The following is a 230,686-nucleotide window of genomic DNA, read 5'->3' on the forward strand; positions in this document are numbered from 1 at the left end:
ATGAAGAGGGCTGTGAGACCTTCGATGGCCGTTCTCGACCTTCGCGCTCGCGTTCGTGCGGCGGCTGCTCGACGTGGACCGCTACCACGGCATCGACCCGGAAGCCCTGGAGTACCTGGAGCCGGAGGACCTTGAAGAACTGGTCGCCGCCGGAGAGATTGGCCCCGTCCAGCCGAGCTTCGAGCCGTTCTGAACGGAGCGGCCCCGGACGACTTTCCGGACAGCGCATAGCGCTTCAAGCGACGGGCCCTCGTCAGCTGGGGCGCTCGGTTACAGCAGTTGGCCTGACAGCCAGGCGAAGCCCCTGCTCGCCGCCCACCTGAGACAACGCCGGCAGGCCCTCGGCACCTGATGGCGGCGCCTGAGCACGAGGCGGCGGGCTCTGCTCACCCTCGCTCATCTCCGTAACGGCCACCCCTACGCCCAGCTCGGGGCCGGGTTCGGCGTCGCCACCACCACCGCCTACCGTCACATCACCGAGGCCGTCGGCCTCCTGACTGAGCCGGCTCCGACACTCGCCGAGGCGGTCCGGACGGCCTCGATGAAGGCGTTCGTCCTGTCATGGTCGGCACGTAGGGTGCGGCCATGACTGTGCCTGACCTGGTTCCCATTCGGCATGCGCCGAACTATCGAACGTCCACCATCGGCCAGTGGGACGGAGGTCAGTTCTTCGCCCACGTCAGCGGTGTTTTGATGGTGTCCCTGGTCGTGGTGTACGGGATCAGCGGCCGGAGTGCGCGGGCGTCTGCCCGGGGCGCACTTCCACGGGTGGTTACCGCTCCCTGAACGCCCGTCTGGGGTACGGTGCCCGGCGATCTGCGGCTGCGCCGTGTGGACCTCCGGCTGTGTGGCCGCCGGCTCATGATGCTCGGTGGCAAGTCCCGCAAGCCGCAGAAGCAGGGTGATCCTTCGTCTTCCCTTTGAGGGCATCCGCCGTGACCGAGGTCGCGGTGGACGCCTGGACGCGTTCTCAGGGCGTGGGTGCGGTGAGATACCGCTGGACCGTGGTCCGAGCCAGTCCACGATCTCCTCGCGGCCGGCGCCACGCTCGCCGGGAACCGCAGCACGTAGCGCGTCAGCGCGAGCCCCAGCACGGTCGAGACGCACAGTGCAGCCGCGCCTGCGCCTGCTCCGGCTCGTGGCCCAGTCGGCGGGCCAGCGGGATCATCTGCTCGCGCAGCACGCTCTGCATGCGATCGGCGGCGGCCGGGTCGGTGACGCCGACCCGCATCAGCGCGGTGAGCTCTCCGTTCTCCTCCCACAGGGTGAGGAAGTGGCGCACCAGCGTACGGCCGATCTCCTCGCGCGGTTCGAGGGACAGGCCGGGCAACCCGGGATCGATTGCGACGGCCGCCGCGAACAGGCCCGCCTTGTTGCCGTAGTAGCGCATCACCATTGACGGGTCGATCTTCGCGTCGCGCGCGATGGCCCGGATGGTCGCCTTCTCGTAGCCGTCCGCCAGGAACCGCTCGCGGGCCGCGTCGAGGATCGTGGCGCGGGTGGCGTCGGAACGCCGTGCGGCCTGCTGGTTCTCCGTGGTGCCGGTCATGCCAACAACGTAGACCAACAGGTGTTGACAGTCCAGAGCCGCGGCTCTACGTTTGCCAACAACGTTGGCCAACGACGTTGACCAACAACGTTGGCAAGGTCGCAGTCGCTGGAGGCCTTGGTGTCACCAGCGATGCCCTTGAGTGACCGTCAGATCCCTCGTGCCACAGATAGCGAGCGTCGTGAGCGTCGCCGGACCCAGTACGGCGGTGGCCGGCCTCAGTGCCGCGGGGCAACCGACAGCGAGAGGAAGTACCGAAAATGGCCAAGCTGCAGAGTCTCGACCCGAATACGCCGATGTTCGCGCAGTTCAAGGAGAAGACCGGACCCATCGTCCTGGCCAACACCTTCGTCGTCCCGAAGGAGAGGACTGAAGCGTTCCTGGCCCTCTTTCGGAGGCAGGCGGAGTTCATGAAGGCTCAGCCGGGATTCGTCTCCCTGCAGATGCACAAGGGAACGGCGGACAGCCAGCTTCTGATGAACGTCGCGGTCTGGGAGTCGACCGAGGCGCTCGCCACGGCGTTCGGCAGCCCGGAGTTCCAGCGCATGGCGGCCGAGTTCAGCGACGACATCGTGTCGTACCCGCACATATTCGAGCAGATCAACGTATGACACGGCAGCTGCAGCCAGAGAGGGCAGCCGGAGAAGCCCTGCCTTCCCCGTTATGTTCTTCGCGGTCCTGCAAGAGGGCCGCTGGCCTCCGGGCCCGGCATGGCTGTTCCCCCCTGTCGAACGGATGACCTAGGGGGTTGTGCCACCGGCCCGAGAGGCGCCGTTGGAGACGCTGATGAGAGGTCCGACTACCGCCCGGCCGAGCGCAATGCCCGGCCGTACAGGGCGACAGGTCTGCATAACGTGGATGCGCACACGACGCCAACGCCCAGGCCAGCACCGCACGCCCCGTTCGGGAGGACGGCTTGAACGAGCACGACGAGATAGGCGTCTTCCTCGGCCTGGATGTCGGGAAGAGCGCTCATCACGGACACGGACTCACTCCGGCCGGCAAGAAGGTCTTCGACAAGCAGCTGCCCAACACCGAACCGAAGCTGAGGCAGGTCTTCGACAAGCTCCGCGAGAAGTTCGGCATCGTTCTGGTCGTCGTGGACCAGCCAGCCTCAATCGGCGCCCTGCCGCTGACGGTGGCCCGCGACACGGGCTGCCAGGTCGCCTATCTGCCGGGCCTGTCGATGCGTCGGATCGCTGACCTCTACCCGGGTGAGGCGAAGACCGACGCCCGCGACGCGGCCGTCATCGCGGACGCCGCCCGCACCATGCCGCACACCCTGCGCTCGCTGGAGCTGACCGGCGAGATCACCGCCGAGCTCACCGTCCTCGTCGGCTTCGACCAGGACCTGGCGGCCGAGGCCACACGCACCAGCAACCGGATCCGGGGCCTGCTCACCCAGTTCCACCCATCCCTGGAACGGGTCCTGGGCCCGCGCCTGGATCACCAGGCAGTCACCTGGCTGCTGGAACGCTACGGATCCCCAGCCGCACTGCGGAAGGCCGGACGCCGCAGGCTGGTCGAGGTGGTCCGGCCCAAGGCCCCGCGCATGGCGAAGCGGCTGATCGACGGCGTCTTCGAGGCGCTCGACGAGCAGACCGTCGTGGTCCCGGGCACCGGCACCCTGGACGTCGTGATCCCGTCGCTGGCCCGCTCGCTCGGCGCCGTTCACGAACAAAGGCGGGCGGCGGAAGCCCAGATCACAGCCCTGCTGGAGGACCACCCTCTTTCCAAGGTCCTGACGTCGCTGCCCGGCGTCGGCGTCAGGACCGCCGCTGCACTGCTGGTCACCGTCGGCAACGGCACCAGCTTCCCCACCGCCGCCCACCTGGCCTCCTATGCCGGCCTCGCCCCGACGACGAAGTCGTCGGCGGCCTCGATCCATGGCGAACACGCGCCCAGAGGCGGAAACCGGCAGCTCAAACGCGCGATGTTCCTGTCCGCGTTCGCCGCCCTGCACGATCCCGCCTCCCGCACCTACTACGACAGATGCCGGGCCCGCGGGAAGACCCACACCCAGGCACTTCTCCGCCTGGCCCGCCAGCGGATCAACGTGCTCTTCGCGATGCTCCGCGACGGCACCTTCTACGAACCCAGAACCCCACGCCTCGCTTGACCAAAGACATAGAGGCACCCCCCGGCAGTCACGCATTCATGCACCATGCCGGGTCGCCAAGGCCGAGCCCGAAGCCGGCCGCGCCTTGCGCCCCACCACGCGTAGCCCCGTCCCTGAAGAGGAGTCACCATGCCCGTGGAACTGAATCACACCATCGTCCCCGCCCGTGACCCGCAAGCCTCGGCGCAGTTCCTGGCCGACATCCTCGGCCTGAGTGTCGATCCGCCGGTGGCACACTTCACGCCGGTCACGCTGGCCAACCAGGTCAGTCTGGACTACGACCAGCTGGACGACTTCGAGCCGCACCACTACGCGTTCATAGTCAGCGAGCAGGAGTTCGACGCCGCCCTCGCCCGCATCCAGCACGGCGGGATCACCCACTACGGCGATCCTGCATGCCAAGAGATCGGGCAGATCTATCGCAGTAAGCACACCATGGGCCGCAGGGGCGCCTACTTCCGCGACCCCGAGGGCCATCTCATGGAAATCCTCACCCCGGGCGGCGCCGGGTCGTGAGGCCGATGGCGGCCCAGCGGATCACGGCTTCACTGGTGGTGGCGGGATCGCGGCAAAACCGGCTTCAGCGAAGACGAACCGGCAGGCCGGCGCGGTCAGAGACCGAGTGAGGCGATCTTGCCCCCCCACCCGCGCAGGTCCGCGTCATGTGGCACGTCATCGACCGCCCCCGCTATGCCCGCCGCATCCGCCGCTGAACCCCTGCCCCACCCCAGGCTGAACAGCAAGGAGATTCCCAATGGTGCTGTCAAGCCGTCGTGGGAGGCTCGCGGGAGCTTCCTCACGCTGCGGCGGCAGCTGGTCCAGGCAGACAGACGTCGAAGGTGCGGCCGTCTCGTATGAGGGCCCAGAGCACGTTCAGCCGACGCCTGGCGAGGGCCAGGATCGCCTGCTTGTGGGACTTCCCCTCGTCGCGTTTGCGCCGGTAGAACGCTTTGGAGACGGGGCAGTGCATGGCGGCGACCTGGGCGGAGAGGTAGAACATCCGCAGGAGCCTTCGGCTGTAGCGGCGAGGCCGACGGAGGTTGCCGCTGATCTTGCCCGAGTCCCGGGGGACGGGTGCGAGGCCGGCGACACCGGCGAGACGGTCGGGGCTGCCGAAGGCGGCTATGTCACCGCCGGTGGCGGCGATGAACTCGGCGCCGAGCATGTCGCCGATGCCGGGCATGCTGGTGATCACTCCGGCGTCGGGATGCTCGCGAAACCGGCCCTCGATCAGGGCTTCGAGCTCGGCGATCTCCTGGTCGAGGGACATCACCTCCCTGGCCAGGGTGTGGACCATCTTCGCGGCGGTCTTCTCCCCGGGGACGGCGGTGAACTGGGCCTCGGCCGCGGTGACCGCCGCGTCCGCCGTGCTCTTCGCCGCGTTGGCGGTGCGGACACCGTGGTTCTTGAGCCAGGTCGCCAGCCGGGCCCGGCCGATGCGCCGCAGCGCGGCCGGCGTCTGGTAGCCGGTCAGCAGGACCAGCGCGCTCTTGGAGACGCTGTAGTCGAAGGCCCTCTCCAGTGCGGGGAAGTACTCCAGCATCTGAGCTCGCAGCCGGTTGATCGCGCGGGTGCGGTCGGCCGACAGGTCGATGCGGCGTGCGGTCAGAATCCGCAGGTCCACCGCGATCTCGCCGGTCTCCTGCAGAGGTTGCAGGTCACGGCGCATGCGGGCGGTGTCGGCGATGACGAAGGCGTCCTTCGCGTCCGTCTTCCCGCTGCCCCGGTAGGCGGCCGAGGCGTGGTGCACGGTCCGGCCGGGGATGTAGATCAGCTTCTGCCCGTGGCTGACCAGGAGCGCGATCCACAGGGCGGCCCCGCCCGCGTTCAGGTCCACCGCCCAGGTGACCGGATCGCCGTCGGCCAGGTCCAGGACATCGCCGAGCAGTTCCAGCAGCTCGGTCTCATCGTTCGGGACACGGCGGGAGAACACAGTCCTGCCGTCCGTGTCGATCGCCGTGCAATGGTGCTCGGCCTTGCCCGCATCCGTCCCGGCCCACAGTTCGGGCACCAGGTCCTCCTCCGTCGCCGCGCCTGTCCTCGATTCCAGCAGACGACCTCGCCGACGTGTCCATACGAGCGATCGGTTCGCGTATCCCAATCAGCGGTCGAATCGTCGCGGGCGCTGGGCGGCCAATCTCCTTGAGCCACGACAGCGGCTGCACCATGCCAGCCACACCCAGCACCCCTGGGTGCTCCGATCCTACGAATGACCCGAACATCCCTACGAAGAAAGGTATGGAAGAACCATGTCGCTGAAGAACGTCAACACCGTCCTGGCCACCGTCTGCGCCCTGTTCGTCCTCTACCTCGGGTTGTCCTTCATCCTGGCCCCGGAGGCGTCCACTCAAGGTGTTGGCCTGCCGACCTGGCCCGCCGGCAACGGCGACGGCTTCCTCATCATGAAGGGCACCCGCGAATTCTCGATGGGCCTGGTCATCGGCATCCTCCTGCTGACGGGCCACCGCCGCGCCCTGGGCTGGGTCCTGCTGATGGAGGCCGTCGCCCCGTTCGGCGACATGATCAACGTCTTGGCCCACCACGGCCCCCTCGCCGTCGCGTTCGGCATCCACGGCCTGACCTCGGCGCTGATTGCGATCACCGGCCTGCTGACCCTCCGGGAGACCAGTAAGGCTCACAAGGCCACCGCCCCGGCGCCCGCCGCACAGCCCGCCTGACAGCTGCATCCCCCCAGGGGTGGCCCGGCCACATGGCCGGGCCACCCCGTATCCGTCAGCGACCGCCGAGAAGGGTCAGGCAAACGATCTTCTTCCAGCCGGCGGCGGCATGACAGCTGAGGCGGCCTGCTGCGCCGCAGCGGCCACGGCCACCTGAACTGGCTGGTGTTGGGCACGGCTGCCGCGGTCACCACCTTGCCGCTCATCACCCGCGCCATCACGGAAACGAGACCCGTTCGAAAACGCTTCAGGTCATCTGCCGGCCCCTGCTACTCCTTGTCGCCGGCCGGCACAGCCCGGTCCGCGACCGACCATCCGTACCGCCCAGGAGCAGCCATGGGGTTCACACGAAAGCAAGGGTGGCGGGGACTCGCCTCGTTCCGCTCGGTGGCCTTGCGTGAGGGCACCTGCACACTCCAGCCGATGCGGTGCAGCAGAAGGTCCAGGCCCGCCAGGGTGTACTCGACACCGAACCGGCGACGCACGATCTCGGCGATCCTCGAAAGCGTCCAGCACTGGTCGGACCAGCCGAAAGCGGCCAGCCGACGTCCAACACGGCCTCTAGGAGCCGGAGTTGTCCCGCATTGAGCCTGCAGCGGACGCCACTGGGCCCCTTGGAGACCAGAGCTTGCCGAACGCCCGAAGCCAACGCCCGACGCCACCGATTCGCCGACATCCGCGTCACCCTGAGCCGTCTGGCGACCTCCCGGTCACTGGCTCCGGCCTCAAGCAGATCGGCGGCTGCCAACCGGACCTGCTCACGCCGACGGCGTTCCTTGGCCGTCAGCCCACCGCCATCGGGATACTTCACCCTCCCGGCACAGCGCAGACCACAACCGCCGTCACGACCTCACATAACCCGCACCGTTAAAGATCTCTTGCGCTGAGCCACGTCGTATCGGTCCTGTCCGGGCTGCTGCCGTGGGGCCGGCCGTCTTCGCCCCCCACTGCCGACAGGGGGACGGGCAGCGGACGGACCCAGCGGTGTGCGAGCGGTGGCGGCCCGCCACCGTGCGGGCCGCAGATGTGGCGCACTCTCCAAGGGGATTACGGTTTGACGATTTCCTGCCGGAGCCGGTGGGTGAAGCGGCGCAGGAGGTCCAACGTCTCCCGGAACTCCGCTCGGCGGTCGTCTCTGCCGTCAGTGGGCCGGATGCTCCAGACTCGACGCGCGAGAGCGTCGGCGAGATCGACGGTGGCGTCGGCGCAGAGCAGGTGGAGAGCCGAGCGTGCCTCCTGCAGCCGGTTCGCCAACTCGTTGGCTCCGGGACCGTCGTCACTCAGCCGTGTTTCCTTCAAGTAGTCCAGCAGCTGGACCACGGCCGTGTTGAAGACGATGCCGGCTTTGAGCTTCTGTTCGGGGAGCCACATGCGGTCCTGGCGGCGTGCGGCGAACCACGAGCCGAACAGCACACCTATGAGGCCGATGGCGGCTCCGATGGCCACGGACAGGATGTTCTCCACGGTCAGCTACCCCGACGGCGGACGGCGACGCCAGGCTACAGAGACCGTCGGGGGCGCCGCACTTGATGAGCGCACTCGTATGCCGAGGGTTGGGTCATCCGGAGCATCCTCGGCCGTGCCGGGGCAGCAGTCAGAACGGCGACGATCACGGCGAGGGCCCGGCGTCGTCGTGGACCGGCGCCTTCCTCTGTGGCCGCCGAAGTTCCTGCCTCATCTCCTCCTCAAGCCGGTCGGAGGGGTTCCCGTGTGTCCCGGTCATGGGGTCCGGGCACACGGGAACTCGTCGGCCCGAGGCGTCCGGGCGGGGCTGCCGACTACCCTCGCCGACGCCTCAACTCGGCAGTTTCCAGTTCTGAGCCACCGTACCGTTGCAGGTGTACAGCTGGAGCTGGGTGCCGTTCGTGGTCGAGGAGTTGGGATCGTCCAGGCACAGGTTCGACTCGGGGTTGACCAGCGAGCCGTTGGCGCCGGCGGTCCACTGCTGGGCTCCGGTGCCGTTGCAGGTCCACAGTTGGATCAGGGTGCCGTTGGTAGTGCCGCTGTGATCGGCGTCCAGGCATTTGCCGAGGGCCCGGACCGTTCCGTCGCCCGCGACGATCCAGTCCTGGGCGTAGGTGTTGTTGCAGCCCCAGATCTGGACGTGGGTGCCGTCCGAGGTGCCGGAGGACGCGTCGTCCACGCACAGGCCGGAGGCCACCGCGGAGGTGAGCGGTCCGATCTGCGGCGAGGCCGGCGCCGTGGTGTCCCCCGCGTACGAGGGCGGTGCCGAAGTGGCTGCGGTCGCCCAGGATGTGTTGGCGACGGTACCCAGCGTGAAGTCCAGCGTGCCGCCGGCCGTGATCGCCGTGGTGGGAGTGTAGGCGTTGTTCCACGCCGTGCCGTTCCATGCCGCGGACTGGACGTAGGGGGCGTTGTCGGCCGCGCCGTTGCCGTTGATCGTCAACGTGCCGCCCGAGGGGAGGGTGATGACGGCTTGTGTGAACAGCGGTGACCCCAGGGCGAGATCGGAGGTGCCGGGGGTCTCGGGGAACATGCCGAGCGCCGACCACACGTACCAGGCACTCATCGCGCCGAGGTCGTCGTTGCCGTCGGCCAGGCCGCCCGGGGTGTTCGACCAGATTTGGTCCTGGATCGCCCGCACCGTGCCCTGCGTCATGTAGGGCTGCCCCGTGTAGTCGTACTCCCACGGCAGTTCGATGCTCGGTTCGTTGCCGACCCAGGCGTAGCCGTTGGCGCCGGTGTAGCTGCGCAGCACGGTGTCCAGGTAGTGGTTCATCGCCGTGTTGCCGCCCTTGGCGCGGGCCAGGCCGCCGATGTTGAAGGGAACCATCCCGGTGTAGATCCACGAGTCGGCTTCGACCATGTCGGTGCCGCTGGTGGGGTCGAAGCCGCCGGTCCACGCGCCGTTGGCGTTGCGGGGTTCCACGAAGCCGGAGGCGGGGTTGAGCACGTTGCGCCAGTCCTGCGCGCGGTTGGCGTACGTCTTCTGGTTCGCGGTGTCGCCGAGCGCTCCGGCCATCGCGGAGATCGCGAAGTCGGCCGTGTCGTACTCCAGGGTGGTGGCCACCGGGCCGTAGAAGTTGCAGCAGCCGTAGCTGCCGTCGTGCGGCATGTATCCGGGGTAGTTGAGGTAGGCGAGGCCGGGGCGGTCGTTGTTGGTCGTGCTCGCCTGTTTGACCATGTCGGCCAGGGCGGTCGTGGCGTCGAAGTTCCGGGCGCCGAAGGCGTAGTAGTCGGCGAGGATGGCGTCCGCCGGGTCGCCGACCATGACGTACGACTCGCCGTCGTTCTCCGACCACTTGGGGAAGATCCCGGTCTGCGTGTAGTCGTCGACCATCGACTGCGCGGTGTCGGAGGCGACCTGAGGTGCGACCAGGGCTTCGAGCTGGGCCTGCGAGCGGTAGATGTCCCAGCCGGAGTAGTTCGCGTACACCGCGCTGTGGCCGGCGTCCACGGTGTGTGTCTTCCCGTCGAAGCCGTAGTACTGGCCGTTGGTGTCGCTGATCACGTTCGGGTGCAGCAGCGAGTGGTAGAGCGCGGTGTAGAAGATCTGTTGCTGCGCGGCCGTCCCGCCCGCGATCTGCACCCTGCCGAGCGCGCTGTTCCACGCGTTCTGCGCCGCGGTGCGGGTCGCATCGAAGTCCCAACCGCTGTTCTCCGCAGTCCGGTTGGCGACCGCGCCCGCGACCGACACGTAGGAGATGCCGACCTTGGCCTGTACAACCGGGTTGGTCGTGGTGTTGAAGGTGACGTAGCCGTTCGACGCGGCGGCATCGGGGGCCGCGCTGTCCTTGGCGGACTTCGAGGACTTCGAGGACTTCGAGTCCGAGGTGTTGGGGTTCTTGCCGTGCAGCACCGGCTTGTTCGGCTGCTCGGCGGCGTTCTTCGACGCCTTGCCCGGCGCCGGGGAGGGAGCGGTCGACGCCTTCGCGACCGAGCTGCCCTGCGAGGCGAAGGGCCGGTCGAAGACCATGTCGAAGTAGACGGTGTACGTGTTCGCGGCACCGCAGAAGTGACCGCTGGTCACCTGCCCGCTGACCTCGGTGCTCGACACTTTGGTGAACTGTGTCGACGCGGCACCGTTCTGACTGCCCGTCAACTTGAAGATTAGATTTGCCTGGCTGGTCGAGGGGAAGGTGAAGCGCGCCATACCGCTGCGCGTGGTGGCAGTCAGCTCGGTGGTCACCTGGTTGTTGAGCGCGACCTTGTACGACCCGGCGGACGCCGACTCGTTGGTGTGTGAGAACGCGTCCGTCGCACCGGTGTTCACGGTCCCCACCGTGGGCAGCACGGGTATGTCACCGGCCGCGCCACAGCCGGGTCCGGCGATGTGGGTCAGGCTGAAACCGGTGATCGACGAGTCGTTGTACTCGTAGCCCCCGCCGTCGGGGCGCGACGGGGTGTCCGGGCTCCACTGCACCATGCCGAACGGGACGTCGGCCCCCGGGAAGTCGTCGGCCTGGTTCGACGTGCCGATGAACGGATTGACCAGAGCCGCCGGCGCGGTGACAAGCGCAGCCTTCCCGGCCGCCCACGCAGGCGTGCACAGCCCGGCCGCGGCCAGCGCCGCGGCGGCGAGGAGACCGATCGCCGCTGTTCCGGGAGGTCTCGACAGTCGTGTCATCACGGGGGTTTCTCCTCTACTCGGAAGCGAGGGCCGGCCGACAACGTTGTCTTCACGCCGGGAACGCACCCCCGGGCGATGAACGGGCTTGCCGAGATGCGTGGATCAGCGTTGCTGACAACGTTGTCTAACCGTGGAGATGAGATGCCTGGAATTCGAGTGCTTCGATGGGGCCCCTAGCGCTGCGGACGCCGGGGGCGCAGGGGAACCCCTCGTGAAGCTAGCCACGAGGCAGGGACATGTCAACGATGTGGGCAAGAAGGCCGCACGAGAACGCGCCGACGGCCCGGATCGCGGACCTCAACCGCCGGGCGGGGCACCGGACACCCGGCGGCCACCCGACGCCCAGCGCCCGCGGCACGACGTGCGCGCAGAGCACCGTGTCTGCCGGAGCCCACTCGTTGGGGTGCCGGGCGGGGCAGTCGGCCCAGCGCTGCCGACGACCTCCTGGTCTGTGTGCGCATCATTTCTGCGGGCCGGCATCACACAACAGAGAGGACGAACCACGCGACGCGGACTGATCGTGGTGGACGTGCAGAAGGACTTCTGCGAAGGCGGCAGCGTCCCGGTGAAGGGCGGTGCGGACCGCGCAGCGGCCATCGCCGAACTGGTGCGGCGTTCGGCGGGCAGCACGTACGCGCAGGTGGTCGCCACACGCGACCACCACATCGACCCGGGTGGCCACTTCTCCGACCGGCCGGACTTCTCGACCTCGTTCCCGGTCCACTGCGTGGTCGGAAGCGAGGGCGGCGACTTCCACCCCGACTTCGCGCCCGTGGCCGCGGACGGCACCGTCGACGAGGTGTTCTACAAGGGCGCCCACTCAGCCTCGAAAAGCGGCTTCGAAGGCTCGACCGAGGGCGGGACCCGGCTCGCCGACTGGCTGCACGACCGCAAGATCGCAGCGGTGGACGTCGTGGGCATCGCCACCGACCACTGCGTGAAAGCCACCGCGCTGGACGGCGTCCGTGCCGGCTTCGCCGTCCGCGTCCTGCTCGAGTACACCGCCGGAGTCGCCCCCGACACCACCCACGCGGCCGTCGACGAGATGAGGCACGCGGGAGTGCATCTGACCGGCCGTCCAGTCGTGTTCTCCTGGTGACTCCTCCCCCGGCTGAAGCCGGGGGCTTCTCGTTACGCCGGGTTGGCGTCGCGACGGACCAGCCCGGCCCGTAGAACGTTGATGGCTCCCACTGTGTCGGCGTGCGCGTGGTGGCAAGGGATGGACGAGCACCGCGCTCCACCTGACACGCGCCGACACACCTGCCCCGCGCTCGGGTCGCCCCGCACACCCCGCCGTCGGCGACGCAGCGGCGTAGGCACCGGCTGTCTCGGGCCCAGTAGCCGAGGGAAGCCGAGGAAGCGGCATGCGCATCCCCAGAGAGTTCCACCGTCCCGAACGCGCGCCCCGCCGCCCGGTCCCACTGGCCTGGCCGCCCTCGACGGCGCAACCAGCAAGCCAGGAGAACGTATCCGCCGGCTCACCTCCATCTTCGAACGCACCCGGATCACAAGTCGGCCATCACGCTCCACAGCAATGACCCCGAGCCGGGCCGGGGACGGGCGACACCGGTCTTCGGGCCGGGACGGATGAGAATGCGGCCGACGGGCTTTTCGGACGCCTTGCTCGCCGGGTGCGTGCCAGGGCCGCGGGCACTGCGGCTCCAGCACGCACCCGGTGGCGTGGAATCGGCTTGATCACGGGCACTGGGCAGGAGGGGTGGGCTTCCTGCCGATCGTGATCGAGACCGCGGATCCCGGGAGCAGCACGGTGCCCGCACTCGGGCTCTGCGAACTCACCCGGTTGATGTTGTCGCAGTCGACAACGCTGCCGACACTGCCGAGCACGTAGCCGGCGGCGGTCAGTGCCTGGCTCGCCCGTGCCTGTGTGTCACCCAGCACGCTGGGCACCGTCGTGACACCGGTGACCGGAGCCGAGACAGCGGCCAGGTTGCTGCTGAATCCGGTGTCCGACGACAGGTCGACCACCGTAACGCCCCAACTGACGGTCCCGGTCTGACTGATGAACACGGACTGCGATCCGCCGCCGACCGGGAAGATCGTGGTGGAGGGGTCGAATCCCGGTCCGCTGATCACCAGCGCGTCCTCGGCCGTGTTGGCCACGCAGTCCGCGCTCCAACTCACCACGGCGTTACGGCCGTAGACGACGGGTGAGGGCGTCACCGATATCGAGGCGGTCGCGGTAGCCGCGCAGTTCAGCCCGGGATCGTCCGCGTAGGCAGGCGTAACGGCGAGCGCGGTGGCGATCAACGCCGCCACGACCAGTGCCGCCGCCCTGGGCGAGCGTGCCGCACGGGCCACCCGGCTCAACAGCCCTGAAGCTGTCCCGGCAAGCACGCGACGACATGTCAACTTCGGTGCTTCTCTCATGAACTCCCCCATGTGCGTCTTCTCTGGATGCGGACAGCGTGCGGCACCGTCCGCGGGCTGTCGCTCACGGGTCCGCTCAGCGGAACCGCCAGAGACAGGCTGTAGTGAAGCGACTCCGGCACCGGCCGCCGCGAGCGCGGCAGGCGAAGGGTCGGTGTCAGAGCGGCCCTCTACGATGCCCGGTCATGACCGATGACATGCTCGACTACTCCCGGCCCGGCCCTCTCACTCGCCTGACTGCTGACCAGTTCAGGCTCCTTGAAGGGCTGCCGGACGACCCGGTCGGAATCTGTTCCGTCGTACAGAACCTGGTCATTCAACCCGCTGACGCCGCCGCGGCCGGGGTGTCTGAAGAGCGGTTCGCGGAGAAGAACATCCGGCCGGTGAGTGAGCTGATCGCTGCGCTGACCACGCTCGACCCCGCGCCGTTGTGCCAGACCCGGGCGCCGGGAAGGCGGGTGGTGGGCACGTGCCGCCACTTCGCGACCATCGCCTGTGCGCTCCTGCGTGCGAAGGGCATTCCCTCACGGGCTCGATGCGGGTTCGGTACCTGTTTCGTGGAGGGACGGGGTGTGGACCACTGGATCACCGAGTACTGGAGGGCCGACGCAGGGCGATGGGTGCGCGTGGATACCGAGCATCTCGGCCACGGTTACGTCCACCGTCCCGAGGACCTCGCGCCAAGCGAGTTTCTGACCGGCGGCGAAGCATGGATCCGGTACCGCAAGGGTCTGGTCAACCCGCACATGTTCGGGGTCGCCGGCGTCGACTACGCCTGGGGGCCCGCTGAGATAAGCGGCAACGCCGTCCGCGATCTCGCCGCGCTGTGCAAGCGGGAGATGTTGCCCTGGGACGAGTGGGGTCTGATGACCGAGGCCTACGAGGGCAAGACAGGCCACGACTACGACCTGCTCATCGACGCCGTCGCCGAGACCTGCGTGGGAGGAGATGCGGCCGCCGCCCTGACCGGCCTGTACGCCCATGAGAACCTCACGGTTCCGCAGCACATGATCAGCTGACGTGTCGGCGTCAACTCCGCGTCAGCCTGGCAAGCGGATTGTTCAGTCGCCGCCGACGGTATCGATTGCTGGCATCTGGTCGGCGTGAACATTCCAGGAGTCCTGGTCACTGCCATCATCCATCGGGACGAGGCGATCGCCGTGCAGCGGTTACTGCGCGCGAGGCTGCCGCGGTTGCTGTTGGATGAGCTGAGTGAATGAGGTTGCTGCTCTTCGACTTCGTCAGGCTGTCAGGCGCACTCGGGACGTCACCCGTGAACGCGTCGCCACGGGGCATGGCTTGGAGGAGGCCGATGACGTCGCCGGTACGTTTGCCACGGACGGTGCGCTTGGCTTCGATCCGATCCTTTTTCTTCGGGCACTGCACGAGGCTGGTTCGCAAGCAGTGGTCGTAGGTCAGGTCGCGGGCATCATGCACGGCTCGATGGAACTGACCGGCGACCTCGACCTGTTGTGGGACGGCACACCTGAGCAGGCACATGCGCTGCGCGGTGCCCTGGCTGCCGCGGGCTGCACAGACCTGCCCGACCTTGGCCGTTCTCAGGTGGCCTACCAGGTGGCGAGTGCCGGCGGCGACCTGTGCACGCCTGCCCTGCCCTGGGGCGACATGGACACCGCATCTTGCCTGGCCCGGGCGGTGAGCGCCCGCGACCCAGAGGGCTTCACCATCCGCTACGCCGCCTTGGACGACCTGATCCATATGCGGCGCGCCCTCGGCCGCCCCAAGGACCGCCGCCGCGCGGACGAACTGGCGCGTTTGCGCCCCTGAGCTTGCCAGTGGCGTCGGTTCTTCGATCCGAGTGGGCGCCCCGGGCCGGGAGTTGAGAGTTTCGGCGCACGGGCGTGGCAGTGCAGGTGCAGGCGAGTTGCAGTTCATCGGGCGCTGGCCTGTGCGTATGAGTCCACCCGCAGGCCGAACGGCCAGCCGGTCTCGTACGGCACGGCGGGGAACGGCTGGAGCAGTCGGCGTTCGACGGCCAAGTACTCGCCAACGGTCCGGGGCGTCACCGGACGCGGAGGTCGTCGTCCTCGGCGTCCCGCCGTTACACCGTCGCGATGAGTTAGGTGAGTGCTGTGACTGGGGGAGTTCGCCGGGTCGGTGGTTGGGGCGGTTGGACAGGCGGTGACTTCCGTTCCGACCGCTGGAGGTGTGGTGGCCGAGCCTGTGCGGGTGTGCGGACTGACCGATCAGGAGGGACAGAAGCTGCGGCAAGTCGTGCGCCGAGGCGGTACCAGCTCGGTGGGTTGTCGCCGGGCGATGATGCTGCTGGCGTCCGCCGGCGGGAACCGGGTGCCGGTGATCGCTCAGCTGGTCCAGGGCGACGAGTACATAGTGCGGAAGGTGATCCACCGGTCCAACGAGATCGGTCTGGCCTGCCTGGACCCCCCAAACCTCATGGAAGTGGGAAGCCGCACGATCAGACTGATCGAGCTGACCCCGGCGAACCTTCCCAGCAACACTAGAGATCTCTAACGGTGCGGGTTGCTTCGGGTCGTGAGGGGATGGTGTCCCGCCGGGTGGTGCAGGCCGTTATTGCGGTTCTCCGCAGCGGGTCTGGCATGGACAGCACGGTAAGGGTTCGACATAACCGATCGACTTCCTGATCTTGATCGGGTTGGCTGGGTGACATGCCAGAGCTGCGAACGGATCGTCTTCTGCTGCGCCGGTGGCGGGAGTCCGACCTGGGACCGTGGGCGGCTATGAATGCCGATCCTGAAGTCCGAGAACACCTGGGAGAACTGCTGACGCGGGAGCAGAGCGATGCCGCGCTGGCACTCATGCAGGCTGAGTTCGACGAGCGAGGTTTTGGGTGGTGGGCGCTCGAAGCGCGGGAGACCGGTGAGTTCATCGGCCGTGTCGGCTTGGACGAGGTGGGCGAGGACATGCCGTTCGCGGGGGTGGATATCGGTTGGCGGTTGATGCGTTCGGCGTGGGGTCACGGTTACGCCACCGAAGCCGCCCTGGCCTGCCTGGCTTTCGGATTCGAGGCACTTGGGCTGACGGAAGTGGTGGCGTCGACGACCGTCCACAACCTTCGTTCCCAGGCAGTGATGCGCCGGATCGGCATGACCCGGGATCCGGCCGACGACTTCGAGGATCCGAGCGTGCCCGAGGGGCCTCTTCGCCGCTGTGTGCTCTACCGGATCCCCCGCAGAGATGCTCATGGCCTGCGCCACGCGGCAAGGCACGACCGATGACGGCCGTCGCGGGCCGCGCTATGCCGGGAGTATGGGGTATCCCGATGGCGGTGGATCGACGGCCGAGGAGCGGACTCGGCGTCAGAAGGTCGGCTCGCAGCCGCTGATCTGATCGACGCCGGGGCCAGTGACCGTGAGGTGGCCCGGCGGTTCAGGGTGACCCGGATGTCGGCGAACCGCTGGCGGCGGGCGTTGGCTTCAGGCGGTCGGCAGGCCCTGGCCTCAAAAGGTCCCGGCGGGGCCCGCTGCAAGCTCGATGCGGGACAACTCCGTGTACTGGCGGCGGTGTTGGACGCCGGCCCAGCCGTCTCCGGCTGGAGTGACCAGTGCTGGACGCTGGGCCCGGATTGCCGAGATCGTGCGCCGCCGGTCCGGTGTCGAGTACACCCTGGAGGAGGTTGTCGCGAACCAACCAGGTTGATTGTGCAGTTCACAGCCCAGGTGAGGTTTTGGCCCAGTACTACCTCGTTGCCCGTATCGCCGAGGCCAAGCCGGCTCAGTCCGACGTTGGAGCGGCTCGACGATCGACGGCCCTCAATCTCGGCATGCCTAGGTTCGACCAGATCATCGCCCGCGCTGAAACCCCGACCCCGCTCCCCTGCAAAGGCTGACCTCAGGCTGTGACCATGGTTCTGATCTACGACGGGGAGACCACTGCCGACGCGCCGACGCCGCGCACCGGTGGGGTCCCGCTCGTTCCGGGTGAATCGTCTGGCCGAGGTGCCGGGAGTGCGGTGGGGCGATGCAGTTCGTCCGGGAGAACAGCCTGCTCCGGGTTCGCAGTTGGGCACGGCGCCCGGCCATGTCACGGACGCGTACCCCGATGTCGCACCGCCGCGGGCTACCGGACTCGAACCGGCTCAGACCTTACGGTCACAATCTCGAAGATTGAAGCGGATTTCCCATCACGCCTTTGCCCGCGACGGCTGATCACAACCTACAGGCAACCACTATGGCTACAGGGCGAATGGTGCTGACGGGGCCGGTGATGCGGGCGGGCTCGATGAACTCGGTTGTCTCCGATCGCCATTGCCGTAGGCGGGTGCGCACGGGAAGGTCGTTGATTCGATCAGTCGGCGCCCCGGACGCGTGCATGGCGTGTTCCCAGAAGTTAGGCGCGGCACGATGACCGGCGCTCTCTTGGTCGTGCCGGTCCGTATGCGTTTCCGTGGTGGTCAACGGCCGGTGGGGACCGGGCGGTGCTGGGGTGGTTCCAGGCCGGTCATCAGTTCCGCGAAGGCCTGGGCGGCCGTCGGGGAGGTGAAGAGCCGGTAGAGGCGGGCGCGGGCCAGATTGCGCAGGAACGCGCCGGAGGCGGTGTCGTCTCCGGCGTCGTGGACCGTGCGGGTCAGCCAGTGGGAGAACTCCTGGTCGTTCCAGACGCGTCGCAGGCAGCGCTGCGAGTAGCTGCGCAGCCCGGTGTCGTCGTGGTCGCGGATGTGGTCCCGGACGGCGCGGGCGAAGAGGTCGGCGTCGTACAGGGCGAGGTTCATGCCTTTGCCGCCCATGGGGGACACGATGTGGGCGGCGTCCCCGACGAGGAACAGCCGGCCGTACTGCATGGGGTCGTGGACGAGGCTGCGCAGCCGGAAGGACTCGCGGTCGGTGATCGGGCCCGCGGTGAGGGCGGGGTCGGCCAGCCTGGTGCGCAGCGCGTCCCAGACGCGGTGGTCGGGCCAGGCGTCGGGGTGGTCGTCGGGCGGGCACTGGAGGTAGTAGCGGCTGCTGTGCGGCCCGCGGGGGAAGTGTGCGGCGAAGCCCTGCGGGCTGATGGCGAGCAGCGGATGAGCGGGGGGCGGGGCGTCGGCGAGGACGGTGAGCCAGCCGATGCCGTGGTCGAGGGCGTGGGCGGTGAGGACGCCGTCGGGGACGGCCGTACGGGTGACGCCGTGGTCACCGTCGCAACCGGCGATGAAGTCGCAGGTGATCGCGTGGAGGGTGCCGTCGGTGGAGCGGTAGCGCACGGTCGGACGGTCGCCGGTCAGGTCGTGCAGAGAGACGTCGGCCACTTCGTAGCGCAGGTCGCCGCCGTCGGCGAGATGGACGGTGGTGAGTTTCTGGACCAGGACCTGCTGGGGGCACAGACGGGCTCCGGGGCCTGCGGAGCCGTCGCTGTCGTCGACGAGGTGGCTTTCGCCGTCCACCCGGAACTCCAGGATGCCGTCGTGCGGCGGGCCGCCCAGCACCTGGTCGGCGAGCCCCCAGGACTCGAACATCCGGACGGCGCGGCTCTCCACGATGCCGGCGCGCTGCCGCTGGGCGACGTACTCGCGGCTGCGGCGTTCCAGGACGATGCAGTCGATGCCGCATCGGCGCAGCAGGTTGGCGACGGTGAGCCCGGCCGGTCCGGCGCCGATCACCACGACGGTCGTGGGTTCCGATTCTTCGGTCAATTCCCGTTCTTCCATGGCGACTTGGCACCTCCCGGGTCAGCGTAGCCGAGCGCGGCCGGCGGTGGGGCTGCGGTCAATGTCCTGGAGGGTGTTGCCCATCGGGTGACTCGGCTGTCGGGTGACCCGGCCGTCGGGTGATCGGAGAAGTGAGTTCGTCGACGTGTTCAGGAGCCATTTCGAAGTCAGGGGTGGTGCGGCGACGGGGGGTTCACCGACCCGGTGAACCGGGTGTCTCGGTCGAGGTCGTCCGAGGGAGAATCGATGTGGCTTCGGGGAGGGGCGCAGCGGTTTGCCGCTCGCCGGCGATACCGATGGTGCCGTCGGGGAAGCGCTGGACCGAGCGCACGCCGGGCAGCAGGTTCAGCAGCAGGCAAGGGGTGCCGATGACAGCCGCAGCAACGAGAAGGGTCGTGCGCGTCCCGAGGAACTGGGCGACCGGAGCGGCGGCAGCGTAGCCGGCGGGCATGGCGATCAGCGAGATCATCCAGTCCAGCGAGCTGACGCGGGCCAGTATCTCTTCGGGGAAGAGCTGCTGTTGCGTGGTCGCCAGAACCTCGCCGACGAGCGAGGTCATGAGGAAGGCCGCGGCCACGCCCAGGGCGATGGCGAAGAGCGGGGCGGGGGGAGCGAGCAGTGCCAGTGGGAGGATGCCGAGCACCGCGGCCGCGTTCGTGGTGACCAACGGGCGGCGCGGCCGGTAGCGCAGCGCGGCCAGTCCGCCGACGATGGAGCCTGCCGAACCGGTGATCATGATCACGCTCCAGGCGGTGGCTCCGCCGTGGCCGTCCTCCATCACGACTGGGCCCAGGACGAAGAAGAACGCTATCGCGAAGTTCCATACGCCCCAGCAGAGCAGGTTGGCCAGGTACCAGCGGCGCCGGGCCACGACCTGCCAGCCGTCGCGCAGGTCTGCGAAGAAGTGCTGTTTCTCGGACCGCTGTACCTGCCTGTGCAGGTGCATCCGGGAGACCAGGACGAAGCTCAGCAGGAAGCTGATGGCATTGACGAGGATCGCGGTGCCTGGACTGGAGACCGCCAACAGCAGTGCGGCGAGGGCCGGTCCGAGCACCTTGGTGGTGCTGTCGGTCAGGCCGAGCAGGGCGTTCGCCGGTTGCAGCTGCTCAGGGCCGACGAGCTCGGGCAGGACGGCCCTGGATGCCGGGGTGAAGAAGGCCATGGCCATGCCGGCGATCGTGTAGGTGACGGCGAACTGCCAAACCGCCGCCTGGTGCAGGAATATCATCGCGGCGAGCAGGCCGTGGCAGACCGCCTGGATGGCGTCGGTCGCCATCAGCACCTGCTTGCGGGACAGCCGGTCCGCCCAGACCCCGCCCACCGGCAGCATCACCACCTGGCCGACCGCATGGCAGGTCAGCACCGTGCCGACGTCCGGGGCGCCGCCACCTGAGCGCAGGATGGCGAAGACCACTGTCACTGGTATCAGGGCGTTGCCCATGGCGGAGATGCTGCGCGCGGTCCACAGGAGCCGGTAGGGGCGCTCCCGCAGCGTGCTCAACGATTTCGGCAAGGGCATGGGCGACCCTCCTTTCTGGGTGATGGGGTGTCGCGGAACTGTCGAGGGCTCGCGGAGAAACAACACGCCGGTCCAGTCGGCCGTCACCGGTCCGGTGGGTGTTCTGGCAGCCCGTCTCTGCTGCGTGCGCTGTTTCCGGGCAGGGGGCATCCCGGCATCCCCGTCCCGCGTGTGTCGCTCGGGGAATGTGAGCCGCTCGGGAATCAGGGAGAGATCAGAAAGAAGGGCGGAGAAAACGTCAGGCGGTCATGCGGAACCGCCGCCGGTAGGCCGCGGGCGTCGTGCCGATCTGCTTGCGCAGCGCACGGTGGAGCGTCTCCACCGAGCCGAATCCACACGCGGCGGCGACCTGGTCCAAGGACTGGTCGGTGCTCTCCAGGAGGCGGCGGGCCGCTTCCACTCGTGCGGCCTCGACGTAGGCGCCCGGAGTGGTCCCGGTCTGCTGGCGGAAGACCCGGGCGAAGTGGCGCTCGCTCAGACACATCCGTGCCGCGAGGGCGGCAGCGGACAGGTCGCCGTCCAGGTGGTCGACGATGAACATCCGTAGGTCGTCGATGTCACGGCGGCTCGCGGGCGGGCGGCTCAGCGGGACCGAGACCTGGCTCTGCCCGCCCTGGCGTTTGAGGTACATGACCAGCTGCCGGGCCACCGTCAGGGCGGCCTCCTCCCCCAGGTCCTCGGCGACCAGGGCCAAGGCCAGGTCCATGCAGGAGCTGATCCCGGCGCCGGTCCACACGCTGCCGCAGCGCACGAAGATCGGGTCGGGATCGACGGTGACCTCGGGATGGTCGGCCGCCAACTGCGCCGCGGTCGACCAGTGCGTCGTGGCCGTCTTGCCGTCGAGCAGCCCGGTGGCGGCCAGCAGGTGCGCGCCCATGCACACCGACACGACCCGCCGGGCCAGTGGTGTGACCCGGGCGACCCACGCCACCACGTCGCTGTCCACGCGGGCGGTCTGGCCGCCGGGGCCCGCATCGACCGCCCCGGGGACGAGCAGCGTGTCGAACGCGCCGTCCACCTCGTCGAAGGAAAGGTCCGCGACCAGCCGCAGCCCCGCCGACGTGACCACTTCGCCGCGGGTCCGCCCCGCGAGCTCGACCCGGTAGCCTGCGGCGCCCCCGGTCTCCCGGTTGGCCAGGGCGAAGACCTCGGCCGGGCCGGTGACATCGAGGAGGTCGACGTCGGGGAAGACCGCGATGACGACGCGACGGGTGCTGGACATGGGTCCATCCTCGCCCGCGTGACTCGGCGGCGGCAATGACGGTCTGCTGTCAGATCCGGACATGGCAGTCCGGCATAAGCGCAGGTGCCGATGGCCCGTGCGGGAATCGGGCACGGTTCCGGCGTCGGGGACTGTCCCGGCCGGGGCGTTCAAGGCGATGCGGGCTCAGTTCACGCTTCGTCGCGGTGCGTGAGGTGACCGTCGGTGAGCCGCCAGTAGTGTTGATGAGGCGTCAGGTGCCAGGTCTCGCCGGCAGCCGTGCCCTGCGTGATCCACTCGTGGAGCTGCGGGAGGGCATGCGCTCGTAGAACAGCGCGGATGGCAGCCCGTTGGGTGGCATCCACTGGGGGAACGTCTATGCGGAAGCCGACCGTGTCCGGGTGGACTCCACGGCCGTAGTTGCGGGAGATCGGAGCGATCCACGCTGCTCCCAGGACGATGGTGCTGCTGTCATGCCCGGTGAGGAACCGCAGCTCCTTGACGTGTCTCGTGGAAGGGCCGAGACACTCGTTGATGTCGGTGGTGGTCAGGGGCCAGGCACGGTGCCGGGGCAGTCTTCGATTTCGTGCGGACATTGCAACCAGCTCTCCAAGGGAGGAAAGAAACAGCTCAGACGTGTCTTCCGCGTCTCCGTGTTCGCTGATTTAGCGACCCGGCATTCCGGCCTGCTACGAGAGGAAGACGCCCTGTCTTCTACGGGCGTCAGCCGTCGCCCGCAGTCACCTGCCCCGGCTCCGCGAGGAGGACAACTCGATCTGCGCCGACGTCGAAGCCGAGCACCGGATGGCCACAACGGCCCTGCGGATCCATCAGTACCGGCTTGCCCAGCCGCCGCCCGATCTCCCGCAAGAAGCCGCAGAACACGTCGAGTTGACCCTGCCCCTGCAACTCCCGCAGATCAACGTCGAAATCGATCTCATCGTCCGCGTAGAAGCGGAAGATGGCCAGCACGTCAGCAGTCGGCCAGACGCGTAGGCTCGGGTACCCGGCATCCGCCGAACGGGACAGCACGGCCTCCGCCCGAGGCACCGGAAGCGGCGTCTCGTCCTCGGAGTACTGGCACTGCCAGTCCCTCTCCGCGACAAGATCGAGGACCTCCTGCCAGTCCCCCGCCGACGCATCAGGGACACGTACATCCGGCAGCGGCCCCATCAGGTCCGGGTCGAAGAAGCACTTCACGTCGTCCCACAGGAGATCAGCCACACCGCCATGCTGCCCGGCGCCCGGACTCGACGCACCCCTGTTTCCGTTGGCCGAAGACATAGGGCCCCGGCCCGTAGCGGCGTACGGCACTGCCGGGCCAGGACCGGCACGTTGCTCCGGCATGCCCGGGTCCCGGCGGTGGTCTTCGTCCCGGCGCACGGTCTGCGTTCACAGTTCACGTTCCAGCAGTGCGGCGACCTGCCGATAGCGGCTGACGGGTACCAGGTGGACGCCGTCGAACGCACCACTGTCGCGAATGGCCAGGATCTGTTCACACGCCGCGGCGACGCCGGCGTCGCGGTCGCGTTCGACGTCGGCGACCAGCTTCTCGGGGATGTCGATGTCGGGGATCTTGGCCGCAAGGTTGCGGGCCATGCCCGCGCTGGCCACCACCATCACTCCCGCGTAGACCGGCACGCTCAACGAGACACTCACGCCAGCGCAGCAAACTGTCCAACGAGTAGCTGACCTGGACGAACACGAAGTCGGCAGCGTTCTTCCACTTCGGGAACGGGCGCAGCCCGGACGTGACGCCGGTCTGGAAGGGGCCGCAGCCGCCGAACGCCGGGTCCGCGTCCGCCGCCTTCGCCTGCTCGATCATGGCACGGACGGTCAGTTCGCTGGTCCGGCCTCCCTCCGTGGGCTTGTCACCGTGGACGAACAGGAACCGGTCCACGCCGTAGGCGGCAGCCGTGAGCAAGTCCCGCTGAAAGCCCAGCAGGTTACGGTCCCGCGAGTTGAGGCAGGCGACGGAACGCGCCCCCCATGGCCTGCACCTCATGAGCGACCGCGACACTCGACACCGTCGCGCGGCCGATGTGGTCGTCGGGAATCAGGAACGAGTCGGCGACCGGGCTCAACACGCCGATCTGGTGACGCACTCGGGTGAGGTCGGGATGAGTGGGTGGCTCGATCTCACAGATCAGTTCGAAACGACGATCAGCCATGTCGGGATCCTATCGGCGCCCGGATCGAGGCACGGGCGACGACTCGGTCCGCACGGCGGCAACCGCGACAGGTCACGACTGCCGGCCGGTCCCCCACCCCACCACTTGGTCTCGTCCCCTGGCCCATGACGTCGGCGACCAACCCGAGCCGGGCGCCCGAAAAGCCCTCGTCGCCCGTCACCCGGCGGCGCTAGTGTCGCCGATCATGGGAGCACGAGCGCAGTATGTGGTGGTCGAGAACGGCGCCTGGCAGCGGTACTACTCGCACTGGGCCGCCAACCGGGTCGTCGACGATCTGCTGCCCGGTCCGGCCGCGGCCACACGCTGTTTCCGCGCCAACCGGGAGATCGACGAATGGCTCGACGACGTGTGGTGCGAGGGCGCCGCACTCGTCGACCACGACCGCCGGCTCCTGCTCTGGTTCGCCTCCGAGAGCAGTTGGGCCGACCACGTCGCCGCCCGCGCCGTACTGGCCCGGACATGGCCCGGCTGGGACGTTCGCTTCGCGCACGACGGATTGGGTGATCTGACCCACCACCTGGGCCTCGGCAGAGACCTGACCCGTGCACCGGGCTGGTTCGAGACCTTCGAGCCTGCCGGGTTCCCGGACACCGAGTACACCAAGCCCTGCTCCGTCGCCTCCCTGCGCCTGCCCGACGGAAGCGTCCGCGCGTGGGGCAGCGACTGGGAGCCCATCGAGCACCTCGCCGCCGGCCCCGCCCTGATCGACCTGATCGCCGCGTCGCCGGCCACCCCTGCGCTCACCGGCATGCCACACGGCGGCGTCCATTTCGAACCGCAGGCCCGCACCGTCTCGCTCTGGGCAGTGCAGACCGTGGCCGGGATTCACAACTGGCCGTTGCCGCGCTGGGAGGACTGGGTCCTGGACTTCCGTGGCGACGACCACACCCGGCAAGCCGGGCTGCTGCCCGCGGACTTCCCCTTCCCTCGGCCCTCGCTCGCGGCGGCACTGCGGAGGCTCGGCGACGGACTGGGCACCCCGCCACCCGACAACGGCGCGCTCCTTGCCCGCGCCGCGGCTGCGTCCGGTCCGGAGGGCACCGTCCCCGTGGTGGCCCCCGCTGCGCTGGTGCCGCACGAACCGGCCGACCCCACCCCGGCCGAACTGGCCGCGCTGCGTACGGCGCTCGATGCGCTGGTCGCAAGGGCGGAGGTTGACTGACCACCACTTCATGGGCTCTCCATGAGCCGGATCAGGAGTGAGCCACCGGTAGTGGGCATGCCTCGCCGCCGCTCACCGGTGGCCTCTGAATTTCCTGTCAGGGGCGGTCCACGCGGAAGTGGTAGCAGCCGTATTCGACGGCGCGCACGTGTACCTGGACGGTCCTCGGGTCGGCGAATGCCTCGGCCAGAGCCTGATCGAAAGCGGCGTGGGCGTCGTCGGGAAGCTGCAGCATGCGGCCGCCTGTGATGTGCCCGCGGTTGTCGTAGCGGCGCAGGACGCGCAGGGCGCCGGGGCGGGCCCATGGGTAGCCGGGGCTCTCGCCGGACGGGCCGCCGCAGTCCTCTGCGTGGATGAAGACCGGCCCCTGTTCGTCGTAGGCCCCGGGGTCGGCATCCGTCCGCGCGGCCCAACGGCGCAGCGGGGCATAGGAGACCAGGGCGATCCGCTCTCCTTCGGTGCTGGACCGGAGACAGCAGCGCAGTGGTGCGCCGCCTTCGTCGTCCGTGTAGGGGCGTGGCGGCTTCCCGGCGTCGTCACGGACACGGAGTTCCTGGAGGGCCAGGTAGGGGACGGGGACGGGCTGGAAGGCAATGGTCATACCGTTCAGCGTGGCGCTGGACGGTCCGGGGCGCTGGCGGGAACCGGACGCCGTCTTCCGGACCTCGGATTGTCCGTCTCCGTCAGCAGAGCCCGAGTATCGGAGTCTCCAAGGCGTGGGTACCGCGGAGCCTCGCGATGTGTCCGAGCCGGCCTGGTCATCGGGGTCTGTGTGTGAGGTGTCGGCCCCGCCCCGAGGTGGGTGACCGAAGAGGGCCATGCCCCAGGGCGGAGTGGGCGACGACCGGACCTACTTGGCCGGGGGCGCGTCCTGCAGGCCGCTGGCCATGGAGGTGGCAGCCGCGTTGAGACCCGCCACCGCGGCCTTGGGCAAGGCCCCCGCGACCTTCGTGGCGAGGTCACGGGAGTGGCCGGAGGTAGATCCGTCCGCATGGGCAGGGGCGGCGAGAGTCACGCCCGTCAGAACGAGCGCGGCGGTGGTGATGATCCTCTTCATGCCCTGAGGAACGACCGTCTTCGGCCGGGGACACGCCCGGTAGCGGGCCACGTCGAAACGCGGCCCTGGAGAGCCGGGCGACGGGCAGACCGGCTGGGGCGCTCACGCAGCGGTGCTCGGCTGGAACGTCATCGGACAGGACACGTCTGACGTGCTCTCCTGTGCCGTCAGCCGGGTACTTGGTCAAGATACGGATCCCTTGGGCCTCCCGTTCGGGAAAGACGCTGGATCGCCGGGCGCCCCGCCCTACGGTGACGTCATGAGCGATCACTCCGATGCACCTGTTGCGCCCGTCGAGGCCTTTGAACCGCCGTACTACGTGGCTGTCTTCACGTCGGTGCGAACCCAGGACCAGAGCGGCTACAGCGAGACCAACGAACGCATGGAAGACCTGGTGAAGGACGTCCCCGGGTTCCTGGGGATGGATCACGCGCAGACTCCTGGTGGGCTGTCCATCACCGTCGGGTACTTCCGCGACGCCGATGCCCTCACGGAGTGGCGGTCCAACGCCGAGCACCGCGCGGCGCAGAAACGCGGGCGCGCCGAATGGTACGAGAGCTACACACTGCATGTGGCGAAAGTGGAGCGGAGCCACGGGTTCATGCGCGCGTAGGTCCCGCAGAGCCCAACAGGGGGCTGACCGACCGAAGTCGCCTCGGCTTCGGTCGGTGTGCGGCGTAGATGCGGAACTCTCAGCCGACGAACCAGCTGATGCCCGTACTCGGAGAGGTCGTCGTCAACTGGGGGGTTTTCGCCGACTTGCCCGTCGGCGGGCGCACCCGCTCTGCAACGGCATCCGCGGATGCGGTCGACACACAGAGACCGGCGCTCGCTCGCCGGCCGCGAAGGTCGGCGCGCCAACCGGTCCTGCGGCACTACGAGTTCGACCTCGCTAGTCCAGGCTGGAGACCTGGTAGTGCGTGAGGGACCAGCCGCCCCCTGTCCGGGACACGAGGACGGAGAGTTTCACGTCCCGCGGGGGCTGGTCCGTGAACGTGAACTCGACGGCGAGATAACCGAGGACGAGGTCGTCGGCGGGCCGGCGGGTCTCGAGGATCCGGTATTCCGCCTTCATGCCGAGAGGCTGGGCCTCGTAGTAGTCGGCGACGCTCTGGCGTCCGACGCTGTAGGGGTGCAGTCCCTGGAAGATGGCGTCTTCGGCGAAGAGCGCGGCGACGCGCTCGGGTCGGTGTGCGTCGACCGCGGCTTTCCACTGGTCGAGCACTTCGGTCAGGACGGCCGTGTCGTCGGCCCTGGTGGCCATGTCCGCTCCTCTTCTGGAATGTGACGTGCTGTCAGTGTCCGGCGCTCATACCGCCGTCGACGTGCAGGATCTCGCCGGTGACGAACGGTGCCGTCTCCAGGTAGAGCACCGCGTCGACGATGTCGGCGACTTCACCCATGCGGCCGACCGGGTGCAGGGCGGCGAGGAACTCATGGGTCTCGTCCGGGTGCATGGGGGTCTTGATGGTGCCGGGGGAGACGGCGTTGACGCGGATGCCGCGGGTGGCGTACTCGATCGCCAGGGACTTGGTCGCGGCCTGCAGGCCGCCCTTGGTCAGCGAGGCGAGGACGGAGGGGACGCGCGAGTCGGGGCTGTCGACCAGGCTGGTGGTGACGCTGACGACGTGTCCGCCCCGAGTGAGCAGGTGCGGCAGGGCCTGCTGAGTGAGGTGGAAGAAGCCGTCGAGGTTGATGCCGGTCACGGCGGCGTAGTCCTCGGCCGTGTAGTCGGTGAAGGGCTTCGCGACGAAGATGCCCGCGTTGTTGACCACGGTGTCGATACGGCCGAACCGTTCGACTGCGGCGGCGACGACGCGCTCGGCGGTCGCCGGGTCGGCGATGTCGCCCTGGACAGTGAGGATGTCCGCGTCGTCGGCGGGGGCGATGGTGCGTGAGGTGGCGACGACGGCGTGACCGAGCTTGCGGTAGCCCTCGACGAGGGCGGCGCCGATACCCTGCGAGGCGCCGGTGATGATCGCGGTCTTCTGGTGCTGTGTGCTCATGCTGGCCTTCTCCGTAGTGGCTGGACGGTTACTAGCCGACCGGTCGACTATTGATGGCGAAGGTAGATCGGGCCCGTCGGACAACGGAAGGATCGGCTTCCTACCTCCTGGGAGGCGCAGCCTCCCACCGCACGTCAGCCGTGATTCGCGTAGGGATCGCCGGCGGGCAGCCAGGCGTCGGGGGCATGGATTCCCAGGTCGCCGACGCCGTCGCACAGGGCGTCGACCACGGCCAGGACTGCGGTGCGGTCCTCGTTCTCGCGCCAGACCAGGGACCAGGTCCAGTACACCTTCGGCGCGACGATCTCCCGGCGCACCAGGTCAGGCGGAAGCGGAGCGGTCTGGCCCTTGGGCGAGTTGAGGACAGGGCGGGTGCAGCGACGGACGTGGTCGAAGTAGGCGGGGCCGGTGATGGCACCGTCGGAGACGCGTACCGCGCGGGCCCCGACGGCGTGCGTCAGTTGCTCGGCGTACTCGTTCCAGGAGGCCCAGGAGGTGATGTCGTCGTCGATCAGGACGTCGGTGTCCCGGGCCGCCACATCCGGGGTGTCGTTGCTGTCGCCGCCCTTCGCGACGGCGTACAGCCGGTCGGCGCCGAGCAGCCGGGACCGCAGTCCGAGCCGCTCGAGGTCCTCGGTTCGCACCCAGCAGACGGCGAGGTCCAGACTGCCGCCCGCGACCCGCGCGGCCTGGGTGTGCGAAGGGGCGACCCAGGCGTCCACATGCACCCGGGCGACCGCGGCCGTCCGTGAACTCAGCTCTGGCGGCAGCCAGTTGACGTATCCGAGCCGTACCGGCTGCGAGCCCGACAGACGGCCGGCCTGGCGCTTGAGGTCGTCGGCCCGCTCCAGCAGTTCACGGGTGTGCGGCAGCAGGGCGGCGCCGGCCTGTGTGAGGGAGACCGAGCGGCGGTCCCGGTCGAACAGCCGGAGGCCCAGGTCCCGTTCGAGCGCCTTGATCTGCTGTGAGAGCGAGGGGCCCGCGATGAGCAGCCGCTCGGCGGCCCGACCGAAGTTCAGTTCCTCGGCGACGGCGACGAAGTACCGCAGCTGGCGCAGTTCCACGCGTGCCATGCTACGCGCGCTGGGAGGCTGCGCCTATCAGCAGCGAGAGAGCCGGTCGTGGCATCGGTGCTGGTGAGGGGCGCACGATGAGTCCACCGACGACGGATGGAGTACATCGTGCGAGAGTTCCTGGTCGAGATCACCACCACCGTCCCCGAGGGCACCGCCCAGGACGAGGTCGACCGGCGACGGACCGCCGAGGCGGTGCGCGCGAGCGAGCTGGCCGCTACCGGCCGACTGGCCCGGCTCTGGCGCCCCGTGGGTGAGTTGCGCAGTATCGGCGTGTGGCGGGCCGCCGACGAGGAGGAACTCCACGAGAAGGTACTCGGTACCCTGCCGCTGCGCCCGTGGATGAGACTCACCGTCACCCCGCTGGAGTCCCACCCCAACGATCCGGGCCGGGTCGACGGCGCCCGATGACCGCTTCCGCTCCCCGGGCGCATGTCGCCAGAGCCGCTGCCGCACTGGCCGCCGGCATGGGTGTGGGCCGCTTCGTCTACACCCCGATCCTGCCCCTCATGCACGCCCAGGCCGGCCTGTCCGCCGCGGCCGGGGCGAATCTGGCCACCGCCAACTACGCCGGCTACCTGATCGGCGCGCTCGCGGGTGCCCTGGCCCCGGCGCTGGTCCGCTCCAGCGCCGTCCTGCGCGGCTCCCTGCTGCTGCTCACCGCAACGCTCGCCGCGATGCCTTTCACCCACAGCACCGCGGTGTGGGGCGTGCTGCGACTGCTGGCCGGAACGGCGAGCGCCCTGGTCTTCGTCGTCGCCGCCGCCTCCCTCCTGCACCATCTGCGGGGGCATCCGCCACACCTGCCCGGGTGGGCCTTCGGCGGTGTGGGCGCCGGCATCGCGCTGTCCGGCCTGCTGGTGCTGGCCCTGCGGTCCACCGCCGACTGGCGGGACGCCTGGTGGGCGGCCGCCGCACTGGCCGAAGTGCTGACCGTGGGCTCGTGGAATCTGTTGCCCGAGCAAACGCCCACCGTCCCGGCGACAAAGACCGCGTCCACGGCCCGCGCCTACCGCTGGTTCGGCGCACTGTTCGTCAGCTACACCCTGGAGGGCGTCGGCTACATCGTCGCCGGTACGTTCCTGGTCGCGGCGATCGGCCAGGGCTCCCCCGGCCTGCTCGGCAGCGGTGCGTGGGTGCTGGTGGGCCTGGCCGCCGTACCCTCTTCGGCACTCTGGGCCCGGCTCGGGCGCCGGTGGTCGCGCCCCGGTCTGCTGCTCACCGCGCTGACGGTCCAGGCGGTCGGTATCGCCCTGCCGGCGCTGACCGGGAGCACGGCGGCCGCCCTCGGCTCGGCGGTGCTGTTCGGCGCCACGTTCCTCGGCGTCAGCACCCTCGCCCTGGCCACGGGGGCGCATCTGAGGTTCCCGCGTTCCGTGGCCCTGCTGACCGCCGGATACTCCGTCGGCCAGATCATCGGCCCGCTGACCGTCGCTCCGCTGCTGCGCCATGGCTACCACCAGGCGCTGCTCCTGGCCGCCCTGGTGGTCCTGGCGGCGGCCGCGGCCGCCGCCGTGCTGCGCATCGGTTTCCCGCACCACGTGGTGGCGGCGGAGCACGCGGTGCCCGTACGACAGCGGTGATCCGTCGAGGGCGACGGGCCCGCCACGGTCAGCGCCGGCACGGCGGCACCGCGCTCCCCCGCCCCACACGGCGCCGCCGTCCTTCACTGCCGTGCGCTCACACAGCCGTACGGTCCCCGGTGTCCGTGGCGCCCAGCAGGGCGCGGCAGTTCTCCCACAGGGGGCTCAGCCGCTCGGTGGTGTTGTACAGCTTGGCGAACATCACCTGGCCCTCCAGTTGGGCCACCACCGCCCGCGCCGCCTCCCGGGTGTCGGTCACGCTCACCTCGCCGCGCTCGCGGGCCTCGGCGACGACGGACTCCACCATGTCCACCTGTGCGTCGAAGATCTCCTGCAGCCGTCCGCGGACCATCTCGGTCTGGTTGCTCAGCTCCAGGGTGAGGTTCCCGAACAGACAGCCCGCCACGGTGCCGCAGCCCTGCTGCACGGCGCGCTGACCGGCCTCCGTCTCCTCGAAAAGCCTCCGCAGCCGCTGCAACGGCTCCGCGTCGTCGGTCAGGGCACGTGTCCAGTCGTGCTTCTGGGCCGCCCAGTGCTCGTCGACGACCGCCAGCGCGAGGGCTTCCTTGGACTCGAAGAAGTAGTAGAAGCTCCCCTTCGGCACTCCGGCCGCCTTGCAGATCTCGGCCACGCCGAGCGCCGAGTACCCGCGTCCCTCGATCAGCGAGCGGGCGGCGTCGAGGATCTTCCGCCTGGCATCACTGGTACGTCCCATGCCACCAGCGTACGGAAATAACCGACCGGTCGGCTAGTCGCCCGATCGTTCTGGTCGGAGTCGTGGCGGGCATGCGGACACCACCGTGATGGTTCTGCGCGGCAAGGGACACGACACGGGGACGCCGCCGATCGCCGCTGGTTCGTCCGCGTGCGACGCAGGTCAGTCCTGGGCCGGTACGAGCCCCGGGTCGTTCGGGTGCTCACTCAGCGGTGTCGTCTCGGTGGAGAGCCACGGTGCCTGAGGCAGCGAGTCGAGGATGGTCTGCAGCTCGGCGGTGTCCCGGGCCCGCCACAGGCCGAGCGCCTGGTCGCCGGGGATCTGCCACAGCCGCACCAGGTGCCCCGCTCCGGCCAGTTCCTTCGCGCGGGCCGCCTCGGCCGCAGTCGCGTCCTTCAGCGCCTGGCTCGGGGCGTCCTTGGGGGCGAAGGTGACCAGGAACTCCTTTGTGGCACCCGGTGCTCGCGGGACGGCCGGACCCGGGTCGTTCGGATGTGGCGTCAGGGGCATGACCACGTCACTTCGCCAGACGCGCAGCGGCATGGCGGAGAGGATCTCCTCCAGGCGTACCGCGTCCGGCGCGACGAACAGCCCGAGCGTGCGCCACTCGCCGGGCTTCAGCGGCGGCCGCCAGAGCCTGAGCAGTTGGCGCGCCTCGGCGAGTCCGAGGGAGTTGGCGGCCTCGCGGGCGCGGATCTCGTCGACTGCCTCCGGGGAGGTTCCCTCCGGAACATGGGTGGTCATGGTGACGAGGTATTCCATGGACGATCATCCTCAGGCCCAGAACAGGAGCGAGCGCCGGGCGAAGGTGGGATGGGAACGGACGGTTGGTGCGGAGGGCGCGATCGGGCCGTTCCTGCGCGAGGATGTGCGCGCTGCCGGACCGGCACGGGACCTCTGTGCTCCCCGTCCCTCCGGATCGCTCCGCACCGCGGGCGACCCGACATGCGTGGCCGCCTCTTCTTCGACGGGGAGGGGTTCCCGTCCCGGTCGACGTGCGCGAACACAAGCACGACGGTCTCGACTTTTCTCGACTTGTGCCCACTGTCGCCCTCCTCTCGACGGCCTGGGCGCGTCGGCGCGGTTCAGCTCCGGGAACCGCCATCCGGATCCACGTTCCCGTATGCCGAGGTCGTTCGCATCCGTTGGCGGTCCCGGTCACGGCCTCGGGTCGAGCACCGGACCGCAAGGGCCCGTCCGTCGACCCGTGCGGTCGGCTCAGCGGCCTTCTGCGGGTTGCACGTCGAGCAGCGCGGCCGCCCCGGCAGCCTCCGTGGCCACCTGGGCGGCGGCACGGGCGGCTCGTCCCGTCAGGCGCCAGGCGATCATGCGGAGTGCCGCGGGCGGGGCCGGCGGGAAGACTCCGAGCTGGCCGAGCATGGTCATGTCGTCGCGTACCGCTTCATGGCTCACCACCTTGCCGTCGCGGAGGCCGAGCACATGGATCTGCTCGAAATCGATGTCCCGCCCGGTGGGAGGAACGGCCTGGTCGAGTGCGCCGTCGCGGTAGCGGACGAAGGGCCCCGTGTGGCGGCCCCGCATGCGCAGCCGCACCCAGACCTGGTCGTCGTTGCGCGCGATGCCGGCGACGGGGAAGCGCAGGTCAGCGAAGGCTGAGCGCATCCACGCCGCCGAGGCCAGAACCCCGGCCGGGCCGGGCAGGGCACAGGCCGGGGGTGCCACGGCGGCCTCGCGGTTGCGGAAGTCCTCGTGCACCACCTCGGCGGCCAGTGCCGGATCACCTGTCTCGAGGACCCGGAAGAGTCCGTGGGCCAGTTCTGTGGGGTCCATTCCCATGGTGCGGCTGCCTCTCGTGGGCTGTGCGGTCGCGACGATGACGCGGGCCGCCCGTGGGACCGGCAGCACGGTCACGCATCCGGTCCGGATCCGGTCGACCCGCGATTGAGGTTATAGCACGCCTAATGAATTCATCGCGATAGAATACGATCATGCAGGCGAAGCGCTCCTACGTCTCCCCGCTGCGAGAACAGGCGGCCGCACGGACACGCGAACTGATCGTGCGTCAGGCCACGGAGTTGTTCGCCGAACACGGCTATGGGCGGGTGACCGTCGCCGACATCGCCGCCGCGGCTGGGGTGGCCCCGAAGACCGTCTTCGCGAGCGTCGGCAGCAAGAGCGACATCCTGAACCGGATCGTCGACCAGGGCGTGAGCGCTTCCGGCTACGAGCACGCCATCCGGGCGCTGCTGGAAGAACGGACGCCGGAAGCGGTGCTGGGGGCGTTGGCACACGGCACGCGGATCGGCAACGAGGGGCAGTTCCGCGTGCACGAGGCGATCCGCAAGGCTCTGCCGGTCCACGAGGACGGCGAGGCACTGTGGGAGCGCGCCACCGCGGACTACCGCGACGCGCTGCACACGACCGCCCGCCACCTGCACACCCTGGTGCCGCCGCCGTCCTATCCGGTGAAGGAGACGGCCGACCTGCTCTGGCAGTGGTTCGGCCCCACCGGCTGGCGCACGCTGGTGATCGAGAGCGGCTGGTCCTGGGACCGCGCCGAGGAAGTCCTGTACCGCACGGCGCTCTCCGCACTGCGCTGACGCCGTTCGTGGGGCGGAGGTGAGGGGGCGGGCAGGGTGGGCAACCCGGCATCGGGGCGACACCGTCTCGCGTGACCCGGCCACCCGACGTGGCCGGCGACCACGGCTAGCTGACGAAGACCGCCGGCCCCGCGGCGACCGAGACGGATCTCGGGGACATCGACGCCGCTCTGGTCAGCCATGATCTCCATCCCGACAACCTGGACGTCCGGGGACGGGCCTTCGCGCTTCGGGCTCCGCTCGTGCTCACCGGACCGGCGTCCCCGCCCCGGCGGAGGGGTGCTCGACGTGTGTGCGGTGCCGGCCCAGCACGGGCCGGACGACGGGGAACGCGACCAGGACGGACACGTGAACTGCGAGGTGACCGCATTCGTCCTGAGCGGCGACGGCCTGCCGACCGTCTACGTCAGTGGCGACAACGCATCCGTGGGCGTCGTCGCCGAGATCGCCCGGCGCATGCCGCAGATCCATGTCGCGGTTCTTTTCATGGGGGCGGCCCGCGTGCCGGGCAAGATGCGCGGACGCCCGCTGACGTTGTCAGCGCAGCGGGCGAGCGCCGCGGCGTCCGTGCTGGGCGTGCCGATCGTCGTTCCCGCCCACTGCGACGGCTGGGCGCACTTCAGCGAGGAACGCGCCGACATCGTGACCGCGTTCGAGGACGCGGGACTGGCCGAGTGCCTGCGCGAGGCCGAGAACGGGTCATGGATCGACCTGCCCTTCTGATCGCCGATCACTGTGGACCGGCTGGACGCTGCAGGAAATCACCGAACGCCTGCCGGGCCGGTGACGACGCCCCAGCCTGCGTCGGAAGGGGCGTGACGTCGGCCCTGGCGCTCCGGCGGCGCAGAGCGGCTGGCGCGTCGGCGGACGGAGCCGGTCGCCTCAACCGCTCCGACCGGCGCCGGGAGTTCATGCCTGTCACGTGCGAGGAAACAGGTCCTGACCCAGGCCCTGTTGGGCTTTGACGCCCCCTGCCCGGCCGCCTACCGTCCAGATAGGTGACCGGTCGGCTAGTTCACGGGCCGGTCGTCAGATCTCCGATCCGAAACGAAGGCGGAACACAGCATGCGCAACACCACCCTGGGCACCCACGGACCGGAAGTCGGTGTCATCGGCCTGGGCGCCATGGGGATGAGCTTCGCCTACGACATGGCCAGCCCGCGTGACGAAGCCACCTCGGTATCCGTCATCCACCAGGCCCTCGACCTGGGCATGACGTTGATCGACACCGCGGACGTCTACGGCCCCTACACCAACGAGGAGCTCGTCGGCCGGGCCCTGGCCGGCCGACGCGACCGCGCGGTGATCGCCACCAAGGTCGGCCTGGAGTGCATCGACCCCACCGGCGGCCCCGGCGGCGCCCCCCTGGTCAGGCCCAACGGCCGGCCCGAACACGTCCGGGCCGCCATCGACGCCGGCCTGCGCCGCCTGGGCACCGACCACGTCGACCTCTACCAGCTCCACCGCGTCGACCCCGAGGTCCCGCTGGAGGAGACCTGGGGCGCCCTGGCCGAGGCCGTCACCGCCGGCAAGGCGCGTTACGTGGGCCTGTCCGAGGTCGGCGTCGAGCAGATCCGGCGCGCCCAGGCCATCCACCCGGTCACCACCGTGCAGTCCGAGTTCTCCCTGTGGACCCGCGACGTCCAGGCGGAGGTCCTGCCCTACTGCAGGGAGCACGGCATCGGCCTGCTGCCGTACTCGCCGCTGGGCCGCGGCTTCCTCCTCGGCCGCTTCAGCTCCTTCGACGAGCTGCCGCAGAACGACCAGCGGCGCCGGCTGCCGCGCTTCCAGCAGGACAACCTCCGGGCCAACCTCGACATCGTGGCCAAGGTCCGCGACGTCGCCGACCGGACCGGCGCCAGCCCCGCGCAGGTCGCCCTGGCCTGGCTCGCCGCCCAGGGCGAGCACGTCGTGCCCATCCCCGGTACGAAGACCCCCGAGTACCTCGTCGACAACGCGGGCGGCGCGGACCTCCGGCTCTCCCCGGCCGACCTCGCCGACCTCGACGCCATCCCGGCCCCCGTCGGCGCGCGATACTGACCGTCGCGCGGTGGGACAGGGTGCTCACTTGAGGATCTCGAGCAGCCGATCTGCCAGAATCGCGGCCGAATGCGGGTTCTGACCGGTGATCAGGTTGCGGTCCTCGACCATGTACGGCTCCCATATCGGGCCGCGGCTGAAGTCGACTCCCACCTTTTCCTTGAGATCGGTCTCCAGCAGCCACGGTGCTCTGGGGGCCAGCCCGACGGCTTCCTCCTCCTCATCGGTGAAACACGTGACCCGGTACCCCTTGAACGGCGACTCGCCGTGAATCCTGGTGGCCAGCATTGCGGCGGGGGCGTGGCAGACGATCGCGAGCGGCTTGCCCGAGGCGAGCTGCGCCCTGAGCAATCGGCCGACATCCGCGTCGAACGCCAGGTCCGCCATCGGACCGTGGCCGCCGGGCAGGTAGACCGCGTCGTAATCCTCGAGGCGGACGTCGGACAGCTTGAGGGGCCGCCGCATCACCTCCGCGGACCGGATGATGGCCTCCAGTTCGAGGGCACCCTCCTCACCGCCCGCCATCGACGGGCGCAGGCTCATCATGTCGACGTTCGGGGTCACACCGCCCGGTGTCCCCACCACGACCTCATGGCCGGCTTCCGTGATCTTCTGGTACGGCATGGCGAATTCTTCGGCCCAGTAGCCGGTCGCGTACCTGGTGCCGTCCTTGAGTACCCAATACGTCGCCCCACTCACTATGAAGAGCACTTTCGCCATAGCACTCGGCCTCCTCACTCACGCCCGACTCGCTGAGGAATTCGACTGCTCCCAAGCCTAGGCACACACATGACGTGACGCATATGAGAAGGTTTTCCCCAGCCGTCAGGTGCGATGGCGAATCCAAGCAGCATCAAATCCGAGCTCCTTCAGAAATGGGCCCACCTTGGGGCCTCGGCCCGCAGTTCCCTCACGAACGCGCGTACGGCGACGGATCCGGCCAGTTCGGGGGTGGTGACGTAGCCGACCTGACGAGTCGGGCGCTCGGGGCCGAGATCGGTGATCCGGACCGAGTCAGGCGCTCCGACCAGGGAGAGCGCGGGCATGATCGCCATTCCGTGGCCTCCGCTCACCAAGGAGAGCACCGCTCCGTCGTCCTCGGCTTCGACGGACGCCTCCGGAATCCAGTCCTGTGCGGCCCACCATGCGCGGGTGTAGGAGCCGCAGTTCTCAGCCCAGTCGACCAACGGCAGGGTACGCGGGGCCGCGTGCCCTGCCGCGTGCACCAGGGCGTAGGGCTCCTCGAAGAGGACGCTCGCCACCAGCCCCGGCGGCAGGGGTACGGTGCCGCCCAGCGTGGCGATGGCGATGTCGGCTTTCCCGTCGGCCACTTCGCCCGCGGTGCCGCGCCCCGTCTCTCGTACGATCCGCACGCGTGGCTCGATCCCCGGATGCCGCGCGCGTAGCGGCTGCAGGACGGGCGGCAGCAGGTGGAGAGCCGCGCTGCGAAAGGCCGCGATACGCAGCGGACCCTCCGCGGGGCCGGACCGGGCCGCATCGCGTGCCTCGGCGGCCAGTACGTCCAGCAGGCGCAGGATGCGGCGGGCGTGTGCCACGGCCGCCTCTCCGGCGGGGGTGGGGCGGGCACCGGCACGGCTGCGTTCGAAGAGGACGGCGCCGATCTTGCGCTCGCTGCCGCGGACCGAGTGCGAGACCGCGGACTGGGTCACACCGAGGATCCCGGCAGCGGCCGAGAAGCCGCCCGTGTCCGTGACCGCCACCAGGACGCGCAGTTCGTGCGGTGCGAGATCGGAGTCGGTCGTGCGGGCCACAGGGCGCTCACCTCAGCATATGAGTACTGCTCATGGAACCGGATGTCGCATGAGCCCAACCGGCTGCCCGGCAGGAGCATTCCCTCCCTACGGTCCGGACATGAAGAAGACCGCGCTCACCGTGCACCAGACCGCCCGCCCACACGGCTTTCCCGCCGCCGGGCAGTTCGCCTTCGTGGAGTCCCCGCTTCCCGAACACGCCGTCGGCAGCGCACTGGTGGAGAACCTCTACTGGTCCGTCGACCCCTATCACCGCGAGATGATGGACGCCGTTCCCGGCGGTTTCGCCCTCGACGCGCCGCTCGAGGGCCGGGCCATCGGGCGCGTCATCGCCTCGCGCGCGCCCGGGCTGGCCGAGGGCGAGATCGTCTTCCACCGCCAGGGCTGGCGTACCCACGCGGTGGTCACGCCCGAGGAGATCCGGCGGCTGCCCCGCTTCGACGGCGTGCCGCTGAGCGCGTACTTGAGCGTTCTCGGTGGCACCGGCCTGACCGCCTATGTAGGACTGACCCGGATCGCCCGGCTCCAGGAGGGTGAGGACCTGTTCGTGTCGGCCGCGGCGGGCGGGGTCGGCACGGCGACCGGGCGGTTCGCCCGGCTGCTCGGTGCCCGACGGCTTGTGGGCAGCGCGGGCTCGGCGGCGAAGGCCGGCCATCTGACGCGAGAGGTCGGTTATGACGCCGTCTTCGACTATCACGACGGGCCCGCCGCCGACCTGCTCGGCAAGGTCGCCCCGGACGGCATCGACGTGTTCGTCGACAACGTCGGCGGCGAGCAACTGGCCGCGGCGGTGGGCGCGCTGCGCGAGTTCGGGCGAATCGTCCGCGTCGGCACGATCAGCCAGTACAACTCCCGCGACACGCCGCCGCCGCGCTTCGACTACGCGGACATCGTGGAGAAGAGTCTGCGTATGGAGGGATTCCTCGTCAGCAACTACCGTGATCTGCAGGAGGAGTTGTACGCGTTCGCCGTACCGCATCTGCAGAGCGGCCGACTCGCTCTGGACGAGACGGTGGTGGACGGGTTCGAGCACATCGTGGACGCGTTCCTCGGCATGCTGCGCGGCCGGAACACTGGAAAGATCATTGTGCGGGACCACACACAAGCCCAGGGCGTGCACTGACAGTCGCACGCCGCCCGGCACCGTGCCGGCGTCCCGCGACGGTGGCACCGTCGCGGGATCCGTCCGCTCCTCCACGACCAGGGTGTGCGCCCGGCAGGAGAACCTAGGCGCACGTCAGGGTCGGCGTCCCCCAGTCGCCGTGGTCGTTGCCGTTGCCGTCCCCCGCGTCGCCGACCTTGAGGTCGACCACCTGGGCGCCGCTGACGTCGACGTCGATCGGCACCGCGGCCTGTTTGCCGCGGATCGTCGGTGTGGTCACCAGGGTCTTGCCGTCGGCGATCACGGAGAACGTCACCGTGCCCGCGCCGCCCGTCTCGTCGTCGACACCGACGTCCGCCGTCAACCGCGAGCACTGCCCGGCGAGGTAGAGCTGGACGTCGCTGACGGAGTTGGTGCCCAGGCCCTTGGTGTAACCGACGCCGTCGATGGTGATCGGACGGCCGTCCCCGGCCGCCTGCTCGCCGACGCTGCTGTCACGCTCCACCGGGCCCCATCCGTTGGTGGACGACAGGAACGTCAGGTCGCTGACGTTGCTCTGCCCGGCCGGCGGAGCCGGCGGGATCCCGTCGACGATGCGCTCGTCGGCGCCGGTGGCCTGCCGCCCGCTCTGCCGGTAGCGCACCGTGGCGGTGAGCGCCGAGGCGGAGGGCAGCGTCCCGGCCGGCGGCTGGACCTCCCAGCTGAAGGTGGCCGAACTGCCGGGTCGCAGACGGTCGACCGACGCGGGGCTCGCGGCGCTCACGGTCCAGCCGTCGGGCGCGGAGAGGGAGGCCGTCAGCCGAGTGGCGGACGGCCGGTCCTTCGGCACCCGCACGGTCGCGCGGGCTGTGAAGGCCTGTCCGGGCTGGGCGGTGTCCGGCACGGCCAGGGTGACATCCGCTCCCGGGCGCCTCGGCATCGCGTACTTGCGGGCGTCGTAGCGCGGGCTGTCGTTCTGCTCGACGCGCAGGGACGAGGCGTAGCTGCCGTAGTCGGTCAGCGAGACCTTGCCGAGGCCGCCGGTGGTTGCGTCCAGGTTCCAGACGGCGATGGCGATGCTGTTGTGGCCGTTCGGGTCGAGGATCCCGTTCGGGATCGGGAAGGTGTGCTGCGGACCGAGGTAGTTGACGTAGTTGCCGAGCTGCCAGCCGTTGACGAAGATCGTGGCGCGGTACTTGCGGGCCGGGTCGTCGGTGAACGTCAGGCCGAGCGAGGTGTCCTGACCGTGCGCCAGGTCCAGGTCGGCATCGGTGCGGTACCAGGAGACCCCGGGACGGCTGTCGGTCGTCGGCAGGGACACCCGGTTCCACTTGCCGTCCGGGTAGCCCGGCAGGGACCAGCCGGCCCGCTCGCCGTACAGGCCGCCGGTCGAGAGGGGGCCGCGCACCGTGTCCTGCAGGTCCTCGCCGCCTCGTACTCCCTGCAGCCGCCAGGTGACGGAGGTCAGCGGCGCTCCGACGAGGGATGCGCTGGTCAGGCCCCGCGCGGTCTTGTTGCCGTTGGTGGAGTTGTAGTCCTCCTCGTGCCCCATGTTCACGGTCAGCACGGAGATGACGTTGTCGCCCTCGGACCTCAACGCGCCTGCCGGGAAGGTGAAGTCGGCGCTGCCCGTGGTGGAGCTGCCGAGGAAGGTGCCGTTGAGCCAGGCGGAGAACGCCTGCGCGTCTCCACCGGAGTCCGAGACCAGATGGATGCCGGTCTCCTTGCCGGTCGTGCGGAAGCGGCCTCGGTACCAGGTGTTGCCGGTGTGGAAGCCGTAGTCGTCGGCGTAGAGCACCGGCAGCGCGTTGGCACCGGAGACGCTGTTGGTGGTCGCCTTGTCGGCCACCTGCCAGCCGGAGTCGTCGAAACCGGGGGCAGCTTCGGGGGACTCCTCTGCGTGCTTCCAGTTCGTCAGCTCCGGCAGATGCACCGCGGCGGCCACGGGGATGGTGCCGGTGAGGCTTCCCGTGTCGGTCGCCTTGGCGCCCAATGTCCTGCCGTTCCAGGTGACTCGGGCGGCGGAGGAGATCACCTCGATGTTCTTGTCGTCGGCGTTGTCGCCGGTGAGCGCCACCGTGTGGCCGCCGTCCAGGCTGGTCGCCGTGCGCAGCAGATGGGTGCCGCGCACGAGCACCGGGCCGGTGGCCGTGTCCTGGCGCCAGAAGGTCTCCGCCGTGGCCTTGTCGCCCACGAGCAGCAGCAGCGGGCGCTTCCCGCCGCCGCTGATGCTGATGCGGACGAGGCCCTTGTGCGTGTAGTTCAGCCGCAGGTCGCCGGTGGCCGCGTCCCAGGTGGTGGCGGCCGTCCCGTCACTGGTGACGACGGTCGGCTCGGACGCGTAACGAAGCACGGTCTCGCCGTCGCTGCCCTGGTCGCCGTAGAGCACGGCCACGTCCCGGTCGCCGATCGTCGCGCTGGTCATGATCTCCGAGGTGGAGTACTGCAACTGCGAGTCCCCGAGCCGGTAGTTCGCCACGATCACATGAGAGTCACGTCCGTCGAGCGTGATCGCGGTGCCCGGCTGCTGCGGCACGACCGGGTACGTCGGCTCGGAGGCGTCGGCCGTGGGCACGTCGATGGCGTCGATCGCCACGTAGTTGTCCGTGGACGCCGAGCTGTGGTTCCCGTCGACGACGATCTTCAGTGTGTGTGCGCCGGGGGCCAGGCCGGTCTTCTGGAAGAGCACCGCCTGGCTCTCGCCGCCGGAGTCGTCGACCGTCGCCTCCTTGGTGCCGTCGAGGTAGACGTCTGCGTATCCGTGGTTGTTCGTCTTCGAACCGATCCAGCGGATCGCGGTGCCGTCGAAGGGGACGGTGACCGAGTCGCCGGCCTTGTTGGAGAACGACTCGGTGTTCTTGTAGTCGCCGCCGGTGTAGCTCGTGTTGGCCACGTGCGACCACGAACCGGTGTACTGCAGCGCGGAGTCGGGGTCGTCCCAGGTGTAGGTGGTGTCCGCGGACGGCTGGGCGTTGAAGTCCAGCGAGATGTGGGTCTTGTCGACCGCCATGGAGGTGGAGTTCCCGTGCCGCAGGACGTGGAACTGGGTCTTGGTGTCGGGGTTCATCCGGGCGGTGTCGATGACCGCGGAGTCGTCCGGCGGCGTGGCCCTGATCCCCTCGGTCTTGGTCAGCGGGGCAACGGACTGTGTGAAGTACCCGATCAGCTTGTCCTCGTAGTACTTCGGATCGAGCTGGCGGGTCTCGCGGATCGCGGCCCCGTAGTCGTACGACGTGTAGTTCTCGGGCATGCCCAGCCAGCCCCAGTTGGTGCCGCCGTAGGTCATGTAGAAGCTCTGTGCGGTGGCGCCGACGGCGATGTTCTGCTTGTAGAACACGTTGGCGAACTGGTCGTTGATGAGCTGGGCGCACTTGTCGTAGCCCGGTCCGCCCCAGGGGTCGAAGGCGCCGCCCTGGAACTCCGGTGAGTACAGCGGCTTTCCGGCTGGGTGGTCGTAGCTGATGTCGGGGACGCCGTTCCACTTCGAGGGGTTCGAGCAGTTGAATCCCTGCGGGTAGGAGTCGGGGCCGTCGACGTCCAGGGCGCCGGTACCGGAGTTGAAGGTGCCGTTGTTGTTGCCGGTCAGCGGGACCGTGATGCCGTCGGCGCGGGCCTTGTCCTCCAGGTGCTGCATGTAGGAACGGCCGGCGGCCGAGCCGTTGTAGTACTCGTTCTCGACCTGGTAGGCGATCACCGACCCGGTGCCGTTGGTGAGTTGGTGGCGGGCGATGATCCGGTCGATCTGTGTCAGCCACTCGTCCGCGTACTTCAGGAACCGCGGGTCGTCGCTGCGGTTGTTCCCGGCCTTGGTGGTCAGCCAGCCGGGCAGGCCGCCGCTGTCGACCTCCGCGTTGATGTACGGCGCCGGGCGGGCGATGACGTAGAGGCCGGCCTCCTGGGCCATGTCGAGCAGCTTGTCGACGTCACGCACGCCGCTGAAGTCGTACACGCCGGGCTTCGGCGAGTGGTATCCCCAGTCGAAGTACAGCGAGGTGGAGTTGAAGCCGGCGGCCTTCATCTTCTGGAAGATGTCACGCCACAGGTCCGGGCTCGGGAGCCGGAAGTAGTGGAACTCGCCGGACCACAGGTAGGTGCGTTTCCCGTCGACGAGGAAGGAGTAGCCGTCGAGGCTGACCGTGTGCGCCTGCGGACTGTCGGCAGGCGCGGCGGCGGGTCTCTGCTTGCCGACGTCACGCGCCGCGGCGGGCGCGGTCATGCCCACGGCCAGGGCGATGGTCGCGGTCGTCGCGAGGACCGCCCTCCACCACCGACGGCGACCGGGTCTCGCCACCTCTGAACGGATCCGTCTTCCCCGCACTGCGGCCTCCATCCGCCTGAGCAATCAGGATCGAACAGACTCAGGCAAAGCCGAACAGTAAGGGGACACAAGGTCCAACACAATGGGGCGGGAGGACATAGTCGAGGCGATGGAGGTCCCGACGTCGTCTCGTTGCCGGGAGGATGGGCTCCGGCAACTCGACTCCACGGAAGCCGGGGCACAACAGGATCGGCCGCCGACAGAGCCTCAGGCGGCCGCGCCTGCCTCCGCCTTGGTCTCGCGCACCCCGCGCAACGCGCCGGACCAGGCGATCACCTGGTCGAGCATGCCGCGAACCGCGGTGTCGAGGCCCTCCTGGGGCACGAAGGCGCCGGTATGGAACGAGGGGTGTGTCGAGATGGTGGGCTGGGCGCGGACCGTGGCCACCTGGAGTTCGGCGAGGACGAGCCGCAGCGCCTCGGCGGCCCGGACCCCGGCGGCCCAGCCGCCGTAGCTGACGATGCCGGCGGCCTTGTCGTTCCACTCCCGGTACACGTAGTCCAGCGCGTTCTTGAGTGCGCCGGGGAAGGAGTGGTTGTACTCCGGGACGAGGAACACAAAGCCGTCGAAGCCGTCGATGAGTTCGGACCAGTCGCGGGTGTGAGGGTGCTCGTACTGCTGAAGATTCGGATTGCCGCCCTCGTCGAGGTTGCCCAGGCGATGGTCGGCGAGGTCGATCAGCTCGTAGTCGGCGCCGCCGTGGGCGTGCGCCGTGTCGAGCACCCAGGAGGCGATCTGGTCGCCCCGGCGCCCGGGTCGTGTGCTGCCGAGGATGATGCCGATGCGGAGTGGCATGGTTCCCCTCCCGGTGGAGTTGTCACGTCAACTCTAGGCCGAGCCGAGTTGAAGTGACAACTCCCCTGGTCCGGCTATCCTTTACGGCATGACGGAGACTCGTACGCTAGAGCCCGAGGAGTGGGAGCTCTGGGACACCTGGATGCGCGCGCAGCGCCTGCTCACCAGGGAGCTGGAGCGTGGTCTGCAGCGTGACTGCGGTATCTCGAAGGCCGAGTTCAGTGTGCTGGTGACCCTGTGGCGGGCTTCCGGCCGCGAGCTGCGCGTCGGCGAGCTCTCCGAATCCCTCGACTGGGACAAGAGCCGTGTCTCGCACCAGCTGACGCGCATGGAAAACCGCGGCTTCGTGAAGCGCACCCGGTACGGGGCCGACGGCCGCCGCGCGGGGATCGGGCTGACCCTCGACGGCCGCCGCGCCGCCGAAAACGCCATCCTCGTGCATGCCGACAACATCCGCCGCCACTTCCTCGCCCCACTCACTCCCGAGCAGACATCCGTCATCCGGGCATGGAGCGAGCAAGTGGTCGACCGCATCGAACCGAGCCACGACGAGACCGGCGGCGACGCCACAGGCTAGTACGGTTCCCCGCCTGCAAACCGACGCCGGCTCAAGGATGGTCGGACCGGACGATCGTCCAGGGCCGCATCAGGTCGTCGTCTTCGTGCTCGAGCAGGTGGCAGTGGTGGACGTACGTCGCCGGGAGTTCGGTGCCGCTGCCCGGAATCGACGCGATCGCATCCGTCGGCAGGGGGAAGTCCTGGACGATGATCCTGGTCACCATCTCCGCATGGGGCCTTGACCGTGTCCTTGTAGGACAGGACTTCGTCCGGGTCCGGTGGCACCGGTGGGCCGGTGAAGTAATGCGCCAACACCGGCAGGTCTTTCGGTTTGCGACCGCCGTAAACCCGCTTGTCGTAATCCGCCTGACAGCGGGCCGCGTCGATCGGCTGCCTGTTCAGCACCTGGAAGTTGACGAGGTGGACATGCATCGGATGGGCGTCATGGTTCGGATTGATGTATTACCAGATCTCGCTCGGGCCCTCCCGGATGAAGTCCTGGGACGGCGCCATGTAGGGCACCGCGTTGAACGTCATGGTCCTGAAGAGCTGGTGCTGGTAAACGACCCATTCCCGCCGACGGGTGTGCGGCTTCGGAATGATGGGCGCGGCCGCCGGCAGCTTGAGTTTCTCGGGCGGCGTCGTCCTGTCCCCGCCCCGGACAGCGGCTTGGTGACCTGGAACTGCATGATTTCCGCGATCTCCGGCCCACAGCCGGTGATGCCGGGATAGTGAACCTGCGTGCCCGGGTAGTTCGTCAGGGTGACCTTCGTACCCATGGGCATACGGCTGAAATCGACGATCAGGTCGAACCGCCCGGCTGGACTGATCAGGAAATCGAGCATCTACAACGGAGCGCGGAGGCCGCCGTCCGTGCCGATCAGCCAGAACGGCAGCTGAGGCTGGAGAAGCACCTCTCTGGGAACGTCGAACCCCAGCCGCCAGAAGCGTTCGTTCGAAGCGTTGAGAATACGCAGCCGGTAGCGTCGCGGCTCGACGGCCGGGAAGGGATATGTAGGCGAGTGAGCCGTCCGTCTTGAAGGTCCGGTCCTGCAGGATGAGGGGGACCTCGAATTCCCCTAGCGGCAGCCCGAGCCGATCGTCGGCGGGGTCACGAACGACATACAGACCGGCGAGGCCCGCATAGACGTTGATCGCACTCATCCCCATGGCGTGATCGTGATACCAGAGCATGCACGACTGGTCATGGTTGGTGTAGGCGTAGATCGCTTCGTTGGGTTTGACCCGGCCCGAGTCCAAGGTGGTGTAGCCCTCGGCGTGGCAGCCCAGCGGGCTGAACGCCTGCTCCGGCAGACCGTCGGACTGTGGTGCCGTGTAACCGCCGTGCTGGTCTACGACGCTCCACACCTTGATGTCCGCGCTTGCGGATCAAGTCGATGACGTGCTGGAGCATGTGAGTGGTCGGCAGCTCGTTGCGGTACTTGACGTCCGTCGGGTGGTCCTTGGTCACACTGAAGGTCGGCCCGAGACAGCCCATGCCGATCGGCGTGCGGGGATCGTACGGGTTCGTTGCCCAGTAGCCCTACACAGGCGACGGCCCGAGATCTCGGTGGAAACGCCACGATCCCTGCCGCGTCGTGATCTCGTAGTAATCGGCGCCCGGATAGACGGAAGGATCCGGGACGGCTGTCTTCGGCCTGGGCAGCGGGTCGACGAACTTCTCCAGCGCAGGGGTGTTCACCGTGGTGTCGGTACATCCCGTCGGTGGGTGAGCCGTCGCCGCCTACGCCCGTGCTCTCAGAACACCCCGTGGAAACATGGCCGCCGCACCGGCCAGAAGGAATTTCCTTCGCTCAATGTCGTCTCCAGCCTTCCATCGCCTCACGCAACGCCCGAGAAATACAGGACCGGTTGAGTACGCCGCTGCAGCACGCCGGTCCGGCGCTGGAAAGCCACTCATTGTGGCGATCCCGGGGGCAATTTGGTAAGCGCCGGAACTGGAACCCGAATATTATCGCCATTCATTCTCTGGATTTATCACCGCGACCGGTTGCCGGCTGGTCGGCCAGGGCTGATGCGTTCTCAGCCAGCGAGATGAACTGATCGCGTGTGTACGCGTCGCTGCGGACGGTTTGCCCGGTTCGCCATTGAGCAGTGTGCATCGTGAAGTCGCAGGTCACGGGTCTGGTGTGAATGGCGAGTTGGGTACTCGTGGCGGTCGACGGCCGATGACCATGGTGTAGATCATCGGGCAGGTCCGGCTCTGGCGGGATGCCGGGTTCGGCTGCGCCCGCGACCGGCCCCCGCCTACGATCCGTCAGCAGGTCGGCACGCCGTGAGAACGCGGGAGGGCGCGGGGGATGCAGGAGCGGCAGCGGATCACCGCCCGCCGGAGCGAACTGGACGCTCTCGCCGAAAAGTTGGGCAAGCAACTCCAGGAGGCAGGCCGAGCGGCACGAACTGGCGATCGCGGAGCGGAGTGTTGAACCGCCTGGCCGAGCAGGCCCGGGCCGACGCCGGGCTGTCGCTCGGGCATCGGCGAAGGTGGCCGGGCGGGCAGTCCTGCTCATCCCGCACCGCGGCGACGCGGCCGACGAGGGCGGGCTGCCCGGCTACTACCGCAAGATCCTGGCGATCGTGCGGGAGGCGGACGGCCCGGTGCAGGTCAGGGCGGTCGGCGAGCGGCTGGGGCTGGACGCCTCGGTACACGGCAAGCTGGAACCTTTGCGGGCGAAGATGACCAAACTCGCCGCCCGGGGCTCGCTGCACAAGCGGGGCGACGGGCGGTTCACGGCACGTCCGTAGGCGCGCGGGGCGGGCCCGTAACTGACGGGCCCCCGACGGCAATGGGGATCGCCCTCCTGCTAGAGCACTAACGGCCGCTGAAGAAGTCGGTGAGGGCGGCGGCGACGGCCTCGGGCTGCTCCTCGGGGATGTAGTGACCGGCGTCGGGCACGATGACGCCGGTCACGTTCTCGGCCCACGGGCTGATGGAGGCCTCCATATCCGGGATCGAGCCGTGGCTGCTGGAGATTCCGAGGACGGGCGCGGTCAGTCGCCGTTGCTCGAGTGCCGCGCGGTTCTTGCGCGCGGACTCGGCGGCGTCGCGGTAGTAGGCGAGGCCGGCGCGCAGGCCGCCATCGACGGCGAGGGCCGCGCCGTAGTGGTCGAGCTCTGCCTCCTCGAACGCGTCGGGCGCGAGGGACTTGGTCTTCAGGAACCAGCTGATGTACGCCCGCTCGCGGCCGGCTATCAGCGTCTCGGGAAGATCGGGCACCACGTGGAACGCGAAGTGCCAGGTCTTGAACGCCAGAGTCGGGTCGAGGGGGATCGCTTCCGGCATGGTGATACCGGGAATTCCGGCGTCGAGCAGCGCGACCCCGTGCAGTCGGCTCTCGTAGTTCAGGGCGAGGGAGAAGGCGACCCAGGCGCCGATGTCGTGCCCGGCGAGCCAGTAGTCCCGCACGCCGAGAGCGTTCACGGCGGCCTGGATGTGCGCGGCGACCGTGTGCGTGTCGTAGCTGAGCTCCGGATGCTCGGAATTGCCTTGGCCCGGCCGGTCGATCGCTATGACCCGGAACCGATCGGCGAGAGCAGGCATGACCTTTCGCCAGGCCCACCACGTTTGCGGGAACCCGGTGAGCAGGACGACGGCCGGTCCGTCCGGTCGACCGCCTTCGACGGCGTGCAGGCGGACGCCGTCGGCGTCGACCCAGCGGTGCGTGAATCCGGCCAGGTCATGCAGGGGCAGGGCGGGGACGGGGTTGGTCATGGGAATCCTCCATCGAGGCGGGTGGACCGTGATTCGACGCTAGCACGTCTTGAACTGAGCAGTCCAAGATGAGAGGATGGGCCGCATGGCAGGCAAGAAGCAGTTCGACATGGACACGGTGCTCGACGCCGCGATGATCCAGTTCTGGCGCTCCGGCTACGCCGACACCTCGCTCGACGACCTGTCCCGGGCGACCGGCCTGAACCGCAGCTCGATCTACTCCTCGCTCGGCGACAAGGACGCGCTCTTCCTTCGCTGCCTGGATCGCTACGCCACGCGCTACGGCGACAAGTTCGACGCCGCCCTCTCGTGCGCGGCCGAGGACCCCGTCGCCGCCGTCCGTGCGTTCTTCGACGTCACCCTGGGGCGCATCGCCGACCCCGCCGTGCCCGACGGATGCCTGATGGCCCAGTCGGTCATGGCGAGTCCGGCGCTGAGCCCGAGCGTCGCAGAGCATGTCAAAGAGTTGTTCGGCCTCCAGCGCCCGCGCCTGCGCACCGCGCTGAAGGCCGGCGGAATGTCCGACGAGAACGCCGAGGACTTCGCCGTACACGTAGCGGCCGTGAACCAGTCTCTCGCGGTGATGGGTAGGGCCGGGTCGAGCCCGGAGCAACTCCGGGCGATCGTCGGGGTGACCGTCGACGCGCTCGCGCGGGCGCTGAGACCGGTCGGATAGCTGGCATATCAAATTTCTGTCTGAGAGTCATAGGCGCTTCTCAATGTTCGGAGGGGCAAGACAGATGGCTGATGTAGCCCGCGTCAACCTTGGCGGGTTGGAGGAGTCGCCCCTCTGGGAGTGACGGAAATACGCATCACGCAGCCCTGCACGGCGGTGACCTGCGCCGACGTGCAGGGCTCCGTCGTGCCACCGCGTTGCCCGTTGTCCGGCGATTGTCGTCTGGTGCCCACGCGCCGATACCGGACAACCGTGAGCCCGCTAGAAAAGTCCGTGTCGGGGCCACGCCCATGGCTCGTGCGTTCTCGCATGGCGGGATGAGGCTGTCGCCCACCTGCGGTGTCGCGTCTCGAACCCATGTACGCAGAGATTTGACATAAGAGCACGGATCCTGTTGATCGTGTGGTCGTCTACACCATGGGCAACCAGCCGGGACTGTTCGAGGCACTCGACCGACTCGACTGGAAAGCCGTGCCGATCGGCCACGCAGGAGCCCCACGGTGGCCAGTGGCGTCGCCGTGTCCGGGTCAAGTCTCAGTGCGGTGGCGAATCCCCGGCGCAGACACGCGGAGTGCGCCGCGGGCCCGGGTGTGCCACCACAGGCCGTGGCGAGATCGCGGAGGTCTTGCACGGCGCGGCCCGGCGCGGTTCACAATGAGAGACGCGACCCCTGATGATCAAGGTTCTCGAAGCCTTTGATCAGAACAGGGGTCGCGTTCGCGTGCCATCCTCCCTGATCGGTGTCCTGCAGCGCCACTGCCAGGGCATCGACTCCGCCTGCCCGGATCCGGAACCGCAGCAGTTCACCTCCCTGGCGGAGACGTTGAGCCGGATACCCGATCCCCGCCGGGTCCGCGGCCGTCGCTACCACCTGGGCTCCCTGCTCGCGCTGTGCCTGGTCGCCGTGCTCGGCGGAGCCAGGTCCCTGGCCACCATCGCCCGCTCCGCCGCCGATACCGACTCCAGCCTGCGCGAACAGCTCGGGCTCGCCTCCAGCACACCGAACGCCTCCACACTGGGACGACTCCTCGCTCGTCTGGACGGCGACGCCTTGGACGACGCCGTAGGCGCCTGGCTCGCCCGGTACGCCGCCGACCCGGTGGACGAACCCGGCGAGACACTGATCGGCCTGGCCGTCGACAGCAAGACTGTGCGTGGATCCCGACCGACAGCATGGCCGTCCACCTGCTCGTCGCCGCGCTGCACGGCTGCCAGACCGTGATCGCCCAGCGTCAAGTCGCCGCACAGAGCAACGAGATCCCCGCCTTCGCCCCGCTGCTGGACCGGCTCGACCTGCGCAGCGTCGTCGTCACCGCCGATGCGATGCACACCCAGCGCACCCACGCCGAGCACGTCATCACCGCCGGCGGCCACTACCTCCTGGTCGTCAAAGGAAACCAGAAGAAGCTGCGCAAGCAGTTGCGGCGCCTGCCCTGGCGGGAGATCCCGCTGCAGGCCCGCACCACCGGGGCCGGGCACGGCCGCCGCGAGGTCCGCCGCCTGAAGGTCTGCACCGTCCAGCCCGGCCTGCTCTTCCCGCACGCCGTCCAGGCCATGGAGATCAAGCGCCGCCGCACCCACCGCAGGACCGGCAAGATCCAGACGAAGACCGTCTACGCGGTCACCAGCCTGTCGCCCGAGCAGGCCCGCCCGGCGCAACTCGCCCAACTCGTGCAGAACCACTGGTCGGTTGAGGCCCTGCACCACGTCAGAGACGCCACCCCGCGCCATGGCCACGCTGCGGAACCTGGCTATCGGACTCATGCGCCAAGCAGGCTGGACCAACATCGCAGCCGCAGTCGATCACTACCGGTCACGCCCCCGGCACGCAACCGCCACGCTCGGACTCACAGCTTGAGAACGCATCGCCCCTGGCTGGTCGGCGGTCGCCTCTCGCGCCCGGGCCGGCCGCATTTTCTCAGCGACCGCCACCGACGAGGTTCCCGCAAGCCCACAGCCACGCTGACCCGTCGCACGCCTCGAACGCCACGTCCTCCGCTAGGAAGGTGTTGCCGTGCCGAGGCGGCGGCGATGGGCTCGCTGTCGGCAGGTCGCTCCGCAGTACCGGGCCGGGCGGCCGGTGAACCGGGCCTCCAGCCGGTCCCCGCACTCCTCGCACCGCGACGCTGTGTGAAGCGCGCCGGGAGTGTCACGAAAACCCCGTCCTTGCGTGACGGCCATGGGAGTTCGCAGGCTCTCCAACGCCAGCCGCATGATGCGGGCGCCGCCGTTCCGGTCGCGGTGGGCGGCCCACATCGTCGCGCACCCGACGGTGAGCGCGGCGACATCGTCCGTGCCGACATCAGTGCGGACCCCACCAGCCTGCTGCGCTGCGCGGAGCAGCTCCTCGAGTGCCTGGCGGAACCGTCGCGCCGACGCGGACAGGCTCGGCCGTGGCCAACTCGTTTGCGTGGTCAAGGCGTCGCACGCGTGCTTGCGCCCGTGGGATGTCTCGATGACCTCCAGGAGGAAGCCGAAGAATGCCGCGACGGGGTCGACGCGGCCCGCCCACTGGCGAGCGGCGTCCACCAGGTCGTCGAGGTGCTGGACGAGTACGGCCTCCAGCAGGATCTCCTTGCTGGGGAAATGCCGGTACACCGTGCCGGCGCCGACCCCCGCCTGCCGCGCGATCACGCCGAGCGAGACGTCCAGGCCATGCTCGTCGAACGCCTGCGAAGCCGCGGCGAGCACCTTCCTGCGGTTACGGCGGGCATCGGCCCGGCCGGCGTCCTGGGGAGCTGCGGTCATGTCACGTAATCCCTTGTCCGTGCCACTCAACCGGGTGGAGCATTCCACATCGACCCCGGGCCCGACCCGACCGTACCCACCGACCACCCCGGGGCGGAGGACGACATGACCACTGACGGCTTGGTTGTCGTGACCGGTGCGACCGGTCGGCAGGGCGGCGCCACCGCACACCGCCTCCTTGCGGCCGGCAGGCCGGTGCGCGCGCTCGTACGGGACAGGACCGCGCCCGCCGCCAGATCACTTGAAACCGCCGGAGCGGAGCTTGTGTTCGGCGACTTCGACGACCCGTCGGGTCTGCCTGCCGCACTGGAGGGAGCAGCGGCACTGTTCGCCGTACCGCCAGTGGCTTTCGGCCCGGCCGGCTCCGACACTGAGCGCGAGTTCACCCGCGGCAGGACACTGATCGATGCCGCGGCCGCGGTGGGAGTCGAGCACGTCGTGTTCACGGGCATCGCGTCCACACCGGGGCGACCGGGCGGCTCCGAGGGGAAGAAACGCATCGAGGACTACCTGCGTGAACGGATCCGGTCGGTGACCGTGCTGCGTCCGGTGCGGTTCATGTCGAACTATCTCGGTTCGACGCCCATCGGTCTCGACGGCATAGCCCACGGCATGCACCGGCACATCTTCCCGCCGGACGAACCTGCCCAGATCATCGCGGTGGAGGACATCGCCGAGTTCGCGGCGCTGGCCTTCGATCGGCCGGACCTGTTCGCGGGACGGAGTCTGGAACTCGCCGGGGACGCCCCCACCCCGGCCGAGGCGGTCGCCGCGATCAGTGAGGCCACCGGTGCCGCGATCCGCTACGAGCAGATCACCCACGCCGAGGCAACCGCACTCAACCCCGAGATCGCCAAGGCCCGGGAGCGCTGGGCGGCCGGATCACGCTGGCATGCCGACATCGAGGCGCTGCGCATCATCCATCCCGGACTGCGTACGCTCGCGGACTGGCTCACCGAATCCGGCGCCGTCCAACTGCGGAAGCGGCTCCTCGAAACCGCCTAGTACTCCAGCAGCACTCCAGCAGCAGATCGAGATCTCGCCCGCCGGAGTCCTGGAGGCTTCAGTTGGCGGTTCTGCACTCCGGCGTGGTCAAGTGCCAAGTGAAGTCGTCAAGAAGGTCAGCCAGGATGTCCCCGTAGGATCCGGGCATGACCAGCAAGAGGTGGGGAGCCCTCTACGCGCTGTGCTTCGCTGTCGCGCTCGGCTGGGGGGCGACCGGGCTTGTCGAGGGCGGGTGCGACTGGCATAACGACGGCCAACGTAGCGCGTGCGGGGTGCCGGACGGCTACGGTTGGTACGCCGCCGTCTTCATCGTCGCGGCCCTTTCGTTCCCTCCGCTGTGCTGGACGGTGATCCGTACCGACGACTGGCGACCGTCTTTGGGGATCTCTGTCGGTGCTGCCATTGCCTTGGCGATCACCCTGTTCACGGGAGTCACCCGAGGATTCTTGATTCTGGCGGCAGTCGAGGCAGCCATCGCCGTGGGGGTGCCGTTGATTCTCAGGAGGGTCGGGCGCACGAAGGCCCGGGCGAAGAAGATGAGCAGGACCTCCACGCCGACTTGAACACTCGCAGTCGCCGGCCAGAGCGCCCGGAGTCGGGTGGGGACGCAGGTTTGGTGCGGCCACCGGTGATCATCGGCGTGCGAAGACTGAAGATCATCGGTGGCGGCGGCTCACAGCGTAGAACCTGCCCGCCGGCAGGAGGTGTTCGCGATCCTGCTGGGCCGGGTAGCGGGCCGCTTCACCCGGGTTGGACCACGGCGTCGGGTGAGCGGCTTGGTGCTGGGGCTGCTGTCGGACCTGGCGCGCAAGAACTGCGGGTCGTCGATCGCCGAGTGGGCCGGGGAGGCCGCCCCGGACGGCATGCAGTACCTGCTCGGCCGTGCCAAGTGGGATGCCGATCGGGTGCGTGACGACGTGCGTGAGTGCGTACTGGAGCACGTGCGTGACGCGGATGCGGTGTTGGTGGTCGATGAGTTCGGGGGCGTGAAGAAGGGCACGCACAGTGTCGGGGTCCAGCGCCAGTGCACCGGCACTGCCGGGAGGGTCGAGAACGCGCAGGTCGCCGTCTACCTGGTCTACGCAGGTGCCCGTGGGCACGCGGCGGTGGACCGTGAGTCATACATCCCGCGCTCGTGGACGTGCGATGGGGACCGCCGCCGGGCGGCGGGACTGGGCGAGGGCATCGTCTTCGCGACCCAACCGGAGCCGGCTGCCCGGGTGATCGACCGATTCCTGGACGCCGGGCAGGGCGTGGGCCGGGTCGCGGGGGACGAGGTCTACGGCGATCTGCGGTCCGCGCTGGAAGAGCGCCAGGTCGGCTATGTGCCCGCCGTCGCCTCCTCGGCTGAAGTCGCCGCCGGTACGGGGAAGTTCCGTGCGGACGGAATTCACAGCCGCCGGTGGGCCGCCTCCGCCTCAGCCGCTGTCGCCGCCAGTGGTGTTGAACACGACGACGGGCTGGGGCGTTTGGCGGCGGACCAGGTTCCGGACCGAGTGGGTGGCGGCCAGGACCGGCGAACGCGCGGCACCTCAACTGTGAGCATCCACACCACCTTCACCATTGCGCAGCCCGACCCGACCCGGCAGAGTGTTCCAACTGACGGACTTTGCAACCGAGTTGTCTGCATCTGCTGTGACAGGTCGGCACGGACGAGCCGAAAGGGAAGAACGTGAGTCGGAACCCGGTCAGGGGGCTGGCAGTGGTCTCGGCCACGGCGGTGACCGCTGTCGGAAGCGTCGTCGGAGTCGCCTCGGCCGACACCGCGCGACCGCACGAAGCGGAGGCCACGGCACCCGATGCGACGCTGCTCGCGGACATACCGGTCGGCCAGCAGGCCCAGGTGCAGACCGTCTCCCTCAAGCAGCAGGCCGACAGCCAGGCCGTCGCCGCCGACGCGGGCGCCCGCAAGGACGCGGAGGAAGCCGCTCGCAAGGCCGCCGCCAAGACGGCGACCGAGAAGAAGGCAGCGGCCGAGAAGGCCAAGCAGAAGGCCGGAACCACCGCCTCCCAGGACGCCTCCGGATTCCCGGTGCAGAGCACCTACACGGTCGCGCAGATCCAGGCGATAGCGCGGCAGATGATGGCGGCCGACCAGTACCAGTGCTTCAGCAACATCGTGGAGCACGAGTCCACCTGGAACTACCACGCGGTCAATCCCTCCTCCGGCGCCTACGGCCTCGTCCAGGCTCTGCCCGGGTCCAAAATGGCCTCCGCCGGTGCCGACTGGCAGACCAACCCGGCCACCCAGATCAAATGGGGCCTCGGCTACATGAACTCCGTCTACGGCAGCCCCTGCCAGGCCTGGGCCTTCTGGCAGGTCCACCACGCCTACTGACAGGTCCGTCCGCCGTTGCCGGCTTCCGGCGCTTCCCGGCGGAGGGCTGGAGCCGGCTGCGGGCCGCGCACCCCGTCGGGTCGCTGTTCTTTGACGGTCATGCTCCGTACGGGGTCACCCGGTAGCGCCGACAGCCCTACGCTGCTGTGTCATGCAGGAGACGCGCCTGGACATCGCCCGGATCCGGGCGGTTCGCCGGCTCATCGACCCGATTTTTCTCGACAGTCCGCTGTACCGCTGCGAAGCCCTGGAACCGGACCTCGGGTGCACGCTGAGCATCAAGCTCGAAACGGCCAACCCGGTCCGCTGCTTCAAAGCCCGCGGCACCGAGGTCGTCACGAGCCTGCTCGCCGGCGATGGCCCGCGATCCGTGGTGTGTGCCAGCGCGGGCAACCTCGGCCAGGCCCTCGCCTGGTCCGGTCGCCGCCGGGGGCTGGACGTCACCGTCGTGGCGTCCCGCTTCGCGACCGCGGCCAAACTCGATCGCATCCGTGCACTGGACGCCAGGCTGGAACTGGTGGACGGCGACCACGAGATGGCGCGCGAGCGGGCCGCGGACATCGCGCTCCGCGACGGCATCCGGCTGGTCGAGGACAGCCTGGACATCGAGACCTGCGAGGGCGCGGCGACCATCGGCCTGGAACTGGTGGCAGCCACGCCGTCGTTCGACGCCGTCCTGATCGCCCTCGGCGGCGGGGCGCTGGCCACCGGCGTGGGGCATGTGGTGAAGGCCATGGCGCCCGAGGCCGAGGTGATCTGCGTCCAGCCGCTGGGTGCGCCGGCGATGACACACTCGTGGCACAGGCGGCGTGTCGTCACCACCGACTCGACCGACACCATCGCTGACGGTGTCGCCGGCCGGCGTCCCATCCCGGCCGTCCTGGACGACCTTCTCCTGGTCGCCGACGACGCGGTCCTGGTCCAGGAGACGTCGATCATCGCCGGTATGCGGATGCTCCTCGACCACGCCGGCCTCGTCGTCGAACCGTCGGCCGCGCTCGGAGTCGCAGCGGTCCTCGAAGACCGCGACCGCTTCGCCGGCCGGCACGTGGTCACCATCGTGTGCGGCAGCAACGTCGACATGGACGCCTATCACCGCTGGGTCGGTGCGACTCCCCTTCCCCGGTCCTGGTCGCCGTCGTAGGACGGCGTCCGAAGCCGCCCGGTCGCCCGTCGTCGGCAGGGGCGCGCGCCGTCTCACCGGGGTCCCGGCGCGCCTCCCCGTCGGCGTCGGGTCCGGTTCCGGCTGCCGTCCGTCATGCGCCTGGCGGTCCATTTCTGGCGGGGCGGCCGGGTCTCCCGCAGCGTGGAGGCGTGCGGCCTGGCTGCGCGGGAGCCGTCGGAGAGGTGGGACACATGGACAGGGATGCCTCCGTGCCGAGGGTCGTGGTCGGCGTGGACGGATCGCCGGCCTCGTACGCCGCCCTGCGCTGGGCCGTGCGCTACGCCGGGCTCCTCGGCGGCAGCGTCGAGGCGATCGCCGCCTGGGAGTTGCAGGGGCTGCAGAACTGGTCCGGGCCCGCCGTCGACATGGACGTCGACGAGGACGACGCCCGGGAGCGGATGCGGCAGGAACTGACCGACGTACTGGGGCCGGAGGCGGCCGGCTCGGTCGACTCGCATGTGGTGCACGGCAACGCCGCGGACATTCTGCTGAGGGCCGCGCAGGGCGCCGAGGTGGTCGTCGTCGGCAGCAAGGGGCGGGGCGGGTTCACCCGGGCGCTGCTCGGGTCCGTGAGCCAGCATGTGTCCCAGCACGCCCCCTGCCCGGTCGTGATCGTGCGCTCCGGAACGTCCTGACGCGGCGGCCCCGCGGCCGGGCAGCGGACCGCCGCTCGCCGGGTGACGGCTACTGGTTGCTGAACGCGGCGTCGAAGGACGCCTTCGGGGTGGGCCAGAGCAGCGATCGTACGAAGGTGACCGCTTCGGCGGCGCCGTGGAGGCGGTCCATGCCGGCATCCTCCCATTCGATGGAGATGGGGCCGGCGTAGCCGATGGACTCCAGGGCGCGGAAGGCGTCCTCCCAGGGGACGTCGCCGTGGCCGGTGGAGACGAAGTCCCAGCCCCGGCGCGGGTCGCCCCACGGCTGGTGGGAGCCGAGGACGCCGGCCCGGCCGTTGCGGGGGCGCAGGCGGGTGTCCTTGCAGTCGACGTGGTAGATGCGGTCCTTGAAGTCGGTGATGAACCCGACCGGGTCGATGTTCTGCCACATCATGTGGCTGGGGTCCCAGTTGAAGCCGAAGGCCTCCCGGTGGCCGATCGCCTCCAGTGCGCGGATGCTGGTCCAGTAGTCGTAGGCGATCTCGCCGGGGTGGACCTCGTGGGCGAAGCGCACGCCCTCGGCGTCGAACACGTCGAGGATCGGGTTCCAGCGGGTGGCGAAGTCCTCGTAGCCCGCGTCGATGACGGAGGCGGGGACCGGCGGGAACATGGCGACGTAGGGCCAGATGGAGGAGCCGGTGAAGCCGACCACGGTGTCCACGCCGAGTTTGCGGGCCACCCGCGCGGAGCGCTTCATGTCCTCGGCGGCGCGCCGCCGGACGCCCTCCGCGTCGCCGTCGCCCCATACGTACGGGCGCAGGATCGCCTGGTGGCGGAAGTCGATCGGGGCGTCGCAGACCGCCTGTCCGGCCAGGTGGTTGGAGATGGCGTGGACCTTGAGGCCGTGCCGGTCAAGGATCTCCAGACGTGATGCCGCGTAGGCGTCGTCCTCGTCGGCGCGCTTCAGGTCGAGGTGGTCTCCCGATGCGGCGATCTCCAGGCCGTCGTACCCCCACTGCGCGGCGAGACGGGCGACCTCCTCGAAGGGGAGGTCGGCCCACTGTCCGGTGAACAGGGTGACGGGGTGGGTGGCTTCGATGGATTCGCTCATGTGCGGTCCTCCGTCTCGGGTGAAGTCTCGGGTGCGGTCTCGATCCAGGCGCCGTGCTGCGCGGCGGAGGCCAGTACGGCCTCGGTGAGCCGTGCGGCGCGCAGTCCGTCGGCGAACGTCGGCATCCCCTCGGGGCGTCCGCCCTGTACGGCGCTGTAGACGTCGGTGACGAACGCCGTGAACGCGTCCTGGTATCCCAGGGCGTGTCCGGGTGGCAGGACCGACATACGGGCGGAGTCGGGGGCGGCGGTCGCGGGGTCACGCAGGAGCAGGTGCGATCCTTCGCGCCTGCCGATCCACAGTTCCTCGGGGCGTTCCTGTTCGAAGCGGGCGCTCTGGCGGGTGCCGTGGAGTTCCAGGGTGAGGCTGTTCTTGCGGCCGGGGGCGAGTTGGCTGACGAGCAGGGTGCCCAGTGCTCCGTTGCCGAGTTCCACGAGGAGTGCGGCCGTGTCCTCGTTGGTGACCTCGGTGTCGGCGCGGCGGCCGAAGACGGTCCGGGTGCGGGCGGTGAGACGGTGGATGCGCTGTCCGGACACGAACTCCACGAGGTCGCACAGGTGGGAGCCGATGTCGGCGAAGGCGCGGGAGGCGCCGCCGGCTTCGGGGTCGGCGCGCCAGTTGGTGTCGTCGGGGTCGAGGAGCCAGTCCTGGAGGTAGGCGGCGTCCAGGGTGAGGACGGTGCCGAGTTCTCCCTCCGCGACGAAGGCGCGGGCCTGGCGTGCCATCGGGTGGTAGCGGTAGACGAAGGGGACCGCCGCCACCCGGTCGGCCTCCCGTGCGGCACGGACCAGGTGTTCGGCGTCGGCCGCGGTGGTCGCCAGGGGTTTCTCGCAGATGACATGGGCGCCGGCGGCCAGCGCCGCGAGCGTGTGTTCGGTGTGCAGGCGGTTGGGGCTGCAGACGTGGACGATGTCGAGGTCGCCGGCCGTGGTCAGGCTGTGGGCGTCCGGTTCGGAGCGTTCGACGCCGAGGTCGCGTGCGGCCTGCGCACCGCGTTCCGGCGTCGAGCTCGCGAGGGCGGCCGGATGACCGCGGGCGGCCCGGCTCGCACGGGTGTGTACGGCGGCCATGAAGCCGCCGCCGATGAATCCGGCGCGCAGGGGGCCGGTCACAGGGTGGCTCCGTAGGGGTCCCGGTCCTCGGGGACGAGCAGCGTCTCGGGGGCGGCGCTGGTGACGTGGACGGTCTCGCCGGAGGTGACGGCCTCGTCGATGGACATCATGGTGTCCAGGACGTGGTAGCCGAGGTCTCCGGTGGCGATGTGCGGCTGTCCGCCGCGGATGGCCCGTGCCATGTCCAGGACGCCGAGGCCGCGGCCGGCCTCCGTGCCGACGGGTGTGACGGTCTCCCACTCCGGGTCCCGGCCCTGCCCCGGCACACGGGTGATCCTGACGTCGCCGGCGAAGGTGTTCGGGTCGGGCAGGACCAGGGTGCCCTCGCTGCCGGTGATCTCGACGAATCCGGTGCGGGTGAGCGGGGAGTCGAAGCTGAACACGCTCTGGCCGACCCCGCCGCCCGTGAACTGCATGAGCGCGGAGACGTGGGTGGGTACGGCCACGGTGAACTCGGTGCCCGCCCGGTCACCGCTGCGTACCGTACGGACCGCGCGGGAGGTCGAGCCGAGCGCGGCCACTCGGGCGACGGAGCCGAACAGGCAGACCAGGGTGGTGAGGTAGTAGGGCCCCATGTCGAAGAGGGGGCCGGCGCCCCTCGCGAACAGGAACTCGGGGTTGGGGTGCCACAGGTCGGGTCCGGCGTACTGCATGACGGTCTGCGCGGACAGCGGGGTGCCGATGTCACCGCGGGCGATCGCCCTCAGGGCCGTCTGGAGGCCGGGGCCGAGAATCGTGTCGGGGGCGACGCCGATCCGCAGGCCGGCCGCGGCCGCCTGGTCGAGCAGGGCCCGGGCGTCGGCCCGGTCGACGGCGATGGGCTTCTCGGACCAGACGTGCTTACCCGCGGCGAGGATCGCCGAGCTGACCTCCACGTGGACGGCGGGGACGGTCAGGTTGACGACGATGTCGACGTCCGGGTGGGCGAGGACGTCCGCCGCGGTTCCCCACTCCTCGACGCCGTACTTGCGGGCCTGGGTCTCGGCCCGCGCGGTGTCGAGGTCTCCCACGACGGCCACGTGCACGTCGGGGAACCGGGTGAGGTTGGTCAGGTACTGGTCGCTGATGTTGCCGGCGCCGATGAGGCCGACGCCGACCGGGTTCCGTGCCGTCATCAGACGATGCCCTTCCCGTTGAGATAGGACACGCCCGCCGCGATGCCCTCGAAGATGTCACCGTCGTAGTGGTCGAACTCGATGATCGCGTACTCGGCGTACCGGGCCGCGTCCAGCGAGGCGTCCAGCCGGATCTGCCCCCGGCCCGCCGCGACCTGGCCGGTGTCGGCCGGGTCGAAGGGGGCGCCCGAGGTGAACGGGTCGTCGATGACGGCACCGTCCTTGATGTGCAGGGCGCGCACCCGCGAGCCCAGCCGGTCCAGCAGGGAGACGACGTCGTAGCCGCCCGCCGAGGCCCAGAACAGGTCGACCTCCAGGGCGACTTCCGGGTTCAGCAGGCCGGCGAAGCAGTCGAAGGCGTTGACGCCGGCGACGGTGTGGACGAACTCCTGCGAATGGTTGTGGTAGCCGACCCGCAGCCCGTGGTCGGCCGCGCGCTCCGCCGCCTGGTTCAGCAGGGTGGCGGTGCGGGTGATCTCCTCTTCGTCGGCCCACCGGGACGCGGGCACGAACGGGTCGAAGAGGATCTCCACGCCCAGCCGACGGGCGGCCCTGAACGTCTCGTCCAGGGCGGCTGCGGATGCTCCGTCCGCCGTCAGGAAGCCGGCGTGTCCGGTGCGCGCGGACAGGCCGTGCCTGCTGAGTGCGTCGGCGAGTTCGTCGGCGCGGTGCACGAAGTCGAAGGCCTCGACGTTGCTCAGTCCCAGCGCGGCCAGGCGAGCGAGGGTCGCGTCTTCGTCGGCCTCCAGAGCCTTGCGTACGGAGTAGAGCTGAACCGACATCTGTGGTGTCGACATGAGGGACTCCTCTCGGTCGGACGGCCGATGGCCCGGCGCCGGAAAACAGAATACCGACAGGGGTGACGGTTTCTAGAGGTGGTTAGCATCTTCGTATGGAAAGGGCGACGACGCGGCAGGGTACGGCCCCACGGAACTACCCCAAGGGGGAGCGTCGGCGCGCCCAGATCATCGAGGCCGCGTTCACCGCGTTCGGGCAGGTCGGCTACCGCAACGCGAGCATGGTCCAGCTCGCCGCCGCCTGCGGTGTCTCGCGGGCCGGCCTGCTGCACCACTTCCCGACGAAGGAATCACTCCTGGAGGCGGTCCTCGAGGAGCGCGAGCGCCAGGACGACGAGCACTTCTTCCGGTCGGGGGCGGTCAACCACGACGGTCTGGAGTATTTCGCCAGCATGATCCGGCTCGTCGCGCACAACCAGGCCAACCCGCTGATCGTGAGCCTGTTCGCGGTGCTGTCCAGCGAGTCCACCGCGGCGGACCATCCGGCGCGGCCGTACTTCGTCACGCGCTACGAACGTGCCCGCAGGCAGATGCAGTTGGCCGTCGACGACCTGGCGCGCCGCGGTCTGCTGCGCCCCCACGTGGATCCGTCGGGGCTGGCGGCGGACCTCATCGCATTCATCGACGGCCTGCAGATCCAGTGGCTGCTCAGCCCGCACGTCATCGACATGCCGGACCATCTGCGCACGATGCTGCGCAGCCTCATCAGCGTCGAACTCCCTCAGCCGGGCGAACCGGGGCCAGGACACGGAGGCCCGTGAACGCCGGTGGAACCGTGTGCTTGAATTCCGGCCATGGACGGCACCGCCCGCATGTGGATCGGCAGCATCCCCTCGTTCGACCCGGACGGCCAGGGCGTCGTCCTGGCCGTCGACCAGGCGTCCTCCGACCCCGCCGAGCGCATGGTCTGTGTGCTGCTGAACCGGGGTCATGAGGGTGAGGAGGGCGTGTTCTACCTGTTGCCGCATGATCTCTCGGCCCGTTACGGGCGTACGGGGGAACGGCTCCGTGTCTCCTTGCTGGCCCGCTGGGACGTCCTCGCCGACGATCTGAAGTCACATCCGGCAGCGCTGCGTGCGCACCTCGCCGGACTCCCCCGCGACCCCGGTCACGACGACCGTGTCGTGCTCGTGCGCCGGGAGACGGTCACCGACTTCGTGCCGCCCGAGCATGACGGCATACCGCAGCCCGTCGTTCTGATCGACCACGTCGGCGGGCCGGTCGGACTGGCCGAGCTGGTCGGTCTGTTCGACGCGCAGGAGTCGGGCATCACCGTCGTCGCCGCGACGCCGGGACACTGAGCACGTCCTCGTCAGACCCGGAACAGCCGTGCCGCGTTGTCGTGGCACACCTCTCGCAGCCACTCCCGGCCGAGGTCCAGACGTTCCAGGGCGTGGAGTTGGTGTACGTACGGGTACGGGATGTTGGGGAAGTCGGAGCCGAGCAGGATGCGGTCGCCGAGGGCGGCGATCCGTGGCAGCGCGCGGGGCGGAAACGGCATGAACTGCTCGGTGAAGTCGGTGAACGCCATGGTCGTGTCCAGCCGCACCTCCTCGTGCCGCTCGGCCAGGCCGAGGAAGTCCTCGTACTCGGGCATCCCCATGTGCGCGATGATCAGCCGCAGCCTCGGATGCCGCGCGAGTACCCGCGCGATCGCCTCGGGGCCGGTGTGCTTGCCGGGCGCCGGACCCGAACCGCAGTGAATCACCACCGGGATCCCGGCGTCGGCCAGCAACCCCCAGGCCTGCTGGAGGAGTTCGTCGGCCGGGTCGTACACCCCCACCTGGACGTGTGCCTTGAACACCCGGGCTCCCGCTTCGACGGCCTCACGGACGTATGTCTCGACACCCGGCTCGGGGAAGAGGGTCGCGGTGTGCAGACAGTCGGGGGTGCGGCGGGCGAAGTCGGCCGCCCACGCGTTCAGCCAGGTCGCCATGCCGGGCTTGTGCGGGTAGAGCATCGCGGTGAAGGCCCGGACGCCGAACTCACGGAGGAGGGTGGTCCGTTCCGCCTCCTCCCGCCGGTAGGTGATCGGCCATTCGAGTCCGCCGATCAGCGGTCCGTTCGTGTCGAAGTAGTTCCAGACCTTGTGCAGGACCCGCTCGGGCATGAAGTGGGTGTGGACGTCGATCAGTCCGGGGAGGTCGAGTCGCTCCCGAAAACGGCGTACCTCACCGGTCTCCGCGGGCGAAACCTCGCCGCTCGCGCCTTCCCCGACACCTTCGGCATCACCCGGTGTCGCGGAGCCGGCTCGCTGGGCGGAGCCGTGGGCGGGGGCGGGGCCGGCGGGTGCCGTGCGGTGATCGTTCATACCGCCCACGATCGGTGGTGGTGAGCGGCGAGTCCAGTCCCTCTCCGCCGGAGACGCGCGCGAGACCGCGCCCGCGCGGGAGGACGGGCCGGGCGGGAGGACGGGCCGGGCGGCACCCCCTGTGCGGGTGCCGCCCGGCCGGCGGGTCGTGCCCCTGCGGTCCCTCAGGACAGATAGCCCTCGACCTGGGACGCCGAGCGGACATTGGCCTCGCCCGGGTCCTGTCCCGCCTCGATCCTGGCCCGGCGCTGCCGGAGCAGGTCCCAGCACTGGTCGAGTTCGGTCTCCAGGTGTGCCAGGAGGGCGTGCTCGGTCGCCCCGTCGATCTCCTGCTGCGCCAGGCGGGCACGCAGGTCCTTCTCCTGGCTGATCATTTCCGTGATGCGGCCGAGTATCTCCTTCTCGGCCTCGGCGTCTGGTCCAGTCATGGCTGCCTCTTTCCGGACGGCGGAGTGGATGAAGACTACGACAGGGCGTTAGGCGGTTGTCCCACTCCTTCTCCCACTCGGCCCCGGCCGCATCGGCCCGGCGAACGAACCACGGCGGCCGCCAAGTGCCGCCGACGGCCGCCCTGTTCGCCCAGCAAGCGGGCGGGACGCCGCCCCAAGTGGCTTCACACGCAGCCGCCTTGAATCGTTGTCACGGCTATTGACCTCAGCTCGACGGGCGGAATACGGTTCCCGCGCCTGCCGTGATTGAATCGATTCAATCATGGCTTGCCCGTGACCACCCTTGGGACCACTTGGGGTTGAACCATGCTCGAATCCCCCTCTCATCGCGGCGGGACCACCCGTCGGTCGGTGCTGGCTGCCGGTCTGTCGACCGGCCTGCTCGCCGCCCTCGGGCCGGCGGCCACCGCCGCAGCCACGGGAGCCGTACCCGCGGCGGACTGGTTCGCGGCACCGGCGAGGACGGTCCGGCCCAGGTTCCGTTGGTGGTGGCCGGACGGGCTGGTGGATCCCGTCGAGATCGCGCGGGAGATCGACCAGATCGCGGACGCGGGATTCGGCGGGGCCGAGATCGCGGCCGTGCACCACAGCATCACCGACACCTCTGTGCTGGACACCGCCCACCGCGGCTGGGGCAGTGCCGCTTGGCGCGACGGGGTGGCCGCCGCGTTGCGCCAGGCGGCCCGGCGCGGTCTGACCGTCGACCTCACCCTCGGCCCGAGCTGGCCCGTCGCCGTACCGGGTGTCACCCCCGACGACGACGCGGCGGTCAAGGAACTCTCCTACGGCAAGGCCTCGTTGACGGCTGGCGCCGCCTACGACGGACCGGTGCCGCCCCCGGTCCGCGCAGCCGCCTCCGGTGTGACCGTGCAGACGCTGCTCGCGGTGCAGGCCGCCCGGGTGAACACCGCCAACTCCACCGGCAAGGCGACCGGGCTGGACGCGGACAGCGTCACCGACCTCACCGCCCAGGTGTCGGACGGCAACCTGCGCTGGACCCCGCCCGACCTGGCGACCTGGGTGATCCTGTCGTACTGGCAGCGGGGTTCCGGACAGCAGCCCGAGGCGGGACCACACTCCTCCCCCGCCGCCTACGTCGTCGACCACTTCAGCGCGGCCGGGACCGCCGCCGTCACCCGTTACTGGGACGGCGAGATCCTCGACCCCACGCTGCGCAGACTGCTCGGATCGGCGGGCGGTGCCTTCTTCGAGGACTCCGTGGAGCTGGAGACCAAAGGGCTGCAGTGGACGCCCGGGCTGCCCGACGCGTTCCGCCGGCACACGGGACGCGACCTGCTGCCGTATCTGCCGGCCGTCGTCCTCGACAGCGGCAACCAGGTCTTCGCCTTCGAGGCCCGGCTCACCCAGGAGATCCGGCACGACTTCTGGGCGACCGTGTCGGACCTGTTCAACGAGCACCACCTGGGGGCGCTCAAGGACTGGGCGCACGGGCACGGCATGAAGCTGCGCTCCCAGCCGTACGGCCTGCAGACCGACGCGATCGCCTCGGCGGCCGTCCTCGACATCCCCGAGGGCGAATCGCTCGGCTTCAAGAACCTCGACGACTACCGCTGCCTCGCCGGCGGCCGCGACATGGCGGGCCACCGCATCCTGTCCTGCGAGGGGGGCGCGTACGCGGGCGGCGCCTACAACACCACCTGGGACAGGTTCCTGCGCACCATGGGCGGCGCGTACGCGGCGGGCGTCAACCAGACGGTGATCCACGGCTTCTCCTACGCCACCGCGCCGGGCGTCGCCTGGCCCGGGTTCGCCGCGTTCAGTCCCTACGGCGGTGCACCGGGGTACGGCGAGTCATGGGGGCCGCGCCAGCCCACGTGGCGGCACGTCCCGGACGTCGCCGGCTACCTCGGCCGCGTGCACCAGGTGCTCCAGTCCGGCACCGCCCGCGCGGACGTCGCCGTCTTCCGGCAGACCGGCTACACCGCGACCGGCATCGGCGCCTCGTGGCTTACCGCCACGGGCGTCCCGCTCGGCTGGACCCACCAGTTCCTCAGCGGGCCCCTGCTCGACCTGCCCTCGGCCAGGGTGTCCGGCAACCGCCTCGCGCCGGACGGGCCCGCCTACAAGGCCCTCTTCCTCGAAGGCGACTTCTTCTACGGCTCCAGCCCCACGCTGGCCGTCGCCGACGCCCGCAAGGTACTGGGCCTCGCTCGGGACGGGCTGCCCACCGTGCTCCTCGGCGCCTTCGGCCAGCCCCTCACCCCGGGGCTCCCCGACGACGGTGAGACGGCCGAACTGCGCGCACTCACGGCGCAGTTGCTGTCCCTGCCGAATGTCCGTCAGGTCAGTGACAAGACCCTGGTGGGCGCGGCCTTCGCGGAGCTCGGTGTGACACCCGACGCCTCCTACGCCACGCCCTCGACCCTGCTCAACGCGCACCGGGTGACCGACGAGGCCGACTTCTACTACCTGTGCAACGGCAAGCACGCCGAGACGGTCAAGCCGCCGGTCACCGTCATCGACCACGATGTGACACTGCACAGCACCCGGCGCTCGGGTTCCGGCACGGTTCCCCACCTCCTCGATCCCTGGACCGGGCGGGTCTCCCGGCTCGCCCGGTACACCCAGGACGGGGACGCGTTCACGTTCCGGGTGACGCTCCAGCCCGGCGAGACGCTCGTCGTCGCGCTGGCACGGCCCGCCGCGTTCGGGGACCGTTCCGGCTCCCGTCCGCATGTGGTGGCCACCGACGCGGACAGTGTGCTGTTCACGGACGGCTCGCCGGCCGTGCGCGCGACAGCGGCCGGCACGTACACCACCACCCTGTCGAACGGCCGCACGGTCACCACGGAGATCCCCGAGGTCCCGGCGCCCGTCACCCTCGACGGGTGGAGTCTCACGGTCGACGACTGGCGGCCCGGCGCCGACGCCGCCAGCACCGAGATCGTCAGGCGCTCCGTCACCCTCGACGCGCTGCTGCCCTGGTCGCAGATCCCGGAGCTGGCCGACGTCGGCGGCATCGGCCGCTACCGCACGACCGTCACGCTCCCCCGGACGTGGACGTCCTCGATGGGCGCCCTGCTGCGGCTGGGCACCGTCAGCGACACCTGCCGGGTCTCCGTCAACGGCTCCCGGCTCGATCCCGTCGACCGCCTCAACCCCGTGGTGGACTTGTGCGGGCTGCTCCGCCCCGGCACCAACACCGTCGAAGTGGAGGTCGCCACACCGCTGTTCAACCGGCTCCGGGTCAGCAACCCGGCGGTCTTCGGAGGGGCGGCACGCCAGTCGTACGGCCTCGTCGGCCCGGTCCAGCTCGTCCCCTACGCCCAGCGGACGGTGGCCTGAACCGGCCCGGTCCGGGCAGCCCGGATAGGGTGCCGCCGTGAAACGGATCCTGGTGGTGGGTGTCACCGGCGCGGGCAAGTCCACGCTCGCGCACACCGTCGGCCGTCGGCTGGGGCTGCCGTACCACGAGATGGACGCGCTGTACTTCAGCGGCCCCGGCTGGGCGGTGAACGGCGCGTTCGGCGAGGACGTGGCGCGCTTCAGCGCACAGCCGCGCTGGGTCGTGGACTCCCTCGGCTACCCGGAGGTCCGCGATCTCCTGTGGGGTCGCGCCGACACCGTGGTGTGGCTGGACTATCCCCGGCATGTGGTCATGCCCCGGGTGGTGCGCCGGTCCCTCCGGCGCTCCGCCAGGCGTGAGGTGTTGTTCGGCGGCAACCGGGAGACCTGGGGCGGCTGGCTGAGCCGGGAACACCCGGTGTGGTGGTCCTGGTCCCAGCACGCGGCGCGGCGCGAGGAGATCGCACGGCGGACCCGTGACCCGCGCTTCGCACCGCTCGAAACCCTCCGTTTCGCCGACCCCGGCGAAACTGCCGCCTGGCTGGCCGGTCTCTGACCCGGGCTCAGGCCGCGGTTCCATGGCGGAAATCGTCCGACGGCCGCGGCAACGCGAAGGGCCCGTCCGGAGTACGGACGGGCCCTTTCAGCGAGCGCCGGGCAGGCCTTGCACCTGCATTTCCCCACAGGAAGCGGAGCGTCTTTCCTTGGACCACCAACGCGGCACCGGGCTCCGGGACTTCACGGCGACCAGCTCGTGATCAATGCTAGCGCACCCGACGGATGCCTCACTCCACACCACTGCTCCGCGCCTCGGCAGTCCCTGTCCGGTGCGGTGCAGACTCGGTCGCACGGTGGTCCGGTCCCGGGGCGGGCAGGGCCTGAGGGCCGCCGTCGGCGGTGCCCGGCCCGGCGGTGAGCACCAGGACCTCGTCGGCGGCGCTCCACACGCGCCGTTCGGACTTGCCGGGACACAACAGGACACGGTCGTACGGCCGGAGCGCGTGCGGATCGTGCGCGCGGTAGCCGATCGCGCACTCACCGCGCTCCAGCGCCGCCGCGACCACCGCGGCGAACGCGGCCTCGTGGCCGGGCAGTACGTAGCGGTCGGCCGTGCGCAGGGTCAGGGCGCCGCCGCGCATGGCGAAGATCTCCTCGAACACGGCGGCCAGTTCGGGGTTCTGCACGATCTGCGCCATCAGCAGGGCGGTGAGTTCGCCCCGGACGACGACATCGGACGCCGGGCCCAGCGGGGCGACCGTACGGCTGCGGTGGTCGCGCATCTCCGCCACGACCGGCAGCAGACGCCCGGACCGCTCCTCCCACGCCCGCAGGGTCAGCAGGGCCAACAGGGTTCGCTCGTCGGGCCGTTCAGGACCGTTCCCCTCGTCCGCCCCGAGGGCGATGACGCTGTCGTAGGCGGAGAGGTCGACTCCGTGCAGGGCCTCGGGAGCGGCCAGGTCACGGGTGTGGTGCACGACGGCGAGCGACTCGGCGGCGGCCTGGGGCGACGGGATCTCCTGCCGCGTGGGGGCGGAGTCGGTGGGGGTCACCACGTCGAGGACGGAGCCGGACCGGGCGGTGCGGCGCAGGGCATCCACGATCAGCGGGGCCCGACGGTTCCAGCCCAGCAGCAACAGCCGTGCGGGGTTTTCCTGCACCGGCCCGGGCGGTGTCGGAAGCACCGTGCTGTCGACACCGGCCCAGCGGTCCGTGAGCGAGACGGCCCGGTCGTCGTGGGCGACGGTGACCAGCCGGTCCCCCGGTTCCAGCACGCTCTGCGGCGGGGGTGTGCGCAGCGGCCGGCCGTCCGGGCGCAGGATTCCCACCGCGCAGGACGTCTCCAGGCGCAGGGCGACCTCCTCGAAGGACAGTCCCACCGCCTCCGGGACGTCGGCCACATGGAACTCGGCGCCGGAGAAGTCGAGGAGGTCACGCAGCGCCGACGGCATCCCGGGCCGCCGGGCCGCCTGGACGAGCAGCCGTGCCGAGGTCCGGTCGGTCTCCAGGACGGTGCCGCGCGCTCCCGCGGCCAGCCGTGCGGCGGGCACGTAGCGGCCGTCGTGGACGGCGGCGACCACCCGCGGTCCGTTCCGTCCGTCGTCGGCGCCGAGCACAGCGCGCAGCGCCAGCAGGGTCCGTACGACCGTGAGATCGCCGTCGGAGTCGTCCGCGGGCAGTACCGCCACCGCCCTGGCCGCGCCCGGGGTGACCAGGGCCAGGGCGTCGGGGTCGGTGGGAGCGCCGGTCCGGCAGACCAGCCGGACTCCGTCGGTGACGCCCAGGGCGGCGGTGAGCGCGCTCTCCATGCGCGCCGGGTCCAGGTCGGCCAGCACGGTGATCACATGCCGTCCGGCCCCGCCCCGGCCTCTTGCGCCCCGCCCGCTTCCAGCGCGTCCGGCGATCAGTTCGGAGACCAGGGTGAAGATCTGGTCGGTCCAGCCGAGCACCACGTCGTGATCGTGCTCCAGCACCCGTGAGCGGCCGCGCCGCAGTTCGGTGAGTCGGTCGCCGAGGCCCGTGGTGACGACTCCGACGACCGTCGACACGCACAGCAGGGCGATCAGGCCGAGCAGCACGGACAGCAGCATCCGCGTCGGTGCGCCGGTCACCGCGCCGAGCCTGAGGGTCTCCGCGCTGGTGCGCCACACCTGGGCGAGCCGGCCGGAGAGGGAGCGCGGCGCGCCGGGGTCCGTCCACACCAGCAGGGTGCTGACGGGCACGACGACCGCCAGACAGCACAAGGCGAGCCAGCCGAGCAGTGCGCCTGTGCTGCGGGCGAGCGTCCTGTCGAACAAGTACCGTGCCTGGTGCCGTAACGAAGTCCGTTCCTGCCCTCGTTCCATCTCAGCCCCCTGATCCCCGCATATGCCTCGGCAATTCGGAGAATGCCGGGTGCGCGGCGCGCGACACGCCGTCCGACCGGGACCTTCATCCTTTCGGGCAGCGTCGGGGAGCCGAAACCCGGGCGGGTCCCGGTGCCGGCGCGGGGCCGTGCCGCGGTCATGGCAGGCCCGGCGGAGGGTTGCCCGCACCGCCTGTTCACCCTGCTCGCCTGTCACCGGCTCCTGTTCGCCACCGTGTCCCGTGCGCGTCCTCGCAGGCCGTGGGTGTCGCGGCAGCTCCGAGCCGGTCCGGCACATCCGGTCCGCTTTCGCTGACGTTCCATCAAGTTCGGTTGTGTGATGTGGAATTCAGGTTGGACGACTGGCGCCGCACACTTCCCGACGGGTAAGTCATGGCTCTGTCACCATCGGCAACTCCTGCCACAGCGAAGGGATTTCCCGTGCGTCTGCGCCCCTTGCGCGTCCTGTGCTGTTCCGCCGTCCTCGCTCTGTCGGCGCCCGTCCTGCTCCCGGGCACCGCCTCGGCCACGGTCCCCACATCCTCGGTCTATCTCCAGAACTACGTCACCGGTCTCAACGCGGCCGACAGCAGCGGCACCGTCGCGTCCCACAATCCCAAGGGCAACGAGGACCACCAGCAGTGGACCGCCGTCGCGGTCAGCGGTGGATACCAGCTCCAGAACGCCGACGAGTCCGGCACCTGCCTGGGGCGCAACGGAACCGCAGCGGTCACCGCCACCTGCGGCGCGGACGGCACCACCTGGGCGATCACCGCCGGCGCCGACAGCACCTACACGGTCGCCGTCCCCGGTACCTCGCAGTACCTGACCGGATCGACCTCGGACTCGAATTCCGTGCAGCTGGGCGCCTCGGGCGATCTCGCCCGCTGGTACCTCACCCCGGTCTCCTACGCCACCTCGGCGATGCCCTCGGCCGACACCCGCACCCTCGACCAGGTCACGTTCCTGACCGCCCACAACGCCTTCGCCAACAGCTCCGACGGCAACTTCGCCTCGTTCCCGGTCAGCCTGTTCCCCAACCAGAACTACGGTATCAACCGTCAACTCTCCGACGGTGTGCGCGGGTTCATGCTCGACGACTACACCGTCTCCGGCCAGGCGGTCCTGTGCCACAACAGCTGCGACGGCGTCAGCAGTCCGGTTCCGCTCGCCACCGACCTCCAGCGCATCGTCGACTTCCTCAAGGCGAACCCCGGCCAGTTCGCGACGGTGTTCCTGGAGGACTACGCCTCCTCGGACGTGCTGAAGTCCTCGCTCGCCTCCGTCAGCGGTCTGTCCGACGTGCTGTACCGGCCCGACCAGGAGGGCGTGGCGAGCAAGGGCTGGCCGGCCATGGCCGATCTGGCGGCCCGCGGCAAGCAGTTGCTGATCTTCAGCGACCGGACCCGGGCGAGCGACACCGCCAACGGCTGGACCACCCGCGACACCTTCGGCGTGATGTACCAGCGCGAGTGGACCGTGGAGAACTACTGGTCCATGGGCGCCGGTCTCGGTAGCTCCGACTGGTCCTGCTACAGCCGGTGGGGCACCGACAGGCCGCTCACCACCGACTCGTCCGCCTTCCACCCGCTGTTCGTGATGAACCACTTCCGGGACTACCCCATCGCCTCCACCGCCGCCACCGACAACGGCAAGCTCCTCAACCGCGCGCTGAACTTCTGCACGCCCGCCGCCCGGAAGAAGCCCAACTACCTGGCCGTGGACCGCTACGACACCGGCTCGCCGACCCCGCTCAGCTCGGTGGGCACCCTCAACACGTACATCCTCACGCCGGGCCAGTGACCGCCCCCCGGCCGGGGCGGCACGACTGCCGCCCCGGCCGGTTCAAGCCCCGTTCGGTTCAAGCCCCGTTCGGTTCGGGCCCTGTCCGGTTCAGGCCCCGTCCTCCAAGAGACGCGGTGCGGCGGCGACGATCGCGTGCACGGTCTCGGTGACGAGCCGCCGGTCCAGGGGTGCGTCGGCGAAGGCGCGGTGCATCGGCCAGCCCTCGATCAGCGCGTCGAGCGCGCGGGACACCCCGGGCGTGAAGTGCAGGGCGAGGCTGTCCCTGCTGCGTTCCAGCCAGGTGCGGGTGGTGGCGGAGACCGCCTCGTTGTGGTTGGCGTAGGCGTACATCTCGAAGATGAGCGTCATGTCGCGTTCCGTGGCGTAGGCCGGGCCGCAGATCAGCTCGACGACGGCCGCCTCGGCCTCGGCCGTCGAGGCGGCGGACTGCAGGGTCTGCCGGTAGAGCCGGGACATGGTGTCCGACAGGCGGGCGAAGGCCTGCGCGAGCAGGTCCGCCATGCCGTCGAAGTAGTACGTCAGCGAGCCCAGCGGCACCTCGGCCCGCGCCGCGATCCTGCGGTGGGTGGTTCTGTGCACCCCGCTCTCAGCGATCACGTCGAGGGCTGCATCGAGAATGCGCTCCTTGCGTCCGGGATCGTTCGGGATCTCGCGTCGTGTGCCGCTCACGTCCTCAATCTGCCATGGGTTGACCGCTCCAGAGTGTGTACAGATGTACAGGTAAGTGTGTACGGTCGTACAGACTCATGCACGGACACCTCTGGAGCCACCACCCATGACCGCCGACCTCGCCCGGCGCCGCACCGCCGTCTTCGTCCTGCTCTTCGCCCCCGGTCTGACGATCTCCTCCTGGGTGACCCGGACCCCGGACGTACGAGACCTGCTCGGCGCCTCCACCGCGCAGATGGGTCTGATCCTGTTCGGGCTCTCCGTCGGTTCGATGATCGGCATCCTGTGCTCGGGCGCGCTCGTGGCCCGTTGGGGTGCCCGGCTGGTCATCCTGGCCGGTACCTCGGCGATAGCGGCCGGTGCCGTGGTCGTCGGTGTCGGGGCCGCCGTCAGTTCGGGTCCCGGTGTCGCTCTGGGCCTCGGACTGTTCGGGCTGGGCATGGGCGGCGGCGAGGTGGCGCTCAATGTGGAGGGCGCGGAGGTGGAGCGGCTGCTGGGCCGTTCCACGCTGCCCGCCATGCACGGCTTCTTCAGTCTCGGCACGGTGCTCGGCGCGGTGGTCGGTATGTGCCTGACGGCCGTCGGCTTCCCGGTTCTGGTGCATCTCGTCGCCGTCGCCGCGGTGGTGGTGGGTGCCCTGGCCCTGGTCATCCGGCGGGTCCCCGTCGACGTGGGCCGGCAGCACGACTCGAGCGGGAGCCGCGAACCGGGCGCGGCGCGTGCCACGGTGTGGAAGGACCCGGCGCTGCTGCTGATCGGGGGCGTCATCCTCGCCCTCGCCATGGCCGAGGGCACCGCGAACGACTGGCTGCCGCTGGTCATGGTGGACGGGCACGGCTTCGACGCCGCGCTGGGCTCGGCCGCGTACGCGGTGTTCGCCGCCGCGATGACCGTCGGGCGGTTCGTCGGCGGGCGGTTCGTGGACCGGTTCGGGCGGGCGGCGGCGCTGGGCGGGAGCGCGATCGTGGGAGCCGCCGGACTGGCTCTGGTGATCTTCGTCGACAACCAGGCGGTCGCGGCTGCCGCCGCCGTCCTCTGGGGCCTCGGGGCATCCCTCGGGTTCCCCGTCGCGCTCTCCGCGGCAGGCGATTCCGGCCCGGACCCCGCCGCGCGCGTCTCGCTGGCCGCGACCGTCGGTTATGTCGCCTTCCTGGTGGGCCCGCCGTCGCTCGGTTACCTCGGCGAGCACTTCGGGCTGCGGCACGCCCTGATCCTGGTGCTCGTCCTGGTGGTGGCCGCCGTGTTCGCCACACCTGCCGCCCGTTCGCCCTGGGCGGTACGGGACATGGAACCGGCCGGCGGGTGACGTCGGGCACCGGGGCCGGGCGTGCCCCTGTGGACGCCCCACGCGGAGCCGATGTGATGCCCGGCTGCGAGTACGTTCATTTGAGGTAGATGACCACGCCGTTCCTACCGTTCCTTCCTCTCCTGCCGTTGTGCCCCCGCTCACCTTGGTCGCCCTCTCTCCCTTCCCGCCCCGGCAGACCTGTCGGGCCGGTGGGGCCCGGTGCCCCAGAGGGGCCGGAGGGGCCAGGCGGGCCGGGCAGACCCTGCCGGATGCCGTTCCCTTGGATGGCGATGCGCCGGGCTTGAAGTTCGTCGATCTGCTGCTGGTGGGCGACGAGCACAGCTGCCTGCGCGACGAACGTGACAGTCAGCGCTGCGCCGAGCGCGAGGCGGCGTTGCTGACTACGCCACACCTCTTTCACATTTCTCACATCATTCCTCACGCTATGTGATGTCAAAGAGTTGAAGGAAAGGCCGCGGCAGAAGGCTGACTTCCAGGCCGAGCGCCCTTTCCGGGGCGACCGGACCTCCGCCTCCTGCCGATCTCTGCGCGGAGGCGCTGGATCACGTCACGGGCGAAGCGCAGGCGGGTAGGCGGAACGATGTTCGCCTGCTCCGGGGAAGCCCAGGGTGCTCACGCGCTTCGGCGGCCACCTTGAACAGCCCAAGGCGGCCGACCGACGTCGCTGCCGCCCGTCCGGGAGCTCTCCGCAACTCCGGTCGCACCTGTCCGGACTGGGCAAGGATGGAACACCGTTCAGTGCACGAAGGAGGAGACGGCCGGTTGGGCCCGGGGTCTAGCTCTTCGCCGGCGCCGGCGGGGCGACAGCGTCCTTCCCGTCCTTCCCGTTCGTGCCGTCCTTCCCGTTCGCGCCCTCCTTCCCGTCCTTCCCATCCTTGCCGTCCTTGCCCGGCGGGCCGATGGGACCGGCGGGACCAGTGGGACCGGGTGGGCCTGACGGACCGGGAGGGCCGGGCTCAAGGCTCTCCTGGATGTCGACGGGCTGCATCTGCAGGTCGTCGATCTGCACTTGCTGGGCGATCAGCAGAGCTGACTGCACGACGAGCGCGACGGTCAGCACCGAGCCGAGGACGAGGGGGCGCCGCGGACTACGCAGCGCTTCAATCACGCTTCTCACATCATTCCTCACGCTATGTGACGGCGAAAGCGTAAGGGACGCGGACGCGGCAGGGGTGGAACTACGCGTCGAGTGTCTTTCCCGGGTCGGCGGCGGAGCATGAACGAACACCTGACGCCGCCCAGGACCGGCGCGCCAACCCGTACCAGGTGCGGCGGGCCGTCGTTCGGGCCGCTCCCGGGACTCGGGCCGCTATCGGGGTCTGCTCGGCGACCGGCGGAGCGTTCCGGCCGTACGCCCATCGAAGAGCCGGCCGAGGCCGAAGGCGCCGCAGCCCGTGAAGATCAGCAGGAAGAAGCCGAAGCAGAACAGGACCGAGGGCTCGCCGCCGTTCTGAATGGGCCACAACGCGACCTTCTGATGGACGTCGAGATAGGCGAACGCCATCGCACCCGAGGCAACCAGTGCGGCCCAGCGGGTGCCGAGGCCGAGAATCACCAGGGCGCCGGCGACCAACTGGATCACGGCCCCGTACCGGCCGGGCCAGGTGCCGACCGGGATCGTGCCGCCGTTGGTGCCCTCGGTGCCACCGAGTACTCCGAAGAGGGACGCGACGCCCTGCATGGTGAAGAGCAGGCCGAAGGCAGCACGGAACAGTGCGATCGCGTACGGCTGGGCGGCATTGAGGCGAGCGCACATGGGATCTCCTCTGTTGAATACGTGCCGGTTCAACATTCCGTCGGAGTTCCGTCAGAGCGTGCCCCTTCAATTCAATGGGCCGGTCAGTAGATCGATCCTCGGATGCGAGGGCCGCAGACCGTGATCCATCAACGGCACCGCCCGCGGTGCCGGGCCCAACCACCGGTCACTCTCCGCGCAGCGGCTCCGGCTTGGCCCGCACGCCGGCATCCACCCCCACCATCTCGCCGGCCTGCCGGGCCATGCCCGGCCCTGGTGTCTGCCGGACGGCCGGGAGGATCCGCTGACAGTCCGGTGGGAACGCCCTCTCCTCCGCACCCGCCGCGCGGTGCGGGATCATCATCGCCGCACGTGCCCCTGCCGAGAGTCTGGCAGGGGCACGTGGGGTAGCGAGCCGAGGAGAGCCGGGAGTTGTCCCTGGACGAGCAGCATCCTGGCCAACACGGCTACCGGCTGCTGGTGGCCTGACCGCCCGGCGTCACTTCAGGTGTCGGGTGAAGAACTGGGCCGCGGCGTCCCCCGCGAACTGCGGGACGCCGGTGTGTCCGCCCATATTGGCCTGCAGCGTCTTCTCCTTGGAGCCGAAGGCGTCGAACAGGTCCAGCGCCGCCTGCCGGTCGTTCCCTTCGTCGTCCCACTGCAGCAGGACGTGCAGAGGAATGGTGACCCGGCGGGCCTCCTCGAACATGGCGGCGGGCACGAGACTCCCGGCGAAGAAGCCGGCGGCGACGATGCGCGGCTCGACCACCGCCAACCGGATGCCGATGGAGATCACACCCCCCGAGTATCCGACCGGGCCGCCGATCTCGGGCAGCGAGAGCAGCGCGTCCAGGGTGGCCCGCCATTCCGGGACCGACTTCTCGACGAGCGGGAGGACGAGGGCATCGATGATCTCGTCGCTGACCGGCTCGCCGGCCTCCATCACCCGGCGCAGGCCGGCGCGTGCCTGCTCGATGGCAGGCCAACGGGGCCGGTCACCGCTGCCGGGGAGCTCGATGGTGGCCGTGGCGATGCCCTCCGCCGCGGAGTGTCGGGCCCGGGCCACCAGCCGGGGGTACATCTTGCGCAGTCCGAGCGGGGGGTGGCCGAGCAGGATCAGCGGGGCCGGTGTGGATGCGGATGCGGGCGTCCAGAGGATGCCGGGGATCTCACCGAGGGTGAACTCGCGCTCGAGGACGCCGTCGTCGAGGCGCTGTTCGGAAGTGAATTGCATGGTCGTGCCTTTCGGGAGTGCTCTTGAACGGCGCTCCCGGACGACCTAGCGTCCGACCGTGACCCCGGAGGGGAGCACCCATGTCGATACTGCGTTCACGGGTACCACCTCCTCGCTCTCTTGCACGGCTTCCGGGAACCTAGCAGTGGTTGCCGTGGTTCCGCCAACGGGTTTTCGCCGGACCGGATCGGAGAGACTGACGTTCGTCTTCAAGGGCGGAGGACCAGTTTCCCCTTCGTACGACGGCCAAGCAGGTCCTCGCGCGCGTCGCGGGCCCGCGCCAGGTCGTACTCCGCGCCGGCCAGGGGCCGCAGGCGACACCGCGCCGTGAGGTCGAGAAACTCCGCGAGCTCCGCACCGCCGGCTCCGTTCCTGGCGATGAGCGGGATGACCCAAAAGCCGGCGACGGCGATGCTGTCCACCGCCAGTCGGCTCGGCGCAACCGCGGAAGCCGTCTGCCGGGACGAGGCGCCGTAGGTCACCAGTCGGCCGAGGTGTCCGAGTGTGTCCGGGGCGGCGTCGAGAACGGGGCCGCCGATGGCGTCCAGGACGATGTCGACCGGGTGTCCGTGATTGGCGTCAAGGACTCGCTCTCGATAGCCTCCCGCGTCGCCGTCGATCGCCGCGTCCGCGCCGAGTTCGAGAGCGAGGGCGCGCTTCTCGTCGGACGACGCCCTGGCGATGATCCGCCCTGCCCCGAACTCCCGGGCCAGTTGGACGACGAGGCTGCCCGTCCCGCCCGCGGCGGCATGGACCACCACGCTCTCACCGGGCGCGCGACCGAGCGCAGCAGATGCCAGGCGGTCAACCCCTGTACGAGAACTGCCAGCGCGTCGCCCGCAAACGCTGGTCAATGGCCAGGCGTGAGCGGAGTGCGGTCACCTGGCCGGGAAGCTGGCGCCCCAGGGTTCCTCTTCCAGCAGGAGCCCGTTGGCCAGGTAGCTGATGGTGCGGTACCAGCCGGCCAGAACGAGGAGTTCGAGCAGCTGGCCGTCCTGGTAGTGCACGCGCAGGGCGTCCCAGGCAGCCTGCGAGAGCTGCGCCGTGTCGTGCAGTTCGTCGATCGCGGCGAGCAGTGCCGCATGGTGGGGCGGCCATGGGACGTTCGCCGCGGGATCGGTGTCGGTCGTCGCCTGGAGCTGTTCGGGGCCGAGCCCTGCCTGCCGGGCGAGGCTTGCGGCGTGTACGCCCCACTCGTAGGAACAGCCGGTGCGCGCGGTGACGCGGGCGATGACGAGCTCTCGGTCGATGGCGGGAAGGCTGCCGTGTCCCAGGAGCCCGGCGCCCAAGGCGAACATGCGCGAGGCCAGTTCCGGGTTGCGATGCAGGACACGGAACAGCGTGAGCGGCTCGTGCGGCACGTCGGGGGGCATCCACCGGCGGAGTGCCTGGTCGACAGGGGCCGGATACGGCGGGGTGAGCGGTTCGATGCGCGGCATGCGATGCCCCTTGCTTCGATTTTCGAATCAGTATCATGCTTCGGGAAACGAAGCGCAAGGAGTGGGTAATGGAAGCCAGGGCGCCACGGCCGGGTGTGCCGGTGCGGGGGTCCGAGTCGGGCCGTCCGGTCATGGCCGCGCTCGATCTGCTCGGGCGGCGTTGGGCGATGCGCATCCTGTGGGAACTGAGTCAGGCACCGTCAGGTTTCCGCGAACTGCAGCGCCGATGCGAGCGCATGTCCTCCAGTGTGCTCAGCACCCGCCTCGACGAACTGACCGGCGCCCGCCTGCTCGCCCTGCACAGCGACGGCTACCGCCTCACGCCACTCGGTCAGGACCTTGTCGAGGCGCTGAGTCCGTTGGATGCCTGGAGCCGACGCTGGGCAAGGGAAATGGACTCCGCTGCGGCCGAGGACTGACATGGCCGCAGCGCGACTGGTGCGGCTGCGCCGAGCACTCGCGTCCCGACGTGACTGTGAGGATGCCGGGGTGCCGCCTCCTGTGAAGCAGCGGTCTCCCTGGCCTCGTCCGAACGTACCCGGTGAGGTATGGACGAACATTCTCAGTCGTACACGTGTTGAGGCGGCACGCGGCGTGGCAGCGGCAGACGCCACTCGCCCAGCCGGGCGACGAGGATCCGGCGCGCCAGAGTTCGCACCTCACTCCAGGTCATATCGGCAGTCAACGCGTCGGCCCACCACCCGGGGCGACCGCGCACGTCCATCTCACCGATGAACCGGTCGATTTCCCTGAGGCCCTGAAGGACCTCGGGTTCGAGGGTTCCCCGCTCCGCTATTCCTTCGGCCAGATGCAGGATGAATTCGACGTCGTCGGCAACGGCAGCCGTCCTCGCTCGGTGCTCGCTCGCCCACGTCAGCTGATCAGAAGGATCAGCAGCAAGGACGGCCAGCAACCTCGCTATCCAGCGCTCCCAGTAATCGTTGTCGTCGACGTTCATACGAGCAGGGTCGCACTGGACCATTTCGGCCCACCAGCCTGGGCGCGTCCATAGATACGTACACGACAGCGAGGAGTTCCTGGCCCGGGACACCTGCCACGGAGTGGTTGGTGTAGCCGTGCTTCAGCGGACGCATCCGTTGATGCGGTGATCACGTGACTGCGGAACGTGTGTGAATCAAGCGGCAGTTCGGACATCGCGGCACCGTCACACCGCTTCGGCGCTTCGGGGCGGCTCTGATGGCGGTCGGCCGGCGGTGATCGGCCCCGGGCTTCTTGTTTCATAGTACATCTAGATGCATAATGACGTTATGGAGAGTCGGGTCGAGGATCTGGCCGCAGGTGATGCAACGGCCGGCGCGGAGGGTCCGGGCGAGGCGCCGGAGCAACTGATGGTTGCCGTGGAGCAGTTGGTGCGGCACGTACGCCACAGCGCCACCGCCGGCGGTCTGAGTACCGCGGCCTCCTCCGCGTTGGCCCGGCTGGGCCGGGAGGGGCCGCTGCGGCTGACCGAACTGGCCCGCGCCGAGGGCGTCTCGCAGCCGGGGATGACCCAGCTGGTCGGCCGGCTGGAGCGCGCGGGGCTGGTGGCCCGCGGCGCCGACAGCACCGACGGACGGGGGGTCCGCGTGGAGATCACCCGAACCGGACTCGACGTCTTCCGGCAGCGGCGCGCCGAACGCGCCCACGCCCTCCAGGAACTGATCGGGGAGCTGACCGAGCCCGAACAGCAGGCCGTACGGCTTGCCCTGCCCGCCCTGGCCCGCGCGATCGAGGATCGCCGGGCCCGCGACTGACCCCCCTCCCCCGCCAACGCCGCCCAGCCGGGGGCTGCTCGTTCCGCATCCGGAAAGAGGACCGTTGATGAGTGCTCCACACCCGAGGGCCGCGAGCCCTTTCAGGCAGCCGAAGGCCGTGTGGGCCGTGGCGTTCGCCTGCGTGATCTCGTTCATGGGCATCGGCCTCGTGGACCCGATCCTGCCCGCACTGGCCGAGAGCCTGCACGCCTCGCCCAGTCAGGTCTCGCTGTTGTTCAGCAGCTATCTGATCGTCACCGCGGTCGCCATGCTCGTCGTCGGCTGGGTGTCCAGCCGGATCGGCGCCAAGCCCACCCTCGTCGCCGGCCTGGCGGTCATCGTGGTGTTCGCCGCGCTCGCCGGCGCCTCCGGTTCGATCAACGGCATCGTCGGCTTCCGCGCCGGGTGGGGACTGGGCAACGCCCTGTTCATCGCGACCTCGCTGGCCGTCATCGTCGCCTCGGCGAGCGGCGGCTTCGGCGGTGCGATCATCCTGTACGAGACCGCCCTCGGCCTCGGCATAGCCGTCGGCCCCCTCCTCGGCGGCGAGTTGGGCGCCATCAGCTGGCGCGGACCGTTCTTCGGCGTCGCCGTCCTCATGGCCGTAGCCCTCGTCGCGACACTGGCCTTCGTACCGGCACTGCCCCGGCCGGAACGCCGTACCTCACCACTGGCGCCGATCACGGCATTGCGCCACCGGGGTCTGCTGACCATGGGCATCATGGCTCTCCTGTACAACTGGGGCTTCTTCACCATGCTCGGCTACGCGCCCTATCCGATGGAGCTGAACGCCCATCAGCTGGGCCTGGTCTTCACCGGCTGGGGACTGCTGGTGGCCGCGTTCAGCGTCTTCTTCGCCCCGCGTCTGCAGGCCCGCTTCGGCACCGCGCCCGTGCTGTACGCCAACCTCGTCGGCCTCGGCGCGGTGATGGCCGTCATCGCCGCGGGGGTCGGCACGCCCACGGTCGTGATCGTCGCGGTGATCGTGAGCGGAGTCTTCATCGGCATCAACAACACCCTCACCACGCAGGCGGTGATGGTGGTCTCGCCCGTCGAGCGTCCGGTGGCCTCGTCCGCGTACGGCTTCCTGCGTTTCATCGGCGGCGGTCTGGCCCCCTATGTCGCCGGGAAGCTCGCCGACGCCACCGATCTGAGCGTCCCGTTCTATCTGGGCGCCGGCACCTTCCTCCTCGCGATCCCGGTGCTGGCGAGCGGGCACCGGCTGCTCACGGACGCGGAGTCCCGTCTCGACTCCGGCGAGCCGGTCGTGCCGACGCTCACCCCCGTGGGGCGGCGGGCCGTGGCCGGCACGGGCCCGATCGTCGTGGCCGTCGGCGGCCACGAGCGGGCCGCCGCAGTCGTGGACACCGCCGCCCGGCTGGCGCAGGACACCGGCAGCCCGCTGGAGGTGGTCCACGTCCAGCGGACCGCCGTCGTCGAGGAGCAGGCGGCGGACAGCGAGACCGCAGCCGAGGCCCGGGCCGCCGTCACCGCCCATCTCGACCGGCTCGCCGCCCAGGGGTTCGCCGCCACCGGTCAGATCCTGGACAGCGTCGGCGATCACGCCGCCGCCGGCCGGGTGCTGGCCCGGCATGCCGCAGAGGTCCACGCCCGTGCCGTGGCCGTGGGACGTTCGCCGCGCGGACCGCTCGCCCAGTTCACCGACGGCAGTCTCACCACCGCGCTCGCCCACACCGCGACCTGCACGGTCGTCCTGGTCGACCCGGCCGAGGAGCCTCTCCGGCTGACCGCGGCCACGCTCGTCCGCCTGCGCGACAGTCCTGCCTGATCCTCGGCGGAGCTGCCGGTCGAACCGGATTCCGCAAACACCGAGCGCCGCTGACCGCGAACAGAGGGAATTTGACGGGGATTTCAGGTTAGGGGTTCGGTAAGGGAATCTAATTCAACACTCAACTCCGCCCTTGAATTGGGGTAGTTCCGCCCTCGTATTCATGGACGTACCGCGCTCGGTCGAATGTGAGCGCCTTCCGAGGCCCCTTTGCGGGTCGCGACAAAGGAGGAACGGCCATGTCCTTCGCGAAGATCACACTGGCCAAGAAGGCCAAGAAGAAGGAAGTGGGTGCCGCCAAGGAGGCGCATCACAAGCACCACCACAAGAAGCACCACCGCAAGCACAAGAAGCACGCCAAGTAGCACGACCGCCGGACGGTGCCGGGGCCGGACCGCCTTCCCTCGGAGGCGGGCCGCCCCGGCCCGCCCGTAATCCGGGCAGCGCCCACGGAGTCAGGGAGTACCGGCCGGCCATGGCTACCGCCGCACCGCTCGACATGTCCGTCCCCGCGAGCCCCGCCGCCGCCCCCTCGGCGCGGATGCGGCACGCCCGGCTCTCGCCGTGGGCCGCGTTCCGTACCTTCTGGCCGCTGGTCAGCGGCAACCGCACCGCCGTGCTGGTGTCGGCGCTGCTCCTTGTGGTGTCGGCGGGATGCGACGCGGGGGCGATCGGTATCGCGGGGCAACTCACCGACGACGTGCTCACGCCCGGCGACCTCTCCGCGTTCTGGGATCCCGCCGCTCTGTGGCTGGGTCTCGCCGCGGTCGGCGCCGTCACCTCCACCGCCGGCGGCTATCTGTCCGGCTGGACGAGCGAGCACTTCCTCCTCGGACTGCGCGACCGCGTCTTCCGTCATCTGCAACAGCTGCCGCCGGACGGCCTGGACCGCTACGGCACCGGTGACCTCGTCTCCCGCCTCACCGGGGACGTGGAGGTCGTCGAGACCCTGATCGCCTCCGCCCCCGTCGAACTGCTCACCTCCGCCGTCGGCGCCCTGGTCTTCGCCGCCGCAGCCCTGCGCACGAGTTGGCAGCTGGCGCTGATCACGTTCGCCGCCGCCCCGCTGATCTGGATCGGTGCCCGGGTGTTCGGCACGCTGATGCGCAGCGCGACCCGCGAGGAACGTGACAGCAACGGCCGGCTGGCCTCGCTGCTGGAGGAGAGCCTCGCCAACATGCCCGTGGTGCAGGCGTACAGCCGTCAGGAGGCCGAGCGCGCCAAGGTGCACCGCGAGGGGCGGGACTGGATGCGCGCCGGACTCCGGCAGATCCGGCTGTCGTCGGTGTACGGCCCGCTCGGCGAACTCCTGGAAACGGTCAGCGTGCTGACGGTGATCGGAGCCGGCGCCTGGCAGATCTCCGCGCACCACCTCAGTGTGGGCGGACTGCTCGCCTTCTCCGCCTACCTGGGCTATCTCCATCCGCGTCTGCAGGAACTCGGCGAGCTGGTCGTAGGCGCCTCCTCCGCGACCGCCGCCTGCGAACGTCTCATCGAGATCCTGCGCACCACGCCCACCGCCCCCGACACCGCTCCGCGTCCCGATGTCCCGCTGCCGACCGGGCCGGTGTGCGGTGCCGTGACCTTCGAGGACGTCGGTTTCGCCTATCCCGGCGGGCTGCGCCCCGTGCTGCACGGGGTGCGCCTCGACGTTCCTCCGGGTCTGCTGGTCGCGGTGACCGGGCCGAGCGGTGCGGGCAAGTCCACGCTGGTCGGTCTGCTGCTGCGGTTCTACGAACCCTCGCGGGGCCGCATCCTGCTCGACGGTCTGGACATCGCCGCGCTCCCGGTCGACGAGGTGCGCCGGCACATCACCTTGCTGCCCCAGGAGAGCATGCTCTTCGACGGCACGGTACGGGAGAACATCGTCTACGGCCGGCCGGACGCCACCGACGCGGACGTGTGGGCCGCCGCGGCCGCGGCCGACGCCCACGACTTCGTGACGGCGCTTCCCGACGGCTACGACACGCCCGTCGGCAGACGCGGCAACAGTCTCTCCGGCGGCCAGCGCCGCAGGATCGCGCTGGCCCGCGCCATGCTGCGCACCGCGCCCGTGCTCGTCCTGGACGAGCCGACCGCGGGTCTCGACGACGGCGCCACGGCCCGGGTGATGGCGCCCCTGCGTCGGCTGGCCGCGGGCCGCACGACGTTCCTCATCACCCATGACCTGCGTCTGACCGCCCAGGCCGACCTGATTCTGCACCTGGCGGACGGGACCGCGACCAGCACGGTGCCGGGCGGCGCCGTGGCCCGCGGAGCCTGAGGGAACGGCCGGAGGGGCGGGGTACGGCTCAGCCCCGGTCCGGCTCGGTCAACCCTCGACGGCCGGGGTGCCGCTCAGCCGCGATTCGGCTCGGTCAGGCCCTCGGCGCCCGCGGAGGCCTGCTGCGGCTCCGCGGCGCCCTGTGAGATGACCACCTTCGAGGGGCGGTTGCCACGGTCCAGGTAGCCGCCCGTGGCGGCCAGTCCGAGGCCGGCCACGGCGAGGGCGGCGCCGACCAGGTTGGGCGCGGCCCAGCCCCAGCCTGCCGAGATGACCAGGCCGCCGAGCCAGGCGCCGGACGCGTTGGCCATGTTGAAGGCGGAGTGGTTGGAAGCCGCCGCCATCGTCGGGGCGTCCTTCGCGTTGATCATGAGCAGCATCTGGACGGGCGTGGTGATGAGCGCGCCCGTCGCGCCGATGAAGAGGACGGTGATCAGGGCCGGGACCGTGCTGTGGACGGTGAAGTAGAACGTCACCAGCGAGGCGGCCAGCAGGACGATCCCGCCGTAGAGCGTCGGGCGCAGGGCGCGGTCGGTGAGCGGGCCGGCGACCAGGGTGCCGATGGTCATGCCGACGCCGTACAGGGCGAGGACGACGGTGGTGGAGGAGTCGGAGATGCCCGTCAGGTGGGTCAGCATGGGGACGAGGTAGCTGTAGAAGGCGAAGAAGCCGCCGAACCCGACGACGGCGGTGCCCAGGCCGATGAACACCTGAAGATTGCCCATCGCCCGCAGTTCCTGCCGGATGCCGGCCTGCGGGCCGCGCGGCTGGTGGGGCACGAGGAGGGCGAGTGCGGCGAGCGCCACGAGGCCGATGACGGCGACCGCGCAGTAGGCGTACCGCCAGCCCAGGTGCTGGCCGAGGGCGGTACCGGCGGGGACGCCGACGATGTTGGCGATGGTGAGGCCGAGGAAGATCCGGGAGACGGCGCGCGCGGCGCGGTCCGGAGCCACCAGGCGGGAGGCGACCACGGCGCCCACGCCGAACAGCGCGCCGTGCGGCAGTCCGGCGAGGAACCGGGCGGCGAAGAGCAGGCCGAAGTCCGGGGCGAGCGCGGACGCCGTGTTGCCCACCACGAACAGCCCGGTGAGCAGGAGCAGCAGCCGCTTGTGGGGCACTCGCGCGCCGATGCCCGTCAGCACGGGGGCACCGACGACGACGCCGAGGGCGTACGCCGACACCAGGTTGCCGGCGTGCGGCACCGACACACCCATCCCGTCCGCGATCTGGGGCAGCAGGCCCATGGTGGCGAATTCGGTGGTGCCGATTCCGAACGTGACGACGGCAAGGGCCAGCAGGGCCAGAGGCATGGCGGGTGAGGGAACCTTTCAGCGACGGTGGTCGGGAGGGGACGAGCGGGACGGCGCCGGAAGGTGTCCCCACCTCCGTGACCGGCCGCGCCGAGCACCCTTGCCCAGCACACCCCAAGAACGTTTCAGCGGAATGAAGCCCGCGCGCATTCCGGGATCGGCCCGCGTAATGGGGTGACCTGCGTCACCAGGGCTTCGCGCGGGCCGCCAAAGCCTGCTCGTCGCCACGCCTGTCTCACGTACTGTGGCTTCGCATGACCGACTCCGAGATCGAGATCACCGCAGAGCTGGTGCACGATCTTCTCAAGGACCAGCATCCAGACCTCGCGGGGCTGCCCATCCGCGAGGTGGCGGGCGGCTGGGGCAACCAGATGTGGCGCCTCGGGGATGAGTTGGCCGTGCGCATGCCGCGCACGCAAGATGCCCCGGATCTCCTGCGCAAGGAGTGCCGGTGGCTTCCTGTCCTGGCGCCGCGTCTTCCGCTCCCGGTTCCGACGCCGGTGCGGATCGGCGAACCGTCCGCGCGCTTCCCGAGGCCGTGGAGCATCATGACGTGGATTCACGGCGAGCCGCTGGACTACACCTCGATCAGTCGCGGCGAGCACGCGGCCGACACTCTGGCGGGCTTCCTCACGGCGCTCCATGTGGAGGCGCCCGCCGAGGCGCCGGACAGTTCGGACCGCGGCGCCCACCCCAAGAAGTGCACGGACGGCTTCGAGAACTTCATGCAAGCCATTGCCCCCGGCGGCCTTGCCGCCGACACCCAGGCCGTCCGGGACGTCTGGGACGATGCCGTCGCGGCCCCCGAGTGGGAGGGCCCCCGGGTATGGCTGCACGGCGACCTCCATCCGGCGAATGTCGTCGTCTCCGACGGGACCCTCTCGGGCGTGATCGATTTCGATTCCATGTTCGCCGGCGACCCGGCGTGGGACCTCGCGGCCGCGTGGGTGCTGCTGCCCGAGGGCGCGGCATCACGGTTCTTCGAGGTGTACGCGCACGCGGACGAGGCGACGGTCCGGCGGGCCCGAGGGCTGGCTGCCATGAAGAGCCTTTTCCTCATCCTTATGGGCCAGGCCGGGGAACGGGGCCTTCCTGGCGGCAAGCCGACATGGGGCCCCGCAGGCCGGGCGGCACTCAACCGTGTTCTCACATCCAGTCAGGACCGACTCTCTCCGGCATAGACCAGGGGGAACGGACAGGAGAACCGAGACGGCATGGCTGCCGGTCCCTACAGGTCCGCGATCACACGGTCGGGCAGGTACGGCGAAGCACCGGTCACCAGCCAATACTGAAGGTCTCGCAGCCTGGTGAGAGCCGCCTCGTAATACGCCGGCGGCTCCGGCCGGGGAAACCGCGGATGGGCTGTGTGATCGGGAAGCCAGTCGACACACACCCAGAACCCTTCCACCAGCCACCGCGGCAATTCCTGCTGATCACGCTCCTCGAACCCCGCGCACAGTCCCCGCATGGCCCGCTCGAGACGAGAGAAGGCCTCCTTGTCCCACCTGCGATCACGGATCAGGATCGCAAGAAACCCTTCCTCGTCCTCCGAAAACTCCTGCCGCAACACAGCGAGATCATCCATCACGGCATCATGACGTAGCCCACTGACACCGCGCCGTAGAGGGCACTGGGCTGGTCAAGTCATCCATATCGCGCGACTCATCACACTCGATGCGCCTGCTGATCTCGCATCAGGCCCTTTCCCGGAGCCACCGAACAGCGTCAAAACCGTGCGGGTGTGGCTCCTTTGGAGGGACGGTCCTACCAGCACAAGCCGACGCGTCCGTCCTCTGGGGTGGTGCGGGACTCGGGTCGATCAGACGCAGAGCCAGCAGTACAGCCGTTCCCCGCGCTGCTGTGCCCCGCGGGCGAGTTCCGCCAACTCGTGCAGCAGGCCGCCGATCGCGTCGGTGTCACCAGACCCCTGCTCTTCGACCCAATGCCGTGCCGCCGCAGTCAGTTCGGCGGCCTCCACCCTGGCCAGGGCGCCTTGCAGCTCATCGCTGATGGTGAGCACCAGACGCTCGCCTCCGTCGCGTTCGGCGACGACGTGGGAGGTCCGGGGCCGTGCCAGGAACTCGTCGAAGTCGACCCCGGTCAGGATCCTCTCGATCGCTCCGAGATCGGTCGTCGAGTCGAACCCCTTGGTGGCCACGACGTGGAACCCCGTCTCGGCCAGCCGAAGCCGTGGCCTGAGGAGCTCGCGAAGGCCGTCGCGCCCGTAACGTCGCACGATCTCCGGGACGGGCATTGGCAGGTGCGCCCCTGCACCATCCGGCCCGCCGGGCAAGTCGATGATCGTGGCGGCCGACTCGTCCGATGCCGCGGAGAAGTAGTCATACATCACACCCACAGGCGTGATCATGCCAGGGAGTGACGCGGTGGGGGCCGGCGCTGCCGACTTCGTCACGGTGACGGCCGGGGCCGGCGCTGCCGTCTTCATGGCGGTAGCCGTGACGGTGACCGTCGGGCGCGGCGCGGGACTGGCCGCGCTGGAACTACCGCCACCGAACGCGGCACCGACCGCGAGCAGCGCGAAACCACCGACCCACACACGCTTGCGCTTGTGCAGCGGGCGAATATCAGGCATGCGGACAGGCTCAGGCGGACGAACGGCCCACGGCCCGGGCTGATACTGGCTCACGCGACGATCCCCCCATGACAGGCACCCGGGCACACGCCACGGGGCAGTCGCATGCTTTACAAAACATCCCCAGAAAGCACGCAAGCCCCGGATGCATCCTGAATGTTGGGTGATGACCGCGGTTGGTACGGCGCCGACTGACCACGACGACCGCGAACCGCGCGCCGGCGGCCGGCGCGGGGACGCCGGTCACTCGCCCACGGCGACGTACCGCCACACCGTGCCGTCGTCGTCCTTGTCCTCGTCGGCGTCGTCGCGGTCGAGGTCGACCTCGACGCCGGCCGGCTCCAGGGCGCCGCGGACGCGGTCGCGGAGCGGTCCGGTCAGGTAGTTGTGGTGGAGGTCGAGCTTCTTGAGGTGGGTGAGCGGCGCCCCGTCCAGCAGCGCGGCGGCGCCCTGGTCGGTGAGGACGCCCATCGACGGCGCCCCGACCGGTCTCGGCTGCACTGGCTCGAACACCCCGAACTCCGAGCCACAGAGCTACGCCTCGCGGCAGACCTCGGCGTCATCGTCGGCACCCGCCTACCCGCCGGCTGAGAGCAGCCGCATCGCCGAACGCGACGACGTCCTGGTACGCACGCCCTGCCGCCCCAGCCGTCGCGGTCACCCGTGCACGACGTCAGCGCAGGGGGCTTCTAGCCCAGGGCGGGGTAGTCGCCGGCGGCAAGGTCCTCCATGAGGCTCGGGTGGATGGGCTCCCAGCCGAACTGCTTCCGGGTCAGCGCACCCGAGGACGGCATGTCGAGCGCGAACAAGCGGCCAATGGGGCCGAAGCTGTCAGGGGATGCCGACTCGACCGGGACCGCGAGCACGCCGCCGACCGCCTCGGCCAGGGATCGCATGGTGTCGCCCTCGTCGGCCACCGCGTGCAGGACGGTGCCGGGCGCAGAGTCCTCGAGCGCGATGCGGAACAGCTTGGCGGCGTCGACCCGATTGACCGCCGGCCAGCGCTGTGTGCCGTCGCCGACGTATGCCGACACGCCGGTCTTCTGCGCGGCGGCGATGAGCACCGAGCAGAAGCCGTATTGCGACGCGCGCTGATGCACGGAGCGCGGCAGCCGTACGACGGAGGAGCGGACGCCCTGGTCGGCCAGGGTCAGCACCATCTGTGAATTGAGGCCACGGCCGCCGACGGGTCCGTCGGTGGTGTCGGGGTCCTCCTCGGTGGAGATGTGGCCCGGCATCATCGGCGTGAGGCCGGCATGCACGAACGGCTTGCCGCTGCCTGCGAGGGCGGCCGCGATGGTTTGCAGGGCCCGTGTTTCCGCGTCGATGCACGGCCCCAAGTTGCTCCAGTCGTTCCCGAAGGCCAGGTTGATGACGCCCTCTGTCCGGGCGACGCCGGCGCGAAGGCTGTCCAGATCGCTGAGGTCGCCGCGAAGCGGTGTCCCGCCGGCAGCGGAGACGGCCGCGGCCGCGGCATCGGAACGGACGAGGCCGAGGACCTCGTGACCGGCAGCGATGAGTTCGGGAACGACAACTGAGCCGATGCTGCCGTTGGCACCTGTGACGAACACGCGCATGGAAGGCTCCAGATGACTGCTGCGACGCCGCGTCGGTGAATGAACCGTCGGTCGGGCCGCTCGGGCCGGCGACGCTCGCCACGGTGATTCCCCCACTGAGGCGACCGCGTCCTATAAGTCCGGCATATTATTTTAACAGTGGATACGTATTGTTATGTAGCGTTGCCCATTGTGCCCCCGCCGCTCTGCTGAGCGGCGGAAGCAAGCCCTGACAGCGTCCCGATACGGTGCTGGGCACCGGAAGCGGCCTGTCAGGACACCGGGCAGCTGACGCTCGTGGATGACGTGGCCGACCTCGCGTACTGCGGCGCGGCGATGGCTGTCCGCGGCCTCACCGCATGCGGATGACCGTCTTTCCGCCGACCTTCCGGGCCGGGTTGAAGGCGGCGACGGCGTCGTCGAGGTTCGCGACCTGGCCGATATGTGTCCGCAGGCGTCCCTCCCGTACCCGCCGGGCGATCTCGCCCAGCTGGGCGCGGTCGGAGACGACCACGAAGTCGACTGTCAGGCCGTTGGCCGGCCGCACCTCCGGCGGGCCGGTGACGGTGACGAATGTTCCTCCACCTCGCACCAGCCGGGCCGAGCGAGCGCCGATGTCGCCGCCGAATACGTCGAAGACGAAGTCGACTCCGCCGACGTCTTCCAGCGTGTCGCTGTCCAGGTCGACGAACTCGTGCGCCCCAAAGTCGAGTGCGCTCTGGTGGTGGGCGGCGCGTCCGGTGCCGATGACGTAGGCACCGGCCTCTCGCGCGAGCTGGGCCGCCATCGATCCGACCGCGCCGGCGGCGCCGTGCACGAGCACGCTCTGCCCCGCCGAGAGGTGCCCGTGCTCGAACAGTCCCTGCCAGGCAGTCAGGCCCGTCATCGCGACGCTCGCGCCGACCGTGAAGTCGATGTCCCCGGGCAGCGGCGCAAGGTTGCGCGCCTCGACGACGACGTACTCCGCCAGGGTGCCGTCACGGGTCCAGTCCGTGAGGCCGAACACGCGCTGCCCGATCGACAGCCCTGCCGTTCCATAGCTGAGCGAGGTGACCACGCCTGCCACCTCGTGTCCGGGGATCGACGGCGTGCGATCCCGGCCGAGGCGATCGACCCAGGTCGAGGGCCACTCCAGTTCGTCCCCGGTGAATCCCGACGCATGCACTTCGACGACGACGTCGCCGTAGTTCGCGCCGTCAAGGCCGGCGAGGCGCGCCGTATCCGGCCCGGGCCGTTCCGTCAGCGTCATCCCCGCGGTTCCGGCGGCGGGGTCCGTGACCACGATCGCTTTCATCTGTGGTTCCTCCTTCTCCACAAGCTCTGTTCGCCCCCGCCCCCGCCCGCTGCAGGCAGTGGTGGGGAGGCCGCTCGCCTCGCCGGTCCCATGCGGTCTCGCCGCTCGTGCCCCGTGCGCACTGCGGCCCGGCACCGGGATCGGCCGGTGCCTGGGCGCGTCAGGCCGGAATGAGCACGACCTTCCTGCCTCCGGCCCGTCCGGCAACCACCCGGGTGAACGCGGCCGGTCCCTCGCTGAGCGGCAGGGGTTCCGGTGCGAGTTCCAGGGTTCCCGCCGCGGCTTGCTCGGCCAGCTGCGCGAGCTGCGCGCCGTTGGGCTCGATGTAGAGGTCCCAACTCGTGATGCCTCGTTCCTCCGGCGGCGCGTCGGAGGTCAGGGAGCACAGCCGGCCGCCGTCACGCACCAGGGGCAGGGCCTGGACCGCCGTGCCGGCGGCGATGACGAGGGCGGCGTCGAACTCGCCGCGTACCTCGGTCGACCAGTGCGGGTCGTGGTAGTCGACGACGTCCTTCGCTCCCAGCCCGAGCAGGCGCTCCGCGGCGGCGGGAGACGCGGTCGCGGTCACCTCGATGCCCCGGGCCGCGGCGAGCTGGACGGCCAGGGCGCCGGTGCCCCCGCCCCCGTTGGTGATCAGGAGCCGCTGTCCTCGGCCGAGGTCGAGCTTCTCCAGAGCCTGCAGCGCGGTGAGCCCGTTGACCGGCAGCGCCGCGGCGTGTGCGGCGTCCAGGGCCGGTGGGCAGGCCGCCGCGTGATCCGCGTTGACCAGGACCCGCTCGGCCCAGAAGCCGCTCCCCCCGGGCAGCGGGGCTTCATGCGCGAGCACCCGGTCGCCCACCGCGAACCGGCTGACACCCGCGCCGACGGCCAGCACCTTGCCTGCGCCCTCCACTCCCAGCGCGGCCGGGAGGCGTAGCCCCACGTCCCAACGAGCGTCGATTTCCAATTCGTCCCACGGTCCGACCCCGGCGGCCTCGACCGCGACCAGGATCTGGCCCGGCTCGGGAGATGACGGTTCGGGCAGTTCCAGCAGGGCGACTTCCGTCTCCGCCCCGGACACACCGCACGCCTTCATAGTGGATCGTCGTCCTTTCACTCGGTCCGGCCGACCAGGGGTGGCGGCCGGAAACCCAAATCCGGCGGCGGTGTCGAAGGGGGACATTCCGCACGCCTTCACAGTAGATCTTCGTCTTCGTGCTCGGTTCGACCGACCTGTTCCAGATCCGTGGCTGCCCGAGGGTGGCCCGACGCTCGTCGGCGCCTACCAAGGCCGGCCCCGTGCCAAGTCGTTCGACGGCCCCGCGGGGGGCGACGGCCGGTCAGACGAACGTGAACAGCTGGTCGGTTTCGAAGCGGGAGATCGGGCTGTGGTAGACCTTCGCGGGGTCGGGGTAGCCGAGGGCCAGCAGCACGGTCGTGGTGTGTCCGGTCTCGCGGATCTTGAACGCCTTGTCGACGCTGGTGGGGTCGAATCCTTCGAGGGGCATGGCTTCGACGCCGAGCTCAGCGGCCGCCATCATGGTCAGACCCATCGCGAGGTAGGTCTGCTTCTCCATCCAGTGGTTCAGGTCCTTGTAGCCGTAGTTGCGCAGGTTGAGGAAGTCGCGGGTCATGGATTCCCACCGCGCCTGCTTCGCCGGGTCGGGGAACCGGCCGTCGGACCGCTCCTTGTCGAACACGGCCTGGAGGTGGCCTGCGGGAAGGTCCGCCCTCGTGGTGAGGATGATGGTGTGCGAGGCGTTCAGGATCTTCTCGCTGTTGTCCTGGAACCGTTCGCCGAGGTTGGCCGCCAGGCGCTCCTTGCCTTCGGTCGTGGCGAGGACGTAGAAGTGGTTGGGCTGCACGTTCGTCGAGGACGGCGTCGAACGCAGGAAGCCGAGCAGTTCCTGGAGCGTCGCGTCGGGGATCGTCTTGCTGGGGTCGAAGTACCTGGTGAGATGCTTGTTCATGAGCGTGCCGAGGTCCATGTCATCCTGCCTTCGTGTTGTGTGATCACGGGACGAAGAGTCCGTGATTCGTGCTGATCGGGTCAGTTCCTGCTGCGGGTGAGCAGTTCGCCGACGCGGGCGAAGTCCATGCCTGTCGTCGCCGAGGCAAGGTCGCCCGCGAGAAGGGCCTTCGCGGCTTCCTCGACCGCCCCCATCGCGTGGGCGTAGAGCATCGGACCCAAGCTGATGCGCTTGACCCCGGCCCGCTGCAGTTCGGCGACGGTGAGCACCTTGTCCGACGGAGACACCAGGACGTTGACCGGAGTCGGGGCGACCGCGGTGACGATCGCGACGAGCGCGTCGAGGTCGGGTGGGAACGGCGCGTAGACCACATCTGCGCCCACCTCGGCGAAGGCCGTCAGACGCCGGATGGTGTCGTCGAGATCGGGGCGCCCCTGGATGAAGTTGTCGGTGCGGCCGGTGACGACGATGCGTCCGTTCGACGCGGCGACGGCGCTGCGCACCCGACGGACCGCTTCGTCGAAGTCACGGATCGGCATGTCGGGATCGCCCGAGGTGTCCTCCACACCGATGCCGGCCAGGCCGGACTCCACGGCGGCCTCGACGGTCATGGCGACGTCTTCGGGCGTGTCGCCGTATCCGTCCTCGAAGTCTCCGTTGACGGGCAGTCCTGTGAGACTGCCGAGCAGCCGCGCATGCTCAAGGTGCTCCTCGCGGGTGACCTCGTGCCGCCCGTCGAGGCGGCCGAGCGTGGCGGCGATCGCCGCGGACGAGGTCGCGACCGCCTCGAACCCGGCATCGGCCAGCATCAGCGCCGAGAGGCCGTCCCAGGCGTTGGGCATGACGAGGCCACCGTCGCGGGTGTGCAGCGCCATGAACTTCTCGTAGAGTTCGGAGCCCGGCATGTCGAGCCTTCCTGAATGATCGTTGACTCAGTGGGGAGTTGGTGCCGGCGGCCGCACGGCGCTTTCTGACGCCGCGTCGGCCTCGACAGGCGAGATGAAGCGAGCCACGCACGACTTCCGCGCAGGGTCGGCGGCTCCGGGCGCGGGTTCACTGGCGCACGGTCGTACCGGCCGAGTCGGCGGCGGGGATGTCGAGGTCGGTCCGGTTGACGTTGTTGATGAAGTTGGTGAGCAGGAACTGCACCGCCACCGCGACGACGGCCAGGATCTGAGCGTCGGTGTATCCGGCGCCCCGTACCTCCGCGAGGTCGGTGTCGCTGACCTGTCCACGGCTCTCGACCACCTGCTGGGCGAAGCGGGCGGCCGCGGCACGCCGGGGATCGATCGAGCTCCCGACCCGGCCAAGCTCGATGTCGTCGCGGGACATGCCGCCGAATTCGGTGGCGACGTAGGTGTGCATCGCAAGGCAGTAGCCGCAGTCGTTGGCCTGCGAAACGGCCAGGGCGATGCTGTGCCGCGTCCTCGCGTCGAGCACCCGGCTCAAAGTGCCCTGCAGAGTCGTGACGACCTCGAGAACCGCCGGGTTCGACGAGAGGGTCTTGAACATGTTCGGGACGAAGCCCAGCTGCGCACCAATGGTGCCGAGTATCTGCTGCGCGCCGGCAGGCACATCCTCTGGAGCGGGAACGTTCAGTCGTGACACGGTGAATCGACCTCAGATCGGGGTGTGAACAGTCGTCGAGCCCAAGCCGGACTCGCTGTGCTTCGGAGCTCCACCGCAGGCTCTTCCTGCGCCCGCCACGACCTCGACGGTCGCGTCGCTTGCGCCCGGTGGCCTCCGTTGAGGGCGGTGACTCCTCCGGTGCCGGGTTCCGGATCTCTCCACCACCTCGAGCACCTCACAGAAAGGACTATACAGACCAGAATCTGGTACGCAACCCCTCCCCTGGAAGGGAAGCGTCCACCAGGTCGTCTCTGCGCGGGTCGAGCCAAGGCTCGACTCTTAAATGTGCAGGTCAAAGCCGCAGGTGAAGCCTCATGGCGAGCGACTTCGCCGGTCGGAGCGCGAGAGATCGGACGACCTCGAACCAGCCCCGCACAGCTCGCTCCGATTTTTAGTGGACCATTTAGTCCATCCGTGCCTTAAGACTCAGTGGGAACGACGACAAGGCCTGCCGGCTCCGCATGCACCTCGATCCCGCCTCCGTCCCCAAGGAGGTACGACCCCGGGCGCCGGGGTGCCGCAGCGGGCGGACACGGACCTGGGCGATGCCGGCCAGGTCCGGCCCTTGCCCACAGGCCGCGACGCGATCGCCACCCACGTGAAGAATCACAAGGGCGTCATCTCCAAGCGGTCGGCCTTTATGGTCGTATTGGTGTCACAACCGATCCACCTGGAGAACGAGGGCGCCACGCTTGCCATGCACCGAACGGCCGAGCAGTACGAGTGCGTAACGCGCCTGAGGGAGACACCGTGTCCGCAACCAGCGATGTCCGCCGCACGCCCCGCGGCCTGGAGACCCGCTCGCGCATCGTCGATTCGGCAACCAAGCTGTTCTACGTGAGGGGCGTCACCGCCACCACGCTCGATGACGTCCGGCTGGCGAGCGGAACGAGCAAGTCGCAGCTGTACAACCACTTCGGGGACAAACGCGCGCTGATCCACGCCGTGATCGACGTGCAGTCGAGGTTCGTCCTCGCCCGCGAGGAGCAGCACCTGCGCGGCGTGCGGACCCTCGCCGGTCTGCGCCGCTGGCGTGACGCCCTGGTCCAGGCCAACTCGTTGCAGGACGGCTCGTACGGGTGCGCGCTGGGTGCGATGTCGATCGAGCTGTCCGACAACGACGAGCAGTCCCGGCAAGCGCTCAACGCGTCGTTCGACGCCTGGCAGCGGATGCTCGTCGAGACACTGACCCGGCTCCGCGCCCTCGGCGTACTCTCCGAGAACGCCGACCCACAGCGCCTGGGCACCGGCCTGCTCGCGGCCCTGCAGGGAGGTTACGTGCTTGCGCAGAACGCTCACAGCTCCGAGCCGATGGCCGTCGCGCTGGACATGGCGCTGGACCACATCGCGTCCTTCGCCCGCACCTGAACCCACTGCGCGGTTCCAGGCGTGCGCCTGTCTCCGTCGCCACACGTTTCGAGCGGCTAGTCCCGGCACGGCCTTGCCCGGCGCACGGACACATCGAGTCCCATGCGAGTCACCTCTCACAAAAAAGGACCTTGAGGTCCCTTTTCGATCCTGCTAGCGTGCGCAGCGGTAATCTGGCCCATGTGGCGGAACAGACGCGCGACAGAAACGACTCCCGGCTGACCGAGCGCGGGCGGGCAACTCGGGAGCGCATTCTGAGGGCTGCCGCCGACATGATGTACGTCAGGGGCGTGTCTGCCACAACCCTCGACGAGGTCAGGGCAGCCAGCGGAACGAGCAAATCCCAGCTCTACCGCCACTACCCCGACAAGGATGCACTGGTGCGGGACGTCGTCGCATTGCAGGCCACCGAACTGCTCAAACGCCAGCACCAGCTACTCCAGCGGCTCAACTCCCTCCGCGGGCTGGAGCGCTGGCGGGACGTGCTGATCGAACACAACGCGCTCCGGAACGGGGCGTACGGCTGCCCGCTCGGATCCCTCGCCAGCGAGCTGGCCGACCAGGACGAAGAGGCACGCGAGGCGCTCGCCCGGCACTTCGGCACCTGGGAGGGACTGCTCAGGGCCGGGCTCGAGCGAATGAAGGACTCGGGAGTCCTCAGGGCCGACGCAGACGCCGAAGAGCTGGCCACCGGCCTGATGGCCGCCCTGCAGGGGGGCTACCTCCTCGCCCAGACGGTCCAGGACGTCAAGCCCATGCGGATCGCCCTGGACATGGCGATCGGCCACGTCAAGGCCTACGCCGCGCCCGCCGAGGGCGCTTCGCCGACGGAAGACCCTTCAGGGCGCTGAGCCGTCCACGGCAGGAGCGGCACCGAGAAGTCCCGGCGCCGCACCACGGACGGTCGTGTCGCCGTCTGCGGTGCCGGCACCTCCGCCGCGTCCCGGCAGCCACAGGGTGTCCGGACGGGGTTCGGCGACAGGAGGGACGTCCGCCCGCACAGTCCGACGCAGTCCGTTCTGCGCCCGTGCGCAGCCCAGCCTTCAGTCAAAAGCGGAGTACCACTCGACAACAGAGGACTATTTAGTCCCGAAAAACGGTCGACTTGCGGTACGTTTGGAGAGGGCGGCCTCCTGCGGCCACGCACGTCGAATCGCTGCGTGAGCGGAGCGACTGCTCCGTGAACCCGGTCGGCGGGAGCTGCCTGTGGCAGAGCCGACGGGACGTTCTGGACCTGAACAGATTCCAGGAAACCGGCTGCCGTCACCGCGGCCGCCGTGCGGGCACCGCTGTTCGTGCGGCAACGAGGAAGACACCACCTTGGCCCCGGCCGGCCGGTCGGGGTACTCGACGAACGAGGAGTTGACCACCATGGACGGACAGGAGCTGCAGGAGATCGCGGGCGCCAGCACCGCTGACCTGCCCGGCGCCGACCTGGAGCACCGCATCGGCCCCGACTGGGACCTCTACAAGGTCGGCGGCAAGGTATTCATGCTGATGACCGAGATGCCGGGGCATCCTGTCGTGATCCTGAAGGCCGATCCGGACGACGCCGCGGCCCTGCGGGAGCGGCACAAGGACATCACCCCCGGCTATCACATGAACAAGAGGCACTGGATCACGGTGGAGGGCGGGGGCACCGTGGACGAGGAGCTGGTGAGGGAGCTCGTGACCGACTCCTACCGTCTCGTGGTCCGCGGCCTTCCCAGGTCCGAGCAACCCGTGGATCCGCAGACCTTCGGCCGCCGGGCCTGACCGTCGTCATGCCTGAGTCTCCTGATGCCCGCAGTGCCGCCGACCCAGCGCGGCTGCGACAGGCCATCGAGAGTGATGTGATCCGAGCCGAGGGGGGTGTGCGCCGCGCGCTCGCCGCCGCCGTACGCGAGGCTGTCCGCAGCGGCCGCCTGACGCCCGGGACGCGGCTGCCCTCCTCCCGTCGGCTCGCCGACGACCTCGGGCTTGCCCGCAACACCGTGGCCAACGCCTATGGCGACCTCGTCGCCGAGGGATGGCTCACCGCCCGCGGAGGCTCGGGCACACTCGTGACAGACTCGGTGATCACTCGGCCGGCCCCGGGCCGATCAGCTGCCGAACCGTCCGGTGACACGTGCTACGACCTGATCCCGGGCAGCCCCGACCTCACCGCGTTTCCTCGTGCAGCCTGGCTGAAGGCCACACGCCGGGCCCTGGCCGCGGCTCCCGACGCCGCGTTCGGCTACGGCGACCCCCGCGGCCGGCCGGAGCTACGGGCCGCACTCGCCGATCATCTGGCAGGAGCCCGGGGCGTGTACACGAGTCCGGAACACATACTGATCTGCGCTGGTGTCTCGCACGGTCTGCGGATCCTGAGCGAGGTCCTGGCCGGCCGGCGGGCACGGAGTGTCGCCGTCGAGTCCTACGGGCCGGACAGGCACCGTGGCCTGCTGGCAGCCGTGGGGCTGGAGACGCTCCCGCTTTCCTTCGACCCGCACGGAACCGACCCGGTCCCGCCTCAGGGCACCGATGCGGTCCTGCTCACGCCGGCTCACCAGTTCCCTCTGGGCACGACACTGCAGCGCGATCGCCGGACCGCTGTCGTGGACTGGGCCAGACGGACAGGCGGCCTGGTCCTGGACGATGACTACGACGGTGAGTTCCAGTTCGACCACCGGTCCGTCGGAGCGCTCCAGGCACTCGCTCCGGACTCCGTGGTCTATCTGGGTACCGCCAGCAAAACCCTTGTGCCCGGCCTGCGCCTGGCCTGGATGGCGCTGCCGCCCGCGCTGGCCGAGGAAGCCGTGGCGGCAAAGGGACAGATCGACACGTGCGAGGTGCTGAGCCAGCTCACGATGGCGGAGTTCATCACCTCCGGCGCCTACGGCCGTCACGTACGTGCTGCGCGTCGGCGCTACCGCGATCGGCGGGAGTCTCTCGTCGCCGCCCTGACCCAGCACGCTCCCCATGTGCACGTCACAGGAACAGCAGCCGGCCTGCACACGGTTCTCGGTCTGCCGCCCGGGTACGAACAGCAGGTCGTTCAATCGGCGACCCGGCGCGGGCTCAAAGTGGCCGGCCTGTCTCGATACCGCCACGCGCAGTCCCCGCACGTCATGGGCGACGCCCTCGTCGTCGGCTACGGAACACCCTCCGACGCCGCGTGGCCTCAGGCACTCTCCGCGCTCATGGGGATCCTTTCCTGACGCGTGGTGGCGGCCGCCTTGCCCGGCGTCGAATGCCGTCACGGCGACGGCAGAGTCCGCCGTGAGCACTCACTGGGCTGACCGGCCGTGTCGGTGTGCGGATCGCGTGCCGCGATGACGGTGAACAGGGTGGCGACGAGGGCGAAAGCGCCGTAGCCGAGCGCGATCTTCGGCAGCGAGAAGGTGTGGGACAGCTGGCCGGAGATCAGGCTGGGAACGGTCGCGCCGCTGTAGCTGAGGAGATACACCACGGCGAAGATCGGTGCCCGGTCCGTCAGGCTGCTGGCGTACAGCAGGCCGCGGGTGGTGCCGCTGATGGCAACGCCCTGACCGGCCCCGGCGACGACAGTTGCGGCGATGAACAAGGGAAGTGCACCGGTGGCGATCGCCGTGATGATGCCGGTCCAGCCGACCACGAAGGCCGCCATGCCGATGCGTTGGGCTCCCGCCGGGGCGAATCGGCCGCTGAGGGGAGCACCCAGAGCACTGGGGGCCATGTAGGCGGCGAACACCAGGCCCAGGACGAGTGGACTGTGCGTGCGGAGCTGGTCTTCGACCAGCGCGGGCACGAAGGCTTGGTAGAACGCGCCGGTGGCCCAGGTGGACAAGAGGACTGCGGCCGTGACGGCGAGCAGATGCCTGACCCGGACCGGTACGCGGACAGTGGGCTTCAACGATCGCCACGCGCCGGGGACGGTGGCTACGGTGTCCGGGCTGACGGCGATGAGCACCATGGACAGCAGGAGCAGGCCGACGGAGACGAGGTAGACGAGGTCGCGGGGCCAGGGGCCGAACTGGACCAGGGCACCGGAGGCGACGGCGCCCAGGGCAAGGCCGAGCATGACTGTCTGGCTGGACGCGACGGAGGCCAGCCAGGCCGGTCTTGCGGGTGCGGTGTCGACGACGTACGCGGTGAGGCTGCTGCTGGCCAACCCGGCACCCAGGCCCATCAGGATCCGGCCGGCGATCAGGACGCCTATGTGGTGCACGTTCAACAGCACCAGGCAGCCCAGCACGAGCAGTCCGAGGCTGGCGAGGGCCGCGGGCCGACGGCCCACATGGTTGGACAGCCGTCCCAGTACCAGCAGCGTGCTGATGGTCGCGGCGGAGTAGGCGACGACCGTCATCGAGATGCCCGCGTTGGTGAACCCGTCCTGGGCCCGGTAGACGTTGAACAGGGGGATCGTCGAGCCCACCGCGGCAAACGCGGCCGCCAGGGAGAGCAACGCGGACGGGAACGCAAGCCCGAACGTTCTGCCCTGACGATCCCGACCGGGGACTGGGGCCACATTGTGCATCGAGCAGCGTCCTTCTCTCGTTCTGAATCAGGCAGCGCACCGGCTTCTGTCGTGGGCGGTGACAGTCGGCCCTGCGACTGCCGGCTCCTGGGAGCGCCCTCTCCGCGTCACGGCTGCGGTGTGCCCCGTAGGTTCGCCTGGCCCGTCGATCATGCATGAACGGGACTGTTTAGTCCAGACCCGGGCGTGCATCCCGCCCTCGGCGAACACACCCCCAGCCCTGCGCTCGCCAGCACTTCCACGTCGGCTTCCTATCAGTGCCGCGACGGGACTGGATAGGCAGCGATCGAGCGCCTTTACGCGCCGGACCACCCGTCATCGCTCCGCAGCGCTTCCATCTTGCGATACTGGACCATGACGTCCACTTTAGAGTTAGGGTGGAGGTAGTGACTCGATCGAGGGATGGCGACGTAGTTCGCCCGACAGGCCGGCGCCCATGCCATCGGAACCGGACACGCCGCCGACCGGCGGCCCGGGAGGGACGGCTGTGCACGAACATCGGTCAGGTCGTCACCCTCGACGACACCGTTTCCGCTTTCGACCCGGCCGAGCGGGGCAACGGCAAGATCATCGTTCGCCCATGAGGCCATCGCACATGCCCGGACACAACCAGCAAAGGACCATCCGCATGACCAGCCCAACCGAGCCGAACCGCTCGACCGCCGACGACGTGGAGAGGGCGGAACCAGGCCTCACCGGTCAGGATCCCGCCGTCGTCGTCGACGATGCCGGCAGCGATCCCCGTGCTCTCGCGTCCGACTTCGACGTCGTCAACGACGAGAAGACCGGTGCCTACGTGGCCAAGGCCGGTGACACGGAGGTGGCAGGGCTGACCTACCAGGCCGTCGGCGAGAACCGGCTCGTACTGCTGGCCACCTCCGTGTTCCCCGAGTTCCGCAACCGTGGGATCGCGACCAGGCTGATCCGACACGTCCTGGACGACGTGCGCGCGCAAGGAAAAACGGTCACCATCACGTGCCCGATCGTGCACACCTTCATCGAGCGCAACCCGGCGTACGCCGACCTCATCGACCCCGAGCACCCGGGAGCCAGGAGAGCCACGCCGGTCATGGACCAGGCCTTCAGGCTTCCCCGGGGAGAAGGTGAAGCAGCGACGACGGGCGTCGAGGCCGAGGCAGCTGCCCTGGACGAGAACAACGCCACGCTCATCGCCGCAATGGACCAGGCAGGTCCCGACCAGGTGGGGTCGAGCTGGGAGCTTGATGTCATCAACGACACGGAGCGAAGCCGATGGTTCGCGGCCATCGGACCCGAGGCGATCGCGGAGCTCTCGTACCGGTTTGTCGGCGGCCGCGTCGTGTTGCTGACAACCTGGGTCGACCCCGCTTACCGCCACCACCGGGTCGCCACGGAGCTCATCGCCCGCGTGCTGGACGAGATCCGGCCAACCGGCAAGAAGATCACCGTCATCTGCCCGGTCGTGGGCGAGTTCATCGCCCGCAACCCGCACTACCGCGATCTCATCGACAAGGTCCATCCGGGTTCCGGCGCCTACCCGCAGCACAGGCGCGCAGCCGAGGCCGACGACCAGTAACGCCCCGCCGCGATCGAGAACGGCCTGACATAGCGACCCGGCATCTTGCAGGCTCTGGCCCTCGCGGCCCGTGACCTGAAAGAAGGCCGCCGCACGCACCACCCCGAACTGATCCTCTTCCCCTGCAGGGGCGACCTGCAGGACTACGCCGCCCACGACCCGGCCGGCCGCGACCTGCAACCCCTGGTCAACCTCGTCGACACCCACGGCCCCGACGCCATCCTCACCGCCCTCGCCCGCCTCGCACCCGAACAGCACGCTCAGGTCACCGTCTCCACCGCCCACAAGGCGAAAGGACGCGAATGGCCCCGCGTGCTCATCGCAGACGACTTCGACCGCCCCAATGACAGCACGACCGAAGAACAGACAAACGCCACGAGACCACCCGACCCCGTCGACGATGCCGAAGCCCGCCTGGCCTACGTAGCGGTCACCCGTACCCGCCAACGCCTCGATCTGGGCGGCCTGTCCTGGATCCACCACCACCCCGACGGCACACCACCCGTCTGAGTAATCTTTCCGACAATCTACGGACGTGCTCGTCACGCGAGCCGGTACTTGAGAACTTCCGGTCTGTCAGTGCCTGCGACGTGCCAGCCCACGACACTTCATATACCCCGAGGCACCGGTGCACCGGTGGTGGTCCGGACCGGTGCCGGGTAGCTCATAGTGGACTGCTGCATGCCATCGATCCCTTCAGAAACCGATGCCCGTGACGACCGCTGCAAGCGAACCCTCCACCGAGCGTGTCCCCGGCCGGGTCTGGGCGATCCGCCTGACCGGGCATGCCGACCGGACCGCCACCGTCACCTGCACCACCGCGGCCTGTCGGATGCCGCCCCGGTCCAAGGACCTCGCCGGCCTGCGGGCATTCGCTGCCCAGCACGCCGCCGCCCACGCGCGGGTGGCTGCCGTCCACGCCAACGCCTGGTGCCACTGCGGCTTCACGCAGTGCGCAGCCCACCCGGACACGCCCGCTCACTGCGCGGGTGGTGTGGCACTGGTCCTGCAGCACGATCCCGTCGTCGGCCGCGTCTGGACCCTCCAAGAGGTCTGTCAGGCGTGCACCCCGCTGATCCCGAATGGGTGCAGCTCCTTTGGAGGGACGGCCTCACCTGCATAAACTGCGACTTGCGGCGTGCCCGAATGATCGACTCGACCACCGCAGGGGGTCACGCGATGACCCGCACCCCCGTGCTGTCGATCTTGATTCAACGCGCGGGCGTGACCTGCTGGTTCCGAAAGGATCTCCACGACCGGCGGTCGAGCCGAACCGGCAAATGCCCAGCTCAGCCTGTCCCTCGAAAGGAGCCACACCCAAACCGTGCCCGCCCCGGACGGGGTGTGAACCGAACCGCCGGTCGGCGGTCTCTTCACCGTCTTCATCGACATGACCCTGACCTTGGTCCGGAAGGCGACTGTCTCGGGTACAGCCAACTTCGTGATCAGGCAGTGGACTTGGCCACGATCCTGGGGCCGGTCAGTCGCGGTCCCGGGGGACGGCGAGTTCGGTCTCCACGAGTCGGTTCAGATGGTGGCGGGCGTCCTGTGTGCTGAGCGGGGGTGACTGGCGCAGCCGCTGCAGGGCGAGGCCGTCGGCGAGGGCCGCGAACCGGACGGTGAAGCCGTCGAGGTCGTCGCCGCTGAACTCGCCGTCCGCGACGCCCCGTTCGGCCAGGGCGCGGATCTGCCGGTGCCAGGCGGCGTAGCGCTCCGTCTGGCCGCGGGCGAACGCCTCGTCGGTGTCCGGGTCGCCGGCGTTCCAGTAGTCGAACCACATCCGCCAGTGCCGGTCGGTGTCCTCGGTGAAGAGGGCGTCGACGAGCAGCCGCAGGGCCTCCGCCCCGCTGCCCGCCCGCTCGGCGGCCTCGCTGAGTTCCGCGTAGTACCGCTCGATGTGCAGCACCATCGCCTCGGACAGGATCTCCTGGACGCTGCCGAAGTGATAGGTGACCGTGCCGACGGAGACCCCGGCCGCGGCGGCCACGTCCCTGACGCCCACCGACGCATAGCCGCGCTCCGCGATCAGCGGAATGGCCGCCTCGACGATCAGTCGACGCCGGACCTCGGTGGGCTGGCGGGTGCGGTCGGCCGCCGCGACGGCACGGCGCGGGGCCTTCGCCGAACGCGGCGACTCTGCGGCGCTCATCCCGACGTCCTCGCGCTGGTGTGGTGCCAGGACCGCTTGACCACTGTCTCTCCGTTCGCCCGTGCCTCGATACGGCTGTCCATGACGAAGTCCGCCGCCGAGGCGCGCAGCTCCGTACGCGCCATGATCTCAGCGTCGAAGTCGTCGCCGCGCCGCAGCCGGATCCGCCACTCCGACACGGCGCTCGCGGACAGCGGGGCGTCACCGCGGACACGGTACGTCTCCCGTGCGCTCTCCTCGTAGCGGAGCCCGTCCGGGTACGTCCGTGATCCCCCGTAGTTGGGGTCGACCTCCAGGGTCCACTCCCCCGCCGCGACGTCGTGGGTGACCAGCCGTTCGGGCCGGGGCTCGGCGGGCCGGTCGTAGGTGACCGGCAGGGGTGGCGCCTGCTCCGGCTCCTCGAAGAGGATCGGTGGCTCCTCGCCGGCCGCCCGCACGGGCAGGACTACGGCGCTGTCCGCGGGTACTACGCGCAGCTCCCCGCGCTCGCCGTGCGGCCACACCCACGGCCAGTAGGCGTCGGAGACGGCGACCCGGACGCGGTGGCCGGGCGGGAAGGCGTAGCCGATGCCGGTGAGTTCGACCTCGACGTCCTCGTACGTCCCCGGGGTCCACTCCACGGCCTGGTCCCGGCCGTGTCTGCTCAGCAGGTTGAGCACACCACGGGTGACGAGTGTCGAGGCTCCGTCGGGAGCGACGTCGCACAGCCGGACGATCACGTTGGCCCGTGCGGTGGCGCTGTCCAGGCGCAGGCGGACTCGGGGCCGGCCGAGGATCTCGACGCGCCCGGTGAGCGGCTCGGAGTCGAAGCAGACCGAGCGGCCGTCCTCCTCGCGCTGGTCGGGCGGCAGATCGCTCGCGTTGCCGAACGGGAAGAAGCGGCCGGCGTCGAGGCCGGTGTGGAGCGGGGAGCGGACCAGGACCGACTCGCTCCCGGCTGCCAGGGCGCGCTCGCTCCAGGTCACCTTCGGGGAGGGCCAGTTGTCGTCGCCGACCCAGCGGCCGGGCATCACGTCGTACGAAGTGGCGGGCGGCACCGGGTCGTTGATCCAGGCGCGCAGCAGCGGTTCGCGCATCACTCCCGTGTCGGTGTCCTTGAGGTGCTGGTCCCACCAGCGCAGGGTCTCCTGGAGGAAGCCGATCGCCGGGCCGGGCGGCAGCCCCCGGTCCGGGTACTGGTGCGACCAGGGGCCGATCAGTCCGCGCACCCGGTCGGCCGGGAGGTGCTCGACGAGACGGAGGACGGTGTCCCGGTACGGGTCGTTCCAGCCGCCCACCGCGAGGACGGCGGCGTCGATGGCGGTGTAGTCCTCGCAGACGCTGCCGTGCTGCCAGTAGGCGTCGCGCTGCTGGTGGTCGAGCCAGGTGTGCAGGAAGGGCACGAGGGAGTCGAGGCGCTCGCGCCACATCGGCAGCCAGCGGTCGGCGCCTACGTTCGCCGGGTCCGGCGGCCGGGAGGCGAAGGCCAGCATGGTGCCGGCCCAGGCGAGCATGTCGATGCCGAGGACCGCGCCGCCGGTGTAGTGGACGTCGTTGTCGTAGCGGTCGTCGGTGGAGCAGACGGTGACGACCGCCTTGAGCGGTTCGGGGGCGAGGGCGGCGATCTGGAGGGAGTTGAAGCCGCCCCAGGAGATGCCGAACATGCCGACCTTGCCGGTGCACCAGGGCTGGGCGGCGAGCCAGTTGACGACGTCGACGCCGTCGGCGAGTTCCTGGGCGTCGTACTCGTCGCCGGGGGTGCCCTCGCTGTCGCCGTGGCCCCGGATGTCGACACGGACGGAGGCGTAGCCGTGTCCGGCGTACCAGGGGTGGCGCTGGGCGTCGCGGGGCGCGGTCCAGTCGCTCTTGCGGTACGGGAGGTATTCGAGCAGCGCGGGCACGGGGTCGGACTCGGCGTCCACGGGCCGCCAGATGCGGGCGTGCAGCCGGGTCCGGCCGTCCCTGGTGGGGATCCAGACGTCCTCGTGCACGACCTGGCGCTCGAACTGTTCGCGGTACTTCACGAAACTCCTTCGGCCACGGGGGCGTTGAGGGTTGTCCAGCGGCGGATGCGGTGGCCGTCGCCGAGGTCGTTCCAGATGCCGTCCGAGTCGGCGGCGTCCGCCCAGTCGGGGACGTCGTCGGTCAGGGGTGGTGCGTCGGGGTCGGGTTCGAGTGCGGCCGCCATCAGACGGCGGGTGTAGGGGTGGCCGGGCGCGTCGAAGACGGCCTCGGTGGGCCCTTCCTCGACCACGACCCCGTGCCGAAGTACGACGACCCGGTCGGCGATCCCGCGCACCACGGCGAGGTCGTGGCTGATGAACAGGCAGGCCAGGTCGCGTTCCCGGCGCAGGTCGTCCAAGAGCCGCAGCACCTCGGCCTGGACGGAGACGTCCAGCGCGGTGGTGATCTCGTCGGCGATCAGGACGTCCGGCTGTCCGGCCAACGCCCTGGCGATGCCGATGCGTTGGCGCTGTCCGCCGGAGAGCTGGGCGGGCAGCCGGTCGGCGAGGGCCGGGTCGAGGCGTACATCGGCGATGAGCCGGCGGGCTTGTTCGGCGGCCTCGGCACGGCCGGTCGCGGTGCCGAAGAACCGCAGCGGGCGGCGGACCGCGTCACCGACGGAGCGGCGGGGGTTGAGGGAGGTGTCGGCGTTCTGGAAGACCAGCTGGACCCGGCGCCGCAGCGAGAGCGGTCGCCCCGGCGCCGGGCGGGCCAGGTCGCCGGCCTCGTGCGTCATGGTGCCGCCGGAGGGGGTGCGCAGTCCGGCGAGCGTCCAGGCCAGCGTGGACTTCCCACTGCCCGACTCGCCCACGAGGGCGAGGACTTCGCCCCGGCGGACGTCGAAGGAGACGCCGTGCACGGCGCGCGTACTGCCGTAGTCGATGGTCACGTCGCTCGCTGCGACCGCGACCGGCGCGCCGTCGGGGACGGCGGCCTTGGCGCGGACCGTGCGCTCCCCCGCCTCGTCGACGACCGCGAGTCCGGCGTCGTCGAGGCGCGGCACGCTCGCCAACAACCGCTTGGTGTAAGGGTCCTGGGGCGCGGCGAACAGCCGCCGCGTGGCCGCTGCCTCCACCACCCGGCCCGCCTTCAGGACGCACACCTCGTCGGCCATGTGCGCGACGACGCCGAGGTCGTGGCTCACCAGTACGGCGGCCAGGCCGAGTTCGTCGCGCAGGGCGGCGAGCAGGTCCAGGACGCTGCGCTGGGTGATGACGTCCAGGCCGGTGGTGGGTTCGTCGAGGACCAGGGCCTTGGGGCGGGCGGCGATGGCCATGGCGATGGCGACGCGCTGTTGCTGGCCGCCGGAGAGTTCGTGCGGGTAGCGGCGGGCGAGCTCGGCGGGGCGCGGCAGCCGGACCTGTTCGAGCAGGTCGACGACCGGTACCTCGCCGCCCGCCTCCTCGATCTGCCGTCCGATGCGCATGGTCGGGGTCAGCGCCTGTCCGGCGTTCTGGCCGACCATGGCGACGGTGCCGCCGCGCAGCTGCCGCAACTCCCGTGCGGGCAGGGCGAACACGTCCTGTCCGTCCACACGGACACTGCCACCGGTGATACGGGAACCGTGCCGCAGATGGCCCAGCAGGGTGGCGGCGACGGTGGACTTGCCGCTGCCGGACTCGCCGACGAGGGCGAGGGTACGGCCCGGCTCCACCTCCAGGGACACCTCGTGCACGACCGGCACCTCACGGCCGCCCGAACGGTAGGCGACGGAGAGGGAGTCGACGGAAACGACAGAGGTCATCAGGAACCCTCCCTGATCCGGTCCACGCCCCACGCCTTGGAGAGGCCGTCGGCCGCGAGGTTGAGCCCGACCACGAGGGTGGCCAGGGCGATGATCGGCGCGAGGCTCGCCATCGGGACGACGGTGATGGCGGTGCGGTTCTCGGCGACCATCAACCCCCAGTCGGGGGTGGGCGGGTCGGCGCCGAAGCCGAGGAAGGACAGCGAGGAGATCAGCAGCACCACCCAGGAGGCACGCATCGCGAACTCCACGCACACGACGTCGGTGATGTTCGGCAGCACCTCCCGGCGCAGGATCGCCCAGGTGCTCTCGCCGCGGGCGCGGGCGGCGGTGACGTAGTCCATGGGGACGACCGCGAGGGCGGCGCCGCGTACGACGCGGACGACCTGGGGGACGTAGACGACGGCGATGGCCAGGACGATCACCGCGGGACCGGTGCCGAGGGCGGTGACGATGACCAGCAGGGCCAGGATCGACGGTACGGAGAGGATCGCGTCCAGTACGCGGCCGAGCACGTCGTCGAACCAGCCAGCGCGCAGGGCGGCCGCGCAGCCGACGACCGTACCGAGGGCGACGGTGATCAGAGTGGCGGCCACGGACACCCCGAGCGCGTACCGGCCGCCGTACAGAACCCGGGTGAGGACGTCACGGCCGTACTGGTCGGTGCCGGCCCAGTGTTCCCGGCTCGGGCCGAGCAAGGCGTGCGAGGCGTCGTTGGCGATCGGGTCGTACGAGGTGAGCAGCGGGGCGAGCAGCGCCACGAGGATGTGGACAGCGACGACGGCCAGGCCCACCAGGGCGGTGCGGGAGGAGCGCAGGCCGCGCCAGGCACGGACGGCGGCGTGCGGGGCCGCGGGGGCGGTGGCCGTGGTGGCGGGGGTGGTGCCGAGTGCGGTCACCGGGTCCTCCCTCGGGTGCGGAGCCTGGGGTTGAGGGCCATGGCGCCGAGGTCGGCGGCGAGGTTGCAGACGACGTAGATCACGGCGCTGACGAGGGCGATGGCCTGGATGACGGGCAGGTCGCGGTTCTGCACGGAGGACAGCATCAGCTTTCCGATACCGGGGTAGTTGAAGACGTTCTCGACGACCGCGACCCCGCCCGCGAGCCAGGCGACGTTGAGGGCGATCACGTGCAGGGTGGGCAACAGTGCGCTGGGCAGTGCGTGCCGGGTGACGATCCGCCAGGTGGAAAGGCCTTTGAGACGGGCGGTGGTGACGTACTCGCCTGCCATCACGTCGATGACGGAGGTACGGGCCATCCGCACGATGTAGGCGGCCATCACCACGGCGAGCGCGAGCGCGGGCAGCCATACGGCGGGCAGGAGTTGGCCGACGCTCGCCTCGGGGCCGTAGAGGACGACGGCGGGGAACCAGGGCAGCGCGACCGAGAAGCACAGCACCAGGACGGTGGCGACCACGAACTCGGGGACGCTCATGCCGACGAGGCTGACGGTGGAGATGAGGTGGTCGGGCCAGCGGTCCCGGTACAGACCGGCGAGGACGCCGAGGAGGAGGGACCCGGTCACCGCGAACAGCACGGTGACGACGGCGATGAGCGCGGAGTTGCCGAGGTACAGGGCGACTTGGCCGCCGACGCCCTTGCCGGAGACGAGGGAGGTGCCGAAGTCGCCGTGCAGGGCGCCCTTGATCCAGTCGACGTAGCGTTCCCAGGCGGGCCGGTCGAGACCGAGCTGCTCGCGCAGGGCGGCAACGGCGTCGGGAGTGGCGTCCTTGCCGAGGATCTGGGTGGCCACGTCGCCGGGCAGGGCCTGTACGGCGAGGAAGACGAGTACGGAGGAGAGGAACAGGGTGCCGACGGCCGAGGCCAGCCGGCGCAGGGTGAACGACAGCATGCTCAGGCCCCCTTCACACCGATGTTGAGGTAGTCGAACTCGAAGCCGTGCTCGGCGTAGCCGCGGACCTTCCGGGAGATGCCGACGAGCCGGTCGGCGAACATCGGGGTCATCGCCCCGCCCCGCTCGATCACCAACGTCTGCGCCTCGCCGTACAGTTCACGGCGTCTCGTGTCGTCGGTCTCGGCGCGGGCCCGGTCCAGGACGGCGTCGAACTCCTTGTCCGACCAGGCGGTCTCGTTGTAGGAGGAGCCGCTGCGGAAGATCTGGGTGAAGAGCTGGTCGACGGGCCGCCCGGTGAACCAGTAGGTGGCCATCAGGGGCTTCTTCATCCAGATCTGCGTGTAGTACGAGTCCGCGGCGGCCGTCTTCACCTTGATCCGGATACCGGCCCGCTTGGCGGAGTCCTGGTAGGCGAGGGCCATCGGCGTGAACAGCGGGTCGTACGACGAGGTGTAGAGGTCGATGCCCAGCCCCTCGTGTCCGGCCTGCTTGAGGAGGTGGCGGGCCTTCTCGGGGTCGTGCGCGGGGTGGGCGGCGTTGTGGGCGGGGTCGCTGGGCGGCACGGGGTTGTCCCAGCCGGCGGTGCCCGCGCCCTGGAGCGCCACCTTCACGACGTGCTCAGGATCGTAGGCGAGCTTCATCGCCTGCCGGACTCGGACGTCCGTGAAGGGCTTCTCGGTGGTGAGCATCGGCAGCACGTACCACTGCGCGTCCTTCACCCGTGCGACGGTGGCCCGGTCGGAGGCGGCGACCACCCGGGCGGTGGCGAAGTCGAGGTTGGTCTGGGAGAGGAGGTCCACCTGTCCGGCGAGCAGGGCGCCCGAGCGGGCGGACATGTCGGCGACCGAGTAGAAGGCGATGGCGTCGAGGACCGGGCGGCCGGCCCAGTGGTCCTTGTTCGCGGTGACCCGGCCGGGGCCCGCCGGGGCGAAGGACTCCAGCTTGAACGGGCCGGTGCCGATGCCAGTGCGGCCGATGCCCTTCGCACTGCCGTCGGGGATGACGTAGCAGTTGTAGTGCGTGAGGAGGCTGGGGAACTCGGCGTTCGGGGTCTTCAGGGGGACGACGAGGGTGTGGGCGTCCGGGGTACGGAGCGTGCCCGGGTCGACGAGCGGGGCGAGGACGGCGGCCTGGGGTGAGGCGGTCGCCTTGTCGAGGATGTGCCGGAGCGTGTAGGCGGCGTCGGCGGAGGTGAAGGCGCGTCCGTCGTGGAAGGTGACGCCCTTGCGGAGCCGGAAGGTCCAGGTACGGGCCTTGGCATCGGACTCCCAAGACTCGGCGAGGTCGGGGGCGAGTTCACCGTCCGCGCCGACACGGACCAGCCGGTTGTAGAGGGCGCCGAGGTATTCGTATGCCGACAGGGAACTGGCCGGATCAAGGGTCTCGGCGTCGGAGGCCGGGGGCCTGGCGATGCGCAGGGTGCCGCCGGGGTCAGGGGTGCCCTTCAGGGCGGCAGCCGTCAGATCCGGGGTGGCGGCTGCCCCCGTACAGCCGGTGAGCAGCCAGGACGCGCCGAGCGAGGCTGCGCCGGCCGCGCCCGCGGCGAGTACCGAACGGCGCCCCGGGAGGTGGATGTCGGGCATGGACCGACCGTCTCTCTCGCTATTCGTTCAGCGGAACGATTGAGTGAAGTTCGTGAACGATAACCAGACGACGCCTTCCGGCCAACCCTTCGGACGCGGAAATTAACGTCGGAAATGGATCGGTAACGGGACGACGGGAGCGGGGCGCGGCTGCCACGGCAACCCGGCCACCACGAGCACCGCAAACACCCGTTCGAGCGGTTACTGAGCCCGCTTCATCCCGGGAACGGTGCGGCCGCCACATCGGGCGGCAGGTTGAACGGTGTGACCACCTGGATCGCCGAGGGCAGGGTCGGTCCGTCGTCCGGCAGGGCCTTGTGGGCGCGCATGATGGTCTGGCAGGCGCGGCGCACGTCCTGGCGCAGGTCGTGGTGGAGGACCGCGGAGATGCGGCGCTCGCGCAGCAGGCGCGTGTTGTCGTGGTCGAGGTCGTGTGCGATGAAGACCGCGCACCGCCTGCCCAGGGTGTCGAACGCATCCAGTGTGGCGAGGTTGCCGCCGCCCATGGAGTAGACGGCCACGATGTCCTCGTCGCGTTCGAGGGCCTCCAGCACGAGATCGCGCTGGGCGGCGTCCAGGCCGTCGCTGTCGGTGACCTCCACCAGGGACCGCCTGCGGTCGACGAGACGCATCGCGCTGCGGAAGCCCATCTCGCGCTCCTCCTCGCCACGGAAGGAGCCCCGGCTGATGGTGGTGAGCACATTGCCGGGGCGGTCGCCGAGCCACTGTTCCAGGAGGTAGGCGGCGGTGGCGCCGGCGGCTCGGTTGTCGATGCCGACATACGCCAGGCGCGCGCTGTGCGGGAGGTCCGTCACCAGGGTGACGACGGGGATGCCGGCTGCGACCAGGCGTCCGACGGCGGCCGCGATCTCCGGCACGTCGGGGGCCTTGAGGATCACGCCCTGCGAACCACGCTTGGCGATCTTGTCCAGGGTGTCGGCCAGGTCCTGGGGCGGGCAGGTCTCGCGGAAGTGGAAGCGTGAGCGCACCACGGCGGGGTGCAGGGACGCCAGTTCGGCCTCCAGCGCCTCGCGTACGGCGGTGGAGAACCGCTCCGGTGTCTGCATCACGATGTCGATCATGAAGGTGCGACCGGCGATGCGGACCTGGGCCTGCTGGCGGTCCAGGTCCTTGATGGCCTCGTGCACCTCACGGACGGTGCTGTCCCGCACATTGCCCCGGCTGTTGAGGACGCGGTCGACCGTGGCCGTGCTCAGCCCGGACTGACGGGCGATTTCCCTGATCGTATAGGGATGGCGCATGAGGAATCCCAGGTGATGATGATGCACTTTTGATGTGCTTCTGAGGATTGAATGATGGGTTCGGGTTATCAAGACTGACAGAAAGGCAGGCACTGCGAAAGGACCGGAATGCCCTCCATGGCCACGACCGGGCGGACTTGGCTGACCGAGGCCGACTGCGATCTCGACACGTTCCGCTCGCTCGTCGAGCAGAAGACCGACACCGCCGACTACCCCTCGGCGGAGGGTGTGGAGCAGAACGTGCTCCTCTACGACAGCGAACGGCTCCGTGGTCTCGCGGCTACCGCGGACGGCCGCCGCGACGTGCAGAGCGAGCTGATCCGGGCGCTGCTCGACGGCCCCGGCATCGTGGTCCTCAAGCGCGCGTTCACCGACGCTCGTATCGTCGACCGGGCCTCCGAGGCCTTCGCCTCGCTGATCGAGGAGCAGCGCGCGAGCGGTGCCGGGCGCGGCGACCACTTCGCGAAGCCCGGCGCCAACGACAGGGTCTGGAACGCCCTGGACAAGGTGGCCGTGCGAGCCCCCGAGGTGTTCGCCGACTACTACGCGAACGACATGCTGGAGCTGATCTCCGAAGCCTGGCTGGGCCCCGCCTACCAGGTCACCTCGCAGGTCAACGTGGTCAACCCGGGCGGCGCGGCGCAGAACGTGCACCGCGACTACCACCTCGGCTTCCTCACCCAGGAGCGCGCCGCCGCCTACCCGGCGCACGTTCACCGCCTGTCGCCCGTGCTCACCCTTCAAGGCGCCGTCGCCCACTGCGACATGCCGGTCGAGTCCGGCCCGACGCTCTACCTCCCCCACTCGCAGAAGTTCGAGCCGGGCTACCTCGCCTGGCGACTCCCGCGGTTCGTCGAGTACTTCGACGCCCACCACGTCCAACTCCCCCTGGCCAAGGGCGACGCGGCCTTCTTCAACCCCGCGCTCTTCCACGCCGCCGGGCACAACCGCTCGGCCGGCATCCGGCGTATGGCCAACCTGCTCCAGGTCTCCACCGCCTTCGGGCGGGCGATGGAAACCGTGGACCGTGAGGCGATGGCGAACGCGCTGTTCCCGGTGCTCCTGCGCCGCAAGGCCGAGGGTGTCTCGGAGGACTGGTTGCGCCGCGTGGTCGCCGCCACCGCCGAGGGCTATCCCTTCCCCACCGACCTGGACCTCGATCCCCCGGTCGACGGTCTGGCGCCGCCCTCGCAGGCGGACACCGTCTGGCAGGCTGTGGCCGAAGGGTGGGCCCCCGACCGGCTGCGCCAGGAACTGCGGGACGGCGCCGAGCGCCGCCACGGCTGAACAGGACAGAGCACTCATGGCACTTCTTCAGGACAGGATCGTCCTGGTCAACGGCGGCAGCCAGGGCATCGGCGCCGGCATCGTGCAGGCCGCCGTACGCGAGGGCGCAACCGTCGCCTTCACCGGCCGCCGCGCCGAGGTCGGCGAGAAGCTCGCCACTGAGACCGGGGCGCTCTTCGTACGGGCGGACCTCGCCGATCCGGCGCAGGCCCGCGACTCCGTCGTACGGACCGTGCAGGCGCACGGCCGGATCGACTGTCTGGTCAACGCGGCCGGGCTGACGTCACGCGGCTCGCTCCTGGACACCACGCCGGAGCTGTTCGACCAGCACATCGCGATCAACCTGCGGGCGCCATTCTTCTCGATGCAGGCCGCGGTGGCCGACATGAAGGGCCGCGAGGCTCCCGGCACCATCGTCAACATCATCTCCAACTGCGCGCACGGCGGACCCCCCTACCTGGCCCCCTACTCCACCGCCAAGGCCGGACTGGCGGGACTGACCGTCAACGCCGCGCACGCCCACCGCTGGGACCGCATCCGGATCAACGGCCTCAACATCGGCTGGACGGACACCGAAGGCGAGGACGCGACCCAACGCGCCTTCCACGGCGCGGGCGACGACTGGCGCGAGAAAGCCGCCGCGGCCCAGCCCATGGGCAAGCTCGGACAGGTCGACGAGATCGCGGACTTCGTCGTCTTCCTGCTGTCCGACCGCAGCGGCGTGGTGACCGGCTCGGTCATCGACTGGGACCAGAACGTCTTCGGCGGAATGGACTGAGCCACCCCGTGAACTCAGGAGCAGGATGCGCATGCTTACCGGCGTGACGGGTCTGGGCCTCATCGGCGCGTTCCACGCCGGTCCCCGCTCCGGGCGGGAAGCCGTGGACCACCGGCCGGCACGGCTGGAGGCGGTGTGCAAGGGATGACGGACGAGCCCCTGCGGATCGGTGTGCTGGGCGCGGCCCGGATCGCCGAACTCTCCATCATGGGGCCCGCCCGGGACCGTGTCCGGGCGGAGGCGTTCGCCGCCGAGCACGGCGTGGAGCGGGTGGTCCCCTCCTACGCCGACCTGGTCGCCGATCCGGAGATCGAGGTCGTCTACAACCCTCCCCCAGACTCCGTCCGGGGGGCACCCCCATCTCGCTGCGCTCGCCAACGGCCTGCACGGGCCGTGGAACCTGGCCGCGCTCCAGGCCGGCAAACACGTCCTCACCGAGAAGCCGTCCGCGAGCAACGCCGAGGAGGCGGCCGAGGTCCGCGACGCTGCGGCCAGGGCCGGCACGGTGTTCATGGAGGGCTTCCACCACCTGTTCCACCCGGTCACCCGGTGCCTGCGCGAGCTGCTGGACAGCGGGGAGTTGGGCAAACTCCGGCGTGCCGAGACCATGGTCGCCATGCCGGCACCGCCCGACGACGACGTACGGTGGTCGCTGCCGCTGGCCGCCGCGCGCGGCGGACGGCGCACGGGGGCCGGGGACGACGACGAGTGGCTCTACGCCGGCCTGGAGTTCCCGGGCATCGCCACCGGCACCGCCCGCTGCCACATGGGCCACCACGAGTGGCAGATCAGCTGCCGTGTCGTGGGCACCCGCGGCGAGGCCACGGCGTTGAACTACGTGCAGCCGCACCTGGACGACCGGATGGTGGTGCGCACGGCCGCCGGCGAGCGCACCGAGGAACTCGGCCGCCGGTCGTCGTACACCTGCCAACTGGAGGCCTTCGCAGCCCACTTGCGGCACGGTGCGCCACTGGCACTCGACGCCGAGGACGCGCTGACGACGATGCGGCTGATCGACGGGTGCTACCGGGCGGCCGGCTTCCCGGTCCGGCCGCGTTCGGTCCTCGCGAGCCGAGAGGGCGGGAAGTACGACGGGATCACGAGGTACGCACACAGGGGCCGGCCTCGTCAGCCACGCGGCACCAGGCCGACAGCTGTCCGGCGGCTGCCGTCGGCATCCGTAGAACAGCAGCCGGATGGCCAGAAGCGCGTCGTAGCGCCTCCGGGCGTCCGCGCGCTTGGCCGAGTTCGGGGTCGCCGACGACGACCGGTCGCCTTCACTGACTGGTGTTCCTGTCCCACGACCGCACTTGCCAATCGGGACACCGTTCCGCTTACATTCGGAACAGTGTTCCGTTTAGGAGCCCATCCGGTGGTCACGTCGTCAGAATCTGCGCCGCCGACGCATCCCCGTGGATCCGCCACTCTTCACAAGTGAAAGGCAGTCACATGCCAGCATCCGAAACGGTCGCCCAGGGCACCGTTCCTGCTTTGAACTCGGCGATCATCAGCGTCAAGCCGGTGGTCCTGCCGGCGCCGGAGCGCGGCGACAACCTGCAGGTTCGTGTGTCGGCGCCAGTCACCGGCACCGACCTGCCGATCGTCGTCCTCGCCCATGGCTTCGGCCAGTCGATGTCCTCGTACGACCCGCTGGTCGATTTCTGGGCCGCCAACGGCTTCGTCGTCATACAGCCCACATTCCTCGATTCGCTCAGCCTCGGCATCGCTCCCACCGACCCGCGCCACCCCGGCATCTGGCACATCCGGGTCCAGGACGTCGAACGCGTACTCGACGAACTCGACCGGATCGTCGGCGCGATCCCAGGGCTCAGCGGCCGCATCGACCGCAGCCGCCTTGCCGTCGCCGGACATTCCTGGGGCGGACAGACCGTCAGCATGCTTCTAGGCGCCCGCGTTGTCGGTGCGGACGGGCAGCCCGGGCCCGACAAGACCGACACGCGCGTGAAAGCCGGTGTGCTACTCGCCACGACAGGCATCGGCGGCGACACCTTGACGCCGTTCGCCGCGGAGAACTTCCCCTTCATGAACCCCGACTTCGACCGTCTGACCACACCGACCCTTGTCATCGCGGGCGACCACGACCAGTCACTGCTCTCGACCCGCGGCCCCGACTGGTTCACCGACGTGTACCAGTACAGCCCTGGGGCTCAAAGCCTGCTCACCGTGTTTGGGGCCGAGCACTCGCTCGGTGGGATCCACGCCTACAACGCCAAGGACACCACGGACGAGAGCCCCGAACGCGTCGCTCTGATCCGCGAGGCTTCATGGGCCTACCTCCGCAGCGCCCTCGGGATCGACGACACGGCGTGGAAGGAGACCCAGACCGCGCTCATGGAGGCTCCCGAACCGAGCGGACGCATCGACAACAAGTAGGACCGTCCACACCGCAGGCCGCCGCGGACGACCGTAGTGGCGGCCTGCGCCTGCTGAAGCAGTTCGACGACGAGGAGACCCCCTTCTCCCCTCTACCCGAGCAGCGCCGCGGCGGTGCGGTATGCCGCGTCGGCGGCCTCGCGGACCGGGAGTGTCCTGTGCGTATCAGAGAGGATCTCCACTCCCCAGGGTCCGGACCAACCGGCCCTACGGAGCGCGCCGATGATCCCCGGCAGGTCGAAAGTGCCCTCGCCGCACAGGCGGCGGCGCCGGACGGTGTCCTCGAACAGGGTGCCTATGACCTGCGCGTCGGCGTCGTCGAGTTCCACGTCCACGATGCGGGAGCCGGGGACCTCGGCCAGTTCGGCCGCCGGTGTGCCGGCCCGCTCGGTGTGCCAGGCGTCGATGATGAGGCCGCCCGCCGGATGCCCCGCGGCCTCGACGAGCCGCAGTCCGTCGTGCACGGTCTTGATGTTGGACCAGGGCAGGAACTCGATGCCGAGCCGGGCGCCGATTCCGTCGGCCTGTGCCGCCAGCGCGGCGAACTCCTCGGCCCAGACGTCGGGGTCCCAGGGGCCGTCCGTCACATCGGGACCGATCTTGAGAGTGCGTGCGCCAAGTGCCTCGGCGGCCCTCAGGAGGTCCCTGCGGACGGCGTCCGACGCGGCACGCCGGGGGCCGTCGGCCCACCAGTCGGTGAGGAGCTCCAGTTCTATGTGGGTGAGTCCGTTGTCCTCGAAGAGGGAGCGGATGCCCGCGAGCCCGTAGCCGCGCTCGGCCTCCACCAGGTCCGTGTACAGCAGGCCGAAGCCCTTGAACCCGGCGTCGGCCGCGGCCTCCGCGCGCTCCCGCAGGCTCAGCGGGCTGCGTTCGTCAGCACGGCCGGGCGCGGCGTCGCCCGCAGTCGTCCAGCAGGTGGCCAGCAGGTCCTCAGTGGTCATGTTTTCCCGCTTCCTCGATCCGCCCGTGGCTCACGGCCCTTGTCGATACGGCCGGAGCGCCGCCGCACCCGCCCTCGCCCTTACGACGCCGTGTTGCGCAGCACCGAGCGCAGGTGTTCGGCGCTTTCCCACACGTCCTCGACCGGTCCCTTTTCCTTCGGCTCCTCGGTGAGGATGGTGTCCTGTTCCAGGACGTACCAGCCGTCGTAGCCGCGGGCGCTGAGGTGGGTGACGATGGCCTCAACGTCGACGTCACCGGCGCCCAGCGGGCGGTACATGCCCGCGCGGACGGCCTCGGTGTACGTGAGGCGGCCGGACTGGACCTTGGCGGCGAGGGAGGCGTCGACGTCCTTCATGTGGGTGTGGGCGATCCGCTCCGGGGCCTGCCGGGTCAGCTCGGCCGGGTCGGTGCCGCCGATGAGCAGGTGGCCGGTGTCGAGGCAGAGGGAGATCGCCGAGTGCTCCAGGACGCGGCGGACCTCGTCGCCGTTCTCGATCATCGTGCCGACGTGCGGGTGCAGGACGGCACGCACACCGCGCTCGGCGGCCAGTGCGGTCAGCCGGTCGAGGTTGGACAGCAGCAGCTTCCAGCCGTCGGCGTCGAGTTCCGGACGGGAGTCGTAGCCGTCCTGGCCGGTGACGGCCGACAGGACGAGGACCTCGGCGTTCGAGGAGGCGTAGCCCTCCAGGAGCCGTTCCGCCTCCGGCAGCGGGTCGTGTCCGGGCACGTGCAGCAGCAGCGGGGTGAAACCGCCGACGGCGTGCAGGTCGTGGTCGGCGAGGACCTGGGCCATGGCGTCCGGCGCGGCGGGCAGGAAGCCGTCGGGGCCGAACTCGGTGGCGGCCAGACCGACCTCGCGCATCTCGTTCAGGACCCGGTCGGGCGTCAACTGGTAGCCCCAGCCGGGCACTTCGCACACACCCCAGGAGATGGGCGCGCCGGCGATCCGGTTCAGCTGTGGGGTGGTCATGCCATGGCCTTTCGGTGGTTCCGGTCGGGGTCGGCGACCGCGGTCGGCGGTCGGCCCGCGAGGACGTCCGCGACGCCTCGGGCCGCGTCGACGAAGGTCGGCTTCATCGCGCGCTGCATCATGCCCCTCAGGTGAGGGGTGAGGACGACGTCGGGGTGGTCGGACAGCGGGTGTCAGAGGGCCGGCTCGGGCTCGAACACGTCCGGTCCGACGCCTGCCCGGCAGCGACCGGCGCCGACTCGACATCTTCGGGACCGGCAAGAACGACGGTACCCACCGCCGAGCCGTCGAACGGGGCCTTGACCTCCCGGATCCGCCCGGTTCCCCCGGCTGTCCGCCGCCGACCGCCGGTCAGCAACTCCACGGACGCCATCGCCCTCCCCTCCCTCCGGGAAACCGTCCGGGCAAGGCCGTGGCGAACGCGTCAGCCGTCGCACGGCCAACGGCCAGGCCGTTTACGTGCTTGCAACGCTAGGTTCGCGAGGGGAGTTGTTGAAGCCCTCAGATCCATCATTTAGCCATCATCAAGACCGTCATTTTCCCTTCACCGCGTATCACCGAGACGTGCCGGCGATGTCGTCGGATCATGGACAGGCCTTACGACAGGGGGCCGTCTCCTCGTAGAGGACCGTGTACCCATGCCCTCTCATGGCCGAGCGACGGCCTCCTGGCACCCCGAACACAGTCCCCACCAGGTGATTTCTGCCTCGTCGACGGCGAAGCCCTTGTCCTCGTCGGGGCTCAGGCACGCTGCCGCGCCCACGCTGCAGTCGACGTCCTCGATCAGACCGCATCGACGGCAGACGAGTTGATGATGGTTGTCGCCGACCCGCAGTTCGTACCGGGCGGGTGAACCTGCGGGCTCGATGCAGCGGATGAGCTGCGCCTTCGTCAGGTCTTCGAGCACGTTGTACAGGCCCTGTCCGGAGGGTCCGCCGGCCTCGGCCTTGTCCGCTCCCCCACCGATACGCGTCTCGAGCTCGGCCGCCGTGGAGTGCGGATGACCTTGGAGAGCGGTCAGTACGGCTCTGCGCTGGGCCGTACTGCGCAGTCCCCTGCGCTTGAGCAGGTCGCCCGCAAAAAGATGAGGACCAGCGTCACCTTCCCCAGCAACCATCTCGCCCTCGCCGGGATTCTCTTCACCCCCGACGACCACACCGGCGGGCGGTTGCCGGCCGTCGTCATCTCCCATCCGGGAGGCGGCGTGAAAGAGCAGAGCCCGAGTATCTACGTCGAGCGTCTGGCCGGTGCCGGCATAAGTACCTATAACGTTCAGGACTTCATGTCTCGGCAACTCGCTTCGTTTGACGGGGTACGGAAGCTACACGTCAGCCGACGCCGGCCGACGCCGGCTGACGGATCCAACACCTCTCGCGGGGTGCCCATCGTGGCAGGCCGCCATGCAGCGGCCGGCACAAAGCCGGCGCGTTGAAGACGGACGACCACTCCGCCGGAGAGGACGGGGCCCACCGTTGGATGTAATCGTTATCCTCCGTGTGGCATATGGCGGCAACACTTACCCGAAGGCGAACACCCGGATGGCCTAAGGTGATGTGATGAAACTATTGGATCGCAGGTGAAGCGCATGACACCCAAAGAGTTTGATATTTTCATTTGCGTACTGATGAGTCCTTCCCAGTAATGGATCTCGACGGTGTGCGACCGCTCGTATGGTGAGTTCGGTGGGGGGTGGGTGGATGGTCAGGCCGGTATGGGCGAGGAATGACCATGGCAGTCGGGGGTTGGCATTGATGCGGTGGATGCCTTGCTGAGTGGCGTCGGCGACATCGGCGAGGTGGTCGCCGGCGAGGTTGGCGAGTTCGCGTTTCTTGAGTGAGGACCACAGCAGTTCCACCGGGTTCAGCTCGGGAGCGTAGGCGGGTAATCGCTCCAGGGTGAGCCAGTCCTGTTCGGTGACCCAGGCCCGCATTGCTCGGCTCCAGTGGGCGGACAGACCGTCCCGGACCAGAACCACTCGCTCGCCGCGGTAGAACACCTTCATCTGCTCCAGGACCTCGATGAGTCCGGCGGTGTCGTAGCTGCCGGGCTTGAGGTGGAAGCACAGGCAGGCCCCGCGACCACGGTCGGTGGAGTGGTAGCCCAAGGCTCCGGCCATCGACGCGCGCTTCCAGTTCAGGCGGTGCCGCAGGAGCGGAGTCCGCCCTCGGGGCGAGTAGGTACGACGGATCTGGGGAAGCAGGGAGACTCCTGATTCGTCGAGGAAGACGATCCAGGCACATGTGTTCACGGCCCCTTTTTGATGCGCGGCCACTCGTGCGCGAACCCGCGGGCAATCTCCGACTCGTCCCGCTCGACCGCCCCCCGCTCAGGCCGTTGCAGGCTCCATCCGAGCCGGCCGGTCAGCAGCCGCCACACCGACGCCTCGACAACACCACCCCCGTTGCCCGGGTGACGACCACGCCGACGCGTTCCAGGGTCCACAGGTCGGCCTCGAAACCATGAACCTGGGCACCCTTCTCCAACGCGGCCCGGACCATCTCGACCTGGCTGTCGTCCAGCTTCGGCGGGCGTCCGGTGGCTGCCCGCCTCCGCAGGCCCGAAGCACCGTCTTGCTCCCACACCCGCCGCCACCGCCGCACACTCTCGGCACACACCCCCACCGCCCTCGCGATCTCCGCATGAGAGACGCCGCCCTCGAACAACTCGACTGCCCGAACACGACGCGCCTCCGCCAACTGAGGCCGCGACAAGGGAGGAAGGGAGGAACCGGCAACCGAAGGGGAAGGTTGATATGCCACCCCGACAGCCTCCCACCCACACGGCCAACACCCCCACCGAACCTACGAAAAGATCAGTAATGCCATCGTTTCGCGGAGGTGAACCGCGATGACTCTCCCTGCACACCACCGGCCCGGCCATCTCATGGAATGTGCGTTCCCCTCCCTGGGCTGGGTCGAGTCGATCGCAGCCGAGTTCGACGACTTCTTCGAGCGGATGAACCGGTTCCTCAGGCCGCCGGTGTCGCGCCGTGCGTCAGGGCCGTCTCGCCCCCTGGCCGACCTGCACGAAACGGGGACCTGTCTCGTGGTCGGGGCAGAACTACTCGGCATCAAGCGCGAGGACATCGGATGGTGTCCCTTTTCGTGGTGTTGGCGATCAATCGGTAGGCGTGTTCGGGTTGTTGGGTAGCGCGGGGGCGCTTTCGGGGCGTTCGCGGTAGAGCTCGTCCATGCTGCCTTCGGGCAGGTAGCGGCGGGGGAAAGCGATCCATTCGTCATGCATCTCGAAGAGCACGGCGGTGACCAGTCGCAAGAGCGCGTCGTCGTTGGGGAAGACCTGGACGACGTCGGTGCGGCGCTTGATCTCCCGGTTGATCCGTTCCAGCGGGTTGGTCGACTGGATCTTCTTCCAGTGCCTCGGCGGGAAGTCCGCGAACGCGGTCAGATCCTCCTTCGCGTCCAGCAGCATGGCTTTGACCTTGGGAAACTGGGTGCCGAGCATGTCGGCGACGGTGTCGAGCTGGGTGCGCACCAGCTCGGCGGTGGGCTGGGTGAAGATGGTGCGGATGGTCGCGGCGACCATTTCGCCGGAGTCCCGGTCGATCACGTTGAAGACGTTCCGCAGGAAATGAACCCTGCACCGCTGCCAGGCGGCGCCGAGCATGACCTTGCGGACCGCGGCGACCAGACCGGAGTGCTGGTCGGTGACGACGAGGCGGACCCCGGACAGGCCGCGTTCGCGCAGGGAGCGCAGGAACTCCTTCCAGAACGCCTCGCTCTCGCTGTCTCCGACCATCAGGCCCAGCACCTCGCGGTTGCCGTCCTCGGTGATGCCGGTGGCGACCACGACGGCCCGCGAGACGATCTGGTGGTTCACCCGTGCCTTGCAGTAGGTCGCGTCCAGGTAGACGTAGGGGAAGCGGACGTGATCCAGCGGGCGGGTGCGGAACGCGCTCAGCGGTTCATCCAGCGTCGCGCAGATCCGTGAGACCTCCGACTTCGAGATGCCGCTGTCCCCGCCCAGGGCTTTGACCAGGTCATCCACGCTGCGGGTGGAGACGCCGTGCACGTATGCCTCCATGATGACGGCGTAGAGGGCCTGGTCGATGCGGCGCCGGCGCTCCAGCAGGGACGGGAAGAAGCTGCCGGTGCGGACTTTGGGGATCTCCAGGTCGAGATCGCCGGCCAGCGTGGTCAGTACCTTCTCCCGGTGCCCGTTGCGGATGTTGGTCCGTGTCGGCGTGTGCTCGTTCCACTCCGCGCCGATGTGGGCACTCGCTTCGGCCTCGATCAGCTCCTGCACCATCCGCTCGGCGATGGCGCGGATGAGTTCGATTCCGTCGGTCGAGCGTAGTGACTCAAGCAGCCGTATCAGCTCAGACTGGGACAGGGCCATCGTGCACTCCTCGTGGTTGAACTGGGCGTTCACCAAGGAGAGTTACGCGATGGCCCGCCTCCTGTTCAGGGAGCGGTACTCACCCGTGGAAGTGCGCCCCGGGCAGACGCCCGCGCACTCCCAGCCGCTGATCGCCAACACCACGCCGAGGGACACGATCGGACATCGACGTCGAGGTCAACGAGCGGGAACTGCGCAAGTCCCCAAGCCCAGCACCGGCAACGTTCCAGGACGTCCTGATCAGCCGTGATCACGCAGAGCCGACTCCGAGCCTGTCCAGGACCTGACAGGCCCGGGCAACCCCGTCCTCGGCTGCCAAGGTCCGGCCGAGCCCGAGAGCGGTCTCGGTGTAGGGGGCATGCCGGGTGAGGGCGTGCAGGCGATCGACGAGGGCGGCAACGGTGAGCTTACGGATCGGCAGCGGCGCGGGCCCCGCGCCGAGTTCATGCACCCGTGCGGCCCAGTAGGGCTGGTCTCCGAAGAACGGGCAGATCAGGGAGGGTCTTCCGGCGCGCAGTGCCGAGGCCGTCGTGCCGGCTCCGCCATGGTGGACGACAGCGGCCATCCTGGGAAACAACCAGTCGTGGGGGGTGTCGCCGACCACGAGGATGTCGTCCTCGCTGGTGGCGGGGTCCCCCGGCAGCACTCCACGCAGGTTCGCCCGACGCAGGGCCGTCCGTACGAGGGCGTCGGTCGCCTCGGGGTCGCCGGTTTTCATGCTGCCGAATCCGACGTAGACGGGTGGAGGGCCGTCGGACAGGAAGGCAAGCAGTCGTCGCGAGGGGGTCCACAGTGGCTGCGCATGGTGCCAGAAGCCGGTGACGTGGACGTTCCGTCCCCAGTCGGACGGCCGCGGCACGACGGTGGGGCTGAACGCACACAGCACGGGGGCTTGGCGCACCGGCCGGAAGGGGGCCGACCGGGACAACTCCGGGAGGCCCAGACTCTCCCGGCGCCATGCGTTGACGAACCGCCGGAACACCATCCAGGACCCGAGGTCGACGGCACCGAAACTGAGCCGGTTACCCACGCCGCCCAGCATCCGGGCAGCCGGCGCGAACGGGTGTGGGAAGACCTTCGTCGGCTGGCTCGGCTGGAAGTGAATGACGGCGTGCGGGACTTGGAGGTACTCGCTCAGGTGAAGACCGAGGAAGCTGAAGGTTGGTGCCAGAACCAGGTCGGCTCCCTTCGTGCCGACCTGCGTCTCCTCAAGCATCGACATCATGCGAGGTCGTAGGACCCGGTCCATATGCCGGATGAACGCCACCGGGTTCCGTCGTCCGGCGAGGAGTTCCTGGCCCTCGGCCGACTCGACGATCTCCACCGGGTCGACCGGAAGGGGATGAAGATCCAGGCCCGCATCGGCGATCAGACGCCGATAGCGGAGACTGGCCAGGATCCTCACAGTGTCGCCCCGACGGAGCAGTGCTCGCCCCAGTGCCAGGCAGGGCTGGACGTCGCCGCGGGATCCCGCGGCGAAAATCGCCACTTGCCGCATGACATCACGCCCCGATCGACTTCATGACCGACGGCCAGATGCTGTGCAACTCCGCCTGCCAGTAGGGCCAGGAATGCGTCCCCGGTGTGTACAGATGCGTCGTGACGTCGACGCCCGCAGAGCGGAGCGACCACGCGAATCTCTCGATCTGACCCGACAGCGGTGCCTCGCCCAGCACGCTCGCCAGCCAAACATCGGCGGGGCGTCCCCCGTCCAGCGGTCCGGACTGGCTGCTGCCCGCGGAGAGATAGACGTGCATTCCACGGAAGGCACACGGCATTGCAGCAGGATTGTGGGCTTGCCAGACTTCGACGTTCTTCACCGGGTCTCCCCAGACGTCTTTAATATCGATACCCTCCTTCCCGGTACCAAAGGCGAGTTCCAGGCGCACGGCAAGGTCGTTCAGATCCACGTAAGAGCTCATTGAGGCCACATAACGGAACATTCCCCGGTTGTGCGCCGCGTAGTTGAGCGCGCCGAAACCCCCCATGGACAGTCCCATGACAGCTCGTGAGTGGCTGGCACGGAACTTCTTTTCCATCAGCGGCACGAGTTCATGGGTGTGAAAGGTTTCCCAGCGGGGAGCACCGGCGAACCAGTCGCTGTAGTAACCGTTCCTTCCGGCGTCCGGCATGACGACCAGCACGTCATATTCCTTCGCCAACGCTTCCACGTCTGTCTCCCGCGTCCAGGACGTGTAGTCGTCGTCGCCGCCGTGGAACAAGTAAACAACCGGAAAGGTGGCTTCCGGCCTTTCCCTCCAGTGCACGGGAAGAATGATGCGGACCGGAATGGACATTCCCATCGCCGGAGAACTGACCATGAGATCGCGCATTCGCTTGTCGATGACTTTCATGCCAGTGACACGGGCCTCCGCATGGTGAGGCCAGGGAGAGGCGTCCGGTTTCCACTCAGCCGCGTGCGCCTCGGTCGAGAGAAAAGCCGCGGCGAGCCAGAGGCAGACCAAACTCTTTTTCGCATACTTCAGAAAAGTGACCCACACGGGCAGGAGTATGACGAAATGATCTGATTACCACCAGCAGACACTCCGTTCAACGAAGGGCAATGATCCGTACAGCCGAGCTGCGCTCGCGGGGTACCGGACCCGGCATCACCCGCTCGCAGGCCGTGCTCTGGCAGGTGAAAAGCGGCTGCGCCTGTTCCACAGGTGAGCCTGCGGAACAGGCACGGTGCGCCGATCACCGGGTGGGCCACCCCATGGCCCGGGTGACGTGCTGCGCGATGGTCTGGACGTGCGGGGGGTCGATGACGGACAGATGGTCGCCGTCGACCGGGACGATCTCGAGGGTGGGGCACAGCGGCGCCCACCCGAGGTCGGCGTCCGGCCGGAGGTAGCGCGGGTCCAAAGCGGCGGTGAGCTGTTGCGGTTGCTTGGCGCGATAGAGCACTACGTGGCCCTCCTGGGGGCGGGGGACATACCGTTCGCCGACACGGGCGTCGATGTACGAGGTCCGTTGGTGCTCCATGATCCCTGGGCTCATGTCGAGTCCCGCCTCAGCAACCAGACGCATGACGACGTCGATCTGCTGATCGTCCGGGGTGGCCGCCAACTCTTCGTAGGGCAAGTCGAGGCGGTGCCCGTACGTCTTCTCGATGTATTCGGCGAAACGACCGAAACGCTCGAGCAGGAACTCCCGTGATTCCGGTTCCGGCAGGACGGGGGGCAGGACGGTGTCGATCAGCCCGAGAGACCCGATGTCCTGTCCCGCTTCCCTCAATTGAAGCGCCACTTCGTAGGCGAGACACCCTCCGAAGGACCAGCCGAGCAGGTGGTAGGGCCCTTCCGGCTGGATGTCACGGATGAGTGTGCGGTAGTGGGCCGCCTTCTCCTCCATGGTGCTCAGCTCGTCGACGCGTTCCAGGCCGTACACGGGCTGCTCGGCCGGCAGCAGCCCCGTCAGTGGCAGGTAGACGGAGGTCGGGCCACCGGCGGGGTGGAAGGTGAACAGCGGAGGCCGTTCCGGCCCGGGGAGGGGGGGACGCAGGGTGGTGAGTGCCGACCGACCGGTTCGGTTGACGACGGGCCGGATCAGTTCGGCGACTGCTGCGACGGTGCGCTGGGCCAGGATGGCGTCGGCCGTCAGGCTCAACTCGATGTCGTCGCCGAGGCGCCGACGAATGACGTCCGCCATGGCTGCGGCGGCGTCGCGGTCTCCGCCGGCGGTGACGAAGTCCTCCCGGACGTCCCTCGGCCCTTGCTGCAGGACTTCGGCCCAGGAGCTCGCGACCAACCGCTCCGCAGCGTCCCTGGGGTTGAGGACACTCGGCAGCGTGAGTGTGGACGGCTCGGCCCGGCAATTGCCCTCGGACGCCGCCGGCTGGGAACCGGCCGCCGGCTCCGTGGCGTCCAACCCGAGTTGTTCGAGTACCGCGCGTCCGATTTCACGCAGGCTGGCGCCGCGCAGCAACCGGGAGGCGGGCACGTCGACGCCGAAGTCCTGGCGGAGCGTGTTCTGGACGCGTACCGCCACCAGGGAGTCCAAGCCCAGGTCGGTCAGCGGGACCGTCTCGCCGAGCTCGGCGGCCGCGAATCCCATGATGGCCGCCGTTCTTCTGACCAGGCGTGTGTACACCGTGTCTGCGGCGGAGCTGCCGAGAGCCCCGATGCCGTGTGGGCCGACCCAGTCGTCGGCGCCGGGTGAACCGTCTTCGAGGACGCCGGAGAAGAAAGGGATGGCGGACAGGCCGGGGAACGCCTCCAGCACGCGCTCCGCGTCGAGGTGGACGACGCCCACGTGCGCGCAGTTCAGGGTGACGAGTGCCTGCAGGACGTCCATTCCTTCGCTCACCTGGATGGGCTCCAACGCCAGCACCTGGTTCCCGGCGGTCATGCCGACGTTCTCCCAGGGGCCCCAGGCGATGGAGGTCGCGGGCAGGCCGCTGGCTCTGCGGCGCTGGGCCGCGGCGTCGAGCCAGGCGTTCGCAGCCGCATAGGCGGACTGTCCGGGTGAGCCGAGCAGTGCCGCGGCGGAACTGTAGATCACCCACCAGTCCAGATCGTGGTCGGCGATAGCCGCCTCGATGTTCCGGGCTCCTACGGCTTTCGGCCGCAGCACCGTGTCGATATCCGCCGGTTCCAGGTCGGTGATCACGCCGTCGTGCAGGACGCCGGCACAGTGCGCGATGCCGCGCAGGGTGTGGCCGTCGGCGAGCGCGGCACGCACCAGGTTCGCGGCCACGTCGAGGTCCGCGATGTCCCCTTGGACCACGGCAACGGATGTCCCCCGTTCCTGCAGTTCGGCCAGGACGGCCTGGGCCTCGGGTCCCGGGGCACGGCGTCCGTTGAGAACGATGCGCCCGGCACCCTGCTCGGCGAGCCGGCTCGCCGTGGCCAGGCCCAGTCCCGTCAGGCCCCCGGTGATGATGTACGCGCCGTCGGGGCGGGTGAAAGCCACGGTGTCGTTGCGCTGTGCGCTGAGGTCGGCCCGGGCGAGATGCGCGGTGAGGCGTGTGCCGGACCTCCAGGCGATCTCGTCCGCGTCGCTGCCCGCGAGGAGTTCGCGGGCAAGGTCGTCGAGCGCTCCGGGCTGTTTGTCGATGTCTACCAGCGAGGCCCGCAGCTGGGGGTGTTCGAGCGCGAGAACCCGGACGAGTCCACGCAGGCAGGCGAGAGACGGCGTCCCTGGTTCCCCGGACCCCGTAGCCTGTGCCAGCACGGTGACCATCCACAGGCGTGGCGGTTGCCGGTGCGCTGCGCCGGCCAGGCGGCGCGCCAACTGTGCCGCCCTGTGCAGTGACCGCATGTCGTCGTCGCGTTCGTCCTGCTGGAAGAGCAGGATTACGGCGCTCTGACCGTCCTGCGGACTCTCCAGCCAGGCGTCCAGTACGGCGTCGCAGGCGTCGTCCCGGGTATCGGTCGCCGTGATGTCGGTACCGCTGGCTTCCAGGGCTGCCGAGAGCGAGGCCGTGGCGTCCGGTTCGTCGCTGATGAGCAATGCACGCCGCAGATGCAGCGACGGCAGGGGAACGGTGGACTTCTCCCACTGGATACCGTACGTGCTCGTCTCAAGGGACCGCGGCACTTCCTGCCGCTCGACGGGCCTCAGCTGAACGAACCGGGCGACGATCTCGCTCGTGTCGCCCCGGGCAGAGACATGCCACTGGTCGACGTCCGCGTCTGTCGGGCCGGCGCCGCCGGCGGGCGTGCAACTGATGTCGTAGCCGGTGTCAAGGATGCCCGGCCCCTTGACGAGCAGGGACCCTACGCCGACCGGGACGCTATGTGCGGCGGCTTGGACGGCGCGGTCGCCGCCCGGCGGTGTGTCCGCGGCACGCTGCGCCTCCAGCATGGCGGCCAGGACATGCGCGTAGGACGACCGGTGAGGGGACCGGTGGTCCTCGGGCATGAAGTGCCGGGTGAGCGTCGGCTTCGTTTCCGGCTCGGGGTGAGGCTCGCCCTGGAGTTCCGGGGCACGGGTGACGCGGGCCGAGGCGTAGCAATGCCAAACGGTCTCGGCGCCACGGGCGTGGAGGGTGATGGTTCCGTGTGTGCCGGAGTCCGGTTCCCACACCGTGGTCAGGGGGGTGCTGCTGGAGATGGCGAGCCACCGGTGGATCCGCAGGTCCTCGATGCCGAGGTGGGTGATGCCCTCCCGGGCCCATAGGTCCAGGCCGGCTTCGATCATCAGCTCCGCTGCCTCGGCGAGGGTCAGCACCGCTCTGCCGTGGACCGTGGCGCGAGTGCCGTGCGCGCTCGTGCCGACGTCTCCCTGCCACAACACCGCGCCGGTTCTCGGGTCGTCGGTGCGCACCCCCAGCAGGGGATGGCCACCGGCTTCGGTCGATCGGGCGGAGCGGGGGAACCAGAACCGTTCATGCCGCCACGCGGGCGTGGGCAGTGCGGTGCGCGTACCGGCGGGCCACAGCCCAGGGTTCAGCGGGACGCCGGCGAAGTGCAGCTGCGCCAGCGCGACTCGTGCCTGGACGGCGTCGTCGGTGTTCTTGCGGAGGGTCGGGAGGATCAGTGCCTGGTCCCCCGCAGGGGTGGCGTCGAGGCTCTCCGCAAGGGGGACGACGACGATGGGGTGGGGCGAGATCTCCAGGAACAGGGTGTGGCCGTCCTCGGCTGCCGCTGTCACCGCCTGTTGCAGGAGCACTGGGCGGCGCACGTTGGCGCACCAGTAGCTCGCGTCGGCTGCCGCGTCTGCGCGGGGATCATCGAGGACTGTGCTGTACCAGGGTGTGGCGGGTGGGTGCGGGCACAGGTCGGCAAGATCCTCGCTCAGTGGCGCCAGGATGGGATCGACCAAGGCTGTATGGGTGGCTCCGCCCAGCTCAAACAGTCGGGCGAGCCGGTCCTGATCGGTCAGCTCCTCCACCAGGTCGCGCACCGCTTGGGCCGGGCCGGCCACCGTGCAGCGTTGGGGCGAGGAGTGAACGGCGACCTCGACACCGGGAAAGCGGCTGAGGACGGCCGTCCGGGACTCTACGGGCAGCTCCACCGCGGCCATCGCGCCTGCCTGGGTGGCTTCGAGGACGGCGAGGTGGGCCGACCGGCGGACGATGACCCGCACTCCGTTTCGGTCGTCGAGAGCCCCGGCGACCACGGCGGCTGCGACCTCGCCCATCGAGTGTCCGATGACGGCGGCGGGTTCCACGCCGTGGGCCTGCATGGTCCGCGCCAGGGCCAGCTGGATTCCGAAGATCAGCGGCTGGATCCGGTCCGCTGTCTTGGCCAAATCGGCCATGAGCAGCATGTCGGTCAGGGAGGAGCCGGTCTCCGCAAGGAAGTGCGTATCGAGCTCGGATACCTGGGCGGCGAAGACGGCGTCGTCGGTCAACAAGCGCCGCCCCATGCCTTCCCACTGTGAGCCGTAACCGGAGAAGACGAAAACCGGTCGCTGCACTGTGAACGACTGCGCCGCTCGTGCGTCCGTGCACGCGGCCACCACGCCGGGTACCGTCTCCCCCCGGGCCAAGGCGGCCAGCCCGGCAGCCGCGTCGGAGCGGGTCCGTGCGACGACGGCGGCGCAGGACGGGCCACGGCGGTGCGAGGCGAGCGTGTGGGCGATGTCGGTGAGGGCGGGCGCGTCGTCGGCTGCCACCCATTGCGACAGACTCGCGGCCGCGTCGGCGAGCCGGTCCGAGGAACGGGCTGACACCACCAGGATGTGCGGGTGGCCGGCCTCTTCGTCGTCGGCCTGCGTGGGATGCGCGCCGGTCGGGGACGCCTGCTCGAGTACGGCGTGGGCGTTCGTACCGCCGAAGCCGAAGGCCGACACACCGGCGCGCGCCGGGCGATCCCCGGCGGTGGGCCATGCGGTCGGTTCGGTGACCACGCGCAGGCCCAACTCGTCGAAGTCGATGTGGGGGTTGGGGCTGTTGTAGTGCAAGCTGGCAGGGATGCTGCCGTGATGCAGGGCCAGCGCCGTCTTGATCAGGCCGATGATGCCGGCCGCGCCTTCGAGATGGCCCAGATTGCTTTTGACCGATCCGATCAGCAGTGGCTGGTCGGGATGCCTGCCTCGTCCGACGACCGCTCCGAGAGCCTTCCCCTCGATGGGGTCTCCCAGAAGGGTGCCGGTCCCGTGCGCCTCGACGTAATCGAGTTCGGTCGCGTTGACGCGTGCGTCGCGCAGAGCGTCGCGCAGCAGCGCTTCCTGCGCCGCCGGGTTGGGTGCCATAAGACCCGCCGAGCGCCCGTCCTGGTTTATCGCGGTGCCCCTGATGACGGCGAGCACCCTGTCGCCGTCGCGCCGGGCGTCGGCGAACCGCTTGAGCACGACGACGCCGCAGCCCTCACTGCGGGTGAATCCGTCCGCCGCGGCGTCGAAGGGTTTGCACCTGCCGTCCGCGGCCAGTGCGCCGGCCTGGTCGAGCGAGGCCGTGACCGCCGGGGACAGAAGGAGATTGACTCCTGCGGCCAGTGCCGTGTCGCACTCCCCGCTGCGCAGGCTGCGGCAAGCCAGGTGCACGGCCACGAGAGACGACGAACAGGCGGTGTCGACTGTGATGCTGGGGCCGCGCAGATCGAGCAGATAGGACACGCGGTTGGCGGCGATGCTGCCGGCGGCTCCGGTGCCGGTCCACGCGGTCAGTCGCGCGGGGTCCGAGGTGGTCAGATGCCCGTATTCGAGGGCGCTCAGGCCGACGAAGACGCCGGTGGACGTGGTCTGCAGGGCGGGGGCGGGTACGCCCGCGTGGTCCAGTGCCTCGCAGGCGACTTCGAGCAGCAGCCGTTGCTGAGGATCCATGACTTCGGCCTCGTGGGGCGTGATGCCGAAGAACTTGGCGTCGAACGCCTCGATGTCGTCGAGAAAGCCTCCCCACCGTGTGGTGGCTTCCATGAGGGCGGTGACCTCGGGCGTCGTGCCGGCGAAGTTCGGCCAGCGTTTCTCGGGCACCTGGCCGACCGCGTCCGATCCCGCCATCAGCAGGTCCCAGAACGCGTCCGGCCCGTGCACGTTGCCGGGCAGACGGCACCCGATACCGATGACGGCGATGGCGTCGTCGTCGATGCGGGCAGTGGCGGCCGCCTCATCGGGCGTACGGGGCTGCCGGTCCGACTGCGCGGCATCGGTCTGGCCGGCGTTCACCAGGGCGGCAACGAGTTGTCCGATGGTGGGGTACTCCCACAGCAGCGTGGCCGACAGTGAACGGTCCAGGATCTTCTCGAGTTCGCCGGTCAGTCCGACGGCGTCGCGGGAGGTGAGACCGTACTCCGCCAGAGGCCGGCCGTCGTCGAGTTGTTCCGGCGAGATGCCGCTGATGTCCGACACCAGCCGCACCAGTGTGCTCCGCAGCTCGACAGCGCCCGATCCGGAGCGGCCGTCCATGATGGAAGTGGAGGCCTCGGCGTTGTCCTCAACCCGCTCCTGATGTCCGCCTGGCTGGTTCATACGTCGCCGGTCTCCTTCTGCACGTGCGTGTCGGAGGACCAGGCACCCCGGAGGTAACGCTCACGGCAAGCGCCGCGGGCGACCTTCCCGCTGGTGGTGTGGGGTACGGTGCCGGGCTGGGCAAGGACGAAGTCGTGCATCGCGATGGCATGACCGGCGGACACCGCTGCACGTACCGCGCGCGTCACCTCGTCCCGGACTCTGTGGGGTTCCGCGAGGTCACGGGCGTGCTCGGCTACGACGACCAGGCGTTCTCCGTCGTCGGTGGGGATGGAGAACGCCGCGGTGTGATGGCGGCGGATCGCCGGGTGGGCGTTCTCGACGGTGTGCTCGATGTCCTGCGGATAGTGATTGGTCCCGTCGATGATCACGAGATCCTTGAGGCGACCGGTGATGTAGAGGTGGTTGTCGTGCCACACCCCGAGGTCTCCGGTGCGCAACCAGTGCTGCGTCCCCTCGCCCGGGTTGTCGCCGTGGAGGGCGGCACGGAAGGTCGCCCCGCTCTGTTCCGGCCTTCCCCAGTAGCCGCGTCCGATGTTGGGGCCGCTCAGCCAGATCTCGCCCACACGCCCGTCCTCCAGCCGGACGAGGCTGACCGGGTCGACGATGGCGGCCTCCTGGTCGGTGGGCCGCCCGCAGCCGACCAGGCGGCTCACGGCCTGTTCCTCGGTGCCCCCGGCCGGCCGGGCGGTGCCGGCCGCCAGCGCGTCGCGGTCGAAGGAGGTGACGGTCGGTTCCTCACCGGCCGGTGAGGCAGATACGAACACGGTCGCCTCGGCCAGCCCGTAGGACGGACGCATCGCCGTGGGGACCGCGCCGACTGGGGCGAAGGCCTGCTGGAACCGCTGGAGCGTCTGCTCGGCGATGGGTTCACTGCCGTTGATCATGGCGGTCACCGACCCCAGCGACAGCGTTGCGCGCTCCTCCTCGGTGACGCGGCGCACACAGTAGTCGTACGCGAAGTTGGGGGCGGCGGTGAGCGCACGCGGATGTTCGCTGAGCAGCCGCAGCCAGCGGACGGGCTGCTGGACGAAGGCCAGCGGATCCATGAACACAGAGTGGACGTTGCCGACGACGGGAAGCACGATCGCCAGCACGAGCCCCATGTCGTGGTACAGGGGAAGCCAGCCGACGGTGCAGTTGCGCCCGGCTCGGATGTCGTACGCCTTCAGCGCCTGGCGTGCATTGGCGCAGACGTTGGCGTGGGTGATCTCCACGCCGGACGGCATGCGGGTGGAGCCCGAGGTGTACTGCAGGTAGGCGCACTCCTCGGCGCGCGGATGAGAATACTCACCGTCCGCTGGTTCGGCCCATGCCGCCGAGCCCGAGAGCAGGTCCTCCTCGGTGGACACACGCACGCGGAGGCCGTCCTGGTTGGCGCAGAACTTCTCCGCGGCCGGAAGCGAGTCGGGGCTGGTGAGAGCGAGCACCGGGTCGGCGTCGGCGAGCGCGGCGGCCAGTTTCTCCGCATGGCCTGGCAGAGTCGGGGGGAACAGGGGAACGGCGATCGCACCGGCGCACGTGGCCGCGAGGAAGCCGACGACGTAGTCCAGGTTCTGCGGCCCCACGAGGGCCACCCGCTCGCCGGCCGCACCGCTGTGACGCAGTACCGCCGCGAGGGTACGGACCCTCGTCTCCAGTTCGCGCCACGTCAGAGAGGCGGGGGTTCCTTCGCGAACGGTACTGAAGTCCACGAAAGTAAACGCATTTTCGGCGGGGGCCTGCTCCGCGGCCCGAGTGAGATGATGACTGATCGTGTCTTCCATGGTTTTCAGCATGAATTCACCGAACCTTCGTTCTCGACAGGCAGCGGGGCCCCTCGGCCGTCAGCCATTCCGGAGAATTGGCGACGGATGTCACCGCTCGCCATCCATCCCCAATGCATGGTGGCAGTGGTGGTGACCATCAATACATATAGGGGCACCGTGGAGGCCGCGCCACTCCGGAAGTACCGTCCGGGCGACCCACCGGAAAACGAGCGGCGTTTTCCCCACACCGGATGCCGTAATCAGGGCGCCCCGGAGTCGCGCCTGTCACACCCACTGGGCAGAGTACGAAGAAGGGCTCGCGGAACGTGGCTGCCCCTTACCACTGTCGGCGCTACTCAAGGCAGGTACCGTGAGCCGACTACGTGTCCTCGCCATCCTCGTGGCCGTACTACTGCCGTCCTTCATGACTGCGTTGGACAACACTGTCGTCAATGTGACACTGCCTCAGATCCAGGCTGAACTCGCGTTGAGCGAAGCCGATCTCAAATGGGTGGCGGCCATCTACCCTCTCACTCTTGCGAGCCTTCTGCTGCTGGGCGGGCATCTTTCGGACACCGTCGGGCGGCATGCCACTCTGTCGCTCGGTGTCGCACTCTTCACCGTCGCATCGGTCGGGTGCAGTGCGGCGTCCTCCGGGATGGCACTGATCGCCTGCCGGGGGCTGCAGGGAGTGGGCGCTGCGCTCATCCTGCCGGCCTCACTGGCGGTCCAGTCGCACGATCTGCCGCCTCACGTGCGCAATGCCGCCTTCAGCGCCACCACTGCCACGTTGGCGTCAGCGCTGGCTTGCGGCCCTGTGGTCTCTGGTGTCATGACACAGCACTTGGGCTGGGAGTCCGTTTTTGCCATGAACCTACCGCTGGGTTGTGTGAGTCTCCTCGTCGGCTTTCTTGTCCCCCGACCCAAACCCTCGCTCCGTGCCACGTCCCCGGCCTCGGCCACACTCTCGCTCCGCGTCATCGCGTTGGCCTGTTGCTCGCTGGCAGCCCTCGCCTACTGCCTGATCGAAGGGCCTGAGCAGGGCTTCGACGCCCTTCCTGTCGCCGCGTCAGGGGGCGTCGTCGTCGCATCGGCCGTCGGCCTGTGCTACGAACTGACTTCGTGCCGGAACACCGTGCTGCGCCCCCTCCTCCGGCAACGCCCTTTCGTCGGCGGAATCATTACTCAACTGCTGTGGGGTCTGAGCGTGAGCGGAGTCTATTTCTTCACGTCCCAATTTCTACAGAACGGCCTCGGCCTCGCCCCGACGCAGGCCGGTCTGACATTCATGCCCGTTGCCCTTTCCCTGATCGCCACCATCCCATTCATTTCGCGTATGGCGCGGCGCTGGGGAGAAGGCCGGATCTCCGCTGCGGGTCTGCTCCTGGTCGGCCTGGGGTTGCTGATGGTCACGCTGGGTAGTTCGGGAGGAAAGCTCGTTGATATTCTGCCCGGCCTTTCATTTATCGGTTTCGGCTCTGCGCTGGCCGTTCCCCTAACCACCCGCGCTCTGGAATCCTCGCCGAATCATCTTTCCGGAATCGCGGCCGGATTGTTCAGCGCCGCCCGCGAGGCGTCCGGAGTCGTCGGAATCGGCCTGGTGGGCGCCATTGTGTCGTTCGTGGAACAAGCCGCAGGCTCCGCCGGGGCCGATGGCTCGGGTGCCTTTCTCTCCGGCTACCAAGCCGGTCTGTGTTTCGCTGCGGCGCTGGTCGCGGCGGGGGCTCCCGTCGCATTGTGGGCGCTGCGCCACCGCAGGAGCGCTCCAGAAGGCGACAGGGACGCCTCTGCATGCGCCTCGAAGCCAGGACCGTGACGCAGCCCGGTCGGGCAGCAGCCCGCCTGGCGGCAGCGGTTGGCATCTGCGTGGGCAGGGGCATGCTGCTGCGGCTGGCCGGAGCCGTACACAAGCGCGATGGCAGCGGCCGCAAGGAAGTGCTCGGCGTGGAGCGGTGCGCCCCGGACAGTCAGTCCCGTTGGCACGGGGAACTCCCTATACCGGCGCCTTCGTCGCCCCGCCCGGCGCAGCCGTGAGCGGCGTCGCGATCTCCTCCAGCGGCCTGCGCTCCGCGTTCACCGCCAGCGCCGCCGCCACCAGCCCCGCCGCACACATCAGCCCCGCCCCGATCTGGAACGCCAGCACCGTGTCGGCCACCTTGCCCGTTCCCGTGAGGCCGGCGAAGAGCAGTGGGCCGCTGATGCCGCCCGCCGCCGTGCCCAGCGCGTAGAAGAACGCGATCGACATCGCCCGCGTCTCCATCGGGAAGATCTCGGACACCGTGAGGTACGCGCTGGACGCACCCGCCGACGCGAAGAACAGGACCGCGCACCAGCACGCCGTCAGCGTCCCGGCCGACAGCACGCCCCGGCCGAACAGCCACGCCGTAAGGAAGAGGAGCAGACCCGAGAGGAGGTACGTCGACGAGATCATCACCCTCCTGCCCACCGTGTCGAACAGCTTGCCCAGCAGCAGAGGGCCCAGGAAGTTGCCCACCGCGATGACCACGAAGTAGTAGCCCGTGCGGCCGGTCGGCACGTCGAAGAAGGTCGTGAGGATCGCGCCAAAGCCGAAGGTGATCGCGTTGTAGAGGAACGCCTGGCCGATGAAGAGGGAGAAACCGAGGACGGCCCGGGGCCGGTAGTCGTGGAAGACCGTGCGGGCGATCTCGCCGAACGTGATGCTCCGGCGCTGGTGGACGACCAGTTCGCCCGCCGGTTCGGGGAGCGGCTCGCCCTTCTCGGCCGCCACCCGCCGCTCGATCGACGTGACGATCTCCTCCGCCTCCTCCTCCCTGCCGTGGATCAGCAGCCAGCGCGGGCTCTCCGGGACGTTCCGCCGCACGAGGAGGATGACCAGGCCGAGGACGACACCGAGTGCGAAGGTCAGCCGCCAGCCCGCATTCTTCGGCAGGAAGTCCGTGTTCAGGGCGACGATCGAGAGCAGTGAGCCGCCGATCGCGCCGACCCAGAAGCTGCCGTTGATGATCAGGTCCACGCGGCCGCGGTAGTGCGCCGGGATCAGTTCGTCGATCGCAGAGTTGATCGCCGCGTACTCGCCGCCGATGCCGAAGCCGGTCAGGAAGCGGCAGACGAGGAACCACCAGGGGGCGAAGGAGACCGAGGTGAGGGCGGTGGCGGACAGGTACACCGCCAGGGTGATCATGAAGAGCTTCTTGCGGCCGTGGCGGTCGGTCAGGCGGCCCCAGAACAGCGCGCCGACACAGGCGCCGGCCACATACAGTGCCGCGGCCGTGCCGGTGACCTGGCCGGAGGAGATCGCGAGGCCGCTGCCCGGTTCGGACAGCCGACCGGCGATGTTGCCGACGACCGTGACCTCCAGGCCGTCCAGGATCCAGACCGTGCCGAGGCCGATGACGATCGTCCAGTGCCAGCGGGACCACGGGAGCCGGTCCAGACGGGCCGGAACGCGGGTGGTGATCGTCCGGCCGCTGTGTTCGTCCACACTCATAGCCGTAGCCGTACCCATGTGCGACTCCTCGACCGGGAGTCGGGGAAAGAAGCACCCGATCGAGTGCCCCACGCAAATCGTTCCACGCCCCCGGGGGCCCGACCCCCGACCGTCGAAGCGGTCCACCCTGGCGGGGACCGGCGGCTGTCGACGCCCGGATCCGGATCGCGACCTGGATCACCGACTTCTACAACAACCGTCGGCTACACAGCGTGTGCGGCTTCAAGAGCCCGATCGACTACGAACACGACTACTGGGCCATCCTCGGTGAGGGTCTGGCTGCATAGGAAGGTCTCCACGATTCGAGGGGATTGACAGTGTTCGGGCCGACCGTGAACGGAGATACGTCCTATGCCCCGCGCCTGGTCCGCAGCCTGCACGAGGGCATGATCGTGCTGCTGGACCGGAACTTCGCCGTCCAGGCCCTGGTCGAGTCGATCACACGGACAGGCGCTCACGTCCTCGTCCGTGTGAAAGAGCACCGCAGACCGCCGGTCCTGGAACGTTTCCCCGACGGCTCCTACCTGTCCAGGCTGGGAGCCGTCCCCGTCCGGGTCATCGACCGCGAAATCACCGTCAGCACCTCTCAGGGGCGCCGCACCGGCGCTTACCGCCTGGTCACGACTCTGACCGGTTCCCACGCCCACCCCGCAGGCGAGCTGATCAGGCCGTACCACGAGCGGTGGGAGGTCGAGACCTCCTACCTGGAGATCAAGTCCACCATTCTCGGCGGCCGGGTCCTGCGTGCCCGAACCCCTGCCGGCGTCGCCCAGGAAGTCTTCGCGACACTGATCACCTACCAGGTCCTGCGCCTGGCCATGGCGGACGCCACCACCGCCCGCCCAGGCACCGACCCCGATCGGGCCGGCTTCTCCATCGCCCTGAACACCGCCCGCGACCTGCTCATTCAGGCCGCAGGCGTCATCAGCACAACCGTCGACCTCGTCGGCACCATCGGCCGTCGGGTCCTGGCCGGCCTCATGCCCGACCGACGCATCCGCACCCGGCCACGCGTCGTCAAACGCGCCATCTCGAGATACAACGCCAGAGGCATCGTCGACCGAACCGGCTACAAAGGCACGGTCAGCATCGACGTCCTCACCACCCGCACGCCTTGACACACCAGCCCCACGCCTGACTACACGGCATTGGTACTAGAACTAGGACTCCAGGGACGTGTAGGTGAATTAATCGGCCGGGCCAGTGGGCGACGCCTGGCTTGCCGGATACCTCGTCCATGCTGCTCTGGCCGGTAAAGGCCGACGTAGTGCCGGAGAGCTTCTTCGCCTCGATCGAGCACCTGGTGCTCGCCGACCCGACGCCCGCGCGGCTGGGCCATGAGTGCCTCGCGCCCGCCTGCCAGCCACTTCGCCCACCACTTGTCCACGGCCTTGAGCGAGACCTGGAACACCGCGGCAGCATCCTCGCGTGTCCGGCCCGCCACCAACGCGGCCACCGCGCGCAGCCGAAAGGCCTCCTGCGCCGACGGCGACAACTGCCTTGCGTCCCCCACCAGTCCACTCACACAAGGAACAATGACCCATAACGCCTACCGTTTCGGATCAATATGCCCTTCGGGCTTTGGCTCCGTCGGAGTCGAGGGACGTTGGCTGTCTCATGGTGGTTGGCACACGCAGCCGGCACCCACACAGGCCCGGGCGGTACCCACGCCGCCTCCCTACGGCCCCACCCCCGCGGGAACCGCCGCACGGCACCCGAACCGTCCACCCGAATGGCGTGCCCACGTGGCGAGGGCGCACGCCCTGGAGGTTTCTTTGGAGGTGCGCCATGCAGTCACTCAAGGCGATCAAAGGATCACTGGAGGTGAATAGTGGCGATCCTTCTCATCCCACGCAACACCCGAGGAAGCCCCCATGAAAGCACCTCTGACGCTGACCAGCCTGTGCGCCGCTGCGGGCCTGGCCCTGAGCGTCGCGTTGATCCCCACGCAGGCCGACGCCGCCACCCTCGTCCCCTGCAACAACATCCCCGCTCTGCGGGCGGCCATCACCCAGGCCAATACTGCCCCCGGAGGCGGCGACGTCACCCTCATGCCCGGCTGCACCTACACCTTGACCGCGGTGGATCCGACGAGCCCCCAGAACGGACTGCCGGACATCGTGGGTAACGTCCGCATCGTCGGCTTCAACACCACGATCACGCGCGCGGCGAACGCCGCCGCCCAGTTCCGCATCTTCGGCGTCGCGCCCACTGGCACCCTCAGCCTCACCGCCATCAACGTCAGCGGCGGGAATACCCCCGGCCCCGGCGGCGGAATCCTCAACGCCGGCACCCTCACCGTGGTCGGCGGCGCCATCCGCAACAACACCGCGGGCACGGGAGGAGGTATCTCCACCGGCCCAGGCGTCGCGACGCTGATCGGCACCACGATCAGTGGGAACAAGGCGCCCAATGGCGTGGGTGGAGGCGTCCTCACCGCCGGCGGGAAGACCACGATCATCGCCAGCAGCATCACCGGCAACTCGGCCCCCGACGGCGGTGGCATTTTCAATGGTGCCGGCACGTTGTCCCTGATCGGGGTCAGTGTCAAGGACAACACCCTCAACAACTGCCGTCCTCTGGGCAGCGTACCGGGCTGCTCGAACTGACCCTGCACACCAACCGGCCCCGGGCTCGCCTCTCTTGTCTGGTGGCCAGGTGGCCAGAGGGTGAGCCCGGCTTGCGGCGTCCGCGGAAGCGTCCCCCGGGGCTGCCCGTCCCCTGGCAGCGCTGTCCGCCTGCGGGCGGCCCAGACCCGGTCGTCGCAGCCTCCGCCCGGAGCGCCCGGCGGGGGCTGATGGGCGTGCGGAGCCGGTTGGACCACGTCCACGCGACGAGGCCGTCGCCCCAGGGCCACGGCCCGTGCGGCAAGGACCGGAGCAGGACGGCGCGCACGCCCGCGCCCCGGCCGACACGAGACCGACCGGGGCGCAGATCGTTCAGGACGTCAGCTCACGGTCTGGGTGACCGCCGGTGACGTCGAACCGTTGTAGCTCCCGCTTCCTGCGTAGGCCGCGGTCAGTGAATGACTGCCCACGCTCAGGCTGGAGGTACTGAAGGTGGCGACGCCTCCGGAGAGGGTGCCGGTCCCCAACAACGTCATGCCGTCGAGGAAGGACACCGACCCCGTCGGAACACCCCCGCCAGGAGCCACCGGCGCGACCGTGGCCGTCAGAGTGACGGACTGGCCGGACATCGACGGGTTGGGCGCCGAGACCAGGGTCGTGCTGGTGTTGGCCTTGCTCACGACCTGGCTGATCGTGGGCGAAGTTGAGGTGTTGTAGCCGGCGCTGCCGTTGTAGCTGGCCCTGACGCTGCGGGTGCCCACGCTCAGGGTGGAGATGGGCAGCGTTGCCACACCACTGCCGTTCAGGGGCACTGCGGGCGTCTGCGGGATGCCACCGATGAAGAAGGTGACCGTCCCGCCCGGGACACCACCGCCCGGCGCCACCACGGCGACGGTGGCCGTCAGGTTGACCGACTGACCGAATACCGACGGGTTCGGCGACGAACTGACGGCTGTGGTGGTGTTCGCCTTGTTCACCGTCTGGGTGTCCGCCGACGACGTGGAACCGTTGTAGCTCCCGCTACCGCCGTAGGCGGCGGTCAGCGAGTGATTGCCCACGCTGAGGTTGGAGACACTCAACGTCGCCACACCACTGCCGTCCAAGGTGCCCGTCCCCAACGACGTCATGCCGTCGAAGAACGTCACCGACCCGGACGGCGTGCCTGTCCCCGGCGCCACTGCCGTCACCGTGGCCGTCAGCACCTTCGCCTGACCGGTCACCGACGGGTCCGGACTGGAGGTCAGGGCCGTCATGGTGTTGGCGGGGTTCACCGTCTGGGTGTCGACGGCCGACGTCGAACCGTTGAAGTTCGCACTTCCGCCGTAGGTCGCGGTCAGCGTATGGCTGCCCACGCTGAGGTTGGAGACCGAAAGCGTCGCCACACCACTGCCGTCCAACGCGCCCGTCCCCAACGACGTCATGCCGTCGAAGAATGTGACCGTACCGGACGGTGTACCGGCTCCCGGCGCTGTGGCCGAGACGGTGGCCGTCAGCACCTTCGCCTGACCCAGCACCGAGGGGTCGGGCGACGAGGTCAGGACCGTCGTGGTGTTCGCGGGGTTCACCGTCTGCGTGTCCACGGGCGACGTCGAACCGTTGAAGTTCGCACTTCCGCCATAGGTCGCAGTCAGTGAATGACTACCCAGGGCCAAGGCGGAAGTGCTGAGGGTCGCGACGCCTCCGGAGAGGGTGCCGGTGCCGAGCAGCGTCATGCCGTCGAAGAAGGAGACCGTGCCGATGGGCGTGCCTCCTCCTGGAGCCACGGGGGAGACGGTCGCCGTCAGCACCTTCGTCTGGCCGAACACCGACGGATCCGGCGACGACGTCAGGGTCGTGCTGGTGTTGGCCTTGCTCACGACCTGGCTGATCGTGGGCGAAGTTGAGGTGTTGTAGCCGGCGCTGCCGTTGTAGCTGGCCCTGACGCTGCGGGTGCCCACGCTCAGGGTGGAGATGGACAGTGTCGCCACACCACTGCCGTTCAGGGGCACTGCGGGCGTCTGCGGGATGCCACCGACGAAGAAGGTGACCGTCCCGCCCGGGACACCACCGCCCGGCGCCACCACGGCGACGGTGGCCGTCAGGTTGACCGACTGACCGAATACCGACGGGTTCGGCGACGAACTGACGGCTGTGGTGGTGTTCGCCTTGTTCACCGTCTGGGTGTCCACCGGCGATGTGGAGCCGTTGTGGCTGGTGTCCCCGCCGTAGGCCGCGGTCAGCGGATGTGTGCCCACGCTGAGGTTGGAGACGCTCAGCGTCGCCACACCACTGCCGTTCAGCGTGCCGGTCCCCAACGACGTCATGCCGTCGAAGAACGTCACCGTCCCCGTCGGAACACCGGTTCCAGGAGCGACAGGCGTCACTGTCGCAGTCAGCACCTTGGTCTGGCCGAACACCGACGGATCCGGCGACGAGGTGAGCGCCGTGGTCGTGTTCGCCGCGTTCACCGTCTGCGTGTCGATGGGCGATGTGGAGCCGTTGTGGCTGGTGTCCCCGCCGTAGGCCGCGGTCAGCGGATGTGTGCCCACGCTGAGGTTGGAGACGCTCAGCGTCGCCACACCACTGCCGTCCAGGGTGCCCGTCCCCAACGACGTCATGCCGTCGAAGAACGTCACCGTCCCCGTCGGAACACCGGTTCCAGGAGCGACAGGCGTCACTGTCGCAGTCAGCACCTTGGTCTGGCCGAACACCGACGGATCCGGACTGGACGTCAGGGTCGCGGTGGTGTTCGCCGTGTTCACCGTCTGGGTGTCCGCCGGCGATGTGGAGCCGTTGTAGCTGGTGTCCCCGCCGTAGGTCGCGGTCAGCGGATGTGTGCCCACGCTGAGGTTGGAGACGCTCAGCGTTGCCACCCCGGTGCCGTCCAGGGTGCCGGTCCCCAACGACGTCATGCCGTCGAAGAACGTCACCGTCCCCGTCGGAACACCTGCCCCGGGCGCGACAGCCGAGACGGTCGCCGTCAGCACCTTGGTCTGGCCGAACACCGACGGATCCGGCGACGAGGTGAGGGCCGTGGTGGTGTCCGCGGCGTTCACCGTCTGGGTGTCCGCCGGCGATGTCGAACCATTGAAGCTGCTGTCCCCGCCGTAGGTCGCGGTCAGCGAGTGACTGCCCACGCTGAGGTTGGAGACGGTCAGCGTCGCCACTCCGCTGCCGTTCAGCGTGCCGGTCCCCAATGACGTCATGCCGTCGAAGAACGTCACCGTCCCCGTCGGGATACCCCCGCCTGGGGCCACTGGACTGACCGTGGCCGTCAGTACCTTCCCCTGACCGAACACCGACGGATCCGGCGACGAGGTGAGGGCCGTGGTCGTGTTCGCCGCGTTCACCGTCTGCGTGTCCACCGGCGACGTCGAACCATTGAAGCTGCCGTCACCCGCGTAGACAGCGGTCAGTGAATGAGTCCCTGCCCCCAGCGTCGAAGTGGTGAACGTGGCCACACCGCCGCCGTCCAGGGTGCCGATACCGATCACGGTCGCCCCGTCCAGGAAGGACACCGACCCCGTCGGCGTCCCGCTTCCCGGCGCAACCGCCGTCACCGTCGCCGTCAGCACCTTCGCCTCACCGAACACCGACGGATCCGGCGACGAGGTGAGGGTCGTGGTCGTGTTCGCGGCGTTCACCGTCTGGGTGTCCGCCGGCGATGTCGAACCATTGAAGCTGCTGTCCCCGCCGTAGGTCGCGGTCAACGCATGACTGCCCACGCTGAGGTTGGAGACAGTCAGCGTCGCCACTCCGCTGCCGTCCAGGGTGCCGGTCCCCAATGACGTCATGCCGTCGAAGAACGTCACCGTCCCCGTCGGGATACCCCCGCCAGGGGCCACTGGACTGACCGTGGCCGTCAGTACCTTCCCCTGACCGAACACCGACGGATCCGGCGACGAGGTGAGGGCCGTGGTCGTGTTCGCCGCGTTCACCGTCTGGGTGTCCGCCGGCGATGTCGAACCATTGAAGCTGCTGTCCCCGCCGTAGGTCGCGGTCAGCGGATGTGTGCCCACGCTGAGGTTGGAGACGCTCAGCGTTGCCACCCCGGTGCCGTCCAGGGTGCCGGTCCCCAACGACGTCATGCCGTCGAAGAACGTCACCGTCCCCGTCGGGATACCCCCGCCAGGGGCCACTGGACTGACCGTGGCCGTCAGTACCTTCGCCTGACCGAACACCGACGGATCCGGCGACGACGTCAGTGTCGTTGCGGTGTCCGCGGCGTTCACGGTCTGCGTGTCGATGGGCGATGTGGAGCCGTTGTAGCTGGTGTCCCCGGCGTAGGTCGCGGTCAGCGGATGTGTGCCCACGCTGAGGTTGGAGACGCTCAGCGTTGCCACCCCGGTGCCGTCCAGGGTGCCGGTCCCCAACGACGTCATGCCGTCGAAGAACGTCACCGTCCCCGTCGGAACACCTGCCCCGGGCGCGACAGCCGAGACGGTCGCCGTCAGCACCTTGGTCTGGCCGAACACCGACGGATCTGGCGACGAGGTGAGGGCCGTGGTGGTGTCCGCGGCGTTCACCGTCTGGGTGTCCGTCGGCGATGTCGAACCGTTGTAGCTGGTGTCCCCACCGTAGGCCGCGGTCAGCGGATGTGTGCCCACGCTGAGGTTGGAGACGCTCAGTGTCGCCACCCCACTGCCGTCCAGGGTGCCCGTCCCCAACGACGTCATGCCGTCGAAGAACGTCACCGTCCCCGTCGGAACACCTGCCCCGGGCGCGACAGCCGAGACGGTCGCCGTCAGCACCTTCGCCTCACCGAACACCGACGGATCCGGCGACGAAGTGAGCGCCGTGGTCGTGTTCGCCGCATTCACCGTCTGCGTGTCCACCGGCGACGTCGAACCATTGAAACTGCCGTCACCCGCGTAGACGGCAGTCAGTGAATGCGTGCCCGCACTCAAGCTGGAGGTGGTGAACGTGGCCACACCGCCGCCGTCCAGGGTGCCGATACCGATCACGGTCGCCCCGTCCAGGAAGGACACCGACCCCGTCGGCGTCCCGCTTCCCGGCGCAACCGCCGTCACCGTCGCCGTCAGCACCTTCGCCTCACCGAACACCGACGGATCCGGCGACGACGTCAGCGCCGTTGCGGTGTCCGCGGCATTCACCGTCTGCGTGTCCACCGGCGACGTCGAACCGTTGTAGCTGGTGTCCCCGCCGTAGGCCGCGGTCAACGGATGTGTGCCCACGCTCAGGTTGGAGACGCTCAGCGTCGCCACACCACTGCCGTCCAGGGTGCCGGTCCCCAACGACGTCATGCCGTCGAAGAACGTCACCGTCCCCGTCGGAACACCGGTTCCAGGAGCGACAGGCGTCACGGTCGCAGTCAGCACCTTGGTCTCGCCGAACACCGACGGATCCGGCGACGACGTCAGCGCCGTGGTCGTGTTCGCCGCGTTCACCGTCTGCGTGTCGATGGGCGATGTGGAACCGTTGTAGCTGGTGTCCCCGCCGTAGGCCGCGGTCAACGGATGTGTGCCCACGCTCAGGTTGGAGACGCTCAGCGTCGCCACCCCACTGCCGTCCAGGATGCCGGTCCCCAACGACGTCATGCCGTCGAAGAACGTCACCGTCCCCGTCGGAACACCTGCCCCGGGCGCGACAGCCGAGACGGTCGCCGTCAGCACCTTCGCCTCACCGAACACCGACGGATCCGGCGACGACGTCAGCGCCGTTGCAGTGTCCGCGGCATTCACCGTCTGCGTGTCGATGGGCGATGTGGAACCGTTGTAGCTGGTGTCCCCACCGTAGGCCGCGGTCAACGCATGACTGCCCACGCTCAGGTTGGAGACACTCAGCGTCGCCACCCCACTGCCGTCCAGGGTGCCCGTCCCCAACGACGTCATGCCGTCGAAGAACGTCACCGTCCCCGTCGGAACACCTGCCCCGGGCGCGACAGCCGAGACGGTCGCCGTCAGCACCTTCGCCTCACCGAACACCGACGGATCCGGCGACGACGTCAGCGCCGTGGTCGTGTTCGCCGCATTCACCGTCTGCGTGTCCACCGGCGACGTCGAACCATTGAAACTGCCGTCACCCGCGTAGACGGCAGTCAGTGAATGCGTGCCCGCACTCAAGCTGGAGGTGGTGAACGTGGCCACACCGCCGCCGTCCAGGGTGCCGATACCGATCACGGTCGCCCCGTCCAGGAAGGACACCGACCCCGTCGGCGTCCCGCTTCCCGGCGCAACCGCCGTCACCGTCGCCGTCAGCACCTTCGCCTCACCGAACACCGACGGATCCGGCGACGACGTCAGCGCCGTTGCGGTGTCCGCGGCATTCACCGTCTGCGTGTCCACCGGCGACGTCGAACCGTTGTAGCTGGTGTCCCCGCCGTAGGCCGCGGTCAACGGATGTGTGCCCACGCTCAGGTTGGAGACGCTCAGCGTCGCCACACCACTGCCGTCCAGGGTGCCGGTCCCCAACGACGTCATGCCGTCGAAGAACGTCACCGTCCCCGTCGGAACACCGGTTCCAGGAGCGACAGGCGTCACGGTCGCAGTCAGCACCTTGGTCTCGCCGAACACCGACGGATCCGGCGACGACGTCAGCGCCGTGGTCGTGTCCGCGGCATTCACCGTCTGCGTGTCGATGGGCGATGTGGAACCGTTGTAGCTGGTGTCCCCGCCGTAGGCCGCGGTCAACGCATGACTGCCCACGCTCAGGTTGGAGACACTCAGCGTCGCCACACCACTGCCGTTCAGGATGCCGGTCCCCAACGACGTCATGCCGTCGAAGAACGTCACCGTCCCCGTCGGAACACCTGCCCCGGGCGCGACAGCCGAGACGGTCGCCGTCAGCACCTTCGCCTCACCGAACACCGACGGATCCGGCGACGACGTCAGCGCCGTTGCAGTGTCCGCGGCATTCACCGTCTGCGTGTCGATGGGCGATGTGGAACCGTTGTAGCTGGTGTCCCCACCGTAGGCCGCGGTCAACGCATGACTGCCCACGCTCAGGTTGGAGACACTCAGCGTCGCCACCCCACTGCCGACCAGGATGCCCGTCCCCAACGACGTCATGCCGTCGAAGAACGTCACCGTCCCCGTCGGAACACCTGCCCCGGGCGCGACAGCCGAGACGGTCGCCGTCAGCACCTTCCCCTGACCGAACACCGACGGATCCGGCGACGACGTCAGCGCCGTGGTCGTGTTCGCCGCAGTCACCGTCTGGGAGTCCACCGCGGAGGTCGAGCTGTTGTAGTCGGCGGTGCCGGCATAGCCGGCCGTCAACGAGTGTGCGCCCACGCTCAGGTTGGAGACGCTCAGCGTCGCCACCCCACTGCCGTTCAGCGTGCCCGTCCCCAACGACGTCATGCCGTCGAAGAACGTCACCGTCCCCGTCGGAACACCTGCCCCGGGCGCGACAGCCGAGACGGTCGCAGTCAGCACCTTCGCCTGACCGAACACCGACGGATCCGGCGACGACGTCAGCGCCGTGGTCGTGTTCGCCGCAGTCACCGTCTGGGAGTCCACCGCGGAGGTCGAGCTGTTGTAGTCGGCGGTGCCGGCATAGCCGGCCGTCAACGAGTGTGCGCCCACGCTCAGGTTGGAGACGCTCAGCGTCGCCACCCCACTGCCGTTCAGCGTGCCCGTCCCCAACGACGTCATGCCGTCGAAGAACGTCACCGTCCCCGTCGGAACACCTGCCCCGGGCGCGACAGCCGAGACGGTCGCAGTCAGCACCTTCGCCTGACCGAACACCGACGGATCCGGCGACGACGTCAGCGCCGTGGTCGTGTTCGCCGCAGTCACCGTCTGGGAGTCCACCGCGGAGGTCGAGCTGTTGTAGTCGGCGGTGCCGGCATAGCCGGCCGTCAACGAGTGTGCGCCCACGCTCAGGTTGGAGACGCTCAGCGTCGCCACCCCACTGCCGTCCAGGGTGCCCGTCCCCAACGACGTCATGCCGTCGAAGAACGTCACCGTCCCCGTCGGAACACCTGCCCCGGGCGCGACAGCCGTCACGGTCGCAGTCAGCACCTTCGCCTGACCGAACACCGACGGATCCGGCGACGACGTCAGCGCCGTGGTCGTGTTCGCCGCAGTCACCGTCTGCGTGTCCACCGGCGACGTCGAACCATTGAAACTGCCGTCACCCGCGTAGACGGCAGTCAGTGAATGCGTGCCCGCACTCAAGCTGGAGGTGCTGAACGTGGCCACACCGCCGCCGTCCAGGGTGCCGATACCGATCACGGTCGCCCCGTCCAGGAAGGACACCGACCCCGTCGGCGTCCCGCTTCCCGGCGCAACCGCCGTCACCGTCGCCGTCAGCACCTTCGCCTCACCGAACACCGACGGATCCGGCGACGAGGTGAGGGTCGTTGCGGTGTCCGCGGCGTTCACCGTCTGGATATCCGCCGCAGACGTCGAGACGCTGAAGTTGACGTTCCCGGCGTAGTCGGCGGTGAGGGAGTGGCTGCCGACAGCGAGACTGGAGGTGGTGAGGGTGGCGACTCCCCCGGCGAGGGTGACGGTGCCGAGGGGGGTGGCGCCGTCGAGGAAGGTGACGGTTCCGTCGGGCGTCCCGGTGGACGAGGTGACGGTGGCCGTGAGGACCTTCGCTTCGCCGAAGGCCGAGGGGTCGGGAGCCGAGGTGAGGGTGGTGGTGGTCGGGAAGGGGACGGTGTCGGTGACGCTGACGGTGTCGGAGGCGTTGTTCGTCACATAGGCGTGCTCGCCGTCCGGAGTGATCGCCACTCCGAAGGGCCCTGAGCCGACGGGGATGTCGAAGGTGACGTCGTTGGTGGCGGTGATGACGACGCTGACGGTGTCGGAGGCGTTGTTCGTCACATAGGCGAACGCGTCGTCGGGAGTGAACGCGACGCTGGTGGGCGCGGAGCCGACGTCGAAGGTGTCGCTGACCGTGTTGGTGGCGATGTCGATCGCGCTGACGGTGTTGTCGCTGTTGTTGGTGACATAGGCCAGCACGCCGTCGGAGGTGATCGCGACCCCGGTGGGGGAGGTGCCCACGGCGATCGTGTCGATCTCCGCGTTGGTGGCGGTGTCGACGACGCTGACAGTACCGGAGGCGTTGTTGGTCACATAGGCGAACGCACCGTCAGGGGTGAGCGCGACACCGAACGGGTTGGCACCAACGGGAATATCGGTGACGACGGTGTTCGTGCTGGTGTCGATCACACTGACGGTGTTGTCACCGACGTTGGCGACATAGGCAAGGGTGCCCGCGGCGTTGATGGCGATGCCGAAGGGCGAGATGCCGACGCTGACGGTGTCGGTGACCGCGTTGGTCGCGGTGTCGATGACACTGACGCTGTCGGAGGCGACGTTGGTGACGTAGACGAACGCGCCGTCAGGGGTGACCGCGACGCCGAACGGCGAACTGCCGACGTTGATGGTGGCGATGACGGCGTTGGTGGCGGTGTCGATGACACTGACGCTGTCGTCGCCCTCGTTGGCAACGTAGGCCAACGTGCCGGCGGAGTTGATCGCGACTCCGGTGGGGAAGTTGCCCACCGGTACGGTCGGATCGAGCAGCAGGGCAGCGGCGACACGGCGCGCTGTGTTCCGTCCGATGCCCAGTAGTTGACGCCACCTCGACTGAAAGGCCTTGGCCATGACGCACCCCTTGATCTTGCTCTGATCGTGGTGCGGGGTGCCTGCCTCACGCTCCGCGGGGTGTGGGCGAGCACACCGTTACGCGGGAGGCAAACCCTTCCAAGGGGTGCCCATCCGGCAGCGTCAGCTGCCCGTTAGAGCCGGAAACAGACGCCGGCCAGCTCCCCCGGGAAGGGATGGGCAACCCGCCGGGTCCAATAGCAGAAGTAACGCACCAACCCCTCGCGGCAGAACAGACATAGAACACGAAGTTCACCTCAATGGGTTAATCGGGCATGCGGAATGCGGCAGGGACGCATGGACTCCGGCGCACCGTCAGTACGACCCAGCGGAGCTGGTGGCGTACGCGGCAGAGGGCTGCAGCCCAGCGGATTACGGCACGCGGGCCTACGGGCCGGACATCTGGAACGGCTCTTGACAGAGCCCGGTGCGCCGCTGCCGCGCGGGCCGGCCTTTGCATCTAGGTACCTGGGTCAAGCCCAGCGGCTTGCGGAATGTCGACTGCGCTTCGCGCGCAGCCCTTGATGCGTCAGCAAGCAAGTCAGCGGTACGCGCGTATGACACTCAAGACCCATGAATGCGGTCGTGGAACTCTGGTCAATGCCGAAGTATCCCAGGGGGCACATGAGCGTCCCCGGCGGCCGGGAGAGCAAGGGTGCTCGAGACGATCTGATGACATCGCGTCCGTCAGCAACTGCGGGCCGCATGGCAGGATGCCGCGGCCCGGCCTCCCGCACCTGCGGAGACAGTGGCGGGCTCGGCGTGGTGTCCACACCGAGCCCGCCACTGATGAAGAGCGAGCACTACCGCTTCACCACGGGCATCCGCAGGATGTCCCTCCACCGAGCCCCGAGGCGGACGCGCTCGACCGGGTCGAAGCCGCATGCCGCGCCCCGGAGGTTGTCGACATAGACGCAGCCAGTGACCTTCGACATCGGGGCACAGCCGTGCTCCGAGTCCGCCCGCCTCGGAGAGCGGCTCGGAACATCCCGGTCGACGGCCACGATCGCAGCAGGGTCGCTAGCGCGACCGGTCGGCGCAGATGGCGTAGACGGTGACGCCGCCTGTTCCGTTGGAGTACCCGACACCCACCCAGCCGCTTCCGTCGGGGGTCGGGTAGCCGCCCTGGACAACACCGACCGGCACCAGGACTCCACCCCCCAGGACCTTCTTGTGGAGGGGGCACTGGACCGTCTGCGGCGCGCCGTTGGGAGCGATGGGGAAGGATCGCGTGACGATCTGGTAGCCACGGACGCCGTCGCCCGAAAACGGGGTGGCGCTGTTGCCGGCTCCGGCACCCTGAGTGGCCTTGGCGCCACTCGTCGGCGGCGCGTCCTGGCCAGGGCCGTGAGGCCCGAACCAAGTACGGACGCGGCTACCAGTTCACAATGCTCAATATGCGCATGCTCCGCATGAATTCATCCACTTTTTCTGAAGATCCGATGTAGATCATTCATCACAGCAGCGACGTATGCATATGCCTGCTGGGTAGTCGTAGTATAAATGAAGCAGAGGTCAGGGGAGTGATCATGTCGAGATAGCCTCCCCGCTCTCCCCCGCGTCGCCGACGCGGCAGACGGGGCGCCTTCCCGCAGCCCCGGGAACGCCGCACATCGGCCGTCCTGGCCTGTTGAGTCGCCGGGGCTCCCGATGGCCGATCCGTCCACCATCGCCACGCGGACGCGTCCCCGACGCCGGCCTCACGCGCGCACCACGCCGGCGTTCCGCGATCAACCGCTCCGCACCGACGACGCGATCAGGCCACATACCGCCGCGCAAACAACTACGCCGATTTTTAGGCCGACTTGGGAGCCGTAAGGAAACTGCTGCCGGATTCGGCTCAACTCCGCTGTGCTACATGGCAGGCGGACTGCCGCGGCGATACCGGAGGAGATACCGGCCGGCCTGGACACAAGTTCACTGCGGTGCTGCCGCATCTGGGCGAACGGCAGCGCCGCTTGTACCTGGTGTCCGAAGCCGAAGCCGAAGCCGGAGCCCTGGGCGCGGCGGGATCGCGGCTGTGGCCAGGCTCGCCGAGGGCGCCTACGCCCGCGCCGACGAGGGTGCCCTCACGAAAGCAGGCTTCAGTCGACTCGCCGGCCTCACCCGGACCAATCCCGCAGTCACGACGACACTCTGACCACAGCGCTACGGACCGTCAGTACGGAAACCAACGAAATTCCCGCGTTCAGATGGCAGGACCTGGGGCGGCTCGGGGCTTCCGGCATTCGCTCCGCCACTATGGTGGGTCGTGTCCGTTGTGACTGAATTCCGTGCGCCCGATTAACCCATTGGGGTGAACTTCGCGTTCTATGTCTGTTCTGCCGCGAGGGGTTGGTGCGTTACTTCTGCTATTGGACCCGGCGGGTTGCCCATCCCTTCCCGGGGGAGCTGGCCGGCGTCTGTTTCCGGCTCTAACGGGCAGCTGACGCTGCCGGATGGGCACCCCTTGGAAGGGTTTGCCTCCCGCGTAACGGTGTGCTCGCCCACACCCCGCGGAGCGTGAGGCAGGCACCCCGCACCACGATCAGAGCAAGATCAAGGGGTGCGTCATGGCCAAGGCCTTTCAGTCGAGGTGGCGTCAACTACTGGGCATCGGACGGAACACAGCGCGCCGTGTCGCCGCTGCCCTGCTACTCGATCCGACCGTACCGGTGGGCAACTTCCCCACCGGGGTAGCCATCAACTCCGCCGGCACGTTGGCCTACGTTGCCAACGAGGGCGACGACACCGTCAGCGTCATCGACACCGCCACCAACACCGTCACCGCCACCATCAACGTCGGCAGCTCGCCGTTCGGCGTCGCGGTCACCCCCGGCGGCGCGTTCGTCTACGTCACCAACGTCGCCTCCGACAGCGTCAGTGTCATCGACACCGCGACCAACGCGGTCACCGACACCATCAGCGTCGGCACCGCCCCCTTCGGCATCGCCATCAACTCCGCGGGAACACGCGCCCACGTCGCCAACGAGGGCGACGACACCGTCAGCGTCATCGACACCGCCACCAACGCCGTCATCGCCACCATCAACGTCGGCAGTTCGCCGTTCGGCGTCGCGTTCAGCCCTGCCGGTGCGTTCTCCTACGCCACCAACAACGGTGCCAACACCGTCAGCGTCATCGACACCGCCACCAACACGGAAATCACCACCATCAACGTCGGCAGCGGGCCCACCGGAATCGCGATCACCTCCGACGATGCGCTGGCCTATGTCACCAACAACAGCGACAACACCATCAGCGTCATCGACACCGCCACCAACACCGTGAGCGACACCATCCCAGCCGGCGGCGCGCCCACCAACATCGCGATCACTCCCGACGATGCGTTCGCCTACGTGACCAACAACGCCGACAACACCGTCAGCGTGCTCGACATCGGCTCGAACACCATCGCCTTCGACATCCCCGTCGGCACCTCCCCCTTCGGCGTCGCGTTCACACCCAACGGGCTGCACGCGTATGTCACCAACAACAGCGACAACACCGTGAGCGTGCTCGACGTCGCCCCGTTCCCCACCGCCACAACCCTCACCTCGACCCCCGACCCCACGGTGTTCGGCGAACCGAAGCTCCTCATCGCCACCGTCACCTCCTCCACCGGAGTCCCCAGCGGAACCGTCACCTTCCTCGACGGCGCCACCCCCATCGGCTCCGCGCCCCTCGTCGGCGGGGTCGCCACCCTCACCACCTCCAGCCTTGCCGTCGGCAGCCACCCCCTCACCGCCGTCTACGCCGCTACTCCCACCCACGCCGGTTCGACATCACCGGTGGACATCCAGACGGTGAGCAAGGCCAACACCCTCACGGCCCTCGTCTCCAACCCCGATCCCTCGCTGTTCGGGGAATCGAAAGTGCTCACGGCCGCGGTCACCGTGGTTCTGCCCGGAGGCGGCACGCCCACCGGCACGGTCGCCTTCTTCGACGGCGCCACGCCCCTGGGCTCCGCGCCCCTCGTCGGCGGGGTCGCCACCCTCACCGTCTCCAACCTCAGCGTCGGCAGCCACCCCCTCACCGCCACCTACAGCGGTGGGCCCGACCACAACGGTTCGACCTCACTCGTCGACCCGCAAACCGTGATCGCCGCCAACACCACCACAGCCCTCACCTCAAGCCCCGACCCGTCGGTGCTGGGCCAGCCGAAGGTCCTGACGGCTGCAGTCAGCGCCGTCGCCCCCGGAGGCGGCACCCCCACCGGTACCGTCACCTTCTTCGACGGCGCCACCCCCATCGGCTCCGCCCTCCTGTCCGGGGGCATCGCCACCCTCACCGTCTCCAACCTCAGCGTCGGCAGCCACCCCCTCACCGCCACCTACAGCGGAAGCGCCAACTACAACGGATCCACGTCACCGGTGGACACCCAGACGGTGAACAAGGCCGACACCACCACCGCCCTCACCTCGGCCCCCGACCCGACCGCGTTCGGCCAGCCGAAGGTCCTGACCGCCACCATCACCGCGGTCGCCCCCGGAGCCGGGACCCCCACCGGCACCGTCTCCTTCTTCGACGGCGCCACCCCCCTGGGCTCCGCGCCCCTCATCGGCGGGGTCGCCACCCTCACCGTCTCCAACCTCAGCGTCGGGGCCCATCCGCTGACGGCGGTCTACGCCGGCACCACCGATTTCAACACCTCCACGTCACCGGTGGACACCCAGACGGTGGCCAAGGCCAACACCGCCACGGCCCTCACCTCGGCCCCCGACCCGACCGTGTTCGGCCAGGCCAAGGTCCTGACCGCCACCATCACCGCGGTCGCCCCCGGAGCCGGGACCCCCACCGGCACCGTCTCCTTCTTCGACGGCGCCACCCCCCTGGGCTCCGCGCCCCTCATCGGCGGGGTCGCCACCCTCACCGTCTCCAACCTCGCCGTCGGCAGCCACCCCCTCACCGCCACCTACAGCGGAAGCGGCGACTACAACACCTCCACGTCACCGGTGGACACCCAGACAGTGAACAAGGCCAACACCACCACCGCCCTCACCTCGGCCCCCGACCCGACCGCGTTCGGCCAGCCGAAGGTCCTGACCGCCACCATCACCGCGGTCGCCCCCGGAGCCGGGACCCCCACCGGCACCGTCTCCTTCTTCGACGGCGCCACCCTGATCGGCACCGCACCTCTGTCCGGAGGGGTTGCGACCTTCACCACCTCATCGCTCGGCGTCGGCACCCACTCCCTGACCGCGACGTACAACGGCAACCCCAGCTACAACAGCTCGACCTCACCGGTGGACCCGCAGACGGTGGCCAAGGCCAACACCGCCACGGCCCTCACTTCGGCTCCCGACCCGTCGGTGTTCGGCCAGGCCAAGGTCCTGACCGCCACCGTGAGCGTGATGCCGCCGGGGGGCGGCACACCGAACGGGACGGTGTCCTTCTTCGACGGCGCCACCCTGCTCGGCAGCGCCCCGCTGGTCGGCGGGGTCGCCACCCTCACCGTCTCCAACCTCAGCGTCGGCAGCCACCCCCTCACCGCCACCTACAGCGGCAGCGCCAACTACAACGGATCCACGTCACCCGTGGACCCGCAGACCGTGAGCCCCGCGAACACCACGACCACCCTGGTCTCCGCCCCCGACCCGTCGGTGTTCGGCCAGGCCAAGGTCCTGACCGCCACCGTCACCGCGGTCGCCCCCGGATCCGGGACCCCCACCGGCACCGTCTCCTTCTTCGACGGCGCCACCCCCCTGGGCTCCGCGCCCCTCGTCGGCGGGGTCGCCACCCTCACCGTCTCCAACCTCAGCGTCGGCAGCCACTCGTTGACCGCCACGTACAGCGGAAGCCCCAACTACAACTCGTCCGTCTCACCCGCGGACCCGCAGACGGTGAACAAGGCCAACACCGCCACGGCCCTCACCTCGGCCCCCGACCCGACCGCGTTCGGCCAGGCCAAGGTCCTGACCGCCACCATCACCGCGGTCGCCCCCGGATCCGGGACCCCCACCGGCACCGTCTCCTTCTTCGACGGCGCCACCCCCCTGGGCTCCGCGCCCCTCATCGGCGGGGTCGCCACCCTCACCGTCTCCAACCTCGCCGTCGGCAGCCATCCCCTCACCGCCACCTACAGCGGAAGCGCCAACTACAACGGATCCACGTCACCGGTGGACACCCAGACGGTGAACAAGGCCAACACCACCACCGCCCTCACCTCGGCCCCCGACCCGACCGCGTTCGGCCAGCCGAAGGTCCTGACCGCCACCATCACCGCGGTCGCCCCCGGAGCCGGGACCCCCACCGGCACCGTCTCCTTCTTCGACGGCGCCACCCCCCTGGGCTCCGCGCCCCTCATCGGCGGGGTCGCCACCCTCACCGTCTCCAACCTCGCCGTCGGCAGCCATCCCCTCACCGCCACCTACAGCGGAAGCGCCAACTACAACGGATCCACGTCACCGGTGGACACCCAGACGGTGAACAAGGCCAACACCACCACCGCCCTCACCTCGGCCCCCGACCCGACCGCGTTCGGCCAAGCCAAAACCCTCACCGCCACCGTCGCCAGCGTCGCGCCCGGAGCCGGCACTCCCACCGGCACCGTCTCCTTCTTCGACGGTGCCACCCTGCTCGGCACCGCCTCCCTCTCCGGAGGGGTCGCCACGCTGTCTGTCTCTACGCTCGGCATCGGCAGCCACTCGTTGACCGCCACCTACAGCGGAAGCCCCAACCACAACTCGTCCGTCTCACCCGCGGACCCGCAAACGGTGAACAAGGCCAACACCACCACGGCCCTCACCTCGGCCCCCAACCCGTCGACCTTCGGGCAGTCGGTGGTCCTGACCGCCACCGTCGCCGCCGTCGCCCCGGGGGCGGGCACTCCCACCGGCACCGTCTCCTTCTTCGACGGTGCCACCCTGCTCGGCACCGCCTCGCTCTCCGGAGGGGTGGCCTCCTTCACCACCTCCAGCCTGAGTGTCGGCAGCCACACCCTGACCGCAACCTACGGGGGCAGCGTCAACCACAACGGATCCACCTCGCCGGTGGTCACCCAGACGGTGACCAACTCGAACCCGCCGACCCTGGTCTCCGCGATTCCGAGTTCCGGGTCCACGGCTGGCGGTGGCAACGTCCTGCTCGTGGGTTCCAACCTGAACGGCGTCACCGGAGTCACCTTCGGCGGGACTCCAGCCACCATCGTCTCGCAGTCCTTCGGGACCTACGTCACGGTCGTGGCTCCGCCCCACGCCGCCGGGGTCGTCCCCGTCGTCGTCAACACCACCTCCGGTCCGAGCAACTCGGTGAACTACACCTACGTGTAAGCGATCTGAGTAGCAGTCAATCTGTACCCCGGTCAGGCAGCCCGGCCGGGGTACAGGCCTGTCCACATACGCATATCGCCGAGTGTTCCGGGGGCCGTCGAAGGTCCTTGGGCCTGTCCGGACAGGGCGACATCATCGCCTTCCCGCACGCTTCACATGCCGGTCGGCGCCCCGGTGACCGCAGGACCGCCACCTCAGCGGAACGTTGCCCCTGCCGAAAACCTCATCCGCCCTGCTCAGGCCGCATGTTTGTACTCGTGGAGGAGGCCGCCGAGTCGGTCGGTTCGGCATATGTCGAGGTGAGCCATTTGATCAGGGTTGTCGATTGGCTTGGGCAGGGCGAAGAGCGGCCGGGCGTTGGTGATGCCCTGGTGGGGCCCGTGGTCGTTGTAGAACTCCTCGAACTGGCGTAGCGCGTGCAGGAGGTGGCGCTGGTCCCAGATGAGAGTGCGGTCCAACAGCTCCCGGCGGCAGGTCTGCACCCAGCGCTCCATAAGGGAGTTCATGCGCGGCATGCGGACCCCGCTGAGCACGACCTGGTTCCCCGCGTCGGCGAGGACGGTGTCGAACAGTTCGGGGAACTTCCCGTCCCGGTCCCGGATTATGTAGCGTGCCCGGCAGCCGGCGTCCTCGAGGTCCATGACGAGGTTCTTCGCCGCCTGCGTCACCCAGGACGCTCGGATGCGCGGTGGCGCCGAGGATCCGGATCCGGCGGTTGGCGTGCTCGATGAGGCGAATACGTACAGCCGCGCTCCGGTCAGGGTGACCGTTTCTAAGAAGTCGCAGGCCAGCAGGGCGTCGGCCTGGGAGCGCAAGAAGTCGGCCCAGGTGCTGGAGCTCCGTTCGGGCGCGGGGTCGATCCCGGCCTCCTTGAGGATCTCCCATACCGTGGAAGCGGCCACCTTGATCCCGAGCACGAGCAGTTCGCCGTGCACCCTCCTGTGGCCCCACGTGGGATTCTCCCGAGTCAGGCGCAGCACCAGGACGCGGATGGAGTGCACGGTGCGTGGCCGGCCCGAGCGCTTCGGCCGGGAACGGGACGCGTGGTGGCGCGCGACCAGGTCGCGGTGCCATCGCAGCACCGTGTCAGGGTGCACAAGCAACCGCAGCCGAAGCAGCGCATCGCGCGGAAGTGGGTGCAGCAATGCCGCCAGGAACGCCCGGTCGCTCGGCCCGAACCGCGGCCTGTCCCCGCCCAGTTGCCGCTCCAGCACCGTGATCTGATGACGCAGCGCCAGAATTTCCACGTCCTTGCCGCAGTCACTCATCGGTAGCAAGCGCAGCACGGCAAACGCGTTCGTCACACCCAGGTAGGCCAGTCGCAGCAGCACGATCGATCATGTTCCCGCAGTTCTGGACGTCGAGGACGGCGTCGGCACGGCGCAGAATCTGGCCGCCGCCCGAACGACAAGGCCAATACTCCACGACCGCATCGCGGACTTCTGCGACGCCGACGATCCACTGGTGAAGGAGGCCGCGCTCGCGGCCACCGCCCTGCTCCTGGCCGACCCCGCCCTCGCCTCGTCCGTACCCCGGTACGCGCCCGCTGTTCGCGAGGTCCTTGCCGTGAGCGCGGACTCGTACTACCGGTGGATCGCCCGGGAACGGCTGGCTGCCTGGGGGGAGGATGTCACTGGTCTCATCACTGCGGAGAATGAGCGCCGCGCGGCCCTGGACCGGGCAGGCGAGCTGGCGGAGGACCCGTTCGGCGGCCAGGAGCAGGAGCAGGCGATCCGCTGGCTGGAAGAGCAACCCGAGGACACCGCGGCTCCGAAACGACTCGGCCGCCCGGCGTGAGGACCGGACCGCGCCCGAACCGGCCGCCCTGCACGAGCCAGCACCCGAGCCGCCCGTGGCCGCCGCTGGAAGCGAGGCGGGGTACCGCGGCCCGTGGCGGATCGCCCGGGAGGAGGAGCGTGCCGAGTGGACGTTCACGCCGTACGTAGGAGTCGGCCCCCCTGCACTTCGGGATGACTTTGGAGGAGATCACCCGCGTCCTCGACGAAGAACCGGCCGTCTCGTCCTACTCCCACCGCGGCGAAGACCAGCAGCTCAACTACGCCGACTTCACTCAAAGCGGGATGGGTGTAGCTCCTTTCAAGGGACAGGCTGAGCTGGGCATTTGCCTGACCGGCCGGGCTGAGCACCGCATAGATCGTTTCGAAACCGCCAGGTCACGCTCGGGGCCGGATCAAGATCGACTGCCTGGAAGTCACGGATCGCGGCGATGCCCTCCTGGAGACCCGGTTCGATCACCCGGTCGCGCGCCAAGCCGCAGTTCATGCAGGTAGGGCCGTCCCTTGAAAGGAGCTACACCCAAGCGGGATCAGGGCCCTCTTCCAGGACGGCCGCCTCGGGTGTGTCGCCGTAGACGCCCTCACCGGCCCCCAGGCGAGACTGGGCGCAGCCTGGGCTTGATCCGCTTTGACGGACATCCGAGATCAGGGGTTCAGCCCCGGGAGGATGTCCATCATGGAGAGCATGGGGAAGAAGAAGCCTCGCCCTCGTCGCTCGTTCACGCCGGAGTTCAAGGCGGAGATCGTCGAGCTGTGCCGACGCGGTGACCGCTCGGTCGGTCAGATCGCCAAGGACTTCGATCTGACCGAGACCGCGGTGCGTGACTGGGTGAAGCAGGCCGAGGTCGATGCGGGCGAGCGGGACGGCCTGACCAGCAGTGAACGCGAGGAACTGGCCGCACTGCGGCGGGAGAACCGCCGTCTGCGTGAGGACGTCGACATCCTCAAGCGGGCCACGGCTTTCTTCGCGAAGGAGACCCGGTGACGGTGGACCCGTTCATCGAGGCGGAGAAGCGTGCAGGTCACAGTGTCAAACGAGCGTGTGAGCTGCTGAAGGTCTCCCGGACCGCCTTCTATGCCCGCCGCGCTGCCAAGCCTGGTCTTCGCGCGGTCCGTGACGCCGAACTGGCGGAGCAGATCGCCGACGTTCACACGCGCTCGAGGGGAACCTACGGCGCCCCGCGCGTCCATGCCGTGCTCAAGCGGGCAGGCGCCGGATGCGGCCGCCGACGTGTCGCACGGCTGATGCGAGCTGCCGGCCTGCAGGGCCGGCACCGAAGACGACGGCACTTGACGACGATCCCCGATCCACGAGCTGCCCTGCGGCCCGATCTCGTCGTCCGGGACTTCCAGCCCGACCCCGCCGGCCTGGACGCCCGCTGGTGCGGCGACATCACCTACATCGCCACGGAGGAGGGCTGGCTCTACCTGGCTACCGTCATCGATATCGCCTCCCGTCGTGTGGTCGGCTGGGCGACTGCCGACCACCTGCGGACCGATCTGGTCGCCGATGCCCTCACGGCCGCCTGCCGAAAGCGCCGTCCCACCCGGCCGGTGATCTTTCACTCGGATCGTGGCTGTCAGTACACCAGCCAGCAATTCGCCGCGTTGGCGGACCAGTTGGGGGTGCGTCTGTCGGTCGGCCGCACCGGACAGTGCTGGGACAACGCACTCGCTGAGTCGTTCTTCGCCACCATCAAGAGGGAGTTGCTCGACACGAGCTCCTGGCCCAGCCGGGCCGCCGCCCGCACCGCGATCTTCGACTTCATCGAGGGCTGGTACAACTTGCACCGTCTGCACAGCAGTCTCGGCTACCGCAGTCCCGCCGAATACGAGACTGCACTCGCAGCCTGACCACCACACCGATGGTGTCCGTCAAAGCGGAACAAGCTCAGCCCCTCTGACCGGCTGCGCACCATCCCACGTGGAGGACTGGCTCGTCCACTGCACAAAACGGCCCGGCAGCCTGGCGTACAGCGTCGCTGGCGATCCGGTCTTCGCCGACCTCGGCCTGGCGATCCGCTCCCAGCGGGCCGGCGACATCGTCCTGACCCGCCCCCCTCTTCCTGCTCCACGACTGGCTCGACCTGTGGCACGCACTGCCCAGCGAGGAGTGGAACTGCTCGTGAAGCTTGTTCGCCGGTCGGCCTCACCTGAGTGCGAGGCCGACCGGAGCGACATCTCGTCCACTCGAGCTATATCGGGGACGTAGACCACCGGCCGAGTGGGGAATCAACGTGAGCAGCTCTGCGCTAGCCGGGGTCAGCGGTGTCGACTGCGCTCTTCGGGCCTCATGGCCACTGGTGTGGCCGGAGGGTGTGGCGTGGCGGACATAGCCGCGGAGCCGCTGGTGGCACTTCGCATGCGAGCCGCTTGTGTCCGCCGGTTTGGCTGAGCCGTGATGCGCCAGTTGAGGACCTCGGCGGGGTGCTCGGCGCTGTCGAGTTCCCGCTGGGTGCCCACTTCGGCCAGGAGGCGTCGGGGGCTGTGGCCGGCGGTCTCGGCGTGGGCGAGGGTGGTGGTCAGGGCGGTCCAGGCGGGGTCGGCGAGGATTCGGTCGGCGTGGTCGGGGAGGGCCACGCGAACGTCCTGCTCGTAGCGGCTGGCGGTTGCGGCTCGTGGTGCGCGGTGGGCAAGGTCCGCCAAGGCGGGTGTGGCGGCCTGCTGGTAGCCCGCCTGTAGGTGGCGGAAGGCTTCTTCGGCCGCAGCGGCCTGCTGTTCGTGGCCGCGTTGCTCGTGCCACTTGGCGGCGGCGCGGGCCAGGTGCACGGTGGCGAAAAGCAGGGAGATGGCGAGTCCGCCCGGCTCGTTGGAGGCGTGGGCGAGTTCCTTGGCGGCCTTGCGCAGGGCGGTGGCGGCCTGGTGGTCGGCGCGGGTGGCGGAGCGGCGGGCGCGGTTGAACGCCATTGCCGCCGCTCGTAGTTCCGCCCGGTGTGGGCCGGTAGTGGCGCTGGCGATGTTGTACAGGGCGTCGCCGAAGGCGGCCAGGTGGCCCTGGGCGGCGGCATCGTCATCGGAGCCGAGGACCGTGCGTGCCGCCTGTATGGCGGTGGTGGTGTGCCGCCACGGCTCGGCGGGGTCCGCCACATACTGCGGGTGGTCAGCCACTTCCTGGTCAGGGAGGCGTTCGCGTATGCGGTTGATGGAGAGGTCGGGGGCGAGTTTCGAGCCGCCGTACCAGACCGGTTCGCCGGCCGCGTTGGTGTCGCCGGGTGCGGCCAGGCTGTAGCCGATCACGTCACCGGTCTCGGGGCCGAGGCGTGTCTTGACCTTGATGCCGAGGGACGTACCGCGATCAAGCCCGGAGCACACGGCCCCGGGGCGCCGCGGCACTTGGCAAATGCCCCCAGAACACCGGCGCAGGCGCTGACCTGCTCGAACGAGGGGCTTCATCTGGCGGCCCTGGCGCGCCGTGACCGCACTGCCGACGCACTGGCAGAGCTGCTTCCTACCTGTCGTCCTCGTCCCGGCCGTCTTCGAAGACGAACAGTGGCTTGGTGCCGTGTGCGGGTGCTTCGGCGAGAGCGACGGCTTCTGTGAAGCGTTCGAGCGGGAAGGGCCGGCCTTGGGGAATGCTCAGCACCTCATCGGCGACGAGACCTCGGACCCGGGCCAGCGCGCGCAAAGCCGTCTCGGGTGAGGCGGTGCCGAACCAGCGGTTCAGCCAGAAGCCCCGGACCGTTTTGGTCTCGTAGATGACCGAGCGTGCCTGCAGCGGGATCGTCAGTGCCGCAGGGTCGCTCTGCCGGTGGGTGGAGAGCGCGCCGTAGACCACCAGCTCTCCTCCCGGAGCCAGTGCCTGGGACACTTGGGCGCCGACGGGGCCCGCAACGCAGTCGATGGCCTTGCGCACGCCGGCCGGTCCTGCTGTCTCAGCGACACGCTGCACGAGGTCTTCGTCCTCGGTGCAGATGACCTCATCCGCGCCGAGCGCCTTGATCTCCTCGACGGCACCGCGTCGCCGCACGACATTGATCGTGCGAATCCCCAGGTGCCGGGACAGTTGGATGACAAGCCGGCCGACGGTGGAGCCCGCGGCCGTCTGCAACAGCCATCGGCCCGGCTGTACGTCGAGTTCGCGCGTCACGAGGAGCAGCGCGGTCAACGGATTGACAGCGAGTTGGCAGGCGCTGGAGTCACTCAGCTGGTCGGGAACCGACAGGAGCCGGTGTGTGTCAGCGACGAGGTACTCCTGCCAGGTGCCGGCCACAGGGGGGCCAGGTACAGCCGGGACCGCAGCGGCCACCACGCGCTCGCCGACCTTCAGCCCCTCGGTTTCTGGGCCCAGGGCCGCGATACGGCCCACGCACTCCATGTTGCCGCCGACAGCGGGAAACTCCGGGGAGAAGCCGTAGCGGCCGCGCAGCACGTGCAGATCACTCGCGTGAACCGGGGTCGCCTTCACCCGGATCAATGCCTGACCGGCGTCCGGCGTGGGAACGGGCCGGGATTCCAGCCGCAGGACATCGGTGGGCTCACCAGCCTCTACGGCTATGAGCGCGCGCATGGATCGAGGCATGAGCGGCCTTCCGTCTCTCGGTCCGCGAGGAACCCGGCGGGCCTCCCGTCAGAGCGATGCTGAGGCCGGCGCCCTCGCCGGTGCCGCACGCGAGGACTCTGGGCTCACGCGGTCTGTCAAGGCGCGACCCCAAGACCTTGCCGCAGCACGAGTTCAGCTGCGAATCCGTCACTTCACGCTACGCCTGGCCTCGGGAAGGTTCTCGGCAGTGGCCATGCACCACGGTGAGAACGCCCGCTGCGCCGCTTCGGAACCCAGCAGGCCGCCGATGGCCTCGACCGAACCGCTCATGCATGCGGCCCACGAGTGCGGACGGGTGCGACACAACAGGGACAGCGATGCCGACCGGGGCCGGGTAACCGTTCGGCCTGCAGCGGTCCCGCCCCGGGGGCACGGCCGGTTTCCTGGACGTCCCGCGCCCCCGCCGAGTCCGCATCCGCCGCCCGGACCATCCAGCGTCCATGCGGCGACGAACGGCACAGCGGAGGCGTTCAGCGCTGAATCACCCAGTCCGGCATCCAGGTCCCGGCCTCACCGTGGCTGGCCGCCGTGGTGGCGAGGTGGGTACGGAGGGTGACCAGCGCCGGGTGGGGGTTGTCGCGGTGCCACAGCAGCGAGTGCGGGTAGACGGGGGTCGGGTCGGTGACCGGGATGCGGCGCAGGCCGTAGCCGGAAGGCCAGACGAGGCGGGTCTGCTCGCTCATGAAGGTGGCCAGGGCCGGGGTGTCGGCGACGGTGTCGAGGAGTGCGTCGGAGCCGAAGTTGGGGCCGGTCGCCTCGATGGTGAGGCCGAACTCGGCCACGAGATCGTCGTAGTAGGCGGCCCACTCGGTACCGGGGACGATGCCGGGCATCCAGATCCGGTGCCCGACGAGCTGGGCGAGGGTCACGGAGCGGGCGCCCGCCAGCACGTGGGCGGGGCCGGTGAGCAGCTGGAGCGGCTCGTCGAGCACCCGGACGGACTCGATGTCCTCGGGAAGGGGCCGGCCGGGCATGGCGACGGCCCGGAAGGACGCGTCGATCGCACCGGACCGGATGGCGGCGACGGCCGCCTCGACGTCGAACAGCATCACCACATCGAGGTCGATCTCGGGGTGCGCTCGGTGGAATCCGCGCATCAGGCCCGACGGCGCGACGCGCGAGGCGATCACGTCGACGCGCAGCGGACGGCGGCCGGTGCGCACGGACGCGACGGCGCGTTCGGCGACGCGCAGCAGCTCACGCGCGTGGGGCAGGAACGCCTGCCCGTCGATGGTGAGCTCGGCGCCGCGCGGCGTGCGGGTGAACAGCCGTACCCCGAGGTCGCGCTCCAGCGCGGCGATGCGCTTGGACACGGCCTGCTGGGTGACCGCCAGATCGACGGCAGCTGTCTGGAACTGTCCCGATTCGGCGGCGGCGAGGAAGGTCCGGACGGTGTCGAGGTCCATACCGCCACCCTAGGGATACAAGCGTCGGTTGTGGCCGGCGGTCCTGCGCGCGTCCGGGGCGCAGCGGGCGGCCCGGTGAGGGCATGCTGGACCCATGATGGTGCTCGCCGTGCTCTTCGCCGTCCTGGGCGCCGTCAGCAATGCGGCGGGCACGGCCTTCCAGCGCAAGGCCGCGTCCACGGTCCCCGGCCGGAGCGGGCTTCGCCTGCTGCTCACTCTCGCGCGGCAGCCCGTCTGGGCGATCGGTATCGCCGGGGTCACGGGTGCCGCCGTCTTCCAGGCGCTCGCCCTGATCAACGGGCCGATGGCACTCGTCCAGCCCCTGTTCATGCTGGAACTGCCGTTCGCCCTGCTGATCGCCATGCCGCTGATGCATCGACGGCTGAACCCGCAGGGGTGGCAGGCGATCGCGGGAGTGGTGACCGGTCTCGCCCTCCTCCTGGCCGCCGCGGCCCCGTCGGGCGGCCGGCAGCAGGCCTCCATGCACCGCTGGCTCCCCGTTCTCTTTCTCACTCTGGGCGCCGTCACGGTCGCGGTGCGGCTCGTAAGGTCCTCCTCGTCACCGTTGTTCCGCGCGGCGGCCCTGGCCGCGGGAGCCGCGATCGGCAACGCGCTGACGGCCGCCCTCATGAAGTCGGCCACCGGCCGCCTCGCCGACGCGGGCCTGCCGGCCTTCCTCACCACCTGGCAGACCTACGGCTTCGCGCTCGCGGGCATCGGTTCGCTGATGCTCCTGGAGAACGCGTTGCAGGCCGGTCCGCTCGTCGCCTCGCAGCCCGCGCTGACGATCGGCGACGCGGCGGTGAGCCTGCTGCTGGGCGTGACCCTGTTCGGGGAGTCGGTCCGCACCGGCTGGTGGCTGGTGCCCGAGGTGCTCGGCGCCGGTCTGATCCTGTGGGGCGTCGTCCGGCTGACGCGCGTCGTGCCGCACCTCATGAACGTCATCCGGTGAGGAGGGCCGGCATTCCCCGGCCCGGTCGATACCGGCCGGATTCCGGCAGTTCAGTGGCTGTTACACGGACCGGTGTCCGCCGGGCGGGTGACCGGTGAGATGATCACAGGGTGGGACCGGAAGAACTCGTTCGGCGCCGGACGCGCCGACCCGCCACGCCGTGACCCGGCGTCCCTGATCACCGAGTAGACCTTCCGTGACCCCTGGAAGGGGAAGAAGAGTGTCCGTGTTTCAGCGCATCCTCGTCGCCGTCGATCCCAGCCCCGCCCGCCACTCCGCCGTACGGCTGGCCGGCGAGCTGGCACAGCTGACGAACGCCGAGGTCCACGTCATACACGTCATCGCCTCCGCCGCCTCCATCGCCGCGATCGTCCCCCTGGAGGAGGACACCGAGGCCAAGGCGGTGCTCGACGAGGCGCTGGCGGCCCTGCGCGACAAGGGGGTCAAGGCCGAGGGAACCCTCGTCCGGGGTCTCACCACGCAGGTCGCGCAGGCCATCTCCGAGACGGCCGAGGAGTTCGCTGCCGATCTCATCGTCCTGAGCCCCCACCACCGGGGTGCCGTCGAGGCGCTGTTCGACCCGCGCGTCAGCGACGCCGTGGCGCACCGCACCAACACGGCGATCCTGCTGGCCCCGGAGGGCCACGAGAGCGCCTGACCGCACAACCACCGCCGGAAGGCAGGCCACGGGACCGTTGCGGCCCCGTGGCCTGCCGGGTCGGCGGAGTCCGCCGGGCGGACGGCGCTCAGCGATCGTGGGCGGGCAGGCGGGCCAGGCCGGTGTCCAGCAGGACGCGGTCGATCGTCGCGGTGAGTGTGCTGTCGGCGCCGATGACGGTCTCCACCCCGCCGGGCAGCAGATCGCGTTCCCGGTACCAGGCGCGCAGCTCCGCCTCGCCGAACTCGTGCGCCTGGGGCTTGGTGGCGTGGCGGGCGAGGGTCTCCTCGAACGCCACGTCCAGGTAGTAGCCGAGGGTCGGGCCGCGGTGGTCGGCTCGCAGCCGGGCGAGCATGTCGCCGTAGTGGTCGGCGTACAGGACACCCTCCACCACGACGTGGAACCCGGCGTCGAGGGCGTAGTGGGCGGTCAGGTCGATCAGCCCGATGTTGGCAGCGCCGGGCCGGTCGCGCTCGCGCAGCACCGTGCGCCGCAGGTTGTCCTGGCCGACCAGTGCCAGGCCGCGGCCGAACTTCTCGCGGAGTCCGGCCGCGACGGACGACTTTCCCGAGGCACTGTTGCCACGCAGCACGACCAGCCGGGTTTCCGAGGTTCCCACCATCGTGACTTCTCCCTCGGCTGAAGCCGGGGGCTTCTCGTTACGCCGGGTTGGCGTCGCGACGGACCAGCCCGGCCCGTAGAACATTGATGGCTCCCACTGTGTCGGCATGGGCGGTGTGGCCGCACGAGACGCAGTGGAACTTTTCCTGTGCGGGCCGGTTCTCCTTCGCGATGTGCCCGCATTCGGGGCAGGAGCGGGAAGTGTTGCGGGGGTCCACGGCGATCACTTCCCGTCCGGCGCTTTCAGCCTTGGCGTACAGGATCGTCAGGAACACCCCCCAACCGGCATCAGCGATCGAACGGTTGAGCCCGGCTTTCGCCGCGGCCCCGTTGGGCAGGAACAAGCCTGCCTGGTCGGGGTCGGGCTTCGGTGCGGGGGCCCTGCTCATGTTGCGGATCTTGAGGTCCTCGTGCGCGATGACATCGTGTGCGCGGACCAGGCCGAGCGCGGTCTTGTGCGCGTGGTCGAGGCGCTGGCGGCGCACCTTGCCGTGCAGCTGGGCAACCTTCTCCACCGCCCGCTGGTGGTTGGCGGTGCGGTCCTTCGCCCTGCGGCGCGGGAACCGGGACCGGGCCTGCTGCGCCGCCTCAAGCTTCTCGGCAGCCATGCGGCCGTGGCGCGGGCTGGGCACGAAATCACCGTTCGAATCGGCCAGGAAGTTCGCGATGCCCAGGTCGATGCCGACCACGGAGCTGGTCGCGGGCAGCGGTTCGGGCTGGTCCTGCTCGGCGGTCAACACGACGGACCACTTACGGCCCTCGCGCTTGACCGACACGGTCTTGATGTGGCCGGCCACCGGGCGGTGCTGGTTGACCCTGACGTGGCCCACGCCCTGGAAGCGGACGCGGGTGACGGGGTCGTGCGGGGTGGAGTTCCACCGGCAGCCGTCCCCGTCCTTGGGGAAGTCCACCGTGTCGAACCAGCTCACCCCGCGAAAGCGCGGATAGCCGGGCGTCTCACCGGACTTGACCCGCCGGAAGAACGGCGAACGCCCTGTCGAGACGGCGTAAGGTGGCCTGCTGCGAACTGAACGACCAGCGGCCCTGACGCTCCGGGTCGAACGCCCGGATCTCCTTGAGCTGCGTGGACTGCATCCCGTACCTGACGGTGGTCTGCGAGACGTGCCGCCAGGCATCGCGGCGTTCCTGCAACGCCCCGTTGTAGAGGGAACAGTGATCCCGCAGCATCTCGCCAAGCGCCTGCTCCTGCCGGACGGTGGGCCGCATGAGGAACTTGTACGCACGGATCACCCAGCCCACCCCCTCCGGTCAAGTCCTCTCGATCCTGGTGCACTTGACCCATGTCACCACACTGGTAACCAGATCCCCATATCAGACGGGGAAATCACGTCGTCTATAACCTCCACGCACACTTGGTGTTCGTCACCAAATATCGGCGTGAGGTCTTCCACGACGACATGCTGACGCGCTGCGAGGAGAACATGCGGGACGTGTGCGAGAGCGTCGGCGCGGAGCTGCGGGAGTTCAACGGCGAAGGCGATCACGCCCACCTGCTCGTGCACTACCCCCCGTTACCTTTTTCGTAGTTCCTGTTCAAGGAGCTGTGGTCGCCAGGCCCGGCATGACTAACGCCCCCAGTCGAAGGCATGATCCGGGGGGTGGTGTCACCGGGTCTGGTGGCATCGAGGAACCGCTGATAGGGACACGGCCACCAACTGGAAGGTCTCGTCGTAACGTGGGTGCCGGCCATCGATGCCCTCCCGGTGACCACTCGCGACGAGCGAACGGCATGGTGGATAAGCAGCAGTTTCAGCGTGTTCCTCGGCCTGGACGTCGGCAAAGATGCCCACCACGCGGTCGGCCTCGACCCGGACGGCAAGCGGCTGCATGACGCCCCGTTGCCCAACACCGAACCCAAACTGAGAGCCCTGTTCGACAAACTCGCCCGGCACGGAACGCTGCTGGTCGTGGTCGACCAGCCGGCCACGATCGGGGCGCTGCCCGTCGCGGTCGCTCGCGCGGCCGGTCACCAGGTCGCCTACCTGCCTGGCCTGGCCATGCGCCGCATCGCCGACCTCTACCCCGGCCGCGCGAAGACCGATGCCCGGGATGCGTTCGTCATCGCCGACGCCGCCCGCTCGCTGCCCCACACCCTGCGCCCGGTCGATGTCGGCGACGAGGCCCTGGCCGAGTTGGAGGTGCTGGTCGGGTTCGACGACGACCTGGCCGGCGAAGCTACCCGGATCAGCAACCGGATCCGCGTCCTGCTCACCGGCACCCACCCCACCCTCGAGCACGCCATCGGCCCCAAGATCAGCCACCCGGCCGTGCTGGAAATACTGTCCCGCTGCGGCGGACCGACCGGCATCGCCAAGGCCGGCCGCCGCAAACTCACCGCGATCGCCAAGGTCCACGCGCCTCGCATGGGCGACAAACTGGTCGAGGCGATCATGACCGCGCTCGGCGAGCAGACCGTCACCGTCCCCGGCACCGCGGCCGCAGACACGGTCCTGCCTCGACTCGCGGACAGCCTCAAAACCGTTCTCCAGCAACGAAAACAGGTCGCCGCCCAGGTCGAGGGGATACTCGATGCACCCCCTCTTGCCGGGGTCCTGACCTCGATGCCCGGCATCGGCGTCAGGACCGCAGCCCGCATCCTCCTCGAGATCGGCGACGCCTCCAACTTCGCCAGCTCCGGACATCTCGCGGCCTACGCCGGCATCGCCCCGGTCACCCGCAGCTCCGGCACCAGCATCAAAGGCGAGCACCCCGCCCGCACCGGCAACCGCAAGCTCAAACACGCGTTCTTCCTCGCCGCGTTCGCCGCCCTGTCGGACCCGACCAGCAGGACCTACTACGACCGCAAACGCGCCGAAGGCAAGAAGCACAACGCCGCGCTGATCTGCCTGGCCCGCCGACGCTGCGACGTCCTCTACGCGATGCTGCGCAACGGCACCCACTACCGCCACCCCGAAGCCGCTCCTGCCCCAGCAGCGGCTTGAGAACCACTGGGACACCCCCCCAGCGTGAGCTCCGCTGCTACCGATGTTCCGCCAGGAACTACGGCTACCCCGCCAACCTCTCACCCATGGGAGCTGCCGGAGGACCGAGCCGACGAGCGATAGCCCCCGGGTGTCTGACCGACCAGCTCGGTGAAGGCGTCGATGAAGCTGCTGGGGTTCGACCAGCCCAGCCGGATCGCCGTGGCGGTGACCGAGGCACCGTCGCTGAGCTCGATCAGCGCCCGTTGGATGCGCAGCAGGGTGCGCCACTGGTGGAAGCTCATCGACAGCTCGCTGCCGAACAGTCGGCTCAGGGTGCGTTCGCTGGCGCCGGCGCGGTGGCCCAGCTCGGCCAGGGTCGCCGGGCTTGCTGGGTCCACGTGGAGCAGGTCGGTGACCGCCTTGAGACGCCGGTCGCTCGGCTCCGGGAGGCGCAGCGGCTCCTGTGCGGCGCGGGCGAGCTCGGCGAGTACGACGTCGATCAGCAGCCGCGCACGGGGGCTCTCCAGCGGCTCGCCCTCGCTCATCAGCGCCAGATAGGCCTCGCGCAGCAACGCGCTCGCCACGAAGACCGACGGCTCGGCCGGCAGCTGTCCGGTCAGCGTCACGGGCAGCGACAGCACCCGGATGTCCGTCTCGCCGTACGCCTTGCTGCTGTGCACCGCGAAGGGCGGCACCCACATGATCCGACTGGCCGGCGCCACCCAGGTGCCCACCTGGGTCGCTGTGACCAGGGCCCCACGCGCGGCGTAGCGGAGCTGGCCGTAGTCGTGGAAGTGCGCGGCCACCTCGGCGCCATGGGCCAGCGGCACCGACAACGGCGCATCGTCGGTGCAGAAGCTCGGCTCGCCGCTGGAGTCGGACACGCCATCGAGGCTACCCGCCACTGGCGGGTTATCGGAAGAACCTGGCGTGATACCGGTGGTGCGCCTGGCGCCGCAGACCGCACCGTAGAGACATGTCACAAAAGATCAAGGTCGAGGCCGCTAGTGAAGGGTGGCAGCGATGAGCACACAGACGACCGGCACGAGCGCAGTCTTCGGCGCGACGGGGCGACAGGGCGGGCTCGTGGTCGACGCGCTGCTGGATCACAAGGCCCCGGTGCGGGCCCTGGTCCGCAACCCGCAGTCCGACCGGGCTCAGGCGCTGGCCGCCCGCGGCGTCGAGCTGGCGGCCATCCGGACCGACGACCCGGCGTCGTTGGCCGCCGCGCTGACGGCGGTCGAGGGGTTCTACTTCATGACCCCGGAGGCGAACAGCCTCGAAGAGGTCGAGACGGAGATCCGCATCGGCACCGCGCTCGTCGACGCGGCGGTCGCGGCACGCGTCCCGCACGTCGTGTTCAACTCGGTCATCGGCGCGGACCGGGAGTGGGGTGTGCCGCACCACGACTCGAAGCACTCGATCGAGGAGCACCTGAGGAAGTCCGGCCTCAGGGCCACGATGGTTCGCCCGGCCCCCTTCATGGAGGAGATGGCACCGAGCCTGGAGCACGGAGAGATCGTGCTGAGGCTGCCGCTGCCGGAGGACGTCGCCCTGAAGATGATCTCGCTCAGGGACGTCGGCCGGGTCGCCGCCGCGCTCCTGCTCGACACCGCGGAGGCACCCGGCGGAGCCGTCGAGCTCGTCGGCGACGAGCTCACGGGCCCTCAGATCGCCGCGGCGTTCGGCGCGCGCGCCGGGCTCCCGGCACATTACGAGGCCCTCCCGTTGAGCGTGCTTCCCAGCGACCTCGACAGGGCGATGTTCCGCCAGTTCGCGAAGGCGGCGGAACACCCGTCGGATCTTGCGGTTGTGCGGGCGATCGAGCCGGCCACCCTGGACCTGGCCGAGTGGATCCGATCCACCGGCTGGACCGCGCCCACGAACGTGGCTGGTTCCTGAGCCTCCGGCCGCGATGAACGCCCCGCGATCGTGCCCACGGTCTCGGCGCTCTGGGCACGGCAACGCATCCGCCAACATTCGAAGTCACAACTCGAGGAACGCAGAGAACCCATGCGAGCGATCACCTTCTCCGCCTACGGCGGGCCGGAAGTCCTGCAGCTGTCCGAGGTCCCGGTGCCGGAACCCGGCCCGGGGCAGGTGCGGCTGGCCGTCCGGGCCGCCGGGATCAACCCTCTCGACTGGAAGATCCGCAACGGCTCCAAGCGGCAGAACTTCCAGGTTTCCTTCCCACACACCCCCGGTTTCGAAGTGGCCGGCGTCGTCGACGCCGCAGGCGAGGGCGCGGAGTTCGCTGTCGGCGACGAGGTGTTCGGCTGGCCCGAGACCGGCGGCTACGCCGAGTACGCGCTGGCGAAGGCGCTCGCGCCCAAGCCCGCAGGCATTTCGTGGGCAGACACGGCGGCGCTGCCGGTCGCCGGCGAGACCGCGCTTCGCGTCCTCGGACTGCTCGAGGTCCGCGAAGGCGAGACGCTGCTGGTCCACGGCGCCAGCGGCACGGTCGGGCGCTTCGCCGCGCAGGTGGCCGTCGCGCAGGGCGCTACCGTCATCGGCACCGCCGGCAGCCGGAACCTCGACGACCTGAAGTCGCTGGGGGTCGTGCCCGTCCTCTACGGCGACGGCTGGGAGAAGCGGGTTCGCGAGGCCACGCCGGGACCGGTGGACGCCGTGTTCGACGCCGCCGGGCACGGGGTGCTGCCCGGGTCGGTCAAGCTGCGGGGCACGAAGGACCGGATCGTCACCATCGCCGATGAGGCCGCCTACGAGCTGGGGATCCCGTACTCGGGTCCCGAGCAGTCGCGGGAGGTGCTGACCGCGATCGTCGGCTGGGTCACCGACCGCGGGGTCCGGATCGCGCAAGGCAAGAGCTACCCGCTCGAGGACGCGGCCGCCGCGCAGATCGAGAGCGAGGACGGTCACCCCGGCGGGAAGCTCACGCTCGCCATCAGCTGAACGGGAGCGCGGCTTCGTGCCCGGCGCAGACCGGGCGCGCGCGACAGACCGATCAGTCCAGCGCGCCGAGTCAGCGGGACGTGTCCGGCCTGACGGTCCGAGCCAGCCGGGTTGGACCGAGCTCAGACGGGCGAACCGACCGGACGGGCCGGCCGATCGGGTTGGACCGAGTTCGGACGGGGTCGGGTAAGCCGAGCCGACCGGACGGGCCGAGCCAGGCCGAGCCGGCCAAGCGAGCCGCAGCCGCCGTCGAAGTCCACGCGGAAGATCGGCGCGCGGGCCTGTCATCGGATCACGATGACAGGCCCGCGCGCAAAACCGCGAAAGCCTCCTAACCCGGGCCTGTCGCCGGATCGCGGCGACAGGCCCGGATCACTTCGCAGGAGGCGAAGCCAGTGGGACCCGCTGGGTGCTCCGGCGCCGCTGGGCCGGGATCTGCACCGTCCCCAGCGCCGAAGGCAAGAAGCACAACGCCGCGCTGATCTGCCTGGCCCGCCGACGCTGCGACGTCCTCTACGCGATGCTGCGCAACGGCACCCACTACCGGCATCCCGAGCCAGCTCCCGCCGCAGCTGCGGCTTGACAACCACATAGGGACACCCCCCAAAAATCGCCCTGTCCAAGCTCGTCAACTCCCTCAAGGGCGTCAGCTCCCGCTACCTGCGCGCGGAGTACACCGGCCGGACCAACCGGACCGGGACCGGATCCGTGTTCTGGTCCCCGTCCTACTTCGCGGGGTCCTGCGGCGGCGCACCACTGAGCATCGTCAAGGAGTGCATCGAGAACCAGCAGCGCCCAGCCTGACCGTCACCCCAAAGAGCAGAAATCTCCAGCGCTCCGCGCCTCCGGGCCGAGGATCGCATTCCCGCCCGGCCCGAAGGCCGGGATTCCCTACGAAGAACAAGGGATGGAAGTGAACCTAGCGGCGCGGCGCCGCCGCATCGCCCCCGATCGGCCGCGCCGCAGACGGCTGCCCCGTGGGGTTACTGTCCGGATGCCTGACGGAACCGGCTCAGGGTTTCGTCCGAGGCCATGTTCGCGGCGCACGGCGGGACGGTCCCGTCCTTGGTGGCGGCCACGATGTAGTGCTCCCCCACCGTGAACGTGAGGGTTTCCGGCTGATCGGGGTCGCTGTTGAGCCGTACGGTCTTCGAGTCACCACCGCGGAACCAGTGATCGACACGGAAGGTGACCGAGGAGCCCTTGACGGAGGTGGCCGTTCCCCCGAAGAGCGTCGGGTATCCGCGCAGCGAATCGGGTGTGGGTTCCATGCACTTGGTGTCGGCGGTACCGCTGGCGACGGTGAGCGTCAGCGGGGCGGATGCCGACGGGTGGGCGCTGTCGCCGCCCGCCGTGATTCCTGCGGCGATGCCTCCTCCGGCCAGGAGCAGTGCGGCAGCCGCCGCGAGGCCGAAGAGACGGCGGCGGCCTGCGGCGGCCGGCGCGGGGCGAGTGGTGCTGCCGGTCGTGGTCGTCTCGGGCCGGGGCGTGGTGTCGATGGTCAAGGCGGCCTCCACAAGGCGGTCGATGTCGGGCGGCGGAGCACTTGAGGTCTGTGCCGGATCCGCAGCCCTCAGCCGGGCCAGCAGTTCGTCGTCGTTCACTGACCGCTCCTTCCTTCATCCGTCTTGTGTCCGGACCGTTCGGTGTTCTTTCGCCCCGTCTCCAGCTGTTTCGCGAGTTTCTTCTTCGACCGGTGGAGCCGCAGGCTCACCGCGTTGGGGGTCAGGCCGGTCACGTCAGCGATCTGACGTGGCGCCAGTTCCTCCCACGCCCACAGCCGTACCACCTCGCGGTCGAGTTCCCCGAGGGCGTCCAGTGCGGCGTGCAGGTCGCCGTGGTCGGCGGTGTCCGCCGGTTCGTGCTGCCGGGTCCGTATCAGCCGCTCCACCAGCCGGAGCCTGCGCCCGTCGGCACGGTGGGCGTTGGCCAGACAGCCACGTGCGACGCCGTAGCACCACGGCAGTACGTCATCGGGCCGTGGCGTGGCGTCTGTGCCGAGGCCGGGCACGTCGTCGATACGGCGCCACAGCACCAGCATGGTCTCCGACAGGACGTCGTCGACCAGGTCGGCGTCGGTCCGTCGCAGCAGATACCGGTGCAGCGGTTGCGCCACCACCTGCGCCAGTTCTTCGAAACGCGCCCGTTGCCGCCGGCGCGTCTCCTGTTCCGTCATGGATTCCACGCCCTGTCCTGTCCGGCGCCGGGCGGTTCCTTTCAGCACGGCGACGGCGCGGTCTCATCGCACGGTGGGCGGACGCCGCCCTACCGTCGCCGCCAGGGCAGGGCCTCCTGGTCGTCGCTGTCGGCGTCCATGCGCTGAAGGGCGGTGTTGATCGCCTCGCCGATCGCGGCGAACTGGGTGACCTGCTCGGGGGTGAGGGCGTCGAAGATCGCACGGCGGACCGCCTCGACATGGCCGGGGGCCGCGTGCTGCAGCAGTCTCATGCCGGCCGGGGTGAGGACGGCCAGCTGGTTGCGGCGGTTGGCGGGGTCCTCGCGCCGCTCGACGTAACCGGACTCCTGGAGACGGGTCACGGCATGGGTGAGGCGGCTTCGGGTGATCTTCAGGCGTTCGGCCAGCTCGGACATGGTCAGGTTGTGATCCTTGACCGAGGACAGGTGGGCGAGCAGGGTGTAGTCCGCGTGGGTCACCCCCGCATCGCGCCGCAGCTGCCGGTTCAGCTGGTCGGACAGGTGGGTGGAGAACTGGACGTAGGCAAGCCACGCCCGTCTTTCCTCGGGATTCAGCCAGCGTGGCGCCGTCTCGGTCATGATCCCATAGTAACCTTTCGGTTTTAATCTTCAAACTTTTCCCCATGAGGTCCTCATCCATCGCGTGGATGAGCCGGATATGCGATTCGGATCGCGTGGGGGATGGCTACCGGGGTTCCGGACGCCCCATAGTCGTCGGTACCCCGCACCTCGCTGTCCGGACCAGCCGCCGGTGCGCGGGTTCCTCCCCGCATGCCGCGCGCCCCCAGCGATGCGCTGACGGCATGCCCGCTCCGTTCGTTCGCCGTCCCTGGAGTCGCCATGCCCGGATCCGTGTCCCCGTCCCCCGTCGCGGTGGATGACGCCGCGCCGTCACCCGTCGCCGTGTCGGGGCCCGCGCATCTGCTGCGGGTGACCCTGCTGATGGCGGGCAGCTGTCTGCCGATCCTGGGCGCGGTACTGATCGCCCCCGTCCTGCCGAAGATGCAGGACTATTTCGCCGCCGTCCCGGGCGCCAAGGCGCTGGTGCCGCTCGCGCTGACCGTTCCGGCACTGGCGCTGGCGCTGCTGGCCCCGTTCGCCGGGGTGATCGTGGACCGGCTGGGCCGCAAGCGTCTGCTGGTCGTCGCGACCCTGCTGTACGCCGTGTTCGGCACCGCCCCGCTGTGGCTGCAGTCGCTCGGCGCGATCATCGCAAGCCGCGCGCTGGTCGGTGTCGCCGAGGCGGCGATCATGACCTGCTGCACCACTTTGATCGGTGACTACTACTCCGGGCAGCGGCGGGTGAAGTACCTCGCCCTGCAGACCATGTGCGCGTCCGCCTCGGCCACCGTCTTCTTCGTGCTCGGCGGCGCCGCGGGGTCGGCCGGCTGGCGCGTGCCGTTCTGGGTGTACGGCGTGAGCCTGGTCCTCGCGCCGCTGATGGCCACCGCGCTGCCGAGCTCGGCGGCTGCCGGTACGACCGTGACGGAGGCACCCGGCCCGAGCCGACGCTCCTTCCCCTGGCGGCAGTTGGCCGGGATCTGTGCCCTCACCTTCTTCGGCGCGATGGTCTTCTACACCGTCCCGGTCGAGATGTCGTACCTGCTCGACGACCTCGGTGTGAAGAACACCGGTGTGATCGGGCTGGCCACTGCGATCGCGAGTGCCGCCACGATGGGCGGTGCGATCACCTTCGCGCGGCTCAAGCGCTCTCCCGACCCGATGCTGCCGGCCGTACTCGCCGTCTGCGCGGTCGGGTTCGGGCTGATGTTCCTCGCGGGGAACGCTCCGCTGCTGGTCGTCGGGGCGGTCGTCAACTGCGTCGGTACGGGGATGCTGTTGCCGGCCCTGCTCACCAGCGCGATGTCGCGGCTGTCGTTCGAGGACCGGGGGCGGGGCACGGGGCTGTGGACGGCGGCGTTCTTCGGCGGGGAGTTCGTGTGCCCGCTGGTGCTGCTGGCCGGGGAGTCGGCGGTGGGCACGCTCGCCGGGGCGGTGGGTGTGCTCGGCGTTGCCTGTGCGCTGGTGGCGGGTGGGGTGTTCGCCGTGCGGCGGCGGGCGGGGGCGGTGGATTCCCGGCCGTTGCCGGAGCAGTTGGCCTGAGGGGCGAGGGGCGCCTCAGCACCAGCCTCAGCAGGCCGGTTCGCGGCTGCGGCTCCGTTGTGGCTTGTCGCGCCCACGCGGCGGACCCGCATGTCGATACAGCCCCGCGCCCCTGAGGGGGCGCTGATGCCGGGCCGGAACTCAGTTCCGGCCCGGCATCAAGGTCTCGCCCACCTCTGCCGCCTTCTTGCGCAGCCACATGTGGGCCGCGTCCTGGGCGTGCACCGGGTGCCACCACATCGCCTCCTGGACCGGGACCACCTCGAAGGGGCAGGGCAGGACGCGTACCACGGCTGAGGGTGCCACCTTGCGGATCAGGCGTTCCTGGATCATCGCCACCCTGCGGGTGCCCTCGACCATGTACGGCAGCAGTTGGAAGGTCTGCACGGAGACCTCCACCCGCGGGCTGATGCCGAGCATGCTGAGCTGGCGGGCGGCGGGCGCGTCGTAAGGGCGCTGGTACACCGCCCACGGCAGTTCGGCCAGGTTGTCGAGGGTCAGGGCGTTGCCCACCTCCGGGTTGTCGTCGGCGACCATGCACAGCCAGCGGTCCTGGTAGAGGTCGACCGCGGGGAAGCCGTCGATGATGCCGTGCGGCAGCAGCAGGCCGTCGATGGTGCTGAGGGTGGTGGCGGTGTTCTCCTCGACGTTCGGCTGTATCTGCCGGAAGGAGAGGCGCACCCCGGGGGCCTCGTGGTGCAGGGCGCGGGCCAGCGGGGCACCGAAGACGGCCGCGCCGTAGTCGGAGGCGAGCAGCGTGAACTCACGGGTCTCCGCCGCCGGGTCGAAGTCGGGCTGGCTGGAGAACACCCGGTCCAGCAGGTCGCAGGCGGTCGCGCTGCGGTCGCGCAGGGAGGCGCCGAGCGGGGTCAGCTCGTAGGCGTTGCCGGTGCGGGCGAGCAATTCGTCGTCGAAATGGCGGCGCAATCTGGCCAGTGCGGCGCTCATGGCCGGCTGGCTCAGTCCGATGCGCTCGCCGGCCCGCGTGACATTGCGTTCCTCCAGCAGTGCCCGCAGGGCGACGACCAGATTGAGGTCGAGTCGGGACAGGTTCACCGGGTACCGCCTAGCCAATCGAGAGCCATCCATGTCGTCGATTCGGCGCATCCACAGGATCTATTTCCGTGATTCGCCGGTCAGGGCCAGAGTAGACCGCGACCCCGCAGGAGGAAATCTGATGGCAATGCTCGCGCAACCTGTCGGCCCGTTCGCGCTCGGCACGTTCTCCGCCCCGGCCCGGGAGCAGTTCCCCGGCCTGCTGGCCCGGGAACAGGTGCTCGACCTGAGCAGAGCGCTGGACTGGACGCCGACCGGCCTGCGCGCCGTGGTCGAACGCTGGGAGGAGACCCTCCCCGTACTGCACTCCCTGGCGGACGACGTGACGCTGGACTGGCAGCCGCTGGAGGGGCTGCGGGTGCACGCGCCCATCGAGCCGCGGCAGATATTCCAGTCCGGTGCCAACTACCGGCAGCACGTGATCGACCTGGAGGTCGCCCACCGCTCCCCCGACGACCCGCGCACGGTCGAGGAGGCGCGGGCGGAGATCGCCGCCGTGATGGACCGGCGGGCCGCCGAGGACCTGCCGTACGTGTTCATCGGTCTGCCGACCACGATCGCCGGGCCGTACGACGACGTGGTGCTCCCGGAGTGGGCCCAGCAGCCGGACTGGGAGCTGGAGTTGGCGGCCGTCATCGCCAAACCGGCGTACCGGGTGTCGGTCGAGGAGGCCCTGGAGCACGTCGCCGGCTACACGATCGCCAACGACCTCACCGACCGGGCGACCGTCTTCCGCCGGGACATGAAGGCCATCGGCACCGACTGGCTGCGCTGCAAGAACGCGCCCGGTTTCACGCCGCTCGGGCCGTGGCTGGTGCCGGCCGGGTCGATCGCCGACCCGGGTGATCTGCGGGTGACGCTGAAGCTGAACGGCGACACCATGCAGGACGAGTCGACGAAGGACATGCTCTTCGGGATCGCCCGACTGGTGTCGTACATTTCGCAGACGGCCCAACTGCTGCCCGGGGACCTGGTGTTGACAGGTAGCCCGGCCGGGAACGGGATCCACTGGGGGCGGTTGCTGCGCGACGGCGACGTGATGGAGGGTTCCGTCACGGGGCTCGGCGTGCAGCGCACCCGCTGTGTCGCGGAGGGGACGGAATGAGCCTGGACCGGCACGACCCGGAGGGCGCGATCGCCGAGGCCGCCAAGGCGTACTCGAACTGGGGGCGTTGGGGCGAGGACGACGTGCTCGGCACCCTGAACTTCCTGGACGAGGCCAAGCGGCGCGAGGGTGCCGCGCTGGTGCGACGGGGTGTCAGCTTCTCCCTCTCGCAGGCCTTCGACATGGACGGTCCGCAGAAGGGCTGGCGCCGGCGCACCAACCCGGTGCACACGATGCTGGACACCGGCACCGACGCGGCCCTCGGCAACCAGGGCTTCCCGCACGGCATCGGCGGCGCCGACGACGTGATCGCGATGCCGTTGCAGTGCTCGACCCAGTGGGACGGGCTCGGACACATCTTCGACCACGGCAAGGCCTGGAACGGGCGGGACGCGGCCAAGGTCGTGACCTCGGACGGCGACCTCGTCACCGGCATCGAGCACATGGCGCCGTTCGTCGCGGGACGCGGAGTGCTGCTCGATGTGGGCCAAGTGGTTGGTACCGAGGGCGAGTTGCCCGACGGGTTCGCCATCACCGAGGAGCATCTGGCGGCGACCGCCGCGGCGCACGGGGTGGCCGTGGGCCGCGGGGACATCGTCCTCGTGCGGACCGGGCGGCTGGCCCGGGCCCGGCGGGAGGGCTGGGGCGAGTACGCGGGCGGGCCCGCGCCGGGGCTGTCGTTCACCACCGCCGGGTGGCTGCACGGCACCGAGATCGCCGCGATCGCGACCGACACCTGGGGGTTCGAGGTGCGGCCGAACGAGTTCGAGAACGCCTTCCAGCCGCTGCACCAGGTCGCCATCCCCAACATGGGTCTGCTCATCGGCGAGATGTGGGACCTCGACGCCCTCGCCGCAGACTGCGCGGCCGACGGTGTGTACGAGTTCTGGCTGACCGCCGCGCCGCTGCCCATCACGGGCGCCGTCGGTTCACCGGTCAACCCGGTCGCCGTCAAGTAGTCCCCCGGCTGCACCAGTTCCGCCAGTTCCGCACAGCCGCCGGATGTGCCGCCTCCTCGGACAGCAGCGGCGCATCCGGCCCGCACCTCCGTCTCCACCCTGGCCCGCCGCACCGGCGGGCAAGAGCCGCATCCACGCCGCCCGAAGTCGCGCGGCCCAAACCCGGGAGGTACCCCCCGACATGGCTGACAGCCTCACCCCTACCGTCCTCGTCGTCGGCGGGGGCACCTCCGGTAACGCCCTGACGGTGCTGCTGCGCCGAGCCGGCATCGCCGTCGATCTCGTCGAGGCGAGCCCCGACTGGAAGGCCTCGGCCGGTTCCGGCATCACCCTGCAGGGCAACGCGCTGCGGGTGCTGCGCGAGGTCGGCGTCTTCGAGGAGATCGAGAAGGACGGGTATGCCGCCAACGGCGTCGCGGTCCTCGCCCCCGACGGCACCGTGATCCACGCCCACGAGGAACTCCGTACCGGCGGCGACCAGTTGCCCGCGCACATCGGCATGCAGCGGCCCAAACTCCAGCAGCACCTGATCGACCGGGTGCGCTCCTGCGGCGCCGGCATCCGGCTCGGCACCACGGTCACCGCGTTCGAGCAGGACGACAAGGGCGTGGACGTCACCTTCTCCGACGGCACGAGCCGCCGTTACGACCTGGTGGTCGGCGCCGACGGACTGAACTCCGCCACCCGCCGGATGATCGGCATCACCGACGAGCCCAAGTCGGTCGGCATGGGCATCTGGCGTGCCCCGGCGCCCCGCCCGGCCGGTGTGGACCGCACCGAGATGATCTACGGCGGCCGTTGTTTCATAGCCGGCTACTGCCCGACCAGCGAGGACACGGTCTACACCTACCTCGTCGAGCCGGCCCGCGACCGCGCCACCATCGACCCGGCCTCGTACGCCGACGAGATGCGGTCGCTGTGCGAGGGCTACGGCGGCGCGTGGAAGGAGCTGCGCGAGGCGTTCACCGATCCCTCGGTCGTCAACTACACGTGGTTCGACCGGCACTTGGTGGAGGGGCCGTGGCACCGCGGCCGGGTGGTGCTCGTCGGCGACGCCGCCCACGCCTGCCCGCCCACCTTCGCCCAGGGCGCCGCGATGGCCCTGGAGGACGTCCTGGTCCTGGCCGAGCTGCTGACCGGCCTCGACGGCTGGGACGCCGAGTCCCTCGACCGGGTGCTCGCCGGCTACCACGCCCGGCGGCTGCCCCGGGTCACCATGGTGGTCGACGCCTCCTGCCAGCTCACCGACTGGATGCTGGAGGGCCGGCGGGACGCGGACGTGCCCGGGCTGATGTTCCGTACGCTCACCGCCCTCAAGGAACTGCCGTGACCGAGCCCGGGTCGACACCGACGATCGACGTCCACGCCCATCTCCTCCTCCCGCACGTGGAGGAGGCCGTCGCCGGGCAGCCGGGGCTCGCGGAGGCCCGCGCCCTGGACGCCCGGCGCAACGGGCCGGCGGCCCTGGCCGTGAACGGGCCGATGGTCGGGCAGCGGGTGCCCCGGCTGACGGACGTCGCCGTGCGCCTGGCCGCGATGGACGAGCAGGGCGTGGACGTGCAGCTGGTCAGCCCCTCCCCGTCGCACTACCACTACTGGGCCGACGCCCAACTGGCTGACCGGGTCTGCCGGTTGGCGAACGAGGGCACCGCGCAGCACTGCGCGAAGGCGCCGGACCGGCTGTACGGTCTCGGTCTTGTCCCGCTCCAGCACCCGGAGTTGGCGCCGACATTGCTCGACGACGCGCTGGAGCAGGGGCTGCGAGGGGTTGAGATCTCCTCGCACGCGCCCGGCCGTGAGCTGTCGGACCCGGCTTACGAGGCCTTCTGGGCGCGGGCGGAGGACACGGGGGCGCTGGTCTTCCTGCACCCGTTCGGCTGCACGCTCGACGAGCGCCTGGACCAGTGGTACCTGTCCAACACCGTGGGCCAGCCCACCGAGAACGCCATCGCACTCTCGCACCTGATCTTCTCCGGTGTCCTGGACCGCCACCCGGGCCTGAAGCTGATCGCGGCGCACGGCGGCGGCTATCTGCCCACCCACCTGGGCCGCTCCGACCACGCCTGGCGGGCCCGCCCCGACGCGCAGGACTGCGCACGCGAGCCGAGCAGCTACCTCAGGCAGCTCTACTTCGACTCCCTCGTCCACGACCCGCACGTACTGCGGGAGTTGATCCGGGTCTCCGGCGCCGACCGGGTGCTGCTCGGCTCCGACTTCCCCTTCGACATGGGCACGGAGGACCCGCTGGGCGCGCTGCGCGCGGCGGACCTGTCCGACCCCGACTTCCATGCCGTGCGCGGCGGCACCGCCGCCGCACTGCTGAATCTTTTCTGAACTGCTGGATCTGTTCCGAACTGCTGAATTGTTCTGAGGAGGAACCCCCCATGAGCAACCGTCTGCTCACCCACCTCCGGCACGTCGACCTCGCCGTGCCCGACTACGACAAGCAGCTGGACTTCTACGCCGGTGTCTGGGGTCTGACCAAGGTCGCCGAGGACTCGGGCATCTCCTTCCTGGGCGCCGAGGGTTCGCCCGAGCAGTACGTGATCCGGCTGCGCAAGGCCGACGAGAAGCGCCTCGACCTGGTGTCGTACGGTGCCGCCTCCGCCGCGGACGTCGACACCCTGGCCGAGCAACTCCTCGCCGGTGGCGTTCAGTTGATCTCACAGCCGGGCAAGGTCGACACTCCCGGAGGCGGTTACGGCTTCCGGTTCTTCGACGTGGACGGCCGGACCATCGAGGTCTCCGCGGATGTCGAGGTACGCCGGCACCGGAAGATCGAGGAGAAGGAGTCGATCCCGGTCAAGCTCTCGCACGTCGTACTCAACTCCCCCGACCTGGACAAGACGCGCGCCTGGTACGAAGAGCACCTCGGTTTCCGGCTCTCCGACACGCTGAGCTCGCCGCACATGGGCGAGGTCATGCACTTCATGCGGATCTCCAACCAGCACCACTCGATGGCACTGGCGAAGGGCCCGCACACCTCGCTGCACCACGTCTCCTTCGAGATGCGCGGCATCGACGAGTACATGCGCGGCTCCGGCCGGGTCATCCGGGCCGGTTTCAAGAAGGTCTGGGGTCCGGGCCGGCACATGGCGGGGGACAACACCTTCACGTACTTCCTCGACCCGCACGGCAACACGGTCGAGTACACGACCGAGTTGGAGCTCCTCGACGAAGACACCTGGCACCCGAGCGTCTACGACTTCTCCAAGCCCGAGGTCACCGACCAGTGGGGCACGGCCAACCCGATGAACGAACTGGTCGCCAAGGAGTCGTTCAACGACGTCGACCGCGGTGTCTTCGTGGCCCCGCCGGTCTGACCGTCCCGCTCCTCCCCTCTGCTCCGGGGGCGCGGCGACTCCCTGTCACTGCCCTGACTGCCCGCCGCGTCCCCGGGCTCGTTCCACCCGTTCTCCTCACGAACTGGACCTCCCATGCGTTTCGCCACGTACGAGTACCGCTCCCGACGCCAGGTGGCCGTCGTCGAAGAGGACGGCACGCTGTATCCGCTGCCCGGGGTCACCTCGCTGGCCGGGCTGCTCGCGGCGGGCGGGGGGCTGCCCGAACTCCTGGAGGCGGGCGCGGCGATGCTCGACGTGCCGACCGGTCCGCATGTCTCGGAGGTGCGGCTGCTGCCGCCGCTCCAGCCGCCCACCGTGCGGGACTTCGTCACCTTCGAGGAGCATGTCGAGGGCGTACGGCGGTCCATCGACGGCAACGCGGGCGTGCCGGAGCAGTGGTACGCGGCTCCGACCTTCTACTTCACCAACCCCTACGCGGTGTACGGCGCCCACGACGACATCCCCGTACCGCCCGGCTCCCACGTGCTGGACTTCGAGCTCGAAGTCGCCGCCGTGATCGGCAAGGAGGGCCGCGACCTCACCCCCGAGCAGGCCCGTGAGCACATCGTCGGCTACACCGTCTTCAACGACTGGTCCGCGCGCGACCTGCAGTCCGCCGAGATGAAGGTGAACCTCGGCCCCTGCAAGGGCAAGGACACCGCCACCACGCTGGGCCCGTACCTGGTCACCGCCGACGAGTTCGAGAAATACCGGGACGAGGACGGCTTCCTGCGGCTCGCGCTCACCGCCGAGATCAACGGCGAGGTGGTCGGCGAGGACCTGCTGTCCAACATGAGCTGGACCTTCGAGGAGATGGTCGCCTACGCCTCCCGGGGCACCTGGGTGCGCCCCGGTGACGTCCTCGGCTCGGGAACCTGCGGCAACGGCGGCTGCCTGGCCGAGCTGTGGGGTGTACGGGGCCGGCAGGACCCGCCGCCGCTCAAGCCGGGCGACACCGTCACGCTCACTGTGGAGGGCATCGGCAGCGTCTCCAACACGGTGGTGACCGGATCCGAGCCGCTGCCGCTGCCGGTCGCCCGGCGCCGGGACCGGGCGCGGCCGTGACCGACGACCTGCACCCCAAGAGGCTCTTCGGCAAGGTCGTCGTGGTCACCGGCGCGGCCGGCGGGCAGGGCGCGGCGGAGGCCGAGGCGCTGACCCGGGAGGGCGCGCGGGTGATTGCCACCGATGTCGTCGAGGCGCCGGGCTGCCGCCGCCTCGACGTGACCCGCGAGAACGACTGGGCGAAGCTGGCCGCCGACCTGAACGAGGCATACGGACAGGTGCACGGCCTGGTCAACAACGCGGGCATCACCTGGCGGGCCCGCCTCGACGACGTACGCCCCGCGGACATGGCCCGCGTCCACGCGGTCAACGTGACCGGGCCGCTGCTCGGCATCCAGTACCTGGCACCGCTGATGCGGCCCGGCGCGTCGATCGTGAACGTCGGTTCGGCGGCAGCGCTCACCGCCCACTACCCGGTGGCGTACACGGCCAGCAAGTGGGCGCTGCGCGGCCTGTCGAAGACGGCCGCGATGGAACTCGGCCCGCGCGGTATCCGCGTCAACACCGTCCTGCCGGGCTTCATCGAGACGGAGATGACCGCCTCGGCCGCGCCCGCGTTCCGCGAGGCGAACCTCCGGGAGACCCCGCTCGGCCGCACCGGAACCGTCGACGAGGTCGCCCCGCTCGTGGTGTTCCTCCTCTCCGACGAGGCGTCCTTCGTCACCGGCGCCGAGATCCCGGTCGACGGCGGGCTCACGGTGCACGGCGGCATGAAGTCCCTCTCGGACGCCGTACGCGCCGGCTCCTGAACGAACAGCAATAACAGAAAAGCCCTCATGGACAAGGTCTGTCCGGGCGCCGCGGAGGCGGTCGCCGACCTTCCCGACGGCGTGTCGCCGGCCGTCGGCGGCTTCGGTCTCAGCGGCATCCCGGCGGTCCTGATCCGGGCTCTGTACGACCAGGGCGCCACCGGTCTCCGGGTCGTCTCGAACGACTGCGGTGTGGACGGGCAGGGGCTCGGTGTCCTGCTGGGCGCGGGCCGCATCGCCCGGGTCACCGGCTCGTACGTCGGGGAGAACAAGGAGTTCGCCCGCCAGTACCTGTCCGGTGAGCTGGAGGTGGAACTGGTGCCGCAGGGCACCTCGCCGAGCGGCTGCGCGCCGGGGGCGCGGGCATCACCTCCCAGACGGAGTCTGGGGGAGGATCGTGGGCCCTCGCCTTCCCGGCGAAGGAGATCCGCCCCTTCCAGAACCGCCGCTACGTCCTGGAGCACGGCATCACCACCGACTTCGCCCTCGTCCGCGCCTGGCGCGGCGACCGGCACGGCAACCTCGTCTTCCGCAAGACGCGGCCGCCAACTTCAACCCGCTGGCCGCCATGGCCGGACGGATCACCGTGGCCGAGGTCGAGGAACTGGTGGAGGCGGGCGAGCTGGACCCGGACGAGGTGCAGCTGCCGGGCATGTACGTCCAGCGGGTGGCGGAGCTGTCCGCGGACCAGGCGGACGCCAGGCAGATGGAGAAGAGGACGGTACGCGCATGAGCTGGACCCGCGACCAGATGGCCGCCCGCGCCGCCGCCGAACTCACCGACGGCTCCTACGTCGGCCTCGGCATCGGCCTGCTCACGCTCATCCCCGGCCACCTACCGCCCGGCGTCCATGTCGTCCTGCACTCCGAGAACAGCATCCTCGGCACCGGCCCCTACGCGCGCGAGCACGAGGTCGACCCCGATCTCATCAACGCGGGCAAGGACCGTGACCGTACTGCCGGGCGCGTCCTTCTTCGACTCTGCGCTGTCCTTCGGGATGATCCGCGGCGGCCACATAGACACCGCGGTGCTGGGTGCCATGCAGGTGTCGGAGCAGGGCGACCTGGCCAACTGGATGACCCCCGGCAAGGTGGTCAAGGGCATGGGCGGAGCGAACGGCTACTGGCCGGGCGACCGGGGACGGGAGGCCCCGCTCGCGCACGGCCTCGGACTCTCCCGCCGGGTCATCCGCGCGGGGCTGCGGGGGCTGGCCGAGGAAGGCATACTCGATCTGACGCCCGGCGGTGCGACCGCGATCCCGGACGTCACCGCGAAGGACGTCCTCGGCCTCTACGCCCTGCGCGCCAGCCTCGGTGCGCTCCTGATGCGCCGCATCGCCATGCTGGGCCCCGAGAACCTCGCGCCGGCCTCGGCCGCACTGGCGGAGGTCCACGCCGCCGCCCGCGACAACGACCACCTCCGCATCCGGGAGGTCGACCTCCGCTACCAGGACGCCCTCGCCCCTATCGCGGACCTCCCCCCGGGCAGCCCATATTTTCGAGCGCCTCACGGCCCGGTTGCGGATGTTCGTCACGGTCCTGGACAAGGACTACAGCCAGGCCTGCGACACGATCGCCGACGAGGACACCGCCGTGCACGACGCGTTGCGCGACGCGGACGAAAACGAGGCGGCGCGGCTGTGGCGGGTGAAGATCGAACGCTGCGTCCGCTACATGATCGCCCAGCTCTCCGAGGACGACGTGGCCCCCTACCTGTGGACCACGCTGGCGGGCAGGCCGCGCCTGCGACCGGGCGAGCCACGACGCGCGGCGGCGCACTGAGGCGAGTTCAGGCGCGCGGGTCGGTGGGCCGTGAGGTGAAGGCGGCCCCCGGTCATTGCCGCGGTCAGATGTTTCTGGTCCGCCGGCGGCGTACGGCCTTGTAGCCGGCGGCGGTGACCGTCGCGCCGGCCACGACCGCGGCTGCGACAACAGTGCCGGTGCGGCCGGAGGAACCGCCGCCCTGCTCGCAGTACCGGCCGTTGTCGTCCTTGACCGTGATGGTCAGGTGTCCCCGGTTGCCGATCGCTGCGGATTTCCCGTGCTGTCCGGCGATGTCGACCGGGTAGCTGCCCGGCCGGATGCCGCAGCTGATGGTTCCATAGCCCTCCCCAAGGCTGTTCTTCCCCATCTCCATCGTGACGTCCTTGGTGAACGCCGGGGACTCCACGGCGAAGCTGCCGTTGCCGTCCGCCGCCAGGGAGGTCAGGTCGACGTCCGACGTGACCACGACGGGCGCCCCCCGCTGCAGGGGGCCGCCTGCCGTGCTGCCGCTGTCGTTTTCGCGGATGCTGACGCTCAGGCCCGAACCGTCCGCCGCCGAGGCTGTGGGAGAGCTCGTCAGGCCGATGACGGTCACGGTGAGGACGGTCGCCGCAGTACGCAGGTACATCGCGCGTAGCTCGCCTTCCTGAGAGGGGGTCAGCCGGCCTTGGGCGGTACGAGCATGTGTTCATGACCGAGGGTGGTGGAGGTGTCGGTGTAGAGGACGGTCTCACCGTCCGACCAGCGCACCAGGAGGTCGTCGGGATCGCCCGGTGTGTAGGCGCCCGCGGTCATGACCGAGGCATGGGTCCACAGTCGGTCGGAGGGCGGCATCCGGACTTCCGTTCCCACACTGGAGGGGCCCGCGTCGCGGTAGAGCGAGACTCCGCCGTCCGACCAGCGCACCATCACGTCCCAGTTGGAGCCGCCCGTGAAGTTGCCGGCGGTGAGCAGCGTCGCCTTCTTCCAGGTGTCATTGGGGTCCCTGAGCCTGTGTTCGTGGAGGACGTCCTGGCCGTCGACGTCGGTGTAGAGGGAGAGTTTCCCATCGCCCCAGCGGACCATGAGGTCGTCGGTCCGCTGGTTGTCGCTGAAACGTCCGGCCGTGATCTGGTTGGCGTTCCGCCAGGTGGCGTTGGGTTTCTGGAGCTGCGTCTCCTCGGCGAACCCGCCCCTGCCGTCGCCGGTGTAGAGGGTGACCTCACCGTCCGTCCAGACCACGACGAGGTCGGCGGAGTCGCTGCCGGTGAAGTCACCGCCGGCGATGACCTTGGCGTCCTTCCAGGTGTCGGACTTCGTGATCCTGCTCTCGCCGGAGAAGCCGCCGTTGCCGTCACCGGCGTAGAGGGTGACCTCGCCGTTCCCCCAGACCACGACCATGTCGGTCCTGCCGTCGCCGTTGTAGTCACCGGAGGCCATCTTCCTGGCGTCGGTCCACCGGCCGCCGCCGGTGGGATACATGCTGTAGCCGCGCGGATATGTCTGCGGTGGGGTGTTGTTCTTCGCGGCGGCGTAGATCTCCAGGGCACGCTTGTCGTAGGTGACGGCGAAGGAGATCCGGTCGCTGTTGTTCTCCAGGCCGCCGCCGTAGTAGCCGCCGAGGTCGCCGATCACGGTTCCGCTGCCGGTCCTGGTGTTCAGGCCGGTGATCCAGGGGCTTCCGGAGGTGCCTCCGTAGAAGCCGCCGCAGTCCATGCGCAGTTGCCGGTAGCCGGGCAGCCGCCGGGTCGTGACGCCGGGGCAGATGATCGGCCGGTTGCGGGGGTTGTGGCTTCCCGGGTAGCCGATCACGGTCACGGTCTGGGTGTAGTCGCCGTTGACCTGGCCGAGCTTGAGGGCGGCGCCGACGGCCTTCTGCAGGCTTTGGTTCCTGCTGTTCGTGCCCACCCTGGCGAAGGCGTAGTCCAGGTCGGAGTAGGCGTCGCGGGTGGGCTCGCCGCCCACCTTGTACCAGCGGGAATCGCGGATCCACTGCTGCACCGGGAACCGGCCGTAGGGAGCGGGGTTCGTCGCCAGGCCGTCATAGCGGGGCACGAACATGCCCTTGCTGCCGCCTGAGCAGTGCGCGGCGGTCAGGATGACGTTACCCTGCGGGCTGTCGACGACACTCGCCGAGCAGAAGCGCCCCTCCAGTTGGTCGGTGGCGGGATTCCTCGTGTAGTGGAAGAAGGTTCCGACGGTGGGAACGCCTCCGAAGTAGTAGCCGTTCTTGGCGGCTGCCGCGGCCGGCAGGCGGGCTGCGGGCTTCCAGCCTGCGGGCGCCTCCGAGCGAGGCGAGTCCGGTGTGGCCGCGGCCATCCGCTTGGGTGTCCAGAACTTCTCGGCGGCTTCGCTCGTCCACTGGTCGTCTTGGACCGCTTGGACATTGGCGGCTGCGGGTGCGGGTGTCGCCGACGTGGAGGGTGCGGTCGAGAGAAGGGGGTCGGCGACGGCAGGCGTGGCAGTTGCCAGCAGGACCAGCGCACAGGCTGACATCAGCAGCTTACGCATTCGAGTTATGTGCATGTTTCCTCAACATGGCGGCATCCGGGTCCGAGACAGCGGACTTCATGCGGTCGCTGCCGGGACAACGGCGCCGTTCCGGCCGTTACTTCAGGGAGAGCCCGACTCCCCGTTCATCCGATCTGCTGGTACCACGTCATGGGTCCCCCGTTCCCTGAGCCGCGGCCGGACGGACGAGTTGGTCGGACTCCCCGTGATCCAGCCCGGCATGCATGTCTTCGGCAGATCACTGCCAGCCTTGATCCAAACCTACCTCTCCTGTGCGCGTCTCCCATGGCCGACGTACCGCGGCGGACACAGATGAACGCCAGATGCCATCACCCAGGTGGTACATCCCGGGCATTATTGGCCCCATGAAGCACGCTGGCGGAAAGGAGCCGAAACCCAGCGCCCCAAAACCGGTCCGCCGTGAGGTCGCCGGGCTGCGGGTCGGCGTTCTCGGTGAGTTGACCGTGACGCGCGACGGACGGCCCCTGAACCTCGGCGGACCCCGGCCACGTACGCTGTTCGCGCTGTTGGTGCTGGCACGGGGCGCTGTCGTCACCTGCGACCGGCTGATCGACGCCATGTGGGACGAGGAGCCGCCGCCGAGCGCGGTCGGTGCTCTGCAGGCGTACGTCTCCCGGCTGCGGCGGGAACTGGAACCGGCCCGGACGGCAGGCACCCGCAGCAGTGTGATCGTGCGGGAAGGTGCCGGTTACGCGATCCGCCTCGCCCCGGAAGAGGTCGACGCCTGGCGGTTCGAAGCGCTGCTGGAGCGGACCGGCCGGTCCATGCCGTCGGCCGCGGAGAGGATCGCTCTGCTCACCGAGGCTCTCGGCCTCTGGCGGGGGCAGGCCTTCACCGGGTTCGAGGACGGGCCCTGGGCACGGACGGAGGCGGCGCGCCTCGCGGAACTGCGTGAGGTGGTACGGGAACGGTGCCTGGCGGCCCACCTGGAACACGGGAAGCACGACGAGACACTGCTACTGCTCGACGAGGCGGAGGAACTCGTCGATGCACGACCCCTGCGCGAGGAGCGCTGGTCCTTGCTGGCCCTCGCTCACTACCGAGCGCACGGCCAGGCCGAAGCCCTCTCGGTCCTCCGTCGCGCCCGCCAAACTCTCGCCGACCGGTTGGGCATAGATCCGGGTCCCGCGCTGCGTGGCGTCGAGGCCGAGGTCCTCTCCCATGCACCGCGCCTCGCCGCGCCCGCACCGCCGCCTGACTCCGCGCCTGCTTCGGTCTCCTCCCCCGCGCTCGGCCGACTCGTCGAGCGAGAACACGAGTTGGAGGAGCTACGGCACTGTCTGTCGGAGGCGGTCGCGGGCCGTGGCGGACTGGTGTGTGTTCAGGGCCCTGCCGGGATCGGACGGAGCGCGCTGCTGGCGGAGGTGGGGCGGCTGGGCGCGGAGTGGGGCGTACGGGTCCGTGGCGTCGGTGCCGGTCCCGAAGGCATGGCAAGGGCGGCGCTTCTCCCGCGTGCTCCCTACGACGTCGTACGACAGTTGCTCGGCCCGGAGGTCGCCGAGCAGGGCGGCCTGCCGGCGGCCGGGGCAACGCCGGTTTCCGAGGGGCAAGTCTCCGATGGGCCGGACGGGTTCGACGTCCTGCACGGGCTCTACCGCCTCACCGAGCGCCTGGTCACCGGCGACGAACCATCGCAACGGCCCCTGCTCCTCCTCGTGGACGACCTGGAGGCGTGCGATACGGCGTCCCTGCGCTTCCTGGCCCATCTGCTGCCGCGCATCCAGGCTCTGCCCATCCTGGTCGTCACCGCGCTGCGCACCGGGGAACCCCCCGCCCCGCCCGGGCACGAGCAGGTCCTCGCCGACATCGCGCAGGATCCGACGGTGGTGCACATCCGGCCGGAGGCGCTCAGCGCGGCCGGCGTCGCTCATCTCGTACGCCGGCAGTTCGGCAACCTTGTGCACAAGGAGGTCGTCCATGCCTGTCACCGGGTGTCGGTGGGGCTGCCGTTGCTGCTGGCACACATGCTCGGGGCGCTGGAGACGGTGGAGCAGGTGACAGAGCCGCGCGTCGTGGAGGAGGCCGGTATCAGTGCCGTCTCCGACCTCGTGCTCGCCCGGCTGGACCGGCTGCCGCCCGCCGCCGGGGACGTCGTACGGGCGATCGCGGTCCTCGACGGCGGAGCCTCGCTGCCGGCGGTCGCCGCCTTCGCGGAGCTGTCCGAGCGGGACGTGGCCTCGGCGACGGCGGTCCTGGTGCGGGCGGAAGTGGTCCGTGACCAGTACCCGTTGGCCTTCGTCCATCCCCTGGCCGCGGAAGCCGTGCTGCGGACGGTGCCGCAGCCGGAGCTTCCGGCCCTGCGTGAAAGGGCGGCCAAGATCCTCGACGGTGCCGGTGCGGCTCCCGAGCAGATCGCCGCGCACCTGCTCCTGGTGCCCTACCGGGGCGACCCGTGGGTGGTGGACGTCCTGCGCACGGCCGCGGCCCGCGCGAGCGCCCGCGGAGCCAACGACGCGGCCGCCACCCTGCTCACCCGAGCGTTGCTCGAACCACCGACGCGGGACGTCCGGCCCGCGGTGCTGCTGGAACTGGGCCGGGCCGAAGCGCTCGTCGACGGGCCGGCGGCGGCCCGGCATCTGCGGGAGGCGTACGAGTCGTCACCGCCGGCCCTCGGCGCCGCGCGGCTGCTCGCCCAGACGCTGATCTACACCGGCAGGCCCGGGGAGGCGGCCGAGTTCGCGGCACGGGCGGCGGCGGAGTACCCGCCCGCCACGCAGGCCACCGCGGAGGTCACCGCGGAGGTCACCTCGGAGGTCACCTCGGACGGTACGGCCGACGAGCGGCAGGGGTTGCTGGCCCTGGCACGGCTCGGCGCCTTCGCGCACGGGCTCTACACCGTGGGCACCGACGGCCCGGATGTCCCGGCGCCGTCTCCCCTCGGGGACGGGCCGGGCGCCCGCATGCTCGCGGCCGAGGCCGCGAGGGAGGCCACCGTCCAGGGGCTCGACCGCGCCGCGGCCATCGCCTCCGCCCGCTTCGCGCTGACGGAACGGGTACTGCTGCACCGCGGGGAGATCCTTTCCTGGTGCACGGCCGGCCTTGTGCTGCACCTGGCCGGCGAGGACGTGAGGCTGCTGTGGGACGAGACGCTGACGTACGCCGAGCAGCGGGGGTCGCTGATCGGGACGCTCTCGGCGCATCTGTGGAAAGGGTTCACGCAGTGGCGGCACGGCGAGTTGGTCCAGGCGCGCCGGTCGCTCGGAACCGCGCTCGAACAGTTCGGCGCGTGGGGGGTCACGCCCGGCGCCCCGCAGTGCCGGGCCTTCCTGACAGGCGTGCTGCTGGACCTCGGGGACACCGCAGGGGCACGCGCCTGTCTGGAGCGCATGCGGCAACGGAGCGCGGGGGCCGAAGGGGCCCGGTTGCGCGCGGAGAGCGAGGCTCGCGTGCTGATCGCCGAAGGCCGGTACGGGCAGGCGCTGGCCGCCCTGGACGGCGTACGGCAGCTCCAGCCCGAGGTGGTGAACCCGGTGTGGTGGGACGGGGAACTGCTGCGGATACGGGCGCTGACCGGGCTGGGTGAGCGGGGCCGGGCCGAACGGCTCGCCCGGGAGCAACTGGTGATGGCCCGTCGGTGGGGTGCGCCCGGCACCGTCGGCCGGGTGCTGCGGCTGCTCGGTGAGACACGCGGGTTCGACGGCGCGGCCGAACTCCAGGAGGCGCTCGCTCTTGCGGCCGACAGCCCGAGCCGCCTGGAGCACACCCGTGCCCTGCGGTCCCTGCATGCCGTGACCTGCGGTGACAACTCCGGGGACGGCGTCGTACGCCGATTCCCCCCTGTGTGACCGGCGTACGACAGGCCGTCGGGAGGAGAATCCGACGCCCGACTTGCGATCGGCTTGCAAGCGGTTCGCAAGACCCGTGGTGCATCGTCCATGCCGCAGGCGAAGCAGCCGCCTCACGAGGCGCGCGCACCGCAGGAACACGAACGGGGGGCGGCCCCTGCGGGGGCCGAGATCAAAGGACATGAGCGAAGCGATACGCGGCGGGGACCCGTGGACCGTCCCCGGCTACACACAGAACAAGCAGCTGGGCTCGGGGGCCAGCGGGCGGGTGGTCCTGGCCACGCACGACACCACCGGCACCCGGGTGGCGATCAAGTACCTCGCCGAGAAGCTCCGTGACGATCCCGCCTTCCGCGAGATCTTCCGCGCCGAGGCCCGGCTGCTCGGCGAGCTCCGCTCCCCCCATGTCGTGCAGTTGTACGAGTATGTCGAGAGTCCGCGCGGTGCCGCCATCGTCATGGAGCTCGTGGACGGCGTGCCGCTGCGCAAGCTGCTCCGCGAGCACGGCGCCACGGCCCCCGAGGCCGCGCTCGTCGTACTCAAGGGCTCGCTGCTCGGCCTCGCGGCGGCCCACGCGGCGGGGGTCGTGCACCGCGACTACAAGCCGGACAACGTCCTGGTCGCCGCCGACGGTTCCTCCAAGCTGGTGGACTTCGGCATCGCCGTGCCGAGCGGGATGGCCGCCAACGCCTCGGGCACCCCGACCTACATGGCACCCGAGCAGTGGACCGGCGGTGTGGCCGGGCCGGCCACCGACGTGTACGCGGCGACGGCCACCTTCTTCGAGTGCCTGACCGGTATGAAGCCCTACCCGGGCCAGACGCTGGCCGAGCTGGCCATCCAGCACATCGAGGCGCCGATCCCGGACGAGCTGGCTCCCGAACCGGTGCGCCCGCTGATCCGCAGGGGCCTGGCCAAGACGCCCGAGGAGCGCCCGGAGAGCGCCGCGGTGTTCGTCGAGGAACTCGAAGCCGTCGCCACGGGCGCGTACGGGGAGAAGTGGGAGGAGCGCGGCCGACGCGAACTCGCCGCCCTCGCCGCCCTGCTCTTCCTTCTCTTCCCGCTGGCGGACGATACGGCCTCGGGTACCACGGCCCTCGCCACGACCACCCTCGGACCGGGCGCCCGGCTGGTGCGCGGCCGCAGCGGGAAACTGCTCGCCGGGCTGACGGCGGGGGTCGTGCTGGCGGTCGGCGGGCTCGCGGTGACGGCGGTCGCCACGGGCGTGACCGGCGGACACCGCACGTCGAACGGCGCCGGGGCCGGTGCCGGGTCGGGCAGCCCGACCGACGGGGCCGGTCCCGGTGAGTCCGCCGGTTCTCCGGACGGGGGTCCCTCGGCGACGGACGGTTCCTCGCCGTCCGCCGCGACCGGGTCGCCGTCCGCATCGGCGTCCGGGGACGCCAGTGCCTCGCCCAGTGCGGGCGGAGGGTTCGGCGGCACGACCGGCGGGTCGTCCGGCCCAGGAGGAGCGACGACCACGACGGGCGGCGGTGCCGGCACGACTGGTGGCAGCGGAACCACCGGCGGCAGCACCTCCGGGGGCGGTACGACCACGACCGGCGGCGGCTCCACCGGGGGCGGTACGACCACGACGGGCGGCGGCTCCACCAGTGGCGGTACGACCACGACCGGCGGCGGTACGAGCACGGCGGGCGGCGGTACCACGAGCGGGGGCGGCACCTCCACTCCCGCACCCACCCTCGACGTCAAATCAGTGCAGATCAACGCGGTGAGCGCGGCCTCGGCCACCTGCACCATCGTGGCCTCCGTCAGCGTGACGACCGACGGCGCCGCAGACGGCACGCTCTACCTCAGCTGGTACGCAAGCGACTCGGCCGGGGCGGTCGGGACCGTCGTCGCCACCGACCCGATCGCGCTGCCCGAGGGGAAGACACAGACCTCGGGCCGCTACACCCACGCCTTCCCCGTCCCGACGCGCTACGCCTATCTCGGCGCCAGGGTCACCACCGATCCCGCGGCCGACTCCGGCAACGGTTCCTTCCAGTCCACCGCCGCACCCTGGGAATGCGACCCGCCCCGATGAGCACACCTTCCGAGGACCCCCGACTGCGGTTCGCCGGTACCGACCGGGCGTCCGGCCCCGGCACCCCCGACCTCGACGTCACTCTCCCGCCCGCGGATCCGGCCGCGACCCTGCACCTTCCGCCGCCGGACGCGGAGGCGGCCGAGGGGGAGACCCGTTTCGGGCCCGGCGTGCCCGGTGCGGCGGACACGGCCGAGGACCGCGCGACGGGCATCTGGCGCGGCACGGTCACACCGGATGTGCCGTCCGGGGTGACCTCCCGGCGCCCTCGGCCGTGGTGGCGACGCGAACTGCGGTTCCTGCTGGTGGTGGTCGCGGTCGTCGTGGCCGTTGTGCTGGGCATGCGGTCCTGCACGGTGGCCGGACTGCACGTGCTGGGCGCCAAGGTCACGGCGCCCGAGGTCGGCCGCTGTGCGAAGACGGTCGTCGTCACCGGAGTCCTGCGGACGGACGGCCGCCCCGGCACCGTCGACTACCGCTGGAAGCGCAGCGACGGCACGGCCTCTGCCGTCCTGCACCAGGCGGTCGGCAGGAACGTCAGGAGTTCGGCGGTCGTGCTCCGCTGGAGCTTCGACGGCCGCGGCACCATGAAGGCCACCGCCACCCTCGAAGTGCTGTCGCCGGACCGGGTGACGGCTTCCGCCGGCTTCACGTACGCCTGCTCCTGATCACAGCCGACGAACCCTGGTCGCAACCGCCGTGGGCACCATCGGCTCTGATGACGGTCACCTGGCGAGGCCGTGTTCCGCGAGACCCGCCGCCCCACACTTCCGCGCGATGCTCCGGCCCCGGCTCAGCAGCGGGCCGGCCTCGTCCTGCGGGGCGTACTCGGCGAGCGCGTACAGCGCGCGGGCGTACTCCAGGCGCGCCGGACCGGGCGCGAGGACGGCGACCGCCTCGCGCAGCTGGGGCTCGCCCTCGGTCCCGCGCAGCTGCCCGACGGTCCGCAACACCCGCCCGAGCGCGCTGGGCGCTCCCCAGCTGCGGGCGACCGTCAGTTGCTCCTCGGCCAGAGCCAGCGCCTCGGCCCGCCGGCCGACGCCCGCGAGCGCTCGCACCCGCAGCAGCGACCACGGCCACCACGCGGGGTTGGCCGCCGCGGGCTGGAGATGCCGTACGTCGTCGAGGGCGGACAACGCCTCCTCGTACCGTCCCTCCGCGTTCAGCACCCGTGCCTCGCTCTCCCCCAGCAGCCGCTGCCCCTCGGCACCGCGGATCCAGCCGCGCATCCGCTCCAGGCAGGCCCGAGCCCCGGCGGTGTCGCCGAGATCCAGCAGGACGGCGGTCAGGAAGGTGCGGCCCTGCGGGGCGCCCGGCGCGAGACCCCAGACCTCCGACTGGCCGACCGCGGTCTCCAGTGACCGGCGTGCCGCGTCCAGGTCCCCGTGGTTCCACTGGGTGAAGCCGCGCCACAGGTGGGTGGCGAGCACGGAGAACAGTGAGCCGCGCTCGACGGCACGGGCCACGGCGGCGTCCCACAGCTCGCCGACCTCCTCGTCGGCGAGGTGCAGCACGATGGCGGCGGTGTACCAGAGCATCTCCTCCCCGGCGGCCTGGAGCACCCCGTCGGCGACGGCGAAACGGGCCGACTCGACGGCCCTGACCCGGTCGCTGCCGTCCGACGCGGCCTCCCGGGCGAGGTTGGCCGCAAGCATCCGGGCGCCGGGACCCTCGCCCTCGACGACCGGGTCCTCGGCGGTGCGCCAGAGCCGCTGGTCCAAGCCGTGCATGAAGCCGCTGATGCGCTCCAGCGCCAGCAGCCCCTGCCGTTCGTCGCTCAGCTCGACGGGCAGCCCCGCCGCCGCCCGGCGCGCGAACTCGGTGGCCTGGCCGTGGCCGCCGGCGAAGACCAGGAGGCGGGCGAGCAGCAGGGCCGCGACCGCCCTGCGACCGGGGTCGGTGAGCGTGTCGTAGGCCTGGCGCAGGTGTTCCACGGCGGCCGGGCCGTTGCCGAGCATCTCGGCGCGCCCGAGTTCGAGCAGCACCTCGGGGCGGTGTTCGGGGGCAGGCGGTTCGTCGAGCACACGGGCGAGATAGGTGGCGGCGGCGTCGGCGGCGCCCCGGCCCACGGCCTCGCGGGCCGCCGTACAGAGGATGTCCACGACATCCTCGTCGCCACGATGCGGGGCGAGCAGCAGCTGGGCCGCCGTACGCTCGGGCGGTGCGCCCGCGTCGGACAGCGCACGAGCCGCCTGTTCGTGGCGCAACTGCCTTTCCCCTGGTGGCAGTTCGCGGTAGATGGCGTCCCCGACCAAGGGGTGCACAAATGCGTGGGGTTGGCCGTCGGTCAGGATCTCGGCGTGGACGAGCGGCGCGATCGCCTGTGCCGCCTCCGCCTCCGGCCGCTCCATGAGCGCCGCCACCTCGGCGAGCGTTGCCGCCCCGTCCCCCAGAACGGCCACCGCCTGCGCCGCGGCCCGTGCCTCTTCGGGCAGCCGCGCGAGCCGGCCCAGCACCAGCCCGGACACCGCCCGCGCCCCGGTCTCCGCGACCTCCTCGCTGTGCGCGGCGTCGGGCCGGGTGCCGCGCGCGTGCAGTGCCCGCAGCAACTGCCGTAGCAGCAGCGGGTTTCCGGCCGTGGCGCGATGGCAGGCCGCCGTGAACTCCTCCTGCGGCTCTTCGCCGAGCGTCCGGCGCACAAGACCGGCGACACCGCTCGCCGTCAACGGTGTGGGCCTTATCCGCACCACCCAGGGGCCGGCCATCAGTGTCCCCGGCACCTCCTCACCCTGCTGCGGCTCCCCCGTTCGCAGCGTGAGGGCGACGAGCACCGGCAGCCCTTCCAGTCGGCTCGCCAGATACGCCAGGAACCGTACCGAGCCGTTGTCGCACCACTGCAGGTCGTCCACGGCCAGCATCAGCGGCCCACGGGTCCAAACCAGCCTCCGCGTCAGCTCGCAGAGCCCGTTGAGCACCGCGAAACTCTGCGGCTGCTGCCCTCGCACCGTTCCGAAGACCGCGCCCGCCGCGGCGGCGGACCCGGCGAAGAGCGCCTCCTGGCTGTTGCTCACCACCCGCTCGAACAACTGGCGCACGACACCGAAGCCGTAGTCCTTCTCCCGCTGGCTGCCCCTGGCGGTCAGGGTCAGTACCCGTTCCCCGGCCGCCAGTTCGCGGACCTCGCCGAGCAGGCGGCTCTTGCCGATGCCGGCCGGGCCCTCGATCAGCACGACCCCGGGACTGCCGTCCATGGCCGTGCGCAGGCTGTCGCGCAGCTCGGCGATCTGGAGGTCCCGCTCCACGAGCAGGTCGGTCCGTGCAGCGGGGCCGCGCCCCGGCCCCACCCCCGGCGGGTCGGACGTCCCGGCCGGCGCCGGGGCGATGCCCACCCGGGGCCGGGAAGGGGCATCCAGTGCGGGAGACTGGGCCAGGATCCCGGCTTCCAGGTCGCCCAGGGCCGTGCCCGGGGCTCCCGATCCGGCCGGCAGCACCTTCCTCCCGCGGCGGAGCGTCTCCAGGGCGTCGGCCTGGCGGTGGGCGCGGTAGAGGGCGAGGGCGAGGAGGCGCCAGCGTTCCTCCCGCAGCGGGTTCTCGGAGACCAGGGATTCGAGTTCGGGGACGAGGACGGCGTCCTCTCCGAGGGCGAGGCGGGCGCCGAGCAGGTGTTCGCGGGCCAGCTCGCGCAGACCGGCGAGGCGCGCCGACTCCGGGCGGGCCCAGGGCTCGGTGGCGTACTCCGCGTAGGCCGGCCCCCGCCACAGCGCGAGCCCGGACTCCAGGACGGACAGCGCCTTCGACGGGCGGCCCTGCTCGGAGTGCACACAGGCGGACCGCAGCGCCTCCTCGAACCGCCAGGAGTCCACCGCGTCGTCGGGCAGCCGCAACGCGTACCCCGCCCCCTCGCTGACGACGACACCGACGCGTGCTCTCGCCGGCCGCTCCGGTTCGAGACAGCGCCTCAGGTGGGAGACATGGGCGTGCAGCGAGGCGGCGGCACGGGCCGGCGGCGTGCCGCCCCAGACCCCTTCGACCAACCGGTCGCGGCTGACGACGGAGCCCCGGGCGACGACCAGCAGGGCGAGCACGGCACGCTGCCGCCGCCCGCCCAGCTCCAGGGGCCGGTCCCGGAACTGGGCACCGACCTCACCGAGCACCGTCAGACGCAGTTCGTGCAGCGACACGGGGGCATCAAATCAGAACATCGCCGCACCATTCCACAGCAATCCCACAACAGAAACATAAGCAATTCGCATGATCTCCAAATCCCGCATGTCCGGGGAAGGAGGAATCGGTCACCTCCGGCCGCGGCTCGCCGTTCTCATGGCACACACAGGTGCCTCCTTGTCACGTCGGTACCAATCCCACCCTCTCGGGACTCAAGTCCCGCAAAGAGAACAGCGATCTTCCCGAACGGCCCTCCCCCGCTGCCATATTCGAAAGCCCCTTCGGAGGTGGCAGTGACCCAAGAGGCGACAACATCACGGGCGAAGCAGGCGCCTACGCGTGCGTTCGACCGTACAGTCGAGCGCATCGCCGACCTGGACGCCCGTCGGGCGCTGGCGGTGGCTCCGGGCGGGCCGAGAAGACGCGGGGAGTTCGGCGCTCGGGAGCGGATCGAACGGCTCCTGGACCCGGGCTCCTTCACCGAGACCGGCCTGTTCGTCAGAGCCAGAACCGCCGACGACGACACCCGTCGGCCGTACGGCGACGGGGTGGTCACCGGACACGGCACAGTCGACGGCCGCCCGGTCTGCGTCTTCGCCCAGGACTCCACGGTCTTCGGCGGCAGCATGGGCGAGTCCTTCGGGGAGAAGACCGTCGCGCTGATGGACCTCGCCCTGAAGACCGGCTGCCCGGTCATCGGGCTCAACGACGGCGGTGGTGCCCGCATCCAGGAGGGCGTCGCCTCCCTCGCCCTCTACGCGGAGCTGGTGCGCCGCAACGTGCAGGCGTCCGGCGTGATCCCGCAGATCTCGGTCGTCCTGGGCCCGTGCGCGGGCGGAGCCGCCTACTCCCCGGCCATCACCGACTTCACCGTGATGGTGGACGGCGCCTCGCACATGTTCGTCACCGGCCCCGACGTCATCGAGACGGTCACCGGTGAGCGCACCACCGCCGAGGAGCTGGGCGGCGCCCGGGCCAGCAACACCGTCAACGGCAACGCCCACTTCCTCGCCGCCGACGAGGAGGACGCCCTGGAGACGGTGCGTGACCTGCTGTCGTACCTGCCCCCGAACAACCTGGAGCGTCCCCCGCAGTACGCCCCGCCGGGGTCCGTTCCCGACGGCGCACAGCTCGACCACGTCGTCCCGGACCGGCTCGGGCAGGCCTATGACATGCGTGACATCCTGCGCGCGGTCGTCGACGACGGCGAACTGCTGGAGGTCCAGGAGCTGTTCGCGCCGAACATCATCTGCGCGCTGGCCCGCGTCGAGGGCTGTTCCGTCGGCGTCGTCGCCAACCAGCCGCTGCGCGCCGCCGGTGTCCTCGACATCGACGCCTCCGAGAAGGCGGCGCGCATCGTGCGCTTCTGCGACGCGTTCGGCATCCCCCTGCTCACCTTCGCCGACGTGCCCGGCTATCTCTCCGGTGTCCGCCAGGGGGCAGGCCGGGATCATCCGGCGCGGTGCCAAGCTGCTGTACGCGTACGCCGAGGCGACCGTCCCGAAGGTCACCGTGGTGGTGCGCAAGGCGTACGGGGGAGTGCTCCGAGCACCGCCGCGTTGGTGAGCCGGAAGTCCTTCACCGCGGGTGAGCCGGTGAGGAAGGTGGCGGCGTCCTTGGAGAACAGGAAGCGGTTGGTCGCCTCGATGTTCGTGTTGGAGGGCAGGTAGCTCGGCAGGTCGGCCTCGCCGTCCGGATCCCGTACGGCGCCGAGGCCGGCGATGGCCAGCAGGTTCATGGTCTCGGGGTTGAGCAGGACCGGGGCGGACAGCGTGCGCGACAGTGCTCCGCTGTCGAGTCCGGCCTGCACGACACCGTAACCGAGGCCCACGTCGGGCAGGTTGGTGTCGTCCGGCATGCTTCCGCTCAGGTCGCCGAGCGTGGTGGAGACGGTGGTGTCGAGGGCGAAGTAACCGGCGCACTGGTTGTATCCGGCGTCGGCCGTGGTGGCGGGGTCGCCGTCGAAGTCCGCGGTGGCGAAGTATCCGGTGATCACCCCGCCGAGCGAGTGCCCGCCGCACAGCACCTTCCGCTTGCGCAGCCCCTGGTCGGGCAGCTCGGCGGTGAGCAGGTCGTACTGGTCCCGGACGGTCTGCTCGATGCCGAGCTTCGCCACCCACCCCAGCCGGTCGTTGCCGACGTACCCGGCGAAGGTGCGGCCCTCGACCTGCATGCCGCGGTAGTAGTAGTCGACGGCGGTGTGCTGGTCGCCGGAGGCGGTTCCGGTGTGGTCCTCCAGGCAGTTGGAGCGGCGGTCCAGTGCCCAGAACTCGATGTGCCGGCCCTGGGCGACGGCGCGCGCCACGGTGTTGCGGCCGACGCTGTCGAACGCTCCGGCCCCTTCCAGGATCCCCGGCTGGGCGACGAGGATCCGGTCGGCGTCGGCCGAGGCCGTGGGTCCGTCGGTGGCGCGGTAGCGCAGGTACGACAGCCAATCGCACGCCGCCGGACGGGCTCCGAAGGAGGCCGGCAGCGGCACCTTCACCCGCACCACCGACTCGCTCACGCCGTCGACCGGACCCGACGACGCCACGGCCGTCTCGGTCCGCGCGGCCGCCCCTTGCGCCTGCGGGGCGGCCGCGGTGAGCCCCCCGGTGGTCAACAGCACGGCGAGAGCGGCGCTGCGCCACGTCGTTCCTCTGCTGCGGCTCGTGTTCATAGCCGGAAGGTAGGACCGCGAGTTCCGCGCCATGGGGCCATGCTCACAAGAACTCAGCAACCGATGGCTTCCTTGTCACCAACGGCGAAGCCATGACTGAGCCGTTGGTTCTGTCATCACGGTGACAAAGACCGGTCTCCATTCGTCGCTCCAGGGCAGAGCCACGGTGCCGTGACACCCCCGAGAATCTCCGGTACCTGCCGGCCATATCCACGGTGAAGGGAGCGAGGGTGGGACGTGCGCGCTTGTCCGCGCTGCTGGCGCTGCTCGCGCTGACCGGTTTCGTCACGACGCTCGACAACACGGTGGTCAATGTGGCCCTCCCGACCGTGCAGCGTGAACTGAGTGTGTCGGTACCGGACTTGGAGTGGGTGGCGAGCAGCTATGTGCTCAGCTTCGGCGCCCTGCTGCTGCCGGCGGGACGGCTGACCGATCCGCTCGGCCGCCGCTCGGTGGTGGCCACGGGGATCGTGGTCTTCACGACGGCCTCGGCCGCGGCGGCGCTCGCCGGCAGCGGGGGCATGCTCATCGCAGCGCGGACGGTGCAGGGGGTGGGTGCCGCGCTGGTCGTGCCGGCCTCGATGGCCGTCGTGGCGGCGGACCTCCCGGCGCACCGGCGGTCCACGGCCGTAGGGCTGTGGACGGCGGCCCTCGCGGTGGCGCTGGCGCTCGGCCCGGTGGTCGGCGGTTTCGTCACCCAACGGTGGTCCTGGGAGTGGGTGTTCGCGCTGAACGTCCCCTTCGGCCTTCTGATGCTGCTGCTGGTGCCGGCGGTCCCGGCGTGTGCAACGGGGCCCGTGCGCCGCGGCCTGGACCTGCCGGGCGTGTGCTGGTCCGTCCTGTCGTTGTACCTCCTCACCTACGGTCTGGTCCGTGGCGGCGAGCACGGATTCACTGCCGTCTCCGTTCTCCTCTGTCTGGGTGTCGCCGCCGTCGCCGCCTGCGTGTTCGTGGTCGTCGAGGCCATGGCCGAGCGTCCGCTGGTCGACCTGCGGCTGCTGCGCGACGGGTTCCTCACCGGCGGGGTGCTCGCGCAGATGCTGTGGGGCATCGGCGTCAACGGCGTCTTCTTCTTCACGACTCTCTACCTCCAGCGCGTCCTCGGCTTCTCACCGACCAGGGCGGGTCTCGCCTTCCTGCCGCTGGCGGGTGCGCTGCTGCTGTGCACCCGCTCTCCGAGCGCGCCGCGCGGACACTGGGCGCGCATGTGTCGATCGCCGCGGGGCTGGGGCTGGTGGCGCTCGGGCTGCTGTACGTGTCGCGGACAGGGCTGCGGGCCGGCTACTGGGACGTGCAGCCGGAGCTGCTGCTGATCGGAGTGGGCTCGGCGCTCACCGGTCCTCTGACGGTGCGTTCGCTCATCCGGGTCCCGGAGGACAGTACGGGCATGGCCACCGGTCTCCTCAGCGCTGCCCGCGAGGTGTCGGGGGTCTTCGGCGTGGTCCTGGTGGGTGTGGTGCTCACCCGCCGCGAGCGCTCCGGGCTGCGGGCCGGGGCGGATCCCCGCAGAGCGTTCCTGGAGGGCTACGACCTCGGCCTGCGCCTCGCGGCGTGCTGCGTCCTGGCCGGCGCGCTGGTCACCCTCTTCAAACTGCACCGCCACGGCCGCCACCGGCGAACAGTGGCGCGGGGGCGGGGCCGGGTCCGGGTCACGTCGGACCGTGACACTGCGTCAGTCCCAAAGCCGCTTACCAGTGAGGCAGTTGAGGCCGAACCGCCCGGTGCAACCACCGCCAGGCAACATCCAGCCAGCACAAACAACGCGTAAAGCACATAAAAAGTACCCCGAGCGTGAGGTCGATTTCGTCGGAATCCTCGCCTCCGCACAGCGCAGGAGCGCGCCGTCGACGTCCGGAGAGAGCAGCGGGTGCTCCGCGCGGACGATCACGGGCGCGCCGTATCGCCGATCGCGGTCAGGGTGTCCTTGACCAGGATGCGTAGCCAGCGGTGTGCGGCGTCGCGGTCGTGGCGGACGTGCCAGGCCAGGACGGCGGGGACGGCCGGCGCGTCGGTGGGCAGGGGGTAGGCCTGCAGCGGAGCCGGGAGCGCCTGGCCGCCGAGCAGCGCGGGAACAACCGTGACGAGGTCGTGGTCCGCCACGGTCCGCAGCGCCAGGGCCAGGGTGGGCACGGTGAATGCGACGCGTCTGCGGAGGTTGCGGGCCTCCAGCAGGTCGTCGATGCGGCTGCGGACGCGACCGCGGCGGGAGATCACGGCATGGGGCAGGGCGGCGAACCCGGTCCAGGTCGACGGGTCGTGGGGCAGGTCGTGACGGCCGACGACGACCAGCGCGTCGGTGAGCAGGGCCGTGGAGCGTGTGTCGGTGTGCGGCGGAATTCCTGAGCCAGCCGGGCCGCGCCATCCAGTCGGACCGTGAGCACCATCTCGTCCTGGAGCTGATCATGGAGAAGGACGGCGACAGCGCCGAGCGCGTCATGCGCGAGCATGTCAGGGCCAGCCGACGCGCGCTGCTGGCGGGCCTGCCCATCGCCGGCCGGCACGAGGGGCCAGACGGGGCACGCTCCTGATCTCATGCCCCGGCTCGGGATGGCTATAGGCGTGGTCACGGATGGCCGACCGGTACTCGTCGAGCAAGTGCCGGAGACGGGAGAGGTCACACGTCGGCAGCTGCACACCGGCGGCCATCGGGTGCACATGGGCGTCGGTGAAGCCCGGCAGCACCGCGGCTCCGCCCGCGTCGACGATCCAGACGCCCGAGTCGGCCAGGCCCGGCTAGTACTGCAATCACAGTTATGGGTCTGGTGTGATTGAGTGTCCTGGTGTCTGTGGATCTTGGTGTGTGTCAAGTCGAGTCATGGCGTGAGGTGTTGTCGGGGTTACACGCGCGGTTCGCTGCGCGGTTTGCCCGCTCGGAGCCGCGGGGCCGGGCGCTGGAGTACATGGCCGGGCTGATTGCGCCGTTGGAGCGAAAGAATGGCTGGTCGCTGGCGGAACGAGCCGGTGAGGCACATCCGATCGGGATGCAGCGACTGCTCGGCGAGGCTGACTGGGACGCTGATGGGGTCCGCGATGACGTGCGGGACTTCGTCGTGGAGAGCATCGGCGACAAGGACGCGGTGCTGATCGGTGACGACACCGGGTTCTTGAAGAAGGGCACCAGGTCGGCCGGCGTGCAGAGGCAATACTCCGGCACTGCGGGGCGGACGGAGAACTCCCAGATTGGCACCTTCCTCGCCTATGCCTCCCGGCGGGGGCGGGCGTTGATCGATCGGGAGTTGTATCTGCCGAAGTCCTGGACGGACGACCGGGTGCGGTGCCGGGCTGCCGGCATCCCGGACGATGTGCCGTTCGCTACGAAGATCGAGCACTTCCAGGCCATGCTCCAGCGGGCACTGGACGCGAAGGTGCCGTTCGCGTGGGTGACCGCGGACGAGGCATACGGACAGGTCAAGCGACTGCGGTACTGGCTGGAGCAGCGCGCGGTCGCGCACGTGCTGGCGACCAAGGTCAACGACACCGTCATCACCACCCGGGGCGCGGAGGTCCGGGTCGATGCCCTGGTGGCCGGCCTGCCGCGGCAGGCGTGGAAACGCGTGTCGGCAGGGGCCGGCGCCCATGGACAGCGGTTCTATGACTGGGCCCGGGTGCCGATCCGGATCTGGTGGGAGAACGGCTTCGGCCACTGGGTACTGGCCCGCCGCAGCCTCACCGATCCCACCGAGATCGCCTACTACGTCTGCTACGGCCCGGTCGGCACACGGCTGAGGGACCTGGCCCGGGTGGCCGGAGCCCGGTGGCAGGTCGAGGAATGCTTCCAGGCCGCAAAGAACGAGTGCGGCCTGGACCACTACCAGGTCCGCCGCTACGACGCCTGGTACCGGCACATCACCCTGTCCATGGCCGCCCTCGCCGCACTGACCGCCATCCACGCCCAGGAACTGCCAAAGGGGGCAACGATCTTGGACAAACCCGCCTGATACCGCTGTCCGTCGCAGAGATCCGCCGCCTAATCGGACTGCTCCTCCACCCACAACACCTCACCCCGACGCACCATCTGCACTGGTCATGGTGGAGACGGCTCAGCCAGACACGCGCTCGCCACAGCCACTACAAACGCCGAGGCCAGACCCCATAACTGTGATTGCAGTACTAAGGCGTCGTCGTCCAGGACCTCTCCGGCCGCCTGGCAACGGGTGCGGTGCGCGTTCTGTGAGTACGTCCTATCCGAGTACGTCATGCAGGGTGAGGGCCGCCGCCCCGCGGCAGCCCTCACCCTGTGCACCCGTTCCCCGGCCCAGGTCGAAGGTGTTCGGCAGACGGAGCCGGCGTGCGACCCGCTCGGCGCAGACCTACCGGTACAGCCTGCGGCTGCCGACGGCCACCCTGGTCGTCGTCGGCGACGAGCACGGTCAGTTCTTGTTCAGTGTTCGTGAGACCCCGGCGAGCGCCGCCGTCGTCAACAGCCATCCGGCCGCGATGAGGGCATAGGCCAGCCATGCTGTTGCTCCTCCCGTCCAGTACCAGGCGCTGCGCTGGCCGAGACCGCCAATGGGGATCAACAGGTCAAGCGTGTAGACAAAGGCGTTGAACGGGGGCACTTGGCCTGGTTGGGTCGGTTTCGGTGAATGTGCACTGAAGACGATCGTCCCGAGCAGGGCCAGCGCCGCAAGCCACACGCCGGCAAGCCACGGTCGGTACCCGTAACCGACAGTGGCGTCCAGCAGGTGCCCCCACATGCGTGCGGGGCGACTCAGAGTCCTCCTACGGTGGCGTTGCTTGGCAAGCAGTACTCGTCGGGCGTCGTCGTCACGGCCGATCTGCCGATACCACGTCGCCAGTTGCTCGTACGGCTGCGAGGCGAAGCCAGACTCTCGTCGTATCCAAGACACCCGGTATGCCACGGAGTTCGTCCGGGAACCGTCCTCCTCGTGCAGGGAACCGTAGGTGAACCCTTGCAACCGCACGGTGCCCGGCCATGCATCCGCCCGATCGCGGACGGTCACAACCTGGGCTCCCTGTAGGTCGATCAGGCCGGACGGCGGCGCGACCGGGGTGAAGACGAAGACGCCCACGCGCATCTGCGTGCAGTCCAGCGCGATGTCTGGAGCATCAAGGACAGCACCGTCGAAGCTCAGTTGATCCGCTATCTGCACGCCGCGCAGACTTATCGCCCCATGGGCCGTGAACGCATCGGACAACATCAACGTCCTCACCGTTGCACTGTCGGCGAGGAGTGCGACAGCGCCAGGGTGGTGAATCTGCGCTCGCTCCATGTGGAGGCCACCGGCAATGTGCGCCCCCAGGAGTCGCATCCCCCCGTACACGGTGGTTCGTCGGCAGAAGACCCCGCCCTCCACAAGAAGTCCGCCGGCGAAAAGAGCCCAGTCGTCGGGGTGCGAGAGGGTCGCCCGGCTGAGAATCAACTCGCCGGCAACGCGAGCGTTCATCAGTGCCAGTGTGCCGCGTACAACCGTGCCTCTCAGCGAGACGCGGCCCTCGACACGGGCCATGGTCAAATCGAGACCGGGAATACGGCTGCCCTTGATCTCGATCGTCCGGGTCACAGCTCCGTAGAAGCTCACGCCCCGGTCGAACCAGCACTCGTCGAACCACAGCCCATGCCTGATCTCAGCGCTACTGAGATCGAGGTCTCCGCTGATGCGGGCACCCTTGAGCCTCAATGCCGGCGCAGTCCCCGGCTGCCCCGGATGTACACCGAGCAGCAGAGCGGCCACGACCGTGGCACGGATCGTCCGGCCGGCGTCCCAGACATCCCCGTTTTCAGGGTTGTCCTCCGAATCACCCGTACGGAGGTCCACAAGGCGACCAGTGGGGTATGCGTTCCACAACTCACGCTCTGGCGACGTCAGTTCCTCATACGAGTGCACTCGGGAAGGTTAACGGCTTTCCTGCGGCAGCTGATCATCTCCGGCCACCTTGCCCGCGCCGTGCACATCGAGTCGCCGTCCGGGATCCTCGGCGCCCACGCTGAGGTTACGTCTGCCGATGCCTTGCGAGGATGGGCTTCCGGCACCCAGCCCGAGCAGGCGCCGGTCGACTCGGGGGGCCGCCAACTGGTCTGTGGCACAGGCACGTTCGCCACCGAGCTCGCCACCACCATCGCCTGACAGCGAGGCCGGGCGACTGCGACCGACCTCCCGATCCAGCCCCCGGCCAGTTACCCATAACTGTCCCACGCTCCTAGCCGGCCACATCCGCGGTCTCGGCGGTGCCGGTGGCCTTCTGTTGCGGGGTCGCGCCTGCCGGCGGTGCCTGTCGCACGGTGCGGTTGGCCGCGGTGAGGAGGGCCAGGACCAGCAGCCATGCTCCGCAGAGCCAGACCAGGGGCTTGGCGCCGAGCGTGCTGATCAGCGCGCCGCTTGCCAGCGCACCGATCGACAAAGCTCCCGTCGTGAGCGTCGAGACGGCGCTCGTCGTTCGGCCTCGCAACTCATCCGGGGTGATGGCCAGTTGGTGGGCGGTCATGGCCACCGCGTACACCGGAGCCACCAACGACTCAGCGGCCGCGACCGCCGCCAGCAGCAGCGGGTCGGGGGCGAGCGCGTACAGCGGGAACATCAGCGCCTCCAACCACAACATCACCACGGCGATCCTCCCGAGTGGGAAGCGACGCGCGGCCCAGTCCGCGACCAGCGCCCCCGCCAGGGCGCCGACCGCCGCACCGCTGAAGATGACGCCTATCCACAGGGACGAGGCGCCGAGTTGCCGGGCGAGGGTGATGATCAGCAGATACCCGGCGCCGTAGCGGACTTTGTCCGCGGCCGAGACCAGAGTGAGGAAGCGAATGACCGGCTGGCGCCAGAGCCAGCCGAGACCCTCACGGATTTCGGCGGTGAGCCGGGATGTCCGCGCGTCCTGCCGGTCCAACTGGAACCGGGCGCGCATAAGACGGAGCGACGCCGCGGACACGGCGAAGGAGACCGCGTTGACGGCGAAGGGCACGGTCCGACCGGCGGCATAGAGTGCACCGGCGAGCGAAGCCCCGAAGACGCCCACCGCGCTGCCGGCGGACTGTGAGTAGCCGAGTGCGGCGGACAACTGCCGCTGACCGACCACGTTGGGCAGCGCCGCGGTGTTCGCCACCTGGAAGAGGGTGGTCAGGATCCCGGCGAGTACGGTCGTCGCGTAGAGCTGAGGCATCGTGAGCTTGTCCAGCCACAGCGCGACAGCGACGCCTCCGGCGAGCACGGTCCGACCGAGCTCGCACCAGATCATGGTGGCCTTGCGGTCCCAACGGTCGACGAGGGCGCCCGCGACCAGCCCGAACACCAAGAAGGTGAGGGTACCGAGGCCGAGGACGAAGCCGGCTTGGGTGACCGACCCGGTGAGGGCCAGGACGATGAGCGGCAGGGCCATACTCTCGGCCTGGTTGCCGATGGCAGAGATCAGTTGGCCGCTCAGCAGCAGCGAGAAGTCCCGGTTCCGGAACAGGCCAGGACTGTGAAGGGTGGTCATGTTCGTTACGCTCCGTAACAGCTCAAGGGCACAAGGGTGACGTCGAGGCTTGTGTCCGAGCTAAGAAACGCGGGGCGTTGTGAACATGGGCGGACCATACCCAGGGCACGGACGGGGCGGCAATCGCATTTGCCGCGAGGACCGCACCGGGCCAGAGCTTCTCCCCGGTTCGAAAGCGGTACGACTGCTCGCACCCCTGCCGCACAGCAGCTAATTTCGCCGGCTTGTTCAAGTCGGTGGGGCTCAAACCGACGACGCGCCGCCGCTCGACGTCGTCCTCATCAAGGCGGCCGGGGTGCGCCCGACCCGCCGCATCTCGGCGGTCCAGGACCTCATCGACGACCTGGTGCGGGAAGGCTCGATTGAGTCGATGATCGAGGCCGATGAGGTCGTCTCGACACAACTGGTAACTGTTTCCGTGCTGTTCAGATCGAGGAAGCAGATTCCGGGCGCCTCGATTTCCGCGGGGAACGCATCGCCCGACGGCGTACGTCCCACGTTCTGGAGAGCGATGGTCCGTGCCGAACGATTCGGGCGACGATCCCTCTGGGGTGTTGTTCGCGCCGGTGCCCGACCTCCGGCATCGGGCCTTCATCGAATTGCGGATCCGGGACGACCAGGACATCCTTCCCCGCCATCGCCCGCATCGCCGGCGCCATCCGCGCCGGTGGCTAGTCGCGGGCCAGCACGACGTCTCGGTGGTGGGGCAATTGGGCGAGCCAGAAGGGGACCATCGGGTCGCTGAGGCCGTGGTCCTGGCGCGGCGCGATCCGGGTCGCGGCGGCCGGAAGGAGCAGCGGACCGGGGGCCGGCTCGGGGCGTACATGGCTCAGCCACTCCGTCGGGCGCCGGTGCGAGTGGGCGTCGGACCAGTCCGGCGGCCCGCAGTCCCAGTGCGGCAGACCGCCTTCGCGCAGCCACCGCGCCACCCGCTGCCCGGCGTCGGACCCGAGTCGCCCGGCCGCACCCAGTACCTTCTCGTCCGCCGTCGGGGAGACGGGCAGCAGCGCCTGTGCCAGGTCGACCGGCGCGGGCGTGACGCCGTGTCCGTCGAGCACCGAGATCCGCTGCACGAGTACGGCGGCGTCCAGCGCACCGGTGGAGTCGGTCGGCACGGCGAGCAGGAACGGCTGCGCGTGGGTCTCGTTGATGTCGATCGCCTCGGCCAGGCGCGCCTTCAGCGTCTCCCCGGCCGGGGAGACGCTGCGGTACTTGAGGCGGACGGTGAAGTGGAGCTCCCTCGGCTCGTCGCCCCGCAGCGCCGCGGTCACGTCGTAGACGTCGGACTGGGTGCAGTCCATGTCCGAGCGGGGCTGCCTGCGCATGACCGGCTTCAGCGCCTGGGCCGGCGCGCCCCGGTCGAGGCGGGCGTGCCGGACCAGCCCGCCCAGGACACGCTCGAACGTCACCACGTCCTGGTCGTTCGCCACGACCGCTGCGAGCTCCGCCGACGGTGTTTGGCCTTGGCGGAATTTCCGGCGGCCGGCATTCTCCGCACGGACGAAGGAGCGATGACCGGTATCGACCTGATAAGGCCCCATATCTTTGAATCAGGACCTTTCCGGCCGGAGAAGGGCATAACGCTTTCCGCCGCGAGACCCCTGCGCCGCATACGCCACATCCCCCTGAGAGCGGTATAGTTCAGCCGTCAACTGGTGCTGCCCTCATGCCAGTTCCTCTCCCTTTCTCAGAGCGGAGGCCAGGTGCCCTTCGTGCGTCTCGTGATGGGCGCAGATGCAACCCGGGCCACCACGGACTGCCTTGAACAACCATCACGAGAACCTGCCGCAGCCCGGCCCATTTCCCTACCTGCATTTCCCACGCAGGTGACCGGGCTCCCTCTTCGCCCTCCCCCGCTACATCTCATCGAAAGCCTCCCCCTTTCGTGGCCATCATCGTGCACGAGGACCGGCCTGTCGGTCGGCATGCCGCCGTTCCGTCCGGCAGTCTTTTTCGGCGCATCTATGCTCCGCGCGCGAGTGACGCGCTGGCATTTTCCATGGCGACATACGCCATGCCACTCCTGGTCCTGACAATTACCGGTTCGTCGTCCTTGACAGGCCTGGCGTTCGCGTTGGAGTGGACTCCGCGGATCGCGGCGTTCGTCCCCGCCGGCAACGCGGTGGACCGCCGGGGTGCGGCCATCGTCTCCTTCATCGCCTCGCTCGCCCGGGCCATGGTGGTCGCGGTCTCGGCGGTCGCCCTTCTCATGCTTCCACGGAGCACTGCCGAGACCGTGGTCGTGCTGGCTCTGGCAGCCGTCACCGGCACCCTCTCCCAGTTCGGCTTCGTTGCCAACGAGGCCGTCGGAGCGATCGTCACCCGGCGGGACCAAGCCCGGCCTCATGGGGTACAGGCCGTCCTCGTCGGCATCGACCAGACCGCCGCGGTCGTCGGTCCGCTGCTCGCCGGCTTCCTGCTCCTGGCCGGACCGGGATGGATGCTCGGGTGTCTGAGCGCAGTGTCCTTGATCGCCGCCGTGCTCGGGCTGCAGACTCCGCCGACTCCACTCCGCGCCGCACGTGCCGGCGCCACAGGAAGTGACAGCACCCTGCGCCTGGGCCTGCGTACCTTGCTGACACTTCCCGCCCTGGGCTGGCTGGTGGCGGGACTGGCCTGTTCCAACCTCGCCCTCGGGCTGCTCCAGTCCGCCAGCCCTGTGATCGTGGTGGAGACTTTCGGGCGCTCGTCCGCCGACGTCGGAGCCATGTGGTCCGCCGCCGCCGTGGCGACCCTCCTGGCAATAACGTGCTGCCGGCTCGTGCTGAGCCGAGTCGACCTCTGGGGGGTGGGCATGGTGTCCGCGACCCTCGCCTCCGCCGCGTGCCTTGCCATTGCCCAGGCTCCGTCCTACGCCTCCTACACCGTGCTGATAGCGATCTTCATGGCGGGAGACGGCGGCCTCACGGTCGTGTTGCGCACGGTCCGCTCGCTGATCATCCCCACCACAGCACTGGGTGCCACGCTCTCACTGACGATGCTCCTCCTGCTGCTGCCCTTCCCCGCGGCAGGCATCCTCGTGGCACTCACCCCGCCACCGCACCTCAGCAACGTCATTCTGGCCTGCGCTCTCGTTCAGGCTGCCGCTCTGGTCACCATCTTCATAAGGCTCCGCAACGAACCAACTCTGCGCATGGTAGCCACCCGACGGTGAAGAACAGCGCTTTGGGCTCGGCGGTGCCTGTCGGCGCAGCGCAGCCGAGGCGGGCGGGGAGGTTGGGCACGGCCCGGGCACGTCTACGGCGTGATGCCGAGCCCGCCTTGCATCACGCCGGATGATCCACCGCGTCGTTCCGCAATTGCACCGCCGCCAGCAGGCTCAGTTTCGGCTCGGCCTGCCGCAGCGCCTTCACCGCCGCTGCAGAGGTGAGGTCTCCCGAGAAGCCGACATCGGCCAGCCGGGCGCGGACCCAGTCGCCGCGCAGCCGACTCGCGGTGGCTGCGGCGGTGGATTCGACGACGGCGACCGCGTGTTCCAGGCCCGCGCGGGTCTCGGCCGAGGCTCCGGCGAGTGCCTCGCGCAGTGCCGCCGCCACCACCTGCGCGTCCCGGATCACCACGATGTTGTCGCTCTTGCCCATCTTTCGGATTCCCTTCGCAGAAAACAGCTGTTCTGGCAGGACACACGTCCGGCGGATAACGAGGCGTCAGCAAGATATCGGGCACCGCGCATTCCGTCGGACGGAAGATGTGAGTGAAAGGCCCGCCGGTTCCCCTGCTCACGCGACCGATGGCTGAGCGCGTCAGCGGGTCGGAGCGGCGCCTTCGAACGAGGCCAGGCCGGTGTCGATGAGCTTGGCTGCGCGGCGGACGTCCGCAGTCACTGCCTCGTGGATCTCTGTCGGCGTGCGAGCGCCGTCCAGGTGTCGCCCAAGGCTTTGGAACTGGATCGACCACAGTCCGAGCAGGGCGGTTGCCGCGATCTGCGGTTCCGGGTCGTCCGGACTTGAGCGGGTGCGCTGGGCCAGCGCCTCGGCTGCGACGGTGACGAGACGGTCGGTCATATCCCGGTGATAGGCCCTCAACGAGGGCGCGGACCTGGTCAGCGCGCCGAAGCGCCTGATCTTGGCAGCGGCGTGGACGGGGTCGTCCTGCGCGGCGATCCAGGAGGTCATGGCACGCAACTCGTCGGAGAGGATCCATAGCGCCGCCTCGACCGGAGAGCGATCCGGTTCGGCCAGGCCGGTACGCAGGGCGGCCATTGTGGCCTCGCCTCGGTCCAGGATGAGCGACTCCTTGGTGGGGAAGTGGTTGAAGACCGTCTTCTCCGAGACTCCGCATGCCTGGGCGATCTCTGACACACGGACGGCGTCGAAGCCGCGCTCCAGGAACATCTCGGTCGCGGTATCGGACAGGCATTGCCGCAACCGGCGCTTCTTCTGCTCCCGCAACCCTTCCGCTCCGGGCTCCGCGGCCTGCGCGCGCCATGCCGTCCAGTCCACCGTGCTCATGGCGACAGGGTAGTACAGCAGCAGAATAATTACTGCTACTGTAAATTTTTAGTGGCTGTACTTTCTGTCGTTCGTCCGATCGCTTCGGGAGTCCCATGAGCGCCATCCACATAGTCCACGACTACCCGCACGCTCCCGCCAAGGTCTGGCATGCCGTCACCGACCCCGGGCTCATCCCGCTATGGACCGCGACCGGAGCCGGGGCACGCCCGGAAGGGTTCACCACCACCGTCGGCGCCCGGTTCCAGTTCATCGCCAGGCCCAAACCCGGCTGGAGCGGCATCGTCGACTGCGTCGTACTGGAGGCGGATCAACCCCGGCTGCTGCGCTACTCGTGGACCGACCACGGCGGCGGCGAGACCACCGAGGTCGCCTACCGCATCGAACCCCACGGCACAGGAACACGCTTCACCTATGACCACACGGGCTTCACAGGTGCGGGCGGGCTGATGATGGCCCAGATCCTGGGTCACGTACGGCGGAAGATGCTGCGCGTCGGCCTGCCGGCCGTGCTGAACGACCTGGACGAGGCAGGCAACCTCCGCCCCGGAAGCACTCTCAAGCCCAAGGCCTGACTTTCAGGACAGCGGCCGCTGATCATCAGCATCACCAAGTGGGTCAGGGAGACCAACGATCGAGTGCCGGTCTGCCAGTGTGGTGCGCCTCCATCGCGCCCGCACAGGCGGTCCAGTAGCCGATCGAGGGCTTGAGCGCGGCGACCAGGCCGGTGCAGGCGACGTCGCCGTCCAGCGCACCCACCTCGGCGTTCGTGACGGCCGCGGCCCGCTCGACCGCTGTGAGGGCCCTTGACCAGATGCGGCTTGGTCGCGAGGGTCTCGGCGGTGACGGGGAAGTTGGCGAGCGCCCCGACCGTGTGCACCCCCTGGCCTCGTCGGGAACACCGACGTCACCGAGCATGTCGTGCTGCGAACTCTCGTCCCAACGCGAGGGCGTTGGCACGGTAGTGGTCGAGGGCGGTCTCGTCCGCGCGGGCGCGGCCTCGGTGACCTCCGGCTCGCCGAGGACCAGCTGGTGCAGTACCAGCCCTTCGAGCGCCGCGAAGACAAGCCGGGTCAGGGCAGGGTCGGCTCCTTCGGGAAGGATGCGGGACAACTCCCGCTCCGTGGCCTCGAAGTACTCGCTGTACAGCGCGCGGATCTTCGGGAGCAGCTCGGGCCTGCGCCGCGATTCGAGCATCAGCTCGTACTGGAAGAGTTGCATGTCCGGCTCGCGGATGACCATGTCCGACAGCCCCGCCGCGAAGTCCGCGGCGTTGCCCGTGCCCGGTTCCAGCTCGCTGGTGCTCGCACTGGTGCGCACCGCATGGGTGAGGGCCGCCTCGGTCAACGCGTCGCGCGAACCGAAGTGGTGCACCACCAGACCGTGTGTGACACCCGCCTCCTGTGCGACGGCACGGTACGTGAGCTTGCGCAGGCCACCCTGGGCCACCACACGGACGGCCGCGTTGAGCAGCGCCTCACGACCGGTCCCGTAGTCCACCCGACGTGGACCGCATCAAGATCGCCTCTCAGCCGGCTCATGCGCTCAAGGCCCGCGCGTACTTGCGGCGGCAGCGCCACGATCTTGCAGAGAGGCTGGTGCGCGCGGATGGCTGCCGCCCTGGCGAGTGGATGGTCGTCAAACCGCTGCTGGCTCTGTACGGACTTTGGACACTCCGCGGTCTCAAGGCCGACGAACGGAAGGTCTCGCCGTAGGCATCCGTTGCCACTTGGTGTCAGGCACGGTGGTTCTTGAGCCGACGCCACCTGACCATTCACCGCACAAGCGTCTCCTGACGGCCGGCCGAGTGCTCAGCATTTTCTGACGGAATCCGGTCAGGGAGATGCAGGGATGTCGAGGGCGAGGCCAGTTCCGGTGATGAAGCCGTCGAGGGTGTCTGGCCGGTACTGGAGGCGTTTGAGCCGATTGCGGACAAGGCGTAGGTGGGCAGCAGGAGCACCGTCAGCCACTCACGCTCGGCGATCAGCCCAGTTCACGCACGACGGTGCGCACGGTGCGGCCGACGTGACGCCCGTGCCGGCGAACCCATGTGCCGACTGGCCGAGTTCTGGATGGCCTTTGTCACCTCGAAGCCCTCGATGCTGCCGTGTCCTCATCCCTGTCCCTCCTGATGTTTCATGTCGGCGGCGCCTACTTCGGAAGTCCGTGCCGCCGCCGGCCGTAGTTGCTCATGGCTGTTGCCGCTCCCATGACCCAGGCCAGGGACAGGGCCAGAAAGAAGGCCCAGAAGCCGAAGCCGCCGCTCTGGTTACCGCTGATCGCCCAGAGCAGCAGTGCCGCAGGTCCTGCCACCACGAGTGGTCCCAAGAGCCACCAGATCAGGTAAGTACGCATGATCTCCCGGCTGTCGAGACGGGTCTCCTCATGCAGGACGTACCGGGTCAGGGTCTGACTGCCGGTGCCCCTGGGGACGTATGTGCTGGCGCCGACGGTGAGCCGGTAGCGCCGCAGCGGCAGAACGGGCAGGTCGAGGACGACGAACCATTGGGTGGCGTAGTGACTGCCGTCGCGGTTGCGGTTGCCGAACCCCAGGAACTTGGTGCCGATGCCGTTCATCGTGGACACGCCGGGTTCCTCCTCTGGCGACGATCAGCGTCGGGCACCCTCCGGACATGAGTGCCATGCCACGCAAAGCGACGGAAAGCCGCCGGAGCGATGCGCCGCTGTCAGGATTCCAGCCGGCGATCACCATCGGCATCCGTGAAACCACTTAATCCGGGCGGCTGCCGCGGTGCGCCGGCTCTCCGTCCGGCGGCGAACCGGTCGCACTGCACCGGGACTCCCTGCGGCGACCCCACGGGGCGGCCGACGGCGGGTGGGACCGGAGCGTCCGGTCAGGCGGTCGGGCGGTGCACCACTCGGCCGAGTGCGCGCGGCAACGACGCCCGGGAGGGGATGTCGAGCTTGCGATAGACGCGTCCGAGATGGGATTCGACCGTCCTGGTGCTGACGAAGAGCTGCTCCGCGATCTCCTTGGTGCGTTTGCCCTCTGCCGCCAGTTCCGCGATCTCCCGCTCTCGCTCGGTGAGAAGGGCCACGGTCGTCGGGGCACTCTCGTTCTGCACCGTTGCGGCCACCGCACCGGTGGCGGCGCGGGTTACCGGCAGCGAGACCCTGGTCTTCGCCGCCTCTTCAAGGATCCGCTGAGCGCCACAGGCCCGAGCGGCCTTTCCCGCCATGTCGAGCCACTCCAGCGCCTGTTGGGTGCCATGGGCCGCGTGCACCGAAGGCGCCCCGGTCACCAGGGTCCAGGCGTGTTCCACCGGCAGGCCGGCGCGACGGAACGATTCCGCGGCCTCGTGGAACAGCTCTGCCGCCAGACGGTGTTCACCCTCGGCGGCGTGGAGCGCGGCCCGGGCTCTGCGCACGTGCTGCTGTTGCAGCGGCAGCCCCAACTCCTCGGCCGCGTCCTCCCCTGTCCGGGCCCAGTCACGTGCTGCGTCGATGTCACCGCATTGCAGTGCCGCGACGGAGGCGAGGGCCAGGAGAGAGGGCTGCCAGGCCCGCAGCAGTCGCTGTAGCTGCGGGCCGCCCTGCTCGACGAGGGTGCGCACACAGCCTGCCGGGTCCCCGCCGAGGAACTGGGCGTGGGCGTGCAGGCCGACCGCTACGGCTGCCCGCCAGCCCCGCTTGCGCAAGGCGAGGGAAAGTCCTTCCCCGGCGAGTTCGAGCAGCCTGTCGGTGTCACGCCGTGACCGGGTCCACAGCAGCCCCGTCGCCCGCAGGAGCATGGCGACCCCGGCAGCTTCGTCGGCCCCGGTCGTCCGGGCGAGCAGCTCGGCCTCGCCGGCCCGGCGACAGAGCGACTCCAGACGCCCCGTCATCTGGTCGAGATGGCACAGAGCCACCAGTTGGTTGATCCGGATGAACCTCCGGGTGGCACCCGTGGTTGCCTGCAGTCCTCGTTCCAGGTGCCGGTAGGCGTCATGGAAACGCTCCTGGAACAGCTCCGCGCAGCCGAGCATCGCCAGGACGTCGGGCATGGTGACGGCAGCGGCGTCCGGCAGGGCGTCCACGATCCGCGCACACTCGGTGACCTCGGCGACGGCCTCGGGCAGCAGCCCGAGCTGGCTGTCCCCGAGGGCGCTCAGGGCCCGCAGGTAGGGCACCGCCGAGCCGGTGGCTCCGGCAGCCTCCGCCGCCTCACGGACCACGTCACGTGCCTCGCCGTAGGCGCCCCGGAACAACTGCACGCGCCCGTACGCGGTGATCAGTTCGGCCGCCGGCGCCGGCAGCGGCACGGGCAGTGGGCGGGGTACGAGGTCAAGTGCCGTCCGGACCACCGCATCGGCCTCCTGGTGACGGCCCAGCAACCGCTCCAGCTCTCCGCAGACGGCGTAGGCGCTGAGCCGCAGGTCCTCGGAGAGATCCGACTGATGCCGGAGCAGTTCGTGCACCAGGGAACGGGCTTCCCGCAGCCGGCCAACGGCACTGAGAGCCCGGCAGCAGTCGAGCACCAGAACGGCCCGGGAGGCGCTGGTCCCCTCCCCGGCGGGCAGGTGGTCCAGCGCCAGGCGCAGCCAGCGGGCGGCGACGGCCGGGGACTTGGCCATCACCTCCGCCGCCCCGTCAACCAGAACCTGCCCGGTCTCCGCTCTGCCCGCGCCCACCAGGTGCTCGGCCTGCCGGGCACGCCGGTACGCCGATGCTCCTCGCGTGGTGAGCAGCTCCAGGGCACGTCTGTGGGCGTTGACGCGCAGCGCCGGCGAAGCGTGTTCCAGGGCGACGTGGCCGAGCACCGGGTGCCGGAAGACGTAGCCGCTGCCCCAGGGCAGCGGCCGTATCAGGTCCGCTGCGACGAGTTCGGTGAACGCTCCGAGGGTCGGTTGCAGGCCGAGAGCGGAGACCTCAGCGACGTCGTCCGGCAGGAAGGGATCGCCGAGAACGGCGGCGACGTGGACCGAGAGCGCGGCGTCAGCACTGATGGAGGCCAGCTCGGTGACGACGGGGACGGCCTCCCGGAGCATGCCGTCCCGGTCCGGACCGGCACTGAGCGGCCACTCGTCAGGGTCCCACCGCGCCGCGACCAGGATCCGCAGCATCCGCGGGTTACCGCCGGAAGCGGCGTGCAACTGCTCGGCGTATGTGCCGTCGATCACGGGTGCCGGGGAGGCGCGCCACTCGGTGTACGCATGGTCACGCGCCGGGTGGGAGAAGGCGTGCCGGGAGGTGGTGTCGGCGCGTGAGCCCTCGTGACCGAGGAGGGTGGATATCTCCTGGAGATCCAGGGAGGACGGGGCCAGACGGATGACTGAGCCGGTCTCGACTCCGTGTTCGAGCGCCTCTCTCAGTACCGGGCTGGACTGCCGCGGGCGGTGCGCCAGCGCCAGGACGAACGGGCCGGGCGGGGGTGTCCGCACGAGCTGCGCGATCAGCCTCGCGGACTGCTCGTCGCACAGCTGCAGGTTGTCGAGGACCAGCACCCCGCCGCGCCGCGCCGCCCAGCGCCCCAGTACGCTCCGCACCTCGGTGCCCGCCCCGGCGCCGGGCTCCCGGGCAATCGGGCAATCCCGCACCTCAAGGGCATCCAGCATCTCTCTGATGACCTGGCCGGGGTGGGTCGTACCCCTCGCGGCGTGGGCTCGCGCCACCAGTGCCCCTGCCCCGGCTGCCCGCTCGGCGAGCAGGCCGAGCAGGGCGGTCTTGCCGATCCCCGGCTCACCCGTGACCTCCAGGACCGCTCCCCGGCCGCCGGTCAGATTCTGTACGACCGCGGAAAGACACTCGACCTGCGAGTGTCTGCCGACGAGAACGGCGCCGTTCTCATGGGCCGGATCCTTTGAGGGCAAGTGATCCTCTCCCTTCCCATGGGTGTGCACACGAGTGATCACGCCCTTTGTCATCGATTCGGATATTAGGCCATGACGTTGGCCGACTTGTGGCGTGAACGGTGAGCTGCGGGAGATCCGGAGTCGCCGGCGGCCGCAGCTCGACGGTGTTTTCGTGTGGCACTGGACAGCGCCGTGCGGCTGCGGGGCAGTGAGCGCTTCGATCCGTTCCGCGGACTGTGAGGCGAGCGGATGGCTCGGCCGGCACACCACTTGGGCCGGCGGACTGGAGCGCACCGCCGAATCTGTCGACCGGAAGGCGGCACCGCTGGTGAATCACCCTTGCAAGTAGCCCGGCTTGGGCGCCGCGCCGGTCCGGGCAACGGCGCGCCTCGCGAACGACGCCACGTGGTCCGAGAGGAACGCCGTACCGCCCGACGGTGGGAACTCAGCCCGCACTCTGCGGGAAGCGAACGTACTTCATTCCTCAGGTTCTTGCCTCGCAGAAGAGCAGTCCGGGGACCGGCGAATGGTCCGGCGGCGCCAGGTTGCCGGCCGGACGCTGTCGAGGCAGCGGGGTCATGGTGTGCAGAGGGTGGTGCGGTGGGGGCCGAAGTGGCCGAACAGGCCGGCCAGCAGGACGAAAGCTGTGATCGAGAAGACCGAGAGCCACACGGCATACCGGGCCACGTCGCCGATCGTGCGGTCAAGGCGACGCGCAATCCTCCACCAGGACCAGCTGATGAGCGCGCCGGTGCCCAGGGCGGCCATGACGCAGAGCAGCACCGCTGTCATCAGGTCCACACCACCGGGGACGGGCCGCGAGGCCACAGCGCAAGCGCCCTCGGACAATTGCTCGGATCCGAGGATGAGCAGCAGTGACACAAGCAGGTTCACCACAGCCGCGGCTGCCCAGCCGAGCCCGGTCAGCAGGCGCCGAGCCACCCTGTGCTCCCTGAGCCCGGCCACCAAGGCGCAGAACATCAACACCATCGGCACCGCCAGACAGACAGCAAGTCCCTCCACTATGGCTCCGATATCGAACCAGTGGCCGGTCGGGCGGTCGGAGTCGTTCAACCCGGCCCAGAAGTAGCGGGCATAGGCCAGAAGAAACACGAATTCGACGGTGAGCCCCGCAAGGACGTGCGCGGCCATGCGGGCTGCGGGGCGGTGAGAGAAGAACGCGGGCCATACGACATCTCTGAGGCCGCTCTCCGATTCGGAGCTTCTGTTGTTGTCGAGCGAGCGCACTGAACCGTCCTTGTCCGCGGGTGTCCCGGCGCCCGTCCGGGGCAGCAGGAAGGCCGGGTCAAGAGTTCTCTCAACAGCGAACGTGTGCGCATCGGGGGAAACACGGAAACAAGCGCGTACTCGGTGGCTGACACGCCACGCCCACCGGCTGCATCGCGACCAGTTGCCCGTCGGGTACAGGAGCCTCTCCCGTGATCATCGGATCCGCCGTCAGATTCACACTCCCCGTACTCACCTGCTACGGGAGAGCTACGTGGTTTCACGGACGTCAAGATCGGCTGCGCTCGCGAGAGTGGGGATTACACACGATTTGGCGGTTCGGATGGGCCTGGCGGAACCCCGCAGCGTTGAGCGGTTCAAGAACGACGACTACCCCGGCTGGAAGTCGCGGATCGACGAGGCGGCAGGTTTCGAGGTGCCGGTCGAGGTGGCGTGGCAGGAGCTGGCCGTCGCCGACTACGCCGACAGGTACGCCGCATACTTCCCCCAGGTGTACTTCCAGCCGCTGGTGGACGCGTTGAGCGCGGTAGCGGCCGACGACCTGGGCAAGGAAGCGCTCCGCGAGGGGATGTCGAAGGTCGTCATCCGGAACACCGGCGAGTTCTTCAGCCCGTCGGGGATCTCCTTCACCGACGGCGTGCTGACGTTCGACCACATGTCGGATACCAACACCCACCATGGTGAGGAGCGCACGAAGGTTCTCCAGGGCGTCCTGGAATCTGCGCGCTGAGCTTCGCTCTTGTCCCTGTGCCCGGTCCGCGGACGTTGATCGGGTGAGGTGCGGGACATGGAACGGCCATCGCGAGATTCTCCAGGTGGGTGAAGACCTGGGAGGTCGCGATGGCCGTCGCCGTGAGTGTGCCGGGACCGGATGGCGAAGGCCGGGTTCGGCCCGGAGCATGCCTTCGCCACCGAGCCACAACCAGTACTGCAACGGCGCTTGCCGAAGCACACGTCGGCCTTCACGACCCCTACCAGGTTCGTGAAGGCCGACGTCGCGCCGCGCCTTGAATTCGCCGACGGGGTCGCCGAAACCAGCGGGGCGGAACGGAAGAGCCTGCAGCTCAGGTCAGCTGTGCATGCCCCGTCGGCGGCGCCATACCAGGGCCGCCCCAACCGCCAGTAGCGCTGCCGCGATGCCCGCGAGGGTGAGGGCTTCGGTGCCGGTGGCTGCCAGGCCGCCGCCTCCGCCTTGGTTCCCGCCGCCGCTCCCCTCCGGCGGAGTGGACGGCCCGGGTGTGCCGGGCGCCGGAGTGCTGTGGCCCGGGGACGGAGTGTGCGTCGGCGACGCGGACGGCTTGCCCGTGGAGGTGGCCGTCGGGGTCGGCGTCGGGGTGCCGCCGCCACCCGCGGACAGTTTGCCGCCGCCCAACAGGAGCAGCTGGGCGTTGTCCGCGCTGGTGGTCATCGCCCTCGCGGACGTCTTCGTGGAACGCGGCAGGTTGCGGTGCTGCACGGTGAACTGGGCCCGGGAGACGTTGCGTCTGGGCGCCTTGGAGAAGTCGACGCCACCCAGCACGCAGACCTTCTGCCCGCACGGGTAGCTGTAGTCGCCCTGGGTGAAGGACTTGTAGTACGCCTCCCAGGTCTGGCGCGGGGTCCAGGTGCGGTTGGCGCCCCTCAGCGGCCACTTGGCCACGTTGTTGCTGTTGATGATCGACCGGTACTGGGTGGCCTGCTGCTGGTCCTGCTCGCGGACGTACTCGGCGGCGACCCGGGCGCTGTAGACGCGGCGCAGATCCGCGTACTGCGGAGTGGTGTTGATCTTCTGCTCGATGTCCGGGACGATGAACTGCCGTACCAGCGTCTGGTAGGTGAGGCGCTGGGCTGCCGACAGGACGCAGCTGTTCGGGGTCGGTGTCTTCACCGTCGCGGCAACGGAGTTGACCTGAAGCGGGGCGGCCAGGATGTAGAGGCCGTTGCTGTCGGCGCGGACCTGGGCGGGCTTCGGCACGATCCAGTTGCGCTCGACGGAGCCGCAGGGCAGGCCGGCACGCCGGATCGCGTCCATGAGCTGTTGTCCGATGCCCTGGCGCGGGTCCAGGTCCTTGGCGAAGTCGTGCTTCATCTGGAGGTCGGCCTGGAGCAGCACACGGCCGGCGTCGGTCTTGCCGAAGGTGTGGTCCATGACGCGGTCGGGCTGGTCCGGGTTGAGGTTCACCCAGAACTTGTCCGGAGTCAGTGCCAGCCAGGTGAAGAAGGAGTCGGAGATGAGCTGCGCCTTCTCCTTGCCGCCGTAGCCCAGGCCCGCGGACTCGTCGACCTGCCGCGCGGAGTAGGCGTAGTCGAGGGCCTGGCCGCGAACGGGCTTACCGACATAGGAGAGTTGGAGGGTGGAGAAGTCGACGCCGCCGGGACCGTGGACCGCCTCGTCCGCGCCCTCCTCCTCGCTGATGAGCTGCTGCTCGGCGGCCATCTCGCCCGGTGTCTCCTCGGACCCGTCGATGACCTGGGAGGCCGCGCCCCCGGGCTCCTCCCCGGTGTTCAGGTTCGGGTCGGCCGCCGTGTACGGGCCGGGCTTGTACTCCGGCTCGCCCTCGGTGATGTGCTCGTAGCTGACGACCCGGGGGCGGCCCTCGGAATCGTCGCCCGCCTGCTGGGCGAGTCTGTCGAGGTAGTTCTTGGTGGAGTTCTGCTTCTCTTCTCCGTTGACGTAGACGATCCGGGCGTCGCGACGCTGCGGGTCCGCGAGGAACTTCTCGTTGGCAAGGTTCTGCTTGGAGTCGTAGCCGCCGCCCGCCTTGAACTCGACGAACTGCTTGGTCTTGTAGTTGACGGCGTCGAACCGGCGGACCAGCGGTTTGCCGTCCTCGATCACCGGGTCGCCGTTCTCGTCCAGGACGGGGACGTCCTCCTGGCAGAGCCAGTCGGGCCCGATCAGTCCCAGATCGCCGACCGCCTTCTTCTCGAAGGCGTTGCCGCGCTTGTTGTTGTTGTTCGGCTGGATCCAGGCGTAGCGCAACCAGTCCGCGAAGGTGCTGTACTTGCGGGACTGTGCGTTCTTCCTCAGATAGTCCCGGTACTGGGCCAGGACCCGCTCACGGCTGTTCGCGGGGTACTTCTTGTACGGCTTGGTGATCGTGGCGAGGATCTTCGCCTGCTCGACCGGGTCGTCCGGCAGGGTGAGCCCGTCCAGGGCCTGCCGCGGAGCGGAGAAGCCGTAGGAGTCCCAGTCGTTCACACTGCGTTGGGTGATGCCCTCGTCCCAGGGCAGGGAGGTGGACTCGTCGCCGTTCAGCTGGTACATCCGGTCGCAGCGCTTGCCTTTCGCCGCGTACGCGGTGCCCTGCAGGGACGCCAGGCCGGTGATGGTCAGGGCACCGGTGCAGGCGAGCGCGAGGGCGATGTTCCGCCACTGCCGTCGGCGGTGGGGTATCGGTGTCGGGTCGGTTCCGGTTGTCACGTGAGTTCTCCAACGGAGCCCCGTTGGTGGCTGGTTCGCGGCGCCAGGGGCCCCCGTGACATGTGTGGCGCCGCCAAGAGCCACAGAGTAGGAACTCCGCAACAACGACGTCTCGTAGTTGCTCGGCCTGTCACACGCCGACCCCACTTGCTCACAGGATCCTTACAGCTCCTGGCAGTTCACCCCTTACGCTCGCCCCATGAACCCGATCGACACGCCCGAGTGGGCCGACAACCCCCGGCTGAACACCTGGCTTGCCGCACAGCGGGAGGCCTTTCCTCTGTGGGCCGAGGAGCACGGGGGCGGCTGGGACTTCACGATCGACTCCCTCGACCGGCTCGAAGCGCTGCTCCGCGAGCGGTTCGCCACCTGGGAGGAGGCGAGGGCAGCCGCCGAAGGACCGCTGCTGTCGGTCGCGGCCTGGTACCTCGGGGAGACACTGATCCGCAGCTCCGGTGCCGAGTGGCGCTGCGTCCCCACGGAGCCGCCCGCGGATCTCCCTACGGGCGGAAAGCCGATCCTGATCATTCCGCTGGAGACGATGACCGACCGGGAGCTTGCGGCACTTGAGCGGGAGGCGAAGCGCGGCGACGATCCCCGGCCCTACGTGGAGCCGGCCGGAGAGCTCAGTTCGATGTTCGCCGTCGGTCCTGACCACAGGCTGCGCGACGCACTCGAATGGTTCGAGGACTTCGCTCAGTGGCGCGTCGGGGTCGCCCGCCGCTGAGCCTGCCGACGTGATGCCGTGGAGGCCGACAAGCTGTGACTGCCGCAGCAGGCCGGTCCTAGGAGGTACCCGCAACGGGCGAAGCGACCGCGGAACGACGGGCGTTTCGCGCACATCCTCGACGACTTCGCTCCGCACCGACGGCGCCGCTGTGCGCAGCGCCCCTTCGCGGGATCGGTGACGATCCTGCTCCCATCGCGGTAGAGGACGTAGTTGGGGTCTGCCGGTTTTCGAGGTCCTGTCCGAGCGCGACCGGACGTGCGCCGCGGAACGAGCTATGCACCCTCGCCGTCCCCGCGCAGGGAACGGATCATGCTCTGCATGATCCGGAACGCGTCCGACCGCTCGGTCTCGGTCAGGCCGGCCAGCATTCTGGCCTCGACGGACCGGACGGCTGCGCTCGCCTTCTCGAGGCTTCGTCGGCCGCGAGGCGTGAGCCGCGTGGGAAGCGCCTTCCCGACGGGTGCCTCCGCGGGCCTGGCCACGTAGCCCTCTCGTTCCAGGGCTTGGAGCAGCACGTTCATCGTCTGCCGTGTCACGAACGCGCCCCGCGCGAGCTCGGAGTTCGACAAGCCCGGCCGTTGCGCCAGCAACTCGAGGCAGGAGTAGTGCGTCACGCTCATCCCGAGCGGCCGCAGCACTTCCTCCATGGCCGCGCGGAGGGCGCTCGACGCTTCTTTGAGCAGGTAGCCCAGTGACGTCTCCAGGTCGACGCCGACACGTTCTTGACTCATGTCAGCATTCTGACATAGCTTGCCGCATGTCAGAAAACTGACACGGAAAGAAGGAGCGCCACCATGCCCGCCACCGGCCCCGACTTCGTCTCGCTCCAAGTGCGCGACCTCGACGCTTCGCAGGCGTTCTACGAGCAGTACCTGGGCCTCGTCCGCTCGCCGGCCGGACCTCCGCACGCCGTCGTCTTCGAGACGAAGCCGATCGCGTTCGCACTCCGCGACGTCATTCCCGGCACCGACCTCGCATCCGTCGCCCAGCCCGGCATCGGTGTCGCGATCTGGCTCCACGCCACCGACGTCCAGGCCATCCACGACGCGCTCGCCGCCGACGGTCACACCATCGTCTCCGCACCGATCGACGGCCCCTTCGGCCGGACCTTCACCTTCGCCGACCCCGACGGCTACCAGGTCACACTCCACGACCGCGGCTGAGCAGCCGAACGCCACCGGACGAAATTCAGCGGTGGCGCCCCGGGTCGGCGCACGCGCGGTGATGCGGGCGTTGAAGAGTGTCGTCATCGACCGGATGTCGATCGCCCGGATCGCCGCCGCGCTCGGAGTTTCCTGGCCTACCGTCATTGACGCCGTCCTGGCGAGGGAACCCCGGACGACGTCCTGTCCAACCTTCAGCATCAACGGACCCGTTCCTTCCTGGCACGTGTCCTGTGAAAGGTCCCGGCAGAGGCGCCGCCGCACGCGCCGGTAGGCGATGAGCCAGGTGGCGAGGCCGAGAAGGGCTTCGTGGATGTCGTCGCGTCGTTCCCAGCGGATGTGCAGGCGGCGGTGGCCGCGTGCAGCCGGAGAGGGGCGGTGTTCGCCTTGATCAGAGTTCGAGGCCGTAGAGCGCTGCCGCGTTGGCGGAGGAGAACTTGTGTCGGTCCTCGTCGGAAGCGAAGTGCGCGAGGAATGAGTTGATCTCGTCCTGGGTCGGGTGCTGGAACGGGTAGTCGGTGGAGAAGATCAGCCGGTCGATCGTGGTCACCGCAAGGGCGTGCTGGAGCAGTGCCGGGTTGAGCATGCCGGAGGCGGTGATGTGGAAGTTCGTCCGGATGTAGTGCGAGACGGACCGTTGCAGGTCGGCGACGCGGGAGAGGCTGTCGGCCCGGTCGAGCCAGAACAGCAGCATCTCGCCCCAGTGGCCGAGCACGATCTGCAGTGCGGGGTGTCGGTCGAATGTGCCGCGCAGGATGAGCCGGAGCGCAGCGGTCGCGGTGTCGAGGTGCCAGCCCCACCCGAAGGTGGCCAGGGCGAGATCGGTCAACTCGCCGAAGCCCCGGTAGGAGGCGTCGCGCACCGCGTCCGAGGGGATCTGCGGGTGGATGAAGACCGGCTGGCCGAGCTCCGCCGCAGCGGCGAAGAACTCGTCGTAGGCCGGGTCGTCGAGGAAGCGGTCGCCGGCGCGACCGTAGACCATCGTGCCGACGTGGCCCAGGCTCTTGGCTCGCACGAGCTCGTCGACGATGTGCTCCGGAGAGGACATGGGCAGGGTCGAGAGCGCCCGGAACCGTGTCGGATTCCTGTCGACGGCCGCGATGGCCGTGTCGTTCGCGGCGCGGCTGAGGTCCCGGGCCTGCCCCGGGGAGAGCGGGTGGGTTCCGGGCGGAGTCAGGGCGAGGATCGAGATGTCGATGCCTTGGGCGTCCATCGTGGCGATCCGATCCCCGCCCAGGTCCTCCAGACGCTGTCGGTGGTCGCCCATCTCGTTGAAGGCGAGGCTCTCGTCCGGCCGCGGCAGGGCCTTGAGTGCGGTGGTGAGGTCCGGAGTGACCCAGTGCTCTTCGATGGCGATGAGGGTCATGGTCTTCGCCCTTCGGTCGGTCGGGCGGCACGGCCGGCAGCTTCGTTCCGGCAATGCCTGTCAATTGACAGCCAAGCTAGCGCACGGACTAAAGTAGCTGTCAACTGATAACAATCGGGGCGGTGACGGAGGCTCGGACAGATGAATGAGGAGCAGACTGCGAGGCTGTTCGAACTCGCCGACCTGATCCTGGCGGTGGGCCGCCACATCGGGGCGTCGAAGGAGAGCGAAGTCGAGTCGGGAACGCCGCTGGAGGGAGCGGTGATGCGCTATATCGACCGCCACCCGGGCACGACGGCCGGTGAGGCCGCCGAGGCCACCCAGCTGATCTCGAGCAACTTCGCCCGGGCGGTGCGGCGCCTGGAGCAGGCAGGCCTGGTCCGGCGTGACGCGGATCAGCACGATGGGCGGCGGGTGCTCCTCTTTCCCACCGAGAAGGCACAGGAAAACCTGCAACGGCTGCGCGCGGTCTGGAGCCGCCTCCTCGAAGAAGCCGTGACTGATTCCGACGAGATCGACACCGTGATCTCAACCCTGCGGACCATCGAGACCCGGCTGGTCGCCCGAACGCGCCCCGAGGGCCGATAGGGAGATCCGGCGATCCCGGCCCATCCGATCGGCTGGTGCGCTGCTGCATCGAGCCGAGGGATCCGCTACGAAGAACGCACTGCCGATACCAGAAGGATCTACTCATGGCGTGATCGTCGCCATAGGCAGGAATGACGGGTATCGAGCAGACAGGTCTGGTTGTGGAACTCTCCGATCCGACACTGGCCCCTGCCGCGAGCGCCAGAACAGGCTGCCCGTCAGTCGAGGGCGTCTATGAGGGCTTTGGTCACTTCCTCAGTCGTCGCGGTGCCACCGACGTCGCGGGTCCGGATGCCGGCGGCGGTCGTCTTCTCGATGGCCCTCTCCAGCCGGGCCGCCTGGTCGGGCAGGCCGAGGTGGTCCAGCATCAGGGCCGCGCTGCCGACCGCGCCGATCGGGTCGGCGAGGCCCTGGCCCGCGATGTCCGGCGCTGAGCCGTGCACCGGCTCGAACATGCCCGGGAAGCGGCGCTCGGGGTTGAGATCGGCGCTGGCGGCGAGGCCGGGGCGCTGCCGAGATCGGAGAGAATGTCCCGCGTTGAGGTTCGAGGCGACGACGACCGACAGGTCCTCGGGGCGCAGTACGAACTTGGCGGACATGAGGTCGACCAGCACGCTCTCGGTCTCCGCGTCCGGATAGTCGGGGGCGACCCGCTTGAGGACGTCGTCCCACAGGACCATGCCGTACTGCTGGGCGTTGCTCTTCGTCACGGACGACACCTTGCGCCGGGTCCTGGTGCGGGCCAGGTCGAAGGCGAAGCGCATGATGCGTTCGCAGCCGACCTCGGTGAACAGGGCCGACTGGACGGCGACTTCGCCGCCCTGGCCGCGTGCGGAGAGGTTGCGGCCGCCGAGGCCCGCGTACTCGCCCTCGCTGTTCTCGCGGACGACGACCCAGTCGAGGGCGGTGTCGTCGGCCTTGCGGAGGGGGCTGGTGACGCCCGGCAGGAAGTGGACGGGGCGGACGTTGGCCCACTGGTCGAAGTTCTGGCAGATCCGCAGGCGCAGTCCCCACAGGCTGATGTGGTCGGGGACGGTGGGCCAGCCGACCGCGCCGAAGTAGATGGCGTCGCAGTCCTTGAGGCGGTCGAGTCCGTCCTCGTCCATCATTTTCCCGGTGCGCTCGTAGTACTCGCAGCCCCAGGGGAACTCCTCCCAGGCGAAGGCGAACGCCCGGCCGGAGTCCGCGGCCAGCGCGTCCAGGACGGCACGCCCGGCGGCGACGACCTCCTTGCCCACGCCGTCGGCGGACCGAACGTCGCGCTGCGTCGCCTGCCCGCCCGGCCAACCCATTCCGGCCTTCCCACGGCACAGGTTCAGCAGCTGAAAGCCGTGCAGCACACACAAGAACGCAAGACAGGGGCGGACAGGAACTCCCCTGCCCGCCCCTCGCCGTCGTTACGAGAGCGGCATGACCTTGCGGTAGGCGAACACCACGACGACCGCGACCGCGACGTGCATCAGGAGAAGCGCGCCGACGCCGATCGCGCCGCCGTTGCCGTAGAGGAGGAAGTCGGGCACGAAGGACACCACCACGACGACCGGCACCAGCCAGCGCACCAGGGCCTCGGGGTCCTTCGACACCTTGCGCACGATGGCCCAGCCGAGCGCGCCTGTCAGGGTGCCGACCGCCGTGAGGAAGATGTACGACCCGGCCTTCAGCGGCTGGAAGCCGTCCGGGGCGCCGGCGGCGAGGGCGATGAGCGAGATGACCGTGTTGGCGATCGAGGCCACCACGATCGCGGCGATGACTCCTCCCGCCACGACGAGCGGGCCACGGCGGACGGCGACTGCCTCACAGATAACGGACACAACAACTCCAGGGGGATGGCACTGCGAACACACCCGGCCAGGGTGCGTTTGAAACCTCAAGCAGTGCCCAGTGTTGCCCAGCCCATTTGAAGTCTCAAGCTTTCGGCCCTGTCGGTCCCCTGTCGACCCGCGGGCGTGGAAGTCGGCGATCCGCTCCCACATCGCGACCGGGTTGGCGTACATCGGCCAGCGCCCGCTGTGCGGGATCAAGGCCAACTCGACACCCTGCTCGGCGAGTTCGGGCAGGTAGGACAGGTGCGCCTTCTCGACGCCGTACATGACATCCGCGGGAAGGGCAGCGCGAGAAACTTGTTCATCAGGTCGCCGTAGTCGGACAGGTCGACCATCGACTCGAAAATGCCGCGATGGGCCGCGACCTGGGTCATGATGCCGCCCCAGACGGTGACGTCGGTACGGCCGCCCTTGGCGCCGACCACGACCGCGCCGGGCGGGACGTCGCCGAGGAGGTCGCCGACTGTGCCGCCCGCACTTCGGCCGGGCCGCCGAGCAGCTGCGGATGTCCCAGCCGCCGCCTGAGCCAGGCGATCC

At 69.6% G+C, this 230,686-nt stretch carries 186 protein-coding genes and 23 pseudogenes (1 of these 209 cut by a window edge); 98 read left to right on the forward strand and 111 right to left on the reverse strand.

Annotated features, from left to right (window positions below):
- The first annotated feature begins 55 nt into the window (after positions 1–55).
- On the forward strand, positions 56–193 hold the full coding sequence (locus EDD90_RS54990; RefSeq protein ID WP_185148807.1) for a hypothetical protein: 138 nt from the start codon (positions 56–58) through the stop codon (positions 191–193).
- A gap of 111 nt (positions 194–304) precedes the next feature.
- Positions 305–559, forward strand: a pseudogene (locus EDD90_RS00005) (transposase family protein); the annotation flags it as partial.
- A gap of 411 nt (positions 560–970) precedes the next feature.
- On the opposite strand, the pseudogene EDD90_RS00010 reads toward EDD90_RS00005, so the two are convergent.
- Positions 971–1,549 (reverse strand): annotated as a pseudogene (locus EDD90_RS00010) (TetR family transcriptional regulator).
- Between the two features lie 260 nt (positions 1,550–1,809).
- Here EDD90_RS00010 and EDD90_RS00015 point away from each other — a divergent pair.
- The 3 genes from EDD90_RS00015 (at position 1,810) to EDD90_RS00025 (ending at position 4,184) form a co-directional block, all read left to right on the forward strand.
- Positions 1,810–2,160, forward strand: a complete 351-nt coding sequence (locus EDD90_RS00015) for an antibiotic biosynthesis monooxygenase (RefSeq protein ID WP_014173895.1) — start codon at positions 1,810–1,812, stop codon at positions 2,158–2,160.
- Positions 2,161–2,465: 305 nt separating this feature from the next.
- The gene (locus tag EDD90_RS00020) at positions 2,466–3,668 is read left to right on the forward strand and encodes an IS110 family transposase (RefSeq protein ID WP_123971123.1); all 1,203 of its coding nucleotides are present in this window, start codon (positions 2,466–2,468) and stop codon (positions 3,666–3,668) included.
- 129 nt (positions 3,669–3,797) lie between these two features.
- Positions 3,798–4,184, forward strand: coding sequence for a VOC family protein (locus EDD90_RS00025; protein WP_123971124.1), 387 nt, complete (start codon positions 3,798–3,800; stop codon positions 4,182–4,184).
- Between the two features lie 280 nt (positions 4,185–4,464).
- On the opposite strand, the gene EDD90_RS00030 is transcribed toward EDD90_RS00025, so the two are convergent.
- Positions 4,465–5,679, reverse strand: a complete 1,215-nt coding sequence (locus EDD90_RS00030; protein ID WP_398923662.1) for an IS110 family transposase — start codon at positions 5,677–5,679, stop codon at positions 4,465–4,467.
- 238 nt (positions 5,680–5,917) lie between these two features.
- Between EDD90_RS00030 and EDD90_RS00035 the strand changes: the two genes are divergently transcribed.
- Positions 5,918–6,346 (forward strand): DUF4267 domain-containing protein, encoded by a 429-nt coding sequence (locus EDD90_RS00035; RefSeq protein ID WP_123971125.1) that lies wholly within the window; start codon positions 5,918–5,920, stop codon positions 6,344–6,346.
- A 269-nt stretch (positions 6,347–6,615) separates the two neighbouring features.
- Here the strand turns inward: EDD90_RS00035 and EDD90_RS58465 are convergent, their stop codons facing one another.
- The 4 genes and pseudogenes from EDD90_RS58465 to EDD90_RS00050 all read right to left on the reverse strand — a co-directional run bounded on the left by EDD90_RS58465 (position 6,616) and on the right by EDD90_RS00050 (position 10,934).
- Positions 6,616–7,008: a winged helix-turn-helix domain-containing protein gene (locus EDD90_RS58465; RefSeq protein WP_311737188.1), complete on the reverse strand. Its 393-nt coding sequence runs from the start codon at positions 7,006–7,008 to the stop codon at positions 6,616–6,618.
- Positions 7,009–7,040: 32 nt separating this feature from the next.
- Positions 7,041–7,157 (reverse strand): annotated as a pseudogene (locus EDD90_RS56610) (transposase); the annotation flags it as partial.
- Positions 7,158–7,393: 236 nt separating this feature from the next.
- Positions 7,394–7,810 (reverse strand): hypothetical protein, encoded by a 417-nt coding sequence (locus EDD90_RS00045; protein WP_123971126.1) that lies wholly within the window; start codon positions 7,808–7,810, stop codon positions 7,394–7,396.
- A gap of 331 nt (positions 7,811–8,141) precedes the next feature.
- A complete protein-coding gene (locus EDD90_RS00050) occupies positions 8,142–10,934 on the reverse strand; it encodes a lectin (protein ID WP_123971127.1) in 2,793 nt (930 codons plus the stop codon).
- Positions 10,935–11,457: 523 nt separating this feature from the next.
- Between EDD90_RS00050 and EDD90_RS56615 the strand changes: the two genes are divergently transcribed.
- Positions 11,458–12,036: an isochorismatase family protein gene (locus EDD90_RS56615; protein ID WP_311737189.1), complete on the forward strand. Its 579-nt coding sequence runs from the start codon at positions 11,458–11,460 to the stop codon at positions 12,034–12,036.
- A gap of 596 nt (positions 12,037–12,632) precedes the next feature.
- On the opposite strand, the gene EDD90_RS00060 is transcribed toward EDD90_RS56615, so the two are convergent.
- Positions 12,633–13,256, reverse strand: coding sequence for a PASTA domain-containing protein (locus EDD90_RS00060; RefSeq protein WP_260328660.1), 624 nt, complete (start codon positions 13,254–13,256; stop codon positions 12,633–12,635).
- Positions 13,257–13,510: 254 nt separating this feature from the next.
- Here EDD90_RS00060 and EDD90_RS00065 point away from each other — a divergent pair, with 254 nt between their 5' ends.
- The 5 genes and pseudogenes from EDD90_RS00065 to EDD90_RS56620 all read left to right on the forward strand — a co-directional run bounded on the left by EDD90_RS00065 (position 13,511) and on the right by EDD90_RS56620 (position 17,167).
- On the forward strand, positions 13,511–14,344 hold the full coding sequence (locus tag EDD90_RS00065) for a transglutaminase-like domain-containing protein (protein ID WP_123971130.1): 834 nt from the start codon (positions 13,511–13,513) through the stop codon (positions 14,342–14,344).
- A gap of 280 nt (positions 14,345–14,624) precedes the next feature.
- Positions 14,625–15,113 carry a hypothetical protein gene (locus tag EDD90_RS00070; protein ID WP_260327447.1) on the forward strand — a complete coding sequence of 163 codons (489 nt, stop codon included), beginning with the start codon at positions 14,625–14,627 and terminating at the stop codon, positions 15,111–15,113.
- A 384-nt stretch (positions 15,114–15,497) separates the two neighbouring features.
- A pseudogene (locus tag EDD90_RS00075) lies at positions 15,498–15,731 on the forward strand (IS630 family transposase); the annotation flags it as partial.
- 242 nt (positions 15,732–15,973) lie between these two features.
- Positions 15,974–16,543 carry a GNAT family N-acetyltransferase gene (locus EDD90_RS00080; protein WP_123971131.1) on the forward strand — a complete coding sequence of 190 codons (570 nt, stop codon included), beginning with the start codon at positions 15,974–15,976 and terminating at the stop codon, positions 16,541–16,543.
- Between the two features lie 138 nt (positions 16,544–16,681).
- On the forward strand, positions 16,682–17,167 hold the full coding sequence (locus EDD90_RS56620) for a hypothetical protein (protein WP_260327448.1): 486 nt from the start codon (positions 16,682–16,684) through the stop codon (positions 17,165–17,167).
- Positions 17,168–17,718: 551 nt separating this feature from the next.
- Here the strand turns inward: EDD90_RS56620 and EDD90_RS00090 are convergent.
- From EDD90_RS00090 to EDD90_RS56255, 7 genes are all read right to left on the reverse strand, one after another.
- Positions 17,719–18,951, reverse strand: coding sequence for a 4-hydroxybenzoate 3-monooxygenase (locus EDD90_RS00090; protein ID WP_123971132.1), 1,233 nt, complete (start codon positions 18,949–18,951; stop codon positions 17,719–17,721).
- Between the two features lie 193 nt (positions 18,952–19,144).
- Positions 19,145–20,470, reverse strand: coding sequence for an MFS transporter (locus tag EDD90_RS00095; protein ID WP_185148812.1), 1,326 nt, complete (start codon positions 20,468–20,470; stop codon positions 19,145–19,147).
- 238 nt (positions 20,471–20,708) lie between these two features.
- Positions 20,709–21,692, reverse strand: coding sequence for a GlxA family transcriptional regulator (locus tag EDD90_RS00100; RefSeq protein WP_123971134.1), 984 nt, complete (start codon positions 21,690–21,692; stop codon positions 20,709–20,711).
- Positions 21,693–21,862: 170 nt separating this feature from the next.
- Positions 21,863–22,267, reverse strand: a complete 405-nt coding sequence (locus tag EDD90_RS00105) for a hypothetical protein (protein WP_123971135.1) — start codon at positions 22,265–22,267, stop codon at positions 21,863–21,865.
- A 127-nt stretch (positions 22,268–22,394) separates the two neighbouring features.
- Positions 22,395–22,895 (reverse strand): hypothetical protein, encoded by a 501-nt coding sequence (locus EDD90_RS00110; protein ID WP_185149563.1) that lies wholly within the window; start codon positions 22,893–22,895, stop codon positions 22,395–22,397.
- A gap of 168 nt (positions 22,896–23,063) precedes the next feature.
- On the reverse strand, positions 23,064–23,330 hold the full coding sequence (locus tag EDD90_RS56250; RefSeq protein ID WP_221305050.1) for a methylenetetrahydrofolate reductase: 267 nt from the start codon (positions 23,328–23,330) through the stop codon (positions 23,064–23,066).
- A gap of 287 nt (positions 23,331–23,617) precedes the next feature.
- Complete coding sequence (locus tag EDD90_RS56255; protein ID WP_221305051.1) at positions 23,618–23,842, reverse strand: hypothetical protein; 225 nt, start codon at positions 23,840–23,842, stop codon at positions 23,618–23,620.
- Between the two features lie 205 nt (positions 23,843–24,047).
- On the opposite strand from EDD90_RS56255, the gene EDD90_RS00120 reads away from it, so the two are divergent.
- Positions 24,048–25,025 (forward strand): hypothetical protein, encoded by a 978-nt coding sequence (locus EDD90_RS00120; protein WP_123971137.1) that lies wholly within the window; start codon positions 24,048–24,050, stop codon positions 25,023–25,025.
- Between the two features lie 97 nt (positions 25,026–25,122).
- Here EDD90_RS00120 and EDD90_RS00125 read toward each other — a convergent pair whose 3' ends face one another.
- Positions 25,123–25,626, reverse strand: a complete 504-nt coding sequence (locus tag EDD90_RS00125; protein WP_123971138.1) for a DUF1203 domain-containing protein — start codon at positions 25,624–25,626, stop codon at positions 25,123–25,125.
- A 249-nt stretch (positions 25,627–25,875) separates the two neighbouring features.
- Positions 25,876–26,082, reverse strand: a complete 207-nt coding sequence (locus EDD90_RS00130) for a hypothetical protein (protein ID WP_123971139.1) — start codon at positions 26,080–26,082, stop codon at positions 25,876–25,878.
- 259 nt (positions 26,083–26,341) lie between these two features.
- Here EDD90_RS00130 and EDD90_RS00135 point away from each other — a divergent pair, with 259 nt between their 5' ends.
- Positions 26,342–26,695, forward strand: a complete 354-nt coding sequence (locus EDD90_RS00135; RefSeq protein ID WP_123971140.1) for an antibiotic biosynthesis monooxygenase — start codon at positions 26,342–26,344, stop codon at positions 26,693–26,695.
- A gap of 279 nt (positions 26,696–26,974) precedes the next feature.
- Here EDD90_RS00135 and EDD90_RS00140 read toward each other — a convergent pair whose 3' ends face one another.
- The 3 genes from EDD90_RS00140 to EDD90_RS00150 all read right to left on the reverse strand — a co-directional run bounded on the left by EDD90_RS00140 (position 26,975) and on the right by EDD90_RS00150 (position 29,161).
- The gene (locus EDD90_RS00140) at positions 26,975–27,346 is read right to left on the reverse strand and encodes an SgcJ/EcaC family oxidoreductase (RefSeq protein ID WP_123971141.1); all 372 of its coding nucleotides are present in this window, start codon (positions 27,344–27,346) and stop codon (positions 26,975–26,977) included.
- 31 nt (positions 27,347–27,377) lie between these two features.
- A complete protein-coding gene (locus EDD90_RS00145; protein WP_123971142.1) occupies positions 27,378–28,088 on the reverse strand; it encodes an SDR family NAD(P)-dependent oxidoreductase in 711 nt (236 codons plus the stop codon).
- A gap of 134 nt (positions 28,089–28,222) precedes the next feature.
- Entirely contained in the window at positions 28,223–29,161 is a 939-nt protein-coding gene (locus EDD90_RS00150) for a LysR family transcriptional regulator (protein WP_123971143.1), read from the reverse strand.
- A 108-nt stretch (positions 29,162–29,269) separates the two neighbouring features.
- On the opposite strand from EDD90_RS00150, the gene EDD90_RS00155 reads away from it, so the two are divergent.
- Entirely contained in the window at positions 29,270–29,572 is a 303-nt protein-coding gene (locus EDD90_RS00155) for a muconolactone Delta-isomerase family protein (RefSeq protein ID WP_123980715.1), read from the forward strand.
- On the forward strand, positions 29,569–30,744 hold the full coding sequence (locus EDD90_RS00160; RefSeq protein WP_185148814.1) for a YbfB/YjiJ family MFS transporter: 1,176 nt from the start codon (positions 29,569–29,571) through the stop codon (positions 30,742–30,744). Before EDD90_RS00155 ends, EDD90_RS00160 begins: the two co-directional genes overlap by 4 nt.
- 97 nt (positions 30,745–30,841) lie before the next feature.
- On the opposite strand, the gene EDD90_RS00165 is transcribed toward EDD90_RS00160, so the two are convergent.
- The 3 genes from EDD90_RS00165 to EDD90_RS00175 form a co-directional block, all read right to left on the reverse strand.
- A complete protein-coding gene (locus EDD90_RS00165) occupies positions 30,842–31,459 on the reverse strand; it encodes a TetR/AcrR family transcriptional regulator (RefSeq protein ID WP_123971144.1) in 618 nt (205 codons plus the stop codon).
- 162 nt (positions 31,460–31,621) lie between these two features.
- On the reverse strand, positions 31,622–32,221 hold the full coding sequence (locus tag EDD90_RS58470; protein WP_123971145.1) for a muconolactone Delta-isomerase family protein: 600 nt from the start codon (positions 32,219–32,221) through the stop codon (positions 31,622–31,624).
- 456 nt (positions 32,222–32,677) lie between these two features.
- Positions 32,678–33,250 (reverse strand): ester cyclase, encoded by a 573-nt coding sequence (locus EDD90_RS00175; RefSeq protein WP_260327450.1) that lies wholly within the window; start codon positions 33,248–33,250, stop codon positions 32,678–32,680.
- A 158-nt stretch (positions 33,251–33,408) separates the two neighbouring features.
- Between EDD90_RS00175 and EDD90_RS00180 the strand changes: the two genes are divergently transcribed.
- The 3 genes from EDD90_RS00180 (at position 33,409) to EDD90_RS00190 (ending at position 36,060) form a co-directional block, all read left to right on the forward strand.
- Positions 33,409–34,020, forward strand: a complete 612-nt coding sequence (locus EDD90_RS00180; protein ID WP_123971146.1) for a TetR/AcrR family transcriptional regulator — start codon at positions 33,409–33,411, stop codon at positions 34,018–34,020.
- A 288-nt stretch (positions 34,021–34,308) separates the two neighbouring features.
- The gene (locus EDD90_RS58475; protein ID WP_311737190.1) at positions 34,309–34,743 is read left to right on the forward strand and encodes a hypothetical protein; all 435 of its coding nucleotides are present in this window, start codon (positions 34,309–34,311) and stop codon (positions 34,741–34,743) included.
- Positions 34,744–35,085: 342 nt separating this feature from the next.
- A complete protein-coding gene (locus tag EDD90_RS00190) occupies positions 35,086–36,060 on the forward strand; it encodes an aldo/keto reductase (RefSeq protein WP_123971147.1) in 975 nt (324 codons plus the stop codon).
- 24 nt (positions 36,061–36,084) lie between these two features.
- On the opposite strand, the gene EDD90_RS00195 is transcribed toward EDD90_RS00190, so the two are convergent.
- Together EDD90_RS00195 and EDD90_RS00200 are read right to left on the reverse strand one after the other, a co-directional pair.
- Positions 36,085–36,780, reverse strand: coding sequence for a type 1 glutamine amidotransferase domain-containing protein (locus tag EDD90_RS00195; RefSeq protein WP_123971148.1), 696 nt, complete (start codon positions 36,778–36,780; stop codon positions 36,085–36,087).
- Between the two features lie 149 nt (positions 36,781–36,929).
- Positions 36,930–37,832 (reverse strand): LysR family transcriptional regulator, encoded by a 903-nt coding sequence (locus EDD90_RS00200; protein WP_123971149.1) that lies wholly within the window; start codon positions 37,830–37,832, stop codon positions 36,930–36,932.
- 100 nt (positions 37,833–37,932) lie between these two features.
- On the opposite strand from EDD90_RS00200, the gene EDD90_RS00205 reads away from it, so the two are divergent.
- The gene (locus EDD90_RS00205) at positions 37,933–38,955 is read left to right on the forward strand and encodes an NADP-dependent oxidoreductase (RefSeq protein ID WP_123971150.1); all 1,023 of its coding nucleotides are present in this window, start codon (positions 37,933–37,935) and stop codon (positions 38,953–38,955) included.
- Between the two features lie 103 nt (positions 38,956–39,058).
- Here the strand turns inward: EDD90_RS00205 and EDD90_RS00210 are convergent, their stop codons facing one another.
- Both EDD90_RS00210 and EDD90_RS00215 read right to left on the reverse strand, forming a co-directional pair.
- Entirely contained in the window at positions 39,059–43,129 is a 4,071-nt protein-coding gene (locus EDD90_RS00210; RefSeq protein WP_398928397.1) for a beta-galactosidase, read from the reverse strand.
- Positions 43,130–43,438: 309 nt separating this feature from the next.
- On the reverse strand, positions 43,439–44,026 hold the full coding sequence (locus tag EDD90_RS00215) for an NADPH-dependent FMN reductase (protein WP_123971152.1): 588 nt from the start codon (positions 44,024–44,026) through the stop codon (positions 43,439–43,441).
- Between the two features lie 88 nt (positions 44,027–44,114).
- Here EDD90_RS00215 and EDD90_RS00220 point away from each other — a divergent pair, with 88 nt between their 5' ends.
- Complete coding sequence (locus EDD90_RS00220; RefSeq protein ID WP_123971153.1) at positions 44,115–44,603, forward strand: MarR family winged helix-turn-helix transcriptional regulator; 489 nt, start codon at positions 44,115–44,117, stop codon at positions 44,601–44,603.
- Positions 44,604–44,634: 31 nt separating this feature from the next.
- Here the strand turns inward: EDD90_RS00220 and EDD90_RS56630 are convergent, their stop codons facing one another.
- Positions 44,635–44,808, reverse strand: a complete 174-nt coding sequence (locus EDD90_RS56630) for a hypothetical protein (RefSeq protein WP_260328824.1) — start codon at positions 44,806–44,808, stop codon at positions 44,635–44,637.
- A 238-nt stretch (positions 44,809–45,046) separates the two neighbouring features.
- Entirely contained in the window at positions 45,047–45,952 is a 906-nt protein-coding gene (locus EDD90_RS56635; RefSeq protein ID WP_260327451.1) for a multicopper oxidase domain-containing protein, read from the reverse strand.
- A 1,137-nt stretch (positions 45,953–47,089) separates the two neighbouring features.
- Between EDD90_RS56635 and EDD90_RS00230 the strand changes: the two genes are divergently transcribed.
- On the forward strand, positions 47,090–47,350 hold the full coding sequence (locus tag EDD90_RS00230; protein ID WP_123980721.1) for a hypothetical protein: 261 nt from the start codon (positions 47,090–47,092) through the stop codon (positions 47,348–47,350).
- A 67-nt stretch (positions 47,351–47,417) separates the two neighbouring features.
- Here the strand turns inward: EDD90_RS00230 and EDD90_RS00235 are convergent, their stop codons facing one another.
- On the reverse strand, positions 47,418–48,317 hold the full coding sequence (locus tag EDD90_RS00235) for an alpha/beta fold hydrolase (protein WP_123971154.1): 900 nt from the start codon (positions 48,315–48,317) through the stop codon (positions 47,418–47,420).
- Positions 48,318–48,402: 85 nt separating this feature from the next.
- On the opposite strand from EDD90_RS00235, the gene EDD90_RS00240 reads away from it, so the two are divergent.
- The 3 genes and pseudogenes from EDD90_RS00240 to EDD90_RS56640 form a co-directional block, all read left to right on the forward strand.
- The gene (locus tag EDD90_RS00240) at positions 48,403–48,993 is read left to right on the forward strand and encodes a TetR/AcrR family transcriptional regulator (RefSeq protein ID WP_123971155.1); all 591 of its coding nucleotides are present in this window, start codon (positions 48,403–48,405) and stop codon (positions 48,991–48,993) included.
- Between the two features lie 721 nt (positions 48,994–49,714).
- Positions 49,715–50,215 carry a transposase family protein gene (locus tag EDD90_RS00245; RefSeq protein WP_185148816.1) on the forward strand — a complete coding sequence of 167 codons (501 nt, stop codon included), beginning with the start codon at positions 49,715–49,717 and terminating at the stop codon, positions 50,213–50,215.
- Positions 50,167–50,655: pseudogene (locus tag EDD90_RS56640) on the forward strand (ISAs1 family transposase); the annotation flags it as partial. The gene EDD90_RS00245 and the pseudogene EDD90_RS56640, both read left to right, overlap by 49 nt.
- A gap of 336 nt (positions 50,656–50,991) precedes the next feature.
- Here EDD90_RS56640 and EDD90_RS54995 read toward each other — a convergent pair.
- Positions 50,992–51,741, reverse strand: coding sequence for a TetR/AcrR family transcriptional regulator (locus EDD90_RS54995; protein ID WP_185149564.1), 750 nt, complete (start codon positions 51,739–51,741; stop codon positions 50,992–50,994).
- Positions 51,742–51,846: 105 nt separating this feature from the next.
- Here EDD90_RS54995 and EDD90_RS00255 point away from each other — a divergent pair, with 105 nt between their 5' ends.
- From EDD90_RS00255 to EDD90_RS00280, 6 genes and pseudogenes are all read left to right on the forward strand, one after another.
- Positions 51,847–52,746 (forward strand): NmrA family NAD(P)-binding protein, encoded by a 900-nt coding sequence (locus tag EDD90_RS00255; RefSeq protein WP_123971158.1) that lies wholly within the window; start codon positions 51,847–51,849, stop codon positions 52,744–52,746.
- 146 nt (positions 52,747–52,892) lie between these two features.
- Complete coding sequence (locus tag EDD90_RS00260; RefSeq protein WP_123971159.1) at positions 52,893–53,309, forward strand: hypothetical protein; 417 nt, start codon at positions 52,893–52,895, stop codon at positions 53,307–53,309.
- Positions 53,310–53,465: 156 nt separating this feature from the next.
- Positions 53,466–54,314: pseudogene (locus tag EDD90_RS00265) on the forward strand (IS701 family transposase); the annotation flags it as partial.
- A 104-nt stretch (positions 54,315–54,418) separates the two neighbouring features.
- Positions 54,419–55,084 (forward strand): transglycosylase SLT domain-containing protein, encoded by a 666-nt coding sequence (locus EDD90_RS00270; protein WP_123971160.1) that lies wholly within the window; start codon positions 54,419–54,421, stop codon positions 55,082–55,084.
- A 151-nt stretch (positions 55,085–55,235) separates the two neighbouring features.
- Entirely contained in the window at positions 55,236–56,228 is a 993-nt protein-coding gene (locus EDD90_RS00275; protein ID WP_123971161.1) for a threonine/serine dehydratase, read from the forward strand.
- Positions 56,229–56,440: 212 nt separating this feature from the next.
- Positions 56,441–56,884, forward strand: a complete 444-nt coding sequence (locus tag EDD90_RS00280) for a universal stress protein (RefSeq protein ID WP_123971162.1) — start codon at positions 56,441–56,443, stop codon at positions 56,882–56,884.
- Positions 56,885–56,933: 49 nt separating this feature from the next.
- Here EDD90_RS00280 and EDD90_RS00285 read toward each other — a convergent pair whose 3' ends face one another.
- From EDD90_RS00285 to EDD90_RS00300, 4 genes are read right to left on the reverse strand one after another with little or no spacing between them, the layout of a single operon-like run.
- Positions 56,934–57,956 (reverse strand): sugar phosphate isomerase/epimerase, encoded by a 1,023-nt coding sequence (locus tag EDD90_RS00285; RefSeq protein ID WP_123971163.1) that lies wholly within the window; start codon positions 57,954–57,956, stop codon positions 56,934–56,936.
- A complete protein-coding gene (locus tag EDD90_RS00290) occupies positions 57,953–59,068 on the reverse strand; it encodes a Gfo/Idh/MocA family protein (RefSeq protein ID WP_221305052.1) in 1,116 nt (371 codons plus the stop codon). Before EDD90_RS00290 ends, EDD90_RS00285 begins: the two co-directional genes overlap by 4 nt.
- Positions 59,065–60,183 (reverse strand): Gfo/Idh/MocA family protein, encoded by a 1,119-nt coding sequence (locus EDD90_RS00295; protein WP_123971164.1) that lies wholly within the window; start codon positions 60,181–60,183, stop codon positions 59,065–59,067. The genes EDD90_RS00290 and EDD90_RS00295 overlap by 4 nt, the downstream gene beginning before the upstream one ends.
- The gene (locus tag EDD90_RS00300) at positions 60,183–60,980 is read right to left on the reverse strand and encodes a sugar phosphate isomerase/epimerase (RefSeq protein WP_123971165.1); all 798 of its coding nucleotides are present in this window, start codon (positions 60,978–60,980) and stop codon (positions 60,183–60,185) included. Before EDD90_RS00300 ends, EDD90_RS00295 begins: the two co-directional genes overlap by 1 nt.
- A gap of 95 nt (positions 60,981–61,075) precedes the next feature.
- On the opposite strand from EDD90_RS00300, the gene EDD90_RS00305 reads away from it, so the two are divergent.
- The gene (locus tag EDD90_RS00305) at positions 61,076–61,741 is read left to right on the forward strand and encodes a TetR/AcrR family transcriptional regulator (RefSeq protein ID WP_123971166.1); all 666 of its coding nucleotides are present in this window, start codon (positions 61,076–61,078) and stop codon (positions 61,739–61,741) included.
- 33 nt (positions 61,742–61,774) lie between these two features.
- Complete coding sequence (locus EDD90_RS00310; RefSeq protein ID WP_123971167.1) at positions 61,775–62,281, forward strand: hypothetical protein; 507 nt, start codon at positions 61,775–61,777, stop codon at positions 62,279–62,281.
- A gap of 11 nt (positions 62,282–62,292) precedes the next feature.
- Here EDD90_RS00310 and EDD90_RS00315 read toward each other — a convergent pair whose 3' ends face one another.
- Together EDD90_RS00315 and EDD90_RS00320 are read right to left on the reverse strand one after the other, a co-directional pair.
- Positions 62,293–63,291 (reverse strand): amidohydrolase family protein, encoded by a 999-nt coding sequence (locus EDD90_RS00315; protein ID WP_123971168.1) that lies wholly within the window; start codon positions 63,289–63,291, stop codon positions 62,293–62,295.
- A 164-nt stretch (positions 63,292–63,455) separates the two neighbouring features.
- On the reverse strand, positions 63,456–63,719 hold the full coding sequence (locus tag EDD90_RS00320) for a DUF2630 family protein (protein WP_123971169.1): 264 nt from the start codon (positions 63,717–63,719) through the stop codon (positions 63,456–63,458).
- Positions 63,720–64,046: 327 nt separating this feature from the next.
- Here EDD90_RS00320 and EDD90_RS00325 point away from each other — a divergent pair, with 327 nt between their 5' ends.
- Positions 64,047–67,046 (forward strand): glycosyl hydrolase, encoded by a 3,000-nt coding sequence (locus EDD90_RS00325; protein WP_123971170.1) that lies wholly within the window; start codon positions 64,047–64,049, stop codon positions 67,044–67,046.
- Between the two features lie 37 nt (positions 67,047–67,083).
- Positions 67,084–67,602, forward strand: a complete 519-nt coding sequence (locus tag EDD90_RS00330; RefSeq protein WP_123971171.1) for an adenylate kinase — start codon at positions 67,084–67,086, stop codon at positions 67,600–67,602.
- 229 nt (positions 67,603–67,831) lie between these two features.
- On the opposite strand, the gene EDD90_RS00335 is transcribed toward EDD90_RS00330, so the two are convergent.
- Positions 67,832–69,841, reverse strand: coding sequence for a CASTOR/POLLUX-related putative ion channel (locus tag EDD90_RS00335; protein ID WP_311737191.1), 2,010 nt, complete (start codon positions 69,839–69,841; stop codon positions 67,832–67,834).
- Positions 69,842–70,335: 494 nt separating this feature from the next.
- Between EDD90_RS00335 and EDD90_RS00340 the strand changes: the two genes are divergently transcribed.
- Positions 70,336–71,691: an RICIN domain-containing protein gene (locus EDD90_RS00340; RefSeq protein WP_398928400.1), complete on the forward strand. Its 1,356-nt coding sequence runs from the start codon at positions 70,336–70,338 to the stop codon at positions 71,689–71,691.
- Positions 71,692–71,781: 90 nt separating this feature from the next.
- On the opposite strand, the gene EDD90_RS00345 is transcribed toward EDD90_RS00340, so the two are convergent.
- Entirely contained in the window at positions 71,782–72,363 is a 582-nt protein-coding gene (locus EDD90_RS00345; RefSeq protein WP_123971174.1) for a TetR/AcrR family transcriptional regulator, read from the reverse strand.
- 106 nt (positions 72,364–72,469) lie between these two features.
- Here EDD90_RS00345 and EDD90_RS00350 point away from each other — a divergent pair, with 106 nt between their 5' ends.
- Both EDD90_RS00350 and EDD90_RS55005 read left to right on the forward strand, forming a co-directional pair.
- The gene (locus EDD90_RS00350; RefSeq protein WP_123971175.1) at positions 72,470–73,669 is read left to right on the forward strand and encodes an MFS transporter; all 1,200 of its coding nucleotides are present in this window, start codon (positions 72,470–72,472) and stop codon (positions 73,667–73,669) included.
- 262 nt (positions 73,670–73,931) lie between these two features.
- The gene (locus EDD90_RS55005) at positions 73,932–74,102 is read left to right on the forward strand and encodes a hypothetical protein (protein ID WP_185149692.1); all 171 of its coding nucleotides are present in this window, start codon (positions 73,932–73,934) and stop codon (positions 74,100–74,102) included.
- A 345-nt stretch (positions 74,103–74,447) separates the two neighbouring features.
- Here EDD90_RS55005 and EDD90_RS56265 read toward each other — a convergent pair whose 3' ends face one another.
- From EDD90_RS56265 to EDD90_RS00375, 6 genes are all read right to left on the reverse strand, one after another.
- Positions 74,448–74,780 carry a hypothetical protein gene (locus EDD90_RS56265; protein ID WP_123971176.1) on the reverse strand — a complete coding sequence of 111 codons (333 nt, stop codon included), beginning with the start codon at positions 74,778–74,780 and terminating at the stop codon, positions 74,448–74,450.
- A gap of 201 nt (positions 74,781–74,981) precedes the next feature.
- Positions 74,982–75,428 carry a DoxX family protein gene (locus tag EDD90_RS00360; protein ID WP_123971177.1) on the reverse strand — a complete coding sequence of 149 codons (447 nt, stop codon included), beginning with the start codon at positions 75,426–75,428 and terminating at the stop codon, positions 74,982–74,984.
- A gap of 166 nt (positions 75,429–75,594) precedes the next feature.
- Positions 75,595–75,771 (reverse strand): hypothetical protein, encoded by a 177-nt coding sequence (locus EDD90_RS55015; protein WP_185148819.1) that lies wholly within the window; start codon positions 75,769–75,771, stop codon positions 75,595–75,597.
- A 135-nt stretch (positions 75,772–75,906) separates the two neighbouring features.
- Positions 75,907–76,641 carry an alpha/beta hydrolase gene (locus EDD90_RS00365; protein ID WP_123971178.1) on the reverse strand — a complete coding sequence of 245 codons (735 nt, stop codon included), beginning with the start codon at positions 76,639–76,641 and terminating at the stop codon, positions 75,907–75,909.
- 209 nt (positions 76,642–76,850) lie between these two features.
- Complete coding sequence (locus EDD90_RS00370; protein WP_221305053.1) at positions 76,851–77,402, reverse strand: zinc-binding dehydrogenase; 552 nt, start codon at positions 77,400–77,402, stop codon at positions 76,851–76,853.
- Positions 77,403–77,519: 117 nt separating this feature from the next.
- Positions 77,520–78,080: a carboxymuconolactone decarboxylase family protein gene (locus tag EDD90_RS00375; protein ID WP_123971179.1), complete on the reverse strand. Its 561-nt coding sequence runs from the start codon at positions 78,078–78,080 to the stop codon at positions 77,520–77,522.
- A gap of 68 nt (positions 78,081–78,148) precedes the next feature.
- On the opposite strand from EDD90_RS00375, the gene EDD90_RS00380 reads away from it, so the two are divergent.
- Complete coding sequence (locus EDD90_RS00380) at positions 78,149–78,499, forward strand: helix-turn-helix domain-containing protein (RefSeq protein ID WP_123980725.1); 351 nt, start codon at positions 78,149–78,151, stop codon at positions 78,497–78,499.
- A gap of 143 nt (positions 78,500–78,642) precedes the next feature.
- On the opposite strand, the gene EDD90_RS00385 is transcribed toward EDD90_RS00380, so the two are convergent.
- Positions 78,643–79,038, reverse strand: a complete 396-nt coding sequence (locus tag EDD90_RS00385; RefSeq protein ID WP_123971180.1) for a hypothetical protein — start codon at positions 79,036–79,038, stop codon at positions 78,643–78,645.
- A 391-nt stretch (positions 79,039–79,429) separates the two neighbouring features.
- Here EDD90_RS00385 and EDD90_RS00390 point away from each other — a divergent pair, with 391 nt between their 5' ends.
- From EDD90_RS00390 to EDD90_RS00400, 4 genes are all read left to right on the forward strand, one after another.
- On the forward strand, positions 79,430–79,834 hold the full coding sequence (locus tag EDD90_RS00390) for a MarR family winged helix-turn-helix transcriptional regulator (RefSeq protein ID WP_260328662.1): 405 nt from the start codon (positions 79,430–79,432) through the stop codon (positions 79,832–79,834).
- Positions 79,835–79,901: 67 nt separating this feature from the next.
- Positions 79,902–81,623: an MFS transporter gene (locus EDD90_RS00395; protein ID WP_123971182.1), complete on the forward strand. Its 1,722-nt coding sequence runs from the start codon at positions 79,902–79,904 to the stop codon at positions 81,621–81,623.
- 239 nt (positions 81,624–81,862) lie between these two features.
- A complete protein-coding gene (locus EDD90_RS56645) occupies positions 81,863–81,988 on the forward strand; it encodes a hypothetical protein (RefSeq protein ID WP_260327453.1) in 126 nt (41 codons plus the stop codon).
- Positions 81,989–82,098: 110 nt separating this feature from the next.
- Positions 82,099–83,886, forward strand: coding sequence for an ABC transporter ATP-binding protein (locus tag EDD90_RS00400; protein WP_260327454.1), 1,788 nt, complete (start codon positions 82,099–82,101; stop codon positions 83,884–83,886).
- 74 nt (positions 83,887–83,960) lie between these two features.
- Here EDD90_RS00400 and EDD90_RS00405 read toward each other — a convergent pair whose 3' ends face one another.
- Positions 83,961–85,196 carry an MFS transporter gene (locus tag EDD90_RS00405; RefSeq protein ID WP_123971183.1) on the reverse strand — a complete coding sequence of 412 codons (1,236 nt, stop codon included), beginning with the start codon at positions 85,194–85,196 and terminating at the stop codon, positions 83,961–83,963.
- Positions 85,197–85,450: 254 nt separating this feature from the next.
- Between EDD90_RS00405 and EDD90_RS00410 the strand changes: the two genes are divergently transcribed.
- Positions 85,451–86,377, forward strand: coding sequence for an aminoglycoside phosphotransferase family protein (locus tag EDD90_RS00410; RefSeq protein WP_123971184.1), 927 nt, complete (start codon positions 85,451–85,453; stop codon positions 86,375–86,377).
- A 47-nt stretch (positions 86,378–86,424) separates the two neighbouring features.
- On the opposite strand, the gene EDD90_RS00415 is transcribed toward EDD90_RS00410, so the two are convergent.
- The 9 genes and pseudogenes from EDD90_RS00415 to EDD90_RS00460 all read right to left on the reverse strand — a co-directional run bounded on the left by EDD90_RS00415 (position 86,425) and on the right by EDD90_RS00460 (position 94,196).
- A complete protein-coding gene (locus EDD90_RS00415) occupies positions 86,425–86,781 on the reverse strand; it encodes a hypothetical protein (protein WP_123971185.1) in 357 nt (118 codons plus the stop codon).
- A 234-nt stretch (positions 86,782–87,015) separates the two neighbouring features.
- Positions 87,016–87,843 carry a hypothetical protein gene (locus EDD90_RS00420; protein WP_123971186.1) on the reverse strand — a complete coding sequence of 276 codons (828 nt, stop codon included), beginning with the start codon at positions 87,841–87,843 and terminating at the stop codon, positions 87,016–87,018.
- A gap of 189 nt (positions 87,844–88,032) precedes the next feature.
- Positions 88,033–88,263, reverse strand: a pseudogene (locus EDD90_RS00425) (leucine-rich repeat domain-containing protein); the annotation flags it as partial.
- 215 nt (positions 88,264–88,478) lie between these two features.
- Complete coding sequence (locus tag EDD90_RS00435) at positions 88,479–89,366, reverse strand: SDR family oxidoreductase (RefSeq protein WP_123971187.1); 888 nt, start codon at positions 89,364–89,366, stop codon at positions 88,479–88,481.
- A 331-nt stretch (positions 89,367–89,697) separates the two neighbouring features.
- Positions 89,698–90,639: an NADP-dependent oxidoreductase gene (locus EDD90_RS00440; protein ID WP_123971188.1), complete on the reverse strand. Its 942-nt coding sequence runs from the start codon at positions 90,637–90,639 to the stop codon at positions 89,698–89,700.
- A 160-nt stretch (positions 90,640–90,799) separates the two neighbouring features.
- Positions 90,800–91,699 (reverse strand): NADP-dependent oxidoreductase, encoded by a 900-nt coding sequence (locus tag EDD90_RS00445; RefSeq protein ID WP_185148820.1) that lies wholly within the window; start codon positions 91,697–91,699, stop codon positions 90,800–90,802.
- A 259-nt stretch (positions 91,700–91,958) separates the two neighbouring features.
- A complete protein-coding gene (locus EDD90_RS00450; protein ID WP_123971190.1) occupies positions 91,959–92,606 on the reverse strand; it encodes a nitroreductase family protein in 648 nt (215 codons plus the stop codon).
- Between the two features lie 62 nt (positions 92,607–92,668).
- Complete coding sequence (locus EDD90_RS00455; protein WP_123971191.1) at positions 92,669–93,493, reverse strand: isocitrate lyase/phosphoenolpyruvate mutase family protein; 825 nt, start codon at positions 93,491–93,493, stop codon at positions 92,669–92,671.
- A 148-nt stretch (positions 93,494–93,641) separates the two neighbouring features.
- Positions 93,642–94,196, reverse strand: a complete 555-nt coding sequence (locus tag EDD90_RS00460; protein WP_123971192.1) for a carboxymuconolactone decarboxylase family protein — start codon at positions 94,194–94,196, stop codon at positions 93,642–93,644.
- A gap of 771 nt (positions 94,197–94,967) precedes the next feature.
- Here EDD90_RS00460 and EDD90_RS00465 point away from each other — a divergent pair.
- From EDD90_RS00465 to EDD90_RS00480, 4 genes are all read left to right on the forward strand, one after another.
- On the forward strand, positions 94,968–95,585 hold the full coding sequence (locus tag EDD90_RS00465) for a TetR/AcrR family transcriptional regulator (RefSeq protein WP_123971193.1): 618 nt from the start codon (positions 94,968–94,970) through the stop codon (positions 95,583–95,585).
- A gap of 182 nt (positions 95,586–95,767) precedes the next feature.
- A complete protein-coding gene (locus tag EDD90_RS00470; RefSeq protein WP_260328663.1) occupies positions 95,768–96,436 on the forward strand; it encodes a TetR/AcrR family transcriptional regulator in 669 nt (222 codons plus the stop codon).
- A 520-nt stretch (positions 96,437–96,956) separates the two neighbouring features.
- Positions 96,957–97,340, forward strand: coding sequence for an MmcQ/YjbR family DNA-binding protein (locus tag EDD90_RS00475; RefSeq protein WP_123971195.1), 384 nt, complete (start codon positions 96,957–96,959; stop codon positions 97,338–97,340).
- Between the two features lie 77 nt (positions 97,341–97,417).
- Positions 97,418–98,764 (forward strand): PLP-dependent aminotransferase family protein, encoded by a 1,347-nt coding sequence (locus tag EDD90_RS00480; protein WP_260327456.1) that lies wholly within the window; start codon positions 97,418–97,420, stop codon positions 98,762–98,764.
- Positions 98,765–98,802: 38 nt separating this feature from the next.
- Here the strand turns inward: EDD90_RS00480 and EDD90_RS00485 are convergent, their stop codons facing one another.
- A complete protein-coding gene (locus tag EDD90_RS00485) occupies positions 98,803–100,062 on the reverse strand; it encodes an MFS transporter (protein ID WP_123971197.1) in 1,260 nt (419 codons plus the stop codon).
- Positions 100,063–100,690: 628 nt separating this feature from the next.
- On the opposite strand from EDD90_RS00485, the gene EDD90_RS56270 reads away from it, so the two are divergent.
- The 3 genes and pseudogenes from EDD90_RS56270 (at position 100,691) to EDD90_RS00505 (ending at position 102,740) form a co-directional block, all read left to right on the forward strand.
- Entirely contained in the window at positions 100,691–101,617 is a 927-nt protein-coding gene (locus EDD90_RS56270; RefSeq protein ID WP_221305054.1) for a GNAT family N-acetyltransferase, read from the forward strand.
- A 45-nt stretch (positions 101,618–101,662) separates the two neighbouring features.
- Positions 101,663–102,127 (forward strand): annotated as a pseudogene (locus tag EDD90_RS00500) (3'-5' exonuclease); the annotation flags it as partial.
- Between the two features lie 202 nt (positions 102,128–102,329).
- Entirely contained in the window at positions 102,330–102,740 is a 411-nt protein-coding gene (locus EDD90_RS00505) for a hypothetical protein (protein ID WP_123971198.1), read from the forward strand.
- A 357-nt stretch (positions 102,741–103,097) separates the two neighbouring features.
- On the opposite strand, the gene EDD90_RS00510 is transcribed toward EDD90_RS00505, so the two are convergent.
- From EDD90_RS00510 to EDD90_RS00540, 7 genes are all read right to left on the reverse strand, one after another.
- Positions 103,098–103,766 (reverse strand): TetR/AcrR family transcriptional regulator, encoded by a 669-nt coding sequence (locus tag EDD90_RS00510; RefSeq protein WP_185148822.1) that lies wholly within the window; start codon positions 103,764–103,766, stop codon positions 103,098–103,100.
- Positions 103,763–105,769, reverse strand: a complete 2,007-nt coding sequence (locus tag EDD90_RS00515) for a CocE/NonD family hydrolase (RefSeq protein ID WP_123971200.1) — start codon at positions 105,767–105,769, stop codon at positions 103,763–103,765. Before EDD90_RS00515 ends, EDD90_RS00510 begins: the two co-directional genes overlap by 4 nt.
- Positions 105,766–107,493, reverse strand: a complete 1,728-nt coding sequence (locus tag EDD90_RS00520; RefSeq protein WP_123971201.1) for an ABC transporter ATP-binding protein — start codon at positions 107,491–107,493, stop codon at positions 105,766–105,768. Before EDD90_RS00520 ends, EDD90_RS00515 begins: the two co-directional genes overlap by 4 nt.
- On the reverse strand, positions 107,493–108,392 hold the full coding sequence (locus tag EDD90_RS00525) for an ABC transporter permease (protein ID WP_123971202.1): 900 nt from the start codon (positions 108,390–108,392) through the stop codon (positions 107,493–107,495). Before EDD90_RS00525 ends, EDD90_RS00520 begins: the two co-directional genes overlap by 1 nt.
- Positions 108,389–109,345, reverse strand: coding sequence for an ABC transporter permease (locus EDD90_RS00530; protein WP_123971203.1), 957 nt, complete (start codon positions 109,343–109,345; stop codon positions 108,389–108,391). Before EDD90_RS00530 ends, EDD90_RS00525 begins: the two co-directional genes overlap by 4 nt.
- 2 nt (positions 109,346–109,347) lie before the next feature.
- On the reverse strand, positions 109,348–110,931 hold the full coding sequence (locus tag EDD90_RS00535) for an ABC transporter substrate-binding protein (protein WP_123971204.1): 1,584 nt from the start codon (positions 110,929–110,931) through the stop codon (positions 109,348–109,350).
- Between the two features lie 215 nt (positions 110,932–111,146).
- Positions 111,147–112,193: a LacI family DNA-binding transcriptional regulator gene (locus EDD90_RS00540; RefSeq protein WP_123971205.1), complete on the reverse strand. Its 1,047-nt coding sequence runs from the start codon at positions 112,191–112,193 to the stop codon at positions 111,147–111,149.
- A 108-nt stretch (positions 112,194–112,301) separates the two neighbouring features.
- Here EDD90_RS00540 and EDD90_RS00545 point away from each other — a divergent pair, with 108 nt between their 5' ends.
- The 5 genes and pseudogenes from EDD90_RS00545 (at position 112,302) to EDD90_RS00560 (ending at position 116,652) form a co-directional block, all read left to right on the forward strand.
- Entirely contained in the window at positions 112,302–113,480 is a 1,179-nt protein-coding gene (locus EDD90_RS00545; RefSeq protein WP_123971206.1) for a phytanoyl-CoA dioxygenase family protein, read from the forward strand.
- A gap of 16 nt (positions 113,481–113,496) precedes the next feature.
- A complete protein-coding gene (locus EDD90_RS00550; RefSeq protein ID WP_123971207.1) occupies positions 113,497–114,258 on the forward strand; it encodes an SDR family oxidoreductase in 762 nt (253 codons plus the stop codon).
- A gap of 25 nt (positions 114,259–114,283) precedes the next feature.
- Positions 114,284–114,406: a hypothetical protein gene (locus EDD90_RS56650; protein WP_260327458.1), complete on the forward strand. Its 123-nt coding sequence runs from the start codon at positions 114,284–114,286 to the stop codon at positions 114,404–114,406.
- A pseudogene (locus EDD90_RS00555) lies at positions 114,403–115,324 on the forward strand (Gfo/Idh/MocA family protein); the annotation flags it as partial. The gene EDD90_RS56650 and the pseudogene EDD90_RS00555, both read left to right, overlap by 4 nt.
- A gap of 383 nt (positions 115,325–115,707) precedes the next feature.
- A complete protein-coding gene (locus tag EDD90_RS00560; protein ID WP_123971208.1) occupies positions 115,708–116,652 on the forward strand; it encodes an alpha/beta fold hydrolase in 945 nt (314 codons plus the stop codon).
- 92 nt (positions 116,653–116,744) lie between these two features.
- On the opposite strand, the gene EDD90_RS00565 is transcribed toward EDD90_RS00560, so the two are convergent.
- The 11 genes from EDD90_RS00565 to EDD90_RS00620 all read right to left on the reverse strand — a co-directional run bounded on the left by EDD90_RS00565 (position 116,745) and on the right by EDD90_RS00620 (position 134,055).
- A complete protein-coding gene (locus EDD90_RS00565) occupies positions 116,745–117,593 on the reverse strand; it encodes a sugar phosphate isomerase/epimerase (RefSeq protein ID WP_123971209.1) in 849 nt (282 codons plus the stop codon).
- Between the two features lie 80 nt (positions 117,594–117,673).
- Positions 117,674–118,564 (reverse strand): sugar phosphate isomerase/epimerase, encoded by an 891-nt coding sequence (locus tag EDD90_RS00570; protein ID WP_123971210.1) that lies wholly within the window; start codon positions 118,562–118,564, stop codon positions 117,674–117,676.
- Positions 118,561–118,686, reverse strand: a complete 126-nt coding sequence (locus tag EDD90_RS56655; RefSeq protein WP_260327459.1) for a hypothetical protein — start codon at positions 118,684–118,686, stop codon at positions 118,561–118,563. Before EDD90_RS56655 ends, EDD90_RS00570 begins: the two co-directional genes overlap by 4 nt.
- A 524-nt stretch (positions 118,687–119,210) precedes the next feature.
- On the reverse strand, positions 119,211–119,681 hold the full coding sequence (locus tag EDD90_RS00580; protein ID WP_123971211.1) for a Fur family transcriptional regulator: 471 nt from the start codon (positions 119,679–119,681) through the stop codon (positions 119,211–119,213).
- Positions 119,682–120,107: 426 nt separating this feature from the next.
- Positions 120,108–120,812, reverse strand: coding sequence for a transposase (locus tag EDD90_RS00590; RefSeq protein WP_260327460.1), 705 nt, complete (start codon positions 120,810–120,812; stop codon positions 120,108–120,110).
- A 112-nt stretch (positions 120,813–120,924) separates the two neighbouring features.
- Positions 120,925–121,323: a helix-turn-helix domain-containing protein gene (locus EDD90_RS58805; protein ID WP_123971212.1), complete on the reverse strand. Its 399-nt coding sequence runs from the start codon at positions 121,321–121,323 to the stop codon at positions 120,925–120,927.
- Between the two features lie 358 nt (positions 121,324–121,681).
- Positions 121,682–122,920: an IS256 family transposase gene (locus EDD90_RS00600; RefSeq protein WP_123980733.1), complete on the reverse strand. Its 1,239-nt coding sequence runs from the start codon at positions 122,918–122,920 to the stop codon at positions 121,682–121,684.
- A 250-nt stretch (positions 122,921–123,170) separates the two neighbouring features.
- Positions 123,171–124,409 carry a glycosyltransferase gene (locus EDD90_RS00605; RefSeq protein WP_221305055.1) on the reverse strand — a complete coding sequence of 413 codons (1,239 nt, stop codon included), beginning with the start codon at positions 124,407–124,409 and terminating at the stop codon, positions 123,171–123,173.
- A gap of 13 nt (positions 124,410–124,422) precedes the next feature.
- Positions 124,423–125,421, reverse strand: coding sequence for an alpha/beta hydrolase family protein (locus EDD90_RS00610; protein WP_123971214.1), 999 nt, complete (start codon positions 125,419–125,421; stop codon positions 124,423–124,425).
- A 196-nt stretch (positions 125,422–125,617) separates the two neighbouring features.
- Positions 125,618–132,277, reverse strand: a complete 6,660-nt coding sequence (locus EDD90_RS00615; RefSeq protein WP_123971215.1) for a type I polyketide synthase — start codon at positions 132,275–132,277, stop codon at positions 125,618–125,620.
- Positions 132,274–134,055: a fatty acyl-AMP ligase gene (locus EDD90_RS00620; RefSeq protein ID WP_123971216.1), complete on the reverse strand. Its 1,782-nt coding sequence runs from the start codon at positions 134,053–134,055 to the stop codon at positions 132,274–132,276. Before EDD90_RS00620 ends, EDD90_RS00615 begins: the two co-directional genes overlap by 4 nt.
- 394 nt (positions 134,056–134,449) lie before the next feature.
- On the opposite strand from EDD90_RS00620, the gene EDD90_RS00625 reads away from it, so the two are divergent.
- On the forward strand, positions 134,450–135,841 hold the full coding sequence (locus EDD90_RS00625) for an MFS transporter (RefSeq protein ID WP_123971217.1): 1,392 nt from the start codon (positions 134,450–134,452) through the stop codon (positions 135,839–135,841).
- Between the two features lie 177 nt (positions 135,842–136,018).
- On the opposite strand, the gene EDD90_RS00630 is transcribed toward EDD90_RS00625, so the two are convergent.
- On the reverse strand, positions 136,019–137,494 hold the full coding sequence (locus EDD90_RS00630) for an MFS transporter (RefSeq protein ID WP_123971218.1): 1,476 nt from the start codon (positions 137,492–137,494) through the stop codon (positions 136,019–136,021).
- A gap of 332 nt (positions 137,495–137,826) precedes the next feature.
- Between EDD90_RS00630 and EDD90_RS00635 the strand changes: the two genes are divergently transcribed.
- Positions 137,827–138,612 carry a transposase gene (locus EDD90_RS00635; protein ID WP_185148828.1) on the forward strand — a complete coding sequence of 262 codons (786 nt, stop codon included), beginning with the start codon at positions 137,827–137,829 and terminating at the stop codon, positions 138,610–138,612.
- A gap of 20 nt (positions 138,613–138,632) precedes the next feature.
- Here EDD90_RS00635 and EDD90_RS56660 read toward each other — a convergent pair whose 3' ends face one another.
- Positions 138,633–139,019: a helix-turn-helix domain-containing protein gene (locus tag EDD90_RS56660; protein WP_311737192.1), complete on the reverse strand. Its 387-nt coding sequence runs from the start codon at positions 139,017–139,019 to the stop codon at positions 138,633–138,635.
- A 349-nt stretch (positions 139,020–139,368) separates the two neighbouring features.
- Here EDD90_RS56660 and EDD90_RS00645 point away from each other — a divergent pair, with 349 nt between their 5' ends.
- Positions 139,369–140,103 (forward strand): hypothetical protein, encoded by a 735-nt coding sequence (locus EDD90_RS00645; protein WP_123971220.1) that lies wholly within the window; start codon positions 139,369–139,371, stop codon positions 140,101–140,103.
- Between the two features lie 338 nt (positions 140,104–140,441).
- On the opposite strand, the gene EDD90_RS00650 is transcribed toward EDD90_RS00645, so the two are convergent.
- Together EDD90_RS00650 and EDD90_RS56665 are read right to left on the reverse strand one after the other, a co-directional pair.
- A complete protein-coding gene (locus EDD90_RS00650) occupies positions 140,442–149,621 on the reverse strand; it encodes an Ig-like domain repeat protein (RefSeq protein WP_123971221.1) in 9,180 nt (3,059 codons plus the stop codon).
- 1,020 nt (positions 149,622–150,641) lie between these two features.
- Positions 150,642–150,767, reverse strand: coding sequence for a hypothetical protein (locus EDD90_RS56665; protein WP_260327461.1), 126 nt, complete (start codon positions 150,765–150,767; stop codon positions 150,642–150,644).
- Between the two features lie 1,406 nt (positions 150,768–152,173).
- On the opposite strand from EDD90_RS56665, the gene EDD90_RS00655 reads away from it, so the two are divergent.
- On the forward strand, positions 152,174–156,871 hold the full coding sequence (locus EDD90_RS00655) for an Ig-like domain repeat protein (protein WP_123971222.1): 4,698 nt from the start codon (positions 152,174–152,176) through the stop codon (positions 156,869–156,871).
- 236 nt (positions 156,872–157,107) lie between these two features.
- Here EDD90_RS00655 and EDD90_RS00660 read toward each other — a convergent pair.
- Positions 157,108–158,202 (reverse strand): annotated as a pseudogene (locus tag EDD90_RS00660) (integrase core domain-containing protein).
- A 133-nt stretch (positions 158,203–158,335) separates the two neighbouring features.
- Here EDD90_RS00660 and EDD90_RS56670 point away from each other — a divergent pair.
- From EDD90_RS56670 to EDD90_RS00675, 3 genes are all read left to right on the forward strand, one after another.
- On the forward strand, positions 158,336–158,668 hold the full coding sequence (locus EDD90_RS56670) for a hypothetical protein (RefSeq protein WP_260327462.1): 333 nt from the start codon (positions 158,336–158,338) through the stop codon (positions 158,666–158,668).
- Positions 158,669–159,343: 675 nt separating this feature from the next.
- Positions 159,344–159,652 (forward strand): IS3 family transposase, encoded by a 309-nt coding sequence (locus EDD90_RS00670; RefSeq protein ID WP_053743648.1) that lies wholly within the window; start codon positions 159,344–159,346, stop codon positions 159,650–159,652.
- The gene (locus tag EDD90_RS00675; RefSeq protein WP_123971223.1) at positions 159,649–160,521 is read left to right on the forward strand and encodes an IS3 family transposase; all 873 of its coding nucleotides are present in this window, start codon (positions 159,649–159,651) and stop codon (positions 160,519–160,521) included. Before EDD90_RS00670 ends, EDD90_RS00675 begins: the two co-directional genes overlap by 4 nt.
- A 408-nt stretch (positions 160,522–160,929) precedes the next feature.
- Here the strand turns inward: EDD90_RS00675 and EDD90_RS00685 are convergent.
- From EDD90_RS00685 to EDD90_RS00700, 3 genes and pseudogenes are all read right to left on the reverse strand, one after another.
- Positions 160,930–161,952, reverse strand: a pseudogene (locus EDD90_RS00685) (mobilization protein); the annotation flags it as partial.
- 163 nt (positions 161,953–162,115) lie between these two features.
- Positions 162,116–163,186: a zinc-dependent alcohol dehydrogenase family protein gene (locus EDD90_RS00690; protein WP_260327463.1), complete on the reverse strand. Its 1,071-nt coding sequence runs from the start codon at positions 163,184–163,186 to the stop codon at positions 162,116–162,118.
- A gap of 491 nt (positions 163,187–163,677) precedes the next feature.
- Positions 163,678–164,613, reverse strand: a complete 936-nt coding sequence (locus EDD90_RS00700) for a LysR family transcriptional regulator (RefSeq protein ID WP_123971224.1) — start codon at positions 164,611–164,613, stop codon at positions 163,678–163,680.
- Positions 164,614–164,707: 94 nt separating this feature from the next.
- On the opposite strand from EDD90_RS00700, the gene EDD90_RS00705 reads away from it, so the two are divergent.
- Both EDD90_RS00705 and EDD90_RS00710 read left to right on the forward strand, forming a co-directional pair.
- Positions 164,708–165,565: a DMT family transporter gene (locus EDD90_RS00705; protein ID WP_123971225.1), complete on the forward strand. Its 858-nt coding sequence runs from the start codon at positions 164,708–164,710 to the stop codon at positions 165,563–165,565.
- Between the two features lie 226 nt (positions 165,566–165,791).
- Positions 165,792–166,223, forward strand: coding sequence for a universal stress protein (locus EDD90_RS00710; protein ID WP_123971226.1), 432 nt, complete (start codon positions 165,792–165,794; stop codon positions 166,221–166,223).
- Between the two features lie 88 nt (positions 166,224–166,311).
- On the opposite strand, the gene EDD90_RS00715 is transcribed toward EDD90_RS00710, so the two are convergent.
- Positions 166,312–166,845, reverse strand: a complete 534-nt coding sequence (locus EDD90_RS00715) for an AAA family ATPase (RefSeq protein ID WP_123971227.1) — start codon at positions 166,843–166,845, stop codon at positions 166,312–166,314.
- A 37-nt stretch (positions 166,846–166,882) separates the two neighbouring features.
- A pseudogene (locus tag EDD90_RS00720) lies at positions 166,883–168,095 on the reverse strand (RNA-guided endonuclease InsQ/TnpB family protein).
- Positions 168,096–168,175: 80 nt separating this feature from the next.
- Here EDD90_RS00720 and tnpA point away from each other — a divergent pair.
- Positions 168,176–168,376: pseudogene (gene tnpA, locus EDD90_RS00725) on the forward strand (IS200/IS605 family transposase); the annotation flags it as partial.
- A gap of 225 nt (positions 168,377–168,601) precedes the next feature.
- A complete protein-coding gene (locus EDD90_RS00730) occupies positions 168,602–169,807 on the forward strand; it encodes an IS110 family transposase (RefSeq protein WP_185149567.1) in 1,206 nt (401 codons plus the stop codon).
- A gap of 80 nt (positions 169,808–169,887) precedes the next feature.
- On the opposite strand, the gene EDD90_RS00735 is transcribed toward EDD90_RS00730, so the two are convergent.
- On the reverse strand, positions 169,888–170,673 hold the full coding sequence (locus EDD90_RS00735) for an AraC family transcriptional regulator (RefSeq protein ID WP_123971228.1): 786 nt from the start codon (positions 170,671–170,673) through the stop codon (positions 169,888–169,890).
- Positions 170,674–170,812: 139 nt separating this feature from the next.
- Here EDD90_RS00735 and EDD90_RS00740 point away from each other — a divergent pair, with 139 nt between their 5' ends.
- The 4 genes and pseudogenes from EDD90_RS00740 to EDD90_RS00755 form a co-directional block, all read left to right on the forward strand.
- The gene (locus EDD90_RS00740; protein WP_123971229.1) at positions 170,813–171,691 is read left to right on the forward strand and encodes an NmrA/HSCARG family protein; all 879 of its coding nucleotides are present in this window, start codon (positions 170,813–170,815) and stop codon (positions 171,689–171,691) included.
- Positions 171,692–171,802: 111 nt separating this feature from the next.
- Positions 171,803–172,702 carry an NADP-dependent oxidoreductase gene (locus EDD90_RS00745; RefSeq protein ID WP_123971230.1) on the forward strand — a complete coding sequence of 300 codons (900 nt, stop codon included), beginning with the start codon at positions 171,803–171,805 and terminating at the stop codon, positions 172,700–172,702.
- A 451-nt stretch (positions 172,703–173,153) separates the two neighbouring features.
- A pseudogene (locus EDD90_RS00750) lies at positions 173,154–173,285 on the forward strand (IS110 family transposase); the annotation flags it as partial.
- Between the two features lie 14 nt (positions 173,286–173,299).
- A pseudogene (locus tag EDD90_RS00755) lies at positions 173,300–173,506 on the forward strand (transposase); the annotation flags it as partial.
- 179 nt (positions 173,507–173,685) lie between these two features.
- On the opposite strand, the gene EDD90_RS00760 reads toward EDD90_RS00755, so the two are convergent.
- From EDD90_RS00760 to EDD90_RS00770, 3 genes are all read right to left on the reverse strand, one after another.
- Positions 173,686–174,306, reverse strand: coding sequence for a hypothetical protein (locus EDD90_RS00760; protein ID WP_123971231.1), 621 nt, complete (start codon positions 174,304–174,306; stop codon positions 173,686–173,688).
- Positions 174,303–174,878, reverse strand: coding sequence for an RNA polymerase sigma factor (locus EDD90_RS00765; protein WP_260328665.1), 576 nt, complete (start codon positions 174,876–174,878; stop codon positions 174,303–174,305). The genes EDD90_RS00760 and EDD90_RS00765 overlap by 4 nt, the downstream gene beginning before the upstream one ends.
- A gap of 89 nt (positions 174,879–174,967) precedes the next feature.
- Positions 174,968–175,477, reverse strand: coding sequence for a MarR family winged helix-turn-helix transcriptional regulator (locus EDD90_RS00770; RefSeq protein ID WP_123971233.1), 510 nt, complete (start codon positions 175,475–175,477; stop codon positions 174,968–174,970).
- A gap of 261 nt (positions 175,478–175,738) precedes the next feature.
- Here EDD90_RS00770 and EDD90_RS00775 point away from each other — a divergent pair, with 261 nt between their 5' ends.
- Complete coding sequence (locus EDD90_RS00775) at positions 175,739–177,001, forward strand: MFS transporter (protein ID WP_123971234.1); 1,263 nt, start codon at positions 175,739–175,741, stop codon at positions 176,999–177,001.
- Between the two features lie 141 nt (positions 177,002–177,142).
- Here the strand turns inward: EDD90_RS00775 and EDD90_RS00780 are convergent, their stop codons facing one another.
- A complete protein-coding gene (locus EDD90_RS00780) occupies positions 177,143–178,057 on the reverse strand; it encodes a LysR family transcriptional regulator (protein WP_123971235.1) in 915 nt (304 codons plus the stop codon).
- A gap of 121 nt (positions 178,058–178,178) precedes the next feature.
- On the opposite strand from EDD90_RS00780, the gene EDD90_RS00785 reads away from it, so the two are divergent.
- The 10 genes and pseudogenes from EDD90_RS00785 to EDD90_RS55025 all read left to right on the forward strand — a co-directional run bounded on the left by EDD90_RS00785 (position 178,179) and on the right by EDD90_RS55025 (position 187,060).
- Positions 178,179–179,162, forward strand: coding sequence for a fumarylacetoacetate hydrolase family protein (locus EDD90_RS00785; protein WP_185148830.1), 984 nt, complete (start codon positions 178,179–178,181; stop codon positions 179,160–179,162).
- A complete protein-coding gene (locus tag EDD90_RS00790) occupies positions 179,159–180,121 on the forward strand; it encodes a cyclase family protein (RefSeq protein WP_123971237.1) in 963 nt (320 codons plus the stop codon). The genes EDD90_RS00785 and EDD90_RS00790 overlap by 4 nt, the downstream gene beginning before the upstream one ends.
- A gap of 181 nt (positions 180,122–180,302) precedes the next feature.
- Positions 180,303–181,451 carry an FAD-dependent oxidoreductase gene (locus EDD90_RS00795; protein ID WP_123971238.1) on the forward strand — a complete coding sequence of 383 codons (1,149 nt, stop codon included), beginning with the start codon at positions 180,303–180,305 and terminating at the stop codon, positions 181,449–181,451.
- Entirely contained in the window at positions 181,448–182,455 is a 1,008-nt protein-coding gene (locus tag EDD90_RS00800) for an amidohydrolase family protein (protein WP_123971239.1), read from the forward strand. The genes EDD90_RS00795 and EDD90_RS00800 overlap by 4 nt, the downstream gene beginning before the upstream one ends.
- A gap of 50 nt (positions 182,456–182,505) precedes the next feature.
- The gene (locus EDD90_RS00805; RefSeq protein ID WP_123971240.1) at positions 182,506–183,444 is read left to right on the forward strand and encodes a VOC family protein; all 939 of its coding nucleotides are present in this window, start codon (positions 182,506–182,508) and stop codon (positions 183,442–183,444) included.
- 114 nt (positions 183,445–183,558) lie between these two features.
- Positions 183,559–184,530, forward strand: a complete 972-nt coding sequence (locus tag EDD90_RS00810; RefSeq protein ID WP_123971241.1) for a fumarylacetoacetate hydrolase family protein — start codon at positions 183,559–183,561, stop codon at positions 184,528–184,530.
- Positions 184,527–185,279 carry an SDR family NAD(P)-dependent oxidoreductase gene (locus tag EDD90_RS00815; protein WP_260327466.1) on the forward strand — a complete coding sequence of 251 codons (753 nt, stop codon included), beginning with the start codon at positions 184,527–184,529 and terminating at the stop codon, positions 185,277–185,279. The genes EDD90_RS00810 and EDD90_RS00815 overlap by 4 nt, the downstream gene beginning before the upstream one ends.
- Positions 185,280–185,306: 27 nt before the next feature.
- A pseudogene (locus EDD90_RS00820) lies at positions 185,307–186,012 on the forward strand (CoA transferase subunit A).
- A 17-nt stretch (positions 186,013–186,029) separates the two neighbouring features.
- Positions 186,030–186,336: pseudogene (locus EDD90_RS00825) on the forward strand (CoA-transferase); the annotation flags it as partial.
- Between the two features lie 466 nt (positions 186,337–186,802).
- Positions 186,803–187,060, forward strand: a complete 258-nt coding sequence (locus tag EDD90_RS55025) for a hypothetical protein (protein WP_185149693.1) — start codon at positions 186,803–186,805, stop codon at positions 187,058–187,060.
- A gap of 64 nt (positions 187,061–187,124) precedes the next feature.
- Here the strand turns inward: EDD90_RS55025 and EDD90_RS00830 are convergent, their stop codons facing one another.
- Together EDD90_RS00830 and EDD90_RS00835 are read right to left on the reverse strand one after the other, a co-directional pair.
- Complete coding sequence (locus EDD90_RS00830) at positions 187,125–187,670, reverse strand: hypothetical protein (RefSeq protein WP_123971242.1); 546 nt, start codon at positions 187,668–187,670, stop codon at positions 187,125–187,127.
- Positions 187,671–187,699: 29 nt separating this feature from the next.
- Positions 187,700–189,532: an FG-GAP-like repeat-containing protein gene (locus EDD90_RS00835; protein WP_185148832.1), complete on the reverse strand. Its 1,833-nt coding sequence runs from the start codon at positions 189,530–189,532 to the stop codon at positions 187,700–187,702.
- Between the two features lie 365 nt (positions 189,533–189,897).
- Here EDD90_RS00835 and EDD90_RS00840 point away from each other — a divergent pair, with 365 nt between their 5' ends.
- The 3 genes from EDD90_RS00840 (at position 189,898) to EDD90_RS00850 (ending at position 196,053) form a co-directional block, all read left to right on the forward strand.
- Complete coding sequence (locus tag EDD90_RS00840; protein ID WP_185148834.1) at positions 189,898–193,338, forward strand: BTAD domain-containing putative transcriptional regulator; 3,441 nt, start codon at positions 189,898–189,900, stop codon at positions 193,336–193,338.
- A 181-nt stretch (positions 193,339–193,519) separates the two neighbouring features.
- On the forward strand, positions 193,520–195,385 hold the full coding sequence (locus EDD90_RS00845; RefSeq protein WP_123971245.1) for a serine/threonine-protein kinase: 1,866 nt from the start codon (positions 193,520–193,522) through the stop codon (positions 195,383–195,385).
- Positions 195,382–196,053, forward strand: coding sequence for a hypothetical protein (locus EDD90_RS00850; RefSeq protein WP_123971246.1), 672 nt, complete (start codon positions 195,382–195,384; stop codon positions 196,051–196,053). The genes EDD90_RS00845 and EDD90_RS00850 overlap by 4 nt, the downstream gene beginning before the upstream one ends.
- A 57-nt stretch (positions 196,054–196,110) precedes the next feature.
- On the opposite strand, the gene EDD90_RS00855 is transcribed toward EDD90_RS00850, so the two are convergent.
- Entirely contained in the window at positions 196,111–199,506 is a 3,396-nt protein-coding gene (locus EDD90_RS00855; protein WP_123971247.1) for a BTAD domain-containing putative transcriptional regulator, read from the reverse strand.
- A gap of 276 nt (positions 199,507–199,782) precedes the next feature.
- Between EDD90_RS00855 and EDD90_RS00860 the strand changes: the two are divergent.
- A pseudogene (locus EDD90_RS00860) lies at positions 199,783–201,028 on the forward strand (acyl-CoA carboxylase subunit beta); the annotation flags it as partial.
- Here the strand turns inward: EDD90_RS00860 and EDD90_RS58810 are convergent.
- Positions 201,027–202,148 (reverse strand): annotated as a pseudogene (locus EDD90_RS58810) (hypothetical protein); the annotation flags it as partial. The pseudogenes EDD90_RS00860 and EDD90_RS58810 sit on opposite strands and share 2 nt — an antisense overlap.
- Before the next feature lie 230 nt (positions 202,149–202,378).
- Here EDD90_RS58810 and EDD90_RS00870 point away from each other — a divergent pair.
- Both EDD90_RS00870 and EDD90_RS00875 read left to right on the forward strand, forming a co-directional pair.
- Positions 202,379–203,461 carry an MFS transporter gene (locus tag EDD90_RS00870; protein ID WP_185148836.1) on the forward strand — a complete coding sequence of 361 codons (1,083 nt, stop codon included), beginning with the start codon at positions 202,379–202,381 and terminating at the stop codon, positions 203,459–203,461.
- A complete protein-coding gene (locus EDD90_RS00875; RefSeq protein WP_123971249.1) occupies positions 203,404–203,916 on the forward strand; it encodes a hypothetical protein in 513 nt (170 codons plus the stop codon). The genes EDD90_RS00870 and EDD90_RS00875 overlap by 58 nt, the downstream gene beginning before the upstream one ends.
- Before the next feature lie 116 nt (positions 203,917–204,032).
- Here the strand turns inward: EDD90_RS00875 and EDD90_RS00880 are convergent, their stop codons facing one another.
- Positions 204,033–204,485, reverse strand: coding sequence for a LysR substrate-binding domain-containing protein (locus EDD90_RS00880; RefSeq protein WP_123971250.1), 453 nt, complete (start codon positions 204,483–204,485; stop codon positions 204,033–204,035).
- On the opposite strand from EDD90_RS00880, the gene EDD90_RS00885 reads away from it, so the two are divergent.
- Positions 204,464–204,676, forward strand: a complete 213-nt coding sequence (locus tag EDD90_RS00885) for an FCD domain-containing protein (RefSeq protein WP_260327474.1) — start codon at positions 204,464–204,466, stop codon at positions 204,674–204,676. The genes EDD90_RS00880 and EDD90_RS00885 overlap by 22 nt on opposite strands.
- On the opposite strand, the gene EDD90_RS58815 is transcribed toward EDD90_RS00885, so the two are convergent.
- Complete coding sequence (locus tag EDD90_RS58815) at positions 204,597–204,875, reverse strand: amidohydrolase family protein (protein ID WP_123980742.1); 279 nt, start codon at positions 204,873–204,875, stop codon at positions 204,597–204,599. The genes EDD90_RS00885 and EDD90_RS58815 overlap by 80 nt on opposite strands.
- Positions 204,876–204,946: 71 nt before the next feature.
- On the opposite strand from EDD90_RS58815, the gene EDD90_RS00895 reads away from it, so the two are divergent.
- Positions 204,947–206,086 carry an IS701 family transposase gene (locus tag EDD90_RS00895; RefSeq protein WP_185148838.1) on the forward strand — a complete coding sequence of 380 codons (1,140 nt, stop codon included), beginning with the start codon at positions 204,947–204,949 and terminating at the stop codon, positions 206,084–206,086.
- Positions 206,087–206,518: 432 nt separating this feature from the next.
- Here EDD90_RS00895 and EDD90_RS00900 read toward each other — a convergent pair whose 3' ends face one another.
- The 3 genes from EDD90_RS00900 to EDD90_RS00910 all read right to left on the reverse strand — a co-directional run bounded on the left by EDD90_RS00900 (position 206,519) and on the right by EDD90_RS00910 (position 211,015).
- Positions 206,519–207,997: an oxidoreductase gene (locus EDD90_RS00900; RefSeq protein ID WP_123971252.1), complete on the reverse strand. Its 1,479-nt coding sequence runs from the start codon at positions 207,995–207,997 to the stop codon at positions 206,519–206,521.
- A gap of 313 nt (positions 207,998–208,310) precedes the next feature.
- Positions 208,311–209,585, reverse strand: a complete 1,275-nt coding sequence (locus tag EDD90_RS00905; RefSeq protein WP_123971253.1) for an MFS transporter — start codon at positions 209,583–209,585, stop codon at positions 208,311–208,313.
- 671 nt (positions 209,586–210,256) lie between these two features.
- Positions 210,257–211,015, reverse strand: coding sequence for a hypothetical protein (locus EDD90_RS00910; RefSeq protein ID WP_123971254.1), 759 nt, complete (start codon positions 211,013–211,015; stop codon positions 210,257–210,259).
- A 455-nt stretch (positions 211,016–211,470) separates the two neighbouring features.
- Here EDD90_RS00910 and EDD90_RS00915 point away from each other — a divergent pair, with 455 nt between their 5' ends.
- Positions 211,471–212,739, forward strand: coding sequence for an MFS transporter (locus EDD90_RS00915; protein ID WP_123971255.1), 1,269 nt, complete (start codon positions 211,471–211,473; stop codon positions 212,737–212,739).
- Between the two features lie 112 nt (positions 212,740–212,851).
- Here the strand turns inward: EDD90_RS00915 and EDD90_RS00920 are convergent, their stop codons facing one another.
- Complete coding sequence (locus tag EDD90_RS00920; RefSeq protein ID WP_123971256.1) at positions 212,852–213,166, reverse strand: hypothetical protein; 315 nt, start codon at positions 213,164–213,166, stop codon at positions 212,852–212,854.
- A 162-nt stretch (positions 213,167–213,328) separates the two neighbouring features.
- Positions 213,329–214,036, reverse strand: a complete 708-nt coding sequence (locus tag EDD90_RS00925; protein ID WP_123971257.1) for a TetR/AcrR family transcriptional regulator — start codon at positions 214,034–214,036, stop codon at positions 213,329–213,331.
- Between the two features lie 95 nt (positions 214,037–214,131).
- Between EDD90_RS00925 and EDD90_RS00930 the strand changes: the two genes are divergently transcribed.
- Positions 214,132–214,611: an SRPBCC domain-containing protein gene (locus EDD90_RS00930; RefSeq protein ID WP_123971258.1), complete on the forward strand. Its 480-nt coding sequence runs from the start codon at positions 214,132–214,134 to the stop codon at positions 214,609–214,611.
- Positions 214,612–215,014: 403 nt separating this feature from the next.
- Here EDD90_RS00930 and EDD90_RS00935 read toward each other — a convergent pair.
- Positions 215,015–215,536: pseudogene (locus tag EDD90_RS00935) on the reverse strand (TetR/AcrR family transcriptional regulator); the annotation flags it as partial.
- A 2-nt stretch (positions 215,537–215,538) separates the two neighbouring features.
- On the opposite strand from EDD90_RS00935, the pseudogene EDD90_RS00940 reads away from it, so the two are divergent.
- Positions 215,539–215,751 (forward strand): annotated as a pseudogene (locus EDD90_RS00940) (YdcF family protein); the annotation flags it as partial.
- 120 nt (positions 215,752–215,871) lie between these two features.
- On the opposite strand, the pseudogene EDD90_RS56675 reads toward EDD90_RS00940, so the two are convergent.
- The 4 genes and pseudogenes from EDD90_RS56675 to EDD90_RS00955 form a co-directional block, all read right to left on the reverse strand.
- Positions 215,872–216,023, reverse strand: a pseudogene (locus tag EDD90_RS56675) (IS630 family transposase); the annotation flags it as partial.
- A gap of 164 nt (positions 216,024–216,187) precedes the next feature.
- Positions 216,188–216,622 (reverse strand): hypothetical protein, encoded by a 435-nt coding sequence (locus EDD90_RS00945; RefSeq protein WP_123971259.1) that lies wholly within the window; start codon positions 216,620–216,622, stop codon positions 216,188–216,190.
- Between the two features lie 269 nt (positions 216,623–216,891).
- Complete coding sequence (locus EDD90_RS00950) at positions 216,892–219,846, reverse strand: LuxR family transcriptional regulator (RefSeq protein WP_123971260.1); 2,955 nt, start codon at positions 219,844–219,846, stop codon at positions 216,892–216,894.
- A 558-nt stretch (positions 219,847–220,404) separates the two neighbouring features.
- Positions 220,405–221,076 carry a hypothetical protein gene (locus EDD90_RS00955; protein ID WP_123971261.1) on the reverse strand — a complete coding sequence of 224 codons (672 nt, stop codon included), beginning with the start codon at positions 221,074–221,076 and terminating at the stop codon, positions 220,405–220,407.
- A gap of 322 nt (positions 221,077–221,398) precedes the next feature.
- Here EDD90_RS00955 and EDD90_RS00960 point away from each other — a divergent pair, with 322 nt between their 5' ends.
- A complete protein-coding gene (locus tag EDD90_RS00960; RefSeq protein ID WP_123971262.1) occupies positions 221,399–221,806 on the forward strand; it encodes a hypothetical protein in 408 nt (135 codons plus the stop codon).
- 339 nt (positions 221,807–222,145) lie between these two features.
- On the opposite strand, the gene EDD90_RS00965 is transcribed toward EDD90_RS00960, so the two are convergent.
- Entirely contained in the window at positions 222,146–224,479 is a 2,334-nt protein-coding gene (locus EDD90_RS00965) for a hypothetical protein (protein WP_123971263.1), read from the reverse strand.
- Between the two features lie 199 nt (positions 224,480–224,678).
- On the opposite strand from EDD90_RS00965, the gene EDD90_RS00970 reads away from it, so the two are divergent.
- Entirely contained in the window at positions 224,679–225,206 is a 528-nt protein-coding gene (locus tag EDD90_RS00970; protein ID WP_123971264.1) for a hypothetical protein, read from the forward strand.
- Between the two features lie 275 nt (positions 225,207–225,481).
- Here the strand turns inward: EDD90_RS00970 and EDD90_RS00975 are convergent, their stop codons facing one another.
- On the reverse strand, positions 225,482–225,940 hold the full coding sequence (locus EDD90_RS00975; protein ID WP_123971265.1) for a MarR family winged helix-turn-helix transcriptional regulator: 459 nt from the start codon (positions 225,938–225,940) through the stop codon (positions 225,482–225,484).
- A 63-nt stretch (positions 225,941–226,003) separates the two neighbouring features.
- On the opposite strand from EDD90_RS00975, the gene EDD90_RS00980 reads away from it, so the two are divergent.
- Entirely contained in the window at positions 226,004–226,372 is a 369-nt protein-coding gene (locus tag EDD90_RS00980; RefSeq protein ID WP_123971266.1) for a VOC family protein, read from the forward strand.
- Between the two features lie 391 nt (positions 226,373–226,763).
- On the opposite strand, the gene EDD90_RS00990 is transcribed toward EDD90_RS00980, so the two are convergent.
- Positions 226,764–227,738 carry an amidohydrolase family protein gene (locus tag EDD90_RS00990; protein WP_123971268.1) on the reverse strand — a complete coding sequence of 325 codons (975 nt, stop codon included), beginning with the start codon at positions 227,736–227,738 and terminating at the stop codon, positions 226,764–226,766.
- 141 nt (positions 227,739–227,879) lie between these two features.
- Between EDD90_RS00990 and EDD90_RS00995 the strand changes: the two genes are divergently transcribed.
- Positions 227,880–228,326, forward strand: a complete 447-nt coding sequence (locus EDD90_RS00995; RefSeq protein WP_123971269.1) for a MarR family winged helix-turn-helix transcriptional regulator — start codon at positions 227,880–227,882, stop codon at positions 228,324–228,326.
- 218 nt (positions 228,327–228,544) lie between these two features.
- Here the strand turns inward: EDD90_RS00995 and EDD90_RS01000 are convergent, their stop codons facing one another.
- The 3 genes from EDD90_RS01000 to EDD90_RS01010 all read right to left on the reverse strand — a co-directional run bounded on the left by EDD90_RS01000 (position 228,545) and on the right by EDD90_RS01010 (position 230,574).
- Positions 228,545–229,618, reverse strand: coding sequence for an isocitrate/isopropylmalate family dehydrogenase (locus tag EDD90_RS01000; protein ID WP_123971270.1), 1,074 nt, complete (start codon positions 229,616–229,618; stop codon positions 228,545–228,547).
- A 105-nt stretch (positions 229,619–229,723) separates the two neighbouring features.
- Complete coding sequence (locus EDD90_RS01005; protein WP_123980744.1) at positions 229,724–230,137, reverse strand: DUF6069 family protein; 414 nt, start codon at positions 230,135–230,137, stop codon at positions 229,724–229,726.
- A 206-nt stretch (positions 230,138–230,343) separates the two neighbouring features.
- Complete coding sequence (locus EDD90_RS01010; protein WP_185149694.1) at positions 230,344–230,574, reverse strand: hypothetical protein; 231 nt, start codon at positions 230,572–230,574, stop codon at positions 230,344–230,346.
- On the opposite strand from EDD90_RS01010, the pseudogene EDD90_RS58820 reads away from it, so the two are divergent.
- Positions 230,503–230,686, forward strand: a pseudogene (locus EDD90_RS58820) (hypothetical protein); its annotated part runs 29 nt beyond the window's last position; the annotation flags it as partial. The gene EDD90_RS01010 and the pseudogene EDD90_RS58820 sit on opposite strands and share 72 nt — an antisense overlap.

Source organism: Streptomyces sp. Ag109_O5-1 (assembly GCF_003814875.1).
Classification (GTDB): domain Bacteria; phylum Actinomycetota; class Actinomycetes; order Streptomycetales; family Streptomycetaceae; genus Streptomyces; species Streptomyces sasae.

Excerpts from the sequence above, each read along its gene's own strand:
- EDD90_RS00205 (WP_123971150.1), top strand. The coding sequence starts at position 37,933 with ATGAAGAAGACCGCGCTCACCGTGCACCAGACCGCCCGCCCACACGGC.
- EDD90_RS00015 (WP_014173895.1), top strand. The coding sequence starts at position 1,810 with ATGGCCAAGCTGCAGAGTCTCGACCCGAATACGCCGATGTTCGCGCAG.
- EDD90_RS00655 (WP_123971222.1), top strand. The coding sequence starts at position 152,174 with ATGGCCAAGGCCTTTCAGTCGAGGTGGCGTCAACTACTGGGCATCGGA.
- EDD90_RS00645 (WP_123971220.1), top strand. The coding sequence starts at position 139,369 with ATGAAAGCACCTCTGACGCTGACCAGCCTGTGCGCCGCTGCGGGCCTG.
- EDD90_RS00130 (WP_123971139.1), bottom strand. The coding sequence starts at position 26,082 with ATGAAGAGGATCATCACCACCGCCGCGCTCGTTCTGACGGGCGTGACT.
- EDD90_RS00770 (WP_123971233.1), bottom strand. The coding sequence starts at position 175,477 with ATGACCGAGACGGCGCCACGCTGGCTGAATCCCGAGGAAAGACGGGCG.
- EDD90_RS00320 (WP_123971169.1), bottom strand. The coding sequence starts at position 63,719 with ATGACTGGACCAGACGCCGAGGCCGAGAAGGAGATACTCGGCCGCATC.
- EDD90_RS00970 (WP_123971264.1), top strand. The coding sequence starts at position 224,679 with ATGAACCCGATCGACACGCCCGAGTGGGCCGACAACCCCCGGCTGAAC.
- EDD90_RS00845 (WP_123971245.1), top strand. The coding sequence starts at position 193,520 with ATGAGCGAAGCGATACGCGGCGGGGACCCGTGGACCGTCCCCGGCTAC.
- EDD90_RS00840 (WP_185148834.1), top strand. The coding sequence starts at position 189,898 with ATGAAGCACGCTGGCGGAAAGGAGCCGAAACCCAGCGCCCCAAAACCG.
- EDD90_RS00905 (WP_123971253.1), bottom strand. The coding sequence starts at position 209,585 with ATGACCACCCTTCACAGTCCTGGCCTGTTCCGGAACCGGGACTTCTCG.
- EDD90_RS00715 (WP_123971227.1), bottom strand. The coding sequence starts at position 166,845 with ATGGTGGGAACCTCGGAAACCCGGCTGGTCGTGCTGCGTGGCAACAGT.
- EDD90_RS00810 (WP_123971241.1), top strand. The coding sequence starts at position 183,559 with ATGCGTTTCGCCACGTACGAGTACCGCTCCCGACGCCAGGTGGCCGTC.
- EDD90_RS00285 (WP_123971163.1), bottom strand. The coding sequence starts at position 57,956 with ATGAGCGAATCCATCGAAGCCACCCACCCCGTCACCCTGTTCACCGGA.
- EDD90_RS00485 (WP_123971197.1), bottom strand. The coding sequence starts at position 100,062 with ATGCACAATGTGGCCCCAGTCCCCGGTCGGGATCGTCAGGGCAGAACG.
- EDD90_RS00180 (WP_123971146.1), top strand. The coding sequence starts at position 33,409 with ATGCAGGCGAAGCGCTCCTACGTCTCCCCGCTGCGAGAACAGGCGGCC.
- EDD90_RS00410 (WP_123971184.1), top strand. The coding sequence starts at position 85,451 with ATGACCGACTCCGAGATCGAGATCACCGCAGAGCTGGTGCACGATCTT.
- EDD90_RS58470 (WP_123971145.1), bottom strand. The coding sequence starts at position 32,221 with ATGGAATACCTCGTCACCATGACCACCCATGTTCCGGAGGGAACCTCC.
- EDD90_RS00090 (WP_123971132.1), bottom strand. The coding sequence starts at position 18,951 with ATGGAAGAACGGGAATTGACCGAAGAATCGGAACCCACGACCGTCGTG.
- EDD90_RS00390 (WP_260328662.1), top strand. The coding sequence starts at position 79,430 with ATGGTTGCCGTGGAGCAGTTGGTGCGGCACGTACGCCACAGCGCCACC.
- EDD90_RS00545 (WP_123971206.1), top strand. The coding sequence starts at position 112,302 with ATGCCCTCCATGGCCACGACCGGGCGGACTTGGCTGACCGAGGCCGAC.
- EDD90_RS56630 (WP_260328824.1), bottom strand. The coding sequence starts at position 44,808 with ATGGTGACCAGGATCATCGTCCAGGACTTCCCCCTGCCGACGGATGCG.
- EDD90_RS00350 (WP_123971175.1), top strand. The coding sequence starts at position 72,470 with ATGACCGCCGACCTCGCCCGGCGCCGCACCGCCGTCTTCGTCCTGCTC.
- EDD90_RS00990 (WP_123971268.1), bottom strand. The coding sequence starts at position 227,738 with ATGACCCTCATCGCCATCGAAGAGCACTGGGTCACTCCGGACCTCACC.
- EDD90_RS00105 (WP_123971135.1), bottom strand. The coding sequence starts at position 22,267 with ATGTCCGCACGAAATCGAAGACTGCCCCGGCACCGTGCCTGGCCCCTG.
- EDD90_RS00195 (WP_123971148.1), bottom strand. The coding sequence starts at position 36,780 with ATGGCGAAAGTGCTCTTCATAGTGAGTGGGGCGACGTATTGGGTACTC.
- EDD90_RS54995 (WP_185149564.1), bottom strand. The coding sequence starts at position 51,741 with ATGACCGCAGCTCCCCAGGACGCCGGCCGGGCCGATGCCCGCCGTAAC.
- EDD90_RS00035 (WP_123971125.1), top strand. The coding sequence starts at position 5,918 with ATGTCGCTGAAGAACGTCAACACCGTCCTGGCCACCGTCTGCGCCCTG.
- EDD90_RS00740 (WP_123971229.1), top strand. The coding sequence starts at position 170,813 with ATGAGCACACAGACGACCGGCACGAGCGCAGTCTTCGGCGCGACGGGG.
- EDD90_RS00565 (WP_123971209.1), bottom strand. The coding sequence starts at position 117,593 with ATGACCACTGAGGACCTGCTGGCCACCTGCTGGACGACTGCGGGCGAC.
- EDD90_RS00835 (WP_185148832.1), bottom strand. The coding sequence starts at position 189,532 with ATGCGTAAGCTGCTGATGTCAGCCTGTGCGCTGGTCCTGCTGGCAACT.
- EDD90_RS00435 (WP_123971187.1), bottom strand. The coding sequence starts at position 89,366 with ATGCGCGTGTTCGTCACAGGTGCCAACGGCAGCATCGGCTCAGTTGTC.
- EDD90_RS00380 (WP_123980725.1), top strand. The coding sequence starts at position 78,149 with ATGGAAGCCAGGGCGCCACGGCCGGGTGTGCCGGTGCGGGGGTCCGAG.
- EDD90_RS00050 (WP_123971127.1), bottom strand. The coding sequence starts at position 10,934 with ATGACACGACTGTCGAGACCTCCCGGAACAGCGGCGATCGGTCTCCTC.
- EDD90_RS00025 (WP_123971124.1), top strand. The coding sequence starts at position 3,798 with ATGCCCGTGGAACTGAATCACACCATCGTCCCCGCCCGTGACCCGCAA.
- EDD90_RS56655 (WP_260327459.1), bottom strand. The coding sequence starts at position 118,686 with ATGATGCAGCGCGCGATGAAGCCGACCTTCGTCGACGCGGCCCGAGGC.
- EDD90_RS56650 (WP_260327458.1), top strand. The coding sequence starts at position 114,284 with ATGCGCATGCTTACCGGCGTGACGGGTCTGGGCCTCATCGGCGCGTTC.
- EDD90_RS00260 (WP_123971159.1), top strand. The coding sequence starts at position 52,893 with ATGACCAGCAAGAGGTGGGGAGCCCTCTACGCGCTGTGCTTCGCTGTC.
- EDD90_RS00190 (WP_123971147.1), top strand. The coding sequence starts at position 35,086 with ATGCGCAACACCACCCTGGGCACCCACGGACCGGAAGTCGGTGTCATC.
- EDD90_RS00995 (WP_123971269.1), top strand. The coding sequence starts at position 227,880 with ATGAATGAGGAGCAGACTGCGAGGCTGTTCGAACTCGCCGACCTGATC.
- EDD90_RS00765 (WP_260328665.1), bottom strand. The coding sequence starts at position 174,878 with ATGACGGAACAGGAGACGCGCCGGCGGCAACGGGCGCGTTTCGAAGAA.
- EDD90_RS00670 (WP_053743648.1), top strand. The coding sequence starts at position 159,344 with ATGGAGAGCATGGGGAAGAAGAAGCCTCGCCCTCGTCGCTCGTTCACG.
- EDD90_RS56255 (WP_221305051.1), bottom strand. The coding sequence starts at position 23,842 with ATGGCTGATCGTCGTTTCGAACTGATCTGTGAGATCGAGCCACCCACT.
- EDD90_RS00165 (WP_123971144.1), bottom strand. The coding sequence starts at position 31,459 with ATGGGACGTACCAGTGATGCCAGGCGGAAGATCCTCGACGCCGCCCGC.
- EDD90_RS00510 (WP_185148822.1), bottom strand. The coding sequence starts at position 103,766 with ATGAGCGCCGCAGAGTCGCCGCGTTCGGCGAAGGCCCCGCGCCGTGCC.
- EDD90_RS00920 (WP_123971256.1), bottom strand. The coding sequence starts at position 213,166 with ATGGGCAAGAGCGACAACATCGTGGTGATCCGGGACGCGCAGGTGGTG.
- EDD90_RS00795 (WP_123971238.1), top strand. The coding sequence starts at position 180,303 with ATGGCTGACAGCCTCACCCCTACCGTCCTCGTCGTCGGCGGGGGCACC.
- EDD90_RS00255 (WP_123971158.1), top strand. The coding sequence starts at position 51,847 with ATGACCACTGACGGCTTGGTTGTCGTGACCGGTGCGACCGGTCGGCAG.
- EDD90_RS00215 (WP_123971152.1), bottom strand. The coding sequence starts at position 44,026 with ATGCCACTCCGCATCGGCATCATCCTCGGCAGCACACGACCCGGGCGC.
- EDD90_RS00925 (WP_123971257.1), bottom strand. The coding sequence starts at position 214,036 with ATGAGCACGGTGGACTGGACGGCATGGCGCGCGCAGGCCGCGGAGCCC.
- EDD90_RS00160 (WP_185148814.1), top strand. The coding sequence starts at position 29,569 with ATGACCGCTTCCGCTCCCCGGGCGCATGTCGCCAGAGCCGCTGCCGCA.
- EDD90_RS00360 (WP_123971177.1), bottom strand. The coding sequence starts at position 75,428 with ATGTGCGCTCGCCTCAATGCCGCCCAGCCGTACGCGATCGCACTGTTC.
- EDD90_RS00065 (WP_123971130.1), top strand. The coding sequence starts at position 13,511 with ATGACCGATGACATGCTCGACTACTCCCGGCCCGGCCCTCTCACTCGC.
- EDD90_RS00700 (WP_123971224.1), bottom strand. The coding sequence starts at position 164,613 with ATGGACCTCGACACCGTCCGGACCTTCCTCGCCGCCGCCGAATCGGGA.
- EDD90_RS00830 (WP_123971242.1), bottom strand. The coding sequence starts at position 187,670 with ATGTACCTGCGTACTGCGGCGACCGTCCTCACCGTGACCGTCATCGGC.
- EDD90_RS00475 (WP_123971195.1), top strand. The coding sequence starts at position 96,957 with ATGGACGGACAGGAGCTGCAGGAGATCGCGGGCGCCAGCACCGCTGAC.
- EDD90_RS00305 (WP_123971166.1), top strand. The coding sequence starts at position 61,076 with ATGGAAAGGGCGACGACGCGGCAGGGTACGGCCCCACGGAACTACCCC.
- EDD90_RS55025 (WP_185149693.1), top strand. The coding sequence starts at position 186,803 with ATGTTCGTCACGGTCCTGGACAAGGACTACAGCCAGGCCTGCGACACG.
- EDD90_RS00125 (WP_123971138.1), bottom strand. The coding sequence starts at position 25,626 with ATGACCATTGCCTTCCAGCCCGTCCCCGTCCCCTACCTGGCCCTCCAG.
- EDD90_RS01000 (WP_123971270.1), bottom strand. The coding sequence starts at position 229,618 with ATGGGTTGGCCGGGCGGGCAGGCGACGCAGCGCGACGTTCGGTCCGCC.
- EDD90_RS00775 (WP_123971234.1), top strand. The coding sequence starts at position 175,739 with ATGCCCGGATCCGTGTCCCCGTCCCCCGTCGCGGTGGATGACGCCGCG.
- EDD90_RS00150 (WP_123971143.1), bottom strand. The coding sequence starts at position 29,161 with ATGGCACGCGTGGAACTGCGCCAGCTGCGGTACTTCGTCGCCGTCGCC.
- EDD90_RS00745 (WP_123971230.1), top strand. The coding sequence starts at position 171,803 with ATGCGAGCGATCACCTTCTCCGCCTACGGCGGGCCGGAAGTCCTGCAG.
- EDD90_RS00275 (WP_123971161.1), top strand. The coding sequence starts at position 55,236 with ATGCAGGAGACGCGCCTGGACATCGCCCGGATCCGGGCGGTTCGCCGG.
- EDD90_RS00395 (WP_123971182.1), top strand. The coding sequence starts at position 79,902 with ATGAGTGCTCCACACCCGAGGGCCGCGAGCCCTTTCAGGCAGCCGAAG.
- EDD90_RS00175 (WP_260327450.1), bottom strand. The coding sequence starts at position 33,250 with ATGGACCCCACAGAACTGGCCCACGGACTCTTCCGGGTCCTCGAGACA.
- EDD90_RS00310 (WP_123971167.1), top strand. The coding sequence starts at position 61,775 with ATGGACGGCACCGCCCGCATGTGGATCGGCAGCATCCCCTCGTTCGAC.
- EDD90_RS00210 (WP_398928397.1), bottom strand. The coding sequence starts at position 43,129 with ATGACCGCGCCCGCCGCGGCGCGTGACGTCGGCAAGCAGAGACCCGCC.
- EDD90_RS00095 (WP_185148812.1), bottom strand. The coding sequence starts at position 20,470 with ATGCCCTTGCCGAAATCGTTGAGCACGCTGCGGGAGCGCCCCTACCGG.
- EDD90_RS00630 (WP_123971218.1), bottom strand. The coding sequence starts at position 137,494 with ATGAGTGTGGACGAACACAGCGGCCGGACGATCACCACCCGCGTTCCG.
- EDD90_RS00530 (WP_123971203.1), bottom strand. The coding sequence starts at position 109,345 with ATGCTGTCGTTCACCCTGCGCCGGCTGGCCTCGGCCGTCGGCACCCTG.
- EDD90_RS00100 (WP_123971134.1), bottom strand. The coding sequence starts at position 21,692 with ATGTCCAGCACCCGTCGCGTCGTCATCGCGGTCTTCCCCGACGTCGAC.
- EDD90_RS00520 (WP_123971201.1), bottom strand. The coding sequence starts at position 107,493 with ATGACCTCTGTCGTTTCCGTCGACTCCCTCTCCGTCGCCTACCGTTCG.
- EDD90_RS55015 (WP_185148819.1), bottom strand. The coding sequence starts at position 75,771 with ATGATGATCCCGCACCGCGCGGCGGGTGCGGAGGAGAGGGCGTTCCCA.
- EDD90_RS00440 (WP_123971188.1), bottom strand. The coding sequence starts at position 90,639 with ATGAAAGCGATCGTGGTCACGGACCCCGCCGCCGGAACCGCGGGGATG.
- EDD90_RS56645 (WP_260327453.1), top strand. The coding sequence starts at position 81,863 with ATGTCCTTCGCGAAGATCACACTGGCCAAGAAGGCCAAGAAGAAGGAA.
- EDD90_RS00550 (WP_123971207.1), top strand. The coding sequence starts at position 113,497 with ATGGCACTTCTTCAGGACAGGATCGTCCTGGTCAACGGCGGCAGCCAG.
- EDD90_RS00570 (WP_123971210.1), bottom strand. The coding sequence starts at position 118,564 with ATGACCACCCCACAGCTGAACCGGATCGCCGGCGCGCCCATCTCCTGG.
- EDD90_RS00650 (WP_123971221.1), bottom strand. The coding sequence starts at position 149,621 with ATGGCCAAGGCCTTTCAGTCGAGGTGGCGTCAACTACTGGGCATCGGA.
- EDD90_RS00365 (WP_123971178.1), bottom strand. The coding sequence starts at position 76,641 with ATGCAATTCACTTCCGAACAGCGCCTCGACGACGGCGTCCTCGAGCGC.
- EDD90_RS00120 (WP_123971137.1), top strand. The coding sequence starts at position 24,048 with ATGGGAGCACGAGCGCAGTATGTGGTGGTCGAGAACGGCGCCTGGCAG.
- EDD90_RS00960 (WP_123971262.1), top strand. The coding sequence starts at position 221,399 with ATGGGCCTGGCGGAACCCCGCAGCGTTGAGCGGTTCAAGAACGACGAC.
- EDD90_RS00385 (WP_123971180.1), bottom strand. The coding sequence starts at position 79,038 with ATGAACGTCGACGACAACGATTACTGGGAGCGCTGGATAGCGAGGTTG.
- EDD90_RS00560 (WP_123971208.1), top strand. The coding sequence starts at position 115,708 with ATGCCAGCATCCGAAACGGTCGCCCAGGGCACCGTTCCTGCTTTGAAC.
- EDD90_RS00135 (WP_123971140.1), top strand. The coding sequence starts at position 26,342 with ATGAGCGATCACTCCGATGCACCTGTTGCGCCCGTCGAGGCCTTTGAA.
- EDD90_RS56270 (WP_221305054.1), top strand. The coding sequence starts at position 100,691 with ATGACCAGCCCAACCGAGCCGAACCGCTCGACCGCCGACGACGTGGAG.
- EDD90_RS00930 (WP_123971258.1), top strand. The coding sequence starts at position 214,132 with ATGAGCGCCATCCACATAGTCCACGACTACCCGCACGCTCCCGCCAAG.
- EDD90_RS00375 (WP_123971179.1), bottom strand. The coding sequence starts at position 78,080 with ATGCCGCGCATCGAACCGCTCACCCCGCCGTATCCGGCCCCTGTCGAC.
- EDD90_RS00535 (WP_123971204.1), bottom strand. The coding sequence starts at position 110,931 with ATGCCCGACATCCACCTCCCGGGGCGCCGTTCGGTACTCGCCGCGGGC.
- EDD90_RS00315 (WP_123971168.1), bottom strand. The coding sequence starts at position 63,291 with ATGAACGATCACCGCACGGCACCCGCCGGCCCCGCCCCCGCCCACGGC.
- EDD90_RS00600 (WP_123980733.1), bottom strand. The coding sequence starts at position 122,920 with ATGGCCCTGTCCCAGTCTGAGCTGATACGGCTGCTTGAGTCACTACGC.
- EDD90_RS00615 (WP_123971215.1), bottom strand. The coding sequence starts at position 132,277 with ATGAACCAGCCAGGCGGACATCAGGAGCGGGTTGAGGACAACGCCGAG.
- EDD90_RS00785 (WP_185148830.1), top strand. The coding sequence starts at position 178,179 with ATGGCAATGCTCGCGCAACCTGTCGGCCCGTTCGCGCTCGGCACGTTC.
- EDD90_RS00300 (WP_123971165.1), bottom strand. The coding sequence starts at position 60,980 with ATGTCGACACCACAGATGTCGGTTCAGCTCTACTCCGTACGCAAGGCT.
- EDD90_RS00415 (WP_123971185.1), bottom strand. The coding sequence starts at position 86,781 with ATGGATGATCTCGCTGTGTTGCGGCAGGAGTTTTCGGAGGACGAGGAA.
- EDD90_RS00975 (WP_123971265.1), bottom strand. The coding sequence starts at position 225,940 with ATGAGTCAAGAACGTGTCGGCGTCGACCTGGAGACGTCACTGGGCTAC.
- EDD90_RS00450 (WP_123971190.1), bottom strand. The coding sequence starts at position 92,606 with ATGGACCTCGGCACGCTCATGAACAAGCATCTCACCAGGTACTTCGAC.
- EDD90_RS00580 (WP_123971211.1), bottom strand. The coding sequence starts at position 119,681 with ATGGTTGCTGGGGAAGGTGACGCTGGTCCTCATCTTTTTGCGGGCGAC.
- EDD90_RS00705 (WP_123971225.1), top strand. The coding sequence starts at position 164,708 with ATGATGGTGCTCGCCGTGCTCTTCGCCGTCCTGGGCGCCGTCAGCAAT.
- EDD90_RS00805 (WP_123971240.1), top strand. The coding sequence starts at position 182,506 with ATGAGCAACCGTCTGCTCACCCACCTCCGGCACGTCGACCTCGCCGTG.
- EDD90_RS00080 (WP_123971131.1), top strand. The coding sequence starts at position 15,974 with ATGCCAGAGCTGCGAACGGATCGTCTTCTGCTGCGCCGGTGGCGGGAG.
- EDD90_RS00235 (WP_123971154.1), bottom strand. The coding sequence starts at position 48,317 with ATGACCAACCCCGTCCCCGCCCTGCCCCTGCATGACCTGGCCGGATTC.
- EDD90_RS00280 (WP_123971162.1), top strand. The coding sequence starts at position 56,441 with ATGGACAGGGATGCCTCCGTGCCGAGGGTCGTGGTCGGCGTGGACGGA.
- EDD90_RS00540 (WP_123971205.1), bottom strand. The coding sequence starts at position 112,193 with ATGCGCCATCCCTATACGATCAGGGAAATCGCCCGTCAGTCCGGGCTG.
- EDD90_RS00295 (WP_123971164.1), bottom strand. The coding sequence starts at position 60,183 with ATGACGGCACGGAACCCGGTCGGCGTCGGCCTCATCGGCGCCGGCAAC.
- EDD90_RS00455 (WP_123971191.1), bottom strand. The coding sequence starts at position 93,493 with ATGCCGGGCTCCGAACTCTACGAGAAGTTCATGGCGCTGCACACCCGC.
- EDD90_RS00140 (WP_123971141.1), bottom strand. The coding sequence starts at position 27,346 with ATGGCCACCAGGGCCGACGACACGGCCGTCCTGACCGAAGTGCTCGAC.
- EDD90_RS00405 (WP_123971183.1), bottom strand. The coding sequence starts at position 85,196 with ATGCCTCTGGCCCTGCTGGCCCTTGCCGTCGTCACGTTCGGAATCGGC.
- EDD90_RS00325 (WP_123971170.1), top strand. The coding sequence starts at position 64,047 with ATGCTCGAATCCCCCTCTCATCGCGGCGGGACCACCCGTCGGTCGGTG.
- EDD90_RS00620 (WP_123971216.1), bottom strand. The coding sequence starts at position 134,055 with ATGCTGAAAACCATGGAAGACACGATCAGTCATCATCTCACTCGGGCC.
- EDD90_RS00400 (WP_260327454.1), top strand. The coding sequence starts at position 82,099 with ATGGCTACCGCCGCACCGCTCGACATGTCCGTCCCCGCGAGCCCCGCC.
- EDD90_RS00240 (WP_123971155.1), top strand. The coding sequence starts at position 48,403 with ATGGCAGGCAAGAAGCAGTTCGACATGGACACGGTGCTCGACGCCGCG.
- EDD90_RS00850 (WP_123971246.1), top strand. The coding sequence starts at position 195,382 with ATGAGCACACCTTCCGAGGACCCCCGACTGCGGTTCGCCGGTACCGAC.
- EDD90_RS00220 (WP_123971153.1), top strand. The coding sequence starts at position 44,115 with ATGACGGAGACTCGTACGCTAGAGCCCGAGGAGTGGGAGCTCTGGGAC.
- EDD90_RS00145 (WP_123971142.1), bottom strand. The coding sequence starts at position 28,088 with ATGAGCACACAGCACCAGAAGACCGCGATCATCACCGGCGCCTCGCAG.
- EDD90_RS00790 (WP_123971237.1), top strand. The coding sequence starts at position 179,159 with ATGAGCCTGGACCGGCACGACCCGGAGGGCGCGATCGCCGAGGCCGCC.
- EDD90_RS00625 (WP_123971217.1), top strand. The coding sequence starts at position 134,450 with ATGACTGCGTTGGACAACACTGTCGTCAATGTGACACTGCCTCAGATC.
- EDD90_RS00980 (WP_123971266.1), top strand. The coding sequence starts at position 226,004 with ATGCCCGCCACCGGCCCCGACTTCGTCTCGCTCCAAGTGCGCGACCTC.
- EDD90_RS00690 (WP_260327463.1), bottom strand. The coding sequence starts at position 163,186 with ATGCCTCGATCCATGCGCGCGCTCATAGCCGTAGAGGCTGGTGAGCCC.